Below are 221,685 nucleotides of genomic sequence, written 5' to 3'. Positions count from 1 at the left end.
AACACCTTCTTGGCGATGTCGATCTGCTTGGGATGCAGGCTCCAGCCGCCGGCGCAGCCCAGCAGGAAGGCGTTGCGGAACTGCGCCTCGCAGGCGGCATCGTCGGAGAAGTCGCCGAACGGGCCGTAGAACGCCTTGATCCCGGCCGACTGGCAGGCGTCCACCATCCTGGCGACGGTGTAGTGCCACAGATCCTGCTGGAACAAGGTGCGGCCGGCCCGGCCCTCGGCGGCGTCCTCCAGCACGCCGTAGGACGGATGGCCGCCGCCGACGCGGGTGGTCTTCATGCCGCGCGACGCCGCCAGGTCGGCCGGCCCCAGGCTCATGCCGTGCATGCGCGGGCTGGCCTTGGCGATTTCGGCGATATTCTCGACGCCCAGCGCGGTCTCTAAGATGGCGTGGATCAGGATGGGACGGCGGACCCCGTTCCGGGCCTCCAACTGCGCCAGCAACTGGTCGAGATAATGGATGTCCCATGGGCCTTCCACCTTGGGCAGCATCACCACGTCGACCTTGTCGCCGGCCTCGCCGACGATGGCGGTGAGGTCGTCCAGCAGCCAGGGCGAGTTGAGGCAGTTGACCCGGGTCCACAATCCGGTGTCGGGATTGTCCCAGCCCTTGGCGACCTCGACGAAGCCGGCCCGCGCCGCCTCCTTGGCGTCGGCGGGAATGGCGTCCTCCAGATTGCCCAGCAGCACGTCCACCTGCTTGCCCATCTCGCCGGCCTTGGCCCGCATCTTCTCGACATGGGGCGGGAAGAAATGGATCATCCGCTCCAGCCGCACCGGCAGCTCGCGATAGGGGGCCGGCGCGCCGATGGCGAGCGGCTCGAAGAACTTGCGGGGCGGCTTGGTGCTCATGAACGCAATCCTCTTGCGACAAATAACGATGGGCCGAAATAATGCTGCGTGATGGTGCGGCGCACAAGAGGGAACTGCATCAGGGAGATTACCGAGATACGTTGGTCGGGCTTTCCTCTGCCGGAAATCTCGCTTAGTGTCGACACCAGGGGTTGAGGCGCTGGGACAGGGGTGACGATTCGGCATGCATCACGGTGCAGGCGCGGGTTCGACCGACGATGACTGGCGGCATCTGATCGAGGCGGTCGAGGAATTCGGCCAGGGCTTCACCGTGTTCGATCGCGACCTGCGGCTGGTCCTGTGCAACCGCCGTTTTCTTGAATTGCTTGATTTTCCCGCTGATTTCTCTCGGCGTGGCACCGATTTCGCCACCTTCATGCGCTACAACGTCGATCGCGGCGAATATGGTCCCGGCGACGGCGCCGCCCTGGTGGCCGAGCGGGTGGCGCAGGCCCGGCGATTCGAGCCCCATTGCTTCGAACGGACCCGGCCCGGGGGCGTCGTGATCCAGGTGCGGGGCGCGCCGCTGCCGAGCGGCGGCTTCGTCACCATCTATGCCGACGTCACCGGCCAGCGCCAAGCCGAGGAGGCCTTGCAGCGCCGCACCGAATACCTGCGCTCGGTCATCGACAACCTGCCCCAGGGCATCTCGGTGTTCGACGAGAACCTGCGGCTGAAATTCTGGAACGCCAATCTGCTGGACGTGCTGGGCCTGCCCGAGGAATCGGTCTATCCCGACGTGCCGTTCGACGATCTGATCATGATTCCCGCCTTGCGCGGCGAATACGGTCCCGGCGACCCGGCGGCGCATGTGCGGGCCAGGCGCGAACTGGCCATGCAGTTCCTGCCGCACCGCTTTGAACGGTCCCGCCCCACCGGCCGGGCCCATCTGGTGGAAGGTCGGCCCATGCGTCTGGGCGACAGCCTGATCGGCTTCGTCACCACCTATACCGACATCACCGACCGCATCTCCATCGAGCACGAGGTGCGCCGCAAGAACGACGTTCTCCAGACGGTGTTCGACAACATTCCCGGTGGAATCAGCCTGTTCGACAAGGATCTGCGCCTGGTGGCCTACAACGCCGAGTTCAAGCGGCTGCTGGACTTTCCCGACGAGTTGTTCGAGGACGGCGGCACCACCATGGCCGATCTGTTCCGCTTTAACGCCCGACGCGGCGAATACGGCACTGTCGATGTGGAGGAACACGTCAAGGGAATGCTGGAACGGGCCAGCCTGCGGCTGCCGCACAAGTTCGAGCGGGCACGGCCCAACGGGCTGGTGCTGGAAATTCGCGGCATGCCGCTGCCCGACGGCGGTTTCGTCAGCATCTACACCGACGTCACCGAGCGCAAGGCCGCCGAGGAGGAGATCAACCGGCTGGCCCGCTTCGATTCCCTGACCGGGCTGGCCAACCGCCACTCCCTGGAATCAAGGCTGGAACAGTCGCTGGCCGATTCCAGGCGCCACGAGACCCGCCTCGCCGTCCTGTTCCTCGATCTCGACCGCTTCAAGTCGGTCAACGACACCCTGGGCCATGCGGTCGGTGACGAATTGCTGATCGAGGTCAGCCGGCGGCTGCAATCCTGCGTGCGGGAATCCGACATCGTCGCCCGCCTGGGCGGCGACGAATTCGTGGTGGTGGTCAGCGATTTCGGCGATCCCGCCGACGTGGTGGTGATCCTGGACAAGATCATCGCCCAGGTGGGGGCGCCGGTGGTGGTGGGGCCGCATCGCCTGACCACGTCCACCTCCATCGGCATCGGGGTGTTTCCCGACGACGGCGGCGACCGCGCCACGCTGATGAAGAACGCGGACGTGGCCATGTATCACGCCAAGACGGCGGGGCGCGGCCGCTACCGCTTCTTCGACGAGACCATGAACACCTCGGTCAGGCGGCGGCTGGACTTCGAAACCGCCCTGCGCGGCGCCCTCGACCGCGACGAATTCGTCCTGCACTACCAGCCGCAGATGGATCTGGGCACCGGCGCGGTGGTCGGGGTCGAGGCGCTGATCCGCTGGAACCGGCCGGGCGAGGGGCTGATGCTGCCGGCGGCGTTCATTTCCATGGCCGACGAACTGGACCTGATGGACCCGATCGGGGCCTGGGTCATGACCCGGGCCATGCGCACGCTTGCCCACTGGCAATCCGTGACCGGCGGGCCGATCCGTCTGGCGATCAACGTCGGCGCGTCGCAGATCAGGCCGCGAACCCTGGCCGGTCTGGTCCGCGCCGGCCTGGCCGCCTCGGCGCTGGCGCCGGGCCTCCTGACCCTGGAGGTCGCCGAGCAGGCGGCCATGGCCGATCCCGAAGCGGTCCTGGCGGTGATGGCCGAGATCCGGTCGATGGGCGTCGCCCTCGCCATGGACGATTTCGGCACCGGCCCGACCTCGCTGCGGCACCTGAAGCAGTTTCCGCTGAGCTACCTGAAGCTCGACCGTTCGCTGACCGCCGACATGGACGGCGGTCCCGGCGCCGCCGCCCTGTGCGCCGCCGCCACCGCCCTGGCCCATTCCCTGGGCTGGACCGTGATCGCCGAGGGGGTCGAGACTCCGATTCAACTGGATTGCCTGCGGCGGATGGCCTGCGACGGCGCCCAGGGCTATCACCTCAGCCATCCGCTGCCCGAGAGCGCAGCCCTGTCTTTCATCCTGGACCGGAGCGGCCTCAGTGCTGCTCCCGCGTCGCGGTGAAGCGGACCATCTCGAAATCCTGCTGCGCCCGGTTGAGCTGCCAGGTGTTGCGCGCCAGATAGACGATGCCGCCGTCGCGGTCCTCGGCCATGTTGGATTTGTTGGCCTCCATGAACCGCTTCATGGCGGTCTCGTCGTCGCAGGCCACCCAGCGGGCGGTGACGAACGGGGCTTCCTCGAATCCGGCCTTGATGGAATACTCGCTTTCGATGCGGGTGGTCAGCACGTCGAATTGCAGGGCGCCGACCACGCCGACGATCCAGGTGGAACCGTCCAGCGGCTTGAACACCTGGCTGACGCCTTCCTCGGCCAGATCCTCCAGCGCCTTCTTCAACTGCTTGGCCTTCATGGGGTCGTCCAGGCGGACGCGGCGCAGCACCTCGGGCGCGAAGGTGGGAATGCCGAGGAAGTTGAGGTCCTCGCTTTCCGACAGGGTGTCGCCGATGCGAAGCTGGCCGTGATTGGGGATGCCCATGATGTCGCCGGGAAAGGCCTCTTCCGCCAGTTCGCGGTCGCGGGCCAGGAAGAACACCGGATTGACCAGGGCCATGACCTTGCCCGAACGCACATGCCTCAGCTTCATGCCACGCCGGAAGCGGCCCGAGCAGATGCGGAAGAAGGCGATGCGGTCGCGGTGGTTGGGGTCCATGTTGGCCTGGACCTTGAAGACGAAGCCGGTAACCTTGGCTTCGTCCGGTTCCACCAGCCGCTTGTCGGATTTGCGAGCCAGCGGCGCCGGCGCCAGCCGGCCGATGCCCTTCAGCAGTTCGGCGACGCCGAAGGTCTTGAGCGCGCTGCCGAAAAACACCGGCGTCATGTGGCCGGCCAGGAAGCTTTCCAGGTCGAATTCGGGATAGCCGCCCCGGACCAGTTCCACGTCCTCGCGCAGCTTGGCGGCGGCGGCGGCGCCCACCACCTCGTCCAGCTTGGGCGAATCCAGCGGCGCGTCCACCGCGATCTCGGCGATATGGTCGCCCCGGCCGGGGTCGAACAGGATGACCCGGTCGCGCACCAGATCGAACACGCCCTTCAGGTCGCGGCCCATGCCGATGGGCCAGGTCACCGGCGTGACGTCCAGCGCCAGGGTCTTTTCCACCTCGTGCAGCAGGTCGAAGGTGTCGCGGCCCTCGCGGTCGACCTTGTTGACGAAGGTGACGATGGGGACGTCGCGCAACCGGCAGACCTCGAACAGCTTCAGGGTCTGGGTCTCGATGCCCTTGGCGGCGTCCAGCACCATCACCGCCGAGTCCACCGCCGTCAGGGTGCGGTAGGTGTCCTCGGAAAAGTCCTCGTGGCCCGGGGTGTCCAGCAGGTTGAAGGTCAACCCCTCGTGCTCGAAGGTCATCACCGAGGCCGACACCGAGATGCCGCGCTCCTTCTCGATGGCCATCCAGTCGGAACGGGTTCGGCGCTGCTCGCCACGGGCGCGCACCGCGCCGGCAAGCTGGATGGCACCGCCGAACAGCAGCAGCTTTTCGGTCAGGGTGGTCTTGCCGGCATCGGGATGCGAGATGATGGCGAAGGTGCGCCGCAGCGCCAGGGCGTCGGACAATGTGCTCATGGCTGTGGGTTTTCGTCGGAACCGGGGCAAGAATCAAGAAGTTTGGCAGGACCGGCCGGAACGAAGAGGGGGTCCAGCCTCGCGGCTGGACCCCCTGCTGTCCGGATATCGGGGTGGCGGCCGTCTACGGCAGGACGATCTCGACCCGGCGGTTCTGCGGCTCGCGCACGCCATCGGGGGTCTTGACCATGGGCGAGCTTTCGCCCTTGGCGACGGTGATGATCTGGCCGGCGGGCACGCCCTGCCTGACCAGCTGGGCCTTGACCGCCTCGGCGCGCTTCAGCGACAGGGCCTGATTGTACTTGTCGCTGCCGGAGGTGTCGGTGTGGCCGGTCAGGTCGATGCGGGCGGCGCCGGTCGACTTGGCGGCGGCGGCGGCCTGCTGGATGACGCGGTCGGCCTCGGGAGTCACGGCGGCCTTGTCGAAGTCGAAGAACACGATGAAGTTCTTCGCCACCATGGGCTTGGGAGCCGGGGCGGGAGCGGGGGCCGCCACCGGCATCGGGGCGGGCGCGGGGGCCGGGGCGGCGACCGGCGGCGGGTTGAACTTGTAGGTAAAGCCGATCAGCACGGCATGGTCGCGGTATTCGCTGTCCAGGGCGGTGCCGTTGGCGGCCTTGGTCTCGTAATCCAGGGTGGCGAAGTAGCGGTACTGGGCCTTCAGCTCGACATCCTTGCTGACGTCATAGGCCAGGCCGGCGAAGCCCTGATAGGCGAACTGCCAGTCGTCGCCGGAATAGAGTTCGACGTTGTTGCGCTTGACCGAGCCGGCGTCGACCTGCGCGGCGCCGATGCCGGCGCCGACGAACGGATGCCAGCTGGACTGCGGCATGAAGTGGTAGAGGCCGTTGACCATGAGGCCGAGGGCGGTGGTGTCGCCGCTGCCCGAGGTGCCGCCGACCGTGTCGATGCCGCTGGAACGGTAGCTGAGTTCGCCTTCAAGGCGCCACGGGCCGAAGGCGTGGCCGATCTGGCCCTGGGTCAGCCAGCCGATGTCGGACTCGCTCTTGTAGCCGAGGCCGGTGCCGCTGTTGTCGGAATCCTGGAGGAACTGCGCGCCGGCGTCGAGGCCGACATACCACTGGGCCTGGGCCAGGGCGGGGACGGCGGCGATGGCCGTGGCGACGAGGAGCGTCTTGATGCTGCGCATGAGTCGAAATCCTTCCCGGACTTTTCGCGACGTGGAATTAGGTGATCCCTATGTACTAGAGCTTGCCGCCGTCAACAAGTCCCCCGCGGGTGCGCGCGATGCATTCCCGCCTCACTGTTGCTGCATGGCAACAGACGCGAAGCTCATGCCTGGGGCGGGGGCGACGCCTCGGCCACCACCATGTCCGCCTGGGCCTTCAGCCGGCGGAACGAGCGGGCGGCGAAGGGAATCGAGGTCAGGTAGGCGCACCCCACCAGCCCCAGGGTCAGCCACGGCTCGGTCACCAGGAAGGCCGCCGCCAGCCCTACCACCAGCAGGATCGGCAGGACCCATCCGTGGGGAATGCGCACCTTCTTGAACGAGAAGGTGGGCAGCTTGCTCACCATCAGGAACGACACGCCCATCAGGAACACCGCCACCACCAGGGGGCGGTCGAACAGGCCGTCGCCGAACTGGATGGTGAGGATCAGCGGCATCAGCACCAGCCCCGCCGCCGCCGGGGCCGGAACCCCGGTGAAGAAGTTGTAGGCGTAGGGCGGCAGGTCGGGCTCGCCGATCATGGTGTTGAACCGGGCGAGGCGGAGCGCGCAGCACACCGAGAACAGCAGCACCAGCGCCCAGCCGAAGCCGCCGGCCTCGCGCATCACCCAGAAATACAGCACCATGGCCGGGGCCACGCCGAAGCTGACGAAATCCGACAGGGAATCGAGTTCGGCGCCGAACTTGGAGGTCCCCTGGAGCAGGCGGGCGACGCGGCCGTCGAGGCCATCCAGGATGGCGGCCAGCACGGTGGCGATCACCGCCTCCTTCCACATGCCGTGGACGGCGAAGCGGATGGAGGTGAGGCCGGCGCACAGCGCCAGCATGGTCAGGATGTTCGGGATCAGCTTGTTGACCGACAGGCCGGGAATGCGTGGCGGACGCTTTGGCCTGAACATCAGCGAACCTCGCCCTGTCGCGGTCCCTCGGCGGAGGCGAGATCGGCCAGCACGGTCTCGCCGGCGATGATGCTCTGGCCCAGGGCGACCAGCGGCTGCACGCCCTCGGGCAGGTAGACGTCGACCCGCGAGCCGAAGCGGATCAGGCCGAAGCGCTGGCCGGCCCGGACCTCCTGCCCGTCCTTCAGGTCGCATTTGATGCGGCGCGCCACCAGACCGGCGATCTGGACGAAGGCGACGTCGCGGCCGTCGGCCAGGGCGAGACGGACCGACATGCGTTCGTTGTCGGAACTGGCCTTGTCCAGCGAAGCGTCGAGGAACTTGCCGGGCTGGTAGGCGGTCCTGACCACCTTGCCGTCCACCGGGACGCGGTTGATGTGGACGGAAAACACGCTCATGAACACCGAGACGCGCATCAGCGGCGCCTCGCCCATGTCCAGTTCCGGCGGCGGCGGCGCCATGCCCAGCAACTGCACGACGCCGTCGGCCGGGCTGATCACCAGCCCGTCGCGCACCGGCGTCACCCGGTCGGGGTCGCGGAAGAACCAGGCGCACCAGCAGGTCAGGATGGCGCCCAGCCAGCCGAGCGGCTCCCAAAGCTGCCCCAGCAGCAGCGCCGCCACGGCGAACAGCGCCACGAACGGCCAGCCCTCCCGGTTGACGGGGAACCACAGATACTTGGTCAGCGAGATTTCGTGAGCCTGCACGCGCAATTCTCCGGAGCGATGATCCCGCCGGTTCGGCGGGACAGACCACCTTATAGCGCCGGTCATTTGGAATTTCATCCCGAACGACGGCATGATAGTACTGTGCGCACGCCTTTTTCCCGACGGCAACAATGTCAAAAGCAAAAATGTTCACCCTGGGCGGCAAGGCCCTGCCCATCGATCTCCATACCGTCTGGACCGATGACGATGGCCGCCCGCTGTCCATGGGCGACGGCAATGTTCAGTTCGATTTCCGCTTTCGCGACGTCCTTTTCGCCGGCCGGATCGAGCAATCCGAGGGGCGGGCGCATCTGAAGCTGGTGGGCGACATGGGACCGATGCCGTTTTCGGCCGAAGCGCCGGCCGCCCGCGCCGGTCTCGCCCGCATCGTCGAGGCCGCCAACGCCCATCTGGGGGGGGCGCCGTTCCGGGTGACCCAGGGGCGCATCCTTCTGGGGGGCGATATCGAGGTTGCGGTGCCGGTGACGGCCACCGGCCTGATCGCCTCGGTGACCCTGTTCCTGCTGCCGAGCCTCGATTACGTCGACCTGATCGCGCTTTACGTCCGGCCGCCGCTGGCCGCCCGCCGGCCGGGAGACAGCGCGGTCCGGCCGGAATGGCGGCGGCAGCGGTAGAGCGGCGAGCCCCATATCTGAAGCACCCTGACGGAGTGGATTTGGCTCAGAATCGAGGCAAGGGGCGCCGAGCGTAGCCAGCGCTACGGTCAAGCCCGTTGCCGAAGGTAATGGGGCAAATCCGCCCGTCCCACGCATGCTCCGCATGCATTTTACCGTTTCAGATATGGGGCTCGACGCTCTAGGTGCGGTCAGCTGACCGGCCGCTCCGCGCCGCGGTTCAGCACCTCGTCCAGGCAGGCGCGCTCGGTGACCCCGCTTCCCGGCGGGCTGCGCACCGCGTAATGGGCGACGATGACGCCGTCCGTCTCCTTGTACAGGAACAGGTCGAGGGTGCATGTCCCCATCCGGTACTGCCATATCTCGGCCGGCGGGTCGCGGCGGCGGAAGCTTGGGGCTCCCAGCGCCCCTTCCACCTGAACCGCGTGCAGTCCCTTCAGTCGTTCGGGAGTGAGCGTCCGGCGGTCCACCGGCGGCGGCATGGCGGTGCGCTCGCCCGGTGGCGCGGCGGCGGCGGCCGGAGCGGACGGGTCGTCCCCGGTTGCCGGCGGCGATCCGCCGGGCGCGGCGCAGGCCGACAGGATCAGCAGCGACAGCGCGGCCAGGGGGCGGAAACGGGCGAGGCGGGCTGGGAACGTCATGGCGGCGATCATGGCCTGGACGGCCCGGTCCGCAATCCCTGGACCACATGCACCATGAAGGCGGCGGCGGTCACCGGCGCCGTCAGGTTCAGCAGCGGAATCTGGAACAACAGGTTGATGACGGCGCCGCACAGCCACAGCCGCCCCAGATTGTTGCGGAACAGCAGGCGGGCCTCGCCGGCCTCCATCCGCCGGCTGGCCACCAGCTCGAAATACTCGCGCCCCAGCAGATAGCCGTTGACGGCGTAGTTGAGGATGATGCCGAGGCCGACCAGCAGCAGCGCCACATAGACGGGGGCGGCGACCAGGGTGATGGCCACCATCACCAACAGGAAGCGGGTCGAGGCCAGCAACGCCTCCTTCCAGCCCAGCTGTCGCGCCGGCCCCAGGCCGGGATAATGCCGCTCCTCCACCAGGACCGCGACCTCGTCCAGCCAGAAGCTCATGACGAAGGTGGCGACGGCGGAAAAGAACAGCAGCGGCACCACCAGCGCGGCCAGTCCCAGCGCCACGTCCGAGCCGGTTTCGGCCCAGCTGTTCTCGAACAGGCTGACATGCCTCAGCACCAGGGTGGCGATGACCGCCAGGCCGATCCAGCAGGCCAGCGCCACCCCGACTCCCAGTTTCAGGATCCGGCGCAGGCGCGGATCGCTCCACTGGGCGAAGGCCTTGACGAGGGCGGACAGCATGGGGCGGACTCCGACGATTGGGCAGGCGGGAAATTCAATCACGACCGCCGCCGCCAGCCAAGAGGGTACGGGCGGTCTTCGGGCTCAGCGCCCGCCGCCGTCCAGCTTTTTTCGCACCATCAGCAGGTCGCGCCAGGCGTCGCGCTTGGCCTCGGGGGTGCGCAGCAGGTAGGCCGGGTGGAAGGTGGCCAGCACCGGCACCGGACGCGGCAGGCCGGGGGAATTGTATTCGAACCAGCGGCCGCGCAGGCGGTTGATGCCCTCGGCCTTGGCCAGCAGCGCCGAGGCGGCGGCACCGCCGAACAGGACCAGCATCTGCGGATCGACCAGTTCGATGTGGCGCGACAGGAAGGGCAGGCACACCGCCACCTCGTCCGGGCCGGGCTTGCGGTTGGCCGGCGGCCGCCACGGCACCACGTTGGTGATGTAGGCGGTGTCGCGATCCAGCCCGATGGAATTCAACATGCGGTCCAGCAGCTTGCCGCTCGCTCCGACGAAGGGGCGGCCCTGGCGGTCCTCCTCCTGTCCGGGGGCCTCGCCGATGCACATCACCGCGGCTTCCGGATTGCCGTCGGCGAAGACGGTGCTGGCGGCGGCGCGCTTCAGGGCCAGGCCGTCGAACCCCTCCAGCGCCACCCGCAGTTCGGCCAGGGAGGAACAGCCGGCGGCGATGTGGGCGGCGGTGCCGACGATGGCCGAGGCGGCGACGGCGGCGCTGGCCGGCGGCGCGTGATGGCGGTCGGGGACGGGATCCGGCGGCGGGGCGGAGGCCGGCCGCTGCTGCTGTTCGCGGGCGCGGCTGGAAACGGCGTAGCGGTCCACCGGCGTTTCGCCGATGGTTTCGTCGACGCCGGCCTCCAGGTACCAGCGCAGGATGTCGTGGGGGTGAAGGGCTCCGTCCATGAGCCGGAGGGTAGCATGGTGCCGCCGCTTCCGCGACCTCGGCGCATATTTTCGGTAAGCGCTTACCGATTTTGTGTCCAACCGGCCGCGCCGGGTATGCTATAGAGGCGACCTGTCTGTTTGGATCAAGAGGGGTACAGCCCCCTGGTCGATCTGGGAGTCGGGGTCGTCATGGAACGTGAGAGCATGGAATTCGATGTCGTGATCGTCGGTGGCGGCCCCTCGGGCCTGACCACGGCGATCCGGCTGAAGCAGATCAATCCCGAGCTGACCGTCTGCGTACTGGAAAAGGGATCGGAGATCGGCGCTCACATCCTGTCGGGCGCGGTGATCGAGACCCGGTCGCTGGCGGAACTGTTCCCCGACTGGAAGGAGCGGGAAGCCCCGCTGCTGACGCCGGCCGCCGACGACCGCTTCATGTTCCTGACGGAATCCAAGGCCATCCGCCTGATGACGCCGCCGCAGATGAACAATCACGGCAATTACATCGTGTCCTTGGGCAACTTCACCCGCTGGCTGGGCGCCCAGGCCGAGGCGCTGGGCGTCGAGATCTTCGCCGGCTTCGCCGCCGCCGAGGTGCTCTACCACGAGGACGGCTCGGTCAAGGGCGTCGCCACCGGCGACATGGGCATCGGCAAGGACGGCCAGCCCACCCACAACCATACGCCGGGCGTCGAGCTGTGGGCGCGCCAGACCGTGTTCGCCGAAGGCTGCCGCGGCTCGCTGACCAAGACCCTGTTCGAGCGCTTCGACCTTCGCGCCCATTGCGAGGACCAGACCTACGGCATCGGCATCAAGGAGCTGTGGGAGATCGATCCGGCCAAGCACAAGGCCGGCACCATCATCCATACCGTCGGCTGGCCGCTGGACACCAGCACCTATGGCGGCTCGTTCCTCTATCACCTGGAGAACAACCAGGTGGCGGTGGGCTTCGTGGTCGGCCTGGACTACGCCAACCCGCATCTGTCGCCGTTCGACGAGTTCCAGCGTTTCAAGACCCATCCCGCCATCCGTCCCACCTTCGAGGGCGGCCGGCGCATCTCCTACGGCGCCCGCGCTTTGTCCGAGGGCGGCTTCCAGTCGATCCCCAAGCTTTGCTTCCCCGGCGGCGTGCTGGTGGGCGACACGGCGGGTTTCCTCAACGTGCCCAAGATCAAGGGCACCCATACCGCCATGAAGTCGGCCATGGTGGCGGCCGAGGCGGTGGCCGAGGCCCTGGGTCACGAGGGCGGCTCCAATGAGGTGACCGCGTACCCCGAGCACCTGAGGAAGTCGTGGCTGTGGAGCGAATTGCACGAGGTCCGGAACATCCGCCCCAGTTTCCACTGGGGCCTGTGGGGGGGAATCGCCTATTCGGCGCTGGAGACCTATGTCTTCAGGGGCAAGGCGCCGTGGACGCTGCACCACCGTCCCGACCATCTGGCGCTTAAAAAAGCGTCGGACTGTCCGAAGATCGCATACCCGAAGCCGGACGGGGTGGTCAGCTTCGACAAGCTGTCGTCGGTGTTCATCTCCAGCACCAACCACGAGGAGAACCAGCCGGCGCATCTGCGCTTACGCGATTCGGCGGTGCCCGTCGCCATCAATCTCGAGCATTACGACGCCCCCGAACAGCGCTATTGCCCGGCCGGCGTCTATGAAATCGTCCGGAACGACGACGGTTCCAATCCGCGTCTCCAGATCAACGCGCAGAACTGCCTGCACTGCAAGACCTGCGACATCAAGGACCCGACCCAGAATATCAATTGGGTGGTTCCCGAAGGTGGCGGTGGACCGAACTATCCCAACATGTAAAGCTGTGGTCCGGGGCGCCCCCCTCTGGCCCCCCGGATTGTAGACGGAGCATATGGTGATATCGGTCGGACGTCTGTCGTGCATCGCGCTTGTCGCCGCCGCCCTGCTGGGCTGCGCGCCCCGTTCCGCGCCCCAGGCCGAGGCCACGGGCGGAATCGGGCTGGGCGGCGAGGGCGGGCTGGGGGCCTATCTCGCCGGGCGCTACGCCCAATCCCACGGCGACACCCGCTCGGCCGCCGAGTTCCTGCTGAACGCCGCCCGCCGCGACCCCGACAACACCGACCTGCAACAGCGCGCCTTCAGCCTGCTGCTGGCCGAGGGGCGGCTGGACGAGGCCATGCCCATCGCCGAGCGGCTGCTGATCATCGACGGCGATTCCGCCCTGCCCCTTCTCGCCGCCGGCCTGCGCGACGCCCGTGACGGACGCCTTGCTGCGGCGGAAAAGCGCTTCGCCGCCCTGCCGCAGAAGGGTATCAACGGTTTTCTCGGGCCGCTGCTGCTGGCCTGGACCCGCCAGGCCCAGAACGATCCCGACGGGGCGCTGAAACTGCTGAAGCCGCGTTCGGAAACCGCCAGCTTCGCCCCCATCTACGAGTTCCACGCCGGCCTGATCGCCGAGATGGCCGGGCGGCTCCAGCCGGCGGAAGGGCATTACGCCGCCGCCCTGGCCGGCCAGACCAGCGTGCGCACGGTGGAGGCGGTGGGCGGCTTCTTTCAGCGGACCGGCCGGATGGAGGCCGCCGCCCAGCTGTATCAGCGCTATCATGTCGAGCACAACGACCGTTCGCTGCTGGACGGCCGCCGCCAGATGGCCGCCGGGGCCGCCGTGGCTCGCGTGGTCTCCGACCCCATCCAGGGACTGGCCGAGGTGATGTTCGATACCGCCTCGCTGGTGCGCCAGGGCAACGCCCACGACCTCGCCCTGGTGTTCTCGCGCCTTGCCCTTGGCCTCCGGCCGGACTTTCCGCTGGCCCAATTGCTGGTGGCCGACACCCTGGGCCGCCAGCGGCGGCTCGCCGAGGCCAACGCCATCTACCGCGCCATCGACGGCAACAGCCAGGCGGCCGAGTTCGCCCGCCTGCGGCTGGCCTTCAACCTGGACGAGGCCGGCGATACCGACGGCGCCCTGTCCGAACTGCGCCGCCTGGCCAATGCCCGGCCCGATGCGTTCGAGCCGGTTCTGAGCCGGGGCGACATCCTGCGCCGCCACAAGCGTTACGCCGAGGCGGCCGAGGCCTACGACCAGGCCATCGAGCGTGCCGCCAGATCGGGCGAGCCCCCCAACTGGACGCTTCATTACGCCCGGGGAATGGCGCTGGAGCGGTCGAGGCAGTGGGCGCGGGCGGAGGCCGATTTCAAGGAGGCGCTGCGGCTCAAGCCGGATCAGCCCGATGTGCTCAACTATCTCGGTTACAGTTGGGTCGATCAGGGCGTCAACCTGGACGAGGGGCGCAAGCTGATCGAACGCGCCGTGCAGCAGCGTCCCAATGACGGGGCCATCGTCGATTCGCTGGGCTGGGCCTTCTACCGCACCGGCGATTTCCAGGCGGCGGTGAAGCACCTGGAGCGCGCCGTCGAGCTGAAGCCAGAGGATCCCACCATCAACGAGCATCTGGGCGACGCCCTGTGGCGGGTCGGCCGCGTCGACGAGGCCCGTTTCCAGTGGAACCGCGCCATGTCGCTGGACCCCGAGCCCGAGCAGATCGAGGCGCTGAGGGAAAAGATCTCCACCGGCCGGCTTCCGGCCGCGCCGGCCCGGTAGGTCGCCATGATCACCGTGTTCGCTCCCGCCAAGCTCAACCTGTCCCTGCATGTGACCGGCAAGCGCGCCGACGGCTATCACCTGCTGGACTCGCTGGTGGTGTTCGCCGGCGTCGGCGACACCCTGGAAATCGGCGAGGCCGACGGCCTGCGCCTGGAGGTGGCCGGCCCCACCGCCGGCCAGATTCCCGCCGAGGGCGAGAATATCGTCTTGAAGGCGGCGCGATTGCTGGCCGAGGCGGTCGGGACGGCCGGCGGCGCCGCCATTCGCCTGACCAAGCGGCTGCCGGTCGCGGCCGGCATCGGCGGCGGCTCGGCCGATGCCGCCGCCGCCCTGAAAGGCCTGATGCGGCTGTGGAACGTCGCCCTGCCCGACGACCGGCTGCGGGCGCTGGCGCTGGCCATCGGCGCCGACGTTCCGGTCTGCCTGGCCGGCGTTCCCACCCGCATGTCCGGCATCGGCGAGGTGCTGGAACCGGCTCCCGCCCTGCCGCCGGCATGGCTGGTGCTGGTCAATCCCATGGTGCCGCTGCATACCCCGGCGGTGTTCAAGGCCCGGACCGGGCCGTTCTCGCCCGCCGACCCGCTGACCGAATCCCCCGCCGACGCCGCCGGATTGGCCAGGGCGCTGGCGGCGCGGCGCAACGATCTGACTCCGGCGGCGGTATCCATCGAACCGGTGGTGGGCGAGATGCTGGTGGAACTGGCCGCGTCTTCCGGTTGTCTGCTGGCGCGCATGTCGGGGTCGGGGGCCACCTGCTTCGGCCTTTACGCCGGGCAGGCCGAGGCCGAGGCCGCCGCCGCCCGCTTGCGGGCGGCGCGGCCGGGCTGGTGGATCGCCCCCGCCGAACTGCTGGGGCGCTGAGGCCGGGGCGCTCAGGCCGTCCGCACCACCATGAACAGCCGACGGAACGGCAGCAGGGTCCGGCCGTCGGCCTGGGGCGGATAGGCGGCGCGGATACGGCGGGAATAGTCGGCCAGGAAGGCGTCGCGCCATTCCGGCCGGTCCTCCAGCGCCGCCAGTGCCGGCCGTAGCGCCGTTCCCATGGTCCAGGCCACCACCGGATTGTCGCCGTCGAGAACGTGCAGGTACTCGGTCTCCCAGATGTCGAGCGAGGCGGCCAGCGGTGTCAGCAGGTCGTAATAGAAGGCCGGCCCGGCCACCGGAAAGCGTCCGGCCAGAGGACCCAGCAGGTCGCGCCACGGCCCGGCGGCGGCGGCCTCGGCCATCAAGGCGTGGGAGGCGGCATAATGGTTGTGGGGCATCTGTACCGCCAGGACGCCGCCCGGCGCCACCATGCCCAGCAGGCGGGGAAACAGGGTGGCGTGATCGCCCAGCCAGTGCAGGGCGGCGTTGGAGAACAGCACGTCCACCGGTCCGGCCGCCCGCCACGATCCCATGTCGGCGAGGGTGTAGGCGACGCCGCCGCCCCCCGCCCGCGCCGTCTCCAGCATTTCGGGCGAGGAATCGACGCCGATCACCGCCGCGCCCGGCCAGCGCTGCTTCAGCAGGCGGGTGACGTTGCCGGTGCCGCAGCCGAGATCGACCACATGGGCCGGCGCCCCGGTCTCGATGCGGCCGATCAGGTCCAGCGCCGGCCGCAATCTCGGCTGGACGAAGGCGGAATACAGCGCCGGGTCCCAGGCCATGGCGGCCTCCGTGATCTCGTCAGTGCAGTTCGGCCCTGATCTGCTGGCGCAGCACGTCGATCGGCAGGAAGTCGTCGGCTCCGGCCTGGAAATGCCAGAAGGTCCAGCCATTGCAGGCCGGAGCCCCCTGGACCAGGGCGCCGACCTTGTGGATCGAGCCGCGATGGATATCGGTGATCAGGGTGCCGTCGGCGCGGACCTTGGCGACCTTGTCGTGCCGGCTGCCGCCGAACAGCAGGTCGCCGGGGGTGAGCAGGCCGCGTTCCAGCACCGTTCCGAACGGAATGCGGGGCTCGGAGCGTTTGGACGGAGTCAGCAGGACGGACGGATCGGACACGGGAATCACCTTGGCTATGCGGTCCTTGGCGGCGGCGATGTATTCGGGGTCGCGCTCGCAGCCGATGAAGTTGCGGCCCAGCTTCTTGGCCACGGCGCCGGTGGTGCCGGTGCCGAAGAAGGGGTCGAGGATGACGTCGCCCGGCCGGGTCGACGCCATCACCACCCGGTAGAGCAGGGATTCCGGCTTCTGGGTCGGGTGGGTCTTGCGCCCACCGCCATTCTTCAGCCGCTCGCCGCCGGTGCACAGCGGCAGCGTCCAGTCGCTGCGCATTTGCAGGTCGTCGTTCAGCGCCTTCATGGAATCGTAGTTGAAGGTGTAGCGGGTTTCGGCCGACTTGGCGCACCAGATCAGGGTCTCGTGGGCGTTGGTGAAGCGGGTGCCCTTGAAATTGGGCATGGGGTTGGACTTGCGCCAGACGATGTCGTTCAGCATCCAATAGCCCAGGTCCTGGAGGATGGCCCCCACCCGGAAGATGTTGTGATAGCTGCCGATCACCCACAGGGCGCCGTCGTCCTTCAGAACGCGGCGCGCCGATTTCAGCCAGGCGCGGGTGAAGGCGTCGTAGGCGGCGAAGTCGGAAAAGCGGTCCCACTCGTCATCGACCCCGTCGACCCTGGAATTGTCGGGCCGCAGCAGCTCGCCGCCCAACTGAAGATTGTAGGGCGGGTCGGCGAACACGAGGTCGACCGATTTGGGCGGCAGCGAGTCCATCATCGCGATGCAATCGCCAGCCAGAATGGTGTTGAGTGGCAGTGTCATGGGACTCAATTTGAGTCAAACATGAGAGTCCGTCAAGAACCTATTGAAATCACATGATTCATTGCTAGGGCTTGTGGTTATCCACAGGCTGGGGACCGCATATGTTGCGCCACCGGGGCGAACGAGCGGCGGTGATGAGGCGTCGGCCCCAGCCGTTTCAGGGCGTCGAGATGCTCGGCGGTGCCGTAGCCGGCGTTCCGTTCCCAGCCGTAGCCCGGACAGGCGAGGGCCAATTCCGCCATCAGACGGTCCCGGCGCACCTTGGCCACCACCGAGGCGGCGGCGATGGACAGCGACCGGGAATCGCCCCTGACGACGCAGTGTGCCGGGCAGCTCAGGCGGGGCGGCCGGTTGCCGTCCACCAGGGCATGGTCGGTGGCGCGGCCGAGGGCGTCATGGGCGCGGCGCATGGCCAGCAGGGTGGCTTGCAGGATGTTGATGGAATCGATCTCGTCCACCGAGGCCTCGCCGAAGCCGATCACGGCAACCTCGGGCAGCAGCGCCGCCAGTTCCTCGCGCAGCCGTTTGGACAGCGCCTTGGAATCGTCGAGCCGTTCCAGCAGCCGCGCCGGCAGGCGGTCGCGGTGAAGAATCACCGCCGCCGCGATCACCGGCCCGGCCAGCGGCCCCCGCCCGACCTCGTCGATGCCGGCGACGATTCCGCCCAGTTGGGTCTCAAGGCCGAGGTCGGGCATCGTCGTCCCTCTTGCGGGGGAGCCGCCCGGCCAGCCGCCGGGTACGCCGCGCCAGCCGCGCCACGGTCTGGGCGTCCTCGCCATAGAGTCTCGCCATCAGTTCCCGGAACGACCCCACTCGCACCACCGCCACCCGGTGCATGCGGCGCATGGTGAACAGCCAGAACGGCGACAGCACCAGCGACAGCACGGTGACCGCCACCACCAGCTTGGTTTCCTGGGCGGTGATCAGGCGGGCGGCCTTGCCGGTTTCGGCCAGCAGGAACGAGAACTCGCCGATCTGCGCCAGGGCGACCCCGGCCAGGAAGGCGCTGGGCCAGTCCTGGCGCAGCAACCGCAGGGCGGCGACGTTCAGCGCCGTCTTGAACAGCGTCACCAGCCCCAGCAGCAACAGCACCGCCCCCAGGTTCTTCCAGATGAACCGGAAGTCCAGCAGCAGTCCGATGGACAGGAAGAACACCATCAGCAGCACGCTTTTGACCGGCTGGGCGCGCTTCAGCAATTGCTCGCTCTGGGCGGAATTGCCGAGAACCAGCCCGGCCAGGAAGGCGCCATAGGCCGGCGACAGGTTGGAGATGCCGGCCAGCGCCGCCGCGCCGAAGCACCAGGTCAGGGCGACCAGCGTCGCCAGATCGGAATCGTTGGCCAGCCGCGCCGTCAGCGGTAGGGTCAGGCGGCGGCGCGACAATCCCCAGAACAGCAGCGCCAGGATCAGCACCGACAGCACCACCCGGCCGGCGTCCAGGGGTTCGATGGCGCGGCTCTCCATGGTCTCCAGCACCAGCATCATGGGGACCACCGCCATGTCCTGGGCGATCAGGATGGCGATCGTGGTGCGGCCCACCGGGGTATCCAGCTCGTCCGAGCCTTCCAGGACCTTGATCACCACCGCGGTCGACGAGATGGCGACCGCGCAGCCCAGCACCATGGCCATGCCCAGGCTCCAGCCCATCAGGTGGCGCAGCAGCAGCGCCGCCCCGACGCTGCCGGCGATTTGCAGCAAGGTGACCACCAGGGCGGTCTTCCACACCGCCATGAAGCGCCGCAGGTCCAGCCGCATGCCGACCACGAACAGCAGCATCAGCACGCCGAACTCGGCCAGGGTGGCGATGGCGTCGCGGTTGCTGACCAGGGCGAGGCCGCTTGGTCCCAGCACCACGCCGGCCAGGATATAGCCGACGATGGCCGGCTGGCGCAGCCGGGCCATCAGGCCGCCGCACAGCAGCGCCGCCATGATGACGATGGCGGCGGCGGTCAGGTCGGGATGGTGAATGTCCATGGCGGTCCCTTGTCACATCCGGCCCCGGGGTATAGGGGCCGGATGTGGCGGGAGTGTGGTGGAAAAGGGCCTACTGAATCAGCCAGCGGTTCAGGTACGACCCGATCAGCTGGGTCATCTGCTCGTCGATATCCTTGGCCAGCGCCTCGCTGATTTCGTGCTGGGCCTGGTCGCGCTGATTGAGCGTGGCGCCCTCGACCAGGGTGCGCGAGCGGGTGGCGCGGGCGACGGTCTCGCCGACCACCATGTGGCGGGCGTCGAGAACCTGGACCGCCACTTCCAGGCTGCCCTCGTAGCGCAGTTCCTGTTCCTTCTTGAAGGCGCCGGTCAGGCCCGTGTCGGTGGCGAGGCCGGTCTCGGTCAGCTTGGCGTCCTTGATAACCACCCGGGCGGTTCCGGCGCGGCCCATGGGCTTCAGGCGGTCCTGGGCCCAGCGCTGCGCCGCCGTGGCCGGCGAGGTCTGCATCAGGTGCTCGATATTGGGGGCGCGGCCGGGAGAGACGTATTCCGACACGATCTCCATCTGGCCGACATCGAGATGGAACGGGCGCAGGTGGGTGAAGCTGATTTCAGGCAGCTTCTGCATGGGGGGGGCTGCGTTCTGGCAGGCGGAGGCAGTCAGGGTGGCCGCCACGACCACCATCAGGCGGAGATGCCGAGCGATCATCGGTCTGGGTTCCCTTGCTTCAAGGTGTGCCACGCCATTGTGGCACGGGGCCGGGTGGCGTCAAGGCCGCGGGTGGGCCAGTTCCGTCACGGCGATGGTATGCTCGGCGCGGCAGAACTCGCAGGTGACGACGATGTTGCCCCCGGCGTCGGCCAGGGTGGCCAGTTCGTCCGCGGCGATGGAGGCCAGCGCCCCCATGACCCGCTCGCGCGAGCAGCGGCAGCGGGCCTCCAGCGGCTTGGCCTCGAACACCTGCAACTGCTCGGCATGATAGAGGCGATGCAGCAGCTGGTCCGGCGTCAGGGCGGGGTCCAGCATTTCCGCCGCGGTGACGCTGCCCAGCAGGATGACGGCCCGGCGCCAGCCCTCCTCGGCGTCCTCGGCCACCAGGATCGGGGCATTGCCCGATCCGGCCGGCATGCGCTGGATCAGCAGGGCCGATCCGGCCCAGCCGGCGCCATCGGACGGCGGCCGCACCGCCGCTTCGACCTCGGTGTCCAACTGTTCCGACTGCTTGAAATAGACGCGGGCGCACTCTTCCAGGGTGTGGCCGATCAGTTCGACGATGCCCTGATAGCGTTCGGTGTCCGGCCCCTGGTCGACGGTGAAGGCGAGATGGCCGCCGCCCAGCAGATGCGGCACCGAGGCGTGCCCCTCCACCGTCAGGCCGGCCAGCTTGTCCGGATTGTAGCGGGCGTGGGCGCGGATATGGCCGGCGCTGGTGACGTCGGCCACCAGCAGGGTGACCGGGCCGGCGCCCTGGGCCTGAAGGGTGAAGACGCCGTCATACTTGATCTGCGCCGCCAGCGCCGCCGCCAGCACGATGGTCTCGGCCAGCAGGGCCGCCACCGGCAGGGGATAGCCGTGCAGGATGGCGTCGAGCGTCGGTCCAAGCCGCACCAGCCGGCCGCGCACCGCGCCGCCACCGATGGCGAAGGGGACGACCTGGTCGGGCGAGGCGGTCACGCCAGGCACCAGCTGAGAATGCCCTTCTGGACGTGCAGCCGGTTCTCGGCCTCGTCCCACACCACCGACCGGGGGCCGTCCATCACCGAATCGGTGACCTCCTCGCCGCGATGGGCGGGCAGGCAGTGCATGAACAGGGCATCGGGAGCGGCCTTGTCCATCAGGGCGTCGTTCACCTGATAGGGCGCCAGCAATTCGTGACGGTTCTTGTCGCGGCAGCCCATGGACACCCAGGTGTCGGTCAGCACCAGATGGGCGCCGGCGACGGCCGCCGCCGGATCGGTCGTCAGGGTCACGGTGGCGCCCTTGGCCCTGGCCCAGGCCACCGCCGCCGGAGACGGCATCAGCGATGGCGGACAGGCCAGCCGGATCTCGCAGCCGAAATGGCCGGCGGCGTGCAGCCAGCTGGCGGCGACGTTGTTGCCGTCGCCCACCCAGGCCACCGTCTTGCCGGCCAGGGGGCCGCGATGCTCCTCGAAGGTCATGACGTCGGCCATCACCTGGCAGGGATGGGAATCGTCGGTCAGGCCGTTGATCACCGGCACGCTGGCGTGGCGGGCCAGTTCGATCAGCTTGTCCGGCCGGTCGGTACGGATCATCACCGCGTCGACGAAACGCGACAGCACCCGGGCGGTGTCGGCGATGGTCTCGCCCCGGCCCAGCTGGGTGTCGCCGCTGGCCATCATGATGACCTCGCCGCCCAATTGCTTCATGCCGGCCTCGAACGAGACGCGGGTGCGGGTGGACGGCTTTTCGAAGATCATCGCCAGGATCTTGCCGGCCAGGGGCGCCGTCCGGTCCCTGCCGGCCTTGTAGGCGGCGCCGAGGTCGAGAATATGGCGGAGCGTCGCGGTGTCGAAGGCGTCGAGATCGAGAAAATGCCGGGGAGAAGTCAACGCGCCACCTCGCTGAAGGTGCGCGAGAGGATGGCGACGGCTTCGTCCACCTCGCTCTCGCCGATGATCAGGGGCGGCAGCAGCCGCACCACGTTGTCGCCGGCGCCCACGGTCAGCAGGCCGTTGGCCAGCAGCCGGGCCGACAGCTCGGTATTGGGGATGCGGCATTTCAGGCCCAGCATCAGGCCCTTGCCCCGCACCTGCTCGATGACGTGGGGAAAGCGGGCGGCGACGGCCTCGACCCGGTCCCGCAGCAGCCGGGCGACATTTTCGACCCGCTCCAGGAAGCCGGGCTCCAGCATGACGTCGAGCACCGTCCCCGCCGCCGCCATGGCCAGCGGATTGCCGCCGAAGGTCGATCCGTGGGTGCCGGCGGTCATGCCGCGCGCCGCGTTCTCGGTGGCGAGGCAGGCGCCGACCGGAAAGCCGCCGCCCAGTCCCTTGGCGACGCCCATGATGTCGGGGGCGATGCCGGCCTGCTGGTGGGCGAACAAGGTGCCGGTGCGGCCCATGCCGGTCTGGACCTCGTCGAACATCAGCAGGATGCCGAACTCGTCGGCGGTGGCCCGCAGCCGGCGCAGGTAATCGGGGTCGCCGGGAACGATGCCGCCCTCGCCCTGGACCGGCTCCACCAGGATGGCGGCGGTCTCGGGGGTGATGGCGTCGCGCAGCGCGTTCAGATTGCCGTAGGGAACGTGGTCGAATCCTTCCACCGCCGGGGCGAAGCCCTCCATGTGCTTCTTCTGGCCGCCCGCCGCCACCGTCGCCAGGGTGCGGCCGTGAAAGGCGCCGTCGGCGCAGATGACGCGGTAGCGTTCGGGATTGCCGCCGGCGTGGTGGTACTTGCGCGCCATCTTGATGCAGCATTCCAGCGCCTCGGCCCCGGAATTGCAGAAGAACACGGTGTCGGCGAAGGTGTGTTCCACCAGCGTCGCCGCGACCTTTTCCTGTCCCGGCACGCGATAGAGGTTCGAGCAATGCCACAGCTTGCCCGCCTGCTCGCGCAGGGCCTCGACCAGCCGGGGATGGCAATGGCCCAGCGCGGTGACGGCGACGCCGGAGCCGAAATCGAGGAAGCGCCGGCCGTCGGTGGCGAACAGCCAAGCGCCCTCGCCCCGCTCGAAGGCGAGGTCGGCGCGGGCATAGGTCGGCATCACCACTGGAATCATCACCGCTCTCCCGAACGCTTACGCGATCAATGCCGGCATCCTCGCTGCGAGAGCGAAAACGGCCTGCGCGCTCATGGAAAGCGGCAGAATATCGGTTGGAAACGTTTCGATGTCAACTGCAAGTGCGGGCGCGAGCCGGTTCAGCCGCCGCAGCCGATATTGTCGATCAGCCGGGTGGCCCCCAGCCGGGCGGCGGCGAGTATCCGCACCGGGCGTTCGGCCGTCTCCGCCGGCGTCAGGGTGTCGGCGTCGCGGACCTCGACGTAGTCCACCGAGGCGAAACCGGCCTTCAGCAATTCCCCGACCGCCCGGGGGCAAAGGTCCGAGGCCCTGGCGCCGGACCGCAGGCCGTCGGCGATGCCGGTCAGCGCCCGCAGCAGCGCCGGCGCGACGGCGCGGTCCCCGGCCGACAGATAGGCGTTGCGCGACGACATGGCCAATCCGTCGGCCTCGCGGAGCGTCGGAGCGCCGAGGATGGCGACGGGAATGTCGAGATCGCGGGTGAAGCGGCGGATCACCGCCAGTTGCTGGTAATCCTTCTCGCCGAACACCGCCACGTCGGGCAGGCATTGCAGCAAGAGCTTGGTCACCACCGTGGCGACGCCGGAGAAATGGCCGGGGCGGACGTCGCCGCACAATCCCTCCGACACGCCCGACACCGAGATCGAGGTGGCGAAGCCGTCGGGGTACATCTCGGCCACGGTCGGCGCGAACAGCAGGTGGCAGCCGGCGCCCTCCAGCAGCTCGGCGTCGCGGGCCTCCTGGCGGGGGTAGCGCGAGAAGTCCTCGTTGGGGCCGAACTGGGTGGGGTTGACGAACACCGACGTCACCACCCGGTCGGCATGCTCCAGCGCCTTGACCACCAGCGACAGGTGGCCCTGGTGCAGGGCGCCCATGGTCGGAACCATGCCGATGGTCAGCCCCTGGTCGCGCCAGTACCTGACGCGGGCGCGCAATTCCGCCACCGAGCGGACGATGTCGAGGTCGCGGCTCATTTCTTGGCCTGTCCGAAGCAATGTTCCGGGCCGGGGAAGGAACGGGCCTTGACCTCGGCGGCGTAGCGTTCCGCCGCCTCGGTGATGATGGGGCGCAAATCGGCATAGCGCTTGACGAATTTGGGGGTGAAATCGTCGAACAGCCCCAGCACGTCGTCGATCACCAGGACCTGTCCGTCGCAGGCGGCCGAGGCGCCGATGCCGATGGTGGGAATCGCGATCTCGGCCGACAGCGCCCGGGCGACCGGCTCCACCGTGCCCTCGACCACCACCGAGAACGCCCCGGCGTCGGCGATGGCGCGGGCGTCGGCGCGGATGGCCTCGGCCTCGGCGTCGATCCGGCCCTGGGCGCGGAAACCGCCGGCGGCGTGCACCGCCTGGGGCTTCAGCCCGATATGGGCCATCACCGGAACGCAACGCTCGGTGAGGAAGCGGATGGTCTCGGCCATCTCGCGGCCGCCTTCCAGCTTGACGGCGGCGCAGCCGGTCTCGGCCATCACCCGCGCCGAATTGCGGAACGCCTGTTCCGGGCTTTCCTGATAGGACCCGAACGGCATGTCAACCACCACGCAGGCGCGGGACGACGAGCGAACCACGGCGCGGCCGTGATTGATCATCATGTCCAGCGTCACACCCAGGGTGGTGTCCATGCCATAGACCACCATGCCGAGCGAATCGCCCACCAGCAGGATGTCGCAATGGGGATCGAGGAGGCGGGCTATGGGAGCGGTGTAGGCGGTCAGCACCACCACCGGCTCGCCGCCCTTGCGGGCGCGGATGTCGCGGGTGGTGACCCGCTTGGTCTTCACTTCGACGCTCATGCCTCAGGTCCCTTCCGCCATTTCCCGGAGCGTGTCCCAGTCGTTGAGCACGCAATGGCCCGACGACGGCAGGCCGATGATATTGTCGCGCTTCAGCTGGGTGAAGGTGCGGCTGACCGTCTCGACGGTGAGGCCGAGATAATCGGCGATGTCGGCCCGGCTCATGGGCAGCGCCACCGGGCTGGTAGGCAGGCCCATCTTGACGCCGCGCTCGGCCAGCTTGACCAGGAAGGTGGCGACCTTCTCCCGCGCCGTCTTGCGTCCCAGCAGCAGCATCTGTTCCTGCGCCGCCACCAGTTCCTTGACCGCCATGCTGAACATGCGCCGTTCCAGCCGGGGCATTTCCTCCATCAGCGAGTCCAGCTTGCGGTGCGAGAACCGGCACAGATGGGTCGGCGTGATGGTTTCGGCGGTGTAGCAATAGCCATCATGGGTGCCAAGTCCGAAGATGTCGCCCGAGAACAAGAAGCCGATGATCTGGCGCCGTCCGTCGGGCAGCAGCTTGTACAGCTTCACCGCGCCGTTGGAGATGGAATAGACGTGGTCCACCACGTCGCCTTCGCGAAAGATGGTGAACGAGGCCGGCAGGGTGGCGTGGCAGCGCACCGTGGCGAGGCGCGACACCTCGTCGTGGGACAGGTCGGCGCAGAACGCGATCTCGCGCACGATGTCGCAATTGCGGCACTGCGGCGACTTCAGGTTCGCGACATGATCGATCTTGTGGCCGTCGAAGTCGAGGGGAGGCATATGCAAACTACCCATCGGGCATCAGACCTTGCGTTGCGGCTGGTCGTCGTCGTCGAACAGGATTCGATGGGCCGCCCCGTCCAGGTCGTCGAACTGACCCGACTTCATGGCCCACAGGAACGCTATCAACCCCACCAGGCCCAGACCCAGGGCAACGGGGATCAGCACCAACAGATTTTCCACCAGCCTCTCCGGCTCAGCCGCTCCGGCGCGATAGACGCAGGGCGTTACCAATTACTACCAGCGACGAGGTCGACATAGCAATCGCGGCGATGAGGGGCGTCACCAATCCCGCCACCGCCAGGGGCACGGTGAATATGTTGTAGCCCAGCGCCAGCATAAAATTCTCTTTTACTAATATACGTGATTTCCGTGCCACCGCCAGGGTTTCCAGCACCGGGGCGAGGCGGGCGCCCTGGAAAACCACGTCGGCGGCGGTCTGGCTGACGTCCACCGCCGAGGACGGCGACATGGAGACATGGGCGCTGGCCAGGGCCGGGGCGTCGTTGAGGCCGTCGCCGATCATCAGCACCCTGGCGCCGGCGGCGGCCAGCTCGGCCAGCCGGGCGCACTTGCCGGCGGGCGAGCAGGCGGCCCGCCATTCGGCGATGCCCAATTGTCCGGCGACGGCGGCGACGGTGGCGGGGCGGTCGCCCGACAGCAATTCCACGGCGATGCCCATGGCCTTCAGGTCGGCCACCACCTGGGCGGCATCGGCGCGCAATCCGTCGGTGAAGGCGAAGCGGACCGGCGGGCGGGCGGAACCGGCCAGCCACAGCTCCGGCCCGGCGGCGGTGTCGTCGTCGATGCCGAGGAATTTGCGGCTGCCGAGCCGCAGGCCGGTGTCCGCCACCTCCAGCCCCAGCCCCGGATGTTCGGTGACGCCGTCGGCCAGCCGCGCCATGGGCGCCGCCGCCGCCAGGGCGCGGGCCAGCGGATGGCGCGACGCCAGGGCCAGCGAGGCGGCCAGGGCCAGGTCGTCGGCGGTCCAGCCGCCGTCCTCCACCAGTTCGGGCCGGCCCAGGGTCAGGGTGCCGGTCTTGTCGAACACCACCCGGTCGGTCTCGGCGAAGCGTTCGAGGGCGGTGGCGGACTTGACCAGGATGCCCTGGCGCAGCAGCCGGCCCGACGCGATCACCTGCACCACCGGCACCGCCAGCGCCAGGGCGCAGGGGCAGGTGATGATCAGGACCGCCACGGCATACAGCAGGGCCACCTGCCAGGGCGCTCCTCCGGTCAGGGTCCAGCCGGCGAAGGTGGCCAGCGCCGCCACATGCACCACCGGGGCGTACCAGCGCGATATCCGGTCGGCCAGCGCCACGTAGCGAGCACGGCCCTGCTCGGCCGCCTCCATCATGCGCACGATCTCGGCCAGCAGGGTGCGCTCGCCCACCGCCGCCACCTCGAGCCGCAGCGGCGCCGACAGGTTGATGGTGCCGGCGAACACCCGCGCGCCCGCCGCCACCTGGGCCGGCACGCTTTCGCCGGTCAGCAGGCTGGTGTCCACGTCGGAGCTTCCGTCGACGATGACGCCGTCGACGCCGATGCGTTCGCCCGCCGCCACCAGCACCCGCGCTCCCGCCGCCACCTTGTGGGGCGGCAACAGCCGCTGGGTGCCGTCGTCCTCGACCACCGTCACCGCGCCGGCGTCCAGCGCCAGCAGGTGCTCGACCGCGCTACGCGCCCGGCCCCGCGCCCGCGAATCCAGATAGCGGCCGATCAGCAGGAAGAACAGCAAGGTGATGGCGGAATCGAAATAGGCGTAGTGGCCGCTGTTGACGGTTTCCCACAGGCTCATCAGGCTGGCCAGGATCACCCCGACGGTGATGGGGACGTCCATGTTGGTCCGGCCCGAGCGGATGGCGGCGGCGGCCGAGCGGGCGAAGGGGCGCACGCACCACGCCACCGCCGGCAGCACGATCAGCGCCGAGATCCAGTGCATCAGGTCGCGGGTGGCGGGACCCATGTAGGAGAAATGCCCGGCCCACACCGAGACCGACAGCAGCATGACGTTGCCGGCGGCGAAGCCGGCGATGGCCATGGCGCGGAGCAGTTCCTTCTCCTGGCGCTGGGTCTGGTCGCCCAGGCGCTCGGGATCGAACGGAACCGCCCGATAGCCCACCGCCAGGACGGGGGCGAGGATGGCGCCCGGTTCGGTCTCGCCGGCCCGCCAGCGCAGCACCAGTCGCCGGGTGGTCATGTTGACCCTGGCCCAGGTGACGCCGGGCTGGCGGTTCAGCAGCGATTCGATCAGCCAGACGCAGGCGCCGCAATGCAGGCCCTCGACCATCAGGTTCAGGCTGGCCCCGCCGTTGGCGTCCATCACCACATGGGCGGAAAAGTCGTGGATTCGCGCCGCGTCGTCGTCCGGGCGCAGCGGCCGGGCGGCGGGATCGACGGACCGGCGGCTGTAGTACTGCTCCAGTCCCAGCCCCTCCACCAGGGCGAAGGCGCCTTCGCAGCCCCGGCAGCAGAACCCGTCGTCGCACCCGTCCGGCAGCGGACCGCCGCAATGGCGGCAGGAGGAGGATGTCATGGAACCAGGATGCGCCGGGCCAGTTCGTAGGAAACGCCGCCGGCCCCCCTGGCCTCCACCGTCATGTCCCAGACACCCGGCAGCGGCAGTTCCTGCAAGGTGGCGTAGGCGCCCGACGCGACCGGGGCCAGCGCCACCTCGCGGTCGTGTCCCCTGGCGGTCGGCCGCACCAGCTTGGCCCGCACGCTCAGCCCGTCGACCGGCCGTCCCTCGTGGTCGGCGTAGCGGACGGTGACGTGGACGCCGTGATTGGCGGCGGGGTCGATTTCGGCCTCCACGGTCCAGCCCATCTCCTCCTGGCGGCGCACTTCGTCCAGGGTCTGGTTGTAGGCCAGCCCCTTTTCGTAGGCCTGTTCGGTCGACAGGCCGGAAAAGGTGGAACTGGCGAAATAGGCCATGGTGAAATTGACCAGCAGGACGACGGCGAACCCTCCCACGAAGATGTAGGGGTACCACCAGCCGGGCTTGCGTTCGGCAGTCATCGTGTCCTCACTTGTCGGGGGCGGCGAACAGGGATTCGACGCGGGCGACCTCGCCCTTCGAGGTCTCGCGCAGGTTAAAGGAAAGGGGCGACCGCTTGCCGCCGGCCTTGTCCCGCGGCACGGTGACGAAGACGTTGAAGGTGCCGATGGAATCGGGCGGAATCGCCAGTTCGGCCGAGGCGACGTTGGAGACGCCGCCGACCACCGACAGGCGGGCGCCTTCCAGGCCGGCCACGCTGAGGTCGTAGACGCGGTCCTCGCGGATCATGTTCGAGATCTTGAGGACATAGCCGTTGCGGATGGAGCCGTCCGACAGTTGCACGAACATCGGCGAACGTTCGTGCAGCACGTTGACCTCGGTGGTGTGGCGGGTGGCCAGCGACGCGACCATCAGGCCGCCAACCGCCAGCAGGATCACGGTATAGATGATGGTCCGCAGCCGCACCAGCCGAATGCGGGTGGGCTCGCCCCGGGCGCGGGCTTCCTGGTTGGTGGTGGAATCCCAGGTGATCAGGCCGCGCGGCAGCCCCATCCGGTCCATCATGGAATCGCAGGCGTCGATGCACAGCGCGCAGCCGATGCAGCCCATCTGGATGCCCTCGCGGATGTCGATGCCGGTCGGGCACGAGGTGACGCACATCTTGCAGTCGATGCAGTGGCCGCGATCCTCGAAGCCTTCGCCCTTGCGGGCCGGCTTCCTGGGTTCACCGCGCCATTCCTCGTAGGTGACGATCAGGGAATGCTCGTCGAACATGGCCGACTGGAAGCGGGAATAGGGGCACATGTACAGGCACACCTGCTCGCGGGCGTAGCCGGCCAGCAGGAAGCAGCAGCCGCCCACGATGGCGATGGTGCCGTAGACCGCGATGTCCTCGCGGAAGCTGAAGATGTCGACCAGCATGGTCGGCGCGTCGCCGAAATAAAGCGTGAAGCCCACGCCGCAGGACAGCGAGATCAGCAGCCAGATGGCGTTGACCGCCGCCTTCCTGCCGACCTTGGCGGCGGTCCAGGGGGCGCGGTCCAGCGCCATGCGCTTGGCGCGGTCGCCCACCACCCAGCGTTCCACCAGGACGAACAGGTCAGTATAGACCGTCTGGAAGCAGAAGAAGCCGCACCAGATGCGCCCGGCCACGGCGCTCATGAAGAACAGGGCGACGGCGGCGATGAACAGGAGGCCGGTCAGATAATAGACTTCCTGCGGCCAGATCTCCAGGAAGAAGAAATAGCCGCGCTGTCCGGTCAGGTCGGCCAGGATGGCCTGGTCCGGGGCGTCGGGACCGCGATCCCAGCGCAGGAACGGCCCGATGTGATAGATCCCCAGCAGCACGATCATCGCGGCCCATTTCCAATTGCGGAAGGTGCCCTTGACCGTGCGGGGATGGATGATCACCGTTTCCGCGTAGAGCGGACCGTCGCCGCCGGGAGAGGACAGCTTCAGCGACGGATCGATCTTGGGAGTGGCCATGGGGCGGGCGTGCTCTGAATTATGGACCGGGGATGGCAGTTTAGCGGCTGGCGGCCCGATTCGGTGAGGCAAAAAGACATGGCGGCAATGCTGTCGCCGGGATGCAGCTTTGTATTCCCCCCTGCCAATCCCGGACAATCGAAAGGGGTGCGTTCCCCGTCGCCAAGGAACGCACCCCCCGACTCCCCCCTTGGGTCGTCCTTACTTGCCGCCGCCCAGGTTATGGACGTAGACGGCAAGCATCTTGATGGTGGTCGGGTCCAGGCGATCGGCCCAGGCCGGCATCGAGCCGTGCTTGGGAGCGTTCACCTGGGCCGCGACCATGTCCTTGGCCGAGGCCTTGGCGGTCTTGAACAGCCAGATCTGGTTGTTGAGCGCCGGGGCGCCCAGGGCGGCCTGACCCGAACCGTCCTCGCCATGACAGACGGCGCAGTTTTCCACGTAAACCGCCTCGCCGGGCGACCCCTTGGCCGGAGCCCGGGACGCCATCGACACCACGTAGTCGGAGACGGCGGCGATCTGCTCGGGCTTGAGCAGGCCGTCGGCGCCGAACTTCGGCATCTCGCTGACGCGGGTCTCCGCATGGGTGCTGCGGATGCCGAACTTGATGGTCTGTTCGATGTCGGCCAGGGTTCCGCCCCAGATCCATTCGTCGTCGGCCAGGGTCGGATAGGCGCCGGCGACGCCGACGCCGCCCGTGCCGTGGCAGGCGCCGCAATTCTCGCCAAAGGCGATCTTGCCGCCGGCCATGGCGTAGCGGAGCAGGTCCTTGTCCTTCTCGATGGCGTCCAGTTCGGCCGCCTCGATCTTGGACAGCCAGGCGGCGCGCCCGGCCTTTTGCAGCGCGAGCTCGTTGTCGAGATCGGCCCGTGACGAATAGCCCAGCACACCCTTGGTGTAGCCGTTGACGGTCGGCCAGGCCGGCATGGCAATCCAATAGCCGATGGCCCATACCACCGTGGCCCAGAAGACGTAGACCCACCACTTCGGCAGCGGAGTATTCAGCTCCTTGATGCCGTCCCACTCGTGACCGGTCGTGCTCTGTCCGGTTACCGAGTCCTTTTCAATGGTCGCCATAGTTAGCGCTCCTCATCGTCATCTCTCAGCGGGATCTTTCCCATCTCCTCCCAGCGCCCCTTGTTCTTGGGCCGGAAGGCGTAGAAAACGATCCCGGTGAAGATCATGCTCACCCACACGATCCAGAAAGGGCGGAGAACGGTGTCGACGAAATCGACCAATCTCCGCGCTCCTTACCGGCGGACCTTGGAGAGATCCACGGTCTTGAAGTCGACCATGGTTCCCAACACCTGAAGATAGGCCACCAGGGCGTCCATCTCGGTGACGCCCAGGGCGCGAACCTTGGGATCGTCCGAGGACGGGCCGACATGGGCCTTGGGATAGCTGGCCAGCACCGCCGGGTTCGAGGCCGGATCGGCGTTGACCTGCTCTTCCAGGTCCTTCTTGGCGTTGGCGATCTGCGCGTCCGTGTAGGGGACGCCGACGGCGCGGTTCGCCTTCATGTCTGCCTCGATGGTGGCGTAGTCCAGCTTGCGCACCAGGTGCTTGTAGCCGGGCATGATCGATCCCGGAACCACGTCGCGCGGGTTCACCATGTGGCGGAAGTGCCACTCGTTGGTGAACTTGCCGCCGACGCGGGCCAGGTCGGGACCCGTCCGCTTGGAGCCCCACTGGAAGGGGTGATCGTACTTGGACTCGGCCGCGAGGCTGTAGGGTCCATAGCGTTCGACCTCGTCCTTGAACGGACGGATCATCTGGCTGTGGCAGTTGTAGCAGCCCTCGCGGACATAGATGTTGCGCCCCGCCAGTTCCAGCGGGCTGTAGGGACGCACTCCCTTGACCTTCTCGATGGTCGATTCGATCGAGAACAGCGGGATGACCTCCACCAGGCCGCCGACCACCACCGTGAGGAGGATGCCGACCGCCATGAAGAAGATGTTGGTTTCGATTTTGGCGTGATGCTTGAACATGGTCGGGTCTCCTCAGCGTGCGCCGCTGGCGGCGGGCGAGAGGGCCTCGTCCGCGACGTCGCCCTTGATGGTCTTGAAGACGTTGTAGACCATCACGAGCGAACCGGCGACGAACAGCAGGCCACCAATGGCGCGGATGACGTAGTAGGGCTTCATCGCCTCCACGGTCTCGATGAACGAGTACTGGAGGAAGCCCAGGTTGTCATACGCGCGCCACATCAGGCCCTGCATGATGCCCGAGATCCACATGGCGGTGATGTAGAGCACGATGCCGATGGTGGCGATCCAGAAATGGGTGCCCACCAGCTTCAGCGAATACATCTCCTTGCGGCCGTACAGCTTGGGGATCAGGTAGTAGATGGCGCCGAACGACACGAACGCCACCCAGCCCAGCGCGCCGGAATGCACATGGCCGATGCCCCAGTCGGTGTAATGCGACAGCGAGTTGACCGCCTTGATCGACATCATCGGCCCCTCGAAGGTCGACATGCCGTAGAACGCCACCGACGAGACCAGGAATCGCATGACCGGATCGGTCCGCAGCTTGTCCCAGGCGCCCGACAGCGTCATCAGGCCGTTGATCATGCCGCCCCAGGACGGCATCCACAGCATCACCGAGAAGGTCATGCCCAGGGTCTGCGCCCAATCCGGCAGGGCGGTGTAGTGCAGGTGGTGCGGACCGGCCCAGATGTACAGGAAGATCAGCGCCCAGAAGTGCACGATGGACAGGCGGTAGGAATAGACCGGCCGCTCGGCCCGCTTCGGCACGAAGTAGTACATGATGCCGAGGAAGCCGGCGGTGAGGAAGAAGCCCACCGCGTTGTGGCCGTACCACCACTGGGTCATGGCGTTCTGCACGCCGCCGAAGATGTTGTAGCTCTTCATCCAGCTGCCGCCGAAGAAGGCCGCCGGAACCGCGATGTTATTGCCCAGGTGCAGCATCGCCACCGTCAGGATCATGGCGAAGAAGAACCAGTTGGCCACGTAGATGTGGGGCTCCTTGCGCTTCATGATGGTGCCGGCGAAGACGATCAGGTACATGACCCAGACCACCGTCAGCCACAGGTCCAGCCACCATTCCGGCTCGGCGTATTCCTGGCCCTGCGAGAAGCCCAGGACATAGGTCAGCGCCGCGACCACGATGAAGGACTGGAAGCCCCAGAAGGTGGCGGTGGCGAGCCCCTCGCCGCCGAACAGGCTGGCGCGGCTGGTCCGCTGCACGATGTACAGCGAGGTGCAAAAGAGAACGTTGCCGCCGAACGCGAAGATCACGGCCGAGGTGTGCAGCGGGCGCAGACGCCCGAACGTCGTCCATTCAAGATCCAGGTTCAGGACGGGGAAGGCCAATTGGAAGGCGATGAAATCGCCCGCCAGGAAGCCCACGACGCCCCAGAAAATCGCAGCAATCGTGAACTTCCTGATCACGTCGTCGCAATAGGGCGTGGCTTCGGTGTTGATGCTCATGCCGAACTCCTGTTTCGACCGGAAATAGGGTCACCCCAGAACGCCCGACCATGACCAACGGCAACACCCTGCCCCCGGAGCCGCAGATAGGCCGGACGATTCTTATACTCCAAGTGTGGCGCACTATGACGACTGAATTCCGCCCCGCCATTGATATATATCAAAGTATGAGAAAAATCAGGTGTTCACCGGACTTGGCTGTGGCGGCGTTGGGAACTACAGTGCCGGCCATGACCGATCATGCCCCCGACGCCGCCGCCGCCCGTCCCGTCCTCCGCCTCGCCAAGGGGCGCTCGAAGCGCCTGCGCGCCGGGCATCCCTGGGTGTTCTCCAACGAGATCGAGATGACCGCCGAGGCCAAGGCCCTGCCGCCCGGCGCCCTGGTCACCCTGATGGACGCCGGCGGCGAGGCGCTGGCCTCGGCCACCTTCAATCCCCATTCCCTGATCGCCGCCCGCGTGCTGTGGCGCGATGCCCAGGCGCCCATCGACGCCGGGTTCCTGGCGGACCGGCTGCGGGCGGCCTTGCGCCTGCGCGACGCCCTGTTCGATGGCCCTTATTACCGGCTGGCGCATTCCGAGGCGGACAATCTGCCCGGCCTGATCGTCGATCGCTATGGCGACGTGCTGGCGGTGCAGACCAACACCGCCGGCATGGAGCGGCTGCTGCCGCTGCTGCTGGACGCCTTCGCCGAGGTCCTCGCCCCGCGTGCCGTGGTGCTGGTCAACGACAGTCCGGCGCGCCGGCTGGAAGGGCTGGAGCCCGAGCACCGCCTCGCCGCCGGCGGCCTGGACGGCCCGGTGGAACTGGTGGAGAACGGCTGCCGCTTCGTCGCCGATCTGATGGACGGCCAGAAGACCGGCTGGTTCTTCGACCAGCGCGACAATCGCGCCTTCATGGCCCGCCTCGCCAAGGGGCGGCGCGTGCTGGACGTCTACACCTATGCCGGCGGCTTTGCGGTGCAGGCGGCCATGGCCGGCGCCGCCGGGGTGGTGGCGGTGGACCGGTCCGAGCATTCCCTGGCCCTGGCCGCCCGGGCGGCGGACCTGAACGGAATCGCGGTCCAGACCGTCCGGGCCGAGGCCTTCGCCGAGATGGAGCGCCTTGCCGCTGCCGGCGAGCGCTTCGGGGTGGTGGTGGCCGATCCGCCCGCCTTCGTCAAGGTGAAGAAGGATCTGGGCGCCGGGGCCAAGGGCTACCGCAAGATGGCCCGTCTCGCCAGCGCCCTGGTGGAACCCGGCGGCTTCCTGTTCTGCGCGTCGTGCTCCCACCACATGCCGGCCGACATGTTCGCCGAGGAAATCAGCCACGGCATCCATGTGGCCGGCCGCACGGGCCGTATCCTCCGCACCGCCGGGGCCGCCCCCGACCATCCCGTCCATCCGCTGCTGCCGGAAAGCGCCTATCTCAAGGCCATGGTGCTGCAACTGGATTGAAGGCGTGCTATAGTCGCGGGGACTGCACAGCCATGGGAGAAGCCCATGTCCACGTCCCTGACGACGGCCGAGTCCAGAACGGCGGCTCCGCTCCGGTTCGAACTACCCCGATTCCCGCCCGCCATCCGCACCGAGGATGAGCCGCCCGACGTCGGCCGCGCCCTGAAGCTTGAGTTGGCCAAGGCCAGGCTGAAGGTGCTGCGTCTCGCCGCCGTCGCCGCGGCCGCCGGCCGGGACGGCCGGCGCGCCCTGGCCATCGCCAAGGAGGTGGGCGACGTCGCCCGCGAGTTGAAGGCCATGGACGGCAAGTCCGCCGCCCCCTCGCCGCTCCCCACCACCCTGGCCGAGGTCGGGGATTCCACCGATTCCGAGGTCAAGGCCCTGTTGGCCCATGCCCGCGCCACCCTGACCATCGCCCGCAAGGCGGCGGCGCCGGGCAGCGAGGAGGAGGCGCGGATCAATCGCCTGCTGGGCGAGGTCGGGACGCCGTCGGTGGCGACAGATCTGGCCGCCACCGTCGATGGCGGCGGCATCGACCTGTCGGTCTGAAGGCGGCGGCCGGGGTCTTCGCCCGGCGAAATCCTTACCGCCACGTCATGAATCGCTGGACAGGTCCGGCGAACGAGTCCAAGAGTCGCCTCTTCTGGAGAGAGATGACTTGATCGACTTAAGGCCGGTTCTCTTCGTCAACGGCTTCCTGCTGCTGGTCCTCGCCGCCGCCATGGGGATTCCGGCGGTGGTGGACATTTTGTCCGATGACGTGGACTGGAAGGTCTTCGCCACCTCGGCCATGGTCACCGGTTTCGTCGCCCTGGTCCTGATCTTCGGCGCCAGGCCGCCGGCCCGCCCCAACCTGACCAGCCGCCAAGCCTTCATGCTGACGGTGGTGGCCTGGCTGTCGACGGCGGTCTTCGCCGCCCTGCCGTTCGCCTTCAGCAATCTGCGGCTGTCTCCGGTCGATTCCCTGTTCGAGGCCATGAGCGGCCTGACCACCACCGGCGCCACCGTCATCCGCGGCCTCGATCAGGCGCCCAAGGGCATCTTGCTGTGGCGGGCCCTGCTCAACTGGCTGGGCGGCGAGGGCATCCTGATCATGGCGGTGGTGATCCTGCCATTGCTGCGCATCGGCGGCATGCAGGTGTTTCGCATGGAAAGCTCGGACAGGACCGACACCATCAAGCCGCGCCTGACCCATGTGGCCGCCGCCGTCACCACCGTCTATCTGATCTTCACCATCCTGGCGGCGGTGGCGTTCCGCATGGCGGGAATGGGGACCTTCGACGCAGTCTGCCATGCCATGTCGGCCATTTCCACCGGCGGCTTCTCCACGTCCGACGCCAATCTGAGCCGATGGGGGACGGCGGTGCAGTGGGTGGCCATATTCGCCATGCTGGTGGGGGCGTCCAGCTTCACCTTGTGGGTCGGGCCGTGGAGGCGGGGCCGGCCGCGCGTGCTGGACGACGCCCAGATTCACTGGTACCTGATGTTCATTGCCGGATTCGCCGGCCTGCTGGCCCTGTGGCAATGGACGGTCAACGACATGACCCCCGGCGTCGCCATCCGCCACGCCGTGTTCTCGGTGACCTCGGTGGTGACCACCACCGGCTTCGTCTCCACCAATTACGGCGCCTGGGGCAGTTTCGCCGTGGTGGTGTTCTTCGTTCTGTCCTTCATCGGCGGCTGCACCGGCTCGGCCGCCGGCGGCGTCAAGATCTTCCGCTGGGAACTGCTGTTCGCCCTGGCCGGCATCCATCTGAGGCGGCTGCTGCATCCCCACGGGGTGTTCGTCATCCGTTACAACGGCCGCACCATCAGCCCCAAGGTGCTGGATTCGGTGCTGGGCTTCGTCGTCATGTATTTCCTCACCTTCGCCCTGTTCGCCCTGGCGCTGGCCGTGGTGGGGGTGGACTTCCTCACCGCCCTGTCGGCCTCGGCCTCGGCCCTGGCCAATGTCGGCCCCGGCGTCGGCGAGATCATCGGCCCCACCGGCAGCTACCGGCCGCTGCCCGACCCGGCCAAGTGGATATTGGCGTTCGAGATGTTGCTGGGCCGGCTGGAACTGTTCACCGTGGCGGTGCTGTTCTCGCGCAGCTATTGGCGGGAGTGAAGCGGCGATGATCGACGTCCGTCCCGTTCTTCATGCCGTCGGAATGCTGCTGTGCCTGCTGGCGGCGGCCATGGTGCTGCCGGCGCTGGTGGATTTCCGCGACAACCACGCCGAATGGCGGGTCTTCGCCACCTCGGCCGGCTTCACGCTGTTCTTCGGCCTGCTGCTGATGCTGGGAACCCGCACCGGCCAGCCCCGGCGTTCGGTGCGCCAGACCTATCTGACGGTCACCTTCGGCTGGCTGGTGCCCGGCCTGTTCGCCGCCCTGCCGCTGATCCACGGGCCGTTGCAGATGTCGGCGGTCGACGCCGCGTTCGAGGCGGTCAGCGGCCTGACCACCACCGGCGCCACGGTCATTCGCGGGCTGGACGGCCTGCCGCGCGGCCTGCTGCTGTGGCGGGCCCTGCTCAACTGGCTGGGCGGGCTGGGGGTCATCGCCATGGCGATGGCGATTCTGCCCAACCTGGCCATCGGCGGCATGCAGATGTTCCGGCTGGAGGTTCCCGGCCCGGCCGAGCGCGCCTCCACCCGCGCCCGGCGCATCGCCGTGGTGACGGCCGGCGCCTATGGCGGCGGCACCGCCCTGCTGGCCCTGGGGCTGTGGTTCGCCGGTATGACCGGTTTCGAGGCGATGGTCCATGCCATGTCCGCCATCTCGACCGGCGGCTTTTCCACCTCGGACGCCTCCGTCGGTCATTTCCGGAACGTCGGAATCGAACTGATGCTGATCGTGGGCATGGCGGCAGGCGGGCTGCCGTTCCTGCTGTTCTTCCAGGCCGCCCAGGGCAACGGCCGGGCCGCGCTGGGGGATATCCAGCTGCGCTGGTATTTCGGGCTGATGGGCCTGGGCACCTTGGCGGTGACGTCGTGGCTGGTCGCCGACCGGGGGCTGGCCCTGGCCGACGCCTTGCGCCATGGCGCCTTCACGGTGGTCTCGGTGATGACCGGGACCGGCCTGTTCACCCTGGAATACGGAACCTGGGGCGGCATGCCGGCGGCGGTGCTGTTCTTCCTGGCCTTCGTCGGCGGTTGCGCCGGCTCCACCACCGGCGGCATCAAGGTGTTCCGCTTCCAGTTGCTGTTCGCCGACGCCCTGGTGCAGATGCGCCGCCTGCTGCGGCCGCATGCCGTGCTGATCGCCAGCTTCAACCGCCGCCCCATTCCCGAGGACGTGCTGGGGTCGGTGATGGGGTTCCTGTTCGTCTACGCGCTTGCCTTCGCCCTGCTGGCGATGGCGCTGTCCTTCCTGGGCGTCGACGTGCTGACCTCGGTGACCGGGGCGGCGTCGGCGCTGGCCAATCTGGGGCCGGGGCTGGGAGCCGAGATCGGCCCCGGCGGCAGCCATGCCGGCCTGCCCGACGCCGCCAAGGTCCTGCTGTGCGGCGGCATGCTGCTGGGCCGGCTGGAACTGTTCACCGTCCTGGTTCTGTTCGTTCCGGCGTTCTGGCGGCAATAGGCGCGGGCTTGCGGTGCGGACACGACAGGATGAAGGCGGCGCCGGCGGCGCAGCTTGTCCCCATGGTCGCCAGCAGCGCCCAGTGGGTCTCGGTGAAGCCGGCGACGTAGATCATGCTGGCGGCCATGGAGGCGATGGCGACGATCTTGGCGCCCAGCGGGATGACGCGGTCTTGTTCCCAGGCTTGCAGCGGCGGGCCGAACAGGGGGTGGTGGAACAGCCAGGCGTGAAAGCGGCGCGAGCTGTTGGCGAAGCACCACAGCGCCACCAGCATGAAAGGCGTGGTCGGCATCACCGGCAGGACGACACCGACGAGCCCGAGGCCGACGAACAGCCAGCCGAGGCCGAACAGGACGAGGCGGGGACCTCGGGGCCGTTCGACCTCGGGCATGGGCGTCAGGCCTCGCGCGGCTCGATCGAGGGCTGGGGGCCTTCGCCGGGGATTTCCGGAAGCGGCTGGGGCGGCTGCGGCTGGGCCTGGGATTGGGGCTGGGCCTCGGCGCCCTCGGCCTGGCTGCCCTCCTCGTCACCCTCGGACGTCATGCCCTGCTCGTCGGCGGGGGTCGGCATCTGCTGGCGCGGGCGGCCGTTGTTCTGGTTCTGGGCGTTGATCATGCGGAAATAGTGTTCCGCATGCTGGTAGAAATTCTCGGCGGCGACGCGGTCGCCCTGGGACGAGGCGTCGCGGGCCAGCGACAGGTACTTTTCCAGCACCTGATGGGCGTTGCCCCGGATGCGGCCCTCGGGGCCGTTGCTGTCGAAAACCTGATTGGGGCGGGGGATGCCGCCGCCGCCGCCGCCGCCACCACCGCCGCCATGCTTCTTGGGGCCGTTGAGACCATTGGGACCGCTGGGACCGCGGCCGCGGGAACGCTGCTTGGGATTCACGGGATACGCCTTCTATGGGTCGTTGCGACTGTTGCTCAAATCCGGGTGGCCGACATTGCTGCACGGCGGTCTCGCTACCTGTCGAGGGGCGGCGATGGGGGATTTCACGGCACAGGGGTCGAGGGGCGGAGCCATCGGCTCTACGCGGTCCCCCGACGAAGGACTGCGCGTGCTGGCGCCAACCTAGTCCGGCCGCCGCGCTATTCCAACAACTTTTTTATAACGACACCACGACGCAGCGGTCGATGCCGCCGAGGTCGCGGCGAATTTCCCGCTGTTCCAGTCCGGCGGCGCCCAGCAGGGCGGCGACGTCGCCGGCCTGGCCGGCGCCGACCTCCAGCGCCGCCACTCCGCCGGGGGCCAGCAGCCGGGCGATGTCGGGAGCCAGCGCCCGATAGCAGTCGAGGCCGTCGGCGCCGCCGGCCAGGGCGAGGCGCGGTTCGAACCGCGCCACTTCCGGTTCCAGGCCGTCGATCTCGGCGTCGGGGATATAGGGCGGGTTGGAAACAATGACGTCAAAGACGCCGGCAAGCCCCCGTCCCCAGTCGCCGGACTGGAACGCCGCCCGCCCGGCCAGCCCCAGCGCCTCGGCATTGCGGCGGGCCACGGCCAGGGCGGCGTCGCTGCGGTCGATGCCCAGCCCGGAGGCGAAGCCCAGTTCGGACAGCAGCGCCAGCAGAATGCATCCGGTGCCGGTGCCGAGGTCGAGAACCCGCCGGGGTCGGCCCCTGTCCCCGGCCAGGGCGGCCAGCACCGCCTCGACCACCGTTTCGGTGTCGGGGCGCGGCGTCAGGGTGTCGGCGCTGACCGCCAGCTCCAGGGTCCAGAAGCCGCGCCGGCCCAGCACCTGGCTCATGGGGCGGCGCGACAGCCGCCGTTCCAGCAGCGCCTCGAACCGTCCGGCCTCGGCGGCGGACGGCTCCAGTTGCGGATGCATGGACAGACGTTGCGGCTGCATGCCCAGCGCCTCGGCCAGCAGCAGGCGGGCGTCCAGGCGCGAGGTTTCGATTCCGGCGGCCGCCAGACGTCCGGCGGCGGCGTGAAGAAGCTGCGCCACGGTCAGCATGGCGTCAGCTCATCTCGGCCAGACGCTCGGCCTGATCGGAGGAGATGAGGGCGTCGATCACCTCGCCCAGGGCGTCGCCGGTCATCACCTGATCGATCTTGTACAGCGTCAGGTTGATGCGGTGGTCGGTGACCCGGCCCTGGGGGAAATTGTAGGTGCGGATGCGTTCCGAGCGGTCGCCCGAGCCCACCTGGCTCTTGCGGTCGGCGGCGCGGGCGGCGTCCTTGGCCGAGCGTTCGCGCTCGTACAGGCGGGCGCGCAGCAGCTTCATGGCGGTGGCCTTGTTCTTGTGCTGGCTCTTTTCCTGCTGGCAGGCGACGGCGAGGCCGGTGGGCAGATGGGTGACGCGCACCGCCGAATCGGTGGTGTTGACGCTTTGACCGCCGGAGCCCTGCGACCGGTAGACGTCGACGCGCAGGTCCTTGTCGTCGATCTGGATGTCGACCTCCTCGGCCTCGGGCAGAACCGCCACGGTGGCGGCCGAGGTGTGGATGCGGCCCTGGGATTCGGTGGCCGGCACCCGCTGGACCCGATGAACGCCGGATTCGAACTTCAGGCGGGCGAAGACGCCCCGGCCAGTGATGGTGGCGCTGGCCTCCTTGACGCCGCCGATGCCGGTGTCGTTGACGTCCATGACCTCGAACCGCCAGCCCTGCAATCCGGCATAGCGCTCGTACATGCGGAAAAGTTCGGCGGCGAACAGGGCGGCCTCGTCGCCGCCGGTGCCGGCGCGGACCTCCAGGATGGCGTTCTTCTCGTCGTCCTCGTCCTTGGGCAGCAGCATGACCTGGACATTGCGTTCCAGGGCGGTCAACTGGTCCTTGAGCGCGTAGAACTCCTCCTCGGCCAGGGCGCGCATTTCGGCGTCGGCCGAGGCGTCCTGCATCATCACCGCCGCGTCGGCCATTTCCTCCCTGGCCTTGCGGAAGGCCTGCACCGCCTCGACCACCGGATCAAGCTCGGACAATTCCTTGGACAGCCGGACGATGGTCGAGGAATCGATGCCCTCGCCCGACGCCAGCTGCGCCCGCAGTTCGTCGTGGCGGTAGAGCACCTTGTCGAATTGGCTGTCCAGATTCATGAGGCGGTTTCCAATATGCGTCTCCGGAGGCCCCGCCCTGCGGACGGCGCGGGACGCTGAATCCGTGCACTAGGGGATTCCCGGCGCTTCGTCAACACCGAGCATGCTGTCCGGGGCGTTCCGATCGCGGCGGGACGGGGGCCGCGCCTCACCCCATCTTCTTGCCGTAGCCCCGGGGAGTGTAGGTCCAGGTCCGTTCGCCGGCGGTGAAGCTGCGGGTCTCGCTCGATCCCACCACCACCATGGTCAGCATGTCGACCTTGTCGGCCGACAGCTCGGACAGGGCGATGACCTCGACGGTCTCGCCGGGGCGGCCCAGTTGGCGGGCCAGGATCACCGGCGTTTCCGGCGGGCGGCCGGTCAGCAGGATGTCGCGGGCGCGCGGCAGCTGGTCGCGGCGGCGGTTGGACACCGGATTGTAGAAGCACACCACGAAATCGGCCGCCGCCGCCGCCTTCAGGCGGGCCTCGATGCTTTCCCAGGGGGTCAGCAGGTCGGACAGCGAGATGGTGCAAAAATCGTGGTTGACCGGGGCGCCGGACCGGGCCGCCGCCGCCTGCAACGCCGAGATGCCGGGCACCACGGTGATGTCGAGGCGGTTCCAGTCCGGCCGTTTCTCCCGGTCCATCAGCTCGAACACCAGGGTGGCGAGCGCGTAGATGCCGGGATCGCCCGAGCAGACCAGCGACACCGTCCGTCCCTCGGCCGCCAGGTCGAGGGCCTTGCGGGCGCGGGTCTCCTCGGCGCCCAGGGCGCTCTCGTGGCGGGCCTTGCCCAGCGTCGCCGCGTCCAGCAGGTCGAGATAGAGACCGTACCCCACCAGGTCGGTCGAGGCGGCGATGGCGGCGGCGGCCTCGGGCGAACGCCATTCCGGCGTGCCGGGGCCGATGCCGACCACGAACAGCCGTCCGCGCGGCCGGCCGGCCGCCAGGGGATCGATGGCCACCGGCGAGCGGGCGACGGCGCAGGTGGCGCGCGCGCTCTTGACCTTGGGAACGATCAGGTCGGCCCTGGGGTCGGCGGCGGCCAGGGCGGCGCCCTCGGCGACGCCGTGGCAGCCGGTCTCGGCGAACACCACGTCCGACGGCGTGGCCAGCCGGTCGGCCTCGCGTTCCAGTTCGGCGGCGGTGAAGAATCGGGCCGGCACCCCCAGTTCGGCGGCCAGGGCGTGAACGGCCGCCTCGTCGGCCTTGAGGTCGATGCTGGCGACGCAGGCCACCGCCAGCGGCGACAGCGCCTCGGCCGCCAGGGTGGCGCGGACCAGACCGATCAACTCGTCGGGGGCGGCGTGGCGTTCGCAGCCGACGCCCAGGGTCAGGACCGGCGGATGGAACACCAGTTCATGGTCGTCGGGGGTGACGGCGCGGTCGGTGATCCGGATGGCGTGACCGGCTTCCCCGGTGAAGACGAGGCCATCCAGCCAGCCGGAATCACCGGTCTCCACTTCCAGCGATACCGGCTCCTCGGCCAGCAGGGCGGCGGCCACCGATTTGGCGGCGGCGGGATTGGCGATGCGCCAGCCCGGCGGCGGGTCGTCCAGCGCCAGCCCCAGGGCCAGTTCGCCGGCGGTGGTCAGCGCCGGGGCCACGCCCAGGGCCTGGGCGACGCGCTGGGCCAGGGCGTTGGCGCCGCGATGGCCGCCCAGCAGCGGCACCACCGACGAACCGTCCACCGCCACCGCCAGGACCGGCGGTTCGGCCCGCTTGTCCGCCAGCAGCGGGGCCACGGCCCGGATCAGGATGCCGGCCGCGCAGACGCCGACGATGCTGGTGCCGGCCACGAACAAGGCCCGCAAATGGGCCATGGCGTCGGTGAAGCTCTCGTCGCCCTCCACCCGTCCGGCCAGGCCGTGGATGCGGGCTCCGGGCAGGACCGAGCGCAGGCCGTGGGCGGTTTCCAGTCCGGCGGGGGTGATCACCACCAGCGCGATGTCCGTCACAGCCATGCCTTGCCTCGCCGATGGGTCAGGATGATGGAGAAATAGGGCAGTTCGCCCACCGAAAGGGGATCGTGGATGCGTTGATCGGGCAGGCCGATCCGCTCGATGACGCGGGCCTGCTCCCACAGGCCCAGCCGTTCCAGCACGCGGCGGACCTTGGGCAGGTGCCGGCCGACCTTCATGATCGCCACCGAATCGGCCGCCGCCGCCAGCGCCTCGATCTCGGTCTCCGGGCGGGTGGCGGGAATGATCGCCACGCCGTCGTCCCAGGCCGACAGCGCCGTCCGAAGGCTTGCCGCCGCCGCCATCACCGACGACACGCCCGGCACGATCTCCACCGGAAAGCGCGGCGACAGGCGGGCGAACAGATAGATGAACGAACCGAAGAACAGCGGGTCGCCCTCGCACAGCACGGCGACGTCGCGTCCCTCGTCCAGGTGGCCGGCGATGGCGGCGGCGGCACGGTCATAGGCGGCCTCGGCGCCGTCGCGGTCGGCGGTGAAGCCCATGCGGATGGGAATCTCGATCCGGCCGGGCGGAATATGGGCGGCGGCGATGGCGCGGGCCATGCCGTCGCCCTCCAGCGGCGCCGGCCAGGCCAGCACCGGGACCTCGCCCAGGATGCGCGCCGCCTTGAGCGTCAGCAGCTCGGAATCGCCGGGACCGATGCCCAGGCCGAACAGGGTGCCGCCCGGCTTCGCCTCGCTCATCGCTTCCATCCCGCGTACTGGGTGACCGGCATGGCCGGACGCCAGGCGTGGAAGCCGCCCACCGGGACGAGGCGGGCCACGGACAGCCGCGTCATCTCGCCGCCATGGCCGGCGTGAAAGGCGATCAGGGCTGCCTCGCCCTCCGCGGTGACGGCGTTGGCCACCAGCCGTCCGCCCGGCTTCAGGGCGGCGCGGCAGATGTCGAGCAGGCCGGGTTCCGACACGCCGCCGCCGACGAAGACGGCGTCGGGGGCGTCGCCGCCCAGCGGCAATCCGGCGGGAGCGCGGGCGGAAACGATCTCCAGTCCGGGAACCCCCAGGGTGGCGGCGTTGTGGGCGATGATTTCCGCCCGTTCGGCGTTGGGTTCGATGGCGATGGCGCGGCCGCCGGCCCGCATCCATTCGATGGCGACCGAGCCGCTGCCGGCGCCGACATCCCACAGCATCTCGCCGGGCAGCGGCGCCAGCGCCGCCAGGGTGACGGCGCGGATGTCGCGCTTGGTCAGCTGGCCGTCGTGGCGGAAGGCCTCGTCGGGCAGGCCGAAGCCCGGCCCCAGCGGCCGCCGGCCCGGAGCAATCCCGCATTCCACCGCCACCACATTGAGATCGGCGACGGCGTCGGTGCCGGGGACGACGCGCTCGCCGCCGCCACCCAGGCGCTCCAGCACGGTGATGGCCGAGGCGCCGTAGCCGTGGCGCTCCAGTTGCCGCGCCACCGCCGCCGGGGTGGTTTTGTCCTCCGACAGGATCAGCAGCCGCCGGCCGGGGGCGAAATGCAGCGACAGCGCCTCGACCGGGCGGCCATGGGCGGTCAGGCACAGGCAGTCCTGCAACGGCCACTTCAGCCGCGCCGCCGCCAGCGAGAACGCACCCGGATGGGAGATGACGGTGATCTCATCCGGCTCGAACCAGTCCGCCAGGGTGGCGGCGGCGCCGAACCACATGGGATCGCCGCTGGCCAGGACCACCACGCGGCGGCCGCGCAGGCGCTCCAGCAGGACGCGGGATTCGGAGAACGGGCTGGCCCAGGGCAGCCGCTCGGCCCCGCCCTCGGGCGCCATGGCGAGATGGCGGGCGCCGCCCACCAGCACCTCGGCGTTCTCGACCAGGACCCGGGCGGCGGGGGCGAGACCGTCCAGGCCGTCCTCGCCGATGCCGATCACCGTGAGCCAGGGGGTCATTCCAGCCCCCCGGACAGGGCGTTGACCGCCGCCGCCGCCATGGCGCTGCCGCCGCGCCGGCCCCGCAGCGCCACATGGGGCAGGCCCGAGGCGATCAGGGCATCCTTGCTTTCCACCGCGCCGACGAAGCCGACGGCGAAACCCAGGATCAGGGCGGGGCGGGGGGCGCCGGCCTCGATCAGCTCCAGCAGGCGGAACAGGGCGGTCGGCGCGTTGCCGATGGCGACCACCGCGCCGTCCAGGTGGGGAACCCAACGGTCCACCGCCAGGGCGGAACGGGTGGTGCCGGCGGCCCCGGCGGCGGCGGCGGACACCTCGTTCAAGGCACAGATCACGGCGTTGCCGGCGGTCAGACGGCGGCGGATGATGCCGTGGGCCACCATCTCGGCATCCACCAGGACCGGCCGGCCCGCCGCCAGGGCGCGGGTCCCGGCAAGGCCGGCCCCGGCGCTCCAGGCGAGATGGTCGATCACGTCGACCATGCCGCAGGCATGCGCCACCCGGATCGCCAGATCGGACAGATCGGCCGGCACCGCCGCCAGCCTCGCCTCGGCCCGGATGATGGCGAAGCTCTGGCGGTAGATTTCAGCCGGGTCGGCGATCCAGCCGGTCACGTCCGCCCTCACTCGTCGCGATGATGGTGGTGATGCCCATGCCCATGCCCATGATGATGTCCATGGCCGTGGCCGTGATCGTGGTGATGGTCGGCGTCGGTGCCGATGCCGCGCACATGATGATGGTGGCCGGCCTGGACGGCGCCGACCGAATCCTCGAAGCCCACCACCTGCTCGCGGTATTTGCACAATTGGCAGTTCATCTTCGCCTCGCCGTTCAGCACTTCCTCGACCCGCTCGACGAAGCTGTCGACCACCAGGGGATGGTCGTTGAGATAGGGGGCCTTGATGAATTCGGTGCCGGGATGGGCGGCGGCGGCCTGGTCGGTCCAGTCGTAGATGCGCTTGACCAGGATGCCGGTGAACAGGAAGTAGGGAAACACGATGATCCGCTTGTATCCCAGGCGCACCGAACGTTCCAGCGCCTGGTCGACCAGGGGGTGGGCGACGCCGGAAAAGGCGATCTCGGCCCAGCCGAAGCCCATGCCTTCCCACAGCATGCGCGCCACCTTGGCGATGTTGGAATTGGCGTCGGGATCGTTGGTGCCGCGCCCGACCACCAGCAGCAGGGTATCCTTACGCTCGATGACCCCGGTGGCGCCCAGCGCCTCGGCCTGCTCGATGCGGTCGCGGGCCGCCTTCAGCAGCTTGGGGTCGATGGCCAGCTCGCGGCCGTAGCGCACGTCCAGGCCGGGATTGTCGGCGGCGAAGGAATTGATTTCCCACGGCAGGTCGTTCTTGACGTGGCCGGCCGCGAACAGCATGCCGGGAATGGCCAGGATGCGCGAAACCCCCCGGTCCTTCAGGGCGTCCAGGCCGGTCCGGATGATGGGGGTGGCGAATTCGAGAAAGCCGCTGTCGACCGCGTAGTGGGGCAGGCGATGCTTGAGGTGATGGGCCAGGACGTTGAATTCCCGGATGGCATCCACGTCGCGGCTGCCATGGCCGCACAGCATCACACCGATCTTGTCCGTCATCGCGCCTGGTCCTTGCCTTCGAGCGTGTGGTCCGGCTGGTCCGTGCCTCCGGCCGGGAGAGGGCGGACTATAGGCCAGCCCGGCGGCGCCATGCCAGCGGAAATCACTTTGGAAAGGTGACCACGATGGCGGTGCCGCCGTTCCTGGATATGGCGAAGCGGCCGCCCAGCTGGCGGGTCAGGGCGCGGATCAGGCTGAGGCCGATTCCCTTGCCCGGCTGGGCCGGCATGCCGATACCGTCGTCGCGGACGGCGAAATGCCACGAGGTCTCGTCACCGGTCAGCGAGATGGAAATGGCTCCGCCCCGCCCCGCGGGAAAGGCGTGCTTCAGGGCGTTGGACAGCGCCTCGTTCGCCAGCATGCCCAGCGGCACCGCCCGGTCCAGTTCTAAGGTGCCGGTCACGTCCACCGAGACGGTGACGCCGCCGCCGCTCGGGCCGTGGCCGCCGACCAGCGCCTCGGCCAGCCGGCCGAAATAGACGCCCAGGTCGACGTTGGCGGCCATGTTGCGCTCGTACAGCGTCTGGTGGACCAGCCCCATGGAATGGATGCGGTCCAGCGCGTCCCGCAGGGTATCCCTGGCGGCGTCGCTGTCGGCGTGCAGGGACTGCATGGTCAGCAGGCTGGAGATGACCTGAAGATTGTTCTTCACCCGGTGATGGACCTCCTGGAACAGCACGTCCTTCTCGTCCAGGGCGGCGGCCAGTTCGTCGGCCTTGCCCTCGACCGAGCGCAGCAGCCGGGTCTCGTGGCGCAGGCTTTCGCCGGTCATCGTCGCCAGCGCCAGCAGCAGCAGGATGCCGGCGGCGTGCAGGGCGGCGTTGCGCTGGGTGCGGATGGTCCAGTCGCGGAACACCATGTCCATGGTCATGCCGGACGTCACCACCAGCCCCAGGTCGGGCAGGTGGCGGTACGACACCAGGCGTTCGGCCCCGTCGACCACCGACTGGGCGCGGTAGACGCCTTCGTTTCCCCTGGCGAACTCGGTGAAGGGATGCCGGGTGACGTCGAAGCGAAGCAGCTGCCCGCCTTCCGGCAGGGGATCGCGGGCGATCATGGCGCCGTCCTGGCGCACCACCAGGAAGATGGTGCCCCGGTCGGCGTGCTGAAGGCCGTGGAAGAAATCGGTGAAATATTCCCCGCCGACCCGCAGCCTGGCGACGCCCCGCACGATTCCCGAGGAATCGACCAGGGCGCGGCTGAGGACGATGACGTGGCGGCGGTCGCGGTCCTCGGCGATTTCGGCGGTGATGATGGTCTGGCCGGGACGCGACATGGCCGGAGCGATCAGATCCGGCCCCGAGAGGTGGCGGGAATGCGATTCCGCGCGGTTGGTGGACAAAAGCAGTTCGCCGCGGTGGTCGTGGATGTGAATGGCCAAGCCGGCGGGAAGCTCGGCCAGTATCCGTTCGAGCCACTTGCGCTCGGCCTCGGAATCGCGGATGGCGGCCGGGGAACGGTCGGCCAGCCGGTCCTCGATGCGCAGCAGGTTGGCGTGGGCGTTGGCGTGCAGGGCGCGGACCCGGGTTTCCATCAGGTGCGATGTCTGCCGCAGGTCAAGGGTCCAGTCGGCCAGGGTGGCGTCGCGATCCGACCAGATGGTGGCGACGAAGCCGCCGACGCCGCCCAGCAGGATCACCGCCGCGATGACGGACAGCAAGATCCTGGGGCGGGGCAGGGCGGTCATGGTCAGCGGCGCGGCGGCGGATGTCCGTCGTCGTCGAACAGCGATGTCAGCTGGCGCATCATGGTGCCGCCCAGGTCCTCGGCGTCCATGATGGTGACGGCGCGGCGGTAATAGCGGGTGACGTCGTGGCCGATGCCGATGGCCGCCAGTTCCACCGGCGAGCGGGTCTCGATATAGGCGATGACGTCTCTCAGATGCTTTTCCAGGGTGTTGCCGGGATTGGCCGAAAGCGTGGAATCGTCCACCGGGGCGCCGTCCGAGATCACCATCAGGATGCGCCGCTGTTCCGGGCGCGAGATCAGGCGTTCGTGCGCCCACAGCAGCGCCTCGCCGTCGATGTTCTCCTTCAGGATGCCTTCCCGCAGCATCAGGCCCAGGTTGCGCCGCACCCGGCGCCAGGGGGCGTCGGCGGCCTTGTAGACGATGTGGCGCAGGTCGTTGAGGCGGCCGGGATTGACCGGCTTGCCCTCGGCCTGCCATTTCTCGCGGGCCTGGCCGCCCTTCCAGGCGCGGGTGGTGAAGCCCAGCACCTCGACCTTGACGCCGCAGCGTTCAAGGGTGCGGGCCAGCAGGTCGGCGCTCATGGCGGCGACGGTGATCGGGCGGCCGCGCATCGAGCCGGAATTGTCGATCAGCAGCGAGACCACGGTATCGCGGAAATTGGTTTCCTTCTCGGTCTTGAACGACAGCGAATGCATGGGGTTGGCGACGATGCGGGCGAGGCGCCCGGTGTCCAGGATGCCTTCCTCCAGGTCGAAGTCCCACGACCGGGTCTGCTGCGCCATCAGCTTGCGTTGCAGGCGGTTGGCCAGCTTGGCCACCACGCCCTGAAGATGGGACAACTGGTTGTCGAGCTGCGAGCGCAGCCGGGTCAGTTCCTCGGGATCGCACAGGTCCTCGGCGCCCACCACTTGGTCGAAGGCGGTGGTGAAGGGACGGTAGGGCTGGTCGCGTCCGGCGGAATTGGACAGGCGCTCGGGCCGTTCGCGGCTGGGACCGCCCGGTTCCTCGGTGCCGGCGCCCATCAGCATGATGTCGTCGCCGTCCATGGCGCCGTCCTGCTCGCCGGTGCCCTCGGACGAGCCGGGAGCCTCGGTCTCGCCGTCGCCGACCTGATCCTGGCCCTCGCCCGCGCCGTCCTTCTGCTCGCCGGAGGAGGCGCCGTCCTGGGCCTGGTCGCCGTCCTCGGATTCCTCGCCGTCCTGTTCGTCGGTGGACTGGTCGATGCCCAGGTCCAGTTCGCGCAGCAGGTCCTGCAATTCGGCGGCGAAGGCGGTCTGGTCGCCCAGCAGGTCCTTCATGCGGTCCAGCGTCGGGCCGGCCTTGGCCTCGACCGCTTCGCGCCACATGTCCACCGCCGCCCGCGCCGACGGCGGCGGCGCCAGGCCGGCGAAGCGTTCGCGGGCGATCAGGCGCATGGCCTCGGCCAGCGGCACCTGCTCGCGCCGCACGGCGCGGTCGAGCCCCTCGGCGCGGGCGCGCTGTTCCAGCACCTCGGCGATGTTGGCGGCAACTCCGGCCATGTGGCGGACGCCCAGGGCCTCGACCCGGGCCAGTTCCACCATCTCGTAGACCTTGCGGGCCTCGGGCAGCGCCGGCATGCGCCGGGTGTGGACGGAATCGTCGTGATAGCGCAGGCGGAGCCCGATGGCGTCGGCGGTGCCGCGCAGGCGGGCCAGATCGGCGGCCAGGATGGTGCGGGGCGGCGACGGCAGCCTGATCTCGGCGCCGCGCACCGAGCCCTGGCCGGCGGCATAGCCCACGTCCAGGTCGGCGCGGCCGGAGATGGCCCGCAGCGTCGCCGCCGTGCTCCGCCGGATCAGGTCGGCGGGTGTCTCGCCGGCCTCCGCTCCCTTTTCGGAATTGCCGCCCTTGCCGGTCATGCCAGCAGCCGTGCCGGTCCCTCCGGCAGATCCTCGCCGAAGCAGCGCTGGTAGTATTCCGCCAGGATCGGGCGTTCCACTTCGTCGCACTTGTTGAGGAAGGTGACGCGGAAGGCATAGGCCCGGTCCGAGAAGATGCTGGCGTTCTCGGCCCAGGTGATCACCGTGCGTGGGCTCATCACCGTCGAGATGTCGCCGTTCATGAAGCCGGCGCGGGTGAGGTCGGCCAGCATCACCATCCTGGACACGGTCTCGCGGCCCTCGGGATTATCGTAATCTTTCAGCTTGGCGACCACGATGGAGCACTCGGCCTCGTGCTCCAGGTAGTTGAGGGTGGCGACGATGTTCCAGCGGTCCATCTGGCCCTGGTTGATCTGCTGGGTGCCGTGATAGAGGCCGGTGGTGTCGCCCAGGCCGACGGTGTTGGCGGTGGCGAACAGGCGGAAGGCGGAATGGGGCCGGATCACCCGGTTCTGGTCCAGCAGGGTCAGCCGGCCCTCCACCTCCAGCACCCGCTGGATCACGAACATCACGTCGGGGCGGCCGGCGTCGTATTCGTCGAACACCAGGGCGCAGGGATGCTGAAGCGCCCAGGGCAGGATGCCTTCGCGGAACTCGGTGATCTGCTTGCCGTCCTTGACCACGATGGCGTCCTTGCCGATCAGGTCGATGCGGCTGATGTGGCTGTCCAGGTTGACCCGGATGCACGGCCAGTTCAGCCGGGCGGCCACCTGCTCGATATGGGTGGACTTGCCGGTGCCGTGATAGCCTTGCACCATCACCCGGCGATTGAAGGCGAAGCCGGCCAGGATGGCGCGGGTGGTGTCGGGGTCGAAGCGGTAGGCGGGGTCCACGTCGGGGACATGCTCGCTGCCCAGGCTGAAGGCTGGCACCATCATGTCGGTGTCGAGGCCGAAAACGTCGCGGGCGCTGACTGTCGTGTCGGGCGTCGCCAGGGGGTGGTCCGAGGCAAGCGGGCTCTGTGTCTTGGAAGTCATTGATTCACTGTCCGTTTACCCCGAGGCAAGGCTCGCCTTCAGGGTGTTGTAGGCCTGGTTGATGCGCTTGAAGCGCTCCTCCGCCTCCTTGTCGCCGTTATTGGCGTCGGGATGGTGGCGCTTGACCAGCTCCTTGTAGCGGGCCTTGAGGATATCGTGGGTCAGCGGACCGGCGAGGCCGAGCACCATCATGGCCTCTTCCTCCGGCGTGGCGGGGACGCGGGGCTTGCGGCGCGGCTCGTCCGTCTCGTGGTCCATGACGTCGAACGGGTCGTGGATGGTGAAGCTGAACCGGCGCTTGCCCATCTGCATGCCCAGCGGCCAGGTGGGGCGCTGCCATGTGGTGTCCTTGCGGGTTTCGGCCTCGATCTCCTCGGGTTTCATGCCGGCGTAATAGTCCCAGGCGGCGTTGTACTCGCGGACGTGGTCCAGGCAGAACCAGTAATATTCGTCGAGCTGCTGGCGCGAGCGCGGCGCCCGGTGCTCGGCTTCGCGACGGCAGCCAGGATGGTCGCAAATCCGTGTGGACGGCTGCGGTTCTGGGGGCGCGAAGGCGGTGCGCCAGGATCTTCGCGTGCTCGATGACCTCATCACACCGGTCATAATGATGGCTGGAGCCCGCCAAGGCAAGGCGCCTCCGCCTGCGGAACGCCGTTCCTTATCTTCTGGCTTTTCCCCCTCCCCCCTCCGATAGTACCGGATCGTCGCCATCTTCCGAGTGTTTCCATGCCCGAGCTTCCCGAGGTCGAAACCGTCGCCCGTGGCCTCGCCCGCGTGTGGGAGGGGCGCCGCTTCGTCGCCGTCGTCTGCCGCCGGGACGGGCTGCGCCACCCCTTTCCCCAGGGCTTTGCCGAGAGTCTCGCCGGCCGCCGGGTCGAACGGGTGGGACGGCGCGCCAAGTATCTGGTGACGCGGCTGGACGGCGGCCTGGTCATGCTGGGGCATCTCGGCATGTCGGGGCGCATGGTGATCTCGTCGCTGCGCAACGTTCCTCCCGGCCCCCACGATCATGTGGACTTCGTCACCGATGACGCCACCCTGGTGACTCTGACCGATCCCCGCCGCTTCGGCCTGCTGACGCTGTGCCGCGAGTCGGAGCTGGACGCCCATCCGCTGCTGGCCGGTATCGGGCCGGAGCCGCTGGAACCGGGCTTCGACGCCGCCGCCCTGGCCGCCGCCCTGGCCGGCCGCGCCACTCCGGTCAAGTCGGCGCTGCTGGATCAGCGCAATGTCGCCGGGCTGGGCAACATCTATGTGTGCGAAAGCCTGTTCCGCGCCGGCATCTCGCCGCTGCGCGAGGCCGGCTCGCTGAGCATGGCCGAGTGCGAGGCCCTGGTTCCCGCCATCCGGGCGGTGCTGGAGGAGGCCATCGCCGCCGGCGGCTCGTCGCTTCGGGACCATGTGCGTCCCGATGGCGAGCTGGGATACTTCCAGCACGGCTTCAAGGTCTACGGCCGCGCCGGCCAGCGCTGTCCGGGCTGTCCCGAGGCGCCGGCCTGCGGCGGCATCCAGCGGATCGTCCAGGCCGGGCGGTCCACTTTCTATTGTGCGGAGCGGCAAAGGTGATGGTATAGCCATTGGACATGGCACGTATCCGGCATTCCATGGCCGCTTTGGCGCTGATGACGATCCTGGGCGGCGCTCCGGCGCTGGCCGGCGGCTTTCTCGGCGCCTATGAGGACCTGCCGCTGGCCCCCGGCCTGACCGAGGCGGTCGAGGCGGGGGTGGCCTTCGATTCGCCGTCGGGGCGCATCGTCGAGGCCTACGCCCAGGGGCGGGTCAAGGCCGCCGACGTCCTGAAATTCTACGCCGCCACCCTGCCCCAACTGGGCTGGACCAGGGAAAGCGACACGCTGTACCGCCGCGAGGCCGAGACGTTGCGTCTCGACCCCGTCGTCAAGGGCGGCGCCCTCACGCTCCGCTTCGCCATCTCACCCGAATAAGACAAACAGGGAAGGAAGGAACCTCATGGCTTTCGAGAACATCACCGTCGAGACCCGCGGCAATGTCGGCCTGATCGCGCTGAACCGGCCCAAGGCCATGAACGCGCTGTGCGCCGACCTGATCGCCGAGCTGGGGCAGGCGCTGGACGCCTTCGAGAAGGACGACGCCGTCGGCGCCATCGTGCTGACCGGTTCGGACAAGGCCTTCGCCGCCGGCGCCGACATCAAGGAAATGGCCAGTCGCGGCTACATGGACGTCTATGTCTCGAACTTCATCACCAACGGCTGGGAGCAGATCACCAAGTGCCGCAAGCCCATCGTCGCGGCGGTGGCGGGCTTCGCGCTGGGCGGCGGCTGCGAGGTCGCCATGATGTGCGACTTCATCCTGGCCGGTGACAACGCCAGGTTCGGCCAGCCCGAGATCACCATCGGCACCATTCCCGGCGCCGGCGGCACCCAGCGCCTGACCCGCGCGGTGGGCAAGTCCAAGGCCATGGAAATGTGCCTGACCGGTCGCCTGATGGACGCCGCCGAGGCCGAGCGCGCCGGCCTGGTCAGCCGCGTCGTGCCGGTGGCGGAACTGGTGGACGAGGCGGTCAAGGTCGCCACCAAGATCGCCGGCCTGTCGCGCCCCATCGTCATGCTGTGCAAGGAATCGGTCAACGCCGCCTTCGAGACCATGCTGGCCCAGGGCGTCACCTTCGAGCGCCGGCTGTTCCATTCCACCTTCTCGACCGAGGACCAGAAGGAGGGCATGGCGGCCTTCGTCGAGAAGCGCCCGCCCGCCTTCAAGAACCGCTGACGCGCCCCCGAGGTCCGGCCGCCGCGCCGGGCCTCGATTCATCTCTTGACGATCGGGGCCGGGGGACATATAACCCCGCCTTCGAATTTACATCCCAGGTCCAAGGTTCCAGTCCATGGCTCATCACACGTCGGCTAAGAAGCGCATCCGCCAGACCGAGCGTCGCACCGAGGTCAATCGCGCCCGCGTCAGCCGTATCCGCACCTTTGTCAAGAAGGTGGAACTCGCCATCGCCTCCGGCGATTCCGAGGCCGCCAAGACCGCCCTGCGCGAGGCCGAGCCCCAGATGATGAGGGGCGTCCAGGGCGGCGTGCTGCATAAGAACACCGCATCCCGGAAGGTTTCCCGCCTCGCCGCCCGCGTCAAGGACATGAAGCCGCTGGCCTAGTCGCCAAGTCTCTGGTTTCATTCCATTTTTCAAAGGCCGCGCCCCTGGGCGCGGCCTTTGTCGTTGGAAATCCCAGGCGTTCTCCCGAGTCTGGAATTGCAAGGGAAAAATTTTCAGTGTTCGCGTTCCGATCACGTTGCCAGCATCGGAGCGCATCGCTAGAGTCGCACTCCTCGGTAGCGGAAGAACCCGCAGAGAAACCACCAAGTTTTTATTTAATTTGTTCTTGGGCCGCGTCACAAATTCTGTGAAGCGGGCCACAGACGGTGCGTTACGTTTTGTATTAGGACTGTTGGCGGGTTTACAGACTTGCTCCCATCAGGGTAAGACTCCGCGGCGGAAACCTCGCGGCATCCTTCCGGGGCGGTGCGGAGCGGTCGGGTGCTTGCCGGACGGCCGGTCTTTCCGGCGGGGAATCGGGGACGCGGTCGCGGCGGCCCCGAACAGGGGAGCGGGTGGTTGCCAAGGATTGGGCGATCGCCTGCGAGTGAAGGGCTTGAGGAAGTGGGGATGCATAATGGGCAAGACTGAGTGGGACCGCGTGAAGGTCAGGCTGAAGGACGAGGTCGGCGATGCCGCCTACCGCTCGTGGCTGCGTCCGATCACCCTGCACGGCATCAATGGCGGCGACGTCAAGCTGGCGCTTCCCACCCGCTTCATGCGCGACTGGGTCGCCACCCATTACGCCGAGCGCATCCGCGCCCTGTGGGGGGCCGAGAATCCCGGCATCCGCAACGTCGAGATCGTGGTGGGCGCCGCCCGCGCCACCGTCGCCCCGCTTCCCGCCCCGACCCTGGTCAACACGCCGGCTCCCGCCGGCTCGCCCGCCGCCACTGCCCTTCCCGCCGCCGCCAAGGCGCCTTGCGCGCCGGCCAATGTCAACGCCGCCGCCGAGATGGACGAACTGGGCGCCCAGCTCGACCCCCGCTTCACCTTCAAGAATTTCGTGGTGGGCAAGCCCAACGAATTCGCCTACGCCGCCGCCAACCGGGTGGCGGACGCCGATTCGGTGTCGTTCAATCCGCTGTTCCTCTATGGCGGCGTCGGCCTGGGCAAGACCCACCTGATGCACGCCATCGCCCATCACATCCGCGAGCGCAAGCCGGACCGCAGCGTGCTGTACCTGTCGGCCGAGAAGTTCATGTACCGGTTCATCCGGGCGCTCCGGCACCAGGACACCATGAGCTTCAAGGAGCAGTTCCGTTCGGTCGACGTGCTGATGATCGACGACGTCCAGTTCATCGCTGGCAAGGATGCCACCCAGGAGGAGTTCTTCCACACCTTCAACGCCCTGGTGGACCAGGGCCGTCAGATCGTGATCTCGGCCGACAAGTCGCCTTCTGACCTGGAAGGCATCGAGGAGCGGCTGCGCTCGCGCATGGCCTGCGGTCTGGTGGCCGACATTCACGCCACCACCTACGAATTGCGCCTGGGCATCCTGCATTCCAAGGCCGAGCAGATGAGCGTGCTGGTGCCGCAGAAGGTGATGGAGTTCCTGGCCCACAAGATCGCCTCCAACGTCCGCGAGTTGGAAGGCGCCCTGAACCGCGTCGTCGCCCATTCCCAACTGGTCGGTCGCGCCATCACCCTGGAAACCACCCAGGAGGTGCTTCAGGACCTGCTGCGCTCGTCCGACCGCCGGATCACCATCGAGGAGATCCAGAAGAAGGTTGCCGAGCACTTCACCATCAAGCTGGCCGAGATGAGCTCGGCCCGGCGCTCGCGCCAGGTGGCGCGGCCCCGCCAGATCGCCATGTATCTGGCCAAGCAGCTGACGTCCCGCTCGCTGCCCGAGATCGGCCGCAAGTTCGGCGGCCGCGACCACACCACCGTCATGCACGCGGTCAAGAAGGTGGAGGAGCTGAAGGAAAGCGATTCCAACTTCGCCGAGGACGTGGAACTGCTGCGCCGCATGCTTCAAGGGTAGGGCGGCATCCCGCTTGCCGTGGACGGGGACGGCCGGTTTCTTCGCCACGGAATCCGGATTTTGCACTATCCTCTCGCCATGTCCGACGTTCCCTCGCCGCATCGCCTGCTCGCCTGGTACGACCGCGACCGCAGGGTCCTGCCCTGGCGGGCGCCGCCGGGCGAGGCCGCCGACCCCTATCGGGTGTGGCTGTCCGAGGTGATGTTGCAGCAGACCACGGTGGCGGCGGTGCTGCCCTATTTCCAGGCCTTCGTCGGCCGCTGGCCCAGCGTCGAGGCGCTGGCGGCGGCGCCGGTGGAGGATGTCATGCAGGCCTGGGCCGGACTGGGCTACTACGCCCGCGCCCGCAATCTGCACCAGTGCGCCAGGACGGTGGCGGAGTGGCGTCACGGCCGCTTTCCCGCCGACGAGGCCGGGTTGCGGCAACTGCCCGGCATCGGCGAGTACACCGCCGCCGCCATCGCCGCCATTGCCTTCGGACGCCCCGCCGTGGTGATGGACGGCAACGTCGAGCGGGTGATGGCGCGGCTGTACGCCGTGACCGATCCGCCGCCCCGGGCCAAGCCCACCCTTAAGGCGCTGGCCGCCGCCCTCACCCCTTCGGACCGGCCGGGCGATTATGCCCAGGCGGTGATGGATCTGGGCGCGACCATCTGCACCCCCCGCAAACCCGCTTGCGGCATCTGTCCGTGGATGGAATCCTGCCAGGCCCGGCGGGCGGGGATCGAGGCCGACCTGCCGGCCCGCGCCGCCAAGCCGGAACGCCCCACCCGTCGCGGCATCGCCTTTTGGACCGTTTCGCGCGCCGGCGAGGTGCTGTTGCGCCGGCGGCCGCCCAAGGGCCTTCTGGGCGGGATGATGGAGGTGCCCGGCACCGAGTGGCGGGATGAGCCCTGGTCGCTGGCCGATGCCGGGGCCGAGGCGCCGCTGCCCCGGTCGGCCCTGCTGGCCGACTGGCGCCTGCTGCCGGGGGGCGTGCGCCACACCTTCACCCATTTCCATCTGGAACTGACGGTGGCGACCGCCCGGGCCACGGCGGGGGCGGCGGCGCGGGGGTCGTGGTGTCCGCTGGACCGGCTGGTCGAGCAGGCCCTGCCCACCCTGATGCGCAAGGTGGTCAGCCATGCCCTGGCCAAGGGTTATTGAGAATGGAGTTTCCATGAAGCCGCTTGTCGTTTTCGCCGTCCTGGCCCCGCTTGTCCTCCCCGATGCCGCCCTGGCCCAGATGCGGCCGCAGCCGCGCCAGCAGCCATCGTCCCAGGGGGCGGCCCCTTCGGCCGAGATCACCGAGCGGCTGGTGCTGACGCCGCCGGCCGGATGGCAGATTCAGGGCAACAGCGTCGGACAGGTCACCATCACCCGCCAGATGTTTCCGCCGGGCCAGACCAGCGAGACCTGGACCGAGATGATGTCCGTCCAGGTGATCGCCGATTCCAAGGCGGCGGCCCGCGACTTCATCCAGGGCATCATCGAGACCAGCCGGACCAATTGCGAGGCGTCCGGCCCCAGTCCGGTCACCGAGGGGCTGACCAACGGCTATCCGGTCTCGACCCTGACCGTGACCTGCACCAAGGGGCGCAAGAGCGGCCATGGCGGCCTGGTGGCGGTCAAGGCCATTCGCGGCAAGGCGGCCTTGTACGTGATCCAGCGGGTCTGGCGGGGGCCGGCGTTCGGCCGTAACGAGCCGGCTCCGATTCCCGATTCCATGCTGCACGAATGGTCGGGCTTCCTGCGGGGGGTCTCGGTCTGCGATCCGGCCCAGCCCGCCCACCCCTGCCCGAACGGAACGCCATGAGACTGCGCGCCCCCTCGACCTTCGATCAGGCGCGCGGCCGTGGGCCGTCGGCCGACTGGACGACGCTTCGCACCCTGTTTCCCTATCTGTGGCCGCCGGGCCAGCCCGCCTTGCGGGCGCGGGTCGCCATCGCCATGGTCCTGCTGGTGGCGGCCAAGGGCGTCGGAATCGGTATCCCGCTGCTTTACAAGCAGGCGGTGGACGCCCTGACCGTCCGGCCCGACATGGCGATGGCGGTGCCGGTGGCGATCCTGCTGGCCTATGGCCTGGCCCGCATCCTGTCGGGCACCTTCGCCGAACTGCGCGACATCGTTTTCGTCAAGGTGGCGCAAAGCGCCATCCGCACGGTGGGGCTGGGGGTGTTTCGCCATCTGCACCGGCTGGGGCTGCGCTTTCACCTCGACCGCCAGACCGGCGGCGTGTCCAGGGCGATCGAGCGCGGCACCAAGGGCATCGAGTTCCTGTTGAACTTCATGCTGTTCAACATCCTGCCGACCCTGCTGGAAATCGCCCTGGTCACGGCGGTTCTGTGGGGGCTTTACGACATCAGCTTCGCCCTGATCACGGCGGCGACCATCGCCGTCTACGTGCTGTACACCCTGGCGGTCACCGAATGGCGGACCAAGTTCCGCCGCGCCATGAACGAGACCGATTCCGAGGCATCGACCAAGGCCATCGATTCGCTGCTGAACTTCGAGACGGTAAAGTACTTCTGCAACGAGGACCACGAGGCTGGCCGCTACGACAAGGCCCTGGCCCGCTACGAGGAAGCCGCCACCAAGAGCAAGGTCACCTTGTCCATGCTCAACATCGGCCAGGGCGCCATCATCGCGATCGGCCTGACCCTGGTGATGATCCAGGCGGCCAGGGGGGTGGTGGCCGGAACCATGACGCTGGGCGATTTCGTGCTGGTGAACGCCTATCTGATCCAGCTTTACATGCCGCTCAACTTCCTGGGCTTCGTCTACCGCGAGATCAAGCAATCGCTGACCGACATGGAATCCATGTTCCGCCTGCTGCGCGAGAACGCCGAGATCGAGGATTCCGCCGATGCCCGGCCGCTGGAGGTCCGGGGTGGCGAGGTCCGTTTCGATGCCGTCAGCTTCGGCTACGATCCCGACCGCCAGATTCTGGCCGGCGTCGGCTTCACCGTGCCGGCCGGGCGGACCCTGGCCATCGTCGGCCCGTCGGGGGCGGGCAAGAGCACCATCTCGCGGCTGCTGTTCCGCTTCTACGACGTGGGCGACGGCATCATCGCCATCGATGGCCAGGATATTCGCGACGTCACCCAGGCGAGCTTGCGCGCCGCCATCGGCATCGTTCCGCAAGACACCGTGCTGTTCAACGATTCCATCCGCTACAACATCGCCTATGGCCGCCCCGGAGCGACCCAGGACGAGATCGAGGAGGCCGCCCGGCTGGCCCGCATCCACGATTTCGTGGCGTCGCTGCCCCAGGGCTACGACACCAGGGTGGGCGAGCGCGGACTGAAGCTGTCGGGCGGCGAAAAGCAGCGCGTCGCCATCGCGCGGACCATCTTGAAGCGCCCCGCCATCCTGATCTTCGACGAGGCGACCAGCGCGCTGGACACCCATACCGAAAAGGAAATCCAGGTGTCGCTGCGCGAGGTCTCGAAGGACCGCACCACCCTGATCGTGGCGCACCGCTTGTCCACCGTGGTCGACGCCGACGAGATCGTGGTGCTGGAACAGGGCCGGGTGGTCGAGCGCGGCCGCCACGCCCAGTTGCTGGCCGCCGGCGGCCGCTATGCCGCCATGTGGCGCAAGCAGCAGGAAGCCGCCCTGCTGGAGGAGCGGCTGGCCGGGGAACTGGCCTGATGCGAAGAGGGGGGATGGGGCGAGTGACCGGAATCGAACCGGCGACATCCAGTACCACAAACTGGCGCTCTAACCAACTGAGCTACACCCGCCACCGGAGGCCGCATGTTTAGCGAAGTCCGACGGGGGCCGTCAAGAGCGGAAGTGGCGTTCCAGCCGCTCGATCGCCATATCGATGGCCGCGTCGGTCTTGGCGAAGCAAAATCGGGCGAAATGGGCGACATCGCGGCCCTGGTAGAAGGCGCTGACCGGGATGGCGGCGACGCCGGCCCGCTCGGTGATCAGGCGGCAGAATTCCTCGTCGTCGCCGGCGAAGCCCAGCGGGCGGAAATCGGCCGAGATGAAATAGCTGCCGCCGGTCTCCAGCACCCGGAATCCCACCCGTTCCAGGCCGGCGGCCAGATGGTCGCGCCGCGCCTGAAGCAGACGGGTCAGCCCCTGGTAGTAGCCGTCGTCCAGTCCCAGGCCGAAGGCCACCGCCGCCTGTAGGTTGGGGGGCGTGGTGAAGGTGAGGTACTGGTGCGCCTTGGCCACCGGCTGAAGCAATGCCGGCGCGGCGATCACCCAGCCCACCTTCCAGCCGGTCAGCGAGAAGATCTTGCCGGCCGAGCCGATCTTGAGGCAGCGGTCCCGCATGCCGGGCAGGGTGATCAGCGGAACATGGCGGCGGTCGTCGTAGACCAGGTGCTCGTAGACCTCGTCGCAGACCGCGTAGGCGTCGAAACGCTCCAGCAGGCCGGCCAGGAAGGAAAGGTCGTCGGCGCTCCACACCTTGCCGGCCGGGTTCATGGGGGTGTTGAGGACGATCAGCTTGGTGCGTTCGGAAAACGCCGCCGCCAGCGCCTCGCGCGGCAGGTCCCAGTGGGGCGGCTCGACCCGCACCAGTTTGGGGATGCCGCCGGCCCGGCGGATGATGGGCAGATAGGAATCGTAGAGCGGCTCGATCAGCACCACCTCGTCGCCGGGCTCGATCAGGCCGAACAGGCAGGACGCCAGCGCCTCGGTGGCGCCGGACGTCACCATCACCTCGGCCATGGGGTCGAGGTCCAGGCCGTAGAACCGCCGGTCGTGGGCGGCGATGGCCTGGCGCAGTTCGGGGGTGCCCATCATGGAGGGATACTGGTTGGGGCCATTGGTCACCGCCTCGGCGGCCTTGGCGATCACCCCGGCGGGTTCCAGCCCCTCGGGGAAGCCCTGGCCCAGATTGACGGCGCCATGGGCCTGGGCCAGACGCGACATGGTCTCGAAGATGGTGGTGCCGAACGACGACAGGATGGAATTGGCGGGTTTCATCTGTTCCATCTCCCAACGGCCTCGCCCTTCGAGACGGCCGCTTCGCAGCCTCCTCAGGATGAGGCCGGACCTGTTTTCCTCATCCTGAGGAGGCTGCGAAGCGGCCGTCTCGAAGGATGCCCTACTCCGCCGCCTTCTTGGGCTTCGCCTTGGGCTTGGCCGGGGCCTTCTTCGCCGGGGCCTTCTTGGCCGGCGCGGCCTTGGCGGCGGTCTTCCGCGCCGGCTTGGCCGGTCCCCTGGCGGCCTTGGCCTTGATCAGCGCCACCGCCTCGTCCAGGGTGATGGTCTCCAGCGAGGAATCCTTGGGCAGGGTGGCGTGGACGCCGTTGCTGGACGCATAGGGGCCGTACTTGCCCTCGTGCAGGGTCACCGGCTTGCCGTCGTGCTCGCCCAGGGTCTTGAGCGGCCCGGCGGCGCCCTTGCCCCCCTTGGGCTGGGCCAGCAGCTCGACGGCGCGGTTCATGCCGATGGTCAGCACGTCGTCGCCCTTGGCCAGCGACTTGTAGCCGCCGTCATACATCAGGTAGGGGCCGAACTTGCCGACGCCCGCCTTGATCATCAGCCCGGTCTCGGGGTGCGGGCCGACCTCGCGGGGCAGCGCCAGCAGCCGGCAGGCGACGTCAAGGGTGACGTCGGCCGCCTCCAGCCCCCGGAACAGCGACACCCGCTTGGGCTTGGGCGCCTTGGGCGCCTTCGGCTTGGCCGGCTTCTTGCCCTTGGCCGGGGGGGCGGGCTCGGGCGCCGGCTCGGCCTTCAGGGTGCTCTCGTCGCCCAACTGGACGTAATAGCCGTAAGGTCCCTTGCGCAAGCTGACCGGCAGGCCGCTCGCCGGGTCGCTGCCCAATTCCTTGGGACCTTCGCGGACCTCGTCGTCGCCGGCGCTCTCGCCGCTGGTCAGCGGGCGGGTGAAGCGGCATTCGGGATAGGCCGAGCAACCGATGAAGGCGCCGAACTTGCCCAGCTTCAGCGACAGCCGGCCGGCCGAGCAGGTGGGGCAGACGCGGGGGTCGTGGCCCGAGCCGTCGTCGGGGAAGAAATGCGGCCCCAGCAACTGGTCGAGCGCGTCCAGCACCTGGGTGACGCGCAGGTCCCGGGTCTCGTCCACCGAGCCGGAGAACGCCTTCCAGAACTGCTCCAGCACCGCTTTCCAGTCGATGCGGCCGCCGGAGATGTCGTCCAGCTGGTTCTCCAGCTCGGCGGTGAAGTTGTATTCCACATAGCGGCCGAAGAAGCTTTCCAGGAAGGCGGTGACCAGCCGGCCGCGATCCTCGGGGATGAAGCGGCGGCTGTCGAGGCGGACGTAATTGCGGTCCTGGAGCACCGTCAGGATCGAGGCATAGGTGGAGGGCCGGCCGATGCCCAGTTCCTCCATGCGCTTGACCAGGCTGGCCTCGGAAAAGCGGGGCGGCGGCTGGGTGAAATGCTGGTCGGCCTTCAGGCCCTTGCGGACCATGTCGTCCTTCTCGGCGACGTCGGGCAGCAGCTTTTCCGCGTCCTCGCCCTCGGCGTCGTCGCGGTCTTCCTGATAGACCTTCATGAAGCCGTCGAACACCACCACCGAGCCGGTGGCGCGGAAGGTGATCTGGCGGTCGGCGCTGGCGATGTCCACCGCCACCTGATCCAGTTCGGCCGAGGCCATCTGGCTGGCCAGGGTGCGCTTCCAGATCAGTTCGTAGAGGCGGAGCTGGTCCTTGTCGAGATAGCGGGCGACGTCGTCCGGCTTGCGGGCCAGATCGGTGGGACGGATGGCCTCGTGCGCCTCTTGGGCGTTCTTGGCCTTGGTCTTGTAGAGGCGCGGCGCCTCGGGCACGTAGGCCTTGCCGAATTCATCGCCGATCACCTCGCGGGCCCGGGCGATGGCCTCGGCCGCCATCTGGACGCCGTCGGTTCGCATATAGGTGATCAGACCGACGGTCTCGCCGCCGATATCGACGCCCTCGTACAGGCGCTGGGCCAGTTGCATGGTCCGCTGGGCGCCGAAATAGAGCTTGCGGCTGGCTTCCTGCTGCAATGTCGAGGTGGTGAAGGGCGGATAGGGATTGCGCCTCGCCCGCTTGCGCTCGACCTTGGCGACGGAATAGGCGGCGGCGGCGGCCTTCTTCTCGGCCTCGCGGGCGGCGGCCTCGTCGGGCAGGTCGAACTTGTCGAGCTTGCGGCCGTCCAGATGGGTCAGCGCCGCGCCCAGGACGGCGCCCTTGGGGGTCTTGAACTCGGCGGCGATGGTCCAGTATTCCTGGGTGCGGAACGCCTCGATCTCGGATTCGCGCTCGCAGATCAGGCGCAGCGCCACCGACTGGACCCGGCCGGCCGAGCGCGAGCCCGGCAGCTTGCGCCACAGCACCGGCGACAGGGTGAAGCCCACCAGATAGTCGAGCGCCCGGCGCGCCAGATAGGCGTCCACCAGCGGCTGGTCGATGTCGCGGGGATGGCGCATGGCGTCCAGCACGGCGGTCTTGGTGATCTCGTGGAACACCACCCGCTTGACCTCGACCCCCTTCAGCGCCTTGCGACTTTCCAGCACGCTGCGGACATGCCACGAGATGGCCTCGCCCTCGCGATCCGGGTCGGTGGCGAGGTACAGCCCCTCGGCTCCCTTGACCGCGGCGGCGATGTCCTTGATGTGGCGTTCGGACTTGGGATCGGTCTCCCAGTCCATGGCGAAGCCCTCGTCGGGGCGGACCGAGCCGTCCTTGGGCGGCAGGTCGCGGATGTGGCCAAACGAGGCCAGCACCTGGAAATCGCTGCCCAGGTACTTGTTGATGGTCTTGGCCTTGGCGGGAGACTCGACGACGACGACTTTCATCTGTGCCCTAACACGCTCGTAAGGCCCCGGACTCAGCCGACCAGCAGCGAAACCCGGTTGCCGGGGTGGCGGTCCAGACGGCCGGCCAGTTCAAGTTCCAGCAGAACCCAGGACACCACGGAGGGTGACAATTGGCATTGGCGGATGATTTCGTCAACACTCACCGCTGACGGCCCCAGCAGTTCCAGGATGTCGGATCGCGCCCGCCCGGCCTCGGCATCGTCGGGAACGCCGCCGGACAGACCGCGGAAACCGGCCCTGCGGCCTTCCGACAGCGGCCGGCGCAGCAGGTCCGACAGCACGTTCAGAATATCGTCGGCATTCTCGGTCAGGGTGGCGCCATGGCGGATCAGGTCGTTGGGGCCGGCGGCCCTGGGGTCCAGCGGCGAGCCCGGCACCGCGAACACCTCGCGCCCCTGGTCGGCGGCGAAGCGGGCAGTGATCAGCGAGCCGGAACGGGCGTTGGCCTCCACCACCACCACGCCCAGCGCCAGGCCGGAGACGATGCGGTTGCGGCGGGGAAAATGACTGGCCTGGGGCTGGGTTCCCGGCGGCATCTCGGACACCACCGCGCCCGCCTGGATGATCTCTCGCCACAGCCCCTCGTTCTCGGGGGGATAGACCACGTCGGCCCCGCCGGCCATCACCGCGACCGTGCCCGAGGCCAGTGCCCCCTGATGCGCCGCCGTGTCTATGCCGCGCGCCAGGCCGCTGGCCACCGCCAGGCCGGCGCGGCCCAGGTCGGCGGCCAGCTTGCGGGCAAGGTTGCGGCCGTTGAGCGAGGCGTTGCGGGCGCCGACCATGGCCGCCATCGGCCGGCCCAGCACCGAGACGTCGCCCAGCACGCCCAGCAGCGGCGGCGCGTCCTCGGTGGCGGCCAGCCAGCGCGGATAGGCGGGCTCGACGGTGGCGAGATAGCGGATGCCGGCCCGCTCCGCCATGGACAGCTCGCGCTCGGCGTCGGCCCTGGAACAGACGGTGATGGCCCGGCGCAGGCCGCCGCGTCGGGCGAGATCGGGCAGGGCGGCCAGGGCGGCGCCGGCCGAGCCGAACCGCTCCAGCAGCCGGTTGAAGGTGCGCGGCCCCACGTTCTCGCTGCGGATCAGTCGCAGCCAGTCCAGCCGTTCGGTAGCGGAAAGCGTCCTCGACCCCTCGTCCATCGCGGGCAGGATGCCGGACCCGGCCGGCATGGTCAAGAATGCCGGACGGCTTCGGCCAGGACGACGCGAAGTTCGGGAACGCAAGATCCGCAATTGGTGCCGGCCTTCAGCAGGGTGCCGATCTCGGCCACGCTGGTCAGGCGATGGTCGCGGATGGCGGTCCGGATGGCGGCCAGCCCGACGCCGAAGCAGGAACAGATGGTCTTGTCGCGGCCGCGATCGCCGCCGGGCGGGGCGCCCGCCACCAGGGTGGCGCGTTCGTCGCCGTCGATGGCGGCGTGGCCGAAGGCTTGCGCCACCCAGTCGGGCGAGAAATCGGTGGCCCAGCGAAAGATGAACAGGACGCCCTCCAGCCGGCCATCCACCAGCCGGGCGGCGCGGTAGTGGCCGCGATGGGGGTCGAGGAACTCGATCCATTCGCCGTCCCCACCCAGCCAGGAGCGGGCGGTGGACGGCCAGTCCTCGCCGGTCTCGCCGGCCAGCCGCCACACCGAATGATGCCGGCCCGCCGCCCGCGCCCAGTAGATGTCGCGGGGCAGGCCGACCGAATCGCGCCCCAGCAGCACGCCATGCCAGGCTGCGGTGAACGGTTCCACCCGCACCGGGGCGTGCTTCAGTTCGGGCTGGCCTGACACCGGGTCGGTGGCGGCGTCCATCAGGCCGCCCACCACCGCGTTCGAGGCGGTGCGGTCGGTCCAGTGGATGGGGGCGAACACCTCGCCGGGCCGCTGGCCGCCGTCTAGGACCACCCGGAACACGCCGTTGGACCTGATCCCCGACACCCTCGCCAGGCCGTTGTCGGCGAGGCCGAGGCGGGCGGCGTCGTCGGGATGCACCGACAGGGTCGGCTCGGGGGCGTGGGCGGCCAGGATGGGGGAACGGCCGGTCCGGGTCATGGTGTGCCACTGGTCGCGGGAACGGCCGGTATTCAGGATCAGCGGAAAATCGGGAGATGGCTGGAGAGCCGGCGGCCGGGGAGCGATCTCCACCTGCCGGGCGTTGCCGTCGGCGTGGAAGAAGCGACCGTCGCCGAACAGCCGCTCCGTTCCCTCGCCCGGCGCGCGCACCGGCCACTGGATCGGCTCCAGAGTCCGGTAATCGGCCGCGATCAGGCCGGCGAGGTCGAGGTCGCGGGTTCCACCGTTCTCGAAGGCGGTGAGGCGGCAATGCTCGGCGAAGATGTCGGCCGGCGAGGAATAGGCGAACGAGCCGGCGAACCCCATCCGTCCGGCCACCTCGGAGATGATCCGCCAATCGGCCCTGGCCTCGCCGGGGGGCGGCAGGAACGGCCGCTGGCGCGAGATGCGCCGTTCGGAATTGGTGACGGTGCCGTCCTTCTCGCCCCAGGCCAGCGCCGGCAGCCGCACATGCGCCAGCCGGGTGGTGTCGGTGTCGGCCTCGCAATCGGACACCACCACGAACGGGCAGGTCATTATCGCCTTGCGCACCAGATCGGCCTCGGGCAGGCTGACCGCCGGATTGGTCGCCATCACCCACAGCGCCTTGATGCGGCCGTCGGCGACGGCGCCAAACAGGTCAACCGCCTTCAGGCCCGGCTTGGCCGCCATGTTGGGCGCGCCCCAGAACCGTCCGACCCGGTCGATGGAGCCATCGTCGAAGCCCATGTGGGCGGCCAGCATGTTGGCCAGCCCGCCGACCTCGCGTCCGCCCATGGCGTTGGGCTGGCCGGTCAGCGACAGCGGCCCCATGCCGGGACGGCCGATGCGTCCGGTTTCCAGGTGGCAGTTGATGATGGCGTCCACCTTGTCGGTGCCCGACGACGACTGGTTGATGCCCTGGGACCACAGGGTCACCACCTTCTCGGTCGAGGCGAACCAGTCGAAGAAGGTGACGACCCGCTCCAGCGCGACGCCGCATTCCACCTCGGCTTCCTCGCCCTTGAGATAGGCCAGCAGGCCGGTGAACAGCACCGCGTCCGAGCCGGGGCGGATGGCCAGGTGCAGGTCGGCGCATTCGGCGGTGGCGGTGCGGCGGGGGTCGATCACCACGATGCGCAAATCGGGTCGGCGGGTCTTTTCCGCCAGCAGCCGCTGGAAGATCACCGGGTGGCACCACGCTGCGTTGGAGCCGACCAGCACCACCAGATCGGCCAGTTCAATGTCGTCGTAGCAGCCCGGCACGGTATCGGAGCCGAAGGCGCGGATATGGCCGGCGACGGTGGACGACATACACAGCCGGGAATTGGTGTCGATGTTGGCCGAGCCGATGAAGCCCTTCATCAGCTTGTTGGCGACGTAGTAATCCTCGGTCAGCAACTGGCCCGAGACGTAGAAGGCGACGCTGTCGGGGCCGTGCTCGGCGATGGCGGCGCCGAAGCCATCGGCCACCCGGTCCAGCGCGGTGCCCCAGTCGGTCCGCGCCCCGCCGACCATGGGATGCAGCAGCCGTCCGTCCAGGGCGATGGTTTCGGCCAGGGCCGAGCCCTTGACGCACAGCCGGCCCCGGTTGGCGGGGTGGTCGGGATCGCCCTTGATGGACCAGCCGTCCTCGGTGGCCCGCGCGATCACGCCGCAGCCGACGCCGCAATAGGGGCAGGTGGTGTGGATGGAGGTCATGAGGGTGTCTCCACTTTGGTCCCATCCTTCGAGACGGCCCGTCCGGGCCTCCTCAGGATGAGGATGTCTGGATGCCTCACCCTGAGGAGCGAAGCGTCTCGAAGGGCGAGGCCGCTTCCCTCCGCGCTATCCATGCGCCACCTTGAGGCCGGCCTTCAGTTCCAGCCACACCTGCCCATCGGCGATCCGGGCCGCCACCGGGCGGGTGCAGCCTTCGTCGGGGGCGGTGGCCTCGCCGGTCGCCAGATCGATGGTCCAGTTGTGCAGCGGGCAGACCACCACCTTGCCGGACACGATGCCTTCCGACAGCGGCCCGCCCTTGTGGGGGCAGCGGTTGAACAGGGCAAAGACCTCGTCGTCGCTGGTGCGGAACACCGCCACCTGCCCCTGACTGGTTTCCACCGTGCGGGCGCCGAGGCGGGGAATGTCCGCCAGCAGGCCGATCCTGATCCAATCCTGCATGGTCATCACTCCACCTCGGCCAGGGATTTGAACTCGTGGGCGTCGATCCCCTGGACCCGTTCGGCCCACGGATCGATCTGGGCGTATTTCTGGGAATGGATGAAGCGGGCGAAGGCGGCGCGGCGGCCGGCCTCGTCGTCGACGATGCGCTTTCTGATGGCGTCGACGCCGATGCGCTCGACCCAGGGGGCGGTGCGCTCCAGATAGCGGGCCTCTTCCCGGTAGATCTGGAGGAAGGCGCCGGCGTATTCCAGCACCTCGTCCTCGGTGGCGACCCGGCACAACGGATCGGTGCCGCGCAGCTCGATGCCGCCGTTGCCGCCGACGACGATGTCGTAGCCGGCCTCGACGCAGATGATGCCGATGTCCTTGATGGTGGCCTCGGCGCAGTTGCGCGGGCAGCCCGACACCGCCAGCTTGACCTTGTGCGGCGTCCACGACCCCCACATCAGCTTTTCCAGCCGGATGCCGAGACCGGTGGAATCCTGGGTGCCGAACCGGCACCATTCCGAACCGACGCAGGTCTTGACGGTGCGCAAGCCCTTGGCATAGGCGTGGCCCGACACCATGCCGGCCTTGTTGAGGTCGGCCCACACGGCGGGAAGCTGCTCCTTCCTGACCCCCAGCAGGTCGATGCGCTGGCCGCCGGTGACCTTGACGGTGGGAATCTTGTGCTTGTCGGCGACGTCGGCGATGGCGCGCAGTTCGGCCGGCGTGGTGACGCCGCCCCACATGCGTGGCACCACCGAATAGGTGCCGTCCTTCTGGATGTTGGCGTGGACCCGCTCGTTGATGAACCGGCTCTGGCCGTGATCGACGTATTCGGCCGGCCAGGCGCACAGCAGGTAGTAGTTCAGCGCCGGCCGGCACTTGGCGCAGCCGTCCTTGCTCCGCCAGCCCAGCGACTGGCGCACCGCCTCCATGGACTTGAGCCCCTGGGCGACGATGGCGTGGCGCACCTCGTCATGGGACAGGTCGGCGCAGCCGCACAGGCCGGCGGCCTTGGCCTCGACCGCCTCGCCGGTGACATGGGCCAGGATCGCCTGGACCACCGGCGAGCACTGGCCGCAGGACGAGCCCGCCTTGGTATGGGCCTTGACCTCGTCCAGGCTGGTCAGGCCCTTCTCGGTGATGGCCTTGACGATGGTGCCCTTGGAGACGCCGTTGCAGCCGCAGACCTGGGTGTCGTCGGCCATGGCAGCGACGTCGACGCCCTTGCCCCTGGCCGACACGTCGGCATAGGCCCGGCCGAAGATCATGCGGTCGCGGATAGTGGCGACGTCGGCCTTTTCCCGCATCAACTGGAAGTACCAGGCGCCGTCGGCGACGTCGCCGTACATGACGGCGCCCACCACCTTGTCGTCCCTCAGCACCAGCTTCTTGTAGATGCCCCTGGCGGAATCCCGGTAGACCAGTTCCTGGTCGGCTTCGTCCTGGGCCGCCAGCTGGCCGGCCGAGAACACGTCGATGCCGGTGATCTTGAGCCGGGTGGACAGGGCCGGCGTCACATAGACGGAATCGTCGCGGCCGGCAAGGCTGGCGGCGCAGACCTTGGCCTGCTCCCAGATCGGCGCCACCAGGCCAAACACCTGGCCGCGATGCTCGACGCATTCGCCGACGCCGTAGATGGCGGGATCGGACGCGCGCATGTCGTCGCCGACCACGATGCCGCGATTGACTTCCAGGCCGGCCTTCCTGGCCAGATCGATGTTGGGGCGGATGCCGATGGCCAGCACCACCAGATCGGCGGGAATGACGCGGCCGTCGGCGAGACGGACCTGTTCCACATGGCCGGCGCCCTCGATCTCCTCGGTCTGGCCGCCGGTGAAGAAGTGCAGGCCGCGCTCGGTCAAATCCTTTTGCAGCAGCCCGCCGGCCTCGACGTCGAGCTGACGCTCCATCAGGGTGGACATCAGGTGGACCACCGCCACCTGCATGCCGCGCCGCCTCAGGCCCCAGGCGGCTTCCAGCCCCAGCAGGCCGCCGCCGATCACCACGGCGCGGGTCTTGGCGCCGGCGGCGGCGATCATCTTGTCGACGTCGGCGATGTCGCGGAAGGCGCAGGTGCCGGGCAGATCCAGCCCCGGAATCGGCGGCGCCAGCGGCTTGGAGCCGGTGGCCAGCAGCAGCCGGTCATAGGGCGTCACCAGTCCGGAGGCGGCGGTCACCGTCCGGGCCGCCGGATCGATGGACAGCACCGGATTGCCGGCGTGCAGCGTGATGTTGTTGTCGTCGTACCAGGCGAGGGGATTGATGACGATGTCGTCGATCTCCTTCTCGCCCGCCAGCACCGAGGACAGCATGATGCGGTTGTAGTTGGGATGGGGCTCGGCGCCGAACACGGTGATGTCGTAGCGGGCGGGCGCGATGGCCAGCAGCTCCTCGACGGTACGCATGCCGGCCATGCCGTTGCCGATGACGACCAGTTTCTGGCGGGGAACAGCGTTCATGGCGGGACTCCTTTACGACGCCTTCCTGGCGTGGACGCCGGTTTCGTATTCGTCGAGGAAGTTCAGCACCTCGGCGCGGTATTCGTAGTAGCGGGGATGGTCCAGCAGGGCGCGCCGCGTGCGCGGCCGGGGAATGTCCACATGCAGGATCTTGCCGATGCGGGCGTTGGGGCCGTTGGTCATCATCACCACCCGGTCGGCCATCAGGATCGCCTCGTCGACGTCGTGGGTGACGCAGATGGCGGTGACCTGGGTCCTGGCCCACACCTCCATCAGCACTTCCTGCAATTCCCAGCGGGTCAGCGAGTCCAGCATGCCGAACGGCTCGTCCAGCAGCAGCAGCTTGGGGCTGAGCGCGAAGGCCCGGGCGATGCCGACCCTTTGCCGCATGCCGTTGGACATCTCGGACGCCTTCTTGTCCATGGAATCGGCGAGACCGACCCGTTCCAGGTAATAGGCGACCACGTCGTGGCGTTCGGCCGGGCTGGCGTGGGGATAGACGCGGTCGACGCCGAGCGCCACGTTCTGGATCGCGGTCAGCCAGGGGAACAGCGAGGGGGCCTGGAACACCACGGCGCGGTCGGGGCCGGCGTCGGTGACCTCGCGGCCGTCCAGGATGACGCCGCCCTCGGACACGCCGGTCAGGCCGGCGGTCATGGTGAGAACGGTGGACTTGCCGCAGCCGGAATGGCCGATCAGCGAGATGAACTCGCCCTTCCTCATCTTGAGGTCGAAGCCATCCACCACGGTCAGCGGCCCCTTGGGGGTGGGGTAGATCTTCTTGATTTGCGAGAATTCGACGTAGCGGTCGGGATTGTTGACCCGGCCGGCCTCGCGCCAGGCCTTGGGCGGGCCGCCGATATTGATCGGCACCACCTGGGGCAGGACGCGGCCGTCGCCGTCGGCGGCGGCGTTGCGGCCAAGCCCCGCCGCCATCAGGTATTCGGTGATCTCGGAGCGCAGGCGCTTGAAGTCGCGGTCGTGGTTGACGGCGGCGCGGTCACGCGGACGCTTCAGGTCCACCTTGAAGCTTGGCCCCAAGGTGGCGCCTTCCGGTCCGCCCGCCGACCCCGGATCGAGCGGAATGATGCGGTCCGCCAGCAGCAACGCCTCGTCGACGTCGTTGGTGATGAGGACGACGGTTTTCTTCTCCTGCTGCCAGATCGCCTCGATCTCGTCTTGCAGCTTGGCCCGGGTCAGGGCGTCCAGCGCCGACAGCGGTTCGTCCAGCAGCAAGATGTCGGGGCTCATGGCGAGGGCGCGGGCGACGGCGACGCGCTGGCGCATGCCGCCCGACAGTTCCGCCGGCCGGCGGTCGGCGGCGTGGGACAGGCCGACCATGCCGATATACCTGGCGGCCCTGGCGCGGCGGTCCTGCCTGGGGGCGCCGGCCATGACCGCGTCCACCGCCAGGGCGACATTGCCTTCCACCGTCAGCCACGGCATCAGCGAATAGCTCTGGAACACCACGCCGCGGTCGGCGCCGGGGCCGGTGACGGCCTTGCCGCGTAGGGTGACGCTGCCGGCATCGGGCTTGATCAGCCCGGCCATCAGCGAGACCAGCGTGGTCTTGCCCGTGCCGGAGAAGCCGAGGATGGCGATGAACTCGCCCTCCTCGATGGCAAGGTCGATGTCGCGCAGAACCGTGGTGTCACCGTAGCTCTTGCCGACGCCCGAAAGTTCGAGGAATGCCATGATCGGTCCTCCCTCAGCGGGTGGCGGAGTGGGTGAACATGGCCTGCATCGCCATCATCACCCGATCCAGCAGGAAGCCGATCAGGCCGATGGTCAGCACGGCGACCATGATCTTGGCCAGCGACTGCGACGAGCCGTTCTGGAACTCGTCCCACACGAACTTGCCGAGGCCGGGATTCTGGGCCAGCATCTCGGCGGCGATCAGCACCATCCAGCCCACCCCCAGGGACAGCCGCATGCCGGTAAAGATGAACGGCAGCGCCGAGGGCAGCACCAGCTTGCGGATGGTGGTGGTCATGGGCAGGTTCAGCACCCGGCCGACATTGACCAGATCCTTGTCGATGGAGGCGACACCGATGGCGGTGTTGATCAGGGTCGTCCACAGCGAGCACAGCGTCACCGTGATGGCGGAATTCAGGAACGCCTTCTCGAACATGGGATCGGCCGAGACATAGGTGGCCGACACCACCATGGTGACGATGGGCAGCCAGGCCAGCGGCGACACCGGCTTGAAGATCTGGATCAGCGGGTTCAGCGCCGAGTTCACCACCTTGGACAGGCCGCACATGACGCCCAGCGGCACCGCCACCACGGTGGCGATGACGAAGCCCATGAACACCGTTTTCAGGCTGGTCGCGATCTGGTCGAGATAGGTGGGCTTGCCGGTGAACCTGCGGGATTTGACCTCGCCGCCCTCGGCCTTGACCTCGGCGTTGCGCTTGGCCTGGCGCTCGTGGAACGCCGCCTCCTTGGCGCGCTCGGCCCGGTGATCGGCCATCAGGTTGCCGACCTGCTCCCAGACCTCGACCGGGCCGGGAACGGCGCCCAGCGAGGTCTGGACCTTGGGGGCCAGGGCGCCCCAGGCCAGCAGGAACAAGACGATGGCCGCCACCGGCACGCCCAGCTGGCGCCACAGATCGGCCAGTTGCCGGCGCGGCGCGTCGAGGGCGATCAGCCTGCACAGCGGTATCACCCAGCCGAGGCCGGCGACGGGGAGGATGGCCGCCGCACGGGTCAGGATGTAGCCAAGGGAGACGGCCGTCCTGCCCGCCCTGGGGGTCGCGGCGACCGCGGTCTGGGTGATGCTGTTCATGACTTCGTCCTCTTGTTCAGTCGCGTCTTTTTTCAGTCATGGCGGCCGTCCCGGCCGCTTTTCGGGGCCTTAGTTGCCGGCGACCTTGTTGTTCTCGACCTTCTGGCCGCCCTTGAGGCCGATGGCGAAGGACTTCAGGTAGTCGTTGGGCTTGCGGCCGTCGTAGCTGACGCCGTCGATGAACTCGCTGGTGGGGGCGCGGAAGCCGTCGCTGTCCCAGGGGATTTCGGCCTTGGCGATCTTGCCTTCGTCGGCCAACGCCTTGGCGGCCTTCAGGTAGATGTCGGGCCTGTAGACGCTCTTGGCGGTCTCCAGGTACCAGGCGTCGGGCTTGGCTTCGGCGATCTGGCCCCAGCGGCGCATCTGGGTCAGGTACCAGATGGCGTCGGAATAGAAGGGGTAGGTGGCGAAGTGGCGGTAGAACACGTTGAAGTCGGGCACGGCGCGCTTGTCGCCCTTCTCGTATTCGAAGGTGCCGGTCATGGAATTGGCGATCACCTTGGCGTCGGCGCCGACATATTCCGGCTTGGCCAGGATTCTCACCGCCTCGGCGCGGTTGGCGTTGTTGTTCTCGTCCAGCCACTTGCCGGCGCGAATCAGCGCCTTGACCATGGCGACGTGGGTGTTGGGATGCTTCTCGGCCCAGGAATTGTTGACGCCCAGCACCTTCTCGGGATTGTTCTTCCAGATTTCGTAATCGGTGATCACCGGCACGCCGATGCCCTTGAATACGGCGGCCTGGTTCCAGGGCTCGCCGACCGAATAGCCCGAGATGGTGCCGGCCTCCAGGGTGGCGGGCATCTGCGGCGGCGGCGTCACCGACAGCAGCGCGTCGGCGCCGATCTGGCCCTGGATGTTCTCGGGCGAGTAATAGCCGGGATTGATGCCGCCCGAGGCCAGCCAGTAGCGCAGCTCGTAATTATGGGTCGAGACCGGGAAGACCATGCCCATGTTGAAGCTTTTGCCCTGGGCCTTGAAGGACTCGATCACCTTCTTCAGGGAATCGGCCTTGATGGGATGGACCGGCTTGCCGTCCGGCCCCTTGGGCAGGTGCGGCTTCATCAGGTCCCACACCTCGTTGGAGACGGTGATGCCGTTGCCGTTCAGGTCCATGGAGAAGGCGGTGACGACGTGGGTCTTGGTGCCGTAGCCGATGGTGGCGCCCAGCGGCTGGCCGGCCAGCATGTGGGCGCCGTCCAGCTCGCCCGAGATCACCCGGTCCAGCAGCACCTTCCAGTTGGCCTGCGGCTCCAGGGTGACGAACAGGCCCTCGTCCTCGAAGAAGCCCTTTTCCTTGGCGATGGCCAGCGGCGCCATGTCGGTCAGCTTGATGAAGCCCAGCTTCAACTCGTCCTTCTCCAGCGCCGGGGCGGCCTCGGCCGATTGGGCGGCTCCGGCCAGCAGGGCGGCCGCGACCAGCAGGCCCATCGCGTTCTTGCGGCGGCCGGGCATGGGGCGGGTCATCGGGGGCTGTTCAATCGCGAATTCGGTCATCATCATTCCCTCGTCTGGTAAGCGCCGTTGCAATGCAGCATCAAGCAACCGCCGTGCCAGACCCGACAGGCCGGATTCCGCTGGGTCCCCGGCTTATCAAGGCGATCAAATGCCTATTTAATAGGCTAGCGACTATTGATGCCTAAGTTATGTGCAATTGCCTGGCCGTGACATGCGGCCGGGTTTGCACTAGCCTTGAGCGGGACCCGATCACGAGGGAGAGACGCCATGCCCCCCTATCTGCCGGCGCTTGCGGGACTGGTGGCGCTGCTGGTGGCCGGGGCGGCCGAGGCCGCCGGCAAGAAGGAAGGCTCGGGCGAGAGCGGCGGCAGCGCGGTGGCCCCCATCGCCTCCGGCCATGCCGGCCCGCGCGAACTGTTCATTCCCACCGATCAGGCCAGCGACAGCATCGGCAACGTCGCCGTCACCGCCACCATGATGGCCGGGGCCGGCGCCGGGAAATGCCGGATGAACTTCATCGTCAACAACTATTCCACCGCCGCCATCGCCATGGGGGCGCTGGCCTCCGCCCTCAACGACAAGGACGAGGTGACCGACAACTGGGTGATTTCAATCGGCTCGCTGGCCGTCGGCGGCCAGACCACCCGGCTGTTCTCGTGCGCGCTGGGCGCCGTCCAGCTGCGCCTCGTTCCCACCGGCGAGTTCGGCTGGCCGCCGCTCAAATGCGCCAAGGGCGAGCAGGAGCCCGAGTCCTGTCCGCTGGGGCTCAGCCTCAAGTCGAATCTGCCGCTGGTCGAGAAGAAGTAGCGCCGCGCTTTACCGGCCGGTCGCGGCAGGGTAATTAGAAGGCAATCAGTCGCGTGGCGGGACCTGTTTCCCCAACCCGCCCCGTTTTTCCAGGCCAACAGGTCCAATGATCGTCGAACGCCGCGTCATCGTGTTTCCCAGGGCGGACTTTCTTGACGCCATGCGGCGCTATGGCGAGCGGATCGGCAAGCACCTGCCCGACACCGCCCCCGACCTGCTCAGCTTCGACCCGTCCCAGGACATCGCGCTCACCATCCGTTTTCCCGCGATCTTCGCCGGCGGCTCGGCCAAGGATTTCGTGTTCAGCCGCGACGATGTCGGCCAGGCCCTGACCATCTATTGCCGCGAGCACCGGGTGCCGCTGCCCAAGAGCGCCGAGAAGCAGATCGAGAAGTTCAAGGACGGCGCGGCGCTGACCATGCTGATCGGCAGCAGCGGGCTTCAGGTGATGATCATCGACGACCAGGAGGTGATGCGCTCCATCATCAAGAAGCTGCTGGCCAAGACCAGTCCCGCCCAGATCTTCGAGGCCGGCGACGGCGTCAAGGCGCTGGAGATGCTGCGTTCGGGCGATGTCGATCCCGACGTCATCATCTGCGACCTGCACATGGACAACATGAACGGCATCGAATTCCTGCGCACGCTCCGGGCCGACAAGGGCAACGTCAACAGCCGCAAGCCGGTCCTGATCCTGACCGGCGACAAGTCGGAACAGGCCCACGAGATCACCCGCCAGGTGGGGGCCTCCAAGGTCTTGACCAAGCCCATCGGCGCCGACGAACTGATCCGCCAGATCAATCTGGTGCGGGGACATTTCGAAACCGGCCGCTGAGGCCGGATTGAGGGAGGGCGTATCATGGGCCTCTTCCGGTTCTGCCGCCTTGCCCTTGGCAGCTTCTCCATCCTGATCGGGCGGTTCCCGGTCTTCCTGCGCCTGTCCTGGGTGTGCATGGCGGTCAGCCTGATCAGCGCCGGCGTGTCCGAGCGGCATGCCGTCGCCGCCGGAATCGTCGACCTGCTGGCGCGGGGCGTCTTCGTGGTGGCGTGGCTGCGGCTGGTGGCGCTGGACGAGAATCCGCCGGGCCCGGCCTTTTTCCGGCTTGGCCGCCGCGAGCTTCTCGCCGCCTTCGGCTGGATGATGGCCGAGATGTTCGTCGTCATGCCGGCCCAGGTGGTCGCCGCCTCCATCGCCATGGCGACCGGAACCAGCCTCCAGGACGCCATCATGCTGACGCTGGGCCTGTCGCATCTGCTGCTGGGGGTGGTCTTCCTGCTGCCGGCCGAGGCGGCGCTGGAAAAGGTCACCGGCACCATCAGCTGGCGCCTGCCCGATCTGGTGATCCGGGGCGGCCTTGCCGTCAGCATCGCCGTATTCCTGGCCTGGCTGCCGATCAACCTGCTGATGGACGGGGTTCGGGCCCTGCCGGACCAGCCGGTCCTCCAGACGGTGGCGCTGACCCTGGCGCGCTATCTGGGGCTGGCGCTGACGGCCGGCACCGTGGCGCTGATCTGGAACGCCCTGGGAGCCGAGGGCGAGGGCGGCGGCGGGTAGCCCGGCACGGCAAGTCCTTGGCAGGGGGGACTCTCTTCCCCATTATAGTCTGCACGGTACGCATTCAGCGGAAAGGCCTGCGGCATGGAGGTCGGGCGGCAGCCGGACGACGGGGGAGACGGGGCCGCGGGCGGGGTTTCCATCCTGCTGTCGGTCACCGTCCTGCTTCTGGGGCTGTTCATCACCTGGCTGGGATGGCGCGACGCCGAGAACGAGGCGATGGCCGAGGCCGAATCCCGCTTCGCGGTCGCGGTCGCCGAGAACCGCGAGCGCATCTTGTCGCGCATGGTCAATTACGAGCAGATCCTGCGGGGGGGCGTCGCCCTGTTCGGGGCCTCCGAGGCGGTGACCCGCGGCGAGTGGAAGAGCTTCATCGACGGCATGCAGGTCAACCGGCTGTTTCCCGGCATCCAGGGCGTGGGCTGGAGCGTTCTGCTCGGCCCAGGCCAGATGGAGAGGCACCACCGTTCGGTCCGCGCCGAGGGCTTTCCCGATTATGCGATCCATCCCGCCGGCGACCGCGATCCGTACTCGTCCATCCTCTACCTGGAACCGTTCTCGGGCGCCAATCTGCGGGCGTTCGGCTACGACATGTATTCCGAGGCGGTGCGGCGCGCCGCCATGGACATGGCCCGCGACACCGGCCTGCCCAGCCTGTCGGGCAAGGTCGTCCTGGTCCAGGAGGCCGAGGGCGAATACCAGGCCGGCACCTTGATGTACCTGCCGGTCTATGTCGGAGGGGTGTCGCCCTCGACCGTCGCGGAACGCCGCGCCGCCATCCGGGGCTTCGTCTTCGCCCCCTTTCGCATGAACGACCTGATGAACGGCATCCTGGGCCGCGAGTTCGACCTGATCGCCCTGCGCATCTTCGACGGCGCCGAGGCCGGCAAGGGCGCGCTGATGTTCGATTCCCACCGCGGAGCCAGCTCCGGGACGGTGCGAGGCGATTTCCGGCAGGTCGAGACCGTCGAGATCGCCAATCATCGCTGGACCCTGGAATTCAGCGGCACCAGCCGGTTTTCCCGGACGGCGGCCGGCGCCGACGCCCGTTTCATCCTGATCGCGGGCGGCCTCATCAGCGTGCTGCTGTTCGTCGTGCTTCAGTCCCTTGCCCGGTCGCGGCTTCGGGCGATCGATCTCGCCCGCCGCATGACCAGGGTCGTGGTCGCCAGCGAAGCGCGCACCCGGGCCATCGTCGACAATGTCGTCGATGCCCTGATCACCATCGACGAGCGGGGAATCGTCCAGTGGTATACCCCGTCGGCCGAGCGGACCTTCGGCTGGACCGCCGGCGAGGTGGTCGGCCGCAACGTCAGCATGCTGATGCCCGAGCCCTATCGGAGCGGTCACGACGGCTATGTCGAGCGGTTCCGCCGCACCGGCCAGGCCAAGGTGATCGGCATCGGCCGTGAGGTGGTGGGCTTGCGCAAGGATGGCACCGTCTTTCCCATGGAACTGGGGGTGTCCGAGATGATGGTGGAGGGCAAGCGTCTCTTCACCGGCATCGTTCGCGACATCACCGCCCGCCGTCTGGCCGAGGCCAACCAGAAACTGGCGGCCAGCGTGTTTCACAACACCTCCGAGGGCATCATCATCACCGATGTCGAGGGCACCATCCTGGCGGTGAATCCGGCCTTCACCGACATCACCGGCTTTGCCGCCGACGAGGCGCTGGGGCGGACGCCGCGCATCTTGAAATCCGATCACCATGACCACGCCTTCTACGACGCCATGTGGCGGGCCATCGTCGAATCCGGCCACTGGCAGGGCGAGATATGGAACCGCCGCAAGACCGGCGAGGCCTTTTTGGAACGCCAGACCATCAACATGATCCGTGGCGACGACGGGCGGCCGTACCGCTTCGTCGCCGTGTTCAGCGACATCACCGAGATGCACCGCAAGGACGAACGTATCCGCCACCTCGCCTTTCACGATGCCCTCACCGGCCTGGCCAACCGCTCGCTGCTGATGGACCGCATCCACCATGCCCTGGCGGTGGCCCAGCGCGAACGGCGCCGCATGGCGGTGCTGTTCCTCGACCTGGACGGGTTCAAGGTGGTCAACGACACCTTGGGCCACGACATCGGCGACCAGGTGCTGCGCGGCGTCGCCAGCCGCCTTCAGGGGCTGTTGCGCGATACCGACACGGTGGCCCGGCTGGGCGGCGACGAATTCGTCATCCTGCTGGACAATCCTGCCGACCCGGCCGAGGTGGTCCATGTGGCCGAGCGGGTCATCGCCATCATCAACCAGCCCCTGGCGTTCGGCGAGCATTCGGCGCGGGTGGGAACCTCGATCGGCATCGCCCTTTACCCCGATCACGGCGACGACGGCGAAACCCTGCTGAAGGGCGCGGACGCGGCCATGTATGCCGCCAAGACCGGCGGCAAGAACGCCTATCGCCTGTGCGCGGAGGCGGCGCCCGGCGGCAATTGAACGACGAATTGCTTTTCAGGGCGAAACGCCTCGTACTATGCTTCGATGGATTCGGCAGCGGGGGGGAACCGTGCGGAAACAGACACGACCGGGCGACGCGCGGCCCTCGATCCGGAACCGCGCGCCAGCGTTCCCGGGCCTCCGCCCATGAGTCCGGTCCGCTATTTCCGGGTCAGCCTGGTGTTCGGCGGTTTCGCCGGCATCGCCCTGGCCCTGGCGTTGCTGGCCCTGATCCCCCATTTCGCCGAGGGTGTGGCGCCGCCGGCCTGGCTGGTGGGGATGGTCCTGGTGGCGGCGTGGCTGTCGCTGATCGCCCTGCACGAGGTGGTGCGCGGCCATCTCGAAAAGCTCCGCCTGCTGGGGTCCGGCCTGGAGGCGGCGGCGCTGGGGCAGCTGTTCCCCCAGGCCATCGCGGAACGGTTCGACACCGACCGGGGGCCGCTGGGGGAAATGGCGCGGCTGATCGGCGGTCTCGCCGAAACCCGTCATCGCCAGTCGGCGAAGCCGGACCAGCGGCTGGCGGTGGTTCTTCGCGCCCTTCACGACGGCGTGGTGGTGATGACCGAAAGCGGTCTGGTCAGCCTGATCAACGGTCCGGCCAAGGCCCTGCTGGGCGGCGACCACGCCACCATCGGCGGTTCCATCTACGCCGCCGTCGACCGCGACAGCCTGCTGGCCGCGGTGCAGCGGGCCAGCCGGTCCGAGGGCAAGCCGGTGGATGCCGACCTCGCCTTGCTGGACGGTTCGCACCATGCAGTGCGGGTCCTTGACCTGGGCGAGCATCGCGGCTCGGTCATCACCTTCTCGGCCACCGGACCGGCCGCCGGCAGCGAGGTGGAACTGGCGCTGGACCTGCACGACCACCCGCCGCCGGCCCCGCCGCCGGTGGATGCCACCTTGCTGTCGGAACTGCCGTCGCTGGTGCTCGACACCGAGACCACCGGCCTCAACGCCGCCCGCGACGCCATCGTCTCGGTCGGGGCGGTGCGCTGCCACGGCAACCGCATCTACCGCTCGACCGTCCTCGACCTGCTGGTGGACCCGGGGCGGCGCATTCCGGCCCGCGCCACCGCGGTTCACGGCATCGACGACGCCATGGTCGCCGGCAAGCCCGGGATCGACCGGGTCCTGCCCGAGATTCTGGCGATGATGGCCGGAACCGTCCTGGTCGGCCATAATATCGGCTTCGATCTGGCGCTGCTCCAGAATGCCGCCCGGGTCACCGGTCATGCCTGGACTCCGCCGCCCCGGCTTGACATCCTGCTGCTGGCGGCCGCCCTCTCTCCGGACGAGGCGGCGCTGGAGATCGACGATCAGGCCGGCCGCATGGGCATCAACGTCAGCGGCCGCCATACCGCGCTGGGGGACAGCCTGGTGACCGCCGAGATATGGGTGCGCCTGATCCCGCAACTGGAACGCCGGGGCATCCGCACCCTGGGCGAGGCCCGCGCCTTCTCGCGGCAGGCGCGGGAACAGATCAAGCGCCACCAGGAAATGGGCTGGGACGAGGACAGTCAGATGGGGGATCGCCGATGACCGAGGAATCGACGCTGGAGAAGATCGACAGTTTCGCCTACCGCCACCGGGTCGCCGAGGTGATGGGGACGCCGCTGGTCACCGCGCGTCCCGGCACCACCGTGGCCGAGGCTGCCCGCACCATGAGCACCAAGGGGATCAGTTCGCTGGTGGTGGCCGACGAGCACGGCCGGCCGGTCGGAATCCTGACCGAGCGCGACGTGCTGAAGGCGGTGGCCGCCCATCGCCGCGATGCGGCCGACGTGCCGCTGGGGACCATCATGTCCAGTCCGGTCGCCACCATCCGCAGCGATGCCTTCGCCTATGTGGCCATGGGCCGCATGGACCGGCTGAAGCTGCGCCATCTGGTGGCGGTGGACGAGCGCGGCATCGGCATCGGCGCCGTCACCCTGCGCGGGTTGATGCACATGCGCTCGTCCTATGCCCTGCTGGTCGGCGACGAGGTCGAATCCGCCAATTCCGCCGAGGAGATGCTGGCGGCCAAGCAGAAGCTTCCCCGTCTGGCGGCCGAGCTGATGGCCGAGCGGGTCGAGCCGCTGGGGGTGGCGGCGGTGACCAGTTCTGTGCTGCGCGCCATGACCGAGCGGGCGGCCCGGCTGGCCGAGCGCGCCATGATCGAGCGCGGCTGGGGCGAGGCGCCGGCCCGCTGGTGCCTGCTGCTGCTGGGGTCCGGCGGCCGGCGGGAAAGCCTGTTCGGTTCCGATCAGGACAACGCCATCGTCCATGCCGGCGGCCGCGACGACGATCCCTGGTTCGCCGAGATGGGCAAGCGCATATGCGACACCCTGGACGCGGCGGGAATTCCGTTCTGCACCGGCGGGGTCATGGCCTGCAACGCCGACTGGCGCCACACCGTCGCCGGCTGGGAAGACCGCATCCAGCACTGGATCAAGGAGGCCGACGGCAAGGAATTGCTGAACGTCCACATCTTCGTCGATTTCCGCCCGGTCTACGGCGACATCGACCTGGCGGACGGATTGCGGGCCTTCTTCAGCGAGCAGGCCGCCCGCTCTCCCCGCTTCCTTCACGCCATGGCCCAGGCGGCCGGCGACATCCGGGCGCCCATCGGGGTTCTGGGCCAGTTCATCACCAAGGACGGGCGGCTGGACCTCAAGATGTCGGGGTTGCTGCCGCTGACCTCGGCGGCGCGCATCCTGGCGATGAAGCATCGCGTCCTGGCCACCGGCACCGGCGACCGGCTGCGGCTGCTGGCCGAGGGCGGGCACATGTCGGCCGCCGATGCCGCCTCGTTCCGCGAAAGCCACGGCCTGATGGTCCGCGTCCTGCTGGAACAGCAGCGGGCCGATCTGGCCGATGGCCTGCCCCTGTCCAACCGGATCGACCCCAAGCGGTTGCAGCCGCGCGACCGCGACCGGCTGAAGCAGGCCTTCAAGACCATCAACGCCTTGAACTGGGTGATGCAGAACGCGCTGTCTTCCGTATAGGAGTGCATGGTCATGACCAACAGGCAATTGATCGCGGTTCTGTGCGCGGCCATCGCCCTGCTGGTCTATCTGAGTGGGGCGGTGGCCGTCCGCCGGGCCATGACGGCGGCGGGAATCGCCGACCCGGCCCTGCTGGCCGACGGCATGCTGGCCGCCGGCGCCGCCGGGGCGGCCGGCGGGCTGGCGATGCTGGTCCTGTTCCTGCTGCTGGACCGCTGGCTGCTGCGGCCGGCGGCGGTGCTGGGGCGCCAGGCCCGCCGTCTGGCCCAGTCCAGGCTGGCCGACCACGCCATCGAGGCCCCGCCCCATCATCGCCTGGGGCCGCTGCCCGACGCCACCGTCGCCCTGGCCCAGTCGCTGCGCGAGGCCCGGCGCGACATGGTGCGGGCGATGGAGACCGCCACCACCGAGGTGGCGCGCCAGAAGGAATGGCTGGAAGCCATCTTGCTCGACTTCTCCGACGGCGTGGTGGTGTGCGGCCCCAATCACCAGATCCTGCTTTACAATCCCAACGCGGCCCGCCTGCTGCAATCGCCGGAATCGCTGGGGCTCGGGCGTTCCCTGCTCAACCTGCTGACCCGCGAGCCGCTGCTGCACGCCCTGGAGCGGCTGGAATACCGGCGGGCCGAGGGGGTGGCGGCGGCCGACCTGGTGTCGCCGTTCGTCTGCGCCACCGTGGATTCGCGGGCGATGCTGCACGGCCGGATGTCGTTGATCCTGGGGCCGGTGCGCGAGGTCAACGGCTATGCCGTCACCCTGACCGACATCCGCGCCGAAATCGCCGACCTTACCCGCATGAACGTGCTGCGGCGGACGCTCAGCACCGGGCTGAGGGGGCCGGCGGCCAATTTGCGCGCCGCCGCCGAGACCCTGACCGGCTTTCCCGGCATGAGCCCGGAGCAGCGCGCCGCCTTCGAGCAGGTCATCCTGGCCGAGGGCACCGAGATCGCCCGCCAGATCGAGGTCCTGTCGTCGGAATATCGCGGCCACGAATTGCTGCGCTGGCCCATGGGCGACATCTACGGGGCCGATCTGGTCAACTGCGTCTCGCGCATCCTGCGCGAGGATTGCGAGATCGCGGTGATCGCGGTGGGAATTCCGCAATGGCTGCGCGGCGATTCCTATTCGCTGGTGCTGCTTATCAAGGAGGTGCTGCTGCGCGTCCACCGCGCCACCGGCGCGGCGACGTTCGACGCCGAAACCCGGCTGGCGCCGCGTCAGGCCTATGTGGATCTGTCCTGGGCCGGGCCGGTGATTCCGGTGGGGGCGATCGAATCCTGGATGGAGGACGAACTCGACGCCAGCTTCACCCATCTGACCATGCGCGACGTGCTGGATCGCCACGGCAGCGACCTGTGGTGCCTGGAACGGTCGGACGGCCGGGCGGTGATGCGGCTGCCGCTGCCGCTGGCAGTGACGTCCGAGCCGGTGGCGCCGCCGGCGCCGCTGCCGCCGCGTCCGGAATTCTACGATTTCGGCCTGACCGACGCCCAGTCGCTGCCGGCGTCGCTGGCCGAGCGGCGGCTGCGGGATCTGGACTACGTGGTCTTCGACACCGAGACCACCGGCCTGAAACCCTCGGACGGCGACGAGATCATCTCGCTGGCCGGAATCCGGGTGGTCAACGGCCGCATCCTGTCGGGCGAGCGCTTCGAGCGCCTGATCAATCCCCAGCGCAAGATTCCCCGCTCGTCCATCCGGTTCCACGGCATCACCGACGACATGGTCGCCGACCGGCCGCCTATCGAGGTGGTGCTGCCCCAGTTCAAGACCTTCGTCGGCGACGCCGTGCTGGTGGCCCACAACGCCGCCTTCGACATCGCCTTCCTGAAGATGAAGGAGACGGCCAGCGGCGTCGCCTTCCGCAACCCGGTGATCGACACCTTGCTGCTGTCGGTGCTGGTCGACGGCGACGAGGCCGCCCATTCCCTGGACGCCGTCCTGGGCCGCTTCGGCATCAGCGTGCCCAACCGCCACACCGCCATCGGCGATTCCATGGCCACGGCCGAATTGTTCGTCCGGCTGATCGAGCGGCTGGAATCCCAGGGCGTCCACACGCTCGCCCAAGTCATGGCCGCGTCCAACATGGCGGCAGAGATGCGGCATGCCGGCGCAAGTTTCTGAGTCTGAATTATACCTTCGAGTTACTGTTTTGCATTGCAACATAACTGCCAAACTCAGAAACTTGCGTATCGGGTCTTTGTCGTATACCGTAGCTGCCGGTTGGCCTGACTTTGATACTGGAAGAATGCAAGAATAGCTTTTGTTGCGACGCAACATAAGACTTGTTTTTCAGGATATCCGGCCTTTGGCGGCGGGTTGTTTCATAGGGGATGCTACGTAGATGGAGTTTGGACTCGCCGTTCTTCATGAAGTGGTGAAATTCATCGGGTTGCTGCTTATCGGACAGGGGTTGGTTTTCGTGATGAGTTTCGGGCGGCACGAGCGTAATCCGATCTACAAGACCTTCCGCTTCCTCACCTCTCCGGTGGTCAGGCTGGTGCGGCTGATCACCCCGGCCAAGGTCGCCGACCGGCATGTGCCGGTGGTCTCCTTCTTCCTGGTGTTCTGGGCCTGGGTCTTCCTGATCATGGTCCGGCACGAACTGATGCAGGGAAGCGCATAAGAATGGGAAAGAAACTCGATCTCTGGTTCTATCGCCAGATGGCCATCTGGTGCCTGCTGCTGAAGCGGGACGCCCAGGCCGTCGAATACTGGGAACGCATCCGCGTTCTGACCCCCGGCGACGCAACCGTGGTGGCGTCCATCGCCCACACCAAGGTCGGCCTGGGGCATCGGGCCGAGGCGATCGCCTTGTTCCGGCAGGCCCTCGACATCGACCCGGCCCAGCCGGGCAACTGGTTCAATCTGGGCTATGTCCTCGACGACATGGGCGAGCACGAGGAGGCCGCCGTGGCCTTCCGGCATGCCCTCGACCTCGACGGCAAGCTTGACCGCGCCTGGTACGGACTGGCGCTGTCGCTGATCAAATGCGGCAAGATGGAAGAGGCGGTGGCGGCGCTGAAGCGCAACACCGAGCTTCAGCCCATGAGTCCCTATGGCTGGTACCAGCTTGCCCATGCCTATCTCCGCCTCGGCCAGCGCGACAAGGCCGAAAGCGTGATCCACCGGCTCGCCAAGTTCGAGCCCAAGGTCGCACTCCAACTGGAACAGGAGACGGGGATCAAGGCGGGCGCCGCCCGGCCGACAGGGATATTCTGATTTGAAGAGGTCCCGTTTAACCAAGTCCAAATAAACCCGAAACCTTCGGGGGCGAAATAGGGGAGGACTCATGCAGCTTACAGAAAAACATAAAGAATACTGGTCAAAGAACCTTAGGATAACCGCAATTCTGCTGGGAATCTGGTTCGTTGTGACCTTCGTCGTGGCTTGGTTCGCCCGCGAACTCAGCTTCACCTTCATGGGGTGGCCCTTCAGCTTCTGGGTTGGCGCCCAGGGCGCCCTCGTCGTCTATGTCTGGATCATCTGGTATTACGCCAGGTACATGAACAACCTGGACATTGAATACGGCGTCGAGGAGGGAGAGGAATAATGTTCGGAGAAAATCAAACCTCGAAGCAGTTCACCCAACACCTGACCAAGGTCTACGGTTTCTACACCGGCGGCTTCCTGGCGGTGGTGCTGCTGCTGGCCATCGGCGAGGCCATGGGCCTGCCCAGGGCGTGGATCGGCTATATCTTCCTGGTCATGACCGTGCTGCTCTACGCCGGCATCGGCATCATGAGCCGCACCAACGACGCCGACGAATACTATGTCGCGGGACGCCGGGTTCCGGCCCTGTTCAACGGCATGGCCACCGGCGCCGACTGGATGAGCGCGGCGTCGTTCATCGGCATGGCCGGCACGCTGTACCTCACCGGCTATTCCGGCCTCGCCTTCATCATGGGCTGGACCGGCGGCTACTGCCTGGTGGCCCTGTTCCTGGCGCCCTATCTGCGCAAGTTCGGCGCCTTCACCATTCCCGACTTCCTGGGCGCCCGCTACGGCGGCAACGCTCCGCGCTTCGTCGGCCTGTTCATCGCCATCCTGTGCTCGTTCACCTACGTGGTGGCGCAGATCTACGGCGTCGGCCTGATCACCACCCGTCTGTCGGGCGTCGACTTCACGCTGGGCATCTTCGTCGGCCTGGGCGGCATCCTGGTGTGCTCGTTCCTGGGCGGCATGCGCGCCGTCACCTGGACCCAGGTGGCGCAGTACATCATCCTGATCATCGCCTACATGACCCCGGTGGTGTGGCTGTCGGTCAAGCAGACCGGTATTCCGATTCCGCAGGCGGTCTACGGCTTCCAGCTCCAGAAGGTCACCGAACTGGAGAAGAAGCTCAACGCCGATCCCAAGGAACTGGAGGTTCGCGGCATCTTCAAGCAGCGTTCCGACGACGCCAAGGCCAAGCTGAAGGATATTCCCAAGTCCATGGCCGACGGCAAGATGGCCCTGGACAAGAAGCTGGCCGACGCCAAGGCCGCCAACGACGCCGCCGCCATCAAGTCGGCCGAGGACGCCATCGCCAAGTTCCCCAAGGACGAGGTCGCCGCCAAGGCCGCCTGGTCCAAGGAAGCCGCCCTGGCGGCCAGGGCCGCCCCGATCGCGGCGCATGGCGAGGCTTTCGCCGCCAAGGACGAGACGGCCCGGGGCATCGCCAAGAAGAACTTCCTGGCGCTGATCTTCTGCCTGATGGTCGGCACCGCCGCGCTGCCGCACATCCTGATGCGCTACTACACCACGCCTTCGGTGAAGGAAGCCCGCCTCTCGGTGACGTGGTCGCTGTTCTTCATCTTCCTGCTGTACTTCACCGCCCCGTCGCTGGCGGTGCTGGTGAAGTTCGTGGTCTACAACGACGTGGTCGGCACCGCCTTCACGGCCTTGCCCGCCTGGGTGGCCAATTGGCAGGCGGTTGATCCGGCCCTGCTGTCTTTGTCCGATATCAATGGCGACGGCATCGTTCAACGTGCCGAGATCGCCATCGGCGGCGACATCGTCGTGCTCGCCACTCCGGAAATCGGTGGTCTGCCCTACGTGGTTTCGGGCCTGGTGGCCGCCGGCGGTCTCGCCGCCGCGCTGTCCACCGCCGATGGTCTGCTGCTGACCATCGCCAACGCGCTGTCGCACGATCTCTATTACAAGATGATCGATCCGAACGCGCCGGTGGCCCGCCGCGTCATGCTGTCGAAGACGCTGCTGCTGGTCGTCGCCGTGCTGGCGGCCCTGGTGGCGGCGCAGAAGCCCGCCGACATCCTGTTCCTGGTCGGCGCGGCCTTCTCGCTGGCGGCGGCCGGGTTCTTCCCGGCTCTCACCTGCGGCATCTTCTGGAAGCGTGCCACCGGCATCGCCGCCACCCTGGGCATGATGGCCGGCGTCAGCATCACCTTCTACTACATGGCGGCCACCCAGCCCTGGCTGCGCGAGATGTTCTTCGGAATCCCGCGCGCGGTCCCGGCCAATCTGTGGTGGGATATCCAGCCGATCTCCGCCGGCCTGTTCGGCATCCCGCTCGGCTTCCTGGTCATCATCGTCGTCAGCATGTTCACTCCCGCTCCGTCGGAAGAGGTTCAGCACATGGTCGAGGATGTCCGGTATCCCAACCTGAAGAGGGCCTGATCTGACTGAACGCCCCACCCTTGATGGAAGCATATTCCATCGGGGGTGGGGTTTTTCCATTCCAATGGGTAGGGTTATATTTTTGGATTGTCAGTATAGTGTATAGTATTGCTTGTTGACATGGTTTGGAGTTTAACCATAGTCTCGGTCATGTCGTGAATTGCGACTGTGTTTCCTAGAGTTTTTGCTTTGACCCATACCTTGATAGCAGCCCCGGTCCTGGCCGGGGCTGTTTTGTGCGCGCGGCGGCCATGAAAAAGCCCCTTCCCCGGATGAACCGGAGAAGGGGCGGGGCGGGGCGGGGCAGGGCAGCGGGACGCTATTCCATCACGATGCGCGGTCCCTTGCGGCCGCCCTGGATGGCCTGGACCTTTTCCCAGATCTTGGCGGCGATGTCGCGATAGGCCTTGGCGTGCGGGCTGTTGGGCCTGGATACCACGATCGGCTCGCCGGCGTCGGCGGTCTGGCGGATGGCGATGTCGAGCGGAATCTCGCCCAGGAAGTCGGCCGACAGCCGGGCGGCCTCGGCCTTGGCGCCGCCGTGGCCGAAGATGTGGGCCTCGTCGCCGCATTTGGGGCAGATGTAATAGCTCATGTTCTCGATGATGCCGAGCACCGGCACGTCGACCTTGCGGAACATGTTGAGGCCCTTGGCGGCGTCCAGCAGGGCGATGTCCTGCGGCGTCGACACGATCACCGCGCCGGTCAGCGGCACCCGCTGGGTCATGGTCAGCTGGGTGTCGCCGGTGCCGGGCGGCATGTCGATCACCATCACGTCCAGCTCGCCCCAATGGACGTCGCGCAGCAATTGCTCCAGCGCCCCCATCACCATGGGGCCGCGCCAGATCACCGGCGAATCCTCGGGCACCAGGAAGCCCATGGACATGCACTTGACGCCGTAATTCTCCATGGGCATCAGGGTCTGGCCGTCGGGGCTGACCGGCTCGCCGGCGATGCCCAGCATGCGCGGCATGCTGGGGCCGAAGATGTCGGCGTCGAACAGGCCGGTCTTCAGCCCCATCTGGGACAGCGCCATGGCGAGATTGGTGGCGGTGGTGGACTTGCCGACGCCGCCCTTGCCCGACGCCACCGCGATGATCGCCTTGACGTGGGGCAGCAGCGGCTTCTCGGCGCCCTGGCCGTGATCATGACCGTGACCGTGTCCGCCCTTGGGGCCGCCCTGGACGTTGCGCTCGGCGGTCAGCACCGCCGACACGGACAAAACGCCCGGCAGGGCGTGAACCGCCTGTTCGGCCGCCTTGCGCAGCGGTTCCAGGTGGGGGCCGCGGCTCGCCTCGACCTCGATGGCGAAGGCGACGTGGCCGCTCTTGACGGCGATGCCCGAAACCATGCCCAGGCTGACGATGTCGGCCTTGCGGTCGGGGTCGTTGATACGCTTCAGCGCCTCGATGATCTGCTGCTCGGTGACCTCGGCCATGGGCGTCCTCTCAGGTGGAAAGCATTATAAAAACTGTGGTTTTTCCGGTGCCAGACAACCACAAGCATCATCTCATATATGACGCCCGATCCGGTTTGCAAAGTCGTTTGCTGGCGGGACGGCCGGAAAACGGACATTATTGCCGGGCCGCGTTGCGCCGGGGGGAAACCTGCCCTATGTTCCGGGGACGGAAATTTTTCAGACGCGGACGGACTACGATAGGGGACGCTTGATGGCTTGGAATCCTCGCGGTGGCGGCGGTGGCGGTCCTTGGGGCGGCGGCGGTGGCGGCGGCAACGGCCCGTGGGGCCGTCCGCCGGGCGGCGGCGGCAATGGCGGCATGCCGGGCGGCCCCGATATCGAGGATTTCATCCGCAAGGGCCAGGAACAGTTGCGCCGCGCCATGCCGGGCGGCGGCTTCGGCGGCGGCGGCGCCCGCGGCGTGATCGCGCTGGCGGTGGTCGCCGTGGTGGTCTGGGGCCTGACCGGCATCTACAAGGTCAGCCCGGACGAACAGGGCGTGGTGCTGCGCTTTGGCAAGTGGGTCGACACCACCGAGCCGGGGCTGCATTACCGCCTGCCCTATCCCATCGAGACCGTGCTGCTGCCCAAGGTCACCAAGGTCAACCAGTTGCAGCTGGGCTATCGCTCGGTGGGCGAAAGCCGGGGCGACCGCGCAGCCTCGACCCGCAACGTTCCCGAGGAAAGCCGCATGCTGACCGGCGACGAAAATATCGTCGAGGCCGATGCCGCCGTGTTCTGGCGCATCAAGGACGCCGGCAAGTTCCTGTTCAACGTCCGCGATCCCGAGGCCACCGTCAAGGTGGCGGCGGAAAGCTCGCTGCGCGAGGTGATCGGCCGCAATCCCATCCAGGCGGCGCTGTCCGACAAGCGCGAGCAGATCGCCATCCAGGCCCAGGAGGAATTGCAGAAGCTGCTGGACGATTACGGCGCCGGCATCCATGTGCAGCAGGTCCAGTTGCAGAAGGTCGATCCGCCCGGCGCAGTGATCGACGCCTTCAACGACGTGCAGCGCGCCCGCGCTGACCAGGAGCGCGCCCGCAACGAGGCCGAGGCCTACCGCAACGACATCATCCCCCGCGCCCGCGGCGAGGCCGAGCGCATCGTCCAGGAGGCCCAGGCCTACCGCGAACAGGTGGTCAACCTGTCCCAGGGCGACGCGCAGCGCTTCACCGCCATCTACGGCGCCTACAAGCAGGCCGAGGACGTCACCGCGCGCAGGCTCTACATCGAGACCATGGAGGAGATCCTGAAGGGCGCAGCCAAGATCATCATCGATCCCTCGGCCAAGGGAGCCCAGGGCGTGGTGCCCTATCTGCCGCTCCCCGAACTCAAGAAGAGCGCGGGAGGTGCCAAATGAATCGCGGCCTGATCGTCGTCGCCGTCCTCGCCCTGGTGACCCTGGTGCTGGGCGGTTCGTCCCTGTTCATCGTCAATCAGGCGGAACAGGCCCTGGTGCTGCGCTTCGGCGCCCATCGCGCCACCATCAAGGAACCCGGCCTCCACCTCAAGATGCCGTTCATCGAGGACGTGGTCCGCTACGACCTCCGCCTGCTGCCGCTCGACCCGCCCGAGGAGCAGATCATCCTGGGCGACCAGAAGCGCATCGTCGTCGACACCTTCACCCGCTTCCGCATCGCCGATCCGCTGAAGTTCTACCAGGCCGTCCGCAACGAGACCCTGGCCCGCGCCCAGCTGGCCCAGATCGTCTCGTCGGCCATGCGCCGGGTGATGGGACAGGCGATGCTGCCCGCCATCCTGTCGGACGAGCGTGCCGGCATCATGAGCCAGGTCCAGCAGGACGTCGCCGAGCGGGCCGCCCGCGAACTGGGCATCCAGGTGGTGGACGTGCGGCTGCGCCGCGCCGACCTGCCGGAGGAGACCAGCCAGTCCATCTACGACCGCATGAAGTCGGAACGCGAGCGTCAGGCCAAGGAGGCCCGCGCCCAGGGCTATGAATGGGGCCAGCAGATTCGCGCCCGCGCCGACCGCGAGCGCACCGTCATCCTGGCCGAGGCGCAAAAGCAGGCGCAGATCGAACGAGGCCAGGGCGACGCCGAGGCCAACCGCATCTTCGCCGAGGCGTTCGGCAAGGACCCGCAATTCTTCGCGCTGTACCGGTCGCTTCAGGCCTATCGCAGCGCGCTGGGCGACGGCAACACCACCTTGGTGCTGTCGCCGGACAACGATTTCCTGAAGGCTTTCGGAGTCGGCCCCGCCTCGCGCGGTCGCTGATCCGGCCCTTAAGTATTCCGGAGGATTTGGTCAGGTGTTCATCTCGAAGATCGACATACGTCCCGCCGTGCCGCGCGTCGTGATGGCGGTTGCGGCGCTGTTCACCGTGGTGTTCTCGTCCGCCGCGTCCCAGGCGGCGGCGCCGCCCGACAGCTTCGCCGATCTGGCGGAACGGCTGCTGCCCAGCGTCGTCAACATCTCGACCACCCAGACCATCCGCAATCCCCAGGGCGGGCTGGAGATGCCGCAATTTCCGCCTGGCTCGCCGCTGGAGGAGTTCTTCAAGGAATTCCTGGAGCGCCAGCAGGGGGGAGGACGCCCCGACGCGCCGTCGCGCAAGGCGACATCGCTGGGCTCCGGTTTCATCATCGACGCCTCGGGCCTGATCGTGACCAACAACCACGTCATCGCCGACGCCGACGAGATCAGCGTCAAGCTGCATGACGATTCGGTGTTCACCGCCACCGTGGTCGGGCGCGACCCCAAGGTGGATCTGGCCCTGCTCCGGATCGATCCCGGCAAGAAGACCCTGATGGCGGTGCCGTTCGGCAATTCCGACGAGGCCCGGGTCGGCGACTGGGTGCTGGCCATCGGCAATCCGTTCGGTTTCGGCGGCACCGTCACCGCCGGCATCGTCTCGGCGCGGGCCCGCGACATCAACGCCGGCCCCTATGACGACTTCCTCCAGACCGACGCACCCATCAACCGCGGCAATTCCGGCGGTCCGATGTTCAACCTGAAGGGCGAGGTCATCGGCATCAATTCCGCCATCATCTCGCCGTCGGGCGGGTCGATCGGCATCGGTTTCGCCATCCCGTCCTCGCTGGCGATGCCGGTGCTGGACGACCTGCGCAAGCACGGCAAGGTCCGGCGCGGCTGGCTGGGTATCCGCATCCAGTCGCTGGATGCCGACATGGCCGAGAACATCGGCCTGCCCGACCAGCACGGCGCCCTGATCGCCAAGGTCGATCCCGACGGCCCCGGCCACAAGGCCGGCCTGAAGGACGGCGACGTGGTGCTGAAGTTCGACGGCAAGGACATCACCGAGATGCGCCGCCTGCCGCGCCATGTCGCCGGCACCGCCATCGGCCGGACGGTGGACGTGGTGATCTGGCGCAACGGCAAGAAGCAGACCATCGCCGCCACCGTCGGCGAGATGCCCGAGGACCCCGCCGACCAGTCGGCCAAGGGGGGCAAGTCCGACAAGCCCAAGCCCGGCGTCGCCAAGGATGGTTCCATGGCCATTCCCGGCACCGGCCTGACCGTGGCGACGCCGACGCCGCAATTGCGCGAGCGTTTCGGCATCGACGACGAGGCCAAGGGGATTCTGGTCACCGAGGTCAAGGCGGAATCCGCCGCCGCCGAGAAGGGCCTGCGCCCCGGCGACATGATCATCGAGGCCGACCACAAGCCGGTGCGGGCGCCGCAGGATCTGGCCAAGCTGATCGACGAGGCCCGCAAGGCCGGTTCCAAGTCGCTGCTGCTGCGCGTCGAGAATCCGCAGACCCTGCGCTACGTGGCGCTGTCCCTGGCCGAAGCCAAGGGCAGGAAGTGACGTTGCATGCCGCCGCCGTCCGCCTCCAGTCCTTGACCGGCTGGCGGCGGCGGCTTTGCCTGCTGCTGCTGGGCGGCCTTGCCGCCCTGGCGCTGCCGCCGCTGCACATACTGCCGCTGCTGCTGCTGGCCTTTCCCGCCCTGGTGTGGATGCTGGACGCCTCGGCCAGCCGCCGCGCCGCCTTCGGGACCGGCTGGTGGTGGGCCATGGGGTGGTTCTCGGTGGGGCTGTACTGGATCAGCAACGCCCTGCTGACCGACGCCGCCCGCTTCGGCTGGATGATCCCCTTCGCCATCTTCGGATTGTCGGGCCTGCTGGCCGCCTTCGTCGGGCTGGCGACCCTGGCGGTGCATCTCAGCCGCTTTCGCGGGCTTGGCCGCATCCTGCTGCTGGCCTCGGCCTGGACGGTGGCCGAGTGGCTGCGGTCGTGGGTTCTGACCGGGTTTCCGTGGAATCCGCTGGGCTCGGTATGGGACATCTTCCTGCCCATGCTGCAATTCGGCTCGGTGGCGGGAATCTGGGGGCTCGGCCTGCTGACCGCGCTGGCGGTGATGGCGCCCGCCCTGCTGGCGGAACCGCTGTCGCCGCGCGGACGCATGGCGGTGCTGGCCATGGTCGCCGGAATTCCGCTGGCCCTGTGGGGATATGGACAGGCGCGGCTGGCGGCGGCCCCCGCCGCCGAGATGGTTCCCGGCGTCCGGCTGCGGCTGGTCCAGGCGTCGCTGCCCCAGGCCAACAAGTGGCGCGACGACCTGCGCGAGGCCAATTTGCGCGAGCATGTGGACCTGTCGCGCTCGGCCGGTTTCGAGGCCGTCACCACCGTGGTGTGGCCGGAGACGGCGGCATCATACTTCCTCGATCTCGACACGCTGCGCCGCGAGATGGTGGCGGCGGCGGCCCCGCCCGGCGGCATGGTGCTGACCGGCGCGCCCCGCGTCACCCCCCGCGACGTCCAGCCCTTCCAGGTGTGGAACAGCCTGTTCGCCATCACCTCGGGCGCCAAGGTGGCGGGGGTCTACGACAAGGTCCATCTGGTGCCGTTCGGCGAGTACGTGCCGTTTCGCGCCATCCTGCCCATCGCCAAGATCACCCATGGCGGGACCGATTTCTCGGCCGGGCCGGGACCGCGGACCCTGGACCTGCCCGGCCTGCCGCCGGTCGGCCCGCTGATCTGCTACGAGGCGATCTTTCCCGGCGCCCTGGTGGCCCCGGACCAGACGCGGCCGGACTGGCTGCTGAACGTCACCAACGACGGCTGGTTCGGCATATCGAGCGGACCGCATCAGCATCTGGCGGCGGCGCGCATGCGTGCCATCGAGGAGGGGCTGCCGCTGGTCCGCGCCGCCAATACCGGCATCTCGGCGGTGATCGACGGCCATGGCCGGGTCATCGCCCGCCTGGGTCTGGGCGAGAAGGGAATCGTCGACGCGCCGCTGCCCCGGCCGGCCGGCCCCACCCTCTTCGGACGTCATGGCAACGGCGTGGCCCTGCTGCTGCTGCTGGTCTGCCTGGGGCTGTCGCTGGCGGCGCGGCGTCCGGGGTGACGCATGACCCAAGACGTTCCAGACCGCAACATTTCGACGCTACGGCACCCGCTTCGCGTGTTGACATGCATATGATAGCGGCTTTATGGTGGTGCGCAACTTTCAGTTAGTGCGCTTTCGCCGCCTCTCATCGTCAGGACGATAGCATGGCCAGACCGCGATCACCCGATTCCCCCCCCAGTCCAAGGAAATCGTCGCGGCGGGGCCGCCTGCCGTCCGGCCTGCCCAACCCCATCGACATCCATGTCGGTGCCAGGGTGCGCCTGCGCCGGACCCTGATGGGGCTGTCCCAGGAAAAGCTGGGCGCCGCCCTTGGGCTGACGTTCCAGCAGGTCCAGAAATACGAGCGCGGCGCCAACCGCATCGGCGCCTCGCGCCTGTTCGACCTGGGGCGCGTGCTGGACGTGCCGGTGTCGTTCTTCTTCGACGACATGTCCGACGCCATCCGGCAGCAGAGCCCGCTGGCGGTGGCGCGGGGCGACGCCGTCGGGCTGGCCGAGGAACCCGCCGGCTTCGAGAACGATCCCCTGACCCGGCGCGAGACCCTGGACTTGGTCCGCGCCTACTACGCCATCGCCGACCCCCATATCCGCAGGCGGGTCTACGACCTGGCCAAGGCGCTGGCCGCCAGCGCCGAGAGCGGGAAACAGCCCTGATTCCGGCGGGACGCGCCCGGTTCGGCGATATGTCTTGACGGGGCGCCCTTCCGCCTGTCAGAAGAACCTCCCGGAGTGGGGCTCCCGCTCCCGTGGAGATTTTGACCGCTTGCCGCCACGTAAAATCCGGCTAAGTGGGTGCATCACGATGGCGTTTCCCGGCTTCTGATGCCCCTGGTCCCATGCAGATTGGATCGAGGAGGGCTTGCCCGTGTCCAAGAAGAATTTTCTTTTCACCAGTGAATCGGTTTCCGAAGGTCATCCCGACAAGGTGTCCGACCGCATCTCCGATGCCGTCGTCGACGCCTTCCTGGGGGCCGACCCCCATGCCCGCGTCGCCGTCGAGACCCTGTGCACCACCAATCTGGTCGTCCTGGCCGGCGAAGTCCGCGGCCCCGCCTCGATCACCAGGGAACTGATGGAAGAGACCGCCCGGCACGCCATCAAGGACATCGGCTACGAACAGGACGGCTTTCACTGGAAGAACGCCAAGGTCGAGGTTCACGTCCACTCGCAGTCCGCCGACATCGCCGTCGGCGTCGACGCCGCCGCGGAGAAGGACGAGGGCGCCGGCGACCAGGGCATCATGTTCGGCTACGCCGTCAACGAGACCGACACCCTGATGCCGGCCCCGATCCATCTCGCCCATTCCATGCTGAAGTCGCTGGCCGAGGCCCGCCATTCCGGCGCCTCCCCGCTGCTCGGCCCCGATTCCAAGAGCCAGGTCACCCTGGAATACCGCGACGGCAAGCCGGTTCGCGCCACCTCGGTGGTCATTTCGACCCAGCACGACGCCAGCCTGTCCCAGGCCGACGTGCGCGAGATCGTGCGTCCGCATGTGGTCAACTGCCTGCCCGACGGCTGGATGTGCGACGAGGCCCAGTTCTACGTCAATCCCACCGGCCGCTTCGTCATCGGCGGTCCGGACGGCGATTGCGGCCTGACCGGGCGCAAGATCATCGTCGACACCTATGGCGGCGCCGCGCCCCACGGCGGCGGTGCCTTCTCGGGCAAGGACCCCACCAAGGTCGACCGTTCCGCCGCCTATGCCGCCCGCTATCTGGCCAAGAACGTGGTCGCCTCGGGTCTGGCCGACAAGTGCGTCATCCAGCTCAGCTACGCCATCGGCGTTTCCAAGCCGCTGTCGGTCTATGTCGACACCTCCGGCACCTGCAAGGTGGATGAGGACCGGCTGTCCGACGTGTTGCAGCAGCTGATGGATCTCAGCCCGCGCGGCATCCGCACCCATCTGGGCCTCAACAAGCCCATCTATGCCCGTACCGCCGCCTATGGCCATTTCGGCCGCACTCCCGAGGCCGATGGCGGGTTCTCGTGGGAACGGACCGATCTGGTGGAGCAGCTCAAGAAGGCCTTCTGAGACCCTCATGAGCCATCACGATGATACGGAAAGCGCGGCCGGCGACCGGCCGCGCTTTTTCGGTCGCAGGCGCGGCAAGGCCTTGCGCCGCAACGCCCTGGGGCTGTTGGACGGCCTGCTGCCCCGCCTCGCCATCGCCGTGCCGGGGCCGGGACAATCCGTCGAGCCCGCCGCCCTGTTTTCCCCGCCGGTCCGTCAGGTCTGGCTGGAAGTCGGATTCGGCGGCGGCGAGCACCTCGCCGACCTGGCCGAGGCGGATTCCGGCATCGGCCTGATCGGCTGCGAGGTTTTCCGCAACGGCATCGCCAGCCTGCTGGGCCACGTCCAGGCCCGCGGGCTGGACAATGTCCGCGTCTTTCCCGAGGACGTGCGGCTGCTGCTGCCGGCCTTGCCCGAAGGCTCGCTGTCGCGGGTGTTCGTGCTGTTTCCCGATCCCTGGCCCAAGGCCCGCCATGCCGAGCGCCGCTTCGTCTGTCCCGAGAACCTGGACGCCATCGCCCGCGTTCTGGTCCCCGGCGGCGAATTGCGGGTGGCCAGCGACGATCCGGTCTATGTGGAATGGGCGCGCCGCCATCTGGCCGGGCATTCCGCCTTCGACAAGATCCTGGCCACCACCGACCGCGCCAGCCTGCCGGCCGACTGGCCCGCGACCCGCTACGAGCTGAAATGCCTGGCCGGCCGCGAACCGACCTTCTTCCTCTATCGCCGCCGATAGGGCGGTTTGCTCTTGAAGACCTTGAAGGATGGCGGCATCTTATTATCTTTAGCATAGGCCCTCGGCATGGGGTACCGTTGTCGCCATCACAGACTGGTCTGCCATGACCATCGCCCTGACCGGTTCAGACCGTTCCGACCTCGCCGCCGAAGTGGTGGCGAGGCGTTATGCCCACGAACCGGATCTGGCGGAGCGCCATGGCGCCTCTGACCGGGCCCGGTACCAAGACGACATCCGCCAGACCCTGCTGTTCCTGCGCGAGGCGGTGGATAACGAGAGTTACGCGCTGTTTTCCGCCTATGTCGCCTGGCTGAAGGTGGTGTCGGTCGGCCGCGCCGTCGACATGGCCGAGGTCAGCGGCGCCCTGGAGACCCTGATGGAGGTGCTGGGCGAGAAGTTGCCGGGACCCGAATCCCGGCGGGTCCGCGCCATGCTGCGCCGCGCCATCGGCGATCTCGATCATTTCCCGGCCGAGCCCCCCGGCTTCATCCTGGCCGACAATCCGCTGGCGGACATGGCCCGCGCCTATCTGGACGCGCTGCTGGCCGGCGACCGCCGGACCGCCTCGCGGCTGGTGCTGGACCGGGTCGCGGCGGGATTGCCGGTGCGGCAGGTCTATCTGGACGTGTTCCAGCCGGCGCTGCGCGAGACCGGCCGCCTGTGGCAGCTCAACCGGATCACCGTGGCGCACGAGCATTTCGTGACCGCCGCCACCCAGGCGATCATGTCGCAGCTTTATCCCTATGTCTTCACCGGCGAGTCGCGTGGCCGGAGCATGGTGGCGTCCTGCGTCAGCGGCGACCTGCACGAGGTCGGCCTGCGTATGGTGGCGGATTTCTTCGAGATGGCGGGATGGGACAGCCATTACCTGGGGGCCAACGTCCCCCCGGCCGACGTGGTCGGCACCCTGAAGGAGCGCAAGGCGTCGGTGCTGGGGCTGTCGGTGACCATCGCCGCCCATCTGGGGCAGGCGGCCGAACTGATCGCCATGGCCCGCGATGCCCTGGGAGGGGACCTGATCATCCTGGTGGGCGGCTTTCCGTTCAACACCGATCCGCTGCTGTGGCGGCGCCTGGGGGCGGACGGCATGGCCGACCGCGCCGACCGCGCCGTCGATGCCGTCGCCGCCATCGAGGCGGAACGATGACCGGAGGGCAAGGCGGGGCGGGGCTGATCCTGCGCTGCGACGGAGACGGCGTGGTGGTGGAGATTCTCCATGAAGGGGCGGCCCTGGCCGGCCTAGCCCGGCGGGGGCGGCCGCTCGCCGCCCTGGTGGAGGAGTCCAGCTTCACCAAGGCGCTGGATTTCGTCGCCGACCTGCGCCGGCAGGCCAACGCCTATAACTGGGAGATGAACGTCGTCACCGCCGGCGGCGTCGAATCCTTCCGCTTTTCCGGCGCGGTGGACGGCGACGGCATGATCGTCGCCGTCGTCCCCACCGACGGGCGGGTCGATACCCTGATCGAGGAACTGGCCCGGATCAACAGCAGCCACGTCACCGTGCTGCGCCAGTTGTTCAAGGAGCGCCGCACCGCCGTCCCGCCGCCCGATGCGGCGTTTTTCGAGTCCATGACCCAGCTCAACAACGAGCTGCTCAACACCCAGCGGGACCTGGCCAAGGCCAACGCCACCCTGAAGGCGGCCAACGAGGTCAAGAACCGGCTGTTCGGTATCCTGGCCCACGACCTGCGCAGCCCGCTGGGCGTGGTGTCGGGGTTCGCCGAATTGCTGAAGATGGTGCTGGAGGGGCGTATCGGCGACAAGGAGATGTCCTACCTGGACAACATCCATACCTCGGCCAGCTACATGCTGGCGCTGGTGGAAGACACCTTGTCCATGTCGGCGATCGAGGCGGGACGCCTGCACCTGGAGCGGCGGCAGGTGGATTTCGGCGCCATGGTGGTCCGCGTCGCCGGCTTGCTGAGCCTGCCGGCCGAACGCAAGGGCATCGCCCTGGTCGCCCAGGTTCCCGATGGGCCGCTCCACCTCGACATCGACGCCACCCGGATGGAACAGGTTCTGCACAATCTGATCGGCAACGCCGTCAAGTTCAGCCATGCCGGCGGCCGGATCCGGATATGGGCGGATGTGGTGGGCGGCGAGGCCCGGCTGCGGGTAAGCGATGCCGGCGTCGGCATGTCGGCGGGGGAACTGGCGTCGCTGTTCGAGCCGTTTTCCCGCTCGGGCAAGCGCGGCACGGCGGGCGAGGATAGTACAGGCCTGGGGCTGCATATCTGCCAGCGCATCGTCCTGGCCCATGGCGGCCGCATCGAGGTCGACAGCGATCAGGAGAACGGCACCACCGTCACGGTGTCGCTGCCGGCGTGAGCCTATTCCAGCGCCTGGCGCAGGGCTGCGGCGCTGGCCCATGGCGCCAGCACCAGGGCGCCAGTCAGGATGCCGGCCAGGATCAGCAGGTGGGGCTTGGCCGACATGCCCTGGACGGCGGCGTCGATGGCGCCGACGCCGAAGATCAGCACCGGTACGTAAAGCGGCAGGATCAGCAGCGACAGCAGCACGCCGCCGCGCCGTGCCCCCAGCACCAGGGCGGCGCCGATGCCGCCGATCAGCGACAGGATGGGGGTTCCCAGCGCCATGGCCGCCAACAGGATGACGAAGCCGTCGGCATGCATGTGCAGCAGCACCGCCAGCACCGGCGCGGCGATCATCAGCGGCAGGCCGGTGGTCAGCCAGTGGGCCAGCATCTTGGCCGCCACCACCATTCCCAGGGGGGCGGGGGTCAGCACCAGCAGCTCCAGCGAGCCGTCCTCGTAATCGGCCTGGAACAGCCGGTCCAGCGACAGCATCGAGGCCAGCAGGGCGGTGACCATCAGCACGCCGGCCGAAACCCGTTCCAGCACGTTGGCCTCGGGGCCGATGCCGAACGGAAACAGCACCACGGTCAGCACGAAGAAGGTCACCACCATGACGCTGTCGGACCCCTGGCGAAGCGCCAGGCGCAGGTCGCGGCGCACCACTTCGAGAAAACGGGTCATGGCAGGTCCTCCGCCACCGAATACCGGTCGAGATGCATTTCGACGGCGCCGGGCATGGCGATGTCGGCGTGGGTGGACAGAACGACCATGCCGCCGCCGGCGCGGTGCTCGGCCAGAACCGCCTCCAGCGCCGCGATGGAGGCGCGGTCGAGCGCGGTGGTGGGTTCGTCCAGCAGCCAGAGCGGGCTGGGCGCCGCCAGCAGGCGGGCCAGATTGGTCCGCCGTTTCTGTCCGGCCGACAGCATCTTGCCGGGAATGGACGACAGGTGCGACAGGCCGAACCGCTCCAGCGCCGTCTCCACCGCCCGGTCGGCGCGGCCGGCGTGGGAATCATGCAGGCGGGCCCAGAACCGCAGGTTCTCGGCGACGCTGAGCACCGGCTTCACCGCGTCGTGATGCCCCAGGTAATGGGTGCGGGCGGCATGGGCCTCGGGGTCGTCGGCCACCGGCTCGCCGTTCCAGGCCAACTGGCCGTGGGCCGGGCGCAGCAATCCGGACAGCACCCGCAACAGGCTGGATTTGCCCGACCCGTTCGGCCCCAGCAGCACCAGGGCGCCGCCCGAGGCCAGGGTGAAGTCCAGCCCGGCGAACACCACCCGGCCGCCGCGCACGCAGGCCAGGCCGCTTCCGGAAAAGATCGAGGAACCCTGTTCGGTCATGGCCGGCACCATGGCAAAAAACCGCCGGCTTGACGAGGGGTTTCCGATCCCGGGGTCACATGCCGCGATAGAAGCTGGTGAACACGTCGAGCCCCTGGCCGACCATGTCCGCGCCGCCGTCGTCCAGCAGGCTTTTCCGGCCGGCCGGCCGCCTCAAGGCGGTGGTCTGTGCGTTTTCGGCCAGGGATTCGGCGGTCTGCCGGGCCATGCCCTGAAGGATGGCGTCGGCGGAGCCGCCGCCGCCCACTCCCCAGGCGCTCATCCGGGCCGTGACCGAGGCCTGCTGCCGCGCCAGCAGGTTGCGTTGCCGTTTTTCCTCCTGGGCCTGCTGGGCGGCGATGATCTGGTTGTGCTGCTCCGCCGCCTGGTTCTGGGCGTCGGCGGCCGCCTTGGCGGCGCCCTGCCGCCGTTGTGACGAAATCGCTTCCTTGGCCACTCCGATGGCCATGGGAATGGCGACGGCTTCGAATCCACTCATGATGCGGTCTCCTTGCTGTGGGGGAACGGGAACGGCCCGTCTCGACAGGGAGACGGGCCGTTGTGAGGGGCGGGCCGGCTGGTGGTCGCCGTCATTCCCCGTCGAGGGTGAACCCGACCTTCATCACCACCTGCCAATGGGCCACCTGGCCCTTGTCGATATGGCCGCGGGTTTCGGTGACCTCGAACCAGCGCAGGTTGTGAAGGGTCTTGGACGCCTTGGCGACGGCGTTGCGGATGGCGTCTTCGTAGCTTTTGTCGGAACTGCCGGCCAGTTCGATGATCTTGTAGGTGTGATTGCCCATGGACGGTCTCCTCGGTACTTGCCCCGGAGGGGATAAGGGGCAAGTATGAACCCGTGGCGAACCGTCACAAATCGGTATTGCAATACCGATTTAGCCATTGACGCGCCGCCACCCGATCAGTACCCTTCCAATCCTCCCGGATCAGCAAGTTAAGAGGCGCAGATGGGCTATACCCTGGCAGAATTTCTGGCACACGCGATCGCGCTCGAACAGGAGGCGGCGGAGCGCTATGCCGAGCTGGCCGACATGATGGAGGCGCACAACAACACCGAGACCGCGGCGGTGTTCCGCGACATGTCCCGGTTTTCCACCATGCACGGCGACGAGATCAAGCAGCGCGCCCGCGCCCTGGAACTGCCCAAGCTGATGTCGTGGCAGTATCGTTGGAAGACGCCGCCGGAAGTGGGCGACGACAACGACATCCACTATCTGATGACGCCGTATCACGCCCTGCGCTACGCCCGCGACAACGAGATCAGGGGAATGGAGTACTACCGTTCCGCCGCCGCCGACAGCGATGACGCCGAGGTCAAGCGCCTGGGCGCCGATTTCGCCGAGGAAGAGCGCGAGCATGTCGAGGCGCTGGACAAGTGGATCGCCAAGACGCCGCGTCCGTCCATCACCTGGCAGGAAGACGCCGACCCGGCCCAGTCGGTCGACTGACCGCCCGTCTATCGTCGAATCGCCGTTCTTATCGCGGCCAGCGGTCCCTCCGGCAAGGAGGAGCCGCTGGTCGTCGCCTTGTCGTGGCTGCGCTTGACCACCGAGACCCCCAGCACCGCCAGGGCGACGCCCCAGATGGGCGAGGTGTTGACCAGGGCGGCGATGATCTCGGCCGCCTTGGCCGGGGTCGCGACGATGGCCCAGGACACGGCCCCCATGGTGGCGGTCCAGGTCAACGCCACCGCATAGCCGAAGGTGGGGCGCCAGCGCCGGACGAAGGCGTCGCGACTGGCCGCCTCGGCCCGCATGGTGGCGTTGATCTCGGCCAGTTGGCGGTTCTCTTCCTGGGTCAAGGCCAGTTCATGGGCCAGCCAGGCCTGTTGCAGGCGGAGCGCCAGGGCGGGATCGGCCCGGACGGCGGCCACCGATTCCTCGCCGGATTCCGTGCCGGCGACGGTCCTGGCGAGGTTTACCGCCTGCTCGGCGATTCGGGTCGCCCGCGAGGATTCGTCGCCGCCGATCCAGCGGATCAGGCCGGGCACCACCTGGGCGAGGCCCAGGGCGACGGTGATGGGGTCCATGGCGACGTCTCCTATTTGGCCAGGCCCTGGACGGTGTCCAGCTTGGCCTCGATGCGCACCAGATGCTCGGTCAGGCGCTGTTCCACATCCTTGAGATAGCCGGTGGTGGCATAGCTTTTGGCCACCTCCAGCTTGTAGGCGGACAGGGCCTCGCGGGTCTGGCCCAGGCCGATCTCCAGGCGATGCTCCAGCGCGTCCACCCGGCTGTCGGCCTCGTGGCGGGTGCGCCAGATCGTCAGGGCGAGACCGCCCAGGACGGGCAGTTCCACGGCGGTGATCCACCAGCCGGGATCGAAAGCGGTATGGTCCATGATCGGGGCCTCCTTTGGCCTATATGTCGAAATCGGTCCGGGCGAGCACCGCGCCGCCGCCGGGCCGCCAGTCGGGACGGAGACCGGGAACGGCGAAACGCCGCGACAACCGCACCGGCTGCGACAGCAGGCAGCCGGCGACCGCGTCCAGGCCGTCGTCGCGGCCCTTGCCGCCGGGCCGCCACTCGCGCATCTCGCCGATGAACGGCGTGGTCCAGACGCCGCGGTGGGCGTGCAGCGCGCCGGCCGCCAGCACCGCGTCGAAGGCGTCGACGATGCGCTGGTCCTTGGCCCGCCTGGATGCCGCCTCGATGACGGCGCAGCCGATGCCGGCGGCGGCCAGTTCGCGGCGCAGCAGGCCGGGCAGGAAGCGGCCCAGCCCGTTGGTCTCCAGCGAGATCGCCGGCAGGTGCAACTCGGCGGCGAAGCCGGCCACCTGGCGGCAGAGCTGGGTGGCCTCGTCCACGTCGGTCCGCTCCGGGTCGTGTTCCAGATAGCGGAGGCGGTGCAGCCAGTAGAGGCCGTCCTCGTCGGTGAACACCGCCGCCACCACCGAGGCGTCGCCCTTGCCGGGCGCGCCGTAGGACGGGTCCCACCAGCAGGACGCGGCCACCATGCGCCGTCCGCCGATGGTCAGCAGCGGCTGGCCATTGCCCTCGGCATGGACCAGTTCGCTTTCGTAGAAGCGCAGGCGGTCCGGGTCCAGGCGGCCGTCGGCGATATTGACCGGGCGCAGCATCATCTGGCTGTCGAACTTGTTTGGGCCGGAACGCTTGCGTAACGAGCCGATGCGCTCGGGCGGGAAGCGTTCGGGCCAGGCGCTGCGGCCCCCGGCGTCGACCAGCGGAATCTCCAGCCGCCGGAACCCGTCGAGAAACGGGCGGGTCTCGCCGGCCTCCAGCCGGGGGCTGTCGGCGTAGATGGTGTAGTAGCTGTGCGGCGTGCCGACGTAAAGCTGGGTGCCGCCCGGCACCATGACGTATTCGATCTCGCCCAGCCGGTCGCGCAAATCGGCCCGCTTGGGCGCCGAATCGCAGGTGTTGGGCACCTCGACGTCGTCGCAGATGATGATCTCGGCCCGCGAGCCGGTGATGTTGGCGCCGATGCCCTTGGCGACCATCGAGGGATCGCGCAGCTCGCCGGGGCGGTTGACGGTGAACTGGTCGGCGGCCCATTGCTCGCGGCGTTTGGGCTTCAGCCCCTGGGTCAGGGGATGGCGCTCGACGATGCGCTTGACGTTTCTGACCATCTTCTTGGCCAGGGCGAAATCGGCGGCCAGCACCATGATGCGCAGATTGGGGTCGCGCGCCAGCACCCAGGCCGAGAACAGCCCGACGACGGTGGACTTGCCGGAAGACCGGAACGCCATCAGCAGCAATTCCCGGTCGCGGCCGTGCCAGCGCCCCGCCAGCCAGCGCGCCATGCGCAACTGATGGCCGGGCGTGCCGAGCCCCAGGCGCTGGTTCCACACCCAGACGAACTCGGGAAAATCGACGGCCGTCATTCCCCCTCCTCCCCGTCGTCGATGGCGCCCAGGGCGGCGCGGGCCTGGGACAGCAGGCGCCCGACGCTGTCGCCGGACGATTCGGCGGCATCGGGCGAGCCCTCGGCCCAGCGGGCCAGCCTGACCAGCAGGTCCGCATGGGACAGCGCCGCCTTGGCCGCCGCGTGCCAGGCGGCGAAGCCCTTGGAATCGGCGGGCGGTTCCGAGTTGGCGAAATCCTCGTAGTCCGCCATCGCCGCCATGATGCGCTCGGGCAGGATTCCGGCCAGCCGCAGCCGCAAATGGGCGAGATCGTCGGCCATGAAACATCTCCTCGCAGAATCCAGGGAAAGGGCGCCCCGCCCGGCGAGGGGCGGGGCGGGAACGCATTACGCAATCCACTCGACGATCACGATGCCGGCGGTGCCATTTCCGTAGCTGCCGCCGTTCCAAGAACCGCCGCCGCCATAGCCGGTGGCATAGCTGTTGTTGGTCGCTCCGAATCCCATGTGACTGCTGCCGCCGGAGTAGTAGCTGCCGTTTCCATAGCCGCTGGCGCTTGCGCTGCCGGCGATGTTGAGCGTGCCTCCAGAGGCGCTGCCGCCTGGAGTGGCGATGCCGGCCGACGATGTGCCCGCCAAGCCGCCATTGCCCGTGACGGTGCTGGCGCCGATTACGACGCTGGACACCCCTCCGGCGGTTCCGGGAGTACCGTTGCCCCCGCCGGAGCCGACCGTGACGGCGCAGGTTTGCCCATTGGTCAATCCGGAGGTGTAGTAGACGGCCGTTCCACCGCCACCGCCTCCCGTGTAGCCCTGATAGCCGCCGCCGCCGCCGCCAACCACGGTGAACTTGAAGACGGTGCCGGCGGTGGCGTTGGCCGGAACCGTGAAGGTCCCGGAACTGGTGAATACCTGGTGATGGAGGGTGGGAGAGGCTCCGGCAGTCTGGGTCGCAATGTACGCCTTCACCGCCTTCTGGCTGGCGACCCGCGCGTCGCTGTCGGCGGCCAGGGTCGGGTCGGTGTCGGCGTCGAGCGAAGCGGCGCTGCCCAGAACCGGGGCGCCGGTCAGGTCGGCGTAATCGCCCGAGGCGGCCACCGGGGCCAGGCCCAGGTTCAGCCGCGCCTGCGCCGTGTCGGGCAGGTCGGCCAGATTCTGGCTCTTGAGCAGGACGTCGGAGGTGCCGACCTGGGTGATGTTGACCAGGGCGTTGGCCGCGCCGTTCCAGCCCAGCAATCTGCCGGCCTCGGGCGCGGGCAGGGTCAGGTCGACCGGCTGCGACAGGTCGGCCGACAGCGGCCGCTTCAGCGAGCGCGAGGTCTCTTCCGCCAGTTCCTGAAGGGCGGCGACGGTCTGGTCCACCGCATCGTTCAGTTCGTGCGGGGTCGGGGCGCGCTCGTCCGCGAAGTCGCCGACGCGGGCATAGGTCTGGCGACGGCGCAGGGTGACGCGGGAGCCGGCCGCCGGGGCGACGGCCAAGCGGACGGCGCCGCCGCTGGACGAACCGGCCCCGCTGACGACGCCGCCGGTCGCCGGTTCGCCGTCGACCCGAACCTCCAGATCGGAATCCTGGAAGATCGGAAACGGAAAATCGAACACCTTCCGGGAGCCGTCGGCGACGGCCTGGCTCACCGGGGAAATGTCGGGAATACGGATATGGGTGGTCATGTCGGTCTCCTTGGACACGAAAAAGCCCGCGGGTCATGACGACCGGCGGGCGGGGATTCCTCTCGGCGAGAGGAAAGGCGGATTACGACGCCAGTCCGGCGCGCAGCGAATCGGCCTCGGCCTGCAAGGCGGCAAGGCGGGCGACGTCGTCGCCGGGCGGGAGCCCCGCCGCCTGGGCGGCCAGAATGGCGCGCAACGGCCGCACCGTCCTGGCGTCGATGGCGGCCAGGGCGGCCAGGATGGGGGCATTGCGGGCCATCCGCTCGCGTCCGGGGCGGGTGGCGGCGGCTTCCGCCGCCAGTGCCAGCCGGTGGGCCTCGGGCAGGTCCGCCGCCATCGTCTCGCCGGTGGCGGCGTCAAGGATCGTCGCGTGCATGATCAGCTCCTCGCTCGCTTGTAAAGCAGGAAGGTCCCGGTGACGGTGTAACCGCTGCCGTTGACGATCCTGACCGCGTTGACGGTTTCGGCGGTATTGCGCAGGCCGGCGAAGATACCCGCGTGGTTGTGCCCCGCCCCCTGGCCGTAACCGACCGTGTGGGTGTTTTGGGCCGGGTTGGCGATCACGATGTGCCCCGCCGCCGGGTAGTCCGGCCCCCACAGGCCGAAATGCAGGGCGTTGGCTGTCGCGGCCTCGGTCAGCGCGGAGCCGGAACCGCTGTCCCAGACCACGGCCTTGTAGCGGTACGACGAGGTGGAAAAGCTGGCGCCGTTGTCGGTGCTGTAGCGGAATGCCCACCAGTCGGTGGCGCTGCTGAACACGTCGGAATATTCGATCATGTAATCGTGGCCGGCTTCGAGGCCGGTGAAATCGACCACGGTCGCGCCGGACGGGCTGGCGGTGCCGACATGGGTCCAGCCGCCGCCCCCGCCGCCGGCCGCCGCCACCATGGCCTCGACCACGTCCTGGGCGGCTTCGGTGAAGTCGGTGATGTCGGCGCTGGTGTGACCATGGCTGGCCGCCGCCGCGCCCAGATTGCCCCGCGCCGCCACCGCGTCGGCCACGTCGGCGAGGTTGTTGGCCCCCACCATGTCGCCGGTGCCGGCATCGATGCCGACCCAGGCGGAACCGTTCCACAGCGGCACCTTGCCGGTTCCGGTGACGGGGCCGTTGGGCAGGCTGGCGGCCGAGGCGGCGGCGGCGCTGGCCGAAGCGGCGGCGGCGGCGGCCTGACTGGTCACGGTGATGACGGTGGCGGCGAATCCGGCCGGATCGTTGGCAAGGCCATCGCCGGCGGCATTCCAGCCGATGGCCTTGCCGGCCTCGGGCTCGGGCAGGGTGAGGTCGGCGGTGCCGGGGCTGACCAGCGAGCGCCGGACGGCGCGGCCGGCTTCCTCGGCCACCTGCTGGATGGCGGCGGTCTGGTAGTCCAGTTCGTCGTTCAGCACCTTGGCGCGGATGATGCCGTCCTCCTGGTAGTCGCCGGTCCGGGCGATGGCGAGGCGGCGGCGCAGCGTGACCAGCACTCCGTCGGCGGGTGGCGTCGCGAACAGCACCGACCCGCCGGCCGAGACGCCGATTCCCGAGATGGAATAGGCCGGCGGCGATTGCCTGGCGGCATCCAGCCACACGTCCATGTCGGCGGCGGTGAAGATGGGAAACAGGAAGGTGAAGGCGGTCTGGCTGCCGTTGGCCACGTATTGCGCGCGTGGCACGGCGTCGCCGACCTGGATATGATCGGGCATGATGGGACTCCCGAGGTGGGGAACGAGCGGATGCGCGAACGCTAGTTCGCCATCTTCATCTGGGTGGAGACGGACAGGACGGTGCAGGGCATGGGCACATCCTGGACGATGCGCCACAGAGGTTGCATGACGTTGCGGTTCCAGCCGATGGCGCGGACCTGGACGTCGCCGGAAAATGCCGGCGGCTCGGCATCGAACGACGCCTTGCCGAACCGGCGGAATGGAATCGGGGTGGCGCCCCGGCCGGTGTCGATATGCAGCGCCTTGGTGTCGAGCACGCGAAAGCGGGCCTGGACCATGCGGGCCATCCGGCCGGGGGCCATGGCCTGTCCCATCCCGGCCACCGGCGGCAGCGGCTCGATCCGGTGGGTGTAGGCGAGGCCGGCCTGAATGGCGGAGGCCGGTTCGGCCAGGGCGATGGCGCCATCCGCGACGGCAAGGTCGGCGACGGCGCCGCCATCGGCCAGTACCCTGATGGTCCGGCCGTCCAGGTGGCCGAGGCCGCTCCACGCGGCGGCGGCGGGATGGCGGACGCCGGTCAGGGCGCAGTCAAGGTTGAGGTCGTCGTCGAAGCGTTCGATGAACACGCCATCCCCCCGCTCCACCAGCACATAGACGTCGTCGTCGACCACCGCCACCGCCAGGAAGCGTCCGGCGGTTTCCTGTACCGTCCAGGCGGCGACCTTCTCGGACCGGTAGACGGTCAGCGTCGCCAGGGTGTCGTCGTCCATGACCACATGGAACAGGCGGTGGTGGGCGTCGTAGTCCTGGTCCAGCGGCCGCTTCATCACATGCTTGGCCAGCATGGCGAGATCGGCGGACTGATAGGCCTGCTCGACGTCGGCATAGAGGAATTCGCGCAGGTCGCGGCCGTTGCGCGAGATGAAATGGGTGGCGCCGTCCACGTCGCGCGGCGGCACCATGCGGTCGGTGGGCGAGCCGATGCGGGTCTGGCGGTTGACCTGTATCCTGGTGGGCGTCAGGGGCGAACCGGTGACCATGTATTCGGCGCCCGAGGTGAACACCTGGAGATGCCGGCCCGAGAACACCGCCCGAATGGCGTTGACCTGATCGGACAGCATGGAGAACTCGATGCTCTCGTCGTCGAGGCCGGTTCCAAGGTCGAAGTTGAACAGGTCCATGGACTTGGACAGCCACAGCCGGTTGGGCAGGTCGCGGCTGCCGCCGATCACCAGGCGGCCCTGGTGGAAGCAGACCGAGACCGGCCAGCCCCGCAGGGCGGAGAACGACTGTTCCTCCCAATCGCGGGTGGGCTGGGTGCCGGTCAGGGTCTGCCTGACCTCGGCGGTGGCGGAGGTGGCGGAGGCGACGGCGGTGATCAGCACCTGCTTGCCGCCCAGGCGGAAGCGCAGGCCCGCGTGGCCGGCCTGGAACACCTCGGCCGAGGCGGTCAGAGCGATGGTGCCGCCGGTGCCGCCGGGCGTCAGGGTGACGTCGTCTCCGGCGAATTTATGGTGTGGCGCGAAGATCACCCCGTCCCGCTCCAGGAACGACCACTCGGTCAGGGTCCAGGTGTCCGGGCCGGTGCGGGTGATCTTGCGGGGCGCCACGTCGGGATGGACCACCAGCAGGGTGTCGGCGCTCTGGGTCCAGGCCAGCTGGGAAATCTGCGCCGCGTTCCATGGCGTCGCCAGTCCGCCCACCCGGGCGTCGCCGGCATAGATGTCCAACTGGCCGTCGGTCAGCACCATCAGGTAGGTCTGCTCGGTGTTGAACTCGAAGCCGATCAGGCGGCCCGGCCCCCTGGCGGTGTCCACATAGCGCAGTCCGGCGCGGCGGCTGACGCCGCCGGTGGGCGCGATGACGACGTTGCGCAGGCGCCGGGCGCCGTTGGCGAAGGCGCCGAGGTCCTCGCGCCCGATCATTTCCATGTCCAGCTCTCCCGCCGTGAAGCTGGTCTTGTTGATCGTCGTCAGGCCGCTCATGACCGCGCCTCCACCAGGGGAAAGTCGGTGATCGCCTGCGGCGTGTGCTGCTGGCCGTCGATCAGCTTGGCGCGGCGGAACTCGTCCTCGGCCAGCCGGAACAGGAACTGGGCCCGCGTGGTGCTTTCGGTGATGGGAATGCAGAACTCGGCGGTCAGCCGGGCGATCAGCATCTGGTCGAAATAGGGCGGAAAGGCGCTTTCGGCCGGGCGGTAGACATGGGTCAGCACCACCTCGTCGGCATCGCACAGCAGGCGCGAGCCGGCGATGCGGAAGGTAAGGCCGCGCCCGCGTCCGCCGGGGCCGGCCGACAGCACCCGCAGGAAATCGGCCGGCAATTGGTAGGCGCGGGCGAAATCGGCCAGCGGCTCGCCGGCCAGGCGCGGCAGGGTGACCTGGGCGGTGGCGAAGCTCCACGGATGCGACGACAGCACCGCGTCGCGCAGGCAGGGATACAGGTTGGCGGCCACCTCCGATTCGGCGGTGCCTTCGTCGAAACTGGCGATGGTGTTGGCTCCGATGCGCAGCAGGGCGCGCGAACAGAGCGCGATGGCGGACATGGCCATGACGGTTCTCCTGGGGATGGGGGAGGCGGTGCGGTCAACCAATTCCAATCCCCGCCCCCCGCGCCGCGGAAGGGAACGCGCGCGAAGGGCGGGGCGGCGGCCAGCGCTGGTCGGGGCGAGGGAGGGGGGAGCCTCGCCCCAGCGCCGGGGCCGAAGGAGGGGGCGGCGCGGCTACCGCGTATCGGCGGCGCCGATTTGGGTCATGTCGTTGACGTCGACGGTGCCGGCGCTGTTGGACGAGACCAGGAACAGGCCGCCCTTCAGGGTGCCGGCGGCATCCACGTTGGCGACGATGATGTCGCCGACCCGCAGCATGGTCGAGGCGGCGTTGAAATAGCCGCCGGCGTCCACCGTGTCGGCGGAATCGACGGTGGTGTAGTGCCACAGGGTGAAGCCGTTGGCATAGGCCAGCACGCTGAGGTCCTTGGACTGATAGGCCATGGTGTCCTCCCTAGGATTCCAGGCAGCGCATCGAGACGATGCCGGCGGCATCGACCAGCGCGCTGCCCTGGGACATGAAGTTGTTGATGAACCAGGCGGCGCGGTCGCCCTGGTAGGTGATCTCGGTCTTGACCTCGGCGCCGCAGGCGTGGCCGATGGCGGTCTTGTGGTACCAGTAGCAATGGCGGACGCCGCCGCTCTTGGTCAGGCCGGAATGGGGCATCCACAGGGTGCCCAGCCACTTCTTGGCCTGGGTACCCTTCCACGGCAGCTCGCTCTCGCCGACGTAATCGGCGTTGGAGAACTCGTCGATGGCCAGCAGGTCCGACCACTGTTTCCAGCCGACGATGGCATAGCGCTCGCCGTCGTCGGGAACGTCGGCGTCGCCCAGCATCTCGAAGGCTTCCAGCACCTTGGCCTTGGTCAGGCCGGTGGTGCCGTCCTGGGCGTGGTTGGTGGACTTGTCCAGTTCGGCGATGATCAGCTCGTCGGTCTTGCGGCCCAGAGCATAGGCACCGGCATTGGTCAGGACCTGGCGCTCGTCGTGCTCGATCTTGAGGTCGTCCAGCTTGTCCAGCCAGTCGCCGGCGTAATAGTCGTACAACTGGCATTCGACCGCGTTGTGCTCGACATTCATCACCGGCACCTTGCCGTGACGGGCCTTGGTGCCGGCGGTGCCCTTGCCGACCTTCTGGAAGACGGCGATGGCGCCGGTGACGTTGTTGCGCACCCGCACCGTGTTGCGCAGCTTTGTGCCCATGCGCTGGTAGGCGGCGTGGACCTCGTGGCCGTACTGTTTCGAGTAGGCGTTGACGACGCTCGTGGACATGTTTTGTTCCTTTGTAGCGGCTGATGTTGTCGGGATGGGCGCGTTCCTTCGGTTCTGGCTGGGGCCGGCCGGGTTGTCCCGCCGCCGGAAGAGAGGGCGCAAATGCCGTTGGGGCCGGCCAAGGCGACCGGTTCTCCCGCAAGCGAAGGAAAGTGGGGGGACGCCGCCGGTTCGCCATGGGCGCGGCTGTGGCGCTGATAGGAATATTTATGGCATAATCGCCGACGATGTCAACAAATTCCTTTGATAAGTTTTTATTTTGTTCCGGAGGCCGCCCCGGCCAAATTTCCCCCTGTCGCGTCCTGGGAAAAACGTTATGATCTGGCGGCTTTCCACCGTCATCGGGCTTCCAGGGGGTGTCACGGGCATGGAGCAAGAGTCGATTCCGGCGCGTCGCCACACTCAGCGCACCGACCGCATCGGAGCGCGGGCCGATGGCCTGCTGAGCGACTGCCGGCGGGCCTTTCATGCCTTCGGCGAGCTGGACGAACTGGCCGAGAACCTCCGCATCCTGTCGCTGAACGCCGAACTGGCCGCCGGCCGCGCCGGCGACAAGGGGCGCGCCGTCCGGGCGCTGACCCAGTACACCCGCGAGCTGGTCAATCGCCTCGCCCAGATCCAGGGCGAGATGAACGTGCTGCGCGGGCGGACCTTCGCGCTGTCGTCGACCATCCTGCGCGGCTTGTTCCAGATGTCGCTGTTCGAGCGGGCCTGCGGCCTGATCGGTGACGGCGAACATGACGCGGGGGCCAGTTCCGCCGCCGACCGCGCTTTTTCCGAGATCATGCGCATGCTGGTGGACACGCTCGACACCATGGCCAATTCGGTGAACGAACTGGCCCGGCGCGCCCATGGCGTCGAGGAGGTGGTGAGCCAGTCCGATTCCATCGCCACCAACATCGCCATCGAGGCCGCCGCCGCCGGCGTGCATGAAAAGGAGTTCCGCACGGTCTCCGACACCATGCGCCACTACGTGGACGATCTGCGCCAGATGATCGACGAAGCCTCGGACGCCGTTCGCCGCGCCTCGGAAAAGGGCGAGTCGCTGCGGCGGCTGGGCCTGGACAGTCTCGGCGAACTCGAAGACAACTTCCAGCGAGCGATTCAATGAAGTGCGTCACCATCTACCATCAGGACGATCACTGCTGGCAGGCGTTCGGACAGGACCCGGACCGGCCGGACAACATCATCGACACCAACCAGTACGTGATCCGTTCGGGCGGTTCGGCCATCGTGCTCGATCCCGGCGGGATGGAAGTGTTTCCCGCCATGCTGGCGGCGCTGACCCGCGAGATATCGGTGGACGACATCAAGGCGCTGTTCCTGTCGCACCAGGACCCCGACATCGGATCGTCGCTGCCGCTGTGGCGCCGGGTATGCAGGCCGGACGTCAAGGTCTACCTGTCGTGGCTGTGGGGGGGCTTCGTTTCCCATTTCGACCGCGAGGCCGCCTTCACCAACATTCCCGACGAGGGGATGGAGGTGTCGCTGTCCCATGACGTCAAGCTGCGTTTCATCCCGGCCCATTACCTGCACTCCGCCGGCAATTTCAACGTCTACGACGCCAAGGCCCGCATCCTGTTCTCGGGCGACATGGGGGCGGCGCTGGTTCCCCGGGACCGGCTCGACGGGTCCATGTTCGTCACCGACTTCGCCGCCCATGTCCAGTACATGGACGGCTTCCACCGCCGCTGGCTGGCGTCGACGCGGGCGCGCGACGCCTGGGTCGCCCAGGTCTCGAAGCTGGACATCGACATGCTGGCGCCGCAGCACGGCCTGATCTTCCGGGGCGACGACGTCCGGCGTTTCATCGACTGGATCGCCGGGCTGGACATCGGCAGCGGCGTCAAGGCCATGAACCGCTGATCCGCGTCCTTTGAATGGCGGCTATCCCCATCCATTTCATGGCGTGTCCCGATCTGGCGCGGGCGGTGGGGGCGTGGCGGCAGTGGCTGGCCGACGAGAAACGGGCTTCGGTCCATACCCTGGATGCCTATGGCCGCGATCTGGCGGCGTTCCTGAGCTTTCTCGCCGAGCATCTGGGGGGGGAACCCGATCTGGCCGCCCTGGCCGGGCTGGGGGTCGGCGACTTCCGCGCCTATCTGGCGCGACGCTCGGGCGATGGACTCGGGCGGGCGTCGCTGGCGCGGGCCATGTCGACGCTGCGCGGTTTCTTCCGTTTTCTCGACCGTCACGACCTGGTCCACAATCCGGCGCTGAAGGCGGTGAAATCGCCCCGTCCGCCCCGCTCGGTGCCCAAGCCGCTGGCCGCCGACGAGGCGATGGAGGCCCTGAACAACGCCGCCGAACTGCATGACGAGCCCTGGCTCGCCGCCCGCGACGTGGCCCTGTTCACCTTGCTTTACGGCTGCGGCCTGCGCCTGGGCGAGGCGCTGGCCCTGCGGCGGCGGGATGCTCCCCACGGCGATACCCTGATGATCACCGGCAAAGGGAAAAAGCAGCGGGTCGTGCCGGTCTTGCCGGTGGTGAGGGACGCCATCGCCGATTATCTGCGCCTGATGCCGTTTTCCGCCGCGCCGGACCAGCCGATGTTCCTGGGGGCCAGGGGCGGCGCCCTCAATCCCGGCGTGGTCCAGCGCCAGATGCGCCGGCTGCGCCAGGCGCTGGGGCTGGCCGAGACCGCGACGCCGCACGCGCTTCGCCACAGCTTCGCCACCCACCTGCTGGCCGGCGGCGGCGATCTGCGCACCATTCAGGAATTGCTGGGGCATTCGTCGCTGTCCACCACCCAGCGCTATACCGAGATCGACGCCGCCCGGCTGACCGAGATCTATCGCAATGCCCATCCGAGGGCCGGATCATGAGCAGGACCGCATCCATCGCCATCGACCTCGCCGACGAAGCCGCCACCCGCCGGCTGGGCGGGCAATTGGCTGTCCGCGCCCGCCCCGGCGACGTGATCGCGCTGACCGGCACCCTGGGCACCGGCAAGAGCACCCTGGCCAGGGCCTTCATCCGTGCCCTGACCTCGGCCGACGAGGAGGTGCCAAGCCCGACCTTCACCCTGGTGCAGCAATACGATTCCGAGGCCGGCCTGATCTGGCATTTCGACCTCTACCGGCTGGAAAAGCCCGACGACGTGCTGGAACTCGACATCGAGGAGGCCTTCGCCGACGGCATCTGTCTGATCGAATGGCCCGACCGGCTGGGGCCTCACCTGCCCCGGCGGCGGCTTGACGTGACGCTGGAAGCGGGCGATGCCGAGGGCTCGCGGCGGGCCGGCCTGTCCGCCACCGGGCCTTGGGCCGACCGCATCGGAGATCTTGCGTCATGACCCCCCGCGAAGGGCTTATCCGGAATTTCCTGAAGACCGCCGGCTGGGGCGACGCCGCCCGCGGCCGGCTGGCCGGCGACGCCAGCTTCCGCCATTACGACCGGCTGGAACGGTCGGACGGGCGCGCCGTGCTGATGGATGCGCCGCCACCCAAGGAGGATGTGCGCCCCTTCGTCGCCATCGCCCGCCATCTCGGCGTGCTGGGCCTGTCTGCGCCCCGGCTGCTGGCGGCCGACGAGGAGGCCGGCCTGCTGCTGCTGGAAGACCTGGGCGACGACACCTATACGAGGTTGCTGGCGGCGGGCCATGACGAGGAGGCGCTGTATGCGCTGGCCACCGACGTGCTGGCGGGAATCGCGTCGCGGCCGGACGCCATTCCCGCCGGCCTGCCGCCCTATGACGACGAACGGCTGCTGGCCGAGGCCTGCCTGCTGACCGACTGGTACATGCCGGCCATGACCGGCCGGGACATCGCCGCCGAATCCCGCGAAGCCTACGCGGACATCTGGCGCCGGCTGTTCCCGGTGGCCCGCCTGGTGCCCGATACCCTGGTGCTGCGCGACTTCCACGTCGACAACCTGCTGCTGCTGGACCGTCCCGGCCTTGCCGCCTGCGGCCTGCTCGACTTCCAGGACGCGGTGGCGGGGCCGGCCACCTACGACCTGATGAGCCTGCTGGAGGATGCCCGGCGCGACATCGACAAGGTGATGGCCGAGCGCATGAAACAGCGCTGGCTGGCCCGCTTTCCCACCCTGGACCGCACCGTGTTCGAGGCGTCGTGGGCGGTGATGGCGGCGCAGCGCCACGCCAAGGTGATCGGCATCTTCACCCGGCTGTGCCGCCGCGACGGCAAGCCCGGCTATCTGGTCCACATTCCCCGCGTCTGGCGGCTGCTGGAAGACGCGCTCCGCCATCCGGTCATGGGCGAGCTGGCCCGCTGGCTGGACCGCAACATTCCCCCGGAAACACGCGGGGTTCCGGCGCCATGACCGCCATTCGTCGCGGCATGGTCCTGGCCGCCGGGTTGGGCGTGCGCATGCGTCCGATCACGCTGAGCATTCCCAAGCCCCTGATCCAGGTGGCGGGGCGCTCCATGCTGGATCGGGCGCTGGATCGCCTGGACGCCGCCGGGGTCGAGGACGTGGTGGTCAACAGCCATTGGCTGGCCGAGCGCATCGCCGCCCATCTGGCCGGCCGGCCCGGCATCACCCTGTCGTTCGAGGCCGAGGTGCTGGAGACCGGCGGTGGCGTCGCCAAGGCCCTGCCGTTGCTGGGGAACGGTCCGTTCTACGTGGTCAACGGCGATATCATCTGGACCGATGGCGGCGGTTTGCCGACCCTGGCCCGGCTGGCCGGGGCCTGGGACGACGCCACGATGGACGCCCTGCTGCTGCTGGTGCCGGTGAACCGCGCCGTCGGCTACGAGGGCAGGGGGGATTTCCACCTGAACGGGGAGGCCGGCGTTCCGCGGCGGCGCCGCGATCCCGAAACGTCGCCGCTGCTGTTCTCCGGCATCCAGATCCTCCATCCGAGGCTGTTCGAAGGCTGTCCGGCCGGCAAGTTCTCGCTGAACGTCCTTTACGACCGGGCACTGGCCACCGGCCGTCTGGCCGCCCTGGTCCATGATGGGGGCTGGTATCATGTCGGCACCCCCGAGGCGCTGCCGGAGGTGGCGGCCCTGCTGGGCCGGGGCTGAACATTCGGCCTGCCCATCAACTCAACATTAACCAATGGGCGGTCAGTATTCATGGCTGGATGACAGTGTTTCTGGAGATTTGCACTCATGGCCTATCCCAATGCCGATCAGGGCAAGTACCGGTCCATACCGGCGGGCGGCAACCCGCGCGAGACCGAGGCCTGGGCACTGACCGAGACGGCCCGGCGGATGATGATGGCGCAGTCGGATTCCGTGGATATCGAGGAGTTCCTGGCGGCCGTCCGGCTGAACTGGCGACTGTGGACCATCTTCCAGGCCGACCTGTCCACCCCCGAATGCGAGGTGCCCCTGGAACTTCGCCAGAACATGCTGTCCCTGGCCAATTTCGTCGACAAGCGCTCGGTCGAGATCATCTCGTCGCGCAATCGCGACATGGCCACGGCGCTGATCAACATCAACCGTCAACTGGCGGGCGGGTTGTTCGTGGTCATCCCGTCCAAGGATGCCGTCGAAGCCACCCAGCCGGCCGCGACGTCGGCCAACGAAGTGATCTGACCGCCTTGGGCGGAAATTCATCAAGTCGAGGGGGATACGGGCGTGACCAGCACAGAACGTGACCAGGGCGATGCCTCGGTGGAGGCATTCTATCGCCGCATCGATGCCTTGTTGAAGGCCGGCGCCGACCAGCAGGCCCTGGAAATCGCCGAAGAGGCGTTGCAGGACCCCGGGCTGTGCCGCGACGCCAGCTGCGCCATGGCGGTGATCTACTACCGGGCCGGAGCGCTGGGCTATGCCATCAGGCTGCTGGCGGCGCAGATGGATCAGCCGGATCATCCCGCCGACCTCTCCGAGGTGCTGGCGGTGATGTACAGTCAGGCGGGCTGTCTGTCCGACGCCCTCTATTACGCCAAGCTGGCCACCACCGAGGCCAGGGAGGGCCGGCTGCTGGACATGCTGGGGCCGAAATTCCCCAAGTTCTCGGATGCGTTCTCGCACATCCGTCCCAAGCCGCTGCTCAGCAACGGCATCGCCCTGCTGGCGGCGGGCAACCTGGATCAGGCCCTGTTCTCGGTGGAGCAGCACCTGTCCCTGCTGCCCGACGACGTCGAGGCGCTCGACGCCCATGCCCAGATCAAGATCCAGATGGGATGCGTCGCCGAGGCCGTCGGCATGCTGCGCTCCATCGCCACCCTGATCGGCCCGTCGGCCACCTTGCTGTCGCGTCTGGGCGGATGCCTGATTCAGACCGGCCAGTTCCACGAGGGCCTGGCCTGCCATCAGGAGGCGGTGGCCCGCGCGCCGACATCGCTGCCGATCCTGGGCGCGGCCATCGCCGATCTCAGGTATTTCGGCCGCGCCGAGGCCCAGGCGTCGGGGCTGATCGATGCCTGGACCGCCCAGGTGGCGGCCTCGGCCCCCCGGACCGTCCGGCCGGCCCCCAAGTATGCCGGCGCCCAGCCGGTTCGCGTCTGCTATCTTTGCTCCGCCCTGGAGAGCGAGGACGCCCGCGCCATGATGGGCGCCGTCGCCCGTTCCCATGACCGTTCCCGGGTTTCGGTGGTCGGATTCGGGCGGGGCGAGATCGATCATCCCGCCAACGAGTGGGCGCGCGGCTCGTTCGATGTGTGGCGCGATGTTTCCAGCCTCGACGTCACCACGCTGGGCGCCCTGATCCGCGGCGAGGGCATCCATGTGGTCATCGATGCCGACGGCAGCCTGGCCCCCGCCCGGCGGGGCCTGTTCATGCGCAATACCGCCCCGCTTCAGCTCGCCTGGCTCAACCAGCCGGTGGCCGGCCGGATTCCCGGCAACTACCTCGCCCTGGTTCCCTGCGCGTCCGAGGCCGGCGAGGGCGAACTCGCCCTGCCGGCCGGTCGCTATTTCCTGGGCGATGCCGGCGGCAGGCATCCGTCCACCGGCCCCGGTCCGGCGGCGGCGGCGGGTGTGGTTGCCTTCGGCGCCGAATTGACCCGGGCCGAACTCAATCCGCGCCTTGCCATGGTATGGGGGCGCATTCTCCAGGCGGTGCCGAAATCCATGCTGGTGCTGCGCGACAGCGGCATGTTCTCCGAACCGGCCAACGTCGAGGCCTTGATCTCGCTGTTCGGCAATGCCGGCGTGGCGCACCGCATCGATGTGGTCAAGAATGTCGGCCGCGCCGAATTCGCCGCCAGCATCGATGTCGCCCTGCTGCCGTTTCCGGCCGGCAACGTGCTGGCCTATGGCGAATTCCTGCGCCATGGCGTGCCGGCGGTGGCCATGACCGGCTGCGATGCCGGCGCCGACCTGGGGGCCTTCCTCGCCGCCGCCGGCCTGGGCGATGCCCTGGTCGCCGCCGACCCCGACGCCTATGTGGCGCTCGCCACCGGCCTTGCCGCCGATATCGGGGCGCTGGAAGCCTTGCGCGGCCGGCTTCCCGCCGCCATCGCCCAGGTTCCCGCCGCCACCGCCAAGGGCTTCGCCCGCATGATCGAGGATACCGCCATCGCCGCCCTGGAGCGGTCCCAGGCATGACGGGCGGCGCCGCCGCGACCGGAGACGATCTTCGCCGGCGCAATCTGGATCTGTTCCGGGAACGCTTTCCCGAATTGCATGCCCGGGTCGCCGCCATCACCCAGCCGGTGAGCCGGATCATCGAGGAGGACGGCGTCGCCGTCGACATCGACCTGGGCTGCGGCCGTCTCTACAAGGAGGACGGACGCGCCCTGTCGCTGCGGCAGGCGGAGGACTTCATCGAGACCCCCCGCCGGGTCGGCTATCAGGTCAGCAACGCCATGTCGGGCGACAGCCCGGTGTCGCAGCGCATGTTCCTGCGCATCCTCAACAGCGTGCGCGAGCATGGGGCCGAGGTCCTGACCGGCGCCCCGGTGGGACGGGCCGGATTCCTGTTCGTGTTCGGGCTTGGCCTTGGCCACCATCTGGACCCGCTGGTGCGAAGCCTGGAGGTGGACTGGGTGGTGGTGGTGGAGACCATCGACGAGTTCGTGCTGCATTCCCTGTCCACCGTCGACTGGACGGCGCTGGCCGAGTACTGCGATGCCCACGACACCAAATTGTCGCTGTTCTGCGAGGAGACCCCGGCCCTGATGAACGAAAGGGTCAGCGAGGTCATCTCGGAACAGGGCGAGCTGGGCATCGACGGTTCCTTCTATTACCGCCACTATCCGTCATGGCCGCTGAACCGGATGTTCGAGGACGTGGTCAACAACGTCCCCATGCGGATGATTCAGCGGGGATATTACGAAGACGAACGCAAGATGCTGTGGAACGCCGTCAGCAATCTGCAAAAATACGATTGCCGCATGCTGTCGGGCGCGTTCCAGTTCCCCATCCTGGTTCCCGCCTTCCTGGTGACCTCGGGGCCGTCGGTCGATTACGACATCGAATACATCCGGAAATGGCGCGATCACGCCATCATCTTCTCGGGCGGCTCGTCGCTTCAGGTGCTGCTGGCTCACGGCATCATTCCGGATTACCACGTCGAGTTGGAGAACGTCGTCCAGGTGTGGGACTTCCTCCAGCACATCCTGGCACTCAATGCCGACAAGTTTCCCGACGGCCGCTTCACCGGAATCAAGCTGATCGCCTCGGTTACCCTCAATCCCCGCGTCACGCCCCTGTTCGACGAAACCTATTATTTCTTTCGCGACAGCGTCAGTTCCAGCATCTGCTTCGCCGACCAGATTCCGCTGATGTCGGCCATCGGCCCCAATGTCGCCAACACCATCATGGCGGTGGCGGCCCGTATCGGCTTTCGCCACGTCTACATGTTCGGCATGGATTGCGGCTGGCGCGACGGCGAATCCCATCATTCCAAGGATACCGCCTACTACACCTCCAAGGAGTTCAAGACCGCCAAGGTCGAGGGCGACTACACCTTTCCCGGTAATTTCGGAGGCACCATCCAGTCGACCATGATCCTGGGCTGGACGCGGGACATGCTGGAGGCCAAGGTCAACACCTTCCGCCTGCGCGCCTACAATTGCAGCGACGGCGCCCTGATCAAGGGGGCGGTGCCCAAGCTGTCCGAGACCATCGAATTCACCGGTCCGCCGCTGGACCGCGAGGCGGTGTTCAAGCGGGTGCGGGAGGATGCCACCTGGATGGAGCGGGGCAGCTATCTGTCGCGCTTCGATTTCGACGCGTTCATCGCCGAGATCGATACCTACGAGGCGATGATCAACGACATCTGCGACCAGGCGCTGCTGGAGGCGGACGAATTCCGCTGGATGCTGCGCCGTCTTACCGAGATTCATCACAACCTGGGCGGCAGCGACTATGTCCGCGCCTATTCGGTGCTTCAGGGGCCGAGCTTCGGCATGGCCAAGAGCGGCTGCGTCTTCCTCAACCGCATCGAGGACCCGGTCAAGCGCCGCAAGGTGTTCGAGGATTTCGTCGCCGAATACCGCGCCATCCACCAGGACATGGCCCAGGAAACCCGCGAGATATTCTCCGCCGCCAGGGATTGGATCAAGGGTGGTTCCGAACCCGCCTGGGCCGCCGGCCTGCCCACCATGCCGGGCTATACGTTCTAGGATCGCGGCGGCTTGCCCAGCGAGGCGCGTCGCCCTATAGTTCGCTCACCATGACAGACGCCCGCTTCCCGCACCGGCATCTCCTCGGCATCCAGGGTCTGGGGCCGACCGAGATCACCACTTTGCTCGATCTGGCCGAAGGCTATGTCGAGCAGAACCGCTCCAACGACAAGCGCAAGAACCTGCTGCGCGGCCGCACCGTCATCAATCTGTTCTTCGAGAACTCGACCCGCACCCGTACCAGCTTCGAGCTGGCCGGCAAGCGCCTCGGCGCCGACGTCATCAACATGCAGTCGGCCGGCTCCAGCGTCCAGAAGGGCGAGACCCTGATCGACACCGCCATGACGCTGAACGCCATGCACCTGGACGTGCTGGTGGTGCGCCACCCCGATTCGGGCGCGGTCAAGCTGCTGTCGGAGAAGGTCAATTGCGCCGTCATCAACGGCGGCGACGGCAGCCACGAGCATCCGACCCAGGCGCTTCTGGACGCGCTGACCATCCGCCGGCGCAAGGGCAAGCTGTCGGGGCTGACCGTCGCCATCTGCGGCGACGTGCTGCATTCCCGGGTGGCGCGCTCCAACATCTACCTGCTGAATGCCATGGGCGCCAGCGTGCGGCTGATCGGGCCGCGCACCTTGCTGCCGTCCGGCGTCGACCGGCTGGGGGTCGAGGTGTTCCACGACATGAGGAAGGGGCTGGCGGACGTCGACGTCATCATGATGCTGCGCATCCAGAACGAACGGATGCGGGGGAATTTTATCCCCTCCATCCGGGAGTACTTCCATTTCTTCGGTCTGGATCACGACAAGCTCGGCCTGGCCAAGCCCGACGCGGTGATCATGCATCCCGGCCCGATGAATCGCGGCGTCGAGATCGATTCCGACGTGGCCGACGATGTCGAGCGCTCGCTGATCCGCTCGCAGGTGGAGATGGGCGTGGCGGTGCGCATGGCCTGCCTGGACCTGCTGACCCGCGACCTGCCCCGTTCGGCTTCCGATCACTCTTCCGCAGGAGCCGCCTGATGGCCCCCCGCAGCACCTCGGGCCTGGTGGCCTATGTCAACGCCCGCCTGCTGGACCCGGCCTCTGGCCTGGATTCCAGGGGGGCGCTGCTGACCAACGGCGAGATCGTCGCCGATGTGGGGCCGGGCCTGTTCCAGGGCGGCGTGCCGGCGGGGATGGAGGTGGTGGATTGCCACGGGCTGTGCCTTGCCCCCGGTCTGGTGGACATGCGGGTGCAACTGCGCGAGCCCGGCGAGGAACACAAGGAAACGCTGAAATCAGCGGGCGAGGCGGCGGTGGCCGGCGGGGTTACCTCCATGGTCTGCCTGCCCAACACCAATCCGGTGATCGACGAGGTCGCCACGGTGGAATTCGTCGCCCGGCGCGCCCGCAAGATCGGGCTGGCCAAGGTCTATCCCTACGCTGCCGCCTCCAAGCAACTGGAGGGCAAGGAGCTGTCGGAGATGGGCATGCTGGCCGAGGCCGGCGCGCTTGGTTTCACCGATGGGGTCAAGGCCATCCGCAGCGCCCAGCTGATGCGCCGCGCCCTGTCCTACGCCGCCACCTTCGGCCTGATGATCGTTCAGCATCCGGAGGAACCGTCGCTGGCCGAGAACGGCATGATGAACGAGGGTGAGCTGGCGACCCGCATGGGCCTTTCCGGCATTCCGGCGGCGGCGGAGGCCATCATGCTGGAGCGCGACATGCGGCTGGTGGCCCTCACCGGCGGCCGCTATCACGCCGCCCACGTCTCCACCGCCGAGGGCATCGAGATCATCCGCAAGGCCAAGGCCGCCGGCCTGCCGGTCAGTTGCGACACCGCGCCGCCTTATTTCGCCCTCAACGAGATGTCGGTGGGCGACTACCGCACCTTCGCCAAGCTGAGCCCGCCGCTGCGGGCCGAGACCGACCGCCAGGCGGTGGTGGCGGGCCTTAAGGACGGCACCATCGACGCCGTCGCCTCGGACCACGCGCCGCAGGACCAGGATTCCAAGCGGGTGCCGTTCGCGGCGGCCGAGTTCGGCGGCGTCGGGCTGGAGACCCTGTTGGCCATTACCCTGGAACTGGCCCATAACGGCCATATCGGCCTGCTCGACGCGCTCCGGCTGGTGACCTGCGCCCCCGCGGGCATCCTTGGCCTGCCGGCGGGACGGCTCCGGGTCGGCGCCTCGGCCGACCTGGTGCTGTTCGACCCCGACCGCGCCTGGAAGGTCGACGCCAAGAAGTTTCGCGCCAAGTCCAAGAACTCGCCGTTCGACGACCGTCCGGTCCAGGGGCTGGTGATGCGCACCGTCATCGACGGCCGCACCGTGTATGCCCATGATGCATGAGCAGATCTGGCAGGTTCCCGCCATCGTTCCCCTGATCGCCACCATCGCCGCCGCCCTGTTCGGCTATCTGCTGGGCTCGATTCCGTTCGGCCTGGTGCTGACCCGGCTGGCCGGGCTGGGCGACATCCGCCAGATCGGCTCGGGCAATATCGGCGCCACCAACGTGCTGCGCACCGGCCGCAAGGGGCTTGCCCTGGCCACCTTGCTGCTGGACGGCGGCAAGGGCGCCATCGCCGTCGGACTGGCGTGGTGGGGGCTGGGCCACGATACCGTGCCGGTCGCCGGCTTCGCCGCCGTGCTGGGGCACAATTTCCCGGTCTGGCTGCGGTTCAAGGGTGGCAAGGGCGTCGCCACCACCTTCGGAACCCTGATGGCGGCATCCTGGCCGGTGGGACTGGCCTGCTGCGCCGCCTGGCTGGTGACGGCGGCCCTCTTCCGCTATTCCTCGCTGTCGGCCCTGGTCGGGCTGGCGCTGTCCCCGGCCTTCGCGCTCGTCTTCGCCGGCCCCGACTACGCGGCCATGGCCGCCGGGCTGGCGGTGATGGGCTTTTATCGCCACAAGGCCAACATCGTCCGGCTGATCCGGGGCGAGGAACCCCGTATCGGCGGCAAGAAATCCGGAGAATCCCCCTCATGAGCGCCACCATCTCCAAGGACACCGTCGTCACCCTCGACTACCGGGTCACGGATTCCGACGGTCAGCTGGTCGATGACGGCCCCGAGCCGCTGAGCTATCTCCACGGCGGCTACGACGGCATCTTCCCCAAGCTGGAGGCCGAACTGGACGGCAAGGCCGTGGGGGCCAAGGTCTCCGTCCGCCTGGATCCCGGCGAGGCGTTCGGCGAGTACAGCGCCGATCTCGTCCAGGTCGAGCCCCTCGAATCCTTTCCCGACGGCACCGAGATCGGATCGGTGTTCGAGGGCATGCAGGAAGGGGGCGACGAGGTCCGCCTGTTCCGGGTGACCGACATCGAGGAGGGGCAGGTGGTGCTGGACGGCAACCATCCGCTGGCCGGGGTGACGCTGAATTTCTCCTGCACCGTCGCCGCCATCCGTCCCGCCAACCAGTCGGAAATCTCGGCTGGAGTCGCCGGCGTGACCGGTCACTGATCCGTCACTGCCGCCTCATGACCGCCTTGTCCAGGGCGGCGCGCAGCTTGGCCGAGTCGGGCGCCGTGGTGCTGGCGAACCAGTCCAGCAGGCGTCCGTCGCTGCCGATGAGTAGCTTGTGGAAGTTCCAGCGCGGCACCCCCAGCGGGCCGGTGCGCTCGGCCGCCCAGCGATACAGCGGATGGGCGTCCTTGCCCGACACCACCTGCTTGGCCATCAGCGGGAAATCGACGCCGTAATTGATCTCGCAGAATTTGGCGACCTCGGCGTTGGAGGCGGGTTCCTGGGCGCCGAAATCATTGGACGGTATCCCAAGGATCACCACCCCCTTGTCGCGATACTCGCGCCACAGGGCCTGAAGCCCCTTGTACTGGGGGGTGAAACCGCATTGCGAGGCGGTGTTGACCACCAGCACCACCTTGCCGGCCAATTGGGCCGGGTCCAGGGACCGGCCGTCGATGGCGGGAAGCGGCAGGGCGCGCCAGTCCAGGCGGGGGGCGTCGGCGGCGGCCGGCGCCGCGGCCCCCAGGCAGACGGCGATGGCGGCAAGGGTTTTCGACAGGGGTCTGATCATGCGGGCTCTCCGATCCTGGCTCTATAGGTAGGAGAGGACCGGACAAAGAGCAACCGGTCAGCCGATATACCTGGACACATCGACCTCGTCGAGCTGCTCGGGTCTCAGGTAGCGTTCGGCATAGCGTAGATAGACGCCCGACGACAGGAACAGATCGAACAGGTCGGCGTCGATATGCTTGTCCTTCTTGAAGAAGCTGAGAATCTTGACGCATTCCGACAGGGTTTTCGGCTTCTTGTAGGGGCGGTCCGACGCGGTCAGCGCCTCGAAGATGTCGGCGATGGCGGTGATGCGGGCCGGAACCGACAGTTCCGCGCCGGTCAGGCAGCGTGGATAGCCGGTGCCGATCAGGGTTTCGTGATGGGTGCCGGCATATTCGATGACGCGCTGCATCTGCTTGGGGAACGGCATCCGCTTCAGCATGATGATGGTCTGGATGATGTGCTCGTTGATCTTGAAGCGCTCTTCCTCGGTCAGGGTGCCGCGTCCGATCGACAGGTTGTAAAGCTCGCCGAAGTTGTAGAGGTTCTCTGGAATCCTGGTCTTGAAGCCGTAGGCGGGATCGAACAGCGCCGAATCGGCGGGACGGGGAATGACGTGGTTGGGCTTGTCGGCGAGGATGGCCTCGACCGCCGGCAGCGTCCCGGATGGGATCGAGTCCAGGCGGCGCAATTCCTCCTGCGACAGGCCCAGACGGTCGTCGAAATGGCGCACCCAGGTTCGCGTCGCGATGGACTTCAGGCGCTCGACCCGTTCCGGGGCCATGAACTCGCCGCCCAGATTGCATTCGGCGATGAAGGCGTAATCGTCCACCAGTTCAGCCTTGCGGGCTTCGAAACCGGCTTCGGCCTCGTCCGCCGGCATGCCGGCGGCGACCGCCTCCAGCATCTCGATGCGGGCGTCGCGCAGCAGCACCTCGAACCGGGTCCGGACCTCGTGGATGCGGTTGTAGATGGTCTCCAGCTTGGTGGCCTTGTCGACCACGTATTCCGGGGTGGTGACCTTGCCGCAATCGTGCAGCCACGCGCCGATCTTGAATTCGCGCCATTCCTCCGGGGTGTGGAAGGCGAACTCGGCCAGCGGTCCCTCGGTGACCTTGCAGGCCTCCTCGGCCAGCATCAGCGACAGTTCGGGGACACGTTCGCAATGACCGCCGGTATAGGGGCTCTTGGCGTCGATGGCTCCGGCCAGGATCTGGATCATCGCGTCCATCAGCCGTTCCTGGGCGTCCAGCAGGTCGCGATTGTAAAGGGCGGTGGCGGCCTGGGCCGACAGCGCCTCGACGAAGCGCTGGAGCTGGGGCGAGAACGCGATGATGTCGGACGAGCCGGGGGGGCGGGCGTTGATCAACTGCACCGCGCCGATGACGTCGCCGCCGCGCGGCTTCAGCGGCACGGTCAGGAACGAGGTCGAACGATAGCCGTTGGCCATGTCGAAGGCCTTGGTGCCGGAAAAATCGAAGTGGGCATCGTCATAGGCGTCGGCGATATTGATGGTGATCTGCTGGTGCACGGCATGGCTGACCACATTCTTGTGGTTGGGCTGTCCCTCGGGCGATTTCAGCCGGACCGGCGGCAGCGACGGCGGCGGTTCGCCTTCGCCCCCCATCGTGATGCCCAGGGTGTCGTTGCGGATGATCTGGAAGCGAAGCTGATCCTCGTCCAGAATGTACAGGGTTCCGCCGTCGGCGTTGGTCAATTCCTTGGCGCCCAGCAAGATCATGTCCATCAGCCGGCCGGTGTCGCGTTCCGAAGACAGGGCGATGCCCAGGTCGACCAGCCGTTCCAGCCGCTGCTGCGCCTGCGCCAGTTCGTCCGACCGGGCGGACAGGGTGTGCTTCATCAGCCCGAAGGCCTCGCCCAGGTCGTGGAACTCGCGGATGAAGGAGCCGGCGGGGGGCTCGCCGCTGAAATCGAAGTGGCGGACCCGGTCCGCCTCGGCCACCAGATCGCGCACCGACCGGGCGATGTTGCGCGCCAGCAGGGTCGACAGCGGCACCACCACCAGCAAGACCAGCAGGGCGACCTTGAGAATCCGGGACTGCATCTCCTTGATGGGGCCGGTGAAATCGATGAAGGGAGACACGATGCCGATGGTGATGGTCTGGCCGTTGCGGTCGGTCCATTCGGTGGCCTGGGCCAGGATCTCGGTCCTGCCGGCCTCGACCAGCGTGGCGGCGGTGGCGGTGGCGCCGTCGATGGCGCGAAGAATGGGAGCGCCGATCTCGGCCAGTCCGGTCAGTGGTCCCACGTCCTGGCCCAGGCCGGCCAGCAGCGCCGGCGATATCGCCAGCAGGCGCCGCTTCTGATCGACCAGGACGATGCCGCCATGGGGGGAAATCTCCTGTCGGCCGATGAAGTCGGACAGGCCGCGCAAGGTGACGTCGACCCCGAACACGCCGGTCCCGCCGGCCAGTTGCCGCGACGCGGTCAGGCCGGGCTCTTGCAGCGAACTGAAGACGTAGGGTTCGGACAAGGCGTTGCCGGGATTGGTCAGGGCGGCGGCGTACCAGGGGCGCTGGCGCGGGTCGTAGGGCGGCGAATCCTTGGCCATGCCGCCCAGCCGGGTCATGGTCGCGTCCAGGAAGGTCCAGGTCTCGCGGCGGATGCCGTCCCCGGCGGTGGCGATGGCGCGCAGGATGAACGCCGTTCCGTCCGGCGCCTTGTTGGCGGCCAGGACGCGGCCATCGCCACGGGTGGCGATCATCTGGAGAAAGCTGCCGTCTGCCTGTCCGACATAGATGGAGTAGAGGTCGCGGTTCTGGTCCAGCGCCCGGAGCAGGAACGGCAGCAGCGCATGGCCCTCGGCCGAACCCTCGACCGGCGCGGCGGCGGCGGGCAGCGCCGCCCCCAGCCCGGCCAGGTCGAGCAGGACGTTGATCTGATCGTCGACGCGGTCGGAGACCCGCTCGGTGATCTCGCCGAACAGGCGCTGGGCGCTTTCCTGGGCGGCGCGGGTGCTGGTGAAATATATGCTGACGGCGGTGGCGATGGTCAGGCAGGCGACCACGAAGGCGATGATGAGAACGATGCTGACCTGTAGCCCCAGACGCGGCTTCCACATCGTCCCCGTGCTCCCCAGTTCATTGTTCTTGAACCATGTGTTCTTGGCGGGCGTTTGCCTAGGCCAGCCACGACCAAAGCCATGGATGGCCGGGGCCGATAGTGCCAAGGACATAGTCCCGCGTCGAGTCCCGGAATTGACGGGACCGGGGCGCGGCTACTTCAGCACCAGCAGGACCGCCAGCACCAGGGCCAGGCCCCAGGCCAGCATGGCCGATGACGGCCGGCCGCGTCGACGGTCGCCCAGGATGGACTTGACGGTATCGGGGTGCAGCTTCAATCCCTGGCCGACCAGCATGGAATAGGTCTTCTCGGTCTCGGCCAGCAGGCGCGGCAGCCGCTCCAGCGAGCCGACCACGTTGCCGACCACGTCCTTGACGCGGGCCTCGGGGCCGAGATTGGACCGCATCCATCCCTCGATCAGCGGCTGGGCCAGTTGCCACATGTTGATGTGGGGGTCGAGGATGCGGCCGACGCCCTCGGCCACCAGCATGCTTTTTTGCAACAGCAGCAATTGCGGCTGGGTTTCCATGGCGAAGGTCTCGGTGACCTGGAACAGCTGTCCCAGCAGCTTGGCGATGGAAATCTCGTGCAGCGGCCGGCCCAGGATCGGTTCGGCGATGGAGCGGCAGGCCTGGGTGAAGGAATCGATGGACTGGTCGGCCGGCACGTAGCCGGCGGCGAAATGAACCTCGGCCACCTTGCGGTAATCGCCCGACAGGAAGCCCAGCAGCATTTCGCCCAGGAAGCGGCGGGTGTTCTTGTCGACCCGGCCCATGATGCCGAAATCCACCGCGATCAGGTTGCCGCTTTCGCCGATGAACAGGTTGCCGGGATGCATGTCGGCGTGGAAGAAGCCGTCGCGGAACACCTGGTTGAACATGGCCTCGGCGGCCTTCGCCAGGATGTCGACCGGGTCGAAGCCGGCTTCTCTCAGCCGGTCGACCTCGTCGACGGGAATGCCGTGGACCCGCTCCAGGGTCAGGACGCGCCGCCCGGTGCGCAGCCAGTCGACCTCGGGCACCTTGAAGTTGTCGTCGCCTTGGAAATTCTCGGCCAGCTCGGCCGCCGCCGCCGCCTCGAACCGCAGGTCCATCTCCAGGGTGACGGAATCCTCGAAGGTCTTGACGGTTTCGACCGGCTTCAGGCGGCGCAGGCGCGGCATGGTCAGCTCGGCCCACTCCGCCAGCCAGTACATCAGGTCGATGTCCTGGCGGAACTTGGCCTCGACGCCGGGGCGCAGGATCTTGACCGCCGCCTCGCGGCCGTCGGCGGTGACGGCGAAATGGACCTGGGCGATGGAGGCCGCCGCCACCGGCACGTCGTCGAAGCTGCTGAAGTGGCGCTCCAGGCCGCCGTCCAGTTCCTCATCGATGATGCGCCGGGCCTCGTCCGCCGGAAACGGCGGCAGCTTGTCCTGCAATCCCGACAGGTCGGCCGCCATCTCCTCGCCCAGCAGGTCGGCGCGGGTCGACAGCGCCTGGCCCAGCTTGATGAACGAGGGGCCAAGCTCGGTCAGCGCCTCGGCTAGCCGTTCGCCCGGCCGGCCGGTGCCGACCGGCGGGCGGCCGCCGCGCAGCAGCGCCGACAGGTGGCGGGTCAGCGGCAGATGCTCTTCCAGCAGGAACAGGGCGTCGTGGCGCGCCAGGACCCGTCCGATGGTCAGCAGCCGGTGAAGGTTCCTGAGCGATCGGATCACAGTCGCCAGCCCGAATGAATGGCGGCGATGCCGGCCGACAGGTTGCGGACACTGACCTGTCCGAAGCCCGCGTCTTCGATCATGGCGGCCAATTCCTCCTGCGGCGGGAACTTGCGGATGCTTTCCACCAGATATTGGTAGGCGTCGCGGTTGCCGGTGACCATCTCGCCGACCTTGGGCAGGACGTTGAAGGAATAGGCCTCGTAGGCCTGCCTCAGCCCCGGAGCGACGACATGGCTGAATTCCAGGCACATGAAGCGGCCGCCGGGTTTCAGCACCCGATAGGCCTCCTTGATGGCGCGGTCCCAGTGGGTGACGTTCCTGAGGCAGAAGGCGATGGTGTAGCGGTCGACGCTGCGATCCGGAACGGGCAGGGATTCGGCGTTGCCGCACACCCAGCCGATATGGCCGGAAATGTTGCGGTCGATCTTGCGGTCGCGGCCGATTCCCAGCATTTCCCGGTTGATGTCGCACACCGTCGCCGGCCCGCCGCCGCGCCGTCTCCAGCCGAAGGCGATGTCGCCGGTGCCGCCGCCCACGTCCAGCAGGCTCTGGTCCGGCCGGGGGCGCAGCGCGTCGAGGAAGGCCGACTTCCACAGGCGATGCACGCCGACGCTCATCAGGTCGTTCATCAGGTCGTAGCGGGACGCCACCGAATCGAACACGTCGCGGACAAGCGAAACCTTCTCGTCCTCGGCGACGGTGCGAAAGCCGAAATGGGTGGTGCCGGCGGGCTGGGCGCGATCGGTCGTCATGGCCGCGCACCTTAGCCGAACTGGGCGGGCCGCGCGAGGGGGATGTGACGTCAGGAGTTGCGGGGCGCCTCGTTGACCGAGCCGCAGCTGCACCGGAACAGCAGGTCCGATTTCATGTCGCGGAAGGGGACGTCATGCATCATCTCGCGGCCGCAATTGCCGCAAAAGGCGTTGTCGCCGTCCAGCCCGATCATGGAGACGCCGGTATCCATGATCTCGCGGCCATTTATGAAGGCGTCCGCCACCACCTTGAGAACGATATCGACCATTATGCCTGTTTCCTTGTTCTAGGGCGTAAACTCATAAATGGCGTGGCCGCGACACTGACGATTTTGGTGCCTGGACAGGCGGCCGGCCCGCTGTGGACTGGCGGTCCACAAGGGGCGGGCAACGCAGCCGGGGGCCAAAATCGACGTGTCCGTTCCGGCTGCGGAGAAAATGGCGGACTGGAGCGTCGAAACGCTCGTCCATAGCTCCACTATGCCCATCACGTTTCTCCTGCCATTCCGCCATTTTCTCCAGCAGCGCGTCTCGCGCCATTTATGAGTTTACGCCCTAGAAGCCGGCTACCGCGCCGTCCGACCGGGGATCGGCCGCGCCCTCGATCATGCCGTCGGCCCGCCGGCACAGGGCGCCGGCATGGCCCAGCAGCGAATTCCACTCCCCCACGTCCTCGACGGCGTGGCCGGCCTGGCGCAATTGCCCGATGATTCCGGCCCCCAGCCGGCTTTCCACCTGGACGCCACCCGCCCGCCCGCCGTCCGGCGCCCGGCCCAGCGCCCAGCGCGGCGCCGACACCGCCTGCTGCAACCCCTGGCCGAACAGGGCGGCGCGGGTGAAGATCTGCGCCTGGACGATGGGCTGGGCGTCGCCGCCCATGGTGCCGTAGACCATGGTGCGGCCGTCGCGCAGCCGCGCCAGTCCCGGCGACAGGGTATGAAGCGGCCGGCGGCGTGGTTCAAGGAAATTGCGGTGGTCCGGGTCCAGGCTGAACGAAGCCCCCCGGCAATGCCAGGTGACGCCGGTTTCGGCCAGGGTCACGCCCGAGCCGAAGGCGTGATGCAGGCTTTGGATCAGGCTGACGGCGCGGCCGTGGCCGTCGATCACCCCCAGCCAGACGGTATCGCCCGGATCGGCGGCGCCGCTTGCGGCCGAGGCGCGTTGGCGGTCGATGTCGCCGGCCAGCCGGTCCAGCATGCCGTCGGTCAGATAGGTGGTGGCGTGAACCGACATGCGGGCCGGGTCGCTGACATGGGCGTCGCGGATGCGCTGGGCGATCCTGGCCGATTCGATCAGGCCGTGGACATGGTCGAATCCCTCGGCCTCGGCCACTCCCAGCCGCTGGAACAGCCCCAGCAGGATCAGCGAGGCCAGGCCCTGGGTCGGCGGCGCGGTGTTGAACAAGGTGGCGCCGGGCAGGCCCAGCGACAGTGGCCGGCGGCGCATGCCGCGATGCCGGGCCAGATCCTCGGCGCGCAGGGGGCTGCCGGCCTCGGCCAGTCCGGCGGCGATGGACCGCCCCACCTCGCCGCGATAGAAATCGTCGAGCCCGACGGCGGCGAGGCGTTCCAGCGTCGCCGCCAGGGCCGGCCGGGTCATGACCGCGCCGGGCTGGGGCGGCTTGCGCCGGCTCAGGAAGTGATCGGCGAAGCCTGGCTGGCCTTTCAGCGCCGCCAGGCCGCGCCCGGTCGCCTGGGCCTGATGGCGGCTGACGGCGAAGCCGTCGCGGGCGGCGGCGATTGCGTCCGCGAACAACCGGGCCAGCGGCAGCCGCCCCCCCCAGTGGGCGGAAACATCCAGGGCCAGCTGCCAGCTTGAAACCGCGCCGGCCACCGTGTTGGCGGCCAGCGGACCCCGGGTCGGAACGGCGGCCATGTCCCGGTACAGCGCCGCGTCCACCCTGGCCCCGGCGGCGCCGGAGCCGTCGATGGACAGCGGCGGCTTGCCCGGCTCGGCGATCAGCCAGAAGGCGTCGCCGCCCAGGCCGGTCATGTGGGGATAGACCACCGTCAGGGCGGCGGCGGCGGCGATGGCCGCCTCGATGGCGGTGCCGCCGTCGCGCAGCACCGCCAGCCCCGCCTGGGAGGCGAGGTGATGGGGAGAGGTGACCATGCCTCGGCGGGCCATGGGGGAATGCAGCATCTCGCGGCGATCCTTGAACGACCAGGGGGGATTGTTGCGAAATTGCCGGCCGCCGTCCAGTGGGGGCAAGCCGCCGCCCTTTCCGCCGGGCCAAAAAAAACGGCAGGCCCCCATCGCTGGGCGGCCTGCCGGAGGGTCGGCGATGTCTCCTACAGCATGCCCAGCGTCCGGGGCAGCCACAGGGAGATTTCCGGGACATAGGTAATCAGCATCAGGAAGGCCAGCATGGTCAGCAGCCAGGGCGCCGCCGCCTTGGTGGTGTCGGTCATTCCCAGTTTGGATATGCCGCTGGCCACGTAGAGGTTGAGGCCGACCGGCGGCGTTATCATGCCGATTTCCATGTTGACGGTGACCATGATGCCGAAATGGACCGGATCGATTCCCAGCTTCATGGCGACCGGGAACAGGATCGGCGCCAGGATCAGGATGATCGACGACGGCTCCATGAAATTGCCGGCGACCAGCAGCAGGATGTTGACCACGATCAGGAAGCCGATCACGCCCATGTCCTTGGCGACGATCCAGTCGGCGATGGCGTGGGGGATGTTCTCGTTGGTGAGCAGGAACGAGAACAGTACCGCGTTGGTGATGATGTAGAGCAGCATCGCCGCCATGTTGGCCGAGGACAGCAGCACCTTGGGCACGCCCCGGAGCGGCATGTCCTTGTAGACGAACACCGCGATGATGAAGGCGTAGACCGCGCTCATCGCCGCCGCCTCGGTGGCGGTGAAGATGCCGGCGTAGATGCCGCCGATGACGATGACGATCAGCAGCAGCCCCCAGATCGCCTCGCGGAAGGTGCGGATGCGTTCGCGCCAACTGGCGGGCTTCAGGCGCGGATAGTTGTTGCGGAAGGCGATGAACCAGGTGGTGCCGCCCAGGGCGATGGCCAGCAGCAGGCCGGGAATCACGCCGGCGATGAACAGGGCGCCGATCGAGCTGTTGGTGGTGACGGCGTACATCACCATGACGATGGAGGGCGGGATCAGGATGCCGAGACCGCCGGCCGACGCCACCACGCCGGTGCCGAACTTCATTGGAAAGCCGTGCTTGGCCATGGCCGGGATCATGATCGAGCCGATGGCCACCACCGTGGCGGGGCTGGAGCCCGACACGGCGGCGAACAGGGCGCAGGCCAGAACGGCGCCGAGACCGAGACCGCCGTGCCAATGCCCGACCATGGCGGTGGCGAAGTTGATCATGCGCTTGGCGACGCCGCCATGGGTCAGGAAGTTGCCGGCCAGGATGAAGAACGGGATCGCCATGATCTCGAATTTCTCGATGCCGGTGAACAGCTTGAGCGCCACCGCCTCAATCGGCACCTGGGTCATGGTGAATAGGAAGGTCAGAACCGTGAGGCCCAGCGAGATGGAAACGGGCATGCCGGTCAGCATCAGCGCCAACAGCAGGCCGAAGATGATGGCGGCGCTCATTGCCCGTTCTCCTTGTCCTTGCGGCCTTCGTGGTGGGCGATGTCCTTGGGATGCATGTCGCCGTCGCTGGCGAACCAGTTGATGTCCTGGCCGGCGCGCTGCGGGTCGGCCTGATCCTCTTCCAGGCCCTCGACGTGGCCATGGTCGTGGTGCGGCAGCTCGCCGGTGCGGACGAAGGCGGCGCAGACTTGCAGGAAGCGGAAGCACATCAGGGCGGACCCGAACGGGATGGCGCTGTAGACGATCCAGGTCGGCCATTCCAGGTCGGGGGTCACCGGTCCCTCGAAGAGGTCGCCGGTGGGGATGCCGAACGAGGTGTAGATGGCGTACTGGGCGCCGTTCTCCCAGACGAAGTGGCCGCCGAGGGCGCTGATGATGCCGGTGAAGCCGGCGCCGGCCAGCAGGCCGAAGATGATGAACTTGCCGCGCAATCCGGGCTGCATGCGGTTGATGGCCACGTCGACGCCCACGTGGATGCCGGTGCGCACGCCATAGGCGGCGCCGAACTTGGCCATCCATACGAACATGATGATGCACAGCTCCTGGGCCCAGCCGAAATCCAGATGTCCGACCATGTCGTACAGGAAGGATACGCCGGAGGCGTAGCGATGGACGACGGCGACGAAGATGATGACCGTCGCCAGTCCCATGAGGATGGTGACAAGCCACTCCTCGAGGTGGTCAAGGATTTTCAGCATGGGGCCCCCCGATGCGGCCGATTAGGGTGAAGAGGCCCGCGTGGGCGCTTCGCCGGGCGAAGGCGTCCACGCGGGCCGGAGAGGACTGGCTAGTTCTTGAAGCCGAACTTGGCCGATTCCTTGTAGAAAGCGTCGATCAGGTCCTTGCCGACCCGCTTTTCCATGTCCTGGTGGACCGGCAGCAGGGCCTTGCGCCAGGCGGCGGCCTCGTCGGCGGTCAGGGTGTAGAACTCGGTCTTGCCGGCGGCCTTCATGGCCTTCAGCGCGTCGTCGTTCTCGGTCTGGGCGATGGAATTGGCGAAGGCGGTCGCCTCGTTCATGGCGCCTTCCAGGGTGGCGCGGATGTCGGCCGGCAGGCCTTCCCAGAACTTCTTGTTCACGATGACGGCGTAGCCGAGATAGCCGTGGTTGGAGATGGTGGCGTGCTTCTGCACTTCATGCATCTTCTGGGTGAACATGTTGGACGGCGGGTTCTCGGTGCCGTCGACCACGCCGGTCTGCAACGCCTGATAGACTTCCGAGAAGGCCATCACCTGCGGCAGGGCGCCCAGCGCCCGCATCTGGGCGTCCAGCACCTTGGAGGACTGGATGCGCATCTTGACGCCCTTGAAGTCGTCGGGGGTCTTCAGCGGCTTGTTGGCGCTCATGATCTTGAAGCCGTTGTCCCAATAGGCCAGGCCGATGATGCCCTTGGTCTCCAGCTTCTTCAGCATGCCGCGGCCGACGCCGCCTTCGGTGACGGAGCGCAGCACGTCCTTGGACGGGAAGATGAAGGGCAGGTCGAAGACCTCGAATTCCTTGACGCCCAGCGGGCCGAACTTGGCCAGGCTCGGGGCCAGCATCTGGACGGCGCCCAGTTGCAGGGCCTCCATCTCCTCCTTGTCCTTGTAGAGCTGGCTGCTGGGATAGACCTCGACCTTGACCTTGCCCTTGGTGCGTTCCTCGGCCAGCTTCTTGAAGAACTCGGCTCCCTTGCCCTTGGGCGTGTCGGGGGCCACCACATGGCTGAACTTGATGACGATCGGTGCCTGCTGCGCCATGGCGGAACCGGTCATCATGACGGCGGCGGCGAATCCGGCGATGAAAGTGCCCAATTTCATAGTGGTTTCCTCCCAGGAATTTCGTATTAGGCTATGGTTGGAGACTACATCGAAACTTGTCGCGGCGACCATTGCGGTAATCCACAATCGGTCCGTCCGGGAGCCATGGACCACCGATGACCTCTTTTTCGCCGCTGCGCAGTCGCGACGCCATCCAGGTCATGCCGCTGCTCGCCATGGGCATGGTGGTGATGCTGCTGGGGGTGCTGCTGTGGCTGCTGCATCGCAACGAGGTGGAGGACGAGACCCGCTCCCTGATCCAGGACGTGCTGTGGGTCGAGCAGAACCTGCATTTCAACCTGACCTCCAACGCCGAGAAGCTGCGCCATCTGGCCGACCTGCTGGGGCGCGAGGGACTGGAATCCGGGGCGTTCCCGCTTCAGGCCGGGACCATGATCGCCAATGCCCCGGAGATCGAGCGCATCATCGTGCGCGACGCCGGCGGAACCGTCCTTCGGACCTCGCCCCCGGCCGAGGGCCAGGACGGCGGCGTCGATCCGGTCTGGCACGACACCTTCACCCTGGCCCGAACCATCGGCCATCCGGTCTACGGACCGCCCTTCCTGCTGGATGGACGCGGCAGCGTCTTCGAGACCCATGTGCCGATCTTCGTCTCCGGCAGATTCGCCGGAACCGTCGCCGGAATATTCTCCCTGGACGACATGCTGACCCATCATGTGCCGTGGTGGTTCACCCAGACCTACCGCCTGGAGGTGATCGACGGCAACGGAACCGTGCTCGCGGCCAAGGCCCAGGTGCCGACCACCGGAGGCGGGCTCAGCTATCAGGTCCGTTTCGAGCCGCCCGGCCAGGGGCTGCAACTGCTCGCCACCGTCCACCGCGTCAACCCCCATCTGGCCCGCAACGTCCTGGCGGCCGCCATCCTGGCGCTGGCCCTGTCGGCGGTGTGGAGCCTGTGGGCGCTGCGCCGCCACGTCATGCGACGCCAGCAGGCCGAACAGGCGCTGAGAACCGAACACGCCTTCCGCAAGGCCATGGAGGATTCGCTGACCGTCGGCATGCGGGCCCGCGACCTTCAGGGACGCATCACCTATGTCAATCCGGCGTTCTGCCGCATGGTGGGATGGTCGGCCGACGAACTGGTGGGGGCGATGCCGCCCATGCCGTACTGGGTGCCGGAGGATATCGAGCGGACCCTGGCCCTGCATCAGGCGGTGCTGCGCGGCGACGCGCCGCCCGACGGGTTCGAGATCGTGTTCCGGCGCAAGGACGGCGAACGCTTCCACGCCCTGATCTACGAGGCGCCGCTGATCGATTCCGACGGCCGCCATACCGGCTGGATGGCCTCGGTCCTCGACATCACCGAGCGCAAGCACTCGGAAGAGATGGCGCGCCAGCAGCAGGACAAGCTGCAACGCACCGCCCGGCTGATCACCATGGGCGAGATGGCCTCGACCCTGGCCCACGAATTGAACCAGCCGCTGTCGGCCATCGCCAGCTACGCCACCGGCTGCCTCAACCGTCTGGCCGCCGGCGATGTCGACGCCGCCGAGCTGACCCCCCCCATCGCCAAGCTGGGCGAGCAGGCGCGCCGTGCCGGCAAGATCATCCGCCGCATCCACGATTTCGTGCGCAAGAGCGAGCCCGCGGCGGTCAATTGCGCCCTCAACGACGTGGTCGAGGGCGCCGTCGGCTTCCTGGAGGCCGAGGCCCGCAAGCGCTGCATCCACGTCGATCTTGACCTGGACAATCCATCGCCGCGGGTGATGGCCGACCGCATCCTGATCGAGCAGGTGGTGCTGAACCTGACCCGCAACGCCATGGAGGCCATGGGGCAATCGCCCCGGCCCGAACGGATATTGTCCGTCCGGGTCTCCGCCGAGGACGGGCAGGCGCTGGTCCGCATCGCCGATACCGGCTGCGGCATTCCGCCGGAGGTGGCCGACAGCCTGTTCACCCCGTTCTTCAGCACCAAGGAGGATGGCATGGGCATGGGCCTGAACATCTGCCGCTCCATCATCGAATCCCATCGGGGGCGGTTGTGGTTCGAGCCCAATCCCGACGGCGGCAGCGCCTTTCTGTTCACCTTGCCGGAGAAGCGGCCATGAGTTCAGGGGTGGTCTACATCGTCGATGACGACGAGGCGATCCGGGACGCGCTGGCCTGGCTGTTCCAGTCGCGCGGCGTGACGGTCGAGACCTTCGCCTCGGCCGAGACCTTCCTGGCGGGCTGGTCGGCGCAGCGATGCGGCTGTCTGGTGCTGGACATCCGCATGGACGGCATGACCGGCCCCGAACTGTTCGACCGGCTGCTGGATCTGGGGTCGTGTCTGCCGGTGATCTTCCTGACCGGCCATGGCGATGTTCCCATGGCGGTTTCCGCCATGAAGAAGGGGGCGCGGGACTTCATCGAGAAACCCTTCAACGACAACGACCTGGTCGACAAGGTGATCGAGGCCCTGATCTGGGACAGCGCCCGGCGCGAGAGCGACGCCGGCGCCGCCTCGGTGGCCGCCCGCCTGGACAGCCTGACCCAGCGCGAGCGTCAGGTGATGGATCTGGTTCTGGCCGGCCGGCTGAACAAGGTCATCGCCGACGATCTGGGCATCACCATGCGGACGGTCGAGGTCCATCGCGCCCATGTGTTCGAGAAGATGGGGGTGAGAACCGCGGTGGAGCTGGCCACCATGCTGTCGCGGACCCGCTGATGCCGCTCCGTGGCTCCCTGCCGTCCGGGGTGGCGCTGACCCTCGCCTATGTGCTGCTGGAGGGGTTGGAGCACATCCCCCATCACCTGCCGCACAACGTGGCCCCCTGGGACCCGTCGTCCGGCATCGCCCTTGCCGCGCTGCTGCTGGGCGGCTGGCGGTTCTCGGCGGTGGTGATCCTGGGCGAGGCCGGCGCCTCGCTGGTGTTCGGCGCTCATTCCCCCACCCTCGCCGAGGCGGTGGTGGAAGCGGCGCTGGTGCTGGCCTGCTGGGGAACGGCGGCGGCCTTCCTGCGCCGCAGCATCGACATCCGGCTGGGCGGCCTGTACGACCTGTTCATCCTGATCGTCGTCGTCGCCCTGACCGCCCTGGTCCATGGCATGGCCCAGGTGGTGGTGATCTGGGGAAGCAATCCTCCCCCGATCGCCCAGATTCACCCCATCGTCGCCCGCTCCTGGATCGGCGACGTGATCGGGGTGATGGTGGTGGCGCCGGCCTTGCTGGCTCTGCGCGTTCCGTCCGGACGGCTGCCGTCGCGACGGCTGGTCGAGACCGGCCTGCTGACGGTGGTGACGGCGGTGGTGCTGTGGCTCAATGTCGGCCGCATGTCGGCCGGCGGGCTCCAACTGTTCTTCCTGCTGTTCCTGCCGGGCATCTGGGTCGCCACCCGGTTCGGCCTGATCGGCGCCATCGCCATCAATGTGGTGATGCACTCGGTCATCGCCGCCGCCTTCGCGCTGGTGGTGAGCAGCGTGGATTCCGTCACCGCCTATCAGTTCCGCATGCTGTCCCTGACCCTGTCGACCCTGTTCCTGGGAGCGGCGGTCAGCGGACGGCGCCATGCCGAGGACAGGCTGCGCGAGCATCTCGACCGCCAGACCCGCTATGCCCGCCTGTCCACCGTCGGCGAGATGGCGGCGGCGCTGGCGCACGAGTTGAACCAGCCCCTGGCCGCCACCATTTCCTACACCCGCGCCGCCCGGCGGCTGATGGCCCGGCCCGACGGCGATCCCGACAAGGTCCGGGCCGCCCTGGATGGTGCCGCCGCCCAGGCCGAGCGCGCCGGCATGATCATCCGGACCCTGCGGGAATTCATCGGCCGGGGGGAGCTCCATCCCCGTCCCTGTCCGCCGTCGGAGCTGATGGGCGAGGCGGCGACCCTGATGCGCCGGGAATGCGGCCGGGCCGGTATTTCCCTGGACATCGTGGTGGAACGGGGGCTGCCCAGGGTCCTGGCCGATTCCGTCCAGGTCCAGCAGGTTCTGGTCAATCTGATCCGCAACGCCGTCGAGGCACTGGCGGCCGCGCCCTCCGCCCCGTCCTTCGGCGAGATTCGGCTGGCCGCCCGCCGGATGGGACCGGATCAGGTGGAGATCGAGGTGTCGGACAATGGCCCCGGCATGCCGGATGAACAGCGCGACAGGCTGTTCCAGCCGTTTTCCACCACCAAGGCCGAAGGCATGGGCTTGGGGCTTTCAATCAGCCGTACTATTATCGAGGCGCATGGGGGAACTCTGCGGTTGGCCGCCAACGGCCCCGGCGGATGTTCGTTCCGGTTCACGCTGCCGGTGGCGGCGCAAGGGCGACAGGACGAGGAGCAGGCATGACCGACGGGACGGTTTACGTCATCGACGACGACATGGGCGTGCGGGATTCCCTGATCATGCTGCTGGATGCCGCCGGGATGAGCGCCGTCGCCCACGCCGACGCCGAATCGTTCCTGGCCCGGGTGGAAAGCCACCGGGCGGAGCCGGGATGCATCGTCGCCGACGTCCGCATGCCGGGCATGGGCGGGCTCCGCCTGCTGCGCCATCTCCAGGACAAGGGGTTCGAGATGCCGGTGGTGGTGATCACCGGCCACGCCGATGTTCCCATGGCGGTGCAGGCCCTCAAGGAAGGCGCCGCCGACTTCATCGAAAAGCCGTTCGACGACGAACTGTTCCTCCGCAGCGTGCGCTGTGCCCTCGATCATGGCCGCAGGGCCTATCTGGAACGCTGCCGCCGCGCCGACATCCAGTCCCGCTTCGTCACCCTGACCCCCAGGGAACGCGAGGTCATGATGCTGGTGGTCCAGGGACTGCCCAACAAGGCCGCCGCCGTGGAACTTGGCATCAGCGTGCGGACGGTCGAAATCCACCGCGCCCGCGTCATGGAAAAGATGGCGGCCGACAGCCTGTCGGCGCTGGTCCGCATGGCGCTCGATCTCGCCGACATGAATACGGGGCTGCTTCCGGTTCCGGCCTGACCGGGCGTTCTACTCGATCAGGCGGCGGTCGCGCTCGAAGCGAAGCCGCACATCGATGCCGCGACGGGCCAGCAGGCGGTGAAGCAGCACCGTCACCACCACCCCCAGCCAGGCCCCCATCACCGCGTCCGACAGGAAATGGACCGTGGTCAGCACCCGCGAGGCGGCCACCAGCACGGCCACCAGCATGAACAGGGCGTCATAGCGGGGAAACACCAGCATCAGGGCGGTCATGGCGGCGAAGGCGGCCTGGGTGTGGCCGGACGGGAACGAGTTGGTGAGATAGCCGTGGGTAAGCGGAGCAAAGCCGTAGATCCCGTCCTCGAACAGGGCGCGGGGGCGATAGCGTCCCAGCCCGTTCTTGAGGGCGAGATTGATCAGGCCGGACACCGCCACCGACAGGAAGACGAAGGCGGGAATCCAGGCGGCGCGGCCGAGGCGCGTCCGTATCTCCAGCAGCGGCGCCGCCCGCCACGCCAGCATGATGGCGATCCACAGCAGGCCGGACGGCACCAGCCACAGGCCGGCCAGCCCAAGATGGGTGACGGTCTTGAGAAAACCCTCGAACTCGCCGCCCACCTGGGTCTTCAGCCACAGGGCCAGCGGCCGGTCCAGCCCGACATAGCCCAGGACGATCAGGACGGCGGCATAGACCGTCATCCAGGTCAGCGGCCGGCGGATTGTGCGTGCCCACTGGCGGGCCAGGCCTCCGCGGAATCCGGTGCTGCGCCGCCAGTATTCCGCCACGCGGCCGGCGCCGCGTTCCCAGGCCACGACGGCGTTGTCCAGCGGGCTCACTTCTCTTCCTTGCCTTCCACCGCGTAGGCGGTCAGCGTCACCTTCTTGCCGCGGGAATAGTTGAAGCCCTTGACCAGACCCACCACCACCGGCCGGATCGAATTGGCGGCGGCATGGGCGAAGAACGCCTGTTCCTCGCGGTCGGCCACCAGCACCAGGGCGGCGGGGCCGTTCTTCAGGTGATTGGCTGCGTTGGGGCCGCTGGTCAGCACCGTGTCGGTGCCCAGCAGGAACACCAGGCTGGGTTCGGCATAGCCGGCCACCACCACGGCGCCGCGATGGGGGCGCTGGGCCACCAGCTCGGCGGCGGCGCGGCTGATGAACAGGGCGTCGAGCTGGGGCATCACCCCGGCGAACACCACCTGGAAAGCGGTGACCGCCGTCACCGTCAGGGCCATGACGGCGGGGCGCAGGCGTTCCTTCACCGCCAGCCACGCCGCCAGCAGGCCCGTGCCGGCGATGGCCAGGGCGGATGGAATGCTGATCAGCGCGAAGCCGGGACCGAATTGCTGCGGCGCGATCACCACCGCCGCCGCCAGCGCCAGCGCCACCAGCGACCACAGGCCGTACCAGATCTTGGCGCCGCGTCCGAACAGGCTGGGAGCGGCGCCGACCACCGCCGCCGCCATCAGCAGGGTGAGGGCGGGAAAGGTCGGCAACACGTAGTGGGGCAATTTGGTCGGCACGATCTCGAACATCAGCCAGGCCGGGACGATCCAGGCGAGGCAGAAGCGGACCTGCGGCCGCAGGCGTTCACGCCAGGCCGCCGTCAGGGCTGGCCACAGCAGCAGCGAACCCGGCCACAAGGTGACCGCCGCCAGCAGCAGATAGGTGCCGGGCCAGCCGCCGTGGCTTTCATGGGCTCCCAGCAGCTTGGGCAGCAGGTCGGCCTTGACCGCCTCGCCGACGAAGGCGCCGCCCGTGGCCTGGGAAATGGCCACGAACCATGGCGCGGCGATGGCGGCGGCGACCGCGATTCCGGTCATGGGACGCAGCCCGACCAGCCATGCCGCCCGCCTGTCGGCGATCAGCAGGGCGGCGATGGTCAGCAAGGTGACGGCGGGAATCACCGGTCCCTTGACCAGGATGGACAGGCCGATGGCGATCCAGAATACCAGGGCGACCAGCGGGCCGGGCGTCGCCGCCTCGCCCCGGGACGCCATGTAGAAACGGCCCAGCGCGCCCTGGGCGGCGACGGCGCAGGCCAGCAGCAGGGCGTCGGTCTTGGCCTGATGCGCCTCGGCCACCAGGATCAGGCAGGAGGCCAGCAGGGCGGCGCCCGCAAGGGCGGTCTCGCGCCCGAACAGGAAGCGGCCGAAGGCGAAGGTCATCAGCACCGCCGCCCAGGCCGACAGTGCCGATGGCAGGCGGTAGGGCCATATCTCGGTGCTGGCCTTGTCCGAGAACAGGCTGACGCTGGCGGCTTGCAGCCAGTAGGCCCCCACCGGCTTCTTGGCCCGCATCTCCTGCTGGAACTGGATGCGGACGAAATCACCGGTTTCCAGCATCTGGCGGGTGGCCTGGACGAAGCGGGATTCGTCGCGGTCCAGCGGCGGAACCGTCGCCAGCCCCGGCAGATAGAGGAACAGGCACAGCAAGGTCAGAAGGAGATAAGGGCGCCAGCCCAGGGTCAAACGATCCACGTCCCGGTCTTTCCGCGCTGGTGATAAAATCGAGGCGGCATCAACAGCACGAAGATGCCCCCGTGGTCAAGGCCGTCAGGCGATGGAGGCCGCCACCGCCCTCAGCGCCGCCAGGAACGCCTCGGGGGCGCCGGCGACCTGGACGCCGCGCTGCCCGCCGTTGAGGAATACCCGTTCCAGCGTCAGGGCGTCCCGCTCCATCACGGTGGGAACGCTCCGCTTCTGGCCGAACGGCGATATGCCGCCGATACGATAGCCGGTCAGGCGCTCGGCGTCGGCGGGCTTCATCATTTCGGCCGACTTGCCCTTCAGCGCCGCAGCCAGCCGCTTCATCGACACCTCGCGGTCCGAGGGGATCACGGCGCAGACCGGCTTGCCGTCCAGCAGGATCATCAGGGTCTTCAGCACGATGCCGGGGGAAACCCCCAGGCTTTCGGCGGCATGCAGTCCGACCCGCCCGGCGCTGGGATCGTAGGCGTAGGTATGGACCTCATAGGCAACGCCGGCCCGGTCCAGCGCCTGGGTGGCGCGGGTCGTTCTCGACATGGCTCAGCCGCAGCCGCAGCTTCCCGCCGCCTTGCCCGAGCCGCAGCCGCCGGATTTTGGCGGTGGCGCCTTGGAGAGGGCCGGGTCGCGCGACAGGCCGGCCGCCGCCATCTCCTCCAGGTATTCCGCCCAGACGGCGTCCTGTTGCTCGCCCAGGGCATGGAGATAGTCCCAGGTGTAGATTCCGGAATCGTGCAGGTCGTCGAAGACCAGCTTGACGGCGTAATTGCCCACCGGCTCGACGCCGATGATGCCGACGTGCATGCGGCCGGCCACCAGCTTCTTCTCGCTGGGGCTGTGGCCCTGCACCTCAGCCGAGGGGCTTTCCACCCGCAGCAGCTCGGCGGGCAGGACGAAGGTCTTGCCGTCGGAGAACCGCACCGTCAGGGTGCGGGCGGCCTTGTCGACCTTGATTTCCTCGGGCCAGGGCTTTTCGGTGATGGTCATGCCTTGTCCTCCAGCGAGCGGGCCTCGTCGGCCAGCATGATGGGAATGCCGTCGCGGATGGGATAGGCCAGCCCGGCCTTGTCGTCGATCAGCTCCTGGGCGGCGGCGTCGTAGCGCAACGGCGCATGGGTGCCGGGCGCCACCAGAATCTCCAGCAGCTTGGTGTCGAATGCGGCGGCGGCGCGCTCGGACATCGGACCCTCCTAATGGATGGAGGAACTGTGACACTCGGTCAGCAGCTCGCGTTGAATCATGGCGGTCATCAGCCGGCAGCGCTCGGCATGGCTGGGGACCTCCAGCAGGGCCTGCTTCTCGGCCGGCATGAACGGGCAGGCCATGGCGAGGCGGATCACCAGTTCCGAATCGGTGGCCTTGTCCAACTGGGCCAGATCGGTGGTCATGCCGAGTCCGGACAGATAGCTCCGGACGATGGCCAGCAGCGGCTGGCGCTCGACCGGTCCGGTGTCGCCGCCGGTGATGTCGTCGGCGAAGGGGGCGTAATCGGCCAGGACCCGGCGATAGCCGGAACGGCCGTCGGTCTCGCCATTGACGCGAAAGCGCGACAGCCCGGCGACGGTGATCAGATAGCGGCCGTCGCCGGTCTCGCCGAACGCGGTGATCCGGGCCAGGCAGCCGGTGTCGTACAGCCCGGGCGCCACCCCGGCCAGATCGTCCCGGGGCTGGACCAGGGCGAACAGCCGCCCGGCTCCCAGGGCGTCGTCGACCATGGCGAGATAGCGGGGTTCGAACACCATCAGTGGCATGGTGCCGCCGGGAAGCAGGATGGTTCCGGACAGGGCGAAGACCGGAAGTTCGGCCGGCAGGTCCTCGGCTTGGGCGCGCCGATTCATGGCCATCTGGACGATCCTCAGGAAAACAGCAGGGTCGACAGCCGCGAGCGCCCCGATTTCGCCAGCGGATGGGTGAAGCCCAGCGCCTCGAAGATCTTGACCAGCTGCTTGCGGGCGGCGTCGTCGTTCCAGGCGCGGTCGCGGCGGAACAGCTCCAGCAATTCGTCCACGGCCGCCTCGGGCTCGTTGCCGGCGTAATAGGCCATGGCGAGGTCGAAGCGGGCCTGATGATCGTCGGCGTTCTGGGCCAGCCGGCGGCGGAAATCGGCCGCCTCGCCAACCTCGCCGGCATGGCGGGCCAGTTCGATGGCGGTGCGCACCGCGGCGATGTCGGCGTGCCGGGCCATCTCGGGCGGCACCTGGGCCAGCATGGCTTCCGCCTGCCCGGTGTCGCCCAGGGCCATCAGGCAGCGCAGCAGGCCGGCCAGGGCGGCGGCGTTGTCTGGGTCATGCTGCAACACCTGCTGAAAGATGCCGGCGGCGGTCTGGGCGTCGCCCTCGGCCAGGATGGTCTTGGCCTCGGCGACGTAATCGTCCAGCGACGGCCCCGCCCCGGCGGTCAGGCGCTGGATGAACTGTTTCAGCTGGCTTTCGGGAACGGCGCCGGTGAAGGCGTCCACCGGCCGGCCGTCCTTGAAGGCGTAGACGGTGGGAACCGACTGGACCCGCAACTGGGCGGCCAGATCCTGGTTCTTGTCCACGTCGATCTTGACCATGCGCACGGCGCCCTTGGCGGCGAGGACCGCCTTTTCCAGGGCCGGCCCCAATTGCTTGCACGGGCCGCACCATGTCGCCCAGAAATCGACGATCACCGGCACCTTGCGGCTGGCCTCGATGACGTCGGCGACGAAGGTCGCGGTGCGGCCGTCCTTGATCAGGTCGGCGGCCGCGCTGCCCGCCGGGGGCTTGGCGCCGGCGTTGAAAGTCAGGTCCATGGCAGTCGCTCGTTTCCATTCAACACTCAGACCCGCAATAGATGGACCGTCCCCCGCCGGCTGGCAAGTGCAAAGCCCCGAAATCCGCCACGGAAACACCGCCTGGAACATCGTGCGAAAAAGTGCTTGCGTCGGTCGCGACTTTTCGTATTATCCGGGCCTCCGAACGCCGCAGGGCGGACGGAAACGCCGGATAGAGCGGGCGTAGCTCAGGGGTAGAGCACAACCTTGCCAAGGTTGGGGTCGAGGGTTCGAATCCCTTCGCCCGCTCCATCGGACCAAAGAAGCCAAAGCGTTACGAGACAGGCCGGACCCAGTGTCCGGCCTTTCGCTTTTCCGGGGAAGCCTGGGGGCTGTGGATGTCGGCCCCGGCCGACGTCACGTTTCCCCGTCCTTGTGGACGATGACCTTGCGCAGGCGGCGCACTCCCAGCCATACCGCGCCGGCCACCACCGGCAGGCCGACCAGGGCCGCCAGATCGACGTTCACCGGCAGTCCGGCCGATTTCAGCCCCTTGGCCAGGGCGCCCAGCAGGCCCAGCAGATAATAGCTGATGGCCACCACCGACAGGCCCTCGACCGTTTCTTGCAACCGCAGCTGAAGCTCGGCGCGGCGGTTCATGGAATTGAGCAGGTCGCGGTTCTTTTCCTCCAGCGCGATATCGACGCGGGTGCGCAGCAGGTCGCCGGCCCGGGATACCCGCGTCGACAGCAATTGCTGGCGTTCCGAAACCGATTCGCAGGTCTTCATGGCTGGTCCCAGCCGGCGTTCGGCGAATTCGGCGATGGTCTGGATTCCGGGAATCCGGTCCTCGCGCAGTTCGGCGATGCGGGTGGTGACAATGGCGTGGTAGGCCTTGGCGGCCGACAGGCGGAAGCTGGTGGCGGCGTCCAGATGCTCGGCCTCGGCGGCGAGACGGGTCAGATGCTCCAGCAATTCCCGGTCGTTCTGGCTGACGGCCGGGTCGGCCAGTTGGGTGACGATGCCGCCCAGGTCGCGGTCGACGCGGCCGATTTCGCCGGCCGCCTTCCGCGCCAGGGGAAAGGCCAGCAGCGCCATCATGCGGTAGGTCTCGATTTCCAGCAGCCGCTGGACCAGTCGTCCGGTCTGGCCCCGCGTCAGCCCCAGGTCGCGCACCGCGAAACGGCCGAAACCGTCGGCGTGCAGGCGGAAATCGGTCCAGGCCTCGCCGGCCCCGCCCAGCACGCGCGAACCGATCAGGGGGTTGCCGTCGAACAGCGGCCCGAGGTCGTCCGGCAGGTCGCCGGCCACCGCGACGTGGACGCCGGTCAGCAATTCGCCCGGCAGGCTCTCCAGCCAGTCGGCGGGCAGCAGGTCCAGGGCTCCGGCCGCGAACGGGGTTTCGAACGGATCGAAGCGCAGCGCGGTGTAGGTGGAGAATTCCGAATGCCGTTCCCAGCGCAGGCGCAGGCCGCCCAGGTCGCGGACGAGATAGGCGGCGCCATCGCCCGGCGGTTCGGCACCGTGGCCGGCCAGCAGGACGGCGAGATGGGCGCGCTCGTCGTCCGGCGAGGCTCCGACCTGCGCCAGATGCGAGGCCCGCACCGGAGCGCTCAGCGTTTCATAGGGGCGCGCATGAACCTCGCCGGCCAGGGCGCGGCGCTGGGAATGTTCGCGAAAGCCGATGGTGCGGATTGGCGCGGCCTCGATCATTGCCCATATGTCTCCGATGAGAGATGCTGGAATCTACACTGTCCGGCGTGATGCCGCCACCTTGCCGCAGGAGCCCCCATGCCCCATTCCGCCATGGCCCACGAGCTGTTTTTCGACCGCGCCGGTCTCGACGAGGCCGCGGTCCGCCGTCTGGTGGAGGACGCCCTGGCCGGAGCCGAGGATGGCGAACTGTTCCTGGAATACCGGCAGTCCGAGACCGTGGTCCTCGACGACCGCCAGATCAAGAGCGCCAGCTTCGATACCGCCCAGGGCTTCGGCCTGCGCGCCGTGATGGGCGAGGCCCACGCCTACGCCCACGCCACCGAACTGACGCCGGAGGCCATCCGCCGCGCCGGAGAGACGGTGAGGGCCGTCAGGGGCGGCCGCTCGGGCCACCTGGCCCAGGGGCCGCACCGGCTGGCCCGGCCGCTCTATACCTCGCTCAATCCGCTGGGGCTGGTGCCGTTCGAGGACAAGGTCAGGCTGCTGGAAGAGATCGACGCCCACGCCCGCGCCAGGGACCCGCGCGTCCGTCAGGTTTCGGCCTCGCTGTCGGGGGCGTGGCAGGCAGTCTGCATCATCCGTCCCGACGGCATGCTGGCCGCCGACATCCGTCCGATGGTGCGGCTCAACGTCAGCGTGGTGCTGGCCGAGGGCGAGCGCATGGAAACCGGCGGCCATGGACTGGGCGGGCGCATCACCTATGGTGGCGTCATGGCGCCGGCCGACTGGCGCCATGCGGTGGACGAGGCGTTGCGCCAGGCCGAGGTCAACCTGGCCTCGATTCCGGCTCCGGCCGGCGAGATGACCGTGGTGCTGGGGCCGGGCTGGCCCGGCGTGATGCTGCACGAGGCGGTTGGGCACGGGCTGGAGGGGGATTTCAACCGCAAGCTCACCTCCGCCTTCGCCGGCAAGATCGGCCAGCGGGTCGCCGCCCCCGGCGTCACCGTGATCGACGACGGCACCCTTCCGGACCGGCGCGGCTCCATTTCCATCGACGACGAGGGCACGCCCTCGTCGCGCACCGTTCTGATCGAGGACGGCATCCTGGTGGGTTATCTGCAAGACCGCATGAACGCCCGGCTGATGGGGGTGGCGCCCACCGGCAACGGTCGCCGGCAATCCTATGCCCACGCCCCGATTCCACGCATGACCAACACCTTCATGCTGGCCGGCGGCAAGGACCCGGGCGAGATCATCGCCTCGGTCGGGAAGGGGATCTACGCCGTGAATTTCGGCGGGGGCCAGGTGGACATCACCAGCGGCAAGTTCGTGTTCTCCGCCTCCGAGGCCTATCTGATCGAGAATGGCCGCATCGGTCCGGCGGTCAAGGGCGCCACCCTGATCGGCAACGGCCCCGACGCGATGACCCGCGTCTCCATGATCGGCAACGACCTGGAACTCGATCCCGGCATCGGCACCTGCGGCAAGGACGGCCAGGGGGTGCCGGTGGGGGTCGGCCAGCCGACGCTGCGCATGGACGGCCTGACGGTGGGCGGCACGGCGACATAGGCCGCCGGCGGCGTCAGCGCCGTTCCCGCCGACGGGGCCGCTTGGCCGACGGGGGCGGGTCCAGTCCCAATTCGACCGCGTCGAGCCGTCGCAGTTCGTCCCTGAGGCGGGCTGCCTCCTCGAATTCCAGGTCGGCGGCGGCGGCTTTCATGCGCTTTTCCAGGTCGGCCTTGACCTGGGCCAGGTTCTTGCCCACCGCGTGGCTGTCGCCATCGGCGGCGACGGTGACGTAGTCCTGCTCGTAGACGCTGTGCATGACGTCGGTGATCGACTTGCGGACGCTTTCCGGGGTGATGCCGTGGGCCTGGTTGTAGGCCTGCTGCTTTTCGCGGCGGCGATTGGTCTCGGAAATGGCGTAGTCCAGCGAGGCGGTCATCTTGTCGGCATAGAGGATGACGCGGCCGTCCACGTTGCGGGCGGCGCGGCCGATGGTCTGGACCAGCGAGGTCTTCGAGCGCAGGAAGCCTTCCTTGTCGGCGTCCAGGATGGCGACAAGGGCGCATTCGGGGATGTCGAGGCCTTCGCGCAGCAGGTTGATGCCCACCAGCACGTCGAAGGCGCCCAGGCGCAGGTCGCGGATGATCTCGATGCGTTCCAGGGTGTCGATGTCGGAATGCAGGTATCGCACCCGGATGCCGGCCTCGTGCAGGTACTCGGTCAGGTCCTCGGACATGCGCTTGGTCAGGGTGGTGACCAGGGTGCGGTATCCCTGGCGCGACACATGGCGGACCTCGGCCAGCAGGTCGTCGACCTGACGTTCCACCGGCCGCACCACGCAGACCGGGTCCACCAGCCCGGTCGGGCGGATGACCTGCTCGGTGAAGACGCCGCCGGTGCGTTCCATCTCCCACGGGCCGGGGGTGGCCGAGACGTGGACGGTCTGCGGCCGCATCAGCTCCCATTCCTCGAACTTCAGCGGCCGGTTGTCGACGCAGGACGGCAGGCGGAAGCCGTATTCGGCCAGAACGCTCTTTCTATTGAAGTCGCCCCGGTACATGCCGCCGATCTGGGGCACGGTGACGTGGCTTTCGTCGACGATCAGCAGTGCGTCCTCGGGCAGGTACTCGAACAGGGTCGGAGGCGGCTCGCCCGGCCGGCGGCCGGTAAGGTAGCGGGAATAGTTCTCGATGGACTTGCAGTGGCCGGTGGTCTCCAGCATTTCCAGGTCGAAGGCGGTGCGCTGGTCCAGGCGCTGGGCCTCCAGCAGCTTGCCCTCGGCGTTGAAGCGCTCCAGCGTCTCCCTCAGTTCCGCCTTGATGCCCTTGATGGCCTGGGTGATGGTCGGGCGCGGCGTGACGTAATGGCTGCTGGGATAGACGGTGACCTCGGCCAGCGAACAGGTCTTCTCGCCGGTCAGCGGGTCGAACTCGCTGATGGATTCGATTTCGTCGCCGAACAGCGACAGCCGCCAGGCGCGGTCCTCGTAATGGACCGGAAAGATGTCGACCGCGTCGCCCTTGACCCGGAAGGCGCCGCGCTCGAAGGCGGCGTCGTTCCGGGTGTATTGCAGTTCCACCAGCCGCTTCAGCAGGTCGGATCGCTCGATGCGTTCCCCCACCTTCAGCGGAATGGTCATGCGGGCGTAGGATTCCACCGAACCGATGCCGTAGATGCACGAGACCGACGCCACCAGGATGACGTCGCGCCGTTCCAACAAGGCGCGGGTGGCGGCGTGGCGCATGCGGTCGATCTGCTCGTTGATCGCCGAGTCCTTCTCTATGTAGGTGTCGGTGCGCGGGACATAGGCCTCGGGCTGGTAATAATCGTAATACGAGACAAAGTATTCCACGGCGTTGTTGGGGAAAAAACCCTTCATCTCGGAATAAAGCTGCGCCGCCAGGGTCTTGTTGGGGGCCAGTACCAGGGTCGGACGCCTGGTGCGGGCGATGACGTGGGCCATGGTGAAGGTCTTGCCCGATCCGGTGACCCCCAGCAGCACCTGATCGCGCTCTCCCGCCTCCACTCCCGCCGACAGCGCGTCGATGGCCTGGGGCTGGTCGCCGGCCGGGCGGTAGTCGGAGACGATCTCGAACGTCGCCTCGCCCTGGGGCAAGGACGGGCGTTCCATGAAGTCGAAGGGCGGCGGACGGGTCATGGGCGGGAGTATAGAGGAAGGCGTGGCCGCGCGGGAGCCGCTGATTGATCCGTCCGGTCGTCGCGTGTCTTTGTCCCGGTGTCGTTGACATCATGAAGAGACCGTCATATTGTGCATTGCAATACCGAATTACGTCTGGCAATGCCGATTAATTCCGTTGTCGGATCAGAGACTTGAGGGACGCATGAAAATCCTGGTCGCGGTCAAGCGGGTGATTGACTACAACGTCAAGATCCGGGTCAAGGCCGACAATTCCGGCGTCGAGACGCAGAACGTGAAGTTCAGCATGAACCCGTTCGACGAGATCGCGGTGGAAGAGGCTGTGCGGCTGAAGGAAGCCGGCAAGGCCGCCGAGATCGTGGTGGTGTCGGTTGGTCCGGCGGCGGCGTCGGAGACCTTGCGCACCGCGCTGGCCATGGGGGCGGATCGTGGCATCCTGGTGCAATCCGACGACGAGGTGCAGCCGCTGGCGGTGGCCAAGCTGCTGAAGGCGCTGGTGGAGAGGGAAGCCCCCGGCCTGATCATCCTGGGCAAGCAGGCGATCGACGACGATTCCAACCAGACCGGCCAGATGCTGGCGGCGCTGCTGGGCCGGCCGCAGGGCACGTTCGCCTCCAAGGTCGAGATCGGCGCCGACGCGGCGACGGTGACCCGCGAGGTCGATGGCGGCCTCGAGACGGTAAGCCTCACGCTGCCGGCGGTGGTGACCACCGATTTGCGCCTGAACGAGCCGCGCTATGCCAGCCTGCCCAACATCATGAAGGCCAAGAAGAAGCCGATCGACACCATGAGCCCGGCCGATCTGGGAATCGACGTGTCGGCCCGGCTGGTGACGCTGAAGGTGGAGGAACCGCCCAAGCGCAAGGCCGGCATCAAGGTGCCCGACGTGGCCACCCTGGTGGACAAGCTGCGCAATGAAGCGAAGGTGATTTAAGCGTTAATGAGCCACAGATGAACACAGGTAAACACAGATGAAAAAGAGGAGTGATCGCGCCTTCGGCGCATGAATATCCTTAATCTGCGTTTATCTGTGGCCTGGATCAAAACTGAGAAGGACATCCGAACCATGACCATTCTGGTTCTGGCAGAACACGAGGGCAGCGCGCTCAAGGCCGCCACGCTCAACACCGTCGCCGCCGCTCAAAAGATCGGCGGCGACGTCCATGTGCTGGTGGCCGGTTCCGGCGTCGGCGGGGTGGCCGAGGCCGCCTCGAACATCGCCGGCGTGGCCAAGGTTCTGGTGGCCGACGCCGCCCTCTACGCCCACCATCTGGCCGAGCCGCTGGCCGACCTGATCGTCGGCCTCGCCACGGGCTATTCCCACATCCTGGCGCCCGCCACCACCACCGGCAAGAACGTGGCGCCGCGCGTCGCCGCCCTGCTGGACGTGGCGCAGATTTCCGAGATCACCGCCGTGGTCGCGGCCGACACCTTCGTGCGGCCGATCTATGCCGGCAACGCGCTCGCCACCGTGCAGAGCAAGGACGCGGTCAAGGTGATCACGGTGCGCGCCACCGGCTTTGAGGCCGCCGCCGCGACCGGCGGTTCGGCGTCGATCGAGGCCGTCGCCGCCGGCAATGATGCCGGCCTGTCCGCCTTCGTCGGCCAGCAATTGTCCAAGTCCGAGCGTCCCGAGCTGACCTCTGCCCGTGTCATCGTCTCGGGCGGACGCGGCATGCAGTCGGGCGACAACTTCCACCTGCTGGACGCGGTCGCCGACAAGCTGGGCGCCGCCGTCGGCGCCTCGCGCGCCGCCGTCGACGCCGGCTTCGTGCCCAACGACTTCCAGGTCGGCCAGACCGGCAAGATCGTCGCCCCCGACCTCTACATCGCCGTCGGCATCTCGGGCGCCATCCAGCACCTCGCCGGCATGAAGGATTCCAAGGTCATCGTCGCCATCAACAAGGACGAGGAGGCCCCCATCTTCCAGGTGGCCGATTACGGACTCGTCGCCGATCTGTTCAAGGTGATTCCCGAACTCGTGGCCGAGCTCGGCAAGTAATATTCGTTTCAACGCTGCCAAAGCCCATCAATCGGGAGCCTTTCATGACTGCTATCCAGAAAATCGGTGTCATCGGCGCGGGCCAGATGGGGAGCGGCATCGCCCATGTCTGCGCCGCCTCGGGGTTTGATATCATCCTGCTCGACATCAGCGACGAGGCGCTGAAGCGCGGCCTTGGCGTCATCGACAAGAATCTCGGCCGCGCCGTTTCCAAGGGCAAGCTGTCCGAGGCCGACAAGGCCGCCACCCTGGGGCGTATCAAGCCGACCACCAGCTATGACGATTTCCGCGATTCCGATCTGGTGATCGAGGCCGCCACCGAGGACGAGAAGATCAAGAAGGCGATCTTCCAGCAGCTGTGCCCGGTCCTGAAGCCGGAATGCCACATCGCGTCCAACACCTCGTCGCTGTCCATCACCCGCCTGGGCGCCGCCACCGACCGTCCCGCCAAGTTCATGGGCATGCACTTCATGAACCCGGTGCCGGTGATGCAGCTGGTCGAACTGATCCGCGGCATCGCCACCAGCGAGGAGACCTTCAACCTCGTCCGCGACATGACCCTGAAGCTGAGCAAGAAGCCGGTCTCGGCCGAGGACTTCCCCGCCTTCATCGTCAACCGCATCCTGCTGCCGATGATCAACGAGGCGGTCTACACCCTGTACGAGGGCGTCGGCTCGGTGACCTGCATCGACACCGCCATGAAGCTGGGCGCCAACCATCCCATGGGACCGCTGGAACTGGCCGACTTCATCGGCCTCGACACCTGCCTGGCGGTGATGCAGGTGCTGCATGACGGCCTCGCCGATACCAAGTACCGCCCCTGCCCGCTGCTGGTGAAGTATGTGGAGGCCGGCTGGCTGGGCCGCAAGACCGGCCGCGGCTTCTACGACTACACCGGCGAGACCCCGGTTCCGACCCGCTGATCCGGGCATCCGGCCAAACGTCGAAGGGCGGAAGACCCCGGGGTCTTCCGCCCTTTTCGCTTGTCTGGGCATTGTCGCCGGAAAAATCCCCCCGGAATCGCTTCCGGGGGGATTCATGATGGGCGGCTACACGCTGACCGTTTCCGCCAGATCGCGGAACTCGGCGATCTGGTCGAAGTTCATGTAGCGGTAGATGTCGGTGGCCTTGGCCTTCAGGCTGCCGACCTGCTCCATGTATTCCGCCACCGTCGGGATCTTGCCCATCAGGGCGCAGACGGCGGCCAGCTCGGCCGAGCCGAGATAGACGTTGGTGTCGATGCCGAGACGGTTGGGGAAGTTGCGGGTGCTGGTCGACATGGCGGTCGAACCCTTGCGGATCTGGGCCTGATTGCCCATGCACAGCGAACAGCCGGGCATTTCCATGCGGGCGCCCGACTTGCCGAGGATGCTGTAATAGCCTTCCTCGTTCAGGATCATGGCGTCCATCTTGGTGGGCGGCGCGATCCACAGCCGGGTCGGGATGTCGGACTTGCCGTCCAGCACCTTGCCGGCGGCGCGGAAGTGGCCGATATTGGTCATGCAGGACCCGATGAAGACCTCGTCGATCTTGGCTCCCGCCACCTCGGACAGCAGCTTGACGTCGTCGGGATCGTTGGGGCAGGCGACGATGGGTTCCTTGATGTCGGCCAGGTCGATCTCGATCACGGCGGCGTATTCGGCGTCGGCGTCCGGGGCCAGCAGGTCGGGCTTATTGATCCAGGCCTCCATGGCCTTGATGCGGCGGCCCAGCGTGCGGGCATCCTGGTAGCCGCCGGCGATCATCCACTTCATCAAGGTGATGTTCGAACGCATGTACTCGATGATCGGCTCCTTGTTGAGCCGCACGGTGCAGCCGGCGGCCGAGCGCTCGGCCGAGGCGTCGGTCAGCTCGAACGCCTGCTCGACCTTCAGGTCAGGCAGTCCCTCGATCTCCAGGATGCGGCCGGAGAACACGTTCTTCTTGCCCTTCTTCTCGACCGTCAGCTGGCCGGAGCGGATGGCGTAGAGCGGAATGGCGTTGACCAGGTCGCGCAGGGTGACGCCGGGCTGCATGGCGCCCTTGAAGCGCACCAGCACCGATTCCGGCATGTCCAGCGGCATGACGCCGGTGGCGGCGGCGAACGCCACCAGACCCGAGCCGGCCGGGAACGAGATGCCGATAGGGAAGCGGGTGTGCGAATCGCCGCCGGTGCCGACGGTGTCGGGCAGCAGCAGGCGGTTCAGCCAGGAATGGATGACGCCGTCGCCGGGACGCAAGGCCACGCCGCCACGGGTCGAGATGAAGCCCGGCAGCTCGCGGTGGGTCTTGACGTCCACCAGCTTCGGATAGGCGGCGGTGTGGCAGAACGACTGCATCACCATGTCGGCGGAGAAGCCGAGGCAGGCGAGGTCCTTCAACTCGTCGCGGGTCATGGGGCCGGTGGTGTCCTGCGAGCCGACCGTGGTCATGCGGGGTTCGCAATAGGTGCCGGGGCGCATGCCCTTGCCTTCCGGCAGGCCGCAGGCGCGGCCGACCATCTTCTGGGCCAGCGAGAAGCCCTTGCCGGTGTCCCTGGGGACGGCCGGCAGGCGGAACAGGGTCGAGACCGGCAGCTTCAGGGCGTCCCGCGCCTTGGCGGTGAGGCCGCGGCCGATGATCAGTGGAATGCGGCCGCCGGCGCGCACTTCATCGAAGATCACCTCGGACTTGACGGTGAATTCGGCGATGACCTTGCCGTCCTTCAGCGCCTTGCCTTCGTAGGGACGCAGTTCGACCACGTCGCCCATGTTCATCTGGTTGACGTCGAGTTCGATCGGCAGGGCGCCGGCGTCTTCCATGGTGTTGTAGAAGATCGGGGCGATCTTGGTGCCCAGGCAGACGCCGCCGAAGCGCTTGTTCGGCACGAAGGGGATGTCCTCGCCGGTGAACCACAGCACCGAATTGGTCGCCGACTTGCGCGACGAGCCGGTGCCGACCACGTCGCCCACATAGGCCACCAGATGGCCCTTGGCCTTCAGCGCGTCGAGCTGCTTCAGCGGGCCGCGGGCGCCGGGTTCGTCGGCCTCGATGCCGGGGCGGGGATTCTTCAGCATGGCGAGGGCGTGCAGCGGGATGTCGGGGCGGCTCCAGGCGTCGGGGGCCGGCGACAGGTCGTCGGTGTTGGTCTCGCCGGTCACCTTGAAGATGGTGACGGTGAGGCTTTCCGGCACCGCCGGGCGCGAGGTGAACCACTCGGCGTCGGCCCAGGACTGCAACACCGCCTTGGCGTTGGCGTTGCCCGCGTCCGCCAGTTCCTTGACGTCGTGGAAGAAGTCGAACACCAGCAGGGTCTTCTTCAGTCCTTCGGCGGCGACGGAGCCGACCGTGGCGTCGGACAGCAGCTCGATCAGCGGCTTGACGTTGAAGCCGCCCAGCATGGTTCCCAGCAGTTCGGTCGCCGTCCCGCGCGAGATCAGGGCGCAGGATTCGGCGCCCTTGGCGACCTTGTCCAGGAATTCGGCCTTGATCTTGGCGGCGTCGTCGACGCCGGCGGGAACCCGATAGGTGATCAGATCGACGAGGGTCTGTTCCTCGCCCTTGGGCGGGTTCCGCAACAGGCCGACCAGTTGCTCGGTCTGCTGGGCGGACAGCGGCAGGGGCGGAATCCCGAGCGCGGCGCGCTCGGCGACATGCTGGCGATAGGCTTCAAGCACGGCGAAATCCTCTCGATCGATGTTATGGCCGGGGCGAAACCACGCCCGGGCCGGTCAGCCGGACACGCGACAACGGAGCGACCACGGGCCTTGCCCATGTCCCCCGATCCACCGCGCGAAACGATACCACCCTTAAGTGGGGGGTGAAGCGGAAGAAAACTACCCCTAACCTCGACATGAGGAAAGAGTGTTTCCCACATGTCGCCCATGATTTCGCCACAATCCAGGCCCAGGATGCCCGGATTGGCCCCTTGGGCGTCGCCTTCATCTCCCCCTTGGAGCGCGACGCCGGGACCCGAAGGGTGCGGCCGGCGCTTGTCCCCCCTGACGCCGGCCGCCCCGATGGGCCAGGGCACCCTTCCCTACACCACCCCCGACGGCAGATTGATCAGGCGCGCCGCCAGCGATGCGGTGACCGGCAGATCGTCCCTGGGACAGTCGCGGTACATGGGCAAGCGGTGCATGGGCGTCCAGATGGGGCGGCACTGGATGGCGGCGGCGGCGGCTTCCTCGATCACCCGGTTGACCAGCCCCTCGTCGGGCCGTTCCAGCAGCAGGGCGTTCAGCCAGTAATTGGAGCGCGCCCCGGCGGTCTCGCGAAACATCCCCGCCCCCTCCATTCCCTGGAACAGGTCGGCGTAGCGTTCGGCCAGACGGCGCTTGCTCTCCACATACCCGGCCAGGGCCTCCAACTGGGCGCAGCCCAGGGCGGCGTTGAGATTGGGCAGGCGGTAGTTCCAGCCGATTTCGTCATGGTCGAAGCGGTAGGGATGCGGCAGTTTGGCGGTGGTGGTCAGGTGCCTGGCCCGCCGGGCCAGGGCGGAATCATTGGTCAGGATGGCGCCGCCGCCGCCGGTGGTGACGATCTTGTTGCCGTTGAAGCTGAGCGACGACAGCAGGCCGTGATTGCCGGTGTGGCGGCCCTTGTAGGTGCTGCCCAGCGATTCGGCGGCGTCCTCGATCAGGGCCACCCCGTGGCGGGCGCAGACCTCGGCCAGGGAATCCAGGTCGGCGGGCTGGCCGAAGGTGTGCATCGCCACCACGGCACGGATCGGCCGGTCCCGGTGACGGGCGAGGTGCTCGTCCAGCCGGACGGGGTCGAGCCCCAGGGTGCGTTCGTCCACGTCGACGAAGCGGCAGGTGGCGCCGCAATGGCTGGCGGCGTTGGCGGTGGCCACGAAGGTCAGCGACGGCATCACCACCTCGTCGCCCGGCCCCACTCCCGCCAGATGCAGGCAGACCTGAAGGGCGGCGGTGCCGTTGACCACGGCGATGGCGTGGGCGCAGCCGGTATAATCGGCCAGCATCGCCTCGAACCGGTCCACATAGGCGCCCACCGACGACACCCAGCCGGTGTCGATGCAATCCTTGACGTAGGCGGCCTCGTTGCCGCGGAACAGCGGCGCGTGCAGGGGCACCGGCCCCTCGGCCTTCATGCCGCCGCGCCAGAATTCCACCAGTCGGCGGGTGATCTCGTGCATGCCGGATTCAGATATTATAGCGGTCGGCCTTGTAGCGGCCGAGATTGGCGGGATTGGCGAACCATTCGACGGTTTCGGCCAGGGCGCGGCCAAAGCCCTCGCCGCCGCCATAGGCGGGCGCCCAGCCCAGCAGGCGGGCGGCCTTGGCATTGTCGCCCCACAACCGCTCCACCTCGCTCTTGTCGGGGCGCAGGCGGACGTCGTCGGTTTCGATCTCCATCTCACAGCCGATCACCCGGGCGATGGCCCGGGCGGTGTCGCCCACCGAGATCTCGAAATTGGAGGCGGCGTTGATGACCTCGCCCTCGATGCCGGGAGCCGCCATGGCGGCCATGAAGGCGGTGACGGTGTCGGCGACGTAGTTGAAGTCGCGGGTGGGATGCACCGCCCCCAGCTTGATCCGGCGCATGCCCGACAGCAACTGGGTGATGATGGTGGGAATCACGGCGCGGGCCGACTGGCGCGGGCCGAAGGTGTTGAAGGGACGCAAGGTGGCGACCGGCGTCGCGAACGAGCGCCAGAACGCCTCCGCCATCTGGTCGGCGCCGATCTTGGTGGCGGAATAGGGCGACTGGCCCGACAGCGGATGATCCTCGGTGATGGGCACGAAGCGGGCGGTGCCGTAGACCTCGCTGGTGGAGGTGTGGACCATGCGGGTGACGTCCAGGTCTCGGACCGCCTGAAGCACGTTCAGCGTGCCGGTGACGTTGGTCTCCACATAGGCGGCGGGCGAGTGGTACGAGAACGGAATGGCGATCAGGGCGGCGAGGTGCAGCACGGTGTCGCGGCCCTTGACCGCCTGGCGCACGCCATGCGGGTCGCGGATGTCGCCGGCGAAGACGTCGAGCGAACGCCTGGCCTCGGGTTCGGCCTCGTCCAGCCAGCCCCAGGAATTGAACGAGTTGTAGTGGACGAAGGCGCGGACGTCGTGGCCGGCCCGCACCAGCGCCTCGGTCAGGTGCGAGCCGATGAAGCCGTCGGCGCCGGTGACCAGAATCTTCCTGGGGCTCATGATTCAGCCTTCTCCGCCACATGGACGTCCAGCATGGGCAGCGGCAGGATGCGCTCCGGCGCGATCAGGCCGCCCAGCCGCTCGAACGCCGCCTGGGGATTGCTGAGATCGGCCAGCACCACCGCGTCGAGGCGTCCCTTGGACGCCAGGTCGGCGGCGATGGCGTCAGTGTCGCGCTCGGCCGCCACGTCCACCGGTCCCACCGTATCCACGTCGAAATCGCGGGCGGCCAGCACGGTGATCTCGGCCAGATCGCCGGTGCCGCACACCGCCACCCGGCGCCAGCCCCTGGCCTCGCACACCCGGAACACGCTTTCGCACTGGCCCTTGGCGTCGCGGAAGAACTGGAACGAATAGGACAGGTAGCGGGCGACCAGGGCGCTCTTTTCCGCCAGCCCGGTGGGAGTCAGGTAATAGGCATAGCGGTTGGTCGGCGCCGAGGTGACCTTGACGTAGCCCTTGCGGATGCAGCGGCGCAGATAGGAATTGGCCAGTCCCAGGGCGATGCCCAGCTCGTTGGCCAGCCGCCTTTGGGTGACGTGGGCGTCGGTCTGGATCAGCTTGAGCATGTCCAGAGTGAGGCGGCCTTCCTTTTCCATGCTGCTCCTGTGGGATACAGCATGGCTTCTACCCCGTTCACATCCTGAACGTCAAGCCGGGGCGAAGGGTGGGATCGGGCTGCTGCGGGGCGGGCAGGGACTGGCTGAGCGCCTCGCCATAGGCCTCCACCAGTTCGGCCCAGTCGTGAAACACCGCGAACAGGCCGGTCGAGGCCTCGCGGCACAGCGTCGCGGCGTCGGGCGGCGGCAGGTCCAGGAACGCCTCGGCCTCGCCGCCATCGGCGTGCAGGGTCATGCCGGTGCGCCGGGCCAGCGCCATCATGGCGCGGTTGTCGGACAGGCACAGGGTGTACAGCTTCTCGGCGCGGCGGTTGCGGGCGAAGGCCACCGCCTGGCGCAGCAGGTCGGAGCCGGTGCCGCCGGTCCGATGGCCGGAATCGACGCTGACCCCCACCTCGGCGACGGCTCCGGCGATGGACACATGGGCGGCGCCCACCACCATCTCGCCGTCGAGGGCGGCCAGGATCAGGGCATCCCCGTCGATGCCGGCCACATGCGCGTCGATGCGGGCGTCGGTCATGCCGCCGCCGGCGAAGCGCAGGCGGCGGTCGCTGTCGCTCAGGCGCTTCAGGTGATCGGCGTACAGCCGGCGTTCGTGGGCGTAGAGCCTGCGGATCAGCATGATGGACCTCCTGTCCCATCCCATCTCCCATGAAGTGGGGAGTTTATGCTGCAATGCAACATGAAACTTCGATGGCGGCTCTCTGTACCTTTCCGGCGCCGATGATCTATGCTGCCGGCCATGAGCAAGCCCCCCCCCGCGCTGATGCTGCAAGGAACCGGCTCCGACGTCGGCAAGTCGCTGCTGGCCGCCGGCCTGTGCCGGCTGTTCGCCTGCCGGGGCCTGCGCGTCCTGCCGTTCAAGCCGCAGAACATGTCCAACAACGCCGCCGTCACCACGGATGGCGGCGAGATCGGCCGGGCCCAGGCGCTTCAGGCCCGCGCCGCCGGGGCGGAACCCTGCTGCGACATGAATCCGGTGCTGCTGAAGCCCCAGACCGACACCGGCGCCCAGGTGGTGGTGCAGGGCAAGGTGGTGGCCAATGCCACCGCCCGCGATTACCACGCCCTGAAGCCGTCGCTGCTGCCCCGCGCCCTGGAAAGCTACCGCCGCCTTGCCGGCCGCGCCGACCTGATGGTGGTGGAAGGCGCCGGCAGCGCCGCCGAGGTCAACCTGCGCGCCGCCGACATCGCCAACATGGGCTTCGCCGAGGCCGCCGACCTGCCGGTCGTCCTGGTGGCCGACATCGACCGGGGCGGCGTCATCGCCGCCATCGTCGGCACCCACGAATTGCTGCCGCCGGCCGAACGGGCACGGCTCAGGGGCTATGTCATCAACCGTTTCCGGGGCGATCCCGCCCTGTTCGCCCCGGCGGTCGAAATCATCCGCCAGCGCACCGGACTGCCCTGCCTGGGCATCGTGCCGTGGTTCGCCGACGCCGCCCTGCTGCCGGCCGAGGACGCCGCCTCGCTGGGCGGGCGCTCCAGCGGCGGCGACGGCCTCCGCATCGCCGTTCCCCGGCTGTCGCGCATCGCCAATTTCGACGATTTCGATCCGCTGGCCGCCGAGCCGGACGTGCGGCTCGACGTGGTGCCCCCCGGCCGGCCGCTGCCCCGGGACGCCGACCTGATCATCCTGCCGGGCTCGAAATCCACCATCGGCGATCTGGCCTTCCTGCGCGATCAGGGGTGGGACATCGACATCAGGGCACATGTCCGCCAGGGCGGGCGGATGCTGGGCATCTGCGCCGGCTATCAGATGCTGGGGCGCTCGGTGGCCGATCCGCTGGGGGTCGAGGGGCCCGCCGGCGGTGTCGCCCGGGGACTCGGCCTGCTGGACGTCGAAACGGTCATGGCCGGCGACAAGGTGCTGGCCGAAATCTCCGGCCAGGACTGGGAATACCGCCCGGTCAGGGGCTACGAGATGCACATGGGCCGCACCGCCGGTCCCGATTGCGGGCGACCGCTGCTGATTCTGGAGGGGCGGCCCGACGGGGCCCGCTCCCGCGACGGCCGCGTTGCCGGCTGCTATCTGCACGGCCTGTTCGCCTCGGACGAATTCCGCGCCGGCCTGCTGGCCGAATTGCGGCCGGGCCGGACCGGAACCCTGGTCTATGACGTCATGGTGGACGACGTGCTCGACCGCCTTGCCGGCCACCTGGAAACCCACATCGATACGGCGCGGCTGTGGGAGATCGCGTCAGGCCACTGACCAGAGCATGACCAGCGCCACCGCGCCCAGGTCGAGAATGCAGGCGACGACGTAGAGATGCAGCGCCCGGCGCAGATCGGCCGGGGTCGCCCTGGCCCGCCCGGCGCCGATCCATTTCTCGTCCACCACCAGACCGGGATATTTGCGCGGTCCGCCCAGGGCGAGGTCCAGGGCGCCCGCCGCCGCCGCCTCGGGCCAGCCGGAATTGGGCGAGCGGTGGTGGCGGGAATCGCTCAGCATGGTCCGGATGGCGGCGAATGGCCGGCCCCGGGGCACGAACGGCGCCGCCAGGACCAGCATCAGCCCGGCGAGGCGGGCGGGAATCAGGTTGAGCAGGTCGTCCAGCCGGGCCGAGGCCATGCCGAAGGCGCGATAGCGGTCGTTGCGGTGGCCGATCATGCTGTCCAGGGTGTTGACCGTCTTGTAGGCCAGCAGGCCGGGCAGCCCCAGCACCACGTACCAGAACACCGGCGCCACCACGCCGTCGGCGAAGTTCTCGGCCAGGCTTTCGATGGCGGCGCGGATGACGCCGTGCTCGTCCAGCGACTGCGGATCGCGGCCGACGATGCGCGACACCGCGTAGCGGCCGGCCTCCAGCCCGTTGTTCCTCAGGGCGTCGGCCACGTCCCTGACGTGCTGGAACAGCGAGCGCTGGGCCAGCAGGGTGGCGGCCAGGAAGACCTCGGCCAGCCAGAAATGGGGCAGGGCGCGGGCCAGGAAGGCGACGCCGTAACCGATGCCCAGCGCCGCCAGGGTCAGGCCCAGCGCCACCAGGATGCCGCGCAGCCGCCGGCTGGACTCGGGGCGTTCCGGCTGGTTCAGGCGGCGTTCCAGCACGGCGATGATCCGGCCGATCACCACCACCGGATGGGGGATCAGGCGGAACAATCCGTTCATTTCGCCCAGGGCGGCGTCGAGGCCCATGGCCATGACCAGCAGCAGCAGCAGCGGATCGGGGGCATGGCCGAAATGCATGAAGAATGGCACCATGGCGGCAAGATGAAGCGGCGGCGCCCGCCGGTCAACCGGGGCGTGGCCAACGGAGACGGACACGCCATGACCAGCCCGGCCCTGACCCTCGACGCCGACAGCCGCCAGCGCCGCGCCGCCGACCCGTCGGCCAGCGTGTGGGTGGCGGCCAGCGCCGGCACCGGCAAGACCAAGGTGCTGACCGACCGGGTGCTGGCCCTGCTGCTGGCCGGCACGCCGCCCCACAAGATCCTCTGCCTGACCTTCACCAAGGCCGCCGCCGCCGAGATGGCGTTCCGCATCCAGGGACGGCTGGCCGGCTGGGCGACCTCGTCCGATGCCCGGCTGGGTGGCGACCTCGCCGCGTTGCTGGGGCGCGCGGCGGAGGAACGCGAATGCGTCCGGGCGCGCCGCCTGTTCGCCCAGGTGCTGGACGCTCCGGGCGGGATGCATATCGAGACGATCCACGCCTTTTGCCAGTCGCTGTTGCGCCGCTTCCCGCTGGAGGCTGGCATCGCGCCGCATTTCCAGGTGATGGACGACCGCGATGCCGGCGAATTGCTGGAGGCGGCCAAGCTGGCGGTGCTGGGCGCGGCGCGCGATGGCCGCGACGCCCCCCTGGCCGAGGCGCTGGCGGTGGTGAGCGGGCGCATTCACGAGACCGCCTTTCCCGAATTGATGGCCGAACTGGCATCCGGACGCGGCCGGCTGGAACGGCTGATGGAACGTCACGGCGGGTTGGCGGGCGTGACCGGCGCCCTGCGTTCGCGGCTGGGGTTGGACGAGGGCGAGACCGCGGCGGTCCTGCTGGACCGGGCCTGCGACGACGGCCGCCTCGACGCCGCCGGTCTGCGCCGGGCGGTGGAGGGATTGCAGGGCGGCACCGTCACCGATCAGAAGAATGCCGCCGCCATGGCCGCGTGGCTGGCCGATCCGGCCGGCCGGCCGGCCGGATTCGCGGGGTGGCGCTCGGTCTTCCTCACCGACAAGGGCGTCATCCGCAAGACCTTGTGCACCAAGGCGGTTCGCGAAGCCTTCCCTCATGTCGAGGCGGCGATGCTGGCCGAGGCCGAGCGGCTGCTGCGGGTGTCGGATCGGCTGAAATCCGCCGCCGTGTTCGAGGCGACGCGGGCGCTGCTGACCCTGGGCTCGGCGCTGCTGGAGCATTACCGCCGCGCCAAGGCCGCCCGCGCCCTGATGGATTACGACGACCTGATTCTGGCGGCCCGCGACCTGCTGGCGCGCCCCGGCGCGGCGGCCTGGGTGCTGTTCAAGCTGGACGGCGGCATCGACCATGTGCTGATCGACGAGGCCCAGGACACCAATCCCGACCAATGGGCGGTGGTGGCGGCGCTGACCGGGGAATTCTTCTCCGGACGCGGCGCCCGCGAGGTCCTGCGCACAGTGTTCGCGGTGGGCGACGCCAAGCAGTCGATCTATTCGTTCCAGCGCGCCGACCCCCGCGAGTTCGAGCGCATGCGCCAAAGCTTCGCCCGCCATGTGCCGGCGGCGGGACGGAAATGGGATGTTGTCGACCTGAACCTGTCGTTCCGTTCGGCCCCGGCGGTGCTGGACGCGGTCAACGCCGTGTTCGGCCAGGGCCGGCCGGGCCGCGACGGCGTGGCCGGACCGGACGACGACATAACCCATCTTGCCCATCGCCAGGGCCATGCCGGCCGGGTCGAGCTGTGGCCGGTGGTGGAGCCCCGCGCCGCCGACGAAATCCCGCCGTGGAAGCCGCCGGTGGAACGCATCCGGGGCGATTCGCCGCGTACCCGCCTCGCCCGGCTGGTGGCGCGGCGCATTCGGGCCATGATCGGGACCGAGCGGCTGGAGTCACGCAACCGGCCGGTGCGGGCCGGCGACGTGCTGGTGCTGGTGCGCCGCCGCGGCGGCTTCGTCGAGGATCTGGTGCGCGAGTTGAAGACCCTGAAGGTCGAGGTGGCCGGGTCCGACCGCATGGTGCTGTCCGACCAGATGGCGGTGATGGATCTGGTGGCGCTGGGCAACCTGCTGCTGCTGCCCGAGGACGACCTGACCCTGGCGACCGTGCTGAAGGGGCCGCTGGTCGGGTTGAGCGAGGAACAGCTGTTCACCCTGGCCCGCGACCGCGGCGAGGCCGGGCTGTGGGAGACCCTGAAGCGCCGCATCCTGGCCGATCCGGCGTTCGAGGAGGCCTATCTCCTGCTGTCGGACCTGCTGGCCCAGGCCGACCGGCTGACGCCGTTCGGCCTGTATTCCCGCGTGCTGGGACCGCTGGGCGGGCGCAAGCGGCTGCTGGCGCGGCTGGGGCTCGATGCCGAGGACGCCATCGACGAATTCATGGCGCTGACCCTGGCCTTTGAGCGCGCCCATCCGCCGTCGATGCAGGATTTCCTGCACTGGCTGGAGACTTCCGGCCTGGAGATCAAGCGCGATCTGGAACAATCGGGCCGCGATGCGGTCCGCATCATGACGGTTCACGGCTCCAAGGGCTTGCAGGCTCCGGTGGTGATCCTGCCCGACACCATGCAGGTGCCGACGCGCGGTTCCCGCCTGCTGTGGCTGGGCGAGGGCGACGACGAGATGCTGGCCTGGCCCGCCCGCGCCGACGACATGGATTCGCTGTGCGCCCAAGGCGCCGAGGCTCGCAGGCAGGCAGGCCAGCGGGAATATCGCCGCCTGCTCTATGTCGCCATGACCCGGGCCGAGGACCGGCTGATCGTCTGTGGCTGGCGGCAGCGCAAGGCACCGCCGGAATCGTGCTGGTACAATCTGGTGCGGGACGGGCTGGAGCCGCTGGCCGACACGGTCGGGGATTCGTTCCTGGCGGCGGCGGCCGAGACCGAGGACGATCGGGTGCTGGTGCTGGCTTCGCCCCAGACCGCATCTATCGCCGCCGGTGACGACGCCGGAGCGGCGACGCCTCCGGCCGAGCCCCTGCCCGACTGGGCGCTGATGCCGGCCGGCGTCGAGCCGGTGCCGCCGCGTCCGCTGGCGCCGTCCCGGCCCGACGGAGAGGAACCGCCGGTGCGCTCGCCCCTGGCCGAGGCCGAGGGCGGCCCGCGCTGGCAGCGGGGCAAGCTGATCCACCGCCTGCTCCAGACCCTGCCCGACCTGGCCAGGGCGGAACGCCCGAAGGCGATGATGCGCTTCCTGGCCCGGCCGCAATGGGGGCTGGAGACCAAGGACCGCCTCGCCATCGCCAACGAGGTCTCGGACATCCTCGACCATCCCGGCCTGACGGCGCTGTTCGGCCCCGGCGCCAGGGCCGAGGTGCCGCTGGTCGGCCACATGGGCGAGCGCATCGTGTCCGGCCGGGTCGACCGGTTGCTGGTCACGCCCTCCGAGGTGGTGGTGGCCGATTACAAGACCAATCGCAAGCCGCCCGCCGACCCGGCCGGGGTGCCCGGGCTTTACCTGCGCCAGATGGCGGCCTATCGGCTGGCGCTGGCCTGCATCTATCCCCGCCACCGGGTTCGCTGCGTCCTGGTGTGGACCGACGGGCCGGTGCTGATGGAGCTGGACCCTGCCCGGCTGGACGACGCCTTGTCCGGCATGGGGTGATCTCTACTTGGCCTTGGGCCGGAAAGCCTTGCACACCGCCGGATCGGTGTCGATGAAGGGGCCGCCGATCAGGTCGATGCAATAGGGAACGGCCGGCATCACCGCCACCAGGCAATCGGCGATGGCCGAAGGCTTGCCCGGCAGGTTGACGATCAGGCTCCGGCCCCGGATTCCAGCGGTCTGGCGCGACAAGATGGCGGTGGGAACCACCTTCAGGCTTTCCAACCGCATCAGTTCACCGAAGCCCGGCATCATCTTGTCGCATACCGCCTCGGTGGCCTCGGGCGTCACGTCGCGGGGCGCCGGGCCGGTTCCGCCGGTGGTGACGATCAGGGCGCAGCCCTCGACGTCGGCCAGCTCCTTCAGCGTCGCCTCGATCACGGGTTGCTCGTCGGCGATGACGCGGGCCACCGGCCGCCACGGGGTGGACAGGAAACGGGTCATCTCGGCGTGGATGGCGGGGCCGCCCTTGTCCTCGTAGACGCCTTGGCTGGCGCGGTCCGAGATGGTGACGATTCCGATGGGAACGAGGTCGGTCATGGCGAAGCCCTGGAAAATTGTCGGGGGGCGAGTTTGGGGACAGCCAAGGCCGCCGGTCAAGGGTATGATGGGCCGCTTACTGCCGGAGAACCGTTCCATGATCATCACCACCACCGACGCAATCGAGGGCCGTCCCGTTACTGCCTATCTGGGCATCGTGTCCGGCGACGCCGTCATGGGCACCAACATCTTCCGCGATATCCTGGCCAATATCCGCGACATCGTCGGCGGCCGCAGCGGATCGTACGAGAACATCCTGGGCGAGGCCAAGGACGCCGCCCTGGCCGCCTTGCAGGCCAATGCCGCCAGGCTGGGGGCGGATGCCGTGGTGGCCGTCGACCTGGATTACGAGGTGATCGGCGGCGACAGCAAGACCATGCTGCTGGTCTCGGCCAACGGCACCGCGGTAAAGCTGGGGTGACGGCATTAACCGGTTGTTAACGGCATCCACAAGACAATCGCGCCTTGTCTTGTGGATGCGCGACATTGTCCATTTCCCGGCCCCTCGCGATCCTTGTCCTGACCCTGGCGAGCGCCTGCGCGGCGCCGCCGGCGCCGCCGCCGCCGCGCCCCCAGCCCATCCTCGATCCCGATTCCGCCTGTCTCAGGGATCTGCGCGACCGCCGCGTCGCCTTCGAGCCGCAGGCCGCCATCGGCGCGGGCGGCTGCTCCATCGCCAATCCGGTCAAGGTCTCCGGCGGCGCCAGCATGGGCTGGAACCGGCCGGGGGTGGTGTCTTGCGCCATGGCCCGCACCGTCGAGACCTTCGAGGCCCAGGTGGTGGCCCCCATCGCCCAGCGGGTCCTGGGACAGCGGGTGGTTCGGCTGGTGCACATGGGCACCTATGATTGCCGCAACCGCCGCACCGAAACCTCGGTCGCCGCCGCCGCCAGGGGCGAGGGCAGCCGGGGCGGGCGCCTGTCCGAGCACAGCCGCGGCCAGGCCATCGATATCGGCGGTTTCGAACTGGCCGACGGCAGCGTCGTCTCGGTGAAGAAGGACTGGAAGGGGGCCGGCAAGCGCAGCGAGTTCCTGCAACAGGTGGCGCGGGCGTCGTGCGACCACTTCAACGTGGTGCTGACGCCCAATCACAACCGCCTGCACGCCGATCACCTGCACCTGGACATCGGCCCGCACAGGCTGTGCGGATACTGAGCCTATGCCGCCCGGCTGGCCGGGGATTCGGTGAGCAGGGCGTATAGCGCCTCGGAATTGTCGGTGCCGCGCAGTTTCTCGCACACGCTCTTGTCGCGCAGCAGCCGCGAGACGCGGGCCAGGGCCTTCAGGTGATCGGCACCGGCCGATTCCGGGGCCAGCAGCAGGAAGATCAGGTCGACCGGCTGTTCATCGATGGAGTCGAACTGGATCGGCCGTTCCAGCCGGGCAAACAGGCCGTGCAGGCGGTCCAGGCTGGACAGCTTGCCGTGGGGAATGGCGATGCCGTTGCCGACGCCGGTGGTTCCCAGGCGCTCGCGCTCCAGCAGCACGTCGAAGATGGCGCGTTCGTGCAAGCCGGTGATGTCGGCGGCACGGCGCGCCAGATCCTGCAACGCCTGCTTCTTGGACGTGGCGCGCAGATTGGGAATGACGGCGGCGGGGCTGATCAGGTCGGTGATTTCCATCAATCCACCCTATCTTGCGGCACGCGAAGGTCCGCAGGGAAGGGCCGGAAAATAGTCCCGGCCATGCCCCGAGTCAAGCCCGGCCGGGATATCACAATCCCAGCGCCTTCTCGCGTCTCCGCTGCACCGACGAGGCGATGCCCATGGCTTCCCGGTATTTTGCCACCGTTCGCCGGGCAATGTCGATGCCGTCGGCCTTCAGCGCCACCACAATCTGGTCATCGGACAGGATATCGCGGCCCTCGGCCTCGATCATCGCCTTGATGCGGTGGCGCACCGCCTCGGCGGAATGGGCGTCGCCGCCATCGGCTGAATTGATGGATTGGGTGAAGAAGTACTTCAGCTCGTAAATGCCCCTGGGGGTGGCGATGTACTTGTTCGAGGTGACGCGGCTGACCGTGCTTTCATGCATGGAGATGGCGGTGGCGATGTCGCGCAGAACCAGCGGCCGCAGATGCTGGACTCCCAGGCGGAAGAAGGCGTCCTGCTGGCGCACCAGTTCGGTGGCGACCTTGAGGATGGTGGTGGCGCGCTGGTGCAGCGACTTCACCAGCCAGTTGGCCGATTGGTAGTGTTCGCTGATATAGGTCTTGTCGTCCTTGCTTTTGGCGGCTCCGGCGACCTTGGCGTAATAGCGGGTGTTGACCAGGACGCGGGGCAGGGCGTCGGAATTCAGCTCCACCAGCCACGACCCGTCCTGGGCGCGGCGCATCAGCACGTCGGGAATGATGGGCTGGGCGACGATGTGGTCGAACCGCAGCGCCGGCTTGGGGTCCAGCGCCTTGATCTCGCCGATCATCTCGGCCATGTCCTCGGCGTCGACGCCGCAGACCCGCATCAGGCCGGCCAGATCGCGCCGGGCCAGCAGGTCCAGGTTGTCCAGCAGCGCCTGCATGGCGGGGTCGAGGCGATCGCGTTCGGCCAGTTGCAGCCCCAGGCATTCGCGAAGGGTGCGGGCGAACACGCCGGCCGGATCGAAGCCCTGGACCCGCTTCAGCACCTTTTCGATCCGCCCGGGCGGACAGCCGAGTTTTTCCGCCAGTTCGTCCAGGTCGCCGACCAGATAGCCGGCCTCGTCCAGCATTTCGATCAGGTGCAGGCCGATGATGCGCTCGGCCGGGTCGGCCACGTCGACGTTCAACTGGGCCACCAGATGGTCGCGCAGCGAGATCTCGCCGGCCAGGGTCTGCTCCAGGCCGGTGTCGGGATCGTCGAAGCCGTGGCTGCCGCCGTTGCGCGATCCCCACTGGCCGAAGGCCTCGGCCCCGTCGGAATCGGCGGCGCTGTCGTTGTTGAAGGTGTTGTCGTAATCCACGTCCAGTCCTTCGGACGCCGAGGCGGCGGTCATGCCGTCCAGCAGCGGCGTCTCGGGCGGCGCCGAATCCAGCACCGGCTTGTCGGCGGCGTCGAGACGGGGTTCGGTCGCCTCCAGCGGGCGGTCGACGTCCTCGCGCTCCAGCAGCGGATTGCGCTCCATCTCCTGATCGATGAAGGCGGTCAGCTCGAAGCTGGAAAATTGCAGCAGCTTTATGGCCTGCTGCAATTGCGGCGTCATCACCAGGGATTGGGTTTGGCGGATATCCAGGCGGGGAGAGATCGCCATGACGTGGGTCTACAGGCTGAACCGCTCGCCGAGATAGACCCGCCGCACCCCTTCATGGGCGACGATCTCGGCCGGCCGGCCCTCCATCAGCACGGCGCCGTCGTGCAAGATGTAGGCCCGGTCGATGATCTCCAGCGTCTCGCGGACATTGTGGTCGGTGATCAGCACGCCGATGCCGCGATCCTTCAGGTGCGACACCAAGTCGCGGATGTCGGACACGGCGATGGGGTCGATGCCGGCCAGCGGCTCGTCCAGCAAGATGAAGTGGGGGCGGGACGCCAGGGCGCGGGCGATCTCGACCCGGCGGCGTTCGCCGCCCGACAGCGCCATGGCGGGGGCGCGGCGCAAGTGGCTGATGGAGAATTCGGCCATCAGGCTTTCCAGGTCGTGCTCGCGGCGCTCGCGGTCGGGCTCGACTACTTCCAGGACGGCGAGGATATTGCCTTCCACCGTCAGGCCGCGAAAGATCGAGGCCTCCTGCGGCAGATAGCCGATGCCCTGGCGGGCGCGGCGATACATGGGCAGGGTGGTGATCTCGTCGCCGTCCAGCAGGATCGATCCCATGTCGGGGGCGATCAGGCCGGTGATGCAATAAAAGCAGGTGGTCTTGCCGGCGCCGTTGGGGCCGAGCAGGCCGACCGCCTCGCCGCGCTGCACCGAGATGGAGACGTCGCGCAGCACCGGGCGTTTCTTGAAGCTCTTGCCGATGCCCCTGGTCACCAGTCCGGGATTGTCGGCGACCAGTCGCGGCCCGGCGCGGCCCTTTCCCGGCGATGTCGGCGGCGTCGGAGGCTTGCTCACGGGTTTCATCGCTCCCCTTCGGTGGTGGCGGCGGGCACGCTTCCCGAGAAGCCGGCGCGGCCGCCCTGGCCGCCGTCGCCCTTCTCGCCCTTCTTCTGGGGTATGAAGATGCCCTGAACCCGCTTGCCGTCCCCCTGTTCGCCGGGAGTGCCGGCGAACAGCTTGCTGATCCCTGTCTTCAGATTGACGTGGGCCCAGCCGCCTTCCAGCTGATTGCCGCCGTCGCGCACGATCTTAACCGAACCCGAGACGGTGGCGATACCTGTTTCGAGATTGTAGTCGCCGCGCTCGCCGGTGATGGTCTCGGCGGGCGTCGACAGCTTGACGTGACCATAGGCGTCGGCCCGCTGCAATTCGAGGCCGCTGCCCTCGCCAGAGGTCTTGGCGGCGGTCTTGGCGGCGGCTTTCTTGTCCTTGAAATGGGCGGTGAGGACATCGCCCTTCAGGACCTTGTCGGCCTGGGTGGCGACGGCGTCGCCGCGCAGCACCGCCATGCGCTTCAGTTCCCAGTATTCCAGGGATTCGCTGGCCTGGAAGGTCTCGGTCGGGGTCACCAGCCGGGCGGGGGCGCCCTTCAGCACGAACACCGACTTGTCCAGGTCGTAGACGGCCTTGTTTCCGGTGGCCTTGTCCTTGGGCGACAAGATGGTGACGTTGCCGTCGGCGTCCAGCCGCCAGATCTCGTCGCCGCCGGCCCCCTTGCGGTAATGGGCTGTCAGGACGTCGGCGGTGATGGTGACGTCGCCGCGCACCGCGTTGGCGTTGCCGCGCGCGATCACCCGGCTGTCTTCGGAATGCCATTCGATGCCGTTGTCGGAATAGACCTGGATCTGCTGTTCGCCGGCCTTGCTCATCTGAAAGCCCTGGGCGCCGGCGGGGCCGGCCAGGGTCAGCAGCCCCAGCGCGACGACGAGAAGAGGCATCATTTTGATTTGGCTCCCTTGTCCCGGCCCTTGGGCGAGGTGGCCATCAGCGTCAGATGGGCCTTGCCGGTGAAGATGATCGAATGTCCCTTGCCGGACAATTCGAATCCGGCCGAACGGATGGCGCCTTGCGGGCCGAAGCCGTTGACCGGTTCGGTTCCGCGGGCGGTGTTGCGGGCGAGATCGACGACCGCGCTGGCGGTATGAAGCTCGTAGCCGGCATCATGGAACAGATTGACGCCGCCGGACAGTTCCAGTGTCTTGGTCGACTGGCGGTAAAGCCCCCTGGCGCCGTCCATCAGGATGTTGGCCCCGGAACTGGAGGTGAAGTCGGCCTTGGGGGCCTCCAGGTGGATCAGGTCGGAATTGCCCGGCTCCTGCGTCGCCGAATCCGAGGTCACCGCATAGGGGCGGTTGGACTCGTCCAGGCCGTAATAGCGGGCGTTGTTCATGGCCAGCGCCTCGACGTCCTTGGAGGACAGCCGGGCGAACCCCACCTGGAAGCGCTTGTCCTCCTGGGTCAGCTTGGGCCACGCCACCACCAGGGCCAGCAGCAATGCCGCCAGCGCCGGCAGGGCCAGCTTCATGAAGCGGACGAAGCGGGAATAGCGGGCGAAGGGCCCGATCAGCGGCGGCCTGAGTTTCCGCCTGGGCGCCGTCTCCGGGGCCGCGTTTCCTTGCAGGGTCATGGCGTCACGCCACTCCCGCCCGCAGGCAGTCGTGGACGTGCAGAACGCCCAGCGGCCGCGACGACTCGTCCACCACGAACAGGCTGGTGATGGCCTTGGTGTTCATGATGCGCAGCGCCTCGGCCGCCAGCAGGCCGGGTCCCACCGTCTTGGGCGAGCGGGTCATCACCTCGCCGGCGGTCAGGCCGAGCAGGTCGGAGCGCATGTGGCGGCGCAGGTCGCCGTCGGTGACGATTCCCGCCAGGGCGCCGTCGCTGTCCACCACCCCGGCGCATCCCAGGCTCTTGGCGGTCATCACCAGCAGAACCTCGGCCATGACGGTGTCGAGACGGACCAGGGGCAACTGGGCGGCGCCATGCATCAGGTCGGATACCCGCAGCAGCCGCTGGCCCAGCTTGCCGCCGGGGTGGAAAACCTGAAAATCGGCGGCGGTGAAGCCCTTGCGTTCCAGCAGGGTGACCGCCAGGGCATCGCCCAGGGCCAGCATCATGGTGGTGGAGGTGGTGGGCGCCAGCCCCATGGGGCAGGCCTCGGGAATGGCGGGCAGAACCAGGGCGACGTCGGCGGCGGCGGCCAGGGTGCTGCCCGCCCGGGCGGTGATGCCGATCAGCGGAATGTCGAACCGCCGGGTGTAGGCGACGATGTCGCCCAGTTCCGAGGTCTCGCCGGAATTGGACAGCGCCACCACCGCGTCGGCGGCGGTGATCATGCCGAGGTCGCCGTGGCTGGCCTCGGCCGGATGGACGTAGAAGGCGGTGCGGCCGGTGGACGCCATGGTGGCGGCGATCTTGCGCCCGACATGGCCGCTCTTGCCCATGCCGGTGACGATGACGCGGCCCGACGCCGCTTCCAGGACCGCCACCGCCCGGACAAACTCGTCGCCCAGCCCGGCCGATAGCGCCGACAGCGCCTCGGCCTCGATGGCGAGGACCCGGCGGGCGATGGCGATGTCGTCGGAAGCGGATGTCATGGCGGAACCTGTCCAGGCAGGGGACCCTAACTATACGAAACCGGGTTTGGACGGAAAGGCAAAAGGCGGCGGGTGGTCCGTTTCATGCATAAAAATCGCGGTCTTTAAAAACTGAACCGCATGGTTTAGTTTTTCCGCAGGCAGTGGAGGATGAATGTTGACGCCGCGAACCGGAGGAACCAGGCGGTCGGCCAAGCGCGAGGCCGTGCTGGACGCCGCCCAGGCCGTGTTCCTGGAGATGGGCTACGCCGCCGCCAGCATGGACAGCGTCGCCGCCCGGGCCGGCGTGTCCAAGGCCACCGTCTACGCCCATTTCGACAGCAAGGACCAGTTGTTCGCGGCGGTGATCCGGCGGCGCTGCGACAAGAGCGAGGCCTTCGTCCTGGCCGACAGGACCCTGGACGCCCGCGCCGCCCTGACCCTGATCGGCCGGCGGCTGATGGATCTCTTGCTGTCGCCCGAGGCGCTGGCCATGTACCGGGTGGTGGTGTCGGAATCGCTTCGCCAGCCGGAACTGGCCCAGGCCTTCTACGATTCCGGCCCCGGCGCCGGCAAGGCCCAGATCGCGGCGATCATCGCCGAGCTGATCCGGCGGGGCGAACTGGCGGCGGTCGATCCCCGGCGGGCATCGGACCAGTTCGTCGGCATGCTGCGCACCGATTATTTCATGCGGACCCTGCTGGGACTGACCCAGCCCGAGGGCAGCCGCGTCGATGACGTCATCGACGACGCGGTCGAGACCATGCTGCGGGCATGGGGGACAGCTAGCTCGCCTCCACGGTGATGGTTCCCGACCATGGCAAGGTCGCGGCCGTGCGCAGTTCGATGCGGCTGGCCGGGACACTTTCGCCATAGGCGGTCCAGCAGGCCGCCGGCAGCACCGCGATCTCGGCGCCGGGGGCGGAAATGGCGAAACGCCGTCCACCGGGGGCGGTCAGCCGCACCCCGGAGTCCAGCGACTCGACCCGGCAGGTGGTGTGCAGGCGGCGGATGACGGCGTGCTCGCCGCTGCCGTCGACCCGGTCGTGCAACTCCAGCCGGCGGCCGGCGAAGCGCCAGTGCCGTTCCACCGTTCCGGCGCCGTCCAGCCGGCCATAGCCGTCGAACGCCACCACCACCCCGGTGTCGTCGGGCAGCAGACGGGGCGGCTCGCCGCCAACCAGGCGGCGAAAGGCCGGGGCGTAATAGGGCCGGTTGGCGGGATAGGGATCCAGGCCGTCGAGGCTGAGGCCGTTATGGGCGGTGGCGGTGACGGTCTCCTCGGCCTCGCCGGCCAGGGCGTACGAGCCGCGCCCGATATCCACGAACACCGGTTCCTTCTCGAAATGCAGTTCGAACGCGCCGCAATCCTGGTGGCCGTGGCCGGGCATGGGGCTCCAGCCGTCGGGGTCGGCGTGCCACAGGCCGCTCCACTCGCCGAAGCGGGGTGCCAGCCAGCCGTCCCCGGCCAGCGACCCGCTCCGCCCGGTCCGTTCCAGCAGCACCTTGAGGCGGGCGCGGTCGTCGGGCGGCAGGATGTCCATCCAGCCGGAACGGCGGTCGCCCCCCGGCAGCAGGCAGAACAGATGGTCGGGCGGGCAATCGGGCGAGATGTCGCCCACCAGGGGAAAGCGGCCCGGCAGGGTGAACCGGTGCAGCACCGCCACCGCCCGCGACAGCAGCGCCTCGAAGGCCTCGGCCTCGGGCCGGCCGTGCCGCCGCGCCGCCAGCCAGACGCTGGCCAGCGAGCGGGTCAGCAGCAGATGGTAATGGGTCGAGCCCTCGCGCAGCACGCCCGACGGACGGAAGATACGCCCGGCCTCGGCCAGCAGCAGCCGGCGGCCGGCCTCGGCGCAGTTGGGCAGGCCGAGGGCGAGGCCCAGCAGATAAAGTCCCCTGGCGTTGTTGAACAGGTGGTTGGAGGTGTGGTGCTCGCCGAAATATTCCAGCCGGGCGGCGATGGCGGGGGCGTGGGCGGCCAGCACCGCCAGGGTGTCGTCGACCGGACCGGGCAGGCCGTGGCGGTCGGCGAAGGCCAGCAGGTTGATGACCCGTTCGGCCGCCGTGTAGGGATGCCAGGCCCACGAGGAATCGGGCGTGCCGAAGCGCTTGCGCCACGCCGCCCACACCGCCGCCACCCAGCGGGAATCGTCGCCAGGCCTCATCAGCGGCACCCAGGCGAAACGGTGGAGGCCAAGATTGGTCTCGGGATCGTCGAAGCTCCGCCCCACCAGCGCCGCCTCGTCGCCCGGCTCCAGTTCCAGGCTCAGGCCGGGCAGGCGCAGCGTCAGGCGGCCGCGCGGCGGACCTTCGGGCAGGGCGGAAAACACCACGGCGGGCCGCTCGGCCGCCAGGCCGCACCAGCCGGCCCCCAGCGACGGCGGGCGGTGGGCGGCGAAGCGGGGCGGGGCCGGCGTCCGCCACAGCAGGCGCGCCGCCAGCCAGCGCCGCAGCACCGGATCGCCGGCCAGTTGCCGTCCCTTGCGGATCAGAGCGTTGAACATGAATTTGCTTGTAGCCGAGAGCCGGGGTGGAAGCTATAGAGGATCATCATGAATGCCCCCGCCAAAACCGATATTCAAGCCTTCTGGAAGGCGCTCTACGACTCGCTGTACGAGGATGTGGATGCCGGCCTGACCCGGGACGCCCTGCTGAAATCGCTGGACGATCTGGAGGACATGTTCCGCCTGCGCAAGCATATGGCGGTGGTCGAGATGCCGCTGAAGGAACTGGCGGGAAAGCGGGTGCTGGAGGTCGGACCCGGCGCCGGCGGCCATTCCGCCCTGTTTGCCAAACACGGCGCTGTCATGACCAGCCTGGACATCACCCCGGCCAGGGCCAGGGCGACCAACGCCAAGTTCCGCCTGATGGGCGACCTGGCCGCGGGCTGCAACGCCGTCAACGGCGATTCCGAGAATCTGCCATTTCCAGACGACACCTTCGACATCGTCTATTCCAACGGCGTGCTGCACCATACCCTGGACACCGAAAAGGCCATCGCCGAAGTGTTGCGCGTGCTCAAGCCCGGCGGCCAGGCGGTGATCATGCTCTATTGCAAAAGCTCGTGGCATTACTGGGTCAACATGTTCCTGCCCATCGGCCTGCTGATGGGCAAGGCGTTCCGCGATCCCAACTGGCTGGGCAAGGCCACCGAATGGGGCGGCAAGAACCGCCAGACCGTCGCCAATCCGGTGACCCGCTGCTACACCGGGGCCGGGATTGCCCGGCTGTTCGCCGCCTTCCGCGACATGCGCTATCGCAAGGGCGAGTTCTACTGGTATCTGGTGCCCAAGCTGGGCCGCCTCTACCGCCGCTATCAGATCAGGCGCTACGGCACCCATCCCGGCGGCGTGCTGGTCTATGGCGAGCCCTGGCCGATCCAGTCGCCCATGGAACTGAAACTGGGCGAGATCATGGGATTCTCGTGGTTCATCTCGGCCCGCAAGCCGGACGCGGCCGAATGAAGTTCGCCGTCTCCAACATCGCCCTGACCGCCCATGACCATCTGGCCGAGTTGGAGCGCCTGGCGCCGCTCGGCGTCACCGGGCTGGAAGTGGCCCCCAGCCGGGTGTGGAAGGACGGCTGGGATGCCGCCGGAATCGCCGCCTATCGCCGCGCCGTCGAGGCCGCCGGCCTGACGGTGGTGGGGCTGCATTCGCTGTTCTTCGACCGGCCGCATCTCGGCCTGTTCAAGGACCCGGCGTCCAGGGCCGAGACCCTGGATTTCATGGTGGCGCTGTCGGCGCTGTGCCGCGACCTCGGCGGCCGCACCCTGATCTATGGCGGCGGCAGGCGGCGGGGCGAATTGCCCGCCACTGAAGCTCACGCCGAGACCCGGCGTTTCCTGTCCGAGTTGCTGCCCCGGATCGAGAGCCATGGCACGGTGCTGTGCTTCGAGCCGCTGGGGCCGAAGGATTCCGATTTCCTCAACTCAGCCGCCGAATGCCGGGCGGTGGTGGACGAGATCCGTCACCCGGCGCTGGGCCTGCAACTGGACGCCAAGGCGCTGGTGGAGAACGGCGAGACCGGGCCGGAGACCTTCGCCGCCGTTTCCGGCCGCCTCGACCACTTCCATGCCAACGATCCCGGTCTGGTGGTGCCCGGTTCGACCGGGGCCGTCGATCACGCTTTGCTGGGCCGTCGTCTCAAGGCCATCGGCTATGACGGCTGGGTGTCGGCCGAGCAGCGGCTGCTGAGCCCCGGCTCCCCCCTCGCCGACGTGGCACGCGGCGCCCGCCACCTTCAGGAGTGCTACGGATGAGCCAGCCCCGCAGCCCCTTCATCCGTCCCGACTGGGTGCCGGCGGTGCCTGAGGGCATGCGCATCCTGGTCACCGGCGCCACCGGCGGTTTGGGGCGCGCTTTGGTCGCCATGCTGCGCCAGGGCAGCCGCTGCGTCATCGGCGCCCACGGCGCCAGCCAGTCGTTCGGGGCGGAAGACGGCCTGATTCCGTTGCAGCGCGCCTTCGCTTCCGAAGCTGATTGCGCCGCGGTGGTGGACGAGTTCGCCGAGGCGGCCGGCGGCATCGACGCCCTGGTGGTGCTGTCGGGCTGCATCCTCTACACCGGCCACTGGAAGGACATCACCGAGGAGCAATGGCGCCGCGAGCAGGAGATAAACCTGGACCAGCCGTTCTTCCTGGCCCGCGCCGCCATGGCCCGCATGGCGGCCCAGGGCACGGGCGGCCGCATCCTGCTGACCGGCACCGAATCGGCCATCCATGGCGGCTCGGCCACCTCGTTTCCCTATGCCGTCGCCAAGCGCGGCACCGAATGCATGGTCCAGGGCATGGCCCGCGAGGGCGCCCCCCATTCCGTCCTGGTCAACGGCCTGCGCTTCGGCTTCATCGAATCCGGCTTTCACCAGCGCTGGCACAACCGCAGCCCGGCCCAGATGGACGAGCGTGCCGCCCTGGTGCCGTTGAGACGCGGCGGCCATGTGGACGAGGCCGCCGCCCTGATGATCTGGCTGCTGTCGGGCTGGTCGGCCTTCATGACCGGCCAGATGATTCCGCTGACCGGTGGCGACTGGCTCTGATCCGGGCCTTCTATTCGTTGCGCAGCAGCGGCGACGCCTTGGCCCCCAGCGCCCACCAGGTGCCGGCGAATCCGGCCAGCAGGCTGGCTGCCAGCGCCAGCGCCAGGGTGGCGGCGGTGATGCCGGGCAGGAATATCCATTCCGCCTTCATGACGTGGATGAGGATGGCGCGGGCCGCCAGCGATCCGATGGCGGCTGCGGCCAGTCCGGTGACCAGTCCGACCACCGCGAACTCGGCCAGATGGGCGCGCCACAACTGCCCCCGGGTGGCGCCCAGCACCTTCATCACCACCGCTTCCCAGACGCGGCGGCGATGGCCGGCCATCACCGCCCCGGCCAGCACCATGGCGCCCGCCGCCAGGGTGACCAGACCGGCGAGGCGCACCGCCATGTCGGCCTGCCTGATGATGGCGCGGACCGATTCAAGCGCCTCCTTGACCCGGATCGAGGAAACGTTGGGCAGGCGGTCGGTCACCGCCTTCTCGATGGCGGCGTCGCGGTCGGCGGCGGCATGGACGGTGGCGATGAAGGTGTGCGGTGCCCCGTCCAGCACGCCCGGCGACAGCAGGAAGGCGAAATTCATGGTCAGGCTCGACCAGTCGATGACGCGGAGCGAGGCGACCCTGGCCTCGATCTCGCGGCCCAGTACGTTGAGGCCCAGCATGTCGCCGACCCTGAGGCCGAAACCCTTGGCCACCGCCGCGTCCACCGAGACCAGCGGCGGTCCGGCATGGTCGGCCGGCCACCACGTTCCCTCCGACAGCCGGGTTCCCGGCGGCGGCGCTCCGGCCGAGGACAGGCCGCGGTCTCCCCTGGCCGCCCACTGCACCTCGGGGGCGATGGAGGCCTCGCCCACCGGAACGCCGCGAATACGGCTGATGCGGCCGCGCACCATGGCGGCCTTGTCCAGGGTGGCCCGGGCGTCGGTTTCGGTTACCGCCTGTTCCAGCGCCGCCACCTGATCGGGCTGGACGTCGATGAAGTAGAAGGACGGCGCCTGGGCCGGCAGACGCTCGCCGAACTGATCGGCCAGATTGCCTTCCACCAGGGCGATGGTCACCAGCACCGTCAGCCCCAGGCCCAGCGACAGCACCATGCCCACCACCGCGCCGCCGGGACGGTGCAGGCTGGCAAGGGCCAGCCGCCACGTCGGTCCCAGCCGGCGGCCGTGGCTGGCGTTGAGGCGGTCGGCGGACCGCGCCAGTCCCCAGGCCAGCAGGCGGAACAGCAGCAAGGTGGCGGCGGCGGCGCCCACGAACCACGCCGCCAGCGGCCGGTTGCCGGCCGACAGCACGGTCAGCGCCGCCAGGGCGATGGCGGCCACCACCAGGACCGCCAGGGTGGCGCGGTCGGGCGAGCCGCCCACCGGCACCGCCAGATGGCGGAACAGGGTCGAGGCCGGCACCCGGGCGGCGCGGGCGAGCGGCCACAGGGTGAACACCAGGGCGGACAGGGCGCCGAAGCCGGCCGCCACCAGCAGCGGCCCGGGAAACAGGCCGGCATGGGCCGGCAGCGGCAGGGATTCTCCGACAATGCCGATCACCAGCGGCGTCACGGCGGCGCCGGCCACGAGGCCGATCAGGATGCCGGCCCCGGCCAGCAGCCCCACCAGCAGCAGATAGGTCAGCAAGATCAGCCGGGTCGGCGCGCCCAGGCATTTGAGGGTGGCGATGGTGGCGATCTTGCCGTCCAGATAGGCGCGGACGGAATTGGCGACGCCGATGCCGCCCACCAGCAGCGCCGTCAGCCCCACCAGGGTGAGGAACGAGGCCAGGGTGTCGAGGAAACGCCCGACGCCGGGGGCGGCGTCGCCGGCGTCTCGCACCTGCCATGCGGCTTCGGGAAAGCGCCGGGCCAGTTCGGCCTTGGCGGCGGCGACGTCCACGTCGGGGCGCAGGTCGACGCGGGCGGTGAAGCGGATCAGGCTGCCCGGCTGGACCAGTCCGGTCTCGGCCACCGCCTCGGCCGCCACCATCAGGCGCGGCCCGAACGACAGGGCGGTGGCGACCCGGTCCGGCTCCTTGGCGATGACGGCGCGTATCTCGAATTCGGCGTCGCCCACCCGCAGGCGCCGACCCGGCCCGATTCCGAGGCGGTCCAGCAGATTGGCCTCGGCGACGGCGCCCCAGGTTCCGTCGCGGCGCTCCAGCGCTTGTTGCGGCGTCATGGCGGGAGTCAGGGCCAGGGTCCCCACCAGGGGATAGGCGTCGTCGACGCCCTTCAACTCCACCAGCGAACGGTCGCGGTTGTCGCCGACGCTGGCCATGGCCCGCATCTCGATGCCCTGGGTGACGCGGCCCAGTTCGGCCAGCGCCGCCAGTTGCCCGGGCTCGGGCGCGTGATGCGACTGGCGCAGGTCGAGATCGCCGCCCAGCAGGGCGCGGGCGTCGTGGGTGATGGCGGCGTCGAAGGCGGCGCGCAGGCTGCCCGAGGCGGCGATGGCCGCCACCCCCAGCGCCAGGCAGGCCACCAGGATGCGAAAACCCTTGAGGCCGCCGCGCAATTCCCGGCGGGCGATCGTGATCGCCAAGCCAAGGGTCGTCATGTCCTGATCCGCCCGTCCTCGACCCGGACCAGCCGGCCGCAGCGCGCCGCCAGCCCGTCGTCGTGGGTCACCAGCACCAGGGTGGTTCCCAGGCGGCGGTTGAGATCGAACAGCATGTCCATGATGGCGCGGCCATTGGCGCCGTCCAGGTTGCCGGTGGGTTCGTCGGCCAGCAGCAGTTTCGGCCGGGTGACGCAGGCGCGGGCAAGGGCGACCCGCTGCTGCTCGCCGCCCGACAACTGGCCGGGATAATGATCCAGCCGGGCCTTGAGGCCGACCCTCTCCAGCGCCTCGGCGGCGGCCTCGAAGCCGTCGGGCCGCCCGGCCAGTTCCAGCGGCACCGCGACGTTTTCCAGCGCCGTCATGGTCGGGATCAGGTGGAACGACTGAAAGACGATGCCGACGTGATCGCGGCGGAACCGGGCCAGATCGTCCTCGCCCATTCCGGCCAGATCGCACCCCGCCACCATGATCGAGCCCGAGGTGGGACGTTCCAGCCCCGACATCACCATCAGCAAGGTGGACTTGCCCGACCCCGACGGCCCCACCACGCCCAGGGTCTCGCCGTCCCGGACCTCCAGGTCGAGGCCACGCAGGACATTGACCTCGCCCGCCAAGCTCGCCAAGTTGAGATGGACGTCCCGCAGGGCGACGAGAGGATGCGCAATGGAAGGCTGGGTCATGAGGGCAGGATCTTTCTTTCGCCGGGCGATCCTGGGATATGGCGCCATCTTGGCGCTTGTCAACGCGATGGGAGGTCCCGCCATGGCGCAACCCCTGAAAATCCTCGCCCTGGGGGATTCGCTGACCGCCGGTTTCGGCCTCGCCGCCGAGGCCGCCTTTCCGGCGCGGCTGGAACGGGCCTTGCGGGCGGAAGGGCGCGACGTGCGGGTGATCAATGCCGGCGTGTCGGGCGACACCACCGCCGGCGGGCTGGCGCGGCTGGTCTGGGCGCTGGCGGAACGCCCAGACCTTGCCATCGTCGAACTGGGGGCCAATGACGGGCTGCGCGGTCTCGACCCCAAGGTGACGCGGACCAATCTGGACGCCATCCTGACCCGGCTGAAGCGGGACGGCATCGGGGTGCTGCTGGCGGGAATGCTGGCGCCGCCCAATTACGGCCGCGCCTTCGAGGCCGAGTACAAGGCGGTGTTCGAGGGCTTGGCCGCCCGTCACGACGTGGTGTTCTATCCCTTTTTCCTGGACGGCATCGCCGGCGACGCCCGCCTCAACCAGCCCGACGGACTGCATCCCACCGCCAAGGGGGTCGATGTGATCGTCGAGCGCATCCTGCCCTCGGTCCGGGTCCTGCTGGACCGCCACGCCCGGCAGGGGACGAGGGGGGCGCCATGACCTCGCCTCCCTTCGTCGTCGCCCATGGCCGGGGCGAACATTGGGGCCTGACCGCCAAGGGCTGCCTTGATCGCCTGGGGCCGCTGGCCGGGGCCAATCTGGGCTTTCTGTACGTCACCGAGACCTTCGCGCCGCATCTGTCCAGCATCCTCACCTTCCTGCGCGAGACCACCCGGATCGGGCATTGGGTCGGCGGCATCGCCCCCGGCATCTGCGTCGCCGGCGCCGAGTATCGCGACGACTATGACCGGAAGGGGGGCGCCCTGGCGGTGATGGTCGGCCATCTGCCGCCGGATTCGTTTCATGTTTTCGGCGGCGACGCCGGCGAATGGCCCATCCGCCATCCCGACTGCGTCGGGTTGGTGCACGGCGACCCGCGCGACCCCGGCGTGGCGGATTCGCTGGCCGGCCTGGCCTGCGAGGCCGGGTTCCTGGTGGGCGGCCTATTGTCGGCGGGCGGCCCGCCGGCGCAACTGGCCGACCGGGTGCTGGCCGGGGGGCTCAGCGGCGTGCTGCTGGACGTGTCGCTGGGCGTGCTGACCGGGCTCAGCCAGGGCTGTTCGCCGGTGGGACCGGTCCATACCGTCACCGAAGCCTGGGACGGCGTCGTCATGCAACTGGACGGCCAGCCGGCCCTGGAGGTTCTGAAGCAGGACGTGGGGGAATTGCTGGCCCGCGACCTGCGCCGCATTTCCGGCTACATCCACGTTGCCCTGCCGGTGCCGGGGTCCGATTGCCCGGACTATCAGGTGCGGACGCTGATGGGCGTCGATCCCGGCCACGGCTGGCTGGCCATCGGCGACCAGCCGGGAGTGGGGGACCCGCTGATGTTCGTCAGGCGCGATTCCAACGCCGCCCAGGCCGACCTGCGGCGCATGCTGGGCGACCTGAAGGACCGTCTGGGCGATCGTCCGATTCGCGCGGGCTTCTATGTTTCCTGTATCGGACGCGGGCGGCACATGTTCGGCGACGATGGCGCCGAGGCCGCCCTGCTGGCCGAGGTGCTGGGGGACTTTCCGCTGATTGGCGTCTTCGCCAACGGCGAGATCAGCCGTGACCGGCTTTACGGCTTCACCGGCGTGCTGGCGCTGCTGCCCGGCCAGCCTTGCGGTGTTCCGAAATCGGGGGGAGTTCCGACGTGACCAGACCCGGCCTGTGGCTGAAGCGGCTGTTGCCCCAGGGATTGCTGGGGCGTTCGCTGCTGATCATCGTCATGCCGCTGGTGGTGCTGCAACTGGTGTCGGCCTATGTGTTCTACGGCAGCCACTGGGAGACGGTGGCGCGGCGCCTGGCCAAGGGGATGGCCGGTGACATCGGTTCGGTGATCGAGATGACCCGCGCCTTTCCCGCGCCGGAATCCCGCGCCGTCATCTTGTCCATCGCCGCCGCCAAGATGGAGCTGGACATCCGCTTCGTTCCGGGCGGCATCCTGCCCAACCAGCCGCCGGCGCCCCCCGCCAGCTTTCTCGAACGCGCCATGGCCGACGCCATGGACGAGCGGGTCCAGCGCCCCTATCGCCTGGACGCCGAGCGCTTCGAGCGGGAGGTGGTGATCCTGGTGCAGTTGTCCGACGGCCTGCTGGAGGTCTACGCTCCCAAGAAGCGGCTGTTCAGTTCCACCACCACCGTCTTCATCCTGTGGATGCTGGGCACCGCCATGCTGATGTTCGGCATCGCCACCGTGTTCATGCGCAACCAGGTGCGCAGCGTCCGCAAGCTGGCGGCCGCCGCCGAACGTTTCGGCAAGGGACTGGACGTGGCCGATTTCAAGCCCGAGGGCGCCACCGAGGTCCGTCAGGCGGCCCAGGCCTTCAACCTGATGCGCCACCGCATCCAGCGGCAGATTCAGCAGCGCACCGAGATGCTGGCCGGAGTGTCGCACGACCTGCGCACGCCGCTGACCCGCATGAAGCTGCAACTGGCCATCCTGGGCGACATGGAGGGCCGCGCCGAACTGGACGAGGACGTGGCCGAGATGGAACGCATGGTCGAGGGCTATCTGGCCTTCGCCAGGGGCGAAGGCAGCGAGGCGCCGCAATCCACCGACCTGCCGGTCCTGGTGGACGAGGTGGTGGGGCGTTTCCGCCGCCAGGGCAGCACCATCGACCTGCACAGCGAGGGCGGCATCGTCATGCCGCTGCGCCCCGACGCCATGGCCCGGGCGCTGGGCAATCTGGTGGGCAACGCCATCCGCTACGGCGGCCATGTCTGGGTGCGGGTGGGCCGCCGCCAGGAGGTGGCCGAGGTGCTGATCGACGACGATGGTCCCGGCATTCCCCCCGACAGCCGGGAAGAGGTGTTCAAGCCCTTCACCCGCCTGGAACAGTCGCGCAATCTGTGCACCGGCGGCGTCGGGCTGGGCCTCACCATCGCCCGCGACATCATCCGCACCCATGGCGGCGACGTGCTGCTGGAGGATTCCCCACTGGGAGGCTTAAGGGCTCGCGTCAGGCTGCCGCTGTGATAGCATCGCCGGGACAAGGGCGGGGGAGGACGCGGATGCTGACGGTGCTGGTGGGAAACATCAAGGGCGGTTGCGGCAAGACCACGCTGGCGACCCATATCGCCGCCTTCTTCGCCGGGTCCGGCCTCGCCACCGCCATCGGCGATTGCGACCGCCAGCGTTCCAGCCTCAACTGGCTGCGGCGGCGTTCGGACGCCTTGCCGCCCATCGCCGGCCTGGACTGGTCCAAGGACGTGGGCTCGCCCGCCAAGGGACTGGCGCGGCTGGTGATCGACGCGCCGGCCGCCATGCATCACAAGGATGTGGAGGACCTGATCGACATCAGCGACATCGTGGTGGTGCCGGTGCTGCCCGGCGCCTTCGATGAGGACGCCACCGCCCATTTCCTCGAGCGTCTCGCCAAGGTCAAGGCGGTGCGCAAGAACAAGCGGGCCGTCGCCGTCATCGGCAACCGCCTGCGCCCCGGCACCCGGGCCAGCGACCATCTCGACGGCTTTTTCGGGGGACTGGGCTTCCAGGTGGTCGCCCGGCTGCGCGACAGCCAGATCTATCCCAGCGTGGCGGCGCAAGGGGCGTCCGTGCTGGAAGCCCGTGACCGCCGCGCCGCGTCCTACGCGGCCGAATGGCGGCCGCTGCTGGATATGCTGGCGCGCTGACCCCACATTCATTCCGATGACGACGAGACACGCCGCGCCATGATGACGACACCACCGCCGCCTCCGGCCGCCCCGCGGCTTCCCGCCGGGTCGGCGGCGATCCGGTCCCGGCTGATCGCCTTTTCCGCCCTGATCATAACCATCCTTCTGCTGGGCACGGCCGCGTGGATCAAGACCGAGCGCAACGAGGCGCTTCGTGTCGCCGCTGGCGTGGTCAGCAATACCAGCCGCCTGCTGGCCTCGGTGACCGATTCCAATTTCGGCGCCATCGACAAGATGCTGGCCGGGGTCGCCGAGGTGGTCGTCGCCCGCCCGGTGACGGAGCGGGACAGCCGCCCGGCCGTCCTGGCCTTTCTCAACCGGCAGGTGGCGGAGGCCGGCATCGTCCGCTCGATCCTGGTGATCGGGGTCGATGGACATACCCGCTACGCCACCAACCTGTCCGATCCCTATCAGAAAGTGGACCTGTCCGACCGCGATTATGTCCGCCACCACACGGACCGGTCCGACGCCGGGCTGTTCATCGGCGCGCCGGTCCGCAGCCGCAACGACGGTTCCTGGATCATGGTGGCCAGCCGCCGCGTCACCGCTTCCGACGGGTCCTTCGCCGGGGTGGCCGCCGCCGTGGTCTCGCTGGCCGATCTGGCCGCCATGGTGGCCATCGCCACCCCCAATCCAACCGATTCGGCGCTGCTGGTGGATGGAAACGGCATCATCCTGACGCGATCGCCCGATCACGACCGTTTCGTCGGGCGCTCCATCGCCGACCTGCCTTCCTTCCAGGCCGCCCGCAACGTCCAGAGCCACGGCGGCAGCATCGTCTCGCCGCTGGACGGCAGGATGCGGCTGTTCAGCGCCAATCGCGGCGGCTCCTCTCCCGTCATGGCGGTGGTCAGCCGCGACGTCGACGAAATCCTGACCGACTGGCGGTTTCAGGCGGCAACCCTGGCGTCCGCCGCCGCCGTTGTGACCCTGGTCATCCTGGCGCTGACCCGTGGATTGCTGCGCCAGCTGGTCCGGGTCGACCGGACGGTGGCGGAACTGGCGGCGGCCCGAATCGCGGCCGATGGCGCCAATCAGGCCAAGTCGGCCTTTCTCGCCAACATGAGCCACGAACTGCGCACGCCGCTGAACGCCATCCTGGGCTTTTCCGACGCCCTGCTCACCGGCTTTCCCGATCATTCCTGCCGCGAGCGCTGCCACGACTATCTCGGCCATGTCCAGACTTCGGGCCGGCATCTGCTGGGACTGATCAACGATATTCTCGATCTGTCGAAGATCGAGGTGGGCAAGGCCGAACTGCACCTCGAACCGGTCGATCTTCATCGGCTGGTCGTCGAATGCGTGCTGCTGCTGCAACCGAAGGCCGAGTCCAAGGGGGTGGTCCTGTCGGCCGCCCTGCCCGATGGCCTTGACCTTGTCGCCGACCCCCGGCGGCTGCGCCAGATCGTTCTGAACCTGCTGTCCAACGCCGTCAAGTTCACCCCAGAGGGCGGCGCCATCTCGATTTCCGGCCATCGCGACGGCGATTTCATGGTGCTGACGGTGGAAGACACCGGCATCGGCATGACCGGCGCCGAGATGGAGACGGCGATGACGCCGTTCGGCCAGGTGGTCTCGGACGTGGCGCGGGCCGAGGCCGGAACCGGCCTCGGCCTGCCGCTGTCCAGGCGGCTGGCCGAATTGCATGGCGGCAGGCTGGAACTGGCCAGCGTCAAGGGGCGGGGGACGACGGTCACGGTGACCCTGCCGCTCCGCGCCGTTGCCCCGGACTCGCCGTGATTGACTCCGGCCCTGCCAATCGGCCATATCCAGGCTGCGGTAAGGATCGGGGCTGACGTGGACGAAAGCATTACCCTGGAATCGGTGCTGTCGTCGGTGGTTCGGGTCACCGAGCAACGCAGCCAGCAGCATCTGGAAGAGAGTCTGGTCAAGACCCTGACCCATCTGGCGGGGCTGGAGTTCTGCGGCATCTGTCGTCCGGGCCTCTCCGGCGGCGGCATTCTTGTCGACTACGTGGCGGTGGCCGGCCGTCCGGCTCTTGAGTCCATGGACGAGACCGGGGACGATCCGCTGTTGCGGGAAGCCCTGGCCGTCGGCGCGTCCCGGTTTCATGTCCTGGCCGGTGGCGGCGTGCGCCGCGCCCTGGCCATCACCGATGATCACGGCGATGTCGGCGCCTTCCTGGTGACCCTGACCTCCGCCGGCAAGGTCGAACAGGTCGGGCTGATCGAGGGCTTCGCCGCCATCTACCGGAACTATCTCGCCATTCTGCGCGACGCCGCCCGCGACACCCTGACCGGGTTGCGGAACCGCAAGACCTTCGACGAGAATTTCAGCCGCATCGTCGCCAGTTCCCGCCATCTGGCGGTTCCGTTCCACGGCGACCGGCGCGCCGCCCATCTCGATGGCGAGCATCACTGGCTGGGCATCATCGATATCGACCACTTCAAGCGGGTCAACGACAGCTTCGGCCATGTCTTCGGCGACGAGGTCCTGCTGCTGCTGGCGGCGTTGATGCGCAAGGCCTTTCGCGTCGAGGACCTGCTGTTCCGCTTCGGCGGTGAGGAATTCGTGGTGATGCTGTCGCCGACGACCTATGACGGGGCCGGCGCGGTGTTCGAGCGCTTCCGCTCCATTGTCGCCGGCTTTGCCTTTCCCCAGGTCGGCAAGGTGACGGTGAGCATCGGCTTCGTTCGCATCTTGCCGGAGGACCTGCCCTCGGTGGTCATCGGCAGGGCCGACCGCGCCCTTTACTTCGCCAAGGCCAACGGCCGCGATCAGGTCCGTTCGTTCGAGCGGCTTGTCGGAGACGGCCACTTGACCGACGAGGAGCGTTCCGGCGACGACCCCGAACTGTTCTGATCCCGAACGGCTCCGGCGACGTAAAAAGGGCGCCCCGGCGGGCGCCCCTTGTGATACCAGGCCGAAGCGTCCGGCGCGGCGTTCGCCGCGCGCCGGCTACTTGATCTTGGTTTCCTTGAACTGGACATGCTTGCGCACGACCGGATCGTACTTGCGGAACTCCAGCTTTTCGGTCGTCTTGCGGGGGTTCTTCTTCGCCACGTAGAAGAAGCCCGTGCCGGCGGAGCTCAGGAGCTTGATGAGGATGGTGGCTGGCTTGGCCATGACGAAAAATCCCGAAAGGCGTTGGAGATCGAAACTCAGGGGGCGCACCATACTGATCCCTCCGCCGGAGTCAAGGGTTCAAAGCCGGATGGGTCAACTTTCCTGCCCCGGGCCGGAAGCCCGGCCTTCTCCCACCCTCGTCCGGGTAGGTCGTCCCGCCGGAAAGTGTGGTTTGCCATCGTTGACTCGGAGGGCGCGAGGGGATAAACACTTGCCGCATCGCCGCATAAAAGGCCACAACGAGGCCTTCGTCGTCCGCATTTCAGGGGCTTACCGCCATGTCAACGCGCAACCGGCCGCTTTCCCCGCACATCCAGATCTACAAGATGCCGTTCACCGCGGTGCTGTCCATCACGCATCGCGCCACCGGCGTGGCGCTGGCGGTTGGCACGGCCGTGCTCGCCTACTGGCTGGCCTCGGCCGCCTATGGCCCCGATGCCTACGAACAGGCCAGCCGGGTGCTGGGCTCGGTGGTCGGCAGGCTGGTGCTGTTCGGCTGGACGGCGGCGCTGTTCTATCATCTGTGCAACGGCGTCCGTCACCTGTTCTGGGACATGGGCAAGGGCTACGGCATCGCCGAGGCCGACAAGTCCGGCCGCATCGTCGTGGCCAGCGCGGCAGTGCTGACGCTGCTCGCCTGGATCATCGCTTAAACAAGGGGGCAGTAGACCATGAGCCTCAAATCCGCTCTCGGCCGCGCCCGCGGCCTGGGTTCCGCCAAGGAGGGCGCCGGGCATTTCTGGGCGCAGCGCGTCTCCGCCGTCATCCTGGTGCCCCTGTCGCTGTGGTTCGTCGTCGCGGTGATCGGTCTCGCCGGGGCCGATTACGCCACCTTCAAGGGCTGGATGAGCAAGCCGGGCAATGCCAGCCTGCTGCTGCTCACCGTGCTGTCGGTGATGTACCACGCCCATCTCGGGCTTCAGGTCGTGATCGAGGACTACGTCCATTGCGAGGCCAGGAAGCTGGTCTCGCTGATCGCGATGAAGCTTGCCGCCGCCTTCCTCGCCGTCTTCATGACGGTGTCGATCCTGAAAGTCGCTGTCGGAGTCTGACGCCATGGCCGCCTACAAGATCATCGACCACACCTACGACGTGGTGGTCGTCGGCGCCGGTGGCGCCGGCCTTCGCGCCACCATGGGCATGGGGCAGGCGGGGTTCAAGACCGCCTGCATCACCAAGGTGTTCCCCACCCGCAGCCACACCGTCGCCGCGCAAGGCGGCATCGGCGCCTCGCTCGGCAACATGGCCGAGGATAACTGGAAGTGGCACATGTACGACACCGTCAAGGGGTCGGACTGGCTGGGCGACCAGGACGCCATCGAATACATGTGCCGCGAGGCGGTGCCGGCGGTGCACGAGCTGGAGCATTTCGGCGTTCCGTTCTCGCGCACGCCCGAGGGCAAGATCTACCAGCGCCCGTTCGGCGGCCACATGTCCAATTACGGCGAGAAGCCGGTGCAGCGCGCCTGCGCCGCCGCCGACCGCACCGGGCATGCCATCCTGCACACGCTGTATTCCCAGTGCCTGAGGCACGAGTGCGAGTTCTTCATCGAGTACTTCGCCCTTGACCTGATCATGGATGCCGACGGCTCCTGCCGGGGCGTCATGGCCTGGAACCTGGACGACGGCACGCTCCACCGCTTCCGCGCCCATCAGGTGGTGCTGGCCTCGGGCGGCTATGGCCGCGCCTTCTTCTCGTGCACCTCGGCCCACACCTGCACCGGCGACGGCCACGGCATGGTGACCCGCGCCGGCCTGCCGGTCCAGGACATGGAATTCGTGCAGTTCCATCCCACCGGCATGTACGGCTCGGGCTGCCTGATCACCGAGGGCGCCCGCGGCGAGGGCGGCTATCTCACCAACTCGGCCGGCGAGCGCTTCATGGAGCGTTACGCCCCCACCGCCAAGGATCTGGCGTCGCGCGACGTGGTGTCGCGCGCCATGACCATGGAAATCCGCGAAGGGCGCGGCGTCGGCAAGGAAAACGACCACATCTTCCTGCATCTGGAGCATCTGGGGGCCGAGACCCTGGAACTGCGCCTGCCCGGCATCACCGAGACCGCCAAGATCTTCACCGGCGTCGACGTGACCAAGGCGCCGGCGCCGGTGCTGCCGACCGTGCACTACAACATGGGCGGCATTCCCACCAATGTGCATGGCGAGGTGCTGCGTCCGACCAAGGACAATCCCGACGCCACCGTGCCCGGCCTGATGGCCATCGGCGAGGCGGCCTGCGTGTCGGTGCACGGCGCCAACCGGCTCGGCACCAACTCGCTGCTGGACATCGTGGTGTTCGGCCGCGCCGCCGCGCTGCGCGCCGCCGAGGTGATGAAGCCCGGCACGCCGCACAAGCCGCTGCCCAAGGACGGCGGCGACTTCGCGGTGTCGCGCTTCGACCGGCTGCGCAACGCCTCGGGCTCGATGCACACCAGCGAAATCCGTCTGGGCATGCAAAAGACCATGCAGATGGACGCGGCGGTGTTCCGCACGTCAAAGTCGCTGGCCGAGGGCTGCGCCAAGATGGATCAGGTGGCCTCCACCCTGCCGCAGATCAAGATCAACGACCGCTCCACCGTGTGGAACTCCGATCTGGCCGAGGCGCTGGAGCTGGAGAACCTGATGGATTGCGCGCTGGCCACCATCGTGTCGGCCGAGGCCCGCAAGGAAAGCCGTGGCGCCCACGCGCACGAGGACTTCCCCGATCGCGACGACGTCAACTGGCAGAAGCATTCCCTGGCCTGGGTCGAGAACGGCAAGGTGAGGCTGGACTACCGTCCGGTCCACACCTACACGCTCACCGACGAGGTCGAGTACATCAAGCCGCAAAAGCGCGTGTACTAGGTCAGGGTAAGGAGATACGAACATGGTCGAATTCGCCCTGCCCGCCAATTCCCGCGTCCAGCCCGGCAAGGTCCACAAGGCCGCCGGCGCCAAGCGGGTCAAGGTCTTCAAGATCTACCGCTACGATCCGGATTCGGGGGCCAATCCCCGCCTCGACAGCTACGAGGTCGATCTCGACAATTGCGGCCCGATGGTTCTGGACGCCCTGCTGAAGATCAAGAACGAGATCGACTCGACGCTGACCTTCCGCCGTTCCTGCCGCGAGGGCATCTGCGGCTCGTGCGCCATGAACATCGACGGCACCAACACCCTGGCCTGCCTGAAGCCCATCGAGGACATCAAGGGCGAGGCGGCGGTGTATCCGCTGCCGCACATGCCGGTGGTCAAGGACCTGATCCCCGACCTCAGCCTGCCCTACGCCCAGTTGGCCTCCATCAAGCCCTGGATGCAGACCCAGAGCCCGACCCCGCCCGACGGCGAGCGGCTGCAAAGCCCGGAAGAGCGGGAAAAGCTGGACGGCCTGTGGGAATGTATCCTGTGCTTCTGCTGCCAGACCAGCTGCCCCAGCTACTGGTGGAACGGTGACCGCTATCTCGGTCCGTCGGTGCTGCTGCAAGCCGCCCGCTGGATTCTCGACACCCGCGACGAGATGACCGGCGAGCGCCTGGACGCCTTGGAGGACCCCTTCAAGCTGTACCGCTGCCACACCATCATGAACTGCACCAAGACCTGCCCCAAGGGCCTGAATCCGGCCAAGGCGATCGGCGCCATCAAGGAAAAGATGATCGAACGGCGCCTGTAGGACACCGGAGCATGACAAGGCGAAGGGGCGGCCCGCCATGGCCGCCCCTTCGTCGTTGGGGGGGGTTACTCGGTGGCGGCCGATGCCGGCCCGGCTGCGGCCTGCTGCTTTTGCCACAGTTCCACCTGGCCGGGACTGAACGGGTTGACATAGCCGCCGTTGTCGAAACGCATGGCGGGGTCGACACAGCCATAGGTCGCCCGGTGCGGCACCGTCAGCCGGCATTGCCAGCGGTTCTCCTGCACCAGGACCGGCTGCAATCCATAGACCTCGCAGGCTTCCCGCGCCAGGAGGTCGCGCGTCTCGCGGGGGGTGTCGCCGTCGTGGCAGACGGTGACGAAACCGTCGTAGCCCGGCAGCTTCTGCTTGCGGATTCCAGGCGCCAGATAGTTCCGGTCGACGAAGGCCTGAGGGCCGGAACAGCCGGACACCACCGCCGAAACCAGCACGACGAGGATCATGCGCGACAAGGTCATGGGGAGTGATCCTGGAAAAAGCGACGATGCATATGTAGCGCAAGCCGGAGGATTTGGAAACAGACCCATTTTGAACATTTTAACCATAGGGGCGAAGCTCTGCCGTTGTCTCTGCGCCCGCTCGGGGATAAGCTCTGAACGGTTCTGATGTCCCGAGGGCGGGAAGGAGGAGAGTTTCGATGTCTGACGGCAAGAAGTTTCGTCTGGTGACGCGCAGCGATTTCGACGGCCTGGTCTGCGCCGTGCTGCTGAAGCAATTGGACATGATCGACGACATCAAGTTCGTCCACCCCAAGGACATGCAGGACGGCGTGGTCGAGATCGGGCCGGGCGACATCACCACCAACCTGCCCTATGTGGACGGCGTTCATATCGCCTTCGACCATCACCTGTCCGAGACCATCCGGGTGGGGCGCAAGGACAATCACGTCATCGACCCCGAGGCCCCGTCGGCGGCCCGGGTGGTCTACGATTATTACGGCGGCGCCGCCAAGTTCCCGGCGTCGTGGAACTCGATGATGCTGGCGGTGGATCAGGGGGATTCCGCCCAGTACTCGCTGGAAGAGATATTGAACCCCGATGGCTGGACCCTGCTCAACTACATCATGGACGCCCGAACCGGGCTGGGCCGCTTCCGCGAGTTCCGCATCTCCAATTACCAGCTGATGATGAATCTGATCGATTATTGCCGCGATCATTCGATCGAGCAGATTCTGCAACTGCCCGACGTCAAGGAACGCACCGACCTTTATTTCGAGCATGCCGCCAAGTTCAAGGATCAGGTCAAGCGCTGCGCCACCGTCCACAAGAATCTGGTGGTGCTGGACCTGCGCAACGAGGAAACGATCTTCGCCGGCAACCGCTTCATGATCTACGCGCTCTATCCGGCCACCAACATCTCCATCCACGTGCTGTGGGGCGTGAAGAAGCAGAACACCGTGTTCGCCATCGGCAAATCCATCGTCAACCGCACCTCCAAGACCAATGTGGGCGAGCTGTGCCTGAAGTATGGCGGCGGCGGCCATGCCAACGCCGGCACCTGCCAGGTCGACAACGCCGTCTGCGACAAGGTGCTGTCCGATCTGGTCGCCAAGATCAACGCCGACGGCTGATCGGCCGTTTCCACGGACGCGGGCGGGGCAACGTCCCCGCCCATCCTGTCCGGTCCACCACGAAGAGTGCTGTCCACCATGGGCGAGGGTCCCCTTTTCGCCTACCGCGCCATGCTCCAGGCGGGCGAGCTGAAACCCGACATCGCCCAGGGATTGGCGGTGGAGAAGCTGCAAAGCCTGCATCACGCCCTGGCGAAATACCGTCCGTCGCTGGGCGAGGCCGGCTGGCTGGCGCGGTTCGGCCTCAAGAAGAAGACGGCGCCCGGCGCCGCCTGGACCTGGAGCGTCGGCGACGGCGAGCAGGCTCGTCCCCGTCACGGCCTTTACATCTTCGGCGAGGTCGGGCGCGGCAAGTCCATGCTGATGGATATCTTCTTCCAGAGCGCCTCCATCGCCGGCAAGAAGCGGGTTCACTTCCACGAGTTCATGCGCGACCTGCATGGCGAGATTCACCGCTGGCGGCAATCGCCGTCGCGCGGCGAGTCCGATCCCATTCCCAAACTGGCCCGCGCCATCGCGTCGGAGGCGTGGCTGCTGTGCCTGGACGAGTTGCAGATCACCGACATCGCCGACGCCATGATCGTCGGGCGGCTGTTCCAGTGTCTGCTGGAGGATGGGGTGGTGATGGTGATCACCTCGAACCGGCCGCCCGAGGACCTTTACAAGGACGGGCTCCAGCGCGAGCGTTTCCTGCCGTTCATCCGGCTGATCCTCGACCGTCTCGACATATTGGAGCTGAATTCCGAGCGCGACTACCGCCTGGGCCGCAAACGCGGTCTCCAGGTGTTCCACGCTCCGCTGGACGAACGCTCGGAAACGGCCCTGGAACTGGCCTTCGCCCGCCTGACCGAGGGGGCGACCGCCATGCCGCATTCGTTCGACGTCAACGGCCGTCAGGTCCGGGTGCCGTTGGCCGCCGCCGGAGTGGCGCGCTATTCCTTCGCCCAGTTGTGCGCCACCGCCCTTGGCCCCAGCGATTACCTGGAACTGGCGGCCCGCTACCACACCCTGGTGCTGTCGGACATTCCGCTGCTGTCGCCGGCCAACCGCAACGAGGCGAAGCGCTTCGTCACCCTGGTGGATGCGCTGTACGAGCGCAAGGTCACCCTGATCTGCTCCGCCGCCGCCCCGCCCGAGACGCTGTATCCCGAGGGCGACGGCGCCTTCGAGTTCCAGCGCACGGTGTCGCGTCTGATGGAAATGCAGGCCGAGGATTACGTCCTGCGGGAGCATGTGGGCTGACGGAAAGCTATTCCGGGGTGGGGGTGTTCGCTTCCGGCCCTTCGGCGGCGTCAGTGGCGTCGGCGGCGTCGATGGCTCGCGCCCGTGCCTTGCGGCGGGCCAGATTGGCCCGCAGGGCCTCGGCCTGGCGGCGCTGGCGGTTCTCGGCCTCCGTCTGTCCCTTATCCGACAGGGTGGGGTGTCTGGCGTCGGTCATGCGGGCCACTATTCCCGCCTCGCCGGCCTGCGTCAAGCACGCCCGCGGCCGAGCCGAATTCCGGCACTTTGAGCATTGATCGGCCGTGGCCGCTGTGCTAGAAGGTGCGCCTCGCAAGGCTGGCCTGTGCCTGCGACAGCCGCCAGCGGTATTGGTGGGGGATCGTCTAACGGTAGGACAGCGGACTCTGACTCCGCCAGTCTAGGTTCGAATCCTAGTCCCCCAGCCAATCTCTAATTTTCCAATAAAATCAATAACTTAGCCGCCTCGGCGATGGGCAGAAACGCCCTCGTGTGTAGAAGCTTTGCGGGGGGTGGTTTGTGGGGAATGAAGGCCCCCGGACAAACGAAAAGGGCGGGCCGAAGCCCGCCCTACGAACAGCCATACCCTCGCTCAGGCAGGGGTGCAGGCCATACCGTTTCGGATCGCGTTATCCACGCAGTCGGACTTGTTGCTATAGCCTTGGCTTGAAGCCCCGACGATCCGCCCATTGCTCGCAGTGCGACGCCACCGCCAGCCATCGGCACCCTGGTAGATTTCCCAAGTGTCGCCGTTCTTGTCCTTACATGTACTCATGATGAGTGCATCATTTTAAGGTTGTAATGTTGGCAGCGTATACTGAAGGTCGTGGAGAGGCAAGCATTAGGCTCGAATTGGGATGGCCTGTGGTCTCCGCCAACCGTGAAGCGATGCAGGCCTTGTTGCGCACTTCCCCGGAACCGACCAAGAAACTGGTCGATCTGATGGCCGCCCCCGATATCGAGGCCTGATTGGCCAAGGTCATCATCGAACCGCTCGGCTCCCATCACGACCGGGCGGCTTTCGATTGCGGTAAGCGGCTATCGGCCCAGCGCGGCCAGATAGCACGCCAGGCAAATGCCCAGGATCAGCGCCAGCAGGGCGTTGAACCCGCCTCGCCAACCGGGGCCGGCGCGGCGCAGGTCGAGGAAATGGTCCAGGACCTGCCGGGCCTTGACGAAGCTGGCGGCCAGGGCCGCCAGAACCGAGACCAGGCCGGCGCGCTGGCCGGGCGGGCTCAGCAGGGCCACGCCCACCGACAAGATGGTGATCCCGGCCAGGATGATCCAGGCACGGTTCAGGCGGCGCCCCCAGGCGCCGGTGTCTTCAATGCTCATCGCAGCAGATACACCAGGGGAAAGAGGATCAGCCAGACCAGATCGACCATGTGCCAGAAGGCGGCGCCGGTCTCCAGGTTCTCGGAGGTGTTCTTCCATCCGACGATGCCGAGGAGAATGACGCCCATCGCCACATGGGCGGCGTGGAAGCCGGTGGTCAGATAGAACAGGGTCCAGAAGGCGTCGGTCTCGATCCCCAGCCCCCGGGCTGCCTTGTCGGCGTATTCCACGCCCTTGACCGCCAGGAAGGCGAGGCCCAGCGCTCCGGCCCCGGCGAGGCGCAGGCGCGAGCCGCCGATGTCGCCGTCCGAGCGGAGGCGAACCGCGTGGGCGGCCAGCCAGCCGCTGGTGACCAGGATCAGCGTGTTGAGGCCGCCCAGCGGAATCGACAGGGCCGATTGCCCCGCCAGAACCATCTGGGGATGGAGCAGCCGGACCACCGCGAAGCCGATGAGAAGCGCGCCGAACACCAGCATCTCGCCGATGATCAGAACCCACATGATGGGGTTGCCGGGCAGATCCGACAGGGCGCCCCAGCCACCTTCCCGAGTGGACCCGCTCATGCCGCCACCTGCCGGTAGATGCGGGGCAGCGCCGCCGAAAGCTGGGCCAGATGCCCGACGATGGCGTAATGGCCGCGCCCGAACAGATGCGGGAAATAGGCCCGGGCCTTGGAATCCACGGTGACGCCGAATACCGACACCCCCTTGGCGCGGGCTTCCAGCACCGCCTTGCGGGTGTCTTCCAGCCCATGGCGGCCTTCGTAGTGATCCACGTCGTTGGGCTTGCCGTCGGACAGCGCCAGCAGCAGGCGGCGGCGCTCGGGCCGCCCCTCCAGCCGGTGCGCGCAATACCGCAGCGCAGCGCCGATGCGGGTGTAATAGCCGGGCCGTATCGCCCCGATGCGGCGCGTCACCGCCGGGCCGAACGGCTCGTCGAACTCCTTCAGCGTCCCGATCCTGACCCATTGGCGCCGGCGCGAGGTGAAGCTGGCGATGGCGAAGGGATCGCCGCAGGCGGCAAGGCCGTGGCCAAGGACCGCCAGCGCCTCCTTCTCAACGTCCAGCACCCGGCGGTTCTCCACCCAGGCATCGGTGGACAGCGAGGCGTCCACCAGCACCATCACCGCCAAATCGCGGTCCTGGGCGCGGTGGCAGGTCCAGATCCGCTCGCTGCCCACGCCGCTGGCCAGAAGGTCGCAGCGGGCGCGGACGGCGGAATCGGTGTCGATGTCCTGGCCGTCGGATTGGGCGCGCAGCAATTGGGGGCGGGCGCGCAGGGCCTCGAACTGGCGCTTGACCATGCGGATGCGCTGCCGGGTGGCCTCGTCCGGGACCCAGTCGTCGCCCTCTTCCGCCGCGGGCTCCACCAGGACCGAGCAATGGTCGGGGAGGTAGGCCCTGGCCCGCCAGTCCCATTCCGGCAACAGGAATTGGCCGGTGAGCCGCGTGGCGTCGGTGGCCGACGGCGGCAAGTCCAGGTCGAACTTCAGCCTGGTGGCGACGCGGCGCGAATGCTTGGCCAGGGTGATGGTGTCCAGGTCGTCGGCGGCCTTCCTGGCTTCTTCCTCGTCGGTGTCGTCGGCGGCGCGGTTGACGTTGACCATGTCGGCCATGGCCAGGATCTTCTCGAAGCGATTGAGGATCAGCGAGTCCTTGCGGCCGGCATTGTCCTGGCCACGGCGTCCGGCCTTGCGGCGCACTCCGTCCTCTCCGCCTTCGGAGCCGCCGCCCGCCTCGGATTCGCCGTCCTCGGCGGTGGCGAACCCCGGCATGGCCGCCACCGCCTCGCCCCAGAGCGGCACCGGCAGGAACCGGCGGTAGTCGCGGGACGTCTTCGGCGGCAAGCGGGTGGGCATGGCGTATGGATCGGCCAGCAGCGCCCGCACCATGGCTTCCACCTCGGCTTCCATGCCCGACAGGCGGCGTTGGGGCCGAATCTCCGCCAAGGCCGCGCACAGGGCGCCATGGCGCTGCCGCAATCCCGGAAAGGCCACCAATACCGCCCGGGTGGCTCGTGCCGCCTGATCAAGTCGCGCCAGATCGGCGGCCAGGGGATCATCGGGCAGGGGCGTCGGCTCCAACACGGCGAAATACGCCGCCAGCCAGACATAGAGGTCGCGGTTCAACTCCGCCGAGGGAAACAGTGAGATTTGGGCGGGAAGCGACAGGGTTGTCTCGTCGCGGGTGGGCGTGACCAGGCGCTCGGCCTCCATCCCCAGGCGCTGCCTCAGGCCGAGACGGTGGCCGGACTGGCGCGACTGGGCGCAGGCGATGACCAGCGCCTTGTCGCCGCCCAGGCCGCGAAACAGCACCGTCAGCCGGGGGCGCATGGAATCCAGCGTCACGGCGGCCTGGGGATGGCTGGGCCAACTGGCCTTCTCCCCAACCCAGCGGTGCCAGACCGCGCCGACCCGCTCCTCCAGTTCAAGAAGCGACAGCCAGTTCATGCGAACACCGCTTTCACCACTTCCTCCAGCCCGGCCTTGACCTCCGGGTCGTCGGACAACGGCTCGACCATGGTGACGTGGACGGCGTCGCGCACCGCCAGTCCGGCCTGCATCAGGGTGGCGCAATAGACCAGCAGGCGGGTGGAGACGCCCTCTTCCAGGTCATGGCCCTTCAAGGCGCGCAGCCGTTGGGCCAGCAGGATCAGCGGCTGGACCTTGCCCTCGTCCAGACCGGATTCCTCGGCGACCACCCGTCGCTCCAGGTCGGGGGCGGGGAAGTCGAACTCGATGGCGACGAAGCGCTGGCGGGTCGAGGGCTTCAACTGCTTCAGGACGTTCTGGTAGCCGGGATTGTAGGACGCCACCACCATGAATTCGGACGGCGCGTCCAGCAGTTCTCCGGTGCGCTCCAGCGGCAGGATGCGGCGGTCGTCGGTCAGCGGGTGCAGCACCACGGTGACGTCCTTGCGGGCCTCGACCACCTCGTCGAGATAGCAGATGCCGCCCGAACGCACCGCGCTGGTCAGCGGCCCGTCGGTCCATACCGTGTCGCCGCCCTTGAGCAGAAAGCGCCCGGTCAGATCGGCGGCGGTCAAGTCATCGTGGCAGGAGACGGTGAACAGGGGCCGGCCCAGGCGCGCGGCCATGTGGGCGACGAAGCGGGTCTTGCCGCAGCCGGTGGGGCCTTTCAGCAGCAGCGGCAACCGCTTGCGCCAAGCCAGTTCGAACAGGCCGCATTCATTGCCCTGGGGCAGGTAGAACGGCAATGGGGATGACATGAATTTCTCCGAAGAAAAATGGGGCGGCGGCAACGCACCGCCGCCCCGCTCTCACTTACTCGGCCGGTTGGACGATCGCCGCCCCGGCCCGCTTGCCGCCGGGAACCGCCAGCGACCAGACGATCAGGATGACGCCCACCAGGGTGGCGACGCCCGCCCCCAGACGCATCCAGTAGAACAGGCCCAGCGCGTCCTGCACTTCCATGAAATTCATGCCCATGACCCGTTGCAGATGCGTCTGCACCACGCCGGCGAAGGTGAGCGCGAAGGTCATGAAGGTCACGCCCGAGGAGGTGATCCAGAAGCCCCACATGTTGAGCACCTGATTATAGGGCTCGCGCTTCAGCAGGTTGGGCATGGCGTAGGTGAACATGGCGATGTTCAGCATCACATAGGCGCCGTAGAAGGCCAGATGCCCATGGGCTGCTGTGATCTGGGTGCCATGGGTCACGTAGTTGACGGGAGCCAGGGTGTGCAGGAAGCCCCAGACGCCGGCGCCGAAGAAGGCGAAGACCGAGCAGCCCAGCGACCACAGCAGCGCCGCCTTGTTGGGATGGGTGCGGCCGCCCTTCCACACCATCATGAAGGTGAAGATCACCATGGCGAAGAACGGCAAGACCTCCAGCGTCGAGAACACCGAGCCGATCCACTGCCAATAGGCCGGCATGCCGATCCAGTAGTAATGGTGCCCGGTGCCGAGGATGCCGGAAAAAAGGGCGAGGCCGATGATGACGTAAAGCCACTTCTCGACCACCTCGCGGTCGATGCCGGTCATCTTGATCATCAGGAAGGCCAGCACCGAGGCCATGACCAGTTCCCACACGCCTTCCACCCACAGATGGACGACCCACCACCAGAACACCTTGTCGAGGATCAGGTTGGCGGGGTTGTAGAGCGAGAACAGGAAGAACACCGCGATGCCCCACAGCCCCAGCAGCAGGACGTTGGTGATGGCGGTCTTGCGGCCCTTCAACACCGTCATGGTGACGTTGTAGAGGAACATCAGCGCCACCACGACGATGGCCAGCTTGATCCACAGCGGCTGTTCCAGGAACTCGCGTCCCTCGTGGATGCGGAACAGATAGCCGACCACCGCGGCGGCGGCCCCGAACAGGAACAGCCAGAACTGGATGATGGCCAGCCTGGGACTGTGCAGTTCGGTCTCGGATTCTTCCGGGATCAGGTAATAGGCGCAGCCGAAGAAACCCATCAGCAGCCACACGATCAGCGCGTTGGTGTGGATCATGCGGGCGACGTTGAAGGGCAGCAGTTCGGACAGGGTGTTGGGGGCAACCACGATGGTGCCCAGCACGACGCCGAACAGCACCTGGGCGACGAACAGGCCCAGCGCTCCGGCGAAGTAGTAGAGCGCGACCTTCTGCGATTCGTATTTCATATTTATTGCTCCCCCTTTTTAGCCGGAAACCTTGGGCGGCCAGTTCTGGGTATTGACCTCGCTGGTCCACTTGAAGAAGTCGACCAGATCGTCCAGTTCCCTTTCGGTCAGGTCGAACTTGGGCATCTGGCGGCGGCCCTCGATGCCGGTGGGCATGGCCTTGATCCAGTTCTTGATGGCGTCGCGACCGGCCTGGGCGTCCTCGCGCCCGCCGAAGCGGACCCAGACATTGCCCAGTTCAGGGGCGTAATAGGCGCCCTCGCCCATGATGGTGTGGCAGTTGATGCAGGCGTGCTTCTCCCACACATGCTTTCCCGCCGCCACCGAGGCGGTGACGGGGTGGGTCTCGTTCATGGCGTTGACGGTGCTGACGCTGTGCGCCACCAGACCGACGAAGATGATGAAAAAGAATGCCGTGCCGCCATAGAAGATGTTTCTGGCGGCGGCTTTTGTCAGAACGTCCGACATTGCGCTCCTCCGGTGGAATTGATCAGGAAAGGCTCTTGAAGGTCCTGTAGGCGGCCAGTTGCTTGTGCTGGGCCGTGCTTCCGTCCTGGGTGGCGATGCCGAGCTCCCCTTCAAGCACGGCACGCAGGGCGGAAATATCATTGAGGATTATGGTGTTGCGGTTGCGCCGCTCGACCACGCCGGCCGAAACCAGCCGGGTCAGCGAGCGGGCGAAATGGGCTGGCGTCATGCCCAACTGACCGGCGATGGCCTTCTTGGGGATGTCGAGCGCGAAGCTGTCCTCGGCTCCGGCCCTGGCTGCCTGCTCCAAGAGGAAGGCGGCCAGACGCTGGACGCTGGTCAGGCAGCGCTGGGCCATCAAGGCATCGGCCAGGGTTTGGGTGGCGGCGGCCACCAGGCCGAGAAAAGCGTGAACGAGCGGGCTGCTGGCCTGCAACTGCGCCAGCATGGCGGCACGCGGAATCCGCACCACCAGCGCCCCCGTCATGGCCTCGGCGGCGAAGACATGACCGCCGACGAACAGATCGGCGGCATCCAGGATAGCCGGCGCCGCGACTCCATCGACGATCACGCCATCGGGACCGTGCAGAACCACCTTGCCCCGCATCACCACATGCAGATGGTCGGCCGGGGTGCGGGCAGTGAACAGCGTCGCCGTTTCCGTGACATGCGATACCGAGGCGACCGACAGCAAGGACTCGATCTCGTCGGCGTCCAGCAGGTCGAACGGCGCTACGTCGGCCAGACGCTCCAGGGCCAGCCGGTCGGGATGGCGTCTCGGCCAATGGCCGAATTCCAGGGCCGGAGCCCCCTTGGCAGGGGACGCCACATAATCCAGATTCATGATTTTGCTCCTTCGGGGGGAGTCGCGCCGAACCGTGCCGCGTCGTCAGGCGATGCCGGTTGCAGGATCGGACGGGAAATCCCGGTCACATTCGCGGGCGAGAACGCTCAGGCGATGGACGGGGGAGCGCGGGATGGCCCGTCGCCGGCCATCCGCCGCGACGGGGGAGGAACCTGGGGGCCGGGCCAGGGTTCGTCCAGGATCGCCGTCCGCGGGAGCGGGACGGCGGCCGAGGCGGCGTCGGCTTCCAGCCGATGGGCCAGGGGCGGACAGTACAGGCAGTGGTCGGCCGATGCCCCGGTCTTGGCGCGCTTGCCCTTGTCCTGCGAGCAGACCGACAGCAGCACGTCGGCGAGGAAGCCGTCGGCATCGCCCGCCACCGTCAGGGACGCGGCAGCGCCAGGAACGCCGCCGCCCGCCACCATGGCGAAACCGGCGGTCAGCGACTGCGTCGCCATGCCGACGAACAGCAGCAGGACCACGATGGCCGATTTCAGCGACGGGCGAATCATGCCGGACTTCACTTTCGCGGCCCCCTCACCCCGAGGCGGCCATGGGCAATACTTAGAAGTGATCGGGGGTGGCGTCTTTGATCATGGTCAACCTTGAAAGATAATGAAAAGATGTCATAAGGTTAAGATTGTTTACTTTGGTAAAGATCGGAGGCCATCGATGTAATGATTTACCTGTGCCGCATTATCCATATCCGCTATCCGGGTATGAACCGGAAAGATAACGCCGCCTTTCACTGGTCATGCCACGAACACCGGGGCGAAACCGCCGCCGGGGGTGCGGAAGTTGGTGGTCTGCCCTTCGTATAGCCGCGCGGCCATCTGGATGACCCGCCCCTGCCAGGCGTTGGCGCGCAGATCCATCTTGAGATCAGTTCCCACATGGTCCAGATGGACCCGGGCGGCGGGAACATAACGCTGGGCCACGTAGGGCGAGGACAGCACGGTCGGCCAGGCCGAATTGGTAATCTTCTCGCCGCGATAGACCGCCTTGCCGGCATGGCCCTTGGCCGGCTTGAAGAACCAGCGCCGGCGTTCGGCCCACAGGCTCTCGGCGTTGGCCGCCGACACCGGCACGGTGGGGGGAACCACCCGCGCCACCTGGGCGGCGATATCGGGACGCACCCCGATGGAGCGCAGTGCCGCCTCGTCGGACAGCAGCGCCATCACCCGTTTGTCGGAATACAGGAAGTGGGCGCGGGGGTCCGGCGTGACCACGGTCCCCCCACCACGCCACGCCTCGGCCAGGACGGCATGGGCCTGGGATTCCAGGCTGAAATCCACCAGCCGGTTATAGACCATGTCGGCCCTGCCGGCGGAGAACTGGCCGGGGTCGATGACCTCGGCTTTGATGCCGGCCGCCTCGAACATCCGCCGGTACAGCTGGAATTCCGGCTCCAGATATTGGTTGGGCGGGTCGTCATCGACGATGGCGACGCTCCGCAATGGATGGTCTCCGTTCTGGCGGCGCCATTCCTCGTGAAAGGCCTCCAGGGCCACGGCCTCAACCTCGCAAGCGGCTCCCAGTTCGGGGTGCAGCGCCGCCAGGGCGCGCGCCTGCGTCGCCACCGCCAGCATGCCGCCGGGATTGGTGTTGATCTCGATGAGTTTCGGCCCTTCCGGGGTCAGGTGGAAATCGAACCCCAGAATCCAGCCTCCCAGGCCGTTATCCGGCAATTCCTCGCCCCTGGCGATCTCCAGGGCGGCCGCCACCAGGCCGGGATGGGAGAAGGCGGCGTGAAGGGCCCTGACCGCCGCTTCCACCCGCTCCGCCTGATGCCGGGGCAGCAGCACGGCGCAGGGGGAAAGCAATCCCTGGCGGGACCGCAGGGCCTGGGTGACCTCCGGGGCGCCGATGTCGCGCCCGATGGCTTCCCAAAGGCGATCATCGGAGACCGATACGGCCCTCACTTCACCCCGCCCCGGTCGAGACTCTTCAGCAATTCCGCGCCGACCTGGTCGAAGGTCAGGATGCGCTTGCCCTTGTGATCGGCCATGAATTCGTCGGCGTCGGCCTTGCTGGCCAGCGGCACCAGTTCATGCCCCATGGGTCCCAGTGTATCCGAACCCACCACGAAGAAGGCGGAACGGGCGTCGATGGTCCTGACCCCGTAATAGTCGGTCACCGCCACGATGGCGATGTCCGCCGCCTCGTGGCCGGGATCGTAACGCCCGAGGTCGCGCAGGAACTTGAACAGGTCCTTGGCCCCGTCGAAGTAATGGGCGTGACCATCCTTGAACACCACGGCGGCCACCCATTCCGGGTACTTGGCGACGAACATGCCGCAGACCGGGCAGACGCTGTCGGGGCCGGGCGGGGCGATCACCACTTCTCCCGCCGTGGCCGGGGCGGCGAACAGCAACAGCGACAGCAGCGCGACGATGATCGGACGCATGATGTTTCCTCGGGATAGGCAGCGGGGGCGCCAAGGCCCCCGCCGGAAAACTCAGCCCTTGTGCTGCATTTCACCCATCATCTTACGGCGTTTTTCGTCCCGCCTCATGCGGATCATCATGGTGTCCTCGGCCATGCCCATATAGGAGAGCATCAAGGCCTTGTTGAAGTCCACCACCTCGCCGTCGCCCTTGGCGGCCTCGGCGGCGACCTTGGAGGCGAACGAGGTCTTGGGCTTCCTGGTCATGACGCCACGATGCTCGCCGCCGATGACGTAGGCGGCGGTCTCGGCGTTGGTCAGGGGCTTCAACGCCTCGCCCGAACCGTTGTCGGGGGCATAGATGGCCTTCGGCATGCGGTCCAGGTTGACCGACAGCGACACGGCGGCGCAGTGGATGGAGCAGGTGCCGTCCACCAGATCGTCCGAGTAGTGAACGAGGTGACGGCTGAAGTGGTATTCCTTGCGGTCCATGCCGCAATAGGGGCACTTCGGGTATTTGGCCAGTTCGTCCACCAGGGGGGTGGGGTCCTTGGGCTTCTTGGGCATGAACTGCGCCGGCGTGCCATCGCCCTCGGCGGCCACGGCGGGAACGGCGATTGTGGCGGCCAGGCCCAGGGTGGTACCGGCGGCCAGGAACTTGCGACGATTCATTCTGCTCTCCTCTCCAAGACAACTCACCAATTGGACAGATTTTTCATCACGGCGAAGAAGCGCAGGCCCTGAATCAGGGTCGCCGCGCCCAGCGCGATGACCACGATGGCCGCGCCCTTCAGCAGCCAGCCTCGCGCCCGGGCGCCCAGACGCCCCAGCACCAGACTGACGAACAGCATGGACGGCAGGGTTCCGGCCCCGAAGGCCAGCATCAGCAGGCCGCCCTGCCAGACCGTCGCGGCGGCGGTGGCCTTCACCGCCATGGCCAGGGTCAGCGCGCAGGGCATCAGCCCGTTCATCAGCCCGGCCAGTGCCGTCCCCCGCGCCGGGCCTTGGCCGGCGGCGGCGAAATAGACCTTGCCGAAGGCCGCCATGGGCAGCCCGATCAGCGGCAACCGCCGGGGCAGCCAGCCCAGGAGATCCAGCCCCAGGACGATCACCACCACCCCGGCGACGATCTGCAATATTCCCTGGACCTTGCCGATGATGCCGGTGGAGACCAGCGCCAGCCCCAGGGCGGCGGCCAGCAGGCCGACCAGTCCGTAAACGGTGATCCGGGCGCCGTGATAGGACAGCGCCGGCACGATCCCCTTGCCCGCCTCGCCCATGCGCATGAAACAGGCGGAGACCAGCGAGCCGCACATGCCGACGCAGTGCCCGCTGCCCAGCAGGCCCGCCATGAACGCCAGCATATAGTCGAGATCGTCCTCCATTCATCCGGCCTTCTGCAGCCGCAGCGAGTTGGTCACCACCGAGACCGAGGACAGCGCCATGGCCGACGACGCCACCATGGGGCTGAGCTCGCCCAGGGCGGCGCCGGGAATGGCGATGGTGTTGTAGCCCATGGCCCAGACCAGATTCTGGCGAATGATCCGCATGGTCTTGCGACTGAGCTCGATCATCTCGGCCACCTTGGCGATGTCGCCGCCCACCAGGGTGACCGGGGCCGCCTCGATGGCGATGTCGGTGCCGGTGCCGATGGCGAAGCCCACATCGGCGCAGGCCAGGGCCGGGGCGTCGTTGACGCCGTCGCCGATCATGCCCACCTTTTCGCCGGCGGCGCGCAGCCCGGCCACCAGGGCCTGCTTGGCGGCGGGCGAGGCCTGGGCCACCACTTCGGGAATGCCCACCTCGGCGGCGATGGCGCGGGCGGCCTCCTCCACGTCGCCGGTGGCCATGATGGTGCGTACCCCCAGACGATGCAGGCGGGCGATGGCGTCGGCGGAGGTGGGACGGGGCCGGTCCGAGATGCCCATGGTCACGGCGAGACGCCCGTCGATGGCGGCCAGCACCGGAGTCTGGCCGGCGGGAACCGCATCGCCCCCTGCGATGCCGCGTTCGGCCAGGAAGGTGCGGCTGCCCACCAGCACCTCGTGGCCGTCGATGCGGGCGACCACCCCTCGCCCGATTTCGGCGGAGAAGTCGCCGGCCCGGACGGGTTCGATCCCCAGGGAACGGGCGAAATCGACCACGGTGCGGCCCAGATGATGCTCGGAGCCCAGTTCCGCTCCCGCCACCAGCGCCAGGGCGCTTGCCTTGTCGAAGCCCGGCTCCAGGCGCAGATGCGACACCACCGGCCGTCCCTCGGTCACCGTACCGGTCTTGTCGAACACCAGGACGGTGAGGCCCGCCGCCGTCTCCAGCGCCTCGCCGTTGCGGATGTAAATACCGCGCCGCGCCGCCTGTCCGGTGGCGGCCATGATGGCGGTGGGCGTGGCCAGACCCAGGGCGCAGGGACACGCGATCAGCAGCACCGAAACGGCATTGCCCAGCGCGGAGGACATCCGCGCTCCGCCGGCGAGCCAGGTGGCGAAGGTGGCGCCGGCCACCGCCACCACGCCGGGAACGAATACCGCCGACACCCGGTCGGCCATGCGCTGAACCGGCAGCTTGGCGGCCTGGGCGTGATCGACCATGCGCACGATGCCGGCCAGGACGGTATCCTGGCTGACGGCGGAGGCCGTCATGCGGAAGCTGCCGGCGCCGTTGATGCAGCCGCCGATCACCGCGTCGCCCGGCCCCTTGACCACCGGCATGCTTTCGCCGGTCACCATGGATTCGTCCATGGTGGTGCGTCCGAAGACCACCTCGCCGTCCACCGGCACGCGCTCGCCCGGCCTCACCACCAGGACCTCGCCCACGGCGACCTCGTCCACCGGCACCACCACCTCGACCTCGCCACGGACCACGGTGGCGGTGGGCGGCTGAAGGTCCAGCAGCTTGCGGATGGCGTCGCCGGCCTTGCCCTTGGCACGTTCTTCCAGCCAGCGTCCCAGCAGCACGAAGGAGACGATGCCGGCGGCGGCCTCGAAATAGAGATGGTGGCGTCCGGCCAGAAGCGAGGACACCGAGTGGCCGTAGGCGGCCCCCGAGCCCAGGGCGATCAGGGTATCCATGTTGGCGGCACGATTCCTCGCCAGCTTCCAGGCGCGCAGGAAGAACGGGCGGCCGGCGCCCAGCACCACCGGGGTGGTCAGGGCGAATTCCACCAGATGCCACAGGCGCGAGCGGGGCATGGCCATGCCGATGACCATCACCGGCAGGCTGAGCAGGCAGGCCGCCATGGCGCGCCGGCGGGACTCCCGGACCAGGGCGCGCTCACGCTCGACGATCAGCTTGCGCTGAGAGAGCGTGTCCATGGGCCGCGCCTCGTAGCCCAGCGCCCGGATACGGGCTTCCAGGGCGGGGCGGTCCAGCACACCCACCACCGTCGCCGTGGCGGTGGCGTAGTTGACCGAGGCGGCGCGCACGGCGGGATCGCGGTTCAGGCTCATCTGGATCAGGGCGGCGCAGGACGCGCAGGTCATGCCTTCCACGGCGACGCAGACCTCGCCCTCCGCGCCGTCGGGCAAACGGTCGGGCTCCCCCATCGAAGCGCGGGGGGCGCGGGCGATGTTTCCAGCCACCTTGTTCAGCAGGGTCAGCAGGTTTTCCGCCGGCATGGCCCTGGGGTCGAAGCGGATGGCCAGCGAACCCAGCGCTGCGACCACCTTGATGTCCAGGATCGCCCCGTGCTTTCTCAGCAGGATTTCCAGCAGGCACAGACGCTCGCCGTCGCCCTTCAGCGCCGGGATCAGGATGCGGACCCGGCGCCGCAAGAGGTGGACGACCCGGATGGCTCCGCTCATTTCCTCGCCACCTTGGGCACCGCCCCCTTGCGGTAGCGGACCAGCAGGAAGGTGAGGTAGAGCACCGACAGCCATTGATAGCGGTATGTCCAGGGCCGGGGCAGCCACTGGCCGATGATGCGGTCCCAGTGCTGGCGGATCAGATAGAAGGCCACCAGGTCGTTGAGGAAATGGATCATCCATTCCTGCAAATCATTTCCCGCCGGGATCGGCTTGCCGGTCTTGATGGCGACGATCTTGCCCAACACCTCGGCCTTGGCCCTCAGGTCGTCGTAGCGCTGGCGGACGGCGCGGACGGGCGCCGCTTCCTTCAGCCGCGCCAGCCAGCCGGGTGGCTGGCCCGCCGGGCCGTCTTCTCGCCCGCCGGGGACCGGGGCAGGCGCTTGCCCCCCCTCGGCCAGACTTGCCACCAGGCCGGACAAGGCCGCCACCAGCGTTGGCAGCGGGCACACATCCTCCATGAAGCGGATGGACAGCTTGCCCGCCCCGGTGAACACATGGACGCGGTAGACACCCTCGACGCGGGCCAGTTCCGTCCGGAACGCCCACGACGCCTCGTCGGTACGCAAGGCCTCGGGCAGGTCGAAGCGCACATGGCCGGCCGAGCGATGCCGCACCCTCATGGCCTGCCACAGCGCCTGGACCCGCGCCTGCCTGGCCGCTTTCGTCCGTCTTGCGATCATGACGGCCCCCTCATGTCAGCTGACCGGGTTATTCTTTGCCCTTGCCTTCCTCGGCCTCGCGGTTCTCCTCCACCAGATCGGCCAGGTTCTCCTTGGCGTTGAGCACCATGTCCTTGCCCATGTCGGAGGCCCTGGCCACGGCGGCGACGATCTCCTTGCGGTACTTGTAGCCGTAATAGCCGACCGCGATTCCCGCGCCCAGCATGACGACCGGATTGAACAGCAGACGCCCCAGCAGGCTCTTGCCCGCCACATATCCAACAGCCATGACGGCCCCCTTTCCAAGTTCATGTCCAAGATGGTTGGTTTCGTTGTTCATCATTTCCTGTCCCCTTTTTCCTTCACGGCATCCGGGTTCAGCATCACCCAGATGCCCCGGCAGCCTTCGCAGCAGAACGCCATGTCCTTGTCGCCGGCCTTCAAGTGTATTCCGTCCTTGGGCACCGGCAGCCCGCAAAGGTCGCAGGTCTCGGGCGTGCTCATAGCAGTTCCTCCACCTTGCGGCGGAAGGTGGCCTCGTCGGTCTCGCCCAGGATGCGGCCCTTGACCTTGCCGTCGCGTCCCACGAACAGGGTCATGGGCAGGCCGGTGACGCCATAGGCCCTGGTCACCTTGGAGCCGGGGTCGAGCAGGACCGGATAAGTGACGCCCAGCTTGGCGATGAACTCGGCGATGTCGCCTTTCTCCTGCCCGGCATTGACCGCCAGCACCTCGAATCCCCTGTCGCGGGACTGGCTCCAGACGGTCTGGATCATCTTCATCTCGTCCTTGCAGAACGGGCACCAGGTTGCCCAGAACCGCAGGACAACCACCTTTCCAGCCAGTTGCGCGGGATAATCCACCGTGCTCCCGTCCAGGGTGGCCAGCTTGAAGGCTGGCGGGGCATCGCCCACATGAGGCGTCTTGCCACCCGATTCACCACAGGCGGAAAGCAGCAGCAGGACGGCCAGGAAACGAAAGATCCTCATGGCTGGCCTCCGGACAGATTGAGCAGGATGGCGTTGATGGGCGATTCCTCCATCAGGATCAGGTGCGAGCGCCAGACCAGCCAAGCGGCCACCAGTCCGAACAGGGCGTAAGACGCCATCGAGGCGGTGACGCAGCGTCGCAGGATGCGGGGCGCCGCCTCGGTCAGGCTGGCGATCCGGCAGGCCGGCTGGCAGATGCCGGCAGCCAGCCCCAGGGCGGCGGCGATGAACAGCGGCAGATAGAGGGCATAGCCCACATGGCCGTACTCGCCCTTCAGGATGCAGAACGGACAGTGGTGGTGCGGCATTTCGTAGACATAGACCGACAGGGCGGCCACCACCGCTTCCAGCGCCGCGACGAACGCCAGCAGCGCGGCGGCGGCGAAGGCGACGCCGCCGCGGCCGGTCGCCTGGACCCGGCGGCCCAGCGCGAAGACCACCGCCATCGCGCCTCCCATTACGCCCAGGGCCACGGCGGGGTCCAGGGTGGCCAGCCTGTCGCTGGTCACCTGCGTGTTGCCGGAAAACAGGGTCGAGCAGCACGATGCGATGACATCGGCCCGCAAGCCCAGGAAATAGGCCAGTTGCACGCCTGCGGCGGCGAGCAGCAGGGGGCAGAGCACCAGCAGCGCGCCGTATTTCACCCTGACCAGCGGGTAGTCATGGCCGCGCGAATCCAGGTGATTGAGCGCCAGCCAGCCCGAGGCGGCAAAGAAGGCCGCCATCTTCAGGTACAGGGAAGGAAAGCCGAACTCGTTGACGTTGAGCGTGCCTACCGCGCACATGGCGCCGACGAACAGGGTGGACATGCGGTCGGCGTTGAACACGAACAGCACCAGCGAGGCCAGTTCGGCGGCGAGAACCACCGCCAGCAGCGTCGAGACCAGATATGTCCGCTTCTCCATCTCCAGCTGACGTTCGGACCCGCTGGCCGTATTCCAGTGGCGCAGCACGCTGACCGAGAACGGCAGCTGTCCGGCCACCAGCAGGGCGCCGGTCAGGGAGGCCAGCAGCAGGGCGATGATGGCGGGCTGAAAGATCATCCCCCCCTCTCCACCAACTGCCCGTCACGCAACGACACCACCCGGTCCACCACCGCCGTCTCGCACACCAGGGGGTCGTGGCTGGTCATCAGCACGGTCTTGCCGGATTCCTTCAGGGTCTCGACGATATCCAGGAACTGTTTCGAGCGCTCGCTGTCCAGGTTGGCGGTGGGCTCATCGGCGATCACCACCTCGGGGTCGTTGATCAAGGCCCGTGCGATGGCCACCCGCTGGGCCTCGCCGCCCGACAGCCATTCGGCGTTGGACCGGGCCTTGGGCGCGATGTCCAGACGCTCGAGCAGCGCGTGGGCGCGCCGGGAAAGCTCCGTTCGGTCGATGCCGAGGGGATAGGCCGGGATCATCACGTTCTCGATCGCGGTGATGCCCTTCAGCAGATTGAACTGCTGGAACACGAAGCCGAAGGTGGAGCGCCGGATATCGGTGAGGAAGCGTTCGGGCAGGCCGGAAATGTCGCGGTCCTTCAGGCGCACCCGCCCCGAGGTCGGCCTGGCCAGACAGCCCACCAGGGTGAGCAGCGTGGTCTTGCCCGAGCCGCTTGGCCCCCGGAACACCGTCACCTTGCCGGCCTCCACCGACAGGTCGATGCCCTTCAAGGCCCAGAACTCGTTCTCCCGGCCCTGGTTGAAGGCCTTCCTGACGTCGGTGAGACGGATCATCGCATCACCTGATCGGGATCGATGATGGCCGCCCGCCAGATGGGAACCACAGTGGCGACCGTATAGGGAAAGACGGTGAAGAAGAACAAGGTCGCCACCTGCAACTCGTCCACGAAGGGAGTGAGGCGGTATTTGGGATACATCACCGCCCAGCCCTTCAGCGCCGGCTCGAACAGCCCGGCACCCAAATGGAAGACATGGGCGTAGGCCAGCAGGTAGCCCAGCAGGAAGGCCGACAGCGACACCACCAGCCCTTCCAGCATCTTGAGGCGGATCACGTCGCCGGTTTCCCAGCCCACCGCCTTCAAGATGCCGATCTCGCGCTTCTCTTCCGCCGACAGGCCGGAGGCCTTTTCCCACGAGAAGATGGCGAAGGCCAGGATGGCGCCGGCCAGCAACACCAGCAGCATGCCTTCGCGCCAGTCGAACACCGATTCGTAGGTGCGCAGGATCTCGTCTCTCAGCACGATGCGGGTGTCGGGCAGGGCCGCGTCGATCTTCTCGGCGATTTTCCCCACCTCGCGCGGATTGCGGACCGAGACCGCCAGATCGGTGAACAAACCCTCCGGAATGCCGAACAGGCGGCGGAAGTCGGTCTCGGACACCAGGAACAGATCGGCGGAAACCAGGGCGGATTCACGTCCGATGGCGCCATCCACCTTGAACTGGACCAGGGTTCCGTCATGGGCGCGGAAGCTCATCAAATCGCCGGGCTCGGCGCTTCTGGCCCGCGCCACCGCGTCGCCGATGATCACCTTGCCCGGCTCGATGCGGGGGCTGGCCGGAACCATCAGGGTGTAGTTGGCCGCTGCCGACGGATCGAACAGATAGCCCCACAGCCGACCCTCGACCGACTGGACGCCCCGGATGCCGCGGATGGCGTCGAGGTAACGGGCGGGGATCAGGTCGTGGCGCCCGGCCACCATGCGCTGGACCAGCACCTCGGGGCTCTTGACGAGCACGATGGCGGCCTCGCGCCGGATGGCGTGCGAGAACAGCATCACCGAGGCCAGCACGAAGACGATACTGGTGTAGACGGCCAGCATGCCCAGCGTCTTGCCCCGTCTGCGCGACAGCGACGACAAGGTGAAGTCGAGAAGGTTCCGCTGCTTGCCGATCCACGAATTCATGAGCGGCCCTTCAGGCGCGGCGGCGGCAACAGCGATCCGGAAGGGAAGTGGTCCAGGGCGAAGGGATGGTCCTGAAAGGCGGAATGCAGGTCGGCCTGACTGGGGTGGCGGGTGTAGCGAGCCTCGGTGAACAGCACCAGGTCCGTCAGGCCCAGGCGCTCCACCAACTCCGCCTTGCGCGCCAGGGCGGAACGTTCCCGCGCCAGCCCCAGGGCGGCATCGGCGAAGCTGGCCGCGAACAGGGTCACGGCCAGCGCCAATCCAAGGAGATAGGCGTCCGACGGGCGCATCAGACCCTGGCCGCCGCTTTCATCAGCACGACCCGAAGCGCGCCGGTCAGGCTGGGCCCCACGCCCAGGCTCTGCGACACGGCGGGCACCAGGATCAGGGACGCGACGGTCAGGCCGGTGCTCAGGACCAACGAGCCGAAACCGATGGAATCGGTCTTGGCCAAACCCTTGACGGGGGAAGCGCTCATGCCTTGTCCTCCATTCTCCACGACGGCGATGGGGCTAGGCCCCACGATCAGGCGGTCAGGAGCGGAGAGGCGGACCTCGCTGGGTCTGGGGCTGGCGTTCGGATTGCTCCGGCGCCGCATGCGCGGTCGGGCGACCGGGCGCCGGACGGCTTTCCGCTTCCGGCGCGACCCAGGCGGTCGGCGTGGGCGGCAGGATCTTGGCGCCCATGTGGGTCTGGCAGAACTGGCAGTGCTCGCCCTTGGCCTTGGCGGGAGTACCGGCCTCGCCCGGAGCGTCGGAAGAATGGCAGATGGAGGCGGTCAGGTCCTGCTCCAGCGCCATGGCCGCCTGGGCCGGCACCAATGGAACAATTACCTGAAGCAGGAGCGCAAGGGCAGCCAGCCACGCGCCGAACCGTCCGAGACGGCCCGACTGCCGAACGCTGCTGCGATGCTTTCCCTGCACCAATACGGGACCTCTTCCGGTCAAGTAGGGATGGCTAATCTAACATGCCCGCCACCCGGAGTCACCGCGCTTATTCCGGGTGCTTGGGCTGATCGTCGGCGTGCGGCGTGCAATACCAGCAGGCCGGCGGCCGACAATGCCTGGGGCTGGCCACACATGGTCCGAAATACCTGTCGCGGCGCCACTTTCCATCCGTTCCAGAGTGATGACCGACACTCTTGCGCCGCAAGTGATAGTCACTTGCAATATCTTCTTGACCCCATGCCCCCATGAACCGTATGCATTTGGCGGCGCGATTGTATCGCAATTGCATCTTTCCGCCGGAACCGGGACCGGTCGGGAAAAGGAGGACAAGGGCGTCATGAGCGAGGTCGATACCTCCCTGTTGAGGCTGTTCCTGCGGGCCGACGACGCCCTCCAGCCGGCGGGGGGATGAGATGCGTTCGGCCCTTCCCGTTTCCGCCACCCTGCACGCCGTCATCCTGACCGGACTGGTCTTCTTCGCCATGCCGCCGGCTCGCCTGCCGCCCTCTCCGCCGGTCCCGCTACAGGTGATGCTGTCGCCGTTGAGCCTCGGCCCCAAGGGAGGCGGGGCCGCCACCCCCAAGGCTCAGGACATTCCGCCGCCGGCCACCGTCCTACCCGCGCCGCAACCGCCCAAGCCGGTGGAAAAGCCCGTCGTCCGGTCTCGGGCGGCGGCGGCCAGGCCGGTGCCCGCGCCCAAGGCCGAGCCTCGGCCCGAACCGGCGCCGCAGCCCGCCGAACAGCCCACGCCGCAGCGCGAGGCGGCGCCGGCGGCGGAAAGCGTCGCCGCCACTCCGCCGGCAGCGGCCGGCCCCGCCGCGTCGAACAGCGGTGCCGGCGGTCAACCGGGCGTCCTGCGGGTCGATGCCGCCATGCTGGCCAACAAGCAGAACTCCGCCTATCTGGGAACCCTGTTCTCCTGGCTGGAGAAGCACCGCCAGTATCCCCGCCGCGCCCGCCTGACCAATACCGAGGGCGTGGTGCTGCTCAAGTTCCGCATCGACCGGACGGGAAAGCTCCAGGCCTGGAGCGTGGTCAAGGGATCAGGCAGCCCCCTGCTGGACAAGGCGGTGACGGACATGATCGCCGCCGCCGACCCGCTGCCGCCGGTCCCCGCCGGCTTTGCCGGCGACCGCGGCGGGCAGGACCTGGAATTCGTCATACCGGTCCAGTTCAAGCTTCGGTCCTGACGCCTCGCGCCGGCTCCGGTTGATTGATGCGTGATTTGAGGAATTCAGTGTGAAGCTATTTTGTCGCCGGATACCAACCATCCGGCGGCGGCCTTTACTCGACGGTGACGCTTTTCGCCAGATTGCGCGGCTGGTCCACGTCGGTGCCCTTGGCGATGGCGACGTGGTAGGCCAGTAACTGCACCGGGATGGCGTAGAGGATGGGGGCGACGAACGGGTCCACCGTTGGCAGGGCCATGGTGGCGAAGGCGGTGGTGGCCAGGCGCCCGACCCCCGGGGCATCGGAGAAGAACACCACCCGGCCGCCGCGGGCCACCACCTCCTGCACGTTGGAGGCGGTCTTCTCGTACAACTCGTCGGTCGGGCAGATGACGATCACCGGCACCGAATCGTCGATCAGGGCGATGGGGCCGTGCTTCAACTCGCCGGCGGCATAGCCCTCGGCGTGGATATAGCTGATTTCCTTCAGCTTCAAGGCGCCTTCCAGGGCGATGGGAAAGCCGGTGCCGCGTCCGAGGTAGAGCACGTCGCGGGCCTCGGCGATGCCCTGGGCGATGACGCGCAGGTCGTCGTCGCGGCGCAGCACCTCGGCGACGCGGGCCGGAACCTCGGCCAGGGACTGGCATATCCGGGCCTCGCGCCCGGCATCGATGGCGTTCCTGGCCCGCGCCAGTCCCACCGCCAGGCAGGCCAGCACCGTCAGCTGGGTGGTGAAGGCCTTGGTGGAGGCGACGCCGATCTCGGGGCCGGCCAGGGTCAGCAAGGTGGCCTCGGCTTCCCGCGAGATGGTGCTTTCCGGTACGTTGACCAGCGCCAGGGTGCGCTGGCCGTGCTCGCGGCAATAGCGCAGCGCCGCCAGGGTGTCGGCGGTCTCGCCCGATTGCGAGATGAAGATGGCCAGCCCGTCGGCCTCCATGGGCGGCGTGCGGTAGCGGAATTCCGAGGCGATGTCCACTTCGACCGGCAGGCGGGCCAGGGTCTCGATCCAGTACTTGGCCACCGATCCGGCGTAGAACGAAGTGCCGCAGGCAATGATTCGCACCCGCCTGATTCCGGCCAGATCGAACGGCAGGGCGGGCAGGGTGATGGTGCGCTCGGCCGGGTTCAGCATGGTGTTCAAGGTGCCGCCGATCACTTCCGGCTGCTCGAAGATTTCCTTCAGCATGAAGTGGCGGTGCTGGCCCTTGCCGATCATGGCGCCCGAGAATTGGGTCTGGCGGATCTCGCGGGTGACGACATGGCCGGAGCGGTCGCGGATGGTGACGGATTCGGCGGTCAGCACCGCCCAGTCGCCGTCGTTCAGATAGCTGATCCGCTGGGTCAGCGGCGCCAGGGCCAGGGCGTCCGAGCCCAGATACATCTCGCCCTCGCCATAGCCGATGGCCAGCGGCGATCCCTGGCGGGCGGCGATCATCATGTCGGGGCGGCCGGCGAAGATGATGCCCAGCGCGAAGGCACCCTTCAGCCGCTCCAGCGCCCTGGCGGTCGCCTCGACCGGATCGAGCCCCCGGCCGAGATGGTGGTCGATCAGCTGGGCCACCGCCTCGGTGTCGGTGTCGCTCTCGAACGCATGGCCGGCGGCGGCAAGCTCCGCCTTCAGGTCCTGGTAGTTCTCGATGATGCCGTTGTGCACCACCGCCACCCGTCCGGTGGCGTGGGGATGGGCGTTGCGTTCGTTGGGGACGCCGTGGGTGGCCCAGCGGGTATGGCCGATGCCGATAAAGCCGCTGACCGGCCGGGCTTGCAGCAGGGCCTGGAGGTTGGCCAGCTTGCCCTCGGCGCGGCGGCGCTCGATGCCGCCGTCGACCAGGGTGGCGATGCCGGCGCTGTCATAGCCGCGATATTCCAGGCGCTTCAGCCCTTCCACCAGCAGCGGGGCGACCTCCTGCCTGCCGATGATGCCGACGATGCCGCACATGTAATCCTCAGTCCTTCTTCACGGCGTTCTGGGCCCGGAAACGGTCGGCCCAGCCGGCCAGTTCCATCTGCGAGCCCCGGGCCACCGCCAGGGCGCCCGGCGTCACCTCCTTGGTGATGACCGAGCCGGCGCCGATCACCGCCCCGTCCCCGATCCTGACCGGAGCCACCAGGGCGGAATTGGAGCCGATGAAGGCGCCCTTGCCGATATCGGTGAAGGATTTGTGGAAGCCGTCGTAATTGCAGGTGATGGTGCCGGCCCCCACATTGGCGCCGGCTCCGACGCGGGCGTCGCCGATATAGGTGAGGTGGTTGATCTTGGCGCCGGTCTCGACCACCGCCTTCTTGACCTCGACGAAATTGCCGATATGGGCGGCCTCGCCGATGTCGGCGCCGGGGCGCAGGCGGGCGAACGGGCCGAGGACGGCGCCGTCGGCGATGGTGCAGCCCTCGAAATGGCAAAATCCCTTGATCTCAACGGTGTCGCCGACCACGACGCCGGGGCCGAACACCACATGCGGCCAGACGGTGACGTCCTTGCCCAGCCGGGTATCCCACGAGAACCACACCGATTGGGGATCGATCAGGGTGGCGCCGGCCTCCATGGCCCGCTCGCGCAGGAGGTTTTGCACCACCGCCTCGGCCACCGCCTGTTCCGAGCGGGAATTGACCCCCAGCAGTTCCATCGGCGCGCCTTCCACATGGCGGCAATTGGCGCCGTCGGAACGGGCCAGCGCCACCACGTCGGTCAGGTAGTACTCGCCCTTGGCGTTCTTGTTGTCGATGCGGTCGATCAGGCTCCACAGCCGCTTGCCGTCGATGGCGAGAACGCCGGAATTGCACAGTCTGATGTCGCGCTGCTCGTGATTGGCGTCGCGGTACTCGACGATGGCCTTCAGCCCCTCGGCGCCGACCACAAGCCGGCCGTAATGGCCGGGGTCGTCGGGCTTGAAGCCCAGCACCACCACCGCCGGGTCGTGGGGGCCGCGCCGTTCCGCCAGCAGCCGTTCCAGGGTGGCCCGGGCGATCAGCGGCGTGTCACCGTACAGCACCAGCACGTCGCCGTCGAAATCCCTCAGCACCTCGCGCGCCTGGGCGACGGCGTGACCCGTTCCCAGCCGCTCGGCCTGCACCACGGTGGGAATGGGGGCGACCGCCTGGGTGATCCGCTCCATCTCGGGGCCGACCACCACCACCATCCGGTCGGGGCTCAGCCCGGACACGGTGTCGAGCAGGTGCGAGATCATCGGCCGGCCGGCGATGGGGTGCATGACCTTGGGCAGGGCCGATTTCATGCGGGTACCCATGCCGGCGGCAAGAAGGATGACGGCAAGCTTCGAAGAGGCCATGGAAATCGCCAACACTCAATCTGTTGCGGCTGCGGCGCGAAGGTGCCACAAAAGGGCGACCTGGACCAAATCAATCTTTATTTCGGAAGGTTTCAATGAGCCGAACGCTCCGCGCCGTGCTGTTCGACCTGGACGGAACCCTGATCCACAGCCTGCCCGATCTGGCGGCGGCGGTGAACCGTCTGCTGGCGAGCGAGAATCGGCCGGCCCTGGCGGACGAGGTCATCCGGGCCATGGTGGGCGACGGCGCCGACATGCTGGTGGCCCGAGCCTTCGCCGCCACCGGTGGCCTGCCCGGCCCCGAGGTGAGGCCCTATCTGGACCGGTTCATGGCCGATTACGAGCCGCGCTCGGCCGAGACCACCCGGCCCTGGCCGGAGGTGGAGGAAACCCTGGCCGCGCTGCGGGCCAGGGGGCTGGCGCTGGCGGTGTGCACCAACAAGCCCAGCCGGGCCACCGCCGAGGTGCTGGCCGTTCTTGATCTCGCCCGTTTCTTCGACGTGGTGGTCGGCGCCGACGACGCCCCGGCTATCAAGCCCGATCCCGCCCACGTCCTGGTTATCCTCGACCGCCTGGGGGTGACGCCGGATCAGGCGCTGATGGTGGGCGATTCTCGCAACGACATCGTTTCCGCCAGGGCGGCGGGGGTGCGCTCGGTGGCGCTGTCGTTCGGCTATGCCCACGGTCCGGTCGAGGATCTGGGGGCCGACATCGTCCTCCACCGCTTTGGGGACCTGCTGGGGGTGGTGTAGGCGGCAAGGAGTCTCACCACCAGGCCAGCGCCACCAGCCCGAACACCACCAGCAGGCCGCCCGACAGGTGGTTGAACCGGCGCATCCGTTCGGGCGTGAAGCGCGAGCGCGCCGCCGCCGCCGTGCTGGCCAGGATCATCCACCACAGGGCCGAGCCGCAGAAGATGCCGGCCACCAGCAACGCCGACTGGGCGCCGCCCGGCCGGGCCGAGGCGCCGAGGGCGGCGAACACCCCGGCGACGCCGAGGATGGTGCCGGGATTGGTCAGGGTGATGGCGAAGGTGGACAGGAAATCCCGCGCCATGCCCGGCCCCTTGCCCGCCACCGCCTCGACGGCGACGGCCGCGCTCCGCCATGTGCGGACTCCCAGCCCCAGCATGAACAGGCCGCCCACCAGCTTCAGCGGTGTCATCATGCCGTCGATGGTTTCCATCACCGCGCCGATGCCGAAGGCGGCGACGCCGCCGAACAGGGTGTCGGCCAGCGCTGCCCCCAGCCCGGCGACGAAGGCGGCCAGCCGGCCGTCGGCCAGCGCCTTTCTGATGCACAAGATGCCGACCGGCCCGATGGGGGCGGCGATGGACAGGCCGATGGCCGCGCCGCGCAGAAAGGCGGACGGATCCAATGTCAGGCCGCCGGGACCATCAGTCGTCGCCCATCTTGAGGGCGGCGAGGAAGGCTGATTGCGGAATTTCGACCTTGCCGAACTGGCGCATGCGCTTCTTGCCTTCCTTCTGCTTCTCCAGCAGCTTGCGCTTGCGGGTGGCGTCGCCGCCATAGCACTTGGCGGTGACGTCCTTCCTCAGCGCGCTGATGCTTTCGCGGGCGACGATGCGTCCGCCGATGGCGGCCTGGATGGCGATCTGGAACATCTGGCGGGGAATCAGCTCCTTCAGGCGCTGGCAGATGCCGCGCCCCCTGGATTCGGCGTTGGCCTTGTGCACCACGAAGGACAGAGCGTCCACCGGCTCGGCGTTGACCAGGATCGAAACCTTGACCAGTTCACTC

212 protein-coding genes and 3 tRNA genes (2 of these 215 cut by a window edge) are annotated in these 221,685 nt (G+C 68.1%); 84 read left to right on the top strand and 131 right to left on the bottom strand.

The genetic code is table 11. The features are described 5' to 3' along the window. Positions 1 to 860 carry the 5' portion of a CoA ester lyase gene (locus MTBSS4_RS01910; protein ID WP_173981688.1) on the bottom strand. 190 nt of this gene lie to the left of the window's left edge, so 860 of the gene's 1,050 nt are visible here — the first part of the coding sequence; its start codon is at positions 858 to 860; the stop codon falls past the left edge of the window. A 184-nt stretch (positions 861 to 1,044) separates the two neighbouring features. On the opposite strand from MTBSS4_RS01910, the gene MTBSS4_RS01905 reads away from it, so the two are divergent. Beyond that, on the top strand, positions 1,045 to 3,552 hold the full coding sequence (locus MTBSS4_RS01905) for a PAS-domain containing protein (RefSeq protein ID WP_173981687.1): 2,508 nt from the start codon (positions 1,045 to 1,047) through the stop codon (positions 3,550 to 3,552). Here MTBSS4_RS01905 and MTBSS4_RS01900 read toward each other — a convergent pair. From MTBSS4_RS01900 to MTBSS4_RS01885, 4 genes are all read right to left on the bottom strand, one after another. Further along, positions 3,527 to 5,113: a peptide chain release factor 3 gene (locus MTBSS4_RS01900; protein WP_173981686.1), complete on the bottom strand. Its 1,587-nt coding sequence runs from the start codon at positions 5,111 to 5,113 to the stop codon at positions 3,527 to 3,529. The genes MTBSS4_RS01905 and MTBSS4_RS01900 overlap by 26 nt on opposite strands. Before the next feature lie 124 nt (positions 5,114 to 5,237). Then, positions 5,238 to 6,263: an OmpA family protein gene (locus MTBSS4_RS01895; protein ID WP_173981685.1), complete on the bottom strand. Its 1,026-nt coding sequence runs from the start codon at positions 6,261 to 6,263 to the stop codon at positions 5,238 to 5,240. A gap of 143 nt (positions 6,264 to 6,406) precedes the next feature. Further along, a complete protein-coding gene (pssA, locus tag MTBSS4_RS01890; RefSeq protein WP_173981684.1) occupies positions 6,407 to 7,201 on the bottom strand; it encodes a CDP-diacylglycerol--serine O-phosphatidyltransferase in 795 nt (264 codons plus the stop codon). Beyond that, complete coding sequence (locus tag MTBSS4_RS01885; RefSeq protein WP_254432327.1) at positions 7,201 to 7,908, bottom strand: phosphatidylserine decarboxylase; 708 nt, start codon at positions 7,906 to 7,908, stop codon at positions 7,201 to 7,203. Before MTBSS4_RS01885 ends, pssA begins: the two co-directional genes overlap by 1 nt. Positions 7,909 to 8,039: 131 nt before the next feature. On the opposite strand from MTBSS4_RS01885, the gene MTBSS4_RS01880 reads away from it, so the two are divergent. Then, positions 8,040 to 8,543 carry a hypothetical protein gene (locus tag MTBSS4_RS01880; RefSeq protein WP_173981682.1) on the top strand — a complete coding sequence of 168 codons (504 nt, stop codon included), beginning with the start codon at positions 8,040 to 8,042 and terminating at the stop codon, positions 8,541 to 8,543. A 191-nt stretch (positions 8,544 to 8,734) separates the two neighbouring features. Here MTBSS4_RS01880 and MTBSS4_RS01875 read toward each other — a convergent pair whose 3' ends face one another. The 3 genes from MTBSS4_RS01875 to MTBSS4_RS01865 form a co-directional block, all read right to left on the bottom strand. Further along, positions 8,735 to 9,184: a hypothetical protein gene (locus MTBSS4_RS01875; protein WP_173981681.1), complete on the bottom strand. Its 450-nt coding sequence runs from the start codon at positions 9,182 to 9,184 to the stop codon at positions 8,735 to 8,737. A gap of 8 nt (positions 9,185 to 9,192) precedes the next feature. Then, positions 9,193 to 9,873: an EI24 domain-containing protein gene (locus MTBSS4_RS01870; RefSeq protein ID WP_173981680.1), complete on the bottom strand. Its 681-nt coding sequence runs from the start codon at positions 9,871 to 9,873 to the stop codon at positions 9,193 to 9,195. Between the two features lie 84 nt (positions 9,874 to 9,957). After that, positions 9,958 to 10,776 (bottom strand): uracil-DNA glycosylase family protein, encoded by an 819-nt coding sequence (locus MTBSS4_RS01865; RefSeq protein ID WP_173981679.1) that lies wholly within the window; start codon positions 10,774 to 10,776, stop codon positions 9,958 to 9,960. A gap of 171 nt (positions 10,777 to 10,947) precedes the next feature. Between MTBSS4_RS01865 and MTBSS4_RS01860 the strand changes: the two genes are divergently transcribed. Genes MTBSS4_RS01860 through MTBSS4_RS01850 form a run of 3 tightly spaced genes read left to right on the top strand, consistent with a single transcriptional unit; the run spans position 10,948 to position 15,196 of the window. After that, positions 10,948 to 12,570: an electron transfer flavoprotein-ubiquinone oxidoreductase gene (locus tag MTBSS4_RS01860; protein ID WP_173981678.1), complete on the top strand. Its 1,623-nt coding sequence runs from the start codon at positions 10,948 to 10,950 to the stop codon at positions 12,568 to 12,570. A gap of 52 nt (positions 12,571 to 12,622) precedes the next feature. After that, on the top strand, positions 12,623 to 14,332 hold the full coding sequence (locus tag MTBSS4_RS01855; RefSeq protein ID WP_173981677.1) for a tetratricopeptide repeat protein: 1,710 nt from the start codon (positions 12,623 to 12,625) through the stop codon (positions 14,330 to 14,332). Between the two features lie 6 nt (positions 14,333 to 14,338). Continuing rightward, positions 14,339 to 15,196, top strand: coding sequence for a 4-(cytidine 5'-diphospho)-2-C-methyl-D-erythritol kinase (locus MTBSS4_RS01850; RefSeq protein WP_173981676.1), 858 nt, complete (start codon positions 14,339 to 14,341; stop codon positions 15,194 to 15,196). 11 nt (positions 15,197 to 15,207) lie between these two features. Here MTBSS4_RS01850 and MTBSS4_RS01845 read toward each other — a convergent pair whose 3' ends face one another. The 19 genes from MTBSS4_RS01845 to ccoN all read right to left on the bottom strand — a co-directional run bounded on the left by MTBSS4_RS01845 (position 15,208) and on the right by ccoN (position 33,250). Beyond that, entirely contained in the window at positions 15,208 to 15,981 is a 774-nt protein-coding gene (locus MTBSS4_RS01845) for a methyltransferase domain-containing protein (RefSeq protein ID WP_173981675.1), read from the bottom strand. A gap of 19 nt (positions 15,982 to 16,000) precedes the next feature. Further along, positions 16,001 to 17,080 carry a site-specific DNA-methyltransferase gene (locus MTBSS4_RS01840; protein ID WP_173981674.1) on the bottom strand — a complete coding sequence of 360 codons (1,080 nt, stop codon included), beginning with the start codon at positions 17,078 to 17,080 and terminating at the stop codon, positions 16,001 to 16,003. 77 nt (positions 17,081 to 17,157) lie between these two features. Next, complete coding sequence (locus tag MTBSS4_RS01835) at positions 17,158 to 17,775, bottom strand: ribonuclease HII (RefSeq protein WP_173981673.1); 618 nt, start codon at positions 17,773 to 17,775, stop codon at positions 17,158 to 17,160. Then, on the bottom strand, positions 17,756 to 19,054 hold the full coding sequence (gene magA, locus MTBSS4_RS01830; protein WP_173981672.1) for an iron transporter MagA: 1,299 nt from the start codon (positions 19,052 to 19,054) through the stop codon (positions 17,756 to 17,758). The genes MTBSS4_RS01835 and magA overlap by 20 nt, the downstream gene beginning before the upstream one ends. Before the next feature lie 70 nt (positions 19,055 to 19,124). Continuing rightward, positions 19,125 to 19,721, bottom strand: a complete 597-nt coding sequence (locus MTBSS4_RS01825) for a hypothetical protein (RefSeq protein WP_173981671.1) — start codon at positions 19,719 to 19,721, stop codon at positions 19,125 to 19,127. A 60-nt stretch (positions 19,722 to 19,781) separates the two neighbouring features. Continuing rightward, complete coding sequence (locus MTBSS4_RS01820) at positions 19,782 to 20,687, bottom strand: Hsp33 family molecular chaperone HslO (protein WP_254432326.1); 906 nt, start codon at positions 20,685 to 20,687, stop codon at positions 19,782 to 19,784. Beyond that, a complete protein-coding gene (argF, locus tag MTBSS4_RS01815) occupies positions 20,684 to 21,583 on the bottom strand; it encodes an ornithine carbamoyltransferase (RefSeq protein WP_173981669.1) in 900 nt (299 codons plus the stop codon). The genes MTBSS4_RS01820 and argF overlap by 4 nt, the downstream gene beginning before the upstream one ends. Further along, positions 21,580 to 22,752 carry an aspartate aminotransferase family protein gene (locus tag MTBSS4_RS01810; protein ID WP_173981668.1) on the bottom strand — a complete coding sequence of 391 codons (1,173 nt, stop codon included), beginning with the start codon at positions 22,750 to 22,752 and terminating at the stop codon, positions 21,580 to 21,582. The genes argF and MTBSS4_RS01810 overlap by 4 nt, the downstream gene beginning before the upstream one ends. A gap of 140 nt (positions 22,753 to 22,892) precedes the next feature. Further along, positions 22,893 to 23,747, bottom strand: coding sequence for a pantoate--beta-alanine ligase (gene panC / locus MTBSS4_RS01805; protein WP_173981667.1), 855 nt, complete (start codon positions 23,745 to 23,747; stop codon positions 22,893 to 22,895). Further along, positions 23,744 to 24,568 carry a 3-methyl-2-oxobutanoate hydroxymethyltransferase gene (gene panB / locus MTBSS4_RS01800; protein WP_173981666.1) on the bottom strand — a complete coding sequence of 275 codons (825 nt, stop codon included), beginning with the start codon at positions 24,566 to 24,568 and terminating at the stop codon, positions 23,744 to 23,746. The genes panC and panB overlap by 4 nt, the downstream gene beginning before the upstream one ends. Positions 24,569 to 24,571: 3 nt before the next feature. Continuing rightward, entirely contained in the window at positions 24,572 to 25,315 is a 744-nt protein-coding gene (locus MTBSS4_RS22690) for a cyclic nucleotide-binding domain-containing protein (RefSeq protein WP_173981665.1), read from the bottom strand. A gap of 21 nt (positions 25,316 to 25,336) precedes the next feature. Beyond that, entirely contained in the window at positions 25,337 to 25,498 is a 162-nt protein-coding gene (ccoS, locus tag MTBSS4_RS01790) for a cbb3-type cytochrome oxidase assembly protein CcoS (protein WP_173981664.1), read from the bottom strand. Positions 25,499 to 25,511: 13 nt separating this feature from the next. Next, a complete protein-coding gene (locus MTBSS4_RS01785; RefSeq protein ID WP_173981663.1) occupies positions 25,512 to 27,851 on the bottom strand; it encodes a heavy metal translocating P-type ATPase metal-binding domain-containing protein in 2,340 nt (779 codons plus the stop codon). Continuing rightward, on the bottom strand, positions 27,848 to 28,333 hold the full coding sequence (locus MTBSS4_RS01780) for a FixH family protein (protein ID WP_173981662.1): 486 nt from the start codon (positions 28,331 to 28,333) through the stop codon (positions 27,848 to 27,850). Before MTBSS4_RS01780 ends, MTBSS4_RS01785 begins: the two co-directional genes overlap by 4 nt. 7 nt (positions 28,334 to 28,340) lie before the next feature. Then, a complete protein-coding gene (ccoG, locus tag MTBSS4_RS01775; RefSeq protein WP_173981661.1) occupies positions 28,341 to 29,798 on the bottom strand; it encodes a cytochrome c oxidase accessory protein CcoG in 1,458 nt (485 codons plus the stop codon). A gap of 201 nt (positions 29,799 to 29,999) precedes the next feature. Further along, on the bottom strand, positions 30,000 to 30,875 hold the full coding sequence (gene ccoP / locus MTBSS4_RS01770; protein ID WP_173981660.1) for a cytochrome-c oxidase, cbb3-type subunit III: 876 nt from the start codon (positions 30,873 to 30,875) through the stop codon (positions 30,000 to 30,002). 2 nt (positions 30,876 to 30,877) lie between these two features. Further along, positions 30,878 to 31,036: a cbb3-type cytochrome c oxidase subunit 3 gene (locus tag MTBSS4_RS01765; RefSeq protein WP_173981659.1), complete on the bottom strand. Its 159-nt coding sequence runs from the start codon at positions 31,034 to 31,036 to the stop codon at positions 30,878 to 30,880. Positions 31,037 to 31,048: 12 nt separating this feature from the next. Next, positions 31,049 to 31,786, bottom strand: a complete 738-nt coding sequence (ccoO, locus tag MTBSS4_RS01760) for a cytochrome-c oxidase, cbb3-type subunit II (RefSeq protein WP_173981658.1) — start codon at positions 31,784 to 31,786, stop codon at positions 31,049 to 31,051. A gap of 12 nt (positions 31,787 to 31,798) precedes the next feature. Next, positions 31,799 to 33,250 (bottom strand): cytochrome-c oxidase, cbb3-type subunit I, encoded by a 1,452-nt coding sequence (gene ccoN, locus MTBSS4_RS01755; protein WP_173981657.1) that lies wholly within the window; start codon positions 33,248 to 33,250, stop codon positions 31,799 to 31,801. A 230-nt stretch (positions 33,251 to 33,480) separates the two neighbouring features. Between ccoN and MTBSS4_RS01750 the strand changes: the two genes are divergently transcribed. From MTBSS4_RS01750 to MTBSS4_RS01735, 4 genes are all read left to right on the top strand, one after another. Further along, positions 33,481 to 34,686 (top strand): class I SAM-dependent rRNA methyltransferase, encoded by a 1,206-nt coding sequence (locus tag MTBSS4_RS01750; protein ID WP_173981656.1) that lies wholly within the window; start codon positions 33,481 to 33,483, stop codon positions 34,684 to 34,686. Positions 34,687 to 34,731: 45 nt separating this feature from the next. Further along, the gene (locus MTBSS4_RS01745; RefSeq protein WP_173981655.1) at positions 34,732 to 35,235 is read left to right on the top strand and encodes a hypothetical protein; all 504 of its coding nucleotides are present in this window, start codon (positions 34,732 to 34,734) and stop codon (positions 35,233 to 35,235) included. A 109-nt stretch (positions 35,236 to 35,344) separates the two neighbouring features. Then, on the top strand, positions 35,345 to 36,793 hold the full coding sequence (locus MTBSS4_RS01740; RefSeq protein WP_173981654.1) for a TrkH family potassium uptake protein: 1,449 nt from the start codon (positions 35,345 to 35,347) through the stop codon (positions 36,791 to 36,793). A 7-nt stretch (positions 36,794 to 36,800) separates the two neighbouring features. Further along, positions 36,801 to 38,249 (top strand): TrkH family potassium uptake protein, encoded by a 1,449-nt coding sequence (locus MTBSS4_RS01735; RefSeq protein ID WP_173981653.1) that lies wholly within the window; start codon positions 36,801 to 36,803, stop codon positions 38,247 to 38,249. Here MTBSS4_RS01735 and MTBSS4_RS01730 read toward each other — a convergent pair. From MTBSS4_RS01730 to MTBSS4_RS01670, 13 genes are all read right to left on the bottom strand, one after another. After that, positions 38,206 to 38,640, bottom strand: a complete 435-nt coding sequence (locus MTBSS4_RS01730) for a YbaN family protein (protein ID WP_173981652.1) — start codon at positions 38,638 to 38,640, stop codon at positions 38,206 to 38,208. The two genes, MTBSS4_RS01735 and MTBSS4_RS01730, sit on opposite strands and share 44 nt — an antisense overlap. A 5-nt stretch (positions 38,641 to 38,645) precedes the next feature. Beyond that, positions 38,646 to 39,137, bottom strand: a complete 492-nt coding sequence (locus MTBSS4_RS01725) for a DUF4167 domain-containing protein (protein WP_173981651.1) — start codon at positions 39,135 to 39,137, stop codon at positions 38,646 to 38,648. Between the two features lie 217 nt (positions 39,138 to 39,354). Further along, positions 39,355 to 40,203 (bottom strand): peptide chain release factor N(5)-glutamine methyltransferase, encoded by an 849-nt coding sequence (gene prmC, locus MTBSS4_RS01720; protein ID WP_173981650.1) that lies wholly within the window; start codon positions 40,201 to 40,203, stop codon positions 39,355 to 39,357. A gap of 4 nt (positions 40,204 to 40,207) precedes the next feature. After that, positions 40,208 to 41,284, bottom strand: a complete 1,077-nt coding sequence (prfA, locus tag MTBSS4_RS01715; RefSeq protein WP_173981649.1) for a peptide chain release factor 1 — start codon at positions 41,282 to 41,284, stop codon at positions 40,208 to 40,210. Between the two features lie 148 nt (positions 41,285 to 41,432). Continuing rightward, positions 41,433 to 43,229 carry a precorrin-3B C(17)-methyltransferase gene (cobJ, locus tag MTBSS4_RS01710; protein ID WP_173981648.1) on the bottom strand — a complete coding sequence of 599 codons (1,797 nt, stop codon included), beginning with the start codon at positions 43,227 to 43,229 and terminating at the stop codon, positions 41,433 to 41,435. Then, the gene (cobI, locus tag MTBSS4_RS01705; protein ID WP_173981647.1) at positions 43,220 to 43,933 is read right to left on the bottom strand and encodes a precorrin-2 C(20)-methyltransferase; all 714 of its coding nucleotides are present in this window, start codon (positions 43,931 to 43,933) and stop codon (positions 43,220 to 43,222) included. The genes cobJ and cobI overlap by 10 nt, the downstream gene beginning before the upstream one ends. Continuing rightward, the gene (gene cbiE, locus MTBSS4_RS01700; RefSeq protein ID WP_173981646.1) at positions 43,930 to 45,114 is read right to left on the bottom strand and encodes a precorrin-6y C5,15-methyltransferase (decarboxylating) subunit CbiE; all 1,185 of its coding nucleotides are present in this window, start codon (positions 45,112 to 45,114) and stop codon (positions 43,930 to 43,932) included. Before cbiE ends, cobI begins: the two co-directional genes overlap by 4 nt. Then, a complete protein-coding gene (locus MTBSS4_RS01695; RefSeq protein WP_173981645.1) occupies positions 45,111 to 45,728 on the bottom strand; it encodes a precorrin-8X methylmutase in 618 nt (205 codons plus the stop codon). Before MTBSS4_RS01695 ends, cbiE begins: the two co-directional genes overlap by 4 nt. Before the next feature lie 8 nt (positions 45,729 to 45,736). Next, the gene (locus MTBSS4_RS01690) at positions 45,737 to 46,705 is read right to left on the bottom strand and encodes a sirohydrochlorin chelatase (protein WP_173981644.1); all 969 of its coding nucleotides are present in this window, start codon (positions 46,703 to 46,705) and stop codon (positions 45,737 to 45,739) included. Positions 46,706 to 46,808: 103 nt separating this feature from the next. Continuing rightward, positions 46,809 to 48,392 (bottom strand): sensor histidine kinase, encoded by a 1,584-nt coding sequence (locus MTBSS4_RS01685; RefSeq protein WP_173981643.1) that lies wholly within the window; start codon positions 48,390 to 48,392, stop codon positions 46,809 to 46,811. A 2-nt stretch (positions 48,393 to 48,394) separates the two neighbouring features. After that, positions 48,395 to 50,275, bottom strand: a complete 1,881-nt coding sequence (cobT, locus tag MTBSS4_RS01680; RefSeq protein WP_173981642.1) for a cobaltochelatase subunit CobT — start codon at positions 50,273 to 50,275, stop codon at positions 48,395 to 48,397. After that, positions 50,272 to 51,273, bottom strand: coding sequence for a cobaltochelatase subunit CobS (gene cobS, locus MTBSS4_RS01675; RefSeq protein WP_173981641.1), 1,002 nt, complete (start codon positions 51,271 to 51,273; stop codon positions 50,272 to 50,274). The genes cobT and cobS overlap by 4 nt, the downstream gene beginning before the upstream one ends. A 15-nt stretch (positions 51,274 to 51,288) precedes the next feature. Then, positions 51,289 to 51,864, bottom strand: coding sequence for a J domain-containing protein (locus MTBSS4_RS01670; RefSeq protein ID WP_254432325.1), 576 nt, complete (start codon positions 51,862 to 51,864; stop codon positions 51,289 to 51,291). Positions 51,865 to 51,999: 135 nt separating this feature from the next. Here MTBSS4_RS01670 and mutM point away from each other — a divergent pair, with 135 nt between their 5' ends. From mutM to MTBSS4_RS01630, 8 genes are all read left to right on the top strand, one after another. Beyond that, the gene (gene mutM, locus MTBSS4_RS01665; RefSeq protein WP_173981639.1) at positions 52,000 to 52,839 is read left to right on the top strand and encodes a bifunctional DNA-formamidopyrimidine glycosylase/DNA-(apurinic or apyrimidinic site) lyase; all 840 of its coding nucleotides are present in this window, start codon (positions 52,000 to 52,002) and stop codon (positions 52,837 to 52,839) included. A gap of 17 nt (positions 52,840 to 52,856) precedes the next feature. Continuing rightward, complete coding sequence (locus tag MTBSS4_RS01660; protein WP_173981638.1) at positions 52,857 to 53,216, top strand: hypothetical protein; 360 nt, start codon at positions 52,857 to 52,859, stop codon at positions 53,214 to 53,216. A gap of 25 nt (positions 53,217 to 53,241) precedes the next feature. Then, complete coding sequence (locus MTBSS4_RS01655; RefSeq protein ID WP_173981637.1) at positions 53,242 to 54,018, top strand: enoyl-CoA hydratase; 777 nt, start codon at positions 53,242 to 53,244, stop codon at positions 54,016 to 54,018. Between the two features lie 115 nt (positions 54,019 to 54,133). Then, complete coding sequence (gene rpsT / locus MTBSS4_RS01650; RefSeq protein ID WP_173981636.1) at positions 54,134 to 54,406, top strand: 30S ribosomal protein S20; 273 nt, start codon at positions 54,134 to 54,136, stop codon at positions 54,404 to 54,406. A gap of 517 nt (positions 54,407 to 54,923) precedes the next feature. After that, positions 54,924 to 56,333 carry a chromosomal replication initiator protein DnaA gene (dnaA, locus tag MTBSS4_RS01645; RefSeq protein WP_173981635.1) on the top strand — a complete coding sequence of 470 codons (1,410 nt, stop codon included), beginning with the start codon at positions 54,924 to 54,926 and terminating at the stop codon, positions 56,331 to 56,333. Between the two features lie 78 nt (positions 56,334 to 56,411). Then, positions 56,412 to 57,479: an A/G-specific adenine glycosylase gene (mutY, locus tag MTBSS4_RS01640; RefSeq protein WP_173981751.1), complete on the top strand. Its 1,068-nt coding sequence runs from the start codon at positions 56,412 to 56,414 to the stop codon at positions 57,477 to 57,479. Positions 57,480 to 57,492: 13 nt separating this feature from the next. Continuing rightward, entirely contained in the window at positions 57,493 to 58,128 is a 636-nt protein-coding gene (locus MTBSS4_RS01635; protein ID WP_173981634.1) for a hypothetical protein, read from the top strand. Further along, the gene (locus MTBSS4_RS01630; RefSeq protein ID WP_173981633.1) at positions 58,125 to 59,966 is read left to right on the top strand and encodes an ABC transporter ATP-binding protein/permease; all 1,842 of its coding nucleotides are present in this window, start codon (positions 58,125 to 58,127) and stop codon (positions 59,964 to 59,966) included. Before MTBSS4_RS01635 ends, MTBSS4_RS01630 begins: the two co-directional genes overlap by 4 nt. 15 nt (positions 59,967 to 59,981) lie before the next feature. Here MTBSS4_RS01630 and MTBSS4_RS01625 read toward each other — a convergent pair. From MTBSS4_RS01625 to MTBSS4_RS01580, 10 genes are all read right to left on the bottom strand, one after another. Next, a tRNA-His gene (locus MTBSS4_RS01625) sits at positions 59,982 to 60,058 on the bottom strand. Positions 60,059 to 60,098: 40 nt separating this feature from the next. Beyond that, entirely contained in the window at positions 60,099 to 61,259 is a 1,161-nt protein-coding gene (locus MTBSS4_RS01620) for an aminotransferase (protein WP_173981632.1), read from the bottom strand. A 121-nt stretch (positions 61,260 to 61,380) separates the two neighbouring features. Continuing rightward, a complete protein-coding gene (topA, locus tag MTBSS4_RS01615) occupies positions 61,381 to 64,062 on the bottom strand; it encodes a type I DNA topoisomerase (RefSeq protein WP_173981631.1) in 2,682 nt (893 codons plus the stop codon). 32 nt (positions 64,063 to 64,094) lie between these two features. Then, on the bottom strand, positions 64,095 to 65,252 hold the full coding sequence (dprA, locus tag MTBSS4_RS01610; protein ID WP_254432324.1) for a DNA-processing protein DprA: 1,158 nt from the start codon (positions 65,250 to 65,252) through the stop codon (positions 64,095 to 64,097). 2 nt (positions 65,253 to 65,254) lie between these two features. Next, entirely contained in the window at positions 65,255 to 67,798 is a 2,544-nt protein-coding gene (locus MTBSS4_RS01605; RefSeq protein ID WP_173981630.1) for a nitrate reductase, read from the bottom strand. Between the two features lie 126 nt (positions 67,799 to 67,924). Next, positions 67,925 to 68,260: a nitrite reductase small subunit NirD gene (gene nirD, locus MTBSS4_RS01600; RefSeq protein ID WP_173981749.1), complete on the bottom strand. Its 336-nt coding sequence runs from the start codon at positions 68,258 to 68,260 to the stop codon at positions 67,925 to 67,927. Between the two features lie 5 nt (positions 68,261 to 68,265). Then, the gene (gene nirB / locus MTBSS4_RS01595) at positions 68,266 to 70,710 is read right to left on the bottom strand and encodes a nitrite reductase large subunit NirB (RefSeq protein ID WP_173981629.1); all 2,445 of its coding nucleotides are present in this window, start codon (positions 70,708 to 70,710) and stop codon (positions 68,266 to 68,268) included. Positions 70,711 to 70,722: 12 nt separating this feature from the next. Next, positions 70,723 to 72,405, bottom strand: a complete 1,683-nt coding sequence (locus MTBSS4_RS01590) for an ABC transporter ATP-binding protein (protein WP_173981628.1) — start codon at positions 72,403 to 72,405, stop codon at positions 70,723 to 70,725. Positions 72,406 to 72,418: 13 nt separating this feature from the next. Beyond that, positions 72,419 to 73,498 carry an ABC transporter permease gene (locus MTBSS4_RS01585; RefSeq protein WP_173981627.1) on the bottom strand — a complete coding sequence of 360 codons (1,080 nt, stop codon included), beginning with the start codon at positions 73,496 to 73,498 and terminating at the stop codon, positions 72,419 to 72,421. 69 nt (positions 73,499 to 73,567) lie between these two features. Beyond that, on the bottom strand, positions 73,568 to 74,962 hold the full coding sequence (locus MTBSS4_RS01580; protein WP_173981626.1) for a CmpA/NrtA family ABC transporter substrate-binding protein: 1,395 nt from the start codon (positions 74,960 to 74,962) through the stop codon (positions 73,568 to 73,570). A 258-nt stretch (positions 74,963 to 75,220) separates the two neighbouring features. On the opposite strand from MTBSS4_RS01580, the gene MTBSS4_RS01575 reads away from it, so the two are divergent. The 11 genes from MTBSS4_RS01575 (at position 75,221) to MTBSS4_RS01525 (ending at position 88,348) form a co-directional block, all read left to right on the top strand. Continuing rightward, complete coding sequence (locus MTBSS4_RS01575) at positions 75,221 to 75,760, top strand: hypothetical protein (protein WP_173981625.1); 540 nt, start codon at positions 75,221 to 75,223, stop codon at positions 75,758 to 75,760. Positions 75,761 to 75,866: 106 nt separating this feature from the next. Next, positions 75,867 to 76,592, top strand: a complete 726-nt coding sequence (locus MTBSS4_RS01570) for a response regulator (protein WP_173981624.1) — start codon at positions 75,867 to 75,869, stop codon at positions 76,590 to 76,592. 24 nt (positions 76,593 to 76,616) lie between these two features. After that, the gene (locus MTBSS4_RS01565; RefSeq protein WP_173981623.1) at positions 76,617 to 77,312 is read left to right on the top strand and encodes a hypothetical protein; all 696 of its coding nucleotides are present in this window, start codon (positions 76,617 to 76,619) and stop codon (positions 77,310 to 77,312) included. An 84-nt stretch (positions 77,313 to 77,396) separates the two neighbouring features. Then, positions 77,397 to 79,748: a CHASE domain-containing protein gene (locus MTBSS4_RS01560; RefSeq protein WP_173981622.1), complete on the top strand. Its 2,352-nt coding sequence runs from the start codon at positions 77,397 to 77,399 to the stop codon at positions 79,746 to 79,748. Between the two features lie 147 nt (positions 79,749 to 79,895). Continuing rightward, positions 79,896 to 81,284: a 3'-5' exonuclease gene (locus tag MTBSS4_RS01555; RefSeq protein WP_173981621.1), complete on the top strand. Its 1,389-nt coding sequence runs from the start codon at positions 79,896 to 79,898 to the stop codon at positions 81,282 to 81,284. Beyond that, a complete protein-coding gene (locus tag MTBSS4_RS01550; RefSeq protein WP_173981620.1) occupies positions 81,281 to 82,729 on the top strand; it encodes a DUF294 nucleotidyltransferase-like domain-containing protein in 1,449 nt (482 codons plus the stop codon). Before MTBSS4_RS01555 ends, MTBSS4_RS01550 begins: the two co-directional genes overlap by 4 nt. 12 nt (positions 82,730 to 82,741) lie before the next feature. Continuing rightward, complete coding sequence (locus tag MTBSS4_RS01545; RefSeq protein WP_173981619.1) at positions 82,742 to 84,853, top strand: PAS domain-containing protein; 2,112 nt, start codon at positions 82,742 to 82,744, stop codon at positions 84,851 to 84,853. Between the two features lie 220 nt (positions 84,854 to 85,073). Then, a complete protein-coding gene (locus MTBSS4_RS01540) occupies positions 85,074 to 85,355 on the top strand; it encodes a hypothetical protein (RefSeq protein WP_173981618.1) in 282 nt (93 codons plus the stop codon). A 2-nt stretch (positions 85,356 to 85,357) separates the two neighbouring features. Then, a complete protein-coding gene (locus tag MTBSS4_RS01535; protein ID WP_173981617.1) occupies positions 85,358 to 85,951 on the top strand; it encodes a tetratricopeptide repeat protein in 594 nt (197 codons plus the stop codon). A gap of 70 nt (positions 85,952 to 86,021) precedes the next feature. Further along, positions 86,022 to 86,282 carry a DUF4212 domain-containing protein gene (locus MTBSS4_RS01530; RefSeq protein WP_173981616.1) on the top strand — a complete coding sequence of 87 codons (261 nt, stop codon included), beginning with the start codon at positions 86,022 to 86,024 and terminating at the stop codon, positions 86,280 to 86,282. Beyond that, positions 86,282 to 88,348: a sodium:solute symporter family protein gene (locus MTBSS4_RS01525; protein WP_173981615.1), complete on the top strand. Its 2,067-nt coding sequence runs from the start codon at positions 86,282 to 86,284 to the stop codon at positions 88,346 to 88,348. Before MTBSS4_RS01530 ends, MTBSS4_RS01525 begins: the two co-directional genes overlap by 1 nt. Before the next feature lie 319 nt (positions 88,349 to 88,667). On the opposite strand, the gene MTBSS4_RS01520 is transcribed toward MTBSS4_RS01525, so the two are convergent. Beyond that, on the bottom strand, positions 88,668 to 89,786 hold the full coding sequence (locus MTBSS4_RS01520) for an Mrp/NBP35 family ATP-binding protein (RefSeq protein WP_173981614.1): 1,119 nt from the start codon (positions 89,784 to 89,786) through the stop codon (positions 88,668 to 88,670). A gap of 232 nt (positions 89,787 to 90,018) precedes the next feature. On the opposite strand from MTBSS4_RS01520, the gene hflK reads away from it, so the two are divergent. The 9 genes from hflK (at position 90,019) to MTBSS4_RS01475 (ending at position 100,218) form a co-directional block, all read left to right on the top strand. After that, on the top strand, positions 90,019 to 91,167 hold the full coding sequence (gene hflK / locus MTBSS4_RS01515) for an FtsH protease activity modulator HflK (RefSeq protein ID WP_173981613.1): 1,149 nt from the start codon (positions 90,019 to 90,021) through the stop codon (positions 91,165 to 91,167). Next, a complete protein-coding gene (gene hflC / locus MTBSS4_RS01510; protein ID WP_173981612.1) occupies positions 91,164 to 92,042 on the top strand; it encodes a protease modulator HflC in 879 nt (292 codons plus the stop codon). Before hflK ends, hflC begins: the two co-directional genes overlap by 4 nt. A gap of 34 nt (positions 92,043 to 92,076) precedes the next feature. Next, the gene (locus MTBSS4_RS01505) at positions 92,077 to 93,597 is read left to right on the top strand and encodes a DegQ family serine endoprotease (protein WP_173981611.1); all 1,521 of its coding nucleotides are present in this window, start codon (positions 92,077 to 92,079) and stop codon (positions 93,595 to 93,597) included. After that, on the top strand, positions 93,594 to 95,141 hold the full coding sequence (lnt, locus tag MTBSS4_RS01500) for an apolipoprotein N-acyltransferase (protein ID WP_173981610.1): 1,548 nt from the start codon (positions 93,594 to 93,596) through the stop codon (positions 95,139 to 95,141). Before MTBSS4_RS01505 ends, lnt begins: the two co-directional genes overlap by 4 nt. A 146-nt stretch (positions 95,142 to 95,287) precedes the next feature. Next, a complete protein-coding gene (locus MTBSS4_RS01495) occupies positions 95,288 to 95,797 on the top strand; it encodes a helix-turn-helix domain-containing protein (RefSeq protein ID WP_173981609.1) in 510 nt (169 codons plus the stop codon). Positions 95,798 to 96,008: 211 nt separating this feature from the next. Then, complete coding sequence (gene metK, locus MTBSS4_RS01490; RefSeq protein WP_173981608.1) at positions 96,009 to 97,175, top strand: methionine adenosyltransferase; 1,167 nt, start codon at positions 96,009 to 96,011, stop codon at positions 97,173 to 97,175. A gap of 7 nt (positions 97,176 to 97,182) precedes the next feature. Then, a complete protein-coding gene (gene trmB, locus MTBSS4_RS01485) occupies positions 97,183 to 97,890 on the top strand; it encodes a tRNA (guanosine(46)-N7)-methyltransferase TrmB (protein WP_173981607.1) in 708 nt (235 codons plus the stop codon). Between the two features lie 103 nt (positions 97,891 to 97,993). Beyond that, entirely contained in the window at positions 97,994 to 99,037 is a 1,044-nt protein-coding gene (locus MTBSS4_RS01480; RefSeq protein WP_173981606.1) for a B12-binding domain-containing protein, read from the top strand. Next, on the top strand, positions 99,034 to 100,218 hold the full coding sequence (locus MTBSS4_RS01475; protein ID WP_173981605.1) for a sensor histidine kinase KdpD: 1,185 nt from the start codon (positions 99,034 to 99,036) through the stop codon (positions 100,216 to 100,218). Before MTBSS4_RS01480 ends, MTBSS4_RS01475 begins: the two co-directional genes overlap by 4 nt. 2 nt (positions 100,219 to 100,220) lie before the next feature. On the opposite strand, the gene ccmB is transcribed toward MTBSS4_RS01475, so the two are convergent. From ccmB to MTBSS4_RS01455, 4 genes are all read right to left on the bottom strand, one after another. Then, positions 100,221 to 100,886, bottom strand: a complete 666-nt coding sequence (gene ccmB / locus MTBSS4_RS01470) for a heme exporter protein CcmB (protein ID WP_173981604.1) — start codon at positions 100,884 to 100,886, stop codon at positions 100,221 to 100,223. Continuing rightward, positions 100,883 to 101,545, bottom strand: a complete 663-nt coding sequence (gene ccmA / locus MTBSS4_RS01465; RefSeq protein ID WP_254432323.1) for a heme ABC exporter ATP-binding protein CcmA — start codon at positions 101,543 to 101,545, stop codon at positions 100,883 to 100,885. The genes ccmB and ccmA overlap by 4 nt, the downstream gene beginning before the upstream one ends. 55 nt (positions 101,546 to 101,600) lie before the next feature. Further along, positions 101,601 to 102,023 carry a hypothetical protein gene (locus MTBSS4_RS01460; protein WP_173981602.1) on the bottom strand — a complete coding sequence of 141 codons (423 nt, stop codon included), beginning with the start codon at positions 102,021 to 102,023 and terminating at the stop codon, positions 101,601 to 101,603. Positions 102,024 to 102,114: 91 nt separating this feature from the next. Continuing rightward, positions 102,115 to 102,327: a dodecin gene (locus tag MTBSS4_RS01455; protein WP_173981601.1), complete on the bottom strand. Its 213-nt coding sequence runs from the start codon at positions 102,325 to 102,327 to the stop codon at positions 102,115 to 102,117. A gap of 162 nt (positions 102,328 to 102,489) precedes the next feature. On the opposite strand from MTBSS4_RS01455, the gene MTBSS4_RS01450 reads away from it, so the two are divergent. Further along, positions 102,490 to 102,990, top strand: a complete 501-nt coding sequence (locus MTBSS4_RS01450) for a ferritin family protein (protein WP_173981600.1) — start codon at positions 102,490 to 102,492, stop codon at positions 102,988 to 102,990. An 8-nt stretch (positions 102,991 to 102,998) separates the two neighbouring features. Here the strand turns inward: MTBSS4_RS01450 and MTBSS4_RS01445 are convergent, their stop codons facing one another. The 11 genes from MTBSS4_RS01445 to MTBSS4_RS01395 form a co-directional block, all read right to left on the bottom strand. Next, positions 102,999 to 103,571 carry a 3TM-type holin gene (locus tag MTBSS4_RS01445; RefSeq protein WP_173981599.1) on the bottom strand — a complete coding sequence of 191 codons (573 nt, stop codon included), beginning with the start codon at positions 103,569 to 103,571 and terminating at the stop codon, positions 102,999 to 103,001. 11 nt (positions 103,572 to 103,582) lie between these two features. Beyond that, complete coding sequence (locus MTBSS4_RS01440) at positions 103,583 to 103,882, bottom strand: hypothetical protein (protein WP_173981598.1); 300 nt, start codon at positions 103,880 to 103,882, stop codon at positions 103,583 to 103,585. 19 nt (positions 103,883 to 103,901) lie between these two features. Next, positions 103,902 to 105,386 carry a phage terminase large subunit gene (terL, locus tag MTBSS4_RS01435; protein WP_173981597.1) on the bottom strand — a complete coding sequence of 495 codons (1,485 nt, stop codon included), beginning with the start codon at positions 105,384 to 105,386 and terminating at the stop codon, positions 103,902 to 103,904. Continuing rightward, the gene (locus tag MTBSS4_RS01430; RefSeq protein WP_173981596.1) at positions 105,383 to 105,688 is read right to left on the bottom strand and encodes a hypothetical protein; all 306 of its coding nucleotides are present in this window, start codon (positions 105,686 to 105,688) and stop codon (positions 105,383 to 105,385) included. Before MTBSS4_RS01430 ends, terL begins: the two co-directional genes overlap by 4 nt. 66 nt (positions 105,689 to 105,754) lie before the next feature. Continuing rightward, positions 105,755 to 107,035, bottom strand: a complete 1,281-nt coding sequence (locus tag MTBSS4_RS01425; protein WP_173981595.1) for a phage tail fiber protein — start codon at positions 107,033 to 107,035, stop codon at positions 105,755 to 105,757. 82 nt (positions 107,036 to 107,117) lie between these two features. Beyond that, on the bottom strand, positions 107,118 to 107,411 hold the full coding sequence (locus tag MTBSS4_RS01420) for a hypothetical protein (protein WP_173981594.1): 294 nt from the start codon (positions 107,409 to 107,411) through the stop codon (positions 107,118 to 107,120). A 2-nt stretch (positions 107,412 to 107,413) separates the two neighbouring features. Further along, positions 107,414 to 108,718, bottom strand: a complete 1,305-nt coding sequence (locus MTBSS4_RS01415; protein ID WP_173981593.1) for a hypothetical protein — start codon at positions 108,716 to 108,718, stop codon at positions 107,414 to 107,416. A gap of 41 nt (positions 108,719 to 108,759) precedes the next feature. Further along, positions 108,760 to 110,664 (bottom strand): hypothetical protein, encoded by a 1,905-nt coding sequence (locus tag MTBSS4_RS01410; RefSeq protein ID WP_173981592.1) that lies wholly within the window; start codon positions 110,662 to 110,664, stop codon positions 108,760 to 108,762. Beyond that, positions 110,661 to 111,230, bottom strand: coding sequence for a hypothetical protein (locus MTBSS4_RS01405; RefSeq protein ID WP_173981591.1), 570 nt, complete (start codon positions 111,228 to 111,230; stop codon positions 110,661 to 110,663). Before MTBSS4_RS01405 ends, MTBSS4_RS01410 begins: the two co-directional genes overlap by 4 nt. Positions 111,231 to 111,401: 171 nt before the next feature. Beyond that, entirely contained in the window at positions 111,402 to 111,671 is a 270-nt protein-coding gene (locus tag MTBSS4_RS01400; RefSeq protein WP_173981590.1) for a hypothetical protein, read from the bottom strand. Positions 111,672 to 111,681: 10 nt separating this feature from the next. Beyond that, positions 111,682 to 112,500, bottom strand: coding sequence for a phage capsid protein (locus tag MTBSS4_RS01395; protein WP_173981589.1), 819 nt, complete (start codon positions 112,498 to 112,500; stop codon positions 111,682 to 111,684). A 367-nt stretch (positions 112,501 to 112,867) separates the two neighbouring features. On the opposite strand from MTBSS4_RS01395, the gene MTBSS4_RS01390 reads away from it, so the two are divergent. The 13 genes from MTBSS4_RS01390 to MTBSS4_RS01330 all read left to right on the top strand — a co-directional run bounded on the left by MTBSS4_RS01390 (position 112,868) and on the right by MTBSS4_RS01330 (position 125,429). Beyond that, positions 112,868 to 113,611 (top strand): chemotaxis protein, encoded by a 744-nt coding sequence (locus MTBSS4_RS01390; protein WP_173981588.1) that lies wholly within the window; start codon positions 112,868 to 112,870, stop codon positions 113,609 to 113,611. After that, positions 113,608 to 114,366 carry an MBL fold metallo-hydrolase gene (locus tag MTBSS4_RS01385; RefSeq protein WP_173981587.1) on the top strand — a complete coding sequence of 253 codons (759 nt, stop codon included), beginning with the start codon at positions 113,608 to 113,610 and terminating at the stop codon, positions 114,364 to 114,366. Before MTBSS4_RS01390 ends, MTBSS4_RS01385 begins: the two co-directional genes overlap by 4 nt. Before the next feature lie 14 nt (positions 114,367 to 114,380). After that, on the top strand, positions 114,381 to 115,325 hold the full coding sequence (locus MTBSS4_RS01380) for a tyrosine recombinase XerC (RefSeq protein ID WP_173981586.1): 945 nt from the start codon (positions 114,381 to 114,383) through the stop codon (positions 115,323 to 115,325). Then, positions 115,322 to 115,795, top strand: a complete 474-nt coding sequence (gene tsaE / locus MTBSS4_RS01375; protein ID WP_173981585.1) for a tRNA (adenosine(37)-N6)-threonylcarbamoyltransferase complex ATPase subunit type 1 TsaE — start codon at positions 115,322 to 115,324, stop codon at positions 115,793 to 115,795. The genes MTBSS4_RS01380 and tsaE overlap by 4 nt, the downstream gene beginning before the upstream one ends. After that, positions 115,792 to 116,784: an aminoglycoside phosphotransferase family protein gene (locus MTBSS4_RS01370; protein WP_173981584.1), complete on the top strand. Its 993-nt coding sequence runs from the start codon at positions 115,792 to 115,794 to the stop codon at positions 116,782 to 116,784. Before tsaE ends, MTBSS4_RS01370 begins: the two co-directional genes overlap by 4 nt. Next, positions 116,781 to 117,491, top strand: a complete 711-nt coding sequence (locus tag MTBSS4_RS01365; protein WP_173981583.1) for a nucleotidyltransferase family protein — start codon at positions 116,781 to 116,783, stop codon at positions 117,489 to 117,491. Before MTBSS4_RS01370 ends, MTBSS4_RS01365 begins: the two co-directional genes overlap by 4 nt. An 87-nt stretch (positions 117,492 to 117,578) precedes the next feature. After that, positions 117,579 to 118,007, top strand: a complete 429-nt coding sequence (locus MTBSS4_RS01360; RefSeq protein WP_173981582.1) for a flagellar biosynthesis regulator FlaF — start codon at positions 117,579 to 117,581, stop codon at positions 118,005 to 118,007. Between the two features lie 42 nt (positions 118,008 to 118,049). Continuing rightward, positions 118,050 to 119,966 (top strand): hypothetical protein, encoded by a 1,917-nt coding sequence (locus tag MTBSS4_RS01355; protein WP_173981581.1) that lies wholly within the window; start codon positions 118,050 to 118,052, stop codon positions 119,964 to 119,966. After that, positions 119,963 to 121,987 (top strand): motility associated factor glycosyltransferase family protein, encoded by a 2,025-nt coding sequence (locus MTBSS4_RS01350; RefSeq protein WP_173981580.1) that lies wholly within the window; start codon positions 119,963 to 119,965, stop codon positions 121,985 to 121,987. The genes MTBSS4_RS01355 and MTBSS4_RS01350 overlap by 4 nt, the downstream gene beginning before the upstream one ends. A gap of 50 nt (positions 121,988 to 122,037) precedes the next feature. Continuing rightward, positions 122,038 to 123,009 (top strand): aspartate carbamoyltransferase catalytic subunit, encoded by a 972-nt coding sequence (locus MTBSS4_RS01345; protein WP_173981579.1) that lies wholly within the window; start codon positions 122,038 to 122,040, stop codon positions 123,007 to 123,009. Then, complete coding sequence (gene pyrC / locus MTBSS4_RS01340; protein WP_173981578.1) at positions 123,009 to 124,319, top strand: dihydroorotase; 1,311 nt, start codon at positions 123,009 to 123,011, stop codon at positions 124,317 to 124,319. Before MTBSS4_RS01345 ends, pyrC begins: the two co-directional genes overlap by 1 nt. Continuing rightward, entirely contained in the window at positions 124,312 to 124,956 is a 645-nt protein-coding gene (plsY, locus tag MTBSS4_RS01335; RefSeq protein ID WP_173981748.1) for a glycerol-3-phosphate 1-O-acyltransferase PlsY, read from the top strand. Before pyrC ends, plsY begins: the two co-directional genes overlap by 8 nt. Beyond that, a complete protein-coding gene (locus MTBSS4_RS01330) occupies positions 124,953 to 125,429 on the top strand; it encodes a peptidylprolyl isomerase (protein ID WP_173981577.1) in 477 nt (158 codons plus the stop codon). The genes plsY and MTBSS4_RS01330 overlap by 4 nt, the downstream gene beginning before the upstream one ends. Before the next feature lie 4 nt (positions 125,430 to 125,433). Here MTBSS4_RS01330 and MTBSS4_RS01325 read toward each other — a convergent pair whose 3' ends face one another. The 9 genes from MTBSS4_RS01325 to MTBSS4_RS01285 form a co-directional block, all read right to left on the bottom strand. Next, positions 125,434 to 126,003, bottom strand: a complete 570-nt coding sequence (locus MTBSS4_RS01325; RefSeq protein ID WP_173981576.1) for a glutathione peroxidase — start codon at positions 126,001 to 126,003, stop codon at positions 125,434 to 125,436. A gap of 57 nt (positions 126,004 to 126,060) precedes the next feature. Continuing rightward, positions 126,061 to 129,066: an HD domain-containing phosphohydrolase gene (locus MTBSS4_RS01320; RefSeq protein ID WP_173981575.1), complete on the bottom strand. Its 3,006-nt coding sequence runs from the start codon at positions 129,064 to 129,066 to the stop codon at positions 126,061 to 126,063. A gap of 156 nt (positions 129,067 to 129,222) precedes the next feature. Next, positions 129,223 to 130,764, bottom strand: a complete 1,542-nt coding sequence (gene ubiB / locus MTBSS4_RS01315) for a 2-polyprenylphenol 6-hydroxylase (RefSeq protein ID WP_173981574.1) — start codon at positions 130,762 to 130,764, stop codon at positions 129,223 to 129,225. Continuing rightward, positions 130,761 to 131,519, bottom strand: coding sequence for a bifunctional demethylmenaquinone methyltransferase/2-methoxy-6-polyprenyl-1,4-benzoquinol methylase UbiE (gene ubiE, locus MTBSS4_RS01310; RefSeq protein ID WP_173981573.1), 759 nt, complete (start codon positions 131,517 to 131,519; stop codon positions 130,761 to 130,763). The genes ubiB and ubiE overlap by 4 nt, the downstream gene beginning before the upstream one ends. A 50-nt stretch (positions 131,520 to 131,569) precedes the next feature. Further along, entirely contained in the window at positions 131,570 to 131,788 is a 219-nt protein-coding gene (locus MTBSS4_RS01305) for a hypothetical protein (RefSeq protein WP_173981572.1), read from the bottom strand. 286 nt (positions 131,789 to 132,074) lie between these two features. Beyond that, complete coding sequence (locus tag MTBSS4_RS01300) at positions 132,075 to 133,661, bottom strand: gamma-glutamyltransferase family protein (protein ID WP_173981747.1); 1,587 nt, start codon at positions 133,659 to 133,661, stop codon at positions 132,075 to 132,077. Positions 133,662 to 133,810: 149 nt separating this feature from the next. After that, a complete protein-coding gene (locus tag MTBSS4_RS01295) occupies positions 133,811 to 135,094 on the bottom strand; it encodes a TRAP transporter large permease (protein ID WP_173981571.1) in 1,284 nt (427 codons plus the stop codon). After that, positions 135,091 to 135,792 (bottom strand): TRAP transporter small permease, encoded by a 702-nt coding sequence (locus tag MTBSS4_RS01290; RefSeq protein ID WP_173981570.1) that lies wholly within the window; start codon positions 135,790 to 135,792, stop codon positions 135,091 to 135,093. The genes MTBSS4_RS01295 and MTBSS4_RS01290 overlap by 4 nt, the downstream gene beginning before the upstream one ends. An 89-nt stretch (positions 135,793 to 135,881) precedes the next feature. Then, positions 135,882 to 136,892, bottom strand: a complete 1,011-nt coding sequence (locus tag MTBSS4_RS01285; RefSeq protein ID WP_173981569.1) for a TRAP transporter substrate-binding protein — start codon at positions 136,890 to 136,892, stop codon at positions 135,882 to 135,884. Between the two features lie 116 nt (positions 136,893 to 137,008). Here MTBSS4_RS01285 and MTBSS4_RS01280 point away from each other — a divergent pair, with 116 nt between their 5' ends. Genes MTBSS4_RS01280 through MTBSS4_RS01265 form a run of 4 tightly spaced genes read left to right on the top strand, consistent with a single transcriptional unit; the run spans position 137,009 to position 141,805 of the window. Beyond that, on the top strand, positions 137,009 to 138,961 hold the full coding sequence (locus MTBSS4_RS01280) for a PAS domain S-box protein (protein WP_173981568.1): 1,953 nt from the start codon (positions 137,009 to 137,011) through the stop codon (positions 138,959 to 138,961). Beyond that, positions 138,958 to 139,560, top strand: coding sequence for a response regulator transcription factor (locus MTBSS4_RS01275; protein WP_173981567.1), 603 nt, complete (start codon positions 138,958 to 138,960; stop codon positions 139,558 to 139,560). The genes MTBSS4_RS01280 and MTBSS4_RS01275 overlap by 4 nt, the downstream gene beginning before the upstream one ends. Next, the gene (locus tag MTBSS4_RS01270) at positions 139,560 to 141,167 is read left to right on the top strand and encodes an ATP-binding protein (RefSeq protein ID WP_173981566.1); all 1,608 of its coding nucleotides are present in this window, start codon (positions 139,560 to 139,562) and stop codon (positions 141,165 to 141,167) included. Before MTBSS4_RS01275 ends, MTBSS4_RS01270 begins: the two co-directional genes overlap by 1 nt. Next, positions 141,164 to 141,805 carry a response regulator transcription factor gene (locus MTBSS4_RS01265; protein WP_173981565.1) on the top strand — a complete coding sequence of 214 codons (642 nt, stop codon included), beginning with the start codon at positions 141,164 to 141,166 and terminating at the stop codon, positions 141,803 to 141,805. Before MTBSS4_RS01270 ends, MTBSS4_RS01265 begins: the two co-directional genes overlap by 4 nt. Before the next feature lie 9 nt (positions 141,806 to 141,814). Here MTBSS4_RS01265 and MTBSS4_RS01260 read toward each other — a convergent pair whose 3' ends face one another. The 7 genes from MTBSS4_RS01260 to trxA all read right to left on the bottom strand — a co-directional run bounded on the left by MTBSS4_RS01260 (position 141,815) and on the right by trxA (position 147,025). After that, positions 141,815 to 142,603: a phosphatase PAP2 family protein gene (locus MTBSS4_RS01260; protein ID WP_173981564.1), complete on the bottom strand. Its 789-nt coding sequence runs from the start codon at positions 142,601 to 142,603 to the stop codon at positions 141,815 to 141,817. Next, entirely contained in the window at positions 142,600 to 144,246 is a 1,647-nt protein-coding gene (locus tag MTBSS4_RS01255) for a glycosyltransferase family 39 protein (protein WP_173981563.1), read from the bottom strand. The genes MTBSS4_RS01260 and MTBSS4_RS01255 overlap by 4 nt, the downstream gene beginning before the upstream one ends. A 75-nt stretch (positions 144,247 to 144,321) precedes the next feature. Beyond that, positions 144,322 to 144,792, bottom strand: a complete 471-nt coding sequence (ybaK, locus tag MTBSS4_RS01250) for a Cys-tRNA(Pro) deacylase (RefSeq protein WP_173981562.1) — start codon at positions 144,790 to 144,792, stop codon at positions 144,322 to 144,324. 3 nt (positions 144,793 to 144,795) lie between these two features. Then, positions 144,796 to 145,239 carry a gamma-butyrobetaine hydroxylase-like domain-containing protein gene (locus tag MTBSS4_RS01245; RefSeq protein WP_173981561.1) on the bottom strand — a complete coding sequence of 148 codons (444 nt, stop codon included), beginning with the start codon at positions 145,237 to 145,239 and terminating at the stop codon, positions 144,796 to 144,798. Continuing rightward, positions 145,236 to 145,433: a Trm112 family protein gene (locus MTBSS4_RS01240; protein ID WP_173981560.1), complete on the bottom strand. Its 198-nt coding sequence runs from the start codon at positions 145,431 to 145,433 to the stop codon at positions 145,236 to 145,238. Before MTBSS4_RS01240 ends, MTBSS4_RS01245 begins: the two co-directional genes overlap by 4 nt. A gap of 9 nt (positions 145,434 to 145,442) precedes the next feature. Then, a complete protein-coding gene (locus tag MTBSS4_RS01235; protein ID WP_173981559.1) occupies positions 145,443 to 146,096 on the bottom strand; it encodes an LON peptidase substrate-binding domain-containing protein in 654 nt (217 codons plus the stop codon). An 11-nt stretch (positions 146,097 to 146,107) separates the two neighbouring features. After that, positions 146,108 to 147,025: a thioredoxin gene (trxA, locus tag MTBSS4_RS01230; RefSeq protein WP_173981558.1), complete on the bottom strand. Its 918-nt coding sequence runs from the start codon at positions 147,023 to 147,025 to the stop codon at positions 146,108 to 146,110. A 198-nt stretch (positions 147,026 to 147,223) separates the two neighbouring features. Between trxA and MTBSS4_RS01225 the strand changes: the two genes are divergently transcribed. Further along, positions 147,224 to 147,298 (top strand) — tRNA-Gly (locus MTBSS4_RS01225). A gap of 105 nt (positions 147,299 to 147,403) precedes the next feature. On the opposite strand, the gene MTBSS4_RS01220 is transcribed toward MTBSS4_RS01225, so the two are convergent. Beyond that, entirely contained in the window at positions 147,404 to 148,699 is a 1,296-nt protein-coding gene (locus MTBSS4_RS01220; protein ID WP_173981557.1) for a DUF3422 family protein, read from the bottom strand. Between the two features lie 78 nt (positions 148,700 to 148,777). Here MTBSS4_RS01220 and tldD point away from each other — a divergent pair, with 78 nt between their 5' ends. Continuing rightward, positions 148,778 to 150,211, top strand: coding sequence for a metalloprotease TldD (gene tldD, locus MTBSS4_RS01215; RefSeq protein WP_173981556.1), 1,434 nt, complete (start codon positions 148,778 to 148,780; stop codon positions 150,209 to 150,211). A gap of 13 nt (positions 150,212 to 150,224) precedes the next feature. Here the strand turns inward: tldD and uvrB are convergent, their stop codons facing one another. Beyond that, positions 150,225 to 152,279, bottom strand: coding sequence for an excinuclease ABC subunit UvrB (gene uvrB / locus MTBSS4_RS01210; RefSeq protein WP_254432332.1), 2,055 nt, complete (start codon positions 152,277 to 152,279; stop codon positions 150,225 to 150,227). A gap of 211 nt (positions 152,280 to 152,490) precedes the next feature. Here uvrB and MTBSS4_RS01205 point away from each other — a divergent pair, with 211 nt between their 5' ends. The 3 genes from MTBSS4_RS01205 (at position 152,491) to MTBSS4_RS01195 (ending at position 155,231) form a co-directional block, all read left to right on the top strand. Continuing rightward, complete coding sequence (locus MTBSS4_RS01205; protein WP_173981554.1) at positions 152,491 to 153,240, top strand: electron transfer flavoprotein subunit beta/FixA family protein; 750 nt, start codon at positions 152,491 to 152,493, stop codon at positions 153,238 to 153,240. Positions 153,241 to 153,372: 132 nt separating this feature from the next. Next, positions 153,373 to 154,308, top strand: coding sequence for an electron transfer flavoprotein subunit alpha/FixB family protein (locus MTBSS4_RS01200; protein WP_173981553.1), 936 nt, complete (start codon positions 153,373 to 153,375; stop codon positions 154,306 to 154,308). A 44-nt stretch (positions 154,309 to 154,352) separates the two neighbouring features. Beyond that, positions 154,353 to 155,231, top strand: coding sequence for a 3-hydroxybutyryl-CoA dehydrogenase (locus tag MTBSS4_RS01195; protein WP_173981552.1), 879 nt, complete (start codon positions 154,353 to 154,355; stop codon positions 155,229 to 155,231). A 126-nt stretch (positions 155,232 to 155,357) separates the two neighbouring features. Here MTBSS4_RS01195 and acnB read toward each other — a convergent pair whose 3' ends face one another. From acnB to MTBSS4_RS01170, 5 genes are all read right to left on the bottom strand, one after another. Beyond that, positions 155,358 to 157,943, bottom strand: coding sequence for a bifunctional aconitate hydratase 2/2-methylisocitrate dehydratase (gene acnB / locus MTBSS4_RS01190; protein WP_173981551.1), 2,586 nt, complete (start codon positions 157,941 to 157,943; stop codon positions 155,358 to 155,360). A gap of 362 nt (positions 157,944 to 158,305) precedes the next feature. Further along, a complete protein-coding gene (locus tag MTBSS4_RS01185) occupies positions 158,306 to 159,424 on the bottom strand; it encodes a LegC family aminotransferase (protein ID WP_173981550.1) in 1,119 nt (372 codons plus the stop codon). Between the two features lie 7 nt (positions 159,425 to 159,431). After that, positions 159,432 to 160,436: an NAD-dependent 4,6-dehydratase LegB gene (locus MTBSS4_RS01180; protein WP_173981549.1), complete on the bottom strand. Its 1,005-nt coding sequence runs from the start codon at positions 160,434 to 160,436 to the stop codon at positions 159,432 to 159,434. Beyond that, positions 160,433 to 161,035: a winged helix-turn-helix transcriptional regulator gene (locus MTBSS4_RS01175; protein WP_173981548.1), complete on the bottom strand. Its 603-nt coding sequence runs from the start codon at positions 161,033 to 161,035 to the stop codon at positions 160,433 to 160,435. Before MTBSS4_RS01175 ends, MTBSS4_RS01180 begins: the two co-directional genes overlap by 4 nt. Before the next feature lie 37 nt (positions 161,036 to 161,072). Then, entirely contained in the window at positions 161,073 to 161,678 is a 606-nt protein-coding gene (locus MTBSS4_RS01170) for a GNAT family N-acetyltransferase (protein WP_173981547.1), read from the bottom strand. Between the two features lie 120 nt (positions 161,679 to 161,798). Here MTBSS4_RS01170 and MTBSS4_RS01165 point away from each other — a divergent pair, with 120 nt between their 5' ends. Beyond that, on the top strand, positions 161,799 to 163,268 hold the full coding sequence (locus tag MTBSS4_RS01165) for a cobyric acid synthase (protein WP_254432322.1): 1,470 nt from the start codon (positions 161,799 to 161,801) through the stop codon (positions 163,266 to 163,268). On the opposite strand, the gene cbiB is transcribed toward MTBSS4_RS01165, so the two are convergent. After that, complete coding sequence (cbiB, locus tag MTBSS4_RS01160; RefSeq protein WP_173981746.1) at positions 163,257 to 164,258, bottom strand: adenosylcobinamide-phosphate synthase CbiB; 1,002 nt, start codon at positions 164,256 to 164,258, stop codon at positions 163,257 to 163,259. The genes MTBSS4_RS01165 and cbiB overlap by 12 nt on opposite strands. Positions 164,259 to 164,324: 66 nt before the next feature. Here cbiB and addA point away from each other — a divergent pair, with 66 nt between their 5' ends. Beyond that, positions 164,325 to 167,783 (top strand): double-strand break repair helicase AddA, encoded by a 3,459-nt coding sequence (addA, locus tag MTBSS4_RS01155; protein WP_173981546.1) that lies wholly within the window; start codon positions 164,325 to 164,327, stop codon positions 167,781 to 167,783. Positions 167,784 to 167,786: 3 nt separating this feature from the next. Here addA and mog read toward each other — a convergent pair whose 3' ends face one another. Further along, positions 167,787 to 168,323, bottom strand: coding sequence for a molybdopterin adenylyltransferase (mog, locus tag MTBSS4_RS01150; RefSeq protein ID WP_173981545.1), 537 nt, complete (start codon positions 168,321 to 168,323; stop codon positions 167,787 to 167,789). Positions 168,324 to 168,420: 97 nt separating this feature from the next. On the opposite strand from mog, the gene MTBSS4_RS01145 reads away from it, so the two are divergent. Together MTBSS4_RS01145 and MTBSS4_RS01140 are read left to right on the top strand one after the other, a co-directional pair. Next, positions 168,421 to 168,744 (top strand): heavy metal-binding domain-containing protein, encoded by a 324-nt coding sequence (locus tag MTBSS4_RS01145; RefSeq protein WP_173981544.1) that lies wholly within the window; start codon positions 168,421 to 168,423, stop codon positions 168,742 to 168,744. 65 nt (positions 168,745 to 168,809) lie between these two features. Next, on the top strand, positions 168,810 to 169,478 hold the full coding sequence (locus MTBSS4_RS01140) for an extensin family protein (protein WP_173981543.1): 669 nt from the start codon (positions 168,810 to 168,812) through the stop codon (positions 169,476 to 169,478). 2 nt (positions 169,479 to 169,480) lie between these two features. Here the strand turns inward: MTBSS4_RS01140 and ptsN are convergent, their stop codons facing one another. The 6 genes from ptsN to MTBSS4_RS01110 form a co-directional block, all read right to left on the bottom strand. Next, positions 169,481 to 169,945, bottom strand: a complete 465-nt coding sequence (ptsN, locus tag MTBSS4_RS01135; RefSeq protein ID WP_173981542.1) for a PTS IIA-like nitrogen regulatory protein PtsN — start codon at positions 169,943 to 169,945, stop codon at positions 169,481 to 169,483. Positions 169,946 to 170,036: 91 nt separating this feature from the next. Beyond that, positions 170,037 to 171,548, bottom strand: a complete 1,512-nt coding sequence (gene rpoN, locus MTBSS4_RS01130) for an RNA polymerase factor sigma-54 (RefSeq protein WP_173981541.1) — start codon at positions 171,546 to 171,548, stop codon at positions 170,037 to 170,039. Positions 171,549 to 171,557: 9 nt separating this feature from the next. Further along, the gene (gene lptB / locus MTBSS4_RS01125) at positions 171,558 to 172,358 is read right to left on the bottom strand and encodes an LPS export ABC transporter ATP-binding protein (RefSeq protein WP_173981540.1); all 801 of its coding nucleotides are present in this window, start codon (positions 172,356 to 172,358) and stop codon (positions 171,558 to 171,560) included. Beyond that, complete coding sequence (locus MTBSS4_RS01120; protein WP_173981539.1) at positions 172,355 to 173,275, bottom strand: LptA/OstA family protein; 921 nt, start codon at positions 173,273 to 173,275, stop codon at positions 172,355 to 172,357. Before MTBSS4_RS01120 ends, lptB begins: the two co-directional genes overlap by 4 nt. Further along, a complete protein-coding gene (lptC, locus tag MTBSS4_RS01115) occupies positions 173,272 to 173,961 on the bottom strand; it encodes an LPS export ABC transporter periplasmic protein LptC (RefSeq protein WP_173981538.1) in 690 nt (229 codons plus the stop codon). Before lptC ends, MTBSS4_RS01120 begins: the two co-directional genes overlap by 4 nt. Before the next feature lie 4 nt (positions 173,962 to 173,965). Then, the gene (locus MTBSS4_RS01110) at positions 173,966 to 174,931 is read right to left on the bottom strand and encodes an SIS domain-containing protein (RefSeq protein WP_173981537.1); all 966 of its coding nucleotides are present in this window, start codon (positions 174,929 to 174,931) and stop codon (positions 173,966 to 173,968) included. A 154-nt stretch (positions 174,932 to 175,085) separates the two neighbouring features. On the opposite strand from MTBSS4_RS01110, the gene MTBSS4_RS01105 reads away from it, so the two are divergent. Beyond that, complete coding sequence (locus tag MTBSS4_RS01105; protein ID WP_173981536.1) at positions 175,086 to 175,715, top strand: TetR/AcrR family transcriptional regulator; 630 nt, start codon at positions 175,086 to 175,088, stop codon at positions 175,713 to 175,715. On the opposite strand, the gene MTBSS4_RS01100 is transcribed toward MTBSS4_RS01105, so the two are convergent. Continuing rightward, the gene (locus tag MTBSS4_RS01100; RefSeq protein WP_173981535.1) at positions 175,696 to 177,414 is read right to left on the bottom strand and encodes a heparinase II/III family protein; all 1,719 of its coding nucleotides are present in this window, start codon (positions 177,412 to 177,414) and stop codon (positions 175,696 to 175,698) included. The genes MTBSS4_RS01105 and MTBSS4_RS01100 overlap by 20 nt on opposite strands. Before the next feature lie 48 nt (positions 177,415 to 177,462). On the opposite strand from MTBSS4_RS01100, the gene MTBSS4_RS01095 reads away from it, so the two are divergent. The 3 genes from MTBSS4_RS01095 to MTBSS4_RS01085 are packed head-to-tail and all read left to right on the top strand — an operon-like array spanning position 177,463 to position 179,947. Beyond that, positions 177,463 to 178,374 carry a class I SAM-dependent methyltransferase gene (locus MTBSS4_RS01095; RefSeq protein ID WP_173981534.1) on the top strand — a complete coding sequence of 304 codons (912 nt, stop codon included), beginning with the start codon at positions 177,463 to 177,465 and terminating at the stop codon, positions 178,372 to 178,374. After that, complete coding sequence (locus tag MTBSS4_RS01090; protein WP_173981533.1) at positions 178,371 to 179,171, top strand: sugar phosphate isomerase/epimerase; 801 nt, start codon at positions 178,371 to 178,373, stop codon at positions 179,169 to 179,171. Before MTBSS4_RS01095 ends, MTBSS4_RS01090 begins: the two co-directional genes overlap by 4 nt. Then, a complete protein-coding gene (locus MTBSS4_RS01085) occupies positions 179,168 to 179,947 on the top strand; it encodes an SDR family NAD(P)-dependent oxidoreductase (protein ID WP_173981532.1) in 780 nt (259 codons plus the stop codon). Before MTBSS4_RS01090 ends, MTBSS4_RS01085 begins: the two co-directional genes overlap by 4 nt. Positions 179,948 to 179,957: 10 nt before the next feature. On the opposite strand, the gene MTBSS4_RS22685 is transcribed toward MTBSS4_RS01085, so the two are convergent. Together MTBSS4_RS22685 and MTBSS4_RS01075 are read right to left on the bottom strand one after the other, a co-directional pair. After that, positions 179,958 to 182,492, bottom strand: coding sequence for an ABC transporter permease (locus MTBSS4_RS22685; protein WP_173981531.1), 2,535 nt, complete (start codon positions 182,490 to 182,492; stop codon positions 179,958 to 179,960). Further along, the gene (locus MTBSS4_RS01075; RefSeq protein WP_173981530.1) at positions 182,489 to 183,175 is read right to left on the bottom strand and encodes an ABC transporter ATP-binding protein; all 687 of its coding nucleotides are present in this window, start codon (positions 183,173 to 183,175) and stop codon (positions 182,489 to 182,491) included. The genes MTBSS4_RS22685 and MTBSS4_RS01075 overlap by 4 nt, the downstream gene beginning before the upstream one ends. A gap of 82 nt (positions 183,176 to 183,257) precedes the next feature. Between MTBSS4_RS01075 and MTBSS4_RS01070 the strand changes: the two genes are divergently transcribed. Genes MTBSS4_RS01070 through MTBSS4_RS01045 form a run of 6 tightly spaced genes read left to right on the top strand, consistent with a single transcriptional unit; the run spans position 183,258 to position 189,830 of the window. Beyond that, positions 183,258 to 183,845, top strand: a complete 588-nt coding sequence (locus tag MTBSS4_RS01070) for an arylesterase (RefSeq protein WP_368667757.1) — start codon at positions 183,258 to 183,260, stop codon at positions 183,843 to 183,845. Beyond that, complete coding sequence (locus tag MTBSS4_RS01065; RefSeq protein ID WP_173981528.1) at positions 183,842 to 184,987, top strand: FIST C-terminal domain-containing protein; 1,146 nt, start codon at positions 183,842 to 183,844, stop codon at positions 184,985 to 184,987. Before MTBSS4_RS01070 ends, MTBSS4_RS01065 begins: the two co-directional genes overlap by 4 nt. Further along, entirely contained in the window at positions 184,984 to 186,309 is a 1,326-nt protein-coding gene (locus MTBSS4_RS01060; protein WP_173981527.1) for an ATP-binding protein, read from the top strand. The genes MTBSS4_RS01065 and MTBSS4_RS01060 overlap by 4 nt, the downstream gene beginning before the upstream one ends. A gap of 35 nt (positions 186,310 to 186,344) precedes the next feature. Next, entirely contained in the window at positions 186,345 to 186,965 is a 621-nt protein-coding gene (locus tag MTBSS4_RS01055) for a ParA family protein (protein ID WP_173981526.1), read from the top strand. A 39-nt stretch (positions 186,966 to 187,004) separates the two neighbouring features. Next, a complete protein-coding gene (locus tag MTBSS4_RS01050) occupies positions 187,005 to 188,747 on the top strand; it encodes an ATP-binding protein (protein WP_173981525.1) in 1,743 nt (580 codons plus the stop codon). Positions 188,748 to 188,804: 57 nt separating this feature from the next. Next, complete coding sequence (locus tag MTBSS4_RS01045) at positions 188,805 to 189,830, top strand: GGDEF domain-containing protein (RefSeq protein ID WP_254432321.1); 1,026 nt, start codon at positions 188,805 to 188,807, stop codon at positions 189,828 to 189,830. 96 nt (positions 189,831 to 189,926) lie between these two features. On the opposite strand, the gene rpmG is transcribed toward MTBSS4_RS01045, so the two are convergent. Then, positions 189,927 to 190,094, bottom strand: coding sequence for a 50S ribosomal protein L33 (gene rpmG, locus MTBSS4_RS01040; protein ID WP_173981743.1), 168 nt, complete (start codon positions 190,092 to 190,094; stop codon positions 189,927 to 189,929). Between the two features lie 278 nt (positions 190,095 to 190,372). Here rpmG and sdhC point away from each other — a divergent pair, with 278 nt between their 5' ends. From sdhC to MTBSS4_RS01020, 4 genes are read left to right on the top strand one after another with little or no spacing between them, the layout of a single operon-like run. After that, positions 190,373 to 190,747: a succinate dehydrogenase, cytochrome b556 subunit gene (sdhC, locus tag MTBSS4_RS01035; protein WP_173981524.1), complete on the top strand. Its 375-nt coding sequence runs from the start codon at positions 190,373 to 190,375 to the stop codon at positions 190,745 to 190,747. Between the two features lie 18 nt (positions 190,748 to 190,765). Next, entirely contained in the window at positions 190,766 to 191,146 is a 381-nt protein-coding gene (gene sdhD, locus MTBSS4_RS01030; protein WP_173981523.1) for a succinate dehydrogenase, hydrophobic membrane anchor protein, read from the top strand. 4 nt (positions 191,147 to 191,150) lie between these two features. Next, positions 191,151 to 192,935, top strand: a complete 1,785-nt coding sequence (gene sdhA, locus MTBSS4_RS01025; RefSeq protein ID WP_173981522.1) for a succinate dehydrogenase flavoprotein subunit — start codon at positions 191,151 to 191,153, stop codon at positions 192,933 to 192,935. A 22-nt stretch (positions 192,936 to 192,957) separates the two neighbouring features. Beyond that, positions 192,958 to 193,737, top strand: a complete 780-nt coding sequence (locus MTBSS4_RS01020) for a succinate dehydrogenase iron-sulfur subunit (protein WP_173981521.1) — start codon at positions 192,958 to 192,960, stop codon at positions 193,735 to 193,737. Positions 193,738 to 193,802: 65 nt separating this feature from the next. On the opposite strand, the gene MTBSS4_RS01015 is transcribed toward MTBSS4_RS01020, so the two are convergent. Continuing rightward, positions 193,803 to 194,213, bottom strand: coding sequence for a hypothetical protein (locus MTBSS4_RS01015; protein WP_173981520.1), 411 nt, complete (start codon positions 194,211 to 194,213; stop codon positions 193,803 to 193,805). A 179-nt stretch (positions 194,214 to 194,392) separates the two neighbouring features. Between MTBSS4_RS01015 and MTBSS4_RS01010 the strand changes: the two genes are divergently transcribed. Together MTBSS4_RS01010 and zapE are read left to right on the top strand one after the other, a co-directional pair. Continuing rightward, positions 194,393 to 195,325 (top strand): exopolyphosphatase, encoded by a 933-nt coding sequence (locus MTBSS4_RS01010; RefSeq protein WP_173981519.1) that lies wholly within the window; start codon positions 194,393 to 194,395, stop codon positions 195,323 to 195,325. A 78-nt stretch (positions 195,326 to 195,403) separates the two neighbouring features. Next, positions 195,404 to 196,567, top strand: a complete 1,164-nt coding sequence (zapE, locus tag MTBSS4_RS01005) for a cell division protein ZapE (RefSeq protein ID WP_173981518.1) — start codon at positions 195,404 to 195,406, stop codon at positions 196,565 to 196,567. Positions 196,568 to 196,574: 7 nt separating this feature from the next. Here zapE and MTBSS4_RS01000 read toward each other — a convergent pair whose 3' ends face one another. Then, positions 196,575 to 196,763 (bottom strand): hypothetical protein, encoded by a 189-nt coding sequence (locus tag MTBSS4_RS01000; RefSeq protein ID WP_173981517.1) that lies wholly within the window; start codon positions 196,761 to 196,763, stop codon positions 196,575 to 196,577. Between the two features lie 155 nt (positions 196,764 to 196,918). Here MTBSS4_RS01000 and MTBSS4_RS00995 point away from each other — a divergent pair. Further along, positions 196,919 to 196,992: transfer RNA gene (locus tag MTBSS4_RS00995), tRNA-Gln, on the top strand. A 164-nt stretch (positions 196,993 to 197,156) separates the two neighbouring features. On the opposite strand, the gene MTBSS4_RS00990 is transcribed toward MTBSS4_RS00995, so the two are convergent. From MTBSS4_RS00990 to MTBSS4_RS00875, 24 genes are all read right to left on the bottom strand, one after another. Further along, positions 197,157 to 197,339: a DUF1508 domain-containing protein gene (locus tag MTBSS4_RS00990; RefSeq protein ID WP_173981516.1), complete on the bottom strand. Its 183-nt coding sequence runs from the start codon at positions 197,337 to 197,339 to the stop codon at positions 197,157 to 197,159. A 263-nt stretch (positions 197,340 to 197,602) separates the two neighbouring features. Continuing rightward, on the bottom strand, positions 197,603 to 197,899 hold the full coding sequence (locus MTBSS4_RS00985) for a cytochrome C oxidase subunit IV family protein (RefSeq protein WP_173981515.1): 297 nt from the start codon (positions 197,897 to 197,899) through the stop codon (positions 197,603 to 197,605). Further along, positions 197,896 to 198,462 (bottom strand): cytochrome c oxidase subunit 3, encoded by a 567-nt coding sequence (locus MTBSS4_RS00980; protein WP_173981514.1) that lies wholly within the window; start codon positions 198,460 to 198,462, stop codon positions 197,896 to 197,898. Before MTBSS4_RS00980 ends, MTBSS4_RS00985 begins: the two co-directional genes overlap by 4 nt. Further along, complete coding sequence (locus tag MTBSS4_RS00975; protein WP_173981513.1) at positions 198,459 to 200,348, bottom strand: nitric oxide reductase activation protein NorD; 1,890 nt, start codon at positions 200,346 to 200,348, stop codon at positions 198,459 to 198,461. Before MTBSS4_RS00975 ends, MTBSS4_RS00980 begins: the two co-directional genes overlap by 4 nt. Continuing rightward, positions 200,345 to 201,127, bottom strand: coding sequence for a CbbQ/NirQ/NorQ/GpvN family protein (locus tag MTBSS4_RS00970; protein ID WP_173981512.1), 783 nt, complete (start codon positions 201,125 to 201,127; stop codon positions 200,345 to 200,347). Before MTBSS4_RS00970 ends, MTBSS4_RS00975 begins: the two co-directional genes overlap by 4 nt. Positions 201,128 to 201,182: 55 nt before the next feature. Beyond that, the gene (locus MTBSS4_RS00965) at positions 201,183 to 202,523 is read right to left on the bottom strand and encodes a cbb3-type cytochrome c oxidase subunit I (protein WP_173981511.1); all 1,341 of its coding nucleotides are present in this window, start codon (positions 202,521 to 202,523) and stop codon (positions 201,183 to 201,185) included. A gap of 18 nt (positions 202,524 to 202,541) precedes the next feature. Next, positions 202,542 to 202,991 carry a c-type cytochrome gene (locus tag MTBSS4_RS00960; RefSeq protein ID WP_173981510.1) on the bottom strand — a complete coding sequence of 150 codons (450 nt, stop codon included), beginning with the start codon at positions 202,989 to 202,991 and terminating at the stop codon, positions 202,542 to 202,544. A gap of 22 nt (positions 202,992 to 203,013) precedes the next feature. Further along, positions 203,014 to 203,835, bottom strand: a complete 822-nt coding sequence (locus tag MTBSS4_RS00955; RefSeq protein WP_173981509.1) for a Crp/Fnr family transcriptional regulator — start codon at positions 203,833 to 203,835, stop codon at positions 203,014 to 203,016. Between the two features lie 107 nt (positions 203,836 to 203,942). After that, positions 203,943 to 204,347, bottom strand: a complete 405-nt coding sequence (locus MTBSS4_RS00950) for a hypothetical protein (RefSeq protein WP_173981508.1) — start codon at positions 204,345 to 204,347, stop codon at positions 203,943 to 203,945. A gap of 240 nt (positions 204,348 to 204,587) precedes the next feature. Next, positions 204,588 to 205,757: a hypothetical protein gene (locus MTBSS4_RS00945; RefSeq protein ID WP_254432320.1), complete on the bottom strand. Its 1,170-nt coding sequence runs from the start codon at positions 205,755 to 205,757 to the stop codon at positions 204,588 to 204,590. Beyond that, positions 205,754 to 206,242, bottom strand: coding sequence for a nitrous oxide reductase accessory protein NosL (locus MTBSS4_RS00940; protein ID WP_173981507.1), 489 nt, complete (start codon positions 206,240 to 206,242; stop codon positions 205,754 to 205,756). Before MTBSS4_RS00940 ends, MTBSS4_RS00945 begins: the two co-directional genes overlap by 4 nt. A 51-nt stretch (positions 206,243 to 206,293) precedes the next feature. After that, entirely contained in the window at positions 206,294 to 206,893 is a 600-nt protein-coding gene (locus tag MTBSS4_RS00935) for a nitrous oxide reductase accessory protein NosL (protein ID WP_173981506.1), read from the bottom strand. Between the two features lie 23 nt (positions 206,894 to 206,916). Continuing rightward, on the bottom strand, positions 206,917 to 207,606 hold the full coding sequence (locus MTBSS4_RS00930; RefSeq protein ID WP_173981505.1) for a sulfite exporter TauE/SafE family protein: 690 nt from the start codon (positions 207,604 to 207,606) through the stop codon (positions 206,917 to 206,919). Beyond that, positions 207,607 to 210,021, bottom strand: a complete 2,415-nt coding sequence (locus MTBSS4_RS00925; RefSeq protein WP_173981504.1) for a cation-translocating P-type ATPase — start codon at positions 210,019 to 210,021, stop codon at positions 207,607 to 207,609. Further along, positions 210,018 to 210,704, bottom strand: coding sequence for a hypothetical protein (locus tag MTBSS4_RS00920; RefSeq protein WP_173981503.1), 687 nt, complete (start codon positions 210,702 to 210,704; stop codon positions 210,018 to 210,020). The genes MTBSS4_RS00925 and MTBSS4_RS00920 overlap by 4 nt, the downstream gene beginning before the upstream one ends. Positions 210,705 to 210,732: 28 nt before the next feature. Further along, positions 210,733 to 210,972, bottom strand: coding sequence for a hypothetical protein (locus MTBSS4_RS00915; RefSeq protein WP_254432319.1), 240 nt, complete (start codon positions 210,970 to 210,972; stop codon positions 210,733 to 210,735). 50 nt (positions 210,973 to 211,022) lie between these two features. Next, entirely contained in the window at positions 211,023 to 211,187 is a 165-nt protein-coding gene (locus MTBSS4_RS00910) for a heavy metal translocating P-type ATPase metal-binding domain-containing protein (RefSeq protein WP_173981502.1), read from the bottom strand. Next, entirely contained in the window at positions 211,184 to 211,672 is a 489-nt protein-coding gene (locus MTBSS4_RS00905; RefSeq protein ID WP_173981501.1) for a TlpA disulfide reductase family protein, read from the bottom strand. Before MTBSS4_RS00905 ends, MTBSS4_RS00910 begins: the two co-directional genes overlap by 4 nt. After that, the gene (locus MTBSS4_RS00900) at positions 211,669 to 212,715 is read right to left on the bottom strand and encodes a hypothetical protein (RefSeq protein ID WP_173981500.1); all 1,047 of its coding nucleotides are present in this window, start codon (positions 212,713 to 212,715) and stop codon (positions 211,669 to 211,671) included. The genes MTBSS4_RS00905 and MTBSS4_RS00900 overlap by 4 nt, the downstream gene beginning before the upstream one ends. Beyond that, a complete protein-coding gene (locus tag MTBSS4_RS00895) occupies positions 212,712 to 213,392 on the bottom strand; it encodes an ABC transporter ATP-binding protein (protein WP_173981499.1) in 681 nt (226 codons plus the stop codon). The genes MTBSS4_RS00900 and MTBSS4_RS00895 overlap by 4 nt, the downstream gene beginning before the upstream one ends. Next, the gene (locus MTBSS4_RS00890; RefSeq protein WP_173981498.1) at positions 213,389 to 214,522 is read right to left on the bottom strand and encodes an ABC transporter permease; all 1,134 of its coding nucleotides are present in this window, start codon (positions 214,520 to 214,522) and stop codon (positions 213,389 to 213,391) included. Before MTBSS4_RS00890 ends, MTBSS4_RS00895 begins: the two co-directional genes overlap by 4 nt. After that, positions 214,519 to 214,812 carry a hypothetical protein gene (locus MTBSS4_RS00885; RefSeq protein ID WP_173981497.1) on the bottom strand — a complete coding sequence of 98 codons (294 nt, stop codon included), beginning with the start codon at positions 214,810 to 214,812 and terminating at the stop codon, positions 214,519 to 214,521. The genes MTBSS4_RS00890 and MTBSS4_RS00885 overlap by 4 nt, the downstream gene beginning before the upstream one ends. Further along, positions 214,812 to 215,000: a hypothetical protein gene (locus tag MTBSS4_RS00880; protein ID WP_173981496.1), complete on the bottom strand. Its 189-nt coding sequence runs from the start codon at positions 214,998 to 215,000 to the stop codon at positions 214,812 to 214,814. The genes MTBSS4_RS00885 and MTBSS4_RS00880 overlap by 1 nt, the downstream gene beginning before the upstream one ends. A 55-nt stretch (positions 215,001 to 215,055) precedes the next feature. After that, positions 215,056 to 215,445, bottom strand: coding sequence for a DUF2946 family protein (locus MTBSS4_RS00875; protein WP_173981495.1), 390 nt, complete (start codon positions 215,443 to 215,445; stop codon positions 215,056 to 215,058). A 307-nt stretch (positions 215,446 to 215,752) separates the two neighbouring features. On the opposite strand from MTBSS4_RS00875, the gene MTBSS4_RS22595 reads away from it, so the two are divergent. Next, the gene (locus tag MTBSS4_RS22595) at positions 215,753 to 215,881 is read left to right on the top strand and encodes a hypothetical protein (protein WP_256367396.1); all 129 of its coding nucleotides are present in this window, start codon (positions 215,753 to 215,755) and stop codon (positions 215,879 to 215,881) included. Between the two features lies 1 nt (position 215,882). Beyond that, positions 215,883 to 216,659, top strand: coding sequence for an energy transducer TonB (locus tag MTBSS4_RS00870; RefSeq protein WP_173981494.1), 777 nt, complete (start codon positions 215,883 to 215,885; stop codon positions 216,657 to 216,659). A 94-nt stretch (positions 216,660 to 216,753) separates the two neighbouring features. On the opposite strand, the gene glmS is transcribed toward MTBSS4_RS00870, so the two are convergent. Then, positions 216,754 to 218,577 (bottom strand): glutamine--fructose-6-phosphate transaminase (isomerizing), encoded by a 1,824-nt coding sequence (glmS, locus tag MTBSS4_RS00865; RefSeq protein ID WP_173981493.1) that lies wholly within the window; start codon positions 218,575 to 218,577, stop codon positions 216,754 to 216,756. A 7-nt stretch (positions 218,578 to 218,584) separates the two neighbouring features. Beyond that, positions 218,585 to 219,925 carry a bifunctional UDP-N-acetylglucosamine diphosphorylase/glucosamine-1-phosphate N-acetyltransferase GlmU gene (gene glmU, locus MTBSS4_RS00860; RefSeq protein ID WP_173981492.1) on the bottom strand — a complete coding sequence of 447 codons (1,341 nt, stop codon included), beginning with the start codon at positions 219,923 to 219,925 and terminating at the stop codon, positions 218,585 to 218,587. Between the two features lie 95 nt (positions 219,926 to 220,020). Here glmU and gph point away from each other — a divergent pair, with 95 nt between their 5' ends. Continuing rightward, positions 220,021 to 220,677, top strand: coding sequence for a phosphoglycolate phosphatase (gph, locus tag MTBSS4_RS00855; protein ID WP_173981491.1), 657 nt, complete (start codon positions 220,021 to 220,023; stop codon positions 220,675 to 220,677). Between the two features lie 13 nt (positions 220,678 to 220,690). Here gph and MTBSS4_RS00850 read toward each other — a convergent pair whose 3' ends face one another. Both MTBSS4_RS00850 and lepA read right to left on the bottom strand, forming a co-directional pair. Further along, positions 220,691 to 221,302, bottom strand: coding sequence for a LysE family translocator (locus MTBSS4_RS00850; protein WP_173981490.1), 612 nt, complete (start codon positions 221,300 to 221,302; stop codon positions 220,691 to 220,693). A gap of 19 nt (positions 221,303 to 221,321) precedes the next feature. After that, positions 221,322 to 221,685, bottom strand: partial view of a translation elongation factor 4 gene (gene lepA / locus MTBSS4_RS00845; RefSeq protein ID WP_173981489.1) — the end only. 1,439 nt of this gene lie beyond the right edge of the window; 364 of the gene's 1,803 nt are visible here — the last part of the coding sequence; its start codon lies beyond the right edge, outside the window; its stop codon occupies positions 221,322 to 221,324.

The organism is Magnetospirillum sp. SS-4 (assembly GCF_902729425.1).
Taxonomy (GTDB): Bacteria; Pseudomonadota; Alphaproteobacteria; order Rhodospirillales; family Magnetospirillaceae; genus Phaeospirillum.
The sequence above is the reverse complement of the archived record's forward strand: the minus strand, read 5'-3'. Positions and strand labels throughout refer to the sequence as shown.

What these genes read in the sequence shown, in the direction of transcription:
- MTBSS4_RS01905 (WP_173981687.1), top strand. Translation starts at nt 1,045, where the DNA reads ATGCATCACGGTGCAGGCGCGGGTTCGACCGACGATGACTGGCGGCAT.
- MTBSS4_RS01900 (WP_173981686.1), bottom strand. Translation starts at nt 5,113, where the DNA reads ATGAGCACATTGTCCGACGCCCTGGCGCTGCGGCGCACCTTCGCCATC.
- MTBSS4_RS01895 (WP_173981685.1), bottom strand. Translation starts at nt 6,263, where the DNA reads ATGCGCAGCATCAAGACGCTCCTCGTCGCCACGGCCATCGCCGCCGTC.
- pssA (WP_173981684.1), bottom strand. Translation starts at nt 7,201, where the DNA reads ATGTTCAGGCCAAAGCGTCCGCCACGCATTCCCGGCCTGTCGGTCAAC.
- MTBSS4_RS01880 (WP_173981682.1), top strand. Translation starts at nt 8,040, where the DNA reads ATGTCAAAAGCAAAAATGTTCACCCTGGGCGGCAAGGCCCTGCCCATC.
- MTBSS4_RS01875 (WP_173981681.1), bottom strand. Translation starts at nt 9,184, where the DNA reads ATGACGTTCCCAGCCCGCCTCGCCCGTTTCCGCCCCCTGGCCGCGCTG.
- MTBSS4_RS01870 (WP_173981680.1), bottom strand. Translation starts at nt 9,873, where the DNA reads ATGCTGTCCGCCCTCGTCAAGGCCTTCGCCCAGTGGAGCGATCCGCGC.
- MTBSS4_RS01865 (WP_173981679.1), bottom strand. Translation starts at nt 10,776, where the DNA reads ATGGACGGAGCCCTTCACCCCCACGACATCCTGCGCTGGTACCTGGAG.
- MTBSS4_RS01860 (WP_173981678.1), top strand. Translation starts at nt 10,948, where the DNA reads ATGGAACGTGAGAGCATGGAATTCGATGTCGTGATCGTCGGTGGCGGC.
- MTBSS4_RS01855 (WP_173981677.1), top strand. Translation starts at nt 12,623, where the DNA reads ATGGTGATATCGGTCGGACGTCTGTCGTGCATCGCGCTTGTCGCCGCC.
- MTBSS4_RS01850 (WP_173981676.1), top strand. Translation starts at nt 14,339, where the DNA reads ATGATCACCGTGTTCGCTCCCGCCAAGCTCAACCTGTCCCTGCATGTG.
- MTBSS4_RS01845 (WP_173981675.1), bottom strand. Translation starts at nt 15,981, where the DNA reads ATGGCCTGGGACCCGGCGCTGTATTCCGCCTTCGTCCAGCCGAGATTG.
- MTBSS4_RS01840 (WP_173981674.1), bottom strand. Translation starts at nt 17,080, where the DNA reads ATGACACTGCCACTCAACACCATTCTGGCTGGCGATTGCATCGCGATG.
- MTBSS4_RS01835 (WP_173981673.1), bottom strand. Translation starts at nt 17,775, where the DNA reads ATGCCCGACCTCGGCCTTGAGACCCAACTGGGCGGAATCGTCGCCGGC.
- magA (WP_173981672.1), bottom strand. Translation starts at nt 19,054, where the DNA reads ATGGACATTCACCATCCCGACCTGACCGCCGCCGCCATCGTCATCATG.
- MTBSS4_RS01825 (WP_173981671.1), bottom strand. Translation starts at nt 19,721, where the DNA reads ATGATCGCTCGGCATCTCCGCCTGATGGTGGTCGTGGCGGCCACCCTG.
- MTBSS4_RS01810 (WP_173981668.1), bottom strand. Translation starts at nt 22,752, where the DNA reads ATGATTCCAGTGGTGATGCCGACCTATGCCCGCGCCGACCTCGCCTTC.
- panC (WP_173981667.1), bottom strand. Translation starts at nt 23,747, where the DNA reads ATGAGCCGCGACCTCGACATCGTCCGCTCGGTGGCGGAATTGCGCGCC.
- panB (WP_173981666.1), bottom strand. Translation starts at nt 24,568, where the DNA reads ATGAGCGTCGAAGTGAAGACCAAGCGGGTCACCACCCGCGACATCCGC.
- MTBSS4_RS22690 (WP_173981665.1), bottom strand. Translation starts at nt 25,315, where the DNA reads ATGCCTCCCCTCGACTTCGACGGCCACAAGATCGATCATGTCGCGAAC.
- MTBSS4_RS01785 (WP_173981663.1), bottom strand. Translation starts at nt 27,851, where the DNA reads ATGACATCCTCCTCCTGCCGCCATTGCGGCGGTCCGCTGCCGGACGGG.
- MTBSS4_RS01780 (WP_173981662.1), bottom strand. Translation starts at nt 28,333, where the DNA reads ATGACTGCCGAACGCAAGCCCGGCTGGTGGTACCCCTACATCTTCGTG.
- ccoG (WP_173981661.1), bottom strand. Translation starts at nt 29,798, where the DNA reads ATGGCCACTCCCAAGATCGATCCGTCGCTGAAGCTGTCCTCTCCCGGC.
- ccoP (WP_173981660.1), bottom strand. Translation starts at nt 30,875, where the DNA reads ATGGCGACCATTGAAAAGGACTCGGTAACCGGACAGAGCACGACCGGT.
- ccoO (WP_173981658.1), bottom strand. Translation starts at nt 31,786, where the DNA reads ATGTTCAAGCATCACGCCAAAATCGAAACCAACATCTTCTTCATGGCG.
- ccoN (WP_173981657.1), bottom strand. Translation starts at nt 33,250, where the DNA reads ATGAGCATCAACACCGAAGCCACGCCCTATTGCGACGACGTGATCAGG.
- MTBSS4_RS01750 (WP_173981656.1), top strand. Translation starts at nt 33,481, where the DNA reads ATGACCGATCATGCCCCCGACGCCGCCGCCGCCCGTCCCGTCCTCCGC.
- MTBSS4_RS01745 (WP_173981655.1), top strand. Translation starts at nt 34,732, where the DNA reads ATGTCCACGTCCCTGACGACGGCCGAGTCCAGAACGGCGGCTCCGCTC.
- MTBSS4_RS01735 (WP_173981653.1), top strand. Translation starts at nt 36,801, where the DNA reads ATGATCGACGTCCGTCCCGTTCTTCATGCCGTCGGAATGCTGCTGTGC.
- MTBSS4_RS01730 (WP_173981652.1), bottom strand. Translation starts at nt 38,640, where the DNA reads ATGCCCGAGGTCGAACGGCCCCGAGGTCCCCGCCTCGTCCTGTTCGGC.
- prmC (WP_173981650.1), bottom strand. Translation starts at nt 40,203, where the DNA reads ATGCTGACCGTGGCGCAGCTTCTTCACGCCGCCGCCGGACGTCTGGCG.
- prfA (WP_173981649.1), bottom strand. Translation starts at nt 41,284, where the DNA reads ATGAATCTGGACAGCCAATTCGACAAGGTGCTCTACCGCCACGACGAA.
- cobJ (WP_173981648.1), bottom strand. Translation starts at nt 43,229, where the DNA reads ATGGCTGTGACGGACATCGCGCTGGTGGTGATCACCCCCGCCGGACTG.
- cobI (WP_173981647.1), bottom strand. Translation starts at nt 43,933, where the DNA reads ATGAGCGAGGCGAAGCCGGGCGGCACCCTGTTCGGCCTGGGCATCGGT.
- cbiE (WP_173981646.1), bottom strand. Translation starts at nt 45,114, where the DNA reads ATGACCCCCTGGCTCACGGTGATCGGCATCGGCGAGGACGGCCTGGAC.
- MTBSS4_RS01690 (WP_173981644.1), bottom strand. Translation starts at nt 46,705, where the DNA reads ATGACGGACAAGATCGGTGTGATGCTGTGCGGCCATGGCAGCCGCGAC.
- MTBSS4_RS01685 (WP_173981643.1), bottom strand. Translation starts at nt 48,392, where the DNA reads ATGACCGCCCTGCCCCGCCCCAGGATCTTGCTGTCCGTCATCGCGGCG.
- cobT (WP_173981642.1), bottom strand. Translation starts at nt 50,275, where the DNA reads ATGACCGGCAAGGGCGGCAATTCCGAAAAGGGAGCGGAGGCCGGCGAG.
- cobS (WP_173981641.1), bottom strand. Translation starts at nt 51,273, where the DNA reads ATGACTTCCAAGACACAGAGCCCGCTTGCCTCGGACCACCCCCTGGCG.
- MTBSS4_RS01670 (WP_254432325.1), bottom strand. Translation starts at nt 51,864, where the DNA reads ATGAGGTCATCGAGCACGCGAAGATCCTGGCGCACCGCCTTCGCGCCC.
- mutM (WP_173981639.1), top strand. Translation starts at nt 52,000, where the DNA reads ATGCCCGAGCTTCCCGAGGTCGAAACCGTCGCCCGTGGCCTCGCCCGC.
- MTBSS4_RS01660 (WP_173981638.1), top strand. Translation starts at nt 52,857, where the DNA reads ATGGCACGTATCCGGCATTCCATGGCCGCTTTGGCGCTGATGACGATC.
- MTBSS4_RS01655 (WP_173981637.1), top strand. Translation starts at nt 53,242, where the DNA reads ATGGCTTTCGAGAACATCACCGTCGAGACCCGCGGCAATGTCGGCCTG.
- rpsT (WP_173981636.1), top strand. Translation starts at nt 54,134, where the DNA reads ATGGCTCATCACACGTCGGCTAAGAAGCGCATCCGCCAGACCGAGCGT.
- dnaA (WP_173981635.1), top strand. Translation starts at nt 54,924, where the DNA reads ATGGGCAAGACTGAGTGGGACCGCGTGAAGGTCAGGCTGAAGGACGAG.
- mutY (WP_173981751.1), top strand. Translation starts at nt 56,412, where the DNA reads ATGTCCGACGTTCCCTCGCCGCATCGCCTGCTCGCCTGGTACGACCGC.
- MTBSS4_RS01635 (WP_173981634.1), top strand. Translation starts at nt 57,493, where the DNA reads ATGAAGCCGCTTGTCGTTTTCGCCGTCCTGGCCCCGCTTGTCCTCCCC.
- MTBSS4_RS01630 (WP_173981633.1), top strand. Translation starts at nt 58,125, where the DNA reads ATGAGACTGCGCGCCCCCTCGACCTTCGATCAGGCGCGCGGCCGTGGG.
- MTBSS4_RS01620 (WP_173981632.1), bottom strand. Translation starts at nt 61,259, where the DNA reads ATGAAACCCGCCAATTCCATCCTGTCGTCGTTCGGCACCACCATCTTC.
- topA (WP_173981631.1), bottom strand. Translation starts at nt 64,062, where the DNA reads ATGAAAGTCGTCGTCGTCGAGTCTCCCGCCAAGGCCAAGACCATCAAC.
- dprA (WP_254432324.1), bottom strand. Translation starts at nt 65,252, where the DNA reads ATGCCGGCCGGGTCCGGCATCCTGCCCGCGATGGACGAGGGGTCGAGG.
- MTBSS4_RS01605 (WP_173981630.1), bottom strand. Translation starts at nt 67,798, where the DNA reads ATGACCTCCATCCACACCACCTGCCCCTATTGCGGCGTCGGCTGCGGC.
- nirD (WP_173981749.1), bottom strand. Translation starts at nt 68,260, where the DNA reads ATGCAGGATTGGATCAGGATCGGCCTGCTGGCGGACATTCCCCGCCTC.
- nirB (WP_173981629.1), bottom strand. Translation starts at nt 70,710, where the DNA reads ATGAACGCTGTTCCCCGCCAGAAACTGGTCGTCATCGGCAACGGCATG.
- MTBSS4_RS01590 (WP_173981628.1), bottom strand. Translation starts at nt 72,405, where the DNA reads ATGGCATTCCTCGAACTTTCGGGCGTCGGCAAGAGCTACGGTGACACC.
- MTBSS4_RS01585 (WP_173981627.1), bottom strand. Translation starts at nt 73,498, where the DNA reads ATGAACAGCATCACCCAGACCGCGGTCGCCGCGACCCCCAGGGCGGGC.
- MTBSS4_RS01580 (WP_173981626.1), bottom strand. Translation starts at nt 74,962, where the DNA reads ATGACCCGCCCCATGCCCGGCCGCCGCAAGAACGCGATGGGCCTGCTG.
- MTBSS4_RS01575 (WP_173981625.1), top strand. Translation starts at nt 75,221, where the DNA reads ATGCCCCCCTATCTGCCGGCGCTTGCGGGACTGGTGGCGCTGCTGGTG.
- MTBSS4_RS01570 (WP_173981624.1), top strand. Translation starts at nt 75,867, where the DNA reads ATGATCGTCGAACGCCGCGTCATCGTGTTTCCCAGGGCGGACTTTCTT.
- MTBSS4_RS01565 (WP_173981623.1), top strand. Translation starts at nt 76,617, where the DNA reads ATGGGCCTCTTCCGGTTCTGCCGCCTTGCCCTTGGCAGCTTCTCCATC.
- MTBSS4_RS01560 (WP_173981622.1), top strand. Translation starts at nt 77,397, where the DNA reads ATGGAGGTCGGGCGGCAGCCGGACGACGGGGGAGACGGGGCCGCGGGC.
- MTBSS4_RS01555 (WP_173981621.1), top strand. Translation starts at nt 79,896, where the DNA reads ATGAGTCCGGTCCGCTATTTCCGGGTCAGCCTGGTGTTCGGCGGTTTC.
- MTBSS4_RS01550 (WP_173981620.1), top strand. Translation starts at nt 81,281, where the DNA reads ATGACCGAGGAATCGACGCTGGAGAAGATCGACAGTTTCGCCTACCGC.
- MTBSS4_RS01545 (WP_173981619.1), top strand. Translation starts at nt 82,742, where the DNA reads ATGACCAACAGGCAATTGATCGCGGTTCTGTGCGCGGCCATCGCCCTG.
- MTBSS4_RS01540 (WP_173981618.1), top strand. Translation starts at nt 85,074, where the DNA reads ATGGAGTTTGGACTCGCCGTTCTTCATGAAGTGGTGAAATTCATCGGG.
- MTBSS4_RS01535 (WP_173981617.1), top strand. Translation starts at nt 85,358, where the DNA reads ATGGGAAAGAAACTCGATCTCTGGTTCTATCGCCAGATGGCCATCTGG.
- MTBSS4_RS01530 (WP_173981616.1), top strand. Translation starts at nt 86,022, where the DNA reads ATGCAGCTTACAGAAAAACATAAAGAATACTGGTCAAAGAACCTTAGG.
- MTBSS4_RS01525 (WP_173981615.1), top strand. Translation starts at nt 86,282, where the DNA reads ATGTTCGGAGAAAATCAAACCTCGAAGCAGTTCACCCAACACCTGACC.
- MTBSS4_RS01520 (WP_173981614.1), bottom strand. Translation starts at nt 89,786, where the DNA reads ATGGCCGAGGTCACCGAGCAGCAGATCATCGAGGCGCTGAAGCGTATC.
- hflK (WP_173981613.1), top strand. Translation starts at nt 90,019, where the DNA reads ATGGCTTGGAATCCTCGCGGTGGCGGCGGTGGCGGTCCTTGGGGCGGC.
- hflC (WP_173981612.1), top strand. Translation starts at nt 91,164, where the DNA reads ATGAATCGCGGCCTGATCGTCGTCGCCGTCCTCGCCCTGGTGACCCTG.
- MTBSS4_RS01495 (WP_173981609.1), top strand. Translation starts at nt 95,288, where the DNA reads ATGGCCAGACCGCGATCACCCGATTCCCCCCCCAGTCCAAGGAAATCG.
- trmB (WP_173981607.1), top strand. Translation starts at nt 97,183, where the DNA reads ATGAGCCATCACGATGATACGGAAAGCGCGGCCGGCGACCGGCCGCGC.
- MTBSS4_RS01480 (WP_173981606.1), top strand. Translation starts at nt 97,994, where the DNA reads ATGACCATCGCCCTGACCGGTTCAGACCGTTCCGACCTCGCCGCCGAA.
- MTBSS4_RS01475 (WP_173981605.1), top strand. Translation starts at nt 99,034, where the DNA reads ATGACCGGAGGGCAAGGCGGGGCGGGGCTGATCCTGCGCTGCGACGGA.
- ccmB (WP_173981604.1), bottom strand. Translation starts at nt 100,886, where the DNA reads ATGACCCGTTTTCTCGAAGTGGTGCGCCGCGACCTGCGCCTGGCGCTT.
- ccmA (WP_254432323.1), bottom strand. Translation starts at nt 101,545, where the DNA reads ATGACCGAACAGGGTTCCTCGATCTTTTCCGGAAGCGGCCTGGCCTGC.
- MTBSS4_RS01460 (WP_173981602.1), bottom strand. Translation starts at nt 102,023, where the DNA reads ATGAGTGGATTCGAAGCCGTCGCCATTCCCATGGCCATCGGAGTGGCC.
- MTBSS4_RS01455 (WP_173981601.1), bottom strand. Translation starts at nt 102,327, where the DNA reads ATGGGCAATCACACCTACAAGATCATCGAACTGGCCGGCAGTTCCGAC.
- MTBSS4_RS01450 (WP_173981600.1), top strand. Translation starts at nt 102,490, where the DNA reads ATGGGCTATACCCTGGCAGAATTTCTGGCACACGCGATCGCGCTCGAA.
- MTBSS4_RS01445 (WP_173981599.1), bottom strand. Translation starts at nt 103,571, where the DNA reads ATGGACCCCATCACCGTCGCCCTGGGCCTCGCCCAGGTGGTGCCCGGC.
- MTBSS4_RS01440 (WP_173981598.1), bottom strand. Translation starts at nt 103,882, where the DNA reads ATGGACCATACCGCTTTCGATCCCGGCTGGTGGATCACCGCCGTGGAA.
- terL (WP_173981597.1), bottom strand. Translation starts at nt 105,386, where the DNA reads ATGACGGCCGTCGATTTTCCCGAGTTCGTCTGGGTGTGGAACCAGCGC.
- MTBSS4_RS01430 (WP_173981596.1), bottom strand. Translation starts at nt 105,688, where the DNA reads ATGGCCGACGATCTCGCCCATTTGCGGCTGCGGCTGGCCGGAATCCTG.
- MTBSS4_RS01425 (WP_173981595.1), bottom strand. Translation starts at nt 107,035, where the DNA reads ATGACCACCCATATCCGTATTCCCGACATTTCCCCGGTGAGCCAGGCC.
- MTBSS4_RS01420 (WP_173981594.1), bottom strand. Translation starts at nt 107,411, where the DNA reads ATGCACGCGACGATCCTTGACGCCGCCACCGGCGAGACGATGGCGGCG.
- MTBSS4_RS01415 (WP_173981593.1), bottom strand. Translation starts at nt 108,718, where the DNA reads ATGCCCGATCATATCCAGGTCGGCGACGCCGTGCCACGCGCGCAATAC.
- MTBSS4_RS01410 (WP_173981592.1), bottom strand. Translation starts at nt 110,664, where the DNA reads ATGAGCGGCCTGACGACGATCAACAAGACCAGCTTCACGGCGGGAGAG.
- MTBSS4_RS01405 (WP_173981591.1), bottom strand. Translation starts at nt 111,230, where the DNA reads ATGGCCATGTCCGCCATCGCGCTCTGTTCGCGCGCCCTGCTGCGCATC.
- MTBSS4_RS01400 (WP_173981590.1), bottom strand. Translation starts at nt 111,671, where the DNA reads ATGGCCTATCAGTCCAAGGACCTCAGCGTGCTGGCCTATGCCAACGGC.
- MTBSS4_RS01395 (WP_173981589.1), bottom strand. Translation starts at nt 112,500, where the DNA reads ATGTCCACGAGCGTCGTCAACGCCTACTCGAAACAGTACGGCCACGAG.
- MTBSS4_RS01390 (WP_173981588.1), top strand. Translation starts at nt 112,868, where the DNA reads ATGGAGCAAGAGTCGATTCCGGCGCGTCGCCACACTCAGCGCACCGAC.
- MTBSS4_RS01385 (WP_173981587.1), top strand. Translation starts at nt 113,608, where the DNA reads ATGAAGTGCGTCACCATCTACCATCAGGACGATCACTGCTGGCAGGCG.
- MTBSS4_RS01380 (WP_173981586.1), top strand. Translation starts at nt 114,381, where the DNA reads ATGGCGGCTATCCCCATCCATTTCATGGCGTGTCCCGATCTGGCGCGG.
- tsaE (WP_173981585.1), top strand. Translation starts at nt 115,322, where the DNA reads ATGAGCAGGACCGCATCCATCGCCATCGACCTCGCCGACGAAGCCGCC.
- MTBSS4_RS01370 (WP_173981584.1), top strand. Translation starts at nt 115,792, where the DNA reads ATGACCCCCCGCGAAGGGCTTATCCGGAATTTCCTGAAGACCGCCGGC.
- MTBSS4_RS01365 (WP_173981583.1), top strand. Translation starts at nt 116,781, where the DNA reads ATGACCGCCATTCGTCGCGGCATGGTCCTGGCCGCCGGGTTGGGCGTG.
- MTBSS4_RS01360 (WP_173981582.1), top strand. Translation starts at nt 117,579, where the DNA reads ATGGCCTATCCCAATGCCGATCAGGGCAAGTACCGGTCCATACCGGCG.
- MTBSS4_RS01350 (WP_173981580.1), top strand. Translation starts at nt 119,963, where the DNA reads ATGACGGGCGGCGCCGCCGCGACCGGAGACGATCTTCGCCGGCGCAAT.
- MTBSS4_RS01345 (WP_173981579.1), top strand. Translation starts at nt 122,038, where the DNA reads ATGACAGACGCCCGCTTCCCGCACCGGCATCTCCTCGGCATCCAGGGT.
- pyrC (WP_173981578.1), top strand. Translation starts at nt 123,009, where the DNA reads ATGGCCCCCCGCAGCACCTCGGGCCTGGTGGCCTATGTCAACGCCCGC.
- plsY (WP_173981748.1), top strand. Translation starts at nt 124,312, where the DNA reads ATGCATGAGCAGATCTGGCAGGTTCCCGCCATCGTTCCCCTGATCGCC.
- MTBSS4_RS01330 (WP_173981577.1), top strand. Translation starts at nt 124,953, where the DNA reads ATGAGCGCCACCATCTCCAAGGACACCGTCGTCACCCTCGACTACCGG.
- MTBSS4_RS01325 (WP_173981576.1), bottom strand. Translation starts at nt 126,003, where the DNA reads ATGATCAGACCCCTGTCGAAAACCCTTGCCGCCATCGCCGTCTGCCTG.
- MTBSS4_RS01320 (WP_173981575.1), bottom strand. Translation starts at nt 129,066, where the DNA reads ATGTGGAAGCCGCGTCTGGGGCTACAGGTCAGCATCGTTCTCATCATC.
- ubiE (WP_173981573.1), bottom strand. Translation starts at nt 131,519, where the DNA reads ATGACGACCGATCGCGCCCAGCCCGCCGGCACCACCCATTTCGGCTTT.
- MTBSS4_RS01305 (WP_173981572.1), bottom strand. Translation starts at nt 131,788, where the DNA reads ATGGTCGATATCGTTCTCAAGGTGGTGGCGGACGCCTTCATAAATGGC.
- MTBSS4_RS01300 (WP_173981747.1), bottom strand. Translation starts at nt 133,661, where the DNA reads ATGCTGCATTCCCCCATGGCCCGCCGAGGCATGGTCACCTCTCCCCAT.
- MTBSS4_RS01295 (WP_173981571.1), bottom strand. Translation starts at nt 135,094, where the DNA reads ATGAGCGCCGCCATCATCTTCGGCCTGCTGTTGGCGCTGATGCTGACC.
- MTBSS4_RS01290 (WP_173981570.1), bottom strand. Translation starts at nt 135,792, where the DNA reads ATGCTGAAAATCCTTGACCACCTCGAGGAGTGGCTTGTCACCATCCTC.
- MTBSS4_RS01285 (WP_173981569.1), bottom strand. Translation starts at nt 136,892, where the DNA reads ATGAAATTGGGCACTTTCATCGCCGGATTCGCCGCCGCCGTCATGATG.
- MTBSS4_RS01280 (WP_173981568.1), top strand. Translation starts at nt 137,009, where the DNA reads ATGACCTCTTTTTCGCCGCTGCGCAGTCGCGACGCCATCCAGGTCATG.
- MTBSS4_RS01275 (WP_173981567.1), top strand. Translation starts at nt 138,958, where the DNA reads ATGAGTTCAGGGGTGGTCTACATCGTCGATGACGACGAGGCGATCCGG.
- MTBSS4_RS01270 (WP_173981566.1), top strand. Translation starts at nt 139,560, where the DNA reads ATGCCGCTCCGTGGCTCCCTGCCGTCCGGGGTGGCGCTGACCCTCGCC.
- MTBSS4_RS01265 (WP_173981565.1), top strand. Translation starts at nt 141,164, where the DNA reads ATGACCGACGGGACGGTTTACGTCATCGACGACGACATGGGCGTGCGG.
- ybaK (WP_173981562.1), bottom strand. Translation starts at nt 144,792, where the DNA reads ATGTCGAGAACGACCCGCGCCACCCAGGCGCTGGACCGGGCCGGCGTT.
- MTBSS4_RS01245 (WP_173981561.1), bottom strand. Translation starts at nt 145,239, where the DNA reads ATGACCATCACCGAAAAGCCCTGGCCCGAGGAAATCAAGGTCGACAAG.
- MTBSS4_RS01240 (WP_173981560.1), bottom strand. Translation starts at nt 145,433, where the DNA reads ATGTCCGAGCGCGCCGCCGCCGCATTCGACACCAAGCTGCTGGAGATT.
- MTBSS4_RS01235 (WP_173981559.1), bottom strand. Translation starts at nt 146,096, where the DNA reads ATGGCCATGAATCGGCGCGCCCAAGCCGAGGACCTGCCGGCCGAACTT.
- trxA (WP_173981558.1), bottom strand. Translation starts at nt 147,025, where the DNA reads ATGGACCTGACTTTCAACGCCGGCGCCAAGCCCCCGGCGGGCAGCGCG.
- MTBSS4_RS01220 (WP_173981557.1), bottom strand. Translation starts at nt 148,699, where the DNA reads ATGATCGAGGCCGCGCCAATCCGCACCATCGGCTTTCGCGAACATTCC.
- tldD (WP_173981556.1), top strand. Translation starts at nt 148,778, where the DNA reads ATGCCCCATTCCGCCATGGCCCACGAGCTGTTTTTCGACCGCGCCGGT.
- uvrB (WP_254432332.1), bottom strand. Translation starts at nt 152,279, where the DNA reads ATGGAACGCCCGTCCTTGCCCCAGGGCGAGGCGACGTTCGAGATCGTC.
- MTBSS4_RS01205 (WP_173981554.1), top strand. Translation starts at nt 152,491, where the DNA reads ATGAAAATCCTGGTCGCGGTCAAGCGGGTGATTGACTACAACGTCAAG.
- MTBSS4_RS01200 (WP_173981553.1), top strand. Translation starts at nt 153,373, where the DNA reads ATGACCATTCTGGTTCTGGCAGAACACGAGGGCAGCGCGCTCAAGGCC.
- MTBSS4_RS01195 (WP_173981552.1), top strand. Translation starts at nt 154,353, where the DNA reads ATGACTGCTATCCAGAAAATCGGTGTCATCGGCGCGGGCCAGATGGGG.
- MTBSS4_RS01185 (WP_173981550.1), bottom strand. Translation starts at nt 159,424, where the DNA reads ATGCACGAGATCACCCGCCGACTGGTGGAATTCTGGCGCGGCGGCATG.
- MTBSS4_RS01180 (WP_173981549.1), bottom strand. Translation starts at nt 160,436, where the DNA reads ATGAGCCCCAGGAAGATTCTGGTCACCGGCGCCGACGGCTTCATCGGC.
- MTBSS4_RS01175 (WP_173981548.1), bottom strand. Translation starts at nt 161,035, where the DNA reads ATGGAAAAGGAAGGCCGCCTCACTCTGGACATGCTCAAGCTGATCCAG.
- MTBSS4_RS01170 (WP_173981547.1), bottom strand. Translation starts at nt 161,678, where the DNA reads ATGCTGATCCGCAGGCTCTACGCCCACGAACGCCGGCTGTACGCCGAT.
- MTBSS4_RS01165 (WP_254432322.1), top strand. Translation starts at nt 161,799, where the DNA reads ATGAGCAAGCCCCCCCCCGCGCTGATGCTGCAAGGAACCGGCTCCGAC.
- cbiB (WP_173981746.1), bottom strand. Translation starts at nt 164,258, where the DNA reads ATGGTGCCATTCTTCATGCATTTCGGCCATGCCCCCGATCCGCTGCTG.
- addA (WP_173981546.1), top strand. Translation starts at nt 164,325, where the DNA reads ATGACCAGCCCGGCCCTGACCCTCGACGCCGACAGCCGCCAGCGCCGC.
- mog (WP_173981545.1), bottom strand. Translation starts at nt 168,323, where the DNA reads ATGACCGACCTCGTTCCCATCGGAATCGTCACCATCTCGGACCGCGCC.
- MTBSS4_RS01145 (WP_173981544.1), top strand. Translation starts at nt 168,421, where the DNA reads ATGATCATCACCACCACCGACGCAATCGAGGGCCGTCCCGTTACTGCC.
- ptsN (WP_173981542.1), bottom strand. Translation starts at nt 169,945, where the DNA reads ATGGAAATCACCGACCTGATCAGCCCCGCCGCCGTCATTCCCAATCTG.
- rpoN (WP_173981541.1), bottom strand. Translation starts at nt 171,548, where the DNA reads ATGGCGATCTCTCCCCGCCTGGATATCCGCCAAACCCAATCCCTGGTG.
- lptB (WP_173981540.1), bottom strand. Translation starts at nt 172,358, where the DNA reads ATGAAACCCGTGAGCAAGCCTCCGACGCCGCCGACATCGCCGGGAAAG.
- MTBSS4_RS01120 (WP_173981539.1), bottom strand. Translation starts at nt 173,275, where the DNA reads ATGATGCCTCTTCTCGTCGTCGCGCTGGGGCTGCTGACCCTGGCCGGC.
- lptC (WP_173981538.1), bottom strand. Translation starts at nt 173,961, where the DNA reads ATGACCCTGCAAGGAAACGCGGCCCCGGAGACGGCGCCCAGGCGGAAA.
- MTBSS4_RS01110 (WP_173981537.1), bottom strand. Translation starts at nt 174,931, where the DNA reads ATGACATCCGCTTCCGACGACATCGCCATCGCCCGCCGGGTCCTCGCC.
- MTBSS4_RS01105 (WP_173981536.1), top strand. Translation starts at nt 175,086, where the DNA reads ATGTTGACGCCGCGAACCGGAGGAACCAGGCGGTCGGCCAAGCGCGAG.
- MTBSS4_RS01100 (WP_173981535.1), bottom strand. Translation starts at nt 177,414, where the DNA reads ATGTTCAACGCTCTGATCCGCAAGGGACGGCAACTGGCCGGCGATCCG.
- MTBSS4_RS01095 (WP_173981534.1), top strand. Translation starts at nt 177,463, where the DNA reads ATGAATGCCCCCGCCAAAACCGATATTCAAGCCTTCTGGAAGGCGCTC.
- MTBSS4_RS01090 (WP_173981533.1), top strand. Translation starts at nt 178,371, where the DNA reads ATGAAGTTCGCCGTCTCCAACATCGCCCTGACCGCCCATGACCATCTG.
- MTBSS4_RS01085 (WP_173981532.1), top strand. Translation starts at nt 179,168, where the DNA reads ATGAGCCAGCCCCGCAGCCCCTTCATCCGTCCCGACTGGGTGCCGGCG.
- MTBSS4_RS22685 (WP_173981531.1), bottom strand. Translation starts at nt 182,492, where the DNA reads ATGACGACCCTTGGCTTGGCGATCACGATCGCCCGCCGGGAATTGCGC.
- MTBSS4_RS01075 (WP_173981530.1), bottom strand. Translation starts at nt 183,175, where the DNA reads ATGACCCAGCCTTCCATTGCGCATCCTCTCGTCGCCCTGCGGGACGTC.
- MTBSS4_RS01070 (WP_368667757.1), top strand. Translation starts at nt 183,258, where the DNA reads ATGGCGCAACCCCTGAAAATCCTCGCCCTGGGGGATTCGCTGACCGCC.
- MTBSS4_RS01065 (WP_173981528.1), top strand. Translation starts at nt 183,842, where the DNA reads ATGACCTCGCCTCCCTTCGTCGTCGCCCATGGCCGGGGCGAACATTGG.
- MTBSS4_RS01055 (WP_173981526.1), top strand. Translation starts at nt 186,345, where the DNA reads ATGCTGACGGTGCTGGTGGGAAACATCAAGGGCGGTTGCGGCAAGACC.
- MTBSS4_RS01050 (WP_173981525.1), top strand. Translation starts at nt 187,005, where the DNA reads ATGATGACGACACCACCGCCGCCTCCGGCCGCCCCGCGGCTTCCCGCC.
- rpmG (WP_173981743.1), bottom strand. Translation starts at nt 190,094, where the DNA reads ATGGCCAAGCCAGCCACCATCCTCATCAAGCTCCTGAGCTCCGCCGGC.
- sdhC (WP_173981524.1), top strand. Translation starts at nt 190,373, where the DNA reads ATGTCAACGCGCAACCGGCCGCTTTCCCCGCACATCCAGATCTACAAG.
- sdhD (WP_173981523.1), top strand. Translation starts at nt 190,766, where the DNA reads ATGAGCCTCAAATCCGCTCTCGGCCGCGCCCGCGGCCTGGGTTCCGCC.
- sdhA (WP_173981522.1), top strand. Translation starts at nt 191,151, where the DNA reads ATGGCCGCCTACAAGATCATCGACCACACCTACGACGTGGTGGTCGTC.
- MTBSS4_RS01020 (WP_173981521.1), top strand. Translation starts at nt 192,958, where the DNA reads ATGGTCGAATTCGCCCTGCCCGCCAATTCCCGCGTCCAGCCCGGCAAG.
- MTBSS4_RS01015 (WP_173981520.1), bottom strand. Translation starts at nt 194,213, where the DNA reads ATGACCTTGTCGCGCATGATCCTCGTCGTGCTGGTTTCGGCGGTGGTG.
- MTBSS4_RS01010 (WP_173981519.1), top strand. Translation starts at nt 194,393, where the DNA reads ATGTCTGACGGCAAGAAGTTTCGTCTGGTGACGCGCAGCGATTTCGAC.
- zapE (WP_173981518.1), top strand. Translation starts at nt 195,404, where the DNA reads ATGGGCGAGGGTCCCCTTTTCGCCTACCGCGCCATGCTCCAGGCGGGC.
- MTBSS4_RS01000 (WP_173981517.1), bottom strand. Translation starts at nt 196,763, where the DNA reads ATGACCGACGCCAGACACCCCACCCTGTCGGATAAGGGACAGACGGAG.
- MTBSS4_RS00990 (WP_173981516.1), bottom strand. Translation starts at nt 197,339, where the DNA reads ATGAGTACATGTAAGGACAAGAACGGCGACACTTGGGAAATCTACCAG.
- MTBSS4_RS00985 (WP_173981515.1), bottom strand. Translation starts at nt 197,899, where the DNA reads ATGAGCATTGAAGACACCGGCGCCTGGGGGCGCCGCCTGAACCGTGCC.
- MTBSS4_RS00980 (WP_173981514.1), bottom strand. Translation starts at nt 198,462, where the DNA reads ATGAGCGGGTCCACTCGGGAAGGTGGCTGGGGCGCCCTGTCGGATCTG.
- MTBSS4_RS00975 (WP_173981513.1), bottom strand. Translation starts at nt 200,348, where the DNA reads ATGAACTGGCTGTCGCTTCTTGAACTGGAGGAGCGGGTCGGCGCGGTC.
- MTBSS4_RS00970 (WP_173981512.1), bottom strand. Translation starts at nt 201,127, where the DNA reads ATGTCATCCCCATTGCCGTTCTACCTGCCCCAGGGCAATGAATGCGGC.
- MTBSS4_RS00965 (WP_173981511.1), bottom strand. Translation starts at nt 202,523, where the DNA reads ATGAAATACGAATCGCAGAAGGTCGCGCTCTACTACTTCGCCGGAGCG.
- MTBSS4_RS00960 (WP_173981510.1), bottom strand. Translation starts at nt 202,991, where the DNA reads ATGTCGGACGTTCTGACAAAAGCCGCCGCCAGAAACATCTTCTATGGC.
- MTBSS4_RS00955 (WP_173981509.1), bottom strand. Translation starts at nt 203,835, where the DNA reads ATGAATCTGGATTATGTGGCGTCCCCTGCCAAGGGGGCTCCGGCCCTG.
- MTBSS4_RS00950 (WP_173981508.1), bottom strand. Translation starts at nt 204,347, where the DNA reads ATGATTCGCCCGTCGCTGAAATCGGCCATCGTGGTCCTGCTGCTGTTC.
- MTBSS4_RS00940 (WP_173981507.1), bottom strand. Translation starts at nt 206,242, where the DNA reads ATGCGTCCGATCATCGTCGCGCTGCTGTCGCTGTTGCTGTTCGCCGCC.
- MTBSS4_RS00935 (WP_173981506.1), bottom strand. Translation starts at nt 206,893, where the DNA reads ATGAATCGTCGCAAGTTCCTGGCCGCCGGTACCACCCTGGGCCTGGCC.
- MTBSS4_RS00930 (WP_173981505.1), bottom strand. Translation starts at nt 207,606, where the DNA reads ATGGAGGACGATCTCGACTATATGCTGGCGTTCATGGCGGGCCTGCTG.
- MTBSS4_RS00925 (WP_173981504.1), bottom strand. Translation starts at nt 210,021, where the DNA reads ATGAGCGGAGCCATCCGGGTCGTCCACCTCTTGCGGCGCCGGGTCCGC.
- MTBSS4_RS00920 (WP_173981503.1), bottom strand. Translation starts at nt 210,704, where the DNA reads ATGATCGCAAGACGGACGAAAGCGGCCAGGCAGGCGCGGGTCCAGGCG.
- MTBSS4_RS00915 (WP_254432319.1), bottom strand. Translation starts at nt 210,972, where the DNA reads ATGGCTGTTGGATATGTGGCGGGCAAGAGCCTGCTGGGGCGTCTGCTG.
- MTBSS4_RS00910 (WP_173981502.1), bottom strand. Translation starts at nt 211,187, where the DNA reads ATGAGCACGCCCGAGACCTGCGACCTTTGCGGGCTGCCGGTGCCCAAG.
- MTBSS4_RS00905 (WP_173981501.1), bottom strand. Translation starts at nt 211,672, where the DNA reads ATGAGGATCTTTCGTTTCCTGGCCGTCCTGCTGCTGCTTTCCGCCTGT.
- MTBSS4_RS00900 (WP_173981500.1), bottom strand. Translation starts at nt 212,715, where the DNA reads ATGATCTTTCAGCCCGCCATCATCGCCCTGCTGCTGGCCTCCCTGACC.
- MTBSS4_RS00895 (WP_173981499.1), bottom strand. Translation starts at nt 213,392, where the DNA reads ATGATCCGTCTCACCGACGTCAGGAAGGCCTTCAACCAGGGCCGGGAG.
- MTBSS4_RS00890 (WP_173981498.1), bottom strand. Translation starts at nt 214,522, where the DNA reads ATGAATTCGTGGATCGGCAAGCAGCGGAACCTTCTCGACTTCACCTTG.
- MTBSS4_RS00885 (WP_173981497.1), bottom strand. Translation starts at nt 214,812, where the DNA reads ATGCGCCCGTCGGACGCCTATCTCCTTGGATTGGCGCTGGCCGTGACC.
- MTBSS4_RS00880 (WP_173981496.1), bottom strand. Translation starts at nt 215,000, where the DNA reads ATGAGCGCTTCCCCCGTCAAGGGTTTGGCCAAGACCGATTCCATCGGT.
- MTBSS4_RS00870 (WP_173981494.1), top strand. Translation starts at nt 215,883, where the DNA reads ATGCGTTCGGCCCTTCCCGTTTCCGCCACCCTGCACGCCGTCATCCTG.
- glmS (WP_173981493.1), bottom strand. Translation starts at nt 218,577, where the DNA reads ATGTGCGGCATCGTCGGCATCATCGGCAGGCAGGAGGTCGCCCCGCTG.
- glmU (WP_173981492.1), bottom strand. Translation starts at nt 219,925, where the DNA reads ATGGCCTCTTCGAAGCTTGCCGTCATCCTTCTTGCCGCCGGCATGGGT.
- gph (WP_173981491.1), top strand. Translation starts at nt 220,021, where the DNA reads ATGAGCCGAACGCTCCGCGCCGTGCTGTTCGACCTGGACGGAACCCTG.